The sequence below is a fragment of the Achromobacter sp. 10T422 genome (assembly GCF_056394065.1).
Map to the genome: position 1 here is coordinate 1 of NZ_JBFTHD010000007.1, position 223,071 is coordinate 223,071.

The window sequence follows — 223,071 nt, forward strand, 5'->3', positions numbered from 1 at the left end:
CATGGCAAAAGGCAAGTTTCATGGCAAAAGGCAAGTTTGAACGTACCAAGCCGCACGTGAACGTGGGTACGATTGGTCACGTTGACCACGGCAAAACGACGTTGACGGCAGCTATCACGACCGTTCTGTCGAACAAGTTCGGTGGCGAAGCCAAGGGCTACGACCAGATCGATGCGACTCCTGAAGAAAAGGCTCGCGGCATCACGATCAACACCGCCCACGTCGAGTACGAAACGCAAGCGCGTCACTACGCGCACGTTGACTGCCCGGGCCACGCTGACTATGTGAAGAACATGATCACGGGCGCCGCTCAAATGGACGGCGCTATTCTGGTTGTGTCGGCCGCTGACGGCCCGATGCCGCAAACGCGTGAACACATCCTGCTGAGCCGCCAAGTTGGCGTGCCGTACATCATCGTCTTCCTGAACAAGGCTGACATGGTTGACGACGCCGAGCTGCTCGAGCTGGTGGAAATGGAAGTTCGCGAACTTCTGTCGAAGTACGACTTCCCGGGTGATGACACCCCGATCGTCAAGGGTTCGGCCAAGCTGGCGCTGGAAGGCGACAAGGGCGAACTGGGCGAGCAAGCCATCATGGCTYTGGCCGATGCGCTGGATTCGTACATCCCGACGCCTGAGCGCGCTGTGGACGGCGCGTTCCTGATGCCGGTTGAAGACGTGTTCTCGATCTCGGGTCGCGGCACGGTGGTTACCGGCCGTATCGAACGCGGCATCGTGAAGGTCGGCGAAGAAATCGAAATCGTGGGCCTGGTGCCGACGGTCAAGACGACTTGCACCGGCGTTGAAATGTTCCGCAAGCTGCTGGACCAAGGTCAAGCTGGCGACAACGTGGGCATTCTGCTGCGCGGCACCAAGCGTGAAGACGTTCAGCGCGGCCAAGTTCTGGCCAAGCCGGGCTCGATCACGCCGCACACGGACTTCACGTCCGAGGTGTACATCCTGTCCAAGGAAGAAGGCGGCCGTCACACTCCGTTCTTCCAAGGCTATCGTCCCCAGTTCTACTTCCGCACGACGGACGTGACGGGCACGATCGAGCTGCCGGCCGACAAGGAAATGGTTCTGCCGGGCGACAACGTGGCCATGACGGTCAAGCTGTTGGCTCCGATCGCCATGGAAGAAGGTCTGCGTTTCGCCATCGCTGCCCACGCGTATCCGCCGTTACGACGTTCTGCGTTCGCCGCACGTCAACAAGACGTCGCGTGACCAGTTCGAAATCCGTACCCATCAGCGCTTGATGGACATCGTTGATCCCACCGACAAGACCGTTGACGCTCTGATGCGTCTGGACCTGCCGGCCGGCGTCGACGTCGAAATCGCGCTGCAGTAAGGCGTACCGAGCCTGCTACCTTCGCCGGTAGGCTCGAAAAAAATGGCCGTATTCCTCAGGGAGTGCGGCCATTTTGTTTTGGACGGTGCCAGTGTTGTAGATGCGTCGCCTGGCCGTCACTTGGCCGTCGCTAGGGGTGAGCGAACACTTACTGTTCGGCTGACGTCCGCCCGCTTGGCGAGGCAGTTCCGCGACGAAGCCAGTGTCGCAAAATTGCCTGCTTGCGCTGAGCCAAAGTGCGCTAAGTACTTGTACCGCCTGAAAAAATCATGCTAATATGCAAAGCTTGCCATTTTGTGGCAAGTCTAACTATGGGCGGAATGACCTGAACCATAACGCTGTACCGCAGATTCATGCGGGGATTTACAGCTACGACGGGCTCAGGCAATACCAACCAGGTTGAACATAGTCGTAGGGCAAAGGCCGTTACCTTTTGCCTGATTAGCCCCGACCAATCGCAGTCGGGAATGGAGAAAACGATGTCGAATTCGACACCCACGCCCGCCGCTCACCGGCTGGGGCTGGTGGGTCGCAAGGTCGGCATGACCCGCATTTTTACCGAGGAAGGTGAATCCATCCCGGTAACCGTGCTGGACGTGTCTAACAACCGCGTGACCCAAGTTAAGTCGCTGGAAACCGACGGCTACGCCGCGATCCAAGTGACTTATGGCACTCGTCGTGCCTCGCGTGTGGCTCAGCCGCAAACGGGCCACTACGCCAAAGCCGGCACTGAAGCCGGTAGCATCCTCAAAGAATTCCGCCTTGATCCCGCTCGCGCTGCTGAATTTGCAGCCGGTGCCGTGATCGCCGTGGAATCCGTGTTCGAAGCCGGCCAACAGGTCGACGTGACGGGCACGACCATTGGTAAAGGCTTTGCCGGTACCATCAAGCGTCACCACTTCGGTTCGCAACGCGCTTCGCACGGTAACTCCCGTTCGCACCGCGTCCCCGGCTCGATTGGTCAAGCACAAGATCCGGGCCGCATTTTCCCGGGTAAGCGCATGGCTGGTCACCTGGGTGATGTCACCCGCACCGTTCAAAACCTCGACGTCGTTCGCGTTGACGTTGAGCGTGGCCTGCTGCTGGTCAAGGGCGCTGTCCCCGGCCACGCTGGCGCCGACATCGTCGTGCGCCCGGCCATCAAGGCCCCGGCCAAGAAGGGAGCGTAAGTAAATGGATCTCAAGCTCCTGAACGACCAAGGTCAGGCCGCTGCTACGTTCAGCGCGCCCGATACGATCTTCGGCCGTGACTTCAACGAAGCGCTGATTCATCAGATCGTGGTGGCTTTCCAAGCCAATGCCCGTGCCGGCAACCGCGCTCAGAAGGATCGCACTGAAGTTAAGCACTCGACCAAGAAGCCCTGGCGCCAGAAGGGTACCGGCCGCGCACGCGCTGGTATGACTTCGTCGCCGCTGTGGCGTGGCGGTGGTCGGATTTTCCCGAACTCGCCCGAAGAGAACTTCACCCAGAAGGTCAACAAGAAGATGTACCGCGCCGGGATCCGTTCGATCTTGTCGCAACTGGCCCGTGAAGACCGCATCGCTGTTGTCGAATCGTTTGATCTGGAATCGCCCAAGACCAAGGCTGCTGCTGCAAAGCTGAAGAGCCTGGGCCTGGACTCGGTCCTGATCATCACCGACAGCGTTGATGAGAATGTTTACCTCGCCACCCGCAACCTGCCGCACGTTGCTGTTGTCGAGCCCCGTTATGCCGATCCGTTGTCGCTGGTCCACTACAAGAAAGTGCTGATCACCAAGCCGGCCATCGCTCAACTCGAGGAGATGCTGGGATGAACGCTGAACGCTTGATGCAAGTCATTCTGGCTCCGATCGTGACCGAAAAGGCCACGTTCGTCGCTGAGAAGAATCAGCAAGTCGCTTTCCGTGTCGTGGCTGACGCTACCAAGCCGGAAATCAAGGCTGCCGTCGAACTGCTCTTCAAGGTGCAGGTCGAGTCCGTGCAGGTCCTCAACCGTAAGGGCAAAGTCAAGCGCTTTGGCCGATTCGTTGGCCGTCGCCGTAATGAGCGCAAGGCTTACGTGTCGCTCAAGGACGGCCAGGAAATCGACTTTGCGGAGGTGAAGTAAATGGCCCTCGTAAAAGTTAAGCCGACTTCGGCTGGCCGCCGTGGCATGGTGAAGGTTGTTAGCCCGAACCTGCACAAGGGTGAGCCCTACGCGCCGCTGCTGGAAAAGAAGACCCGTGGTTCTGGCCGTAACAACAACGGTCACATCACGATCCGCCATCGCGGCGGTGGTCACAAGCAACACTACCGTGTCGTCGACTTCCGTCGCGACAAGGACGGTATCCCGGCGAAGGTTGAGCGTCTGGAATATGACCCCAACCGTACGGCGCACATTGCTCTGCTGTGCTACGCCGACGGCGAACGTCGTTACATCATCGCTCCGCGTGGTCTGGAAGTGGGTGCAACCCTGCTGTCGGGCACCGATGCTCCGATCCGCGCCGGTAACACGCTGCCGATCCGCAACATCCCGGTGGGTACGACGATTCACTGCGTTGAAATGCTGCCTGGCAAGGGTGCTCAGATGGTCCGTTCGGCCGGCGCTTCCGCCGTCCTGCTGGCTCGCGAAGGCATCTACGCTCAAGTGCGTCTGCGCTCGGGTGAAGTCCGCCGTGTGCACATCGAATGCCGCGCCACCATCGGTGAAGTCGGTAACGAAGAACACAGCCTGCGCCAAATTGGCAAGGCCGGTGCAATGCGTTGGCGCGGTATCCGCCCGACGGTTCGTGGCGTTGCCATGAACCCGGTGGATCACCCGCACGGTGGCGGCGAAGGCCGTACCGGTGAAGCACGCGAACCGGTCAGCCCGTGGGGTACTCCGGCGAAGGGTTTCAAGACCCGTCGCAACAAGCGGACGAACAATATGATCGTCCAACGGCGCAAGCGCAAGTAAGAGGCGAACACTATGTCACGTTCGATCAAGAAAGGCCCGTTTGTCGATGCTCACCTGATCAAAAAGGTGGACACGGCCGTCGCGGGCAAAGACAAGAAGCCGATCAAGACCTGGTCGCGTCGTTCCACGATCCTGCCCGAGTTCATCGGTCTGACGATCGCTGTGCACAACGGCAAGCAACATGTCCCCGTGTACATCAACGAGAACATGGTCGGTCACAAGCTGGGCGAGTTCGCGCTGACCCGTACGTTCAAGGGCCACGCTGCGGACAAGAAGGCGAAGAGGTAAGCGATGGAAACTACTGCCATTATCCGTGGGGTGCACATCTCGGCACAGAAGACGCGTCTGGTTGCGGACTTGATCCGTGGTCAGAAGGTCGGCCGTGCCCTGGAAATCCTCACCTTCTCGCCGAAGAAGGCTGCCGTCATCCTGAAGAAGGCTGTCGAGTCCGCCATCGCCAACGCCGAGCACAACGACGGCGCCGATATCGACGAACTGAAAGTCACCACGATTTTTGTGGACAAGGCTCAGTCGATGAAGCGCTTCTCCGCTCGCGCCAAGGGCCGCGGCAACCGTATCGAGAAGCAGACCTGCCATATCACGGTCAAGGTCGGAGCTTAAGGAGTCACGATGGGTCAGAAAATTCACCCCACTGGGTTCCGTCTCGCGGTCACCCGTAATTGGTCCTCGCGTTGGTTCGCCGACGACAAGGCCTTCGGCACGATGCTTGCCGAAGACATTCGCGTTCGCGAGTACCTGAAGAAGAAGCTCAAGAGCGCCTCCGTTGGTCGCGTGATCATCGAGCGTCCGGCCAAGAATGCCCGCATCACCGTCTACTCGGCTCGTCCGGGCGTGGTGATCGGCAAGCGCGGCGAAGACATCGAAAGCCTGAAGGCTGATCTGCAGCGTCTGATGGGCGTGCCTGTGCACGTCAACATCGAAGAAATCCGCAAGCCGGAAACCGATGCTCAACTGATCGCCGACTCGATCTCGCAACAGCTCGAGAAGCGCATCATGTTCCGTCGCGCAATGAAGCGCGCGATGCAAAACGCGATGCGTCTGGGTGCCCAAGGCATCAAGATCATGAGCTCGGGCCGTCTGAACGGTATCGAAATTGCTCGCACCGAGTGGTATCGCGAAGGCCGTGTGCCGCTGCACACCCTGAAGGCCAACATTGACTACGGCACCTCCGAAGCCCACACCACGTATGGCGTGATCGGCATCAAGGTCTGGGTCTACAAGGGCGACATGCTGGCTAACGGCGAATTGCCGCCGGAAACCGCTGCCCCGCGCGAAGAAGAACGTCGTCCGCGCCGCGCTCCGCGTGGTGATCGTCCGGACGGTGCTCGCACCGGTCGTCCGGGTGGTCGTGGTCGTGGTGGTCCCCGCAAGGCGGACGCTGCTCCGGCGCCTGAAGGAGAATAACCATGCTGCAACCCTCTCGCAGAAAGTATCGCAAAGAGCAGAAGGGCCGCAACACCGGTCTGGCGACTCGTGGTACCCACGTGTCGTTCGGCGAATTCGGTCTGAAGGCCACCGGCCGTGGCCGTCTGACCGCTCGCCAGATCGAAGCCGCTCGTCGTGCTATCAATCGTCACATCAAGCGTGGCGGCCGTATCTGGATCCGCATTTTCCCGGATAAGCCCATCTCGCAAAAGCCTGCCGAAGTCCGCATGGGTAACGGTAAGGGCAATCCGGAGTACTGGGTCGCTGAAATTCAACCCGGCAAAGTGCTCTACGAAATGGAAGGTGTGAGCGAAGAAATCGCACGTGAAGCTTTCCGTCTGGCCGCTGCCAAGTTGCCGATCTCGACGACGTTCGTCGCTCGTCACATCGGTGCTTAAGGAGACCTAACATGAAAGCTAGCGAACTCCGTTCGAAAGACGCCGCCGAGCTCGGCAAAGAGCTCGAAAGCCTGCTGAAGGCACAATTCGGTCTGCGTATGCAGAAGGCCACGCAGCAACTGGCCAACACCAGCCAGCTGCGCAACGTGCGTCGCGACATCGCGCGCGTTCGTACCTTGCTGACCGAGAAGGCAGGGAAATAAACATGAGCGAAACTCAAAACACCCAAGTGGCCAAGCGCCAGCGTACGCTGGTTGGCAAGGTCGTCAGCAACAAGATGGACAAGACTGTCGTTGTGCTCGTCGAGCGCCGCGTCAAGCACCCCATCTTCGGCAAGATCATCATGCGCTCCGCGAAGTACAAGGCGCACGATGAATCGAACCAATACAACGAAGGCGATACGGTTGAAATCGCTGAAGGCCGTCCCATCTCGCGCTCGAAGTCGTGGCGTGTGGTGCGTCTGGTTGAAGCCGCACGTATCATCTAAGTAAAGCAGTTCATCGGAACGGTTCGCCGTTCTGATATAAAACGGCAAGGGCTAAACCCCTTGCCGTTTTTTTTCGCGTTTCGAAAGTGGAGGATCACACGACATCATGCGCCGCTTTATGACGGGGCTCTGGTTGGGCTTGTTGAGCGCGGGCAGCGTGGCGCAGCCGCAGCCGCAAACACCCGCGCAGGTGCAAGCGCAGCCACAGACGACCCATGCCGACGCAACCCCTCGCGCTCCAAGCACTGCCGAGGCCGCGCCTGCCGCTACCGCTGCGACAGCAGCTGCGGCCACGCCCATTACGGACCATGCCTCGCTCGGACGGGCGTTGCTGAATGCGGGACCGGACGCTCGTGTGCGCCTGGATGGCTCGTCACGCGATCACGCCGCCATCTTTGGCACCGACGACGAAAATGAGCAGGCGCTGATGGACCAGGAACGGTCGCTGCAAACCCAGCGTGACCAGTTGCGCATGCTTGAGAAGCTGCTGACGGAAAGGCCCGCCGCAGCAGATCCGCATCCCCCAGCAATGATTCCGTTGAACGCCGGCGCGCCGATGAACATGCCGAAGCTAGCGCCCACGCCTTCAGGCTCGCAACTGGATCGTACCGGTAGCGATACCCGGCGCAGCGTTGACGAGATGCAACGGCGCGTCAATGGCCTGAGGCGTGATGCCGACGACTTGGGTAACCGTGGCCGTTGACGCCAGCGGCGCCGGGCAGGCGACGGCTATTCAGCGCCGCCGCGTAAATTCCCGCAGCCGCCCGGCAATACCCGTCGGGAAGTAATACACCGACACCACGAACAAAATCCCCAGCCACAGCAGCCAGCGGTCGGGTTCGAACAGCAGCGCCAAGGGTGCCACGCCCGTCACCGCATCGTGAATGATGTGCAGGCCATCTTGCAGATAGCTTTGTGCGAACACAAATAGGCTCGCGCCGACCACTGCGCCGTACATCGTGCCCATGCCGCCAATCACCAGCATCAGCAGGATGTTCAGCATGATCTCGAACGACAGCGAGGTATCCGGCCCGTTGTAGCGCAGCCATAACGCGTACATCGCGCCCGCCAGCGTGGCGAAGGCGGCGGCAAGCAGGTTTGACAGGCTGCGATACAGCACCGTGCGATAGCCAATGGCCTCGGCTCGGAACGGGTTCTCGCGGATGGCTTGCAGCACTCGGCCAAACGGCGAGTTAACGATGCGCAGCAGCATCAGGAACAGCACGACGCACACCGCGGCGATCAGGTAGTACGTGATGATGCGGCCGTCGATCGTGACGCCGAACACCGGCTCGGAAAATGGCCGGAACGCCGGTCGCAACATCTGGGGTACCTTGAAGTTCAGGCCATCTTCGCCACCCGTCAGATCAGACAACTGCGACACCAACGTCTGGAACGCCGCCGCGACGGCTAACGTGATCATTGCGTAGAAGATCGCTCGCACGCGCAGGCTGGCCAGGCCGATCAACAACGCGAACGCCAGCGACACCGCAAGGCCCGCACCCACACCCGCGAACACGGCGGTCCATCCCGGCTCCATGCGGATGCTGGCAATCGCGACGCCATAGGCGCCGATGCCAAAGAACATGGTGTGCGCAAAGCTCACGATGCCGGTGTATCCCAGCAGCAGGTCATAGCTTGCGACCAAAATCACGAACACCAGAATCTTCGCGGCCACCGCCAGCGACTTCGGGCCGGGAAAAAGGAAGGGCGCCGTGGCAAGCAAGGCGACAATCGCGATCAGCGCCAACGCCAATAGCGGGCTGCGGGGCGGGTCGCCGGAGAGCAGGCGGAAAGACATATCGCGGCTCCTAGCGGTTCGTGACCGGATACACGCCTTGCGGCCGCCACAACAGAATGGCGACCATCAGCGCAATGTTTGAAAAGAGAGCGGCCTTGGGCAGCAGGAAGCCGGTGTAGTTGGCCATCAAGCCGACCAGCAGCGCACCGATCAGGCAGCCTACCGTCGACCCCAGCCCGCCGATCATGATGACGATGAAGATCAGCACATTGACCTGCGCACCCAGCTGCGGCACAACCGATTGCTGATACATCCCCCACAGCACACCGCCCAGCCCGGCCAGCATCGACCCGGCCACAAACACGCCGACGAACAAATGCCGGATGCGGTAGCCCAGGCTTTCCACCATTTCCCGGTCTTCGACGCCCGCGCGGATCAGCAGGCCCAGCTTGGTGCGGTTCAGCAGCCACAGCATGGCGCCCAGCACCAGCACGCCCACCACCAGCGCCACGATGCGGAATTTCTCGATGGCGGCATCGCCCAGCAGGAACGCGCCGCGCAGCGCCTCGGGCAACGGCAGGGATAGCGTCTGCGGACCCCAGATCATCTTGATGATTTCCTCACCGATGATCATCCCGCCCATCGTGATCAGGATCTGCTTCAGGTGCTGCCCATACACCGGCCGCACGATCACGCGTTCGAATGCCAGCCCGACAGCACCGGCCACGAGCATGCCGACGATCATCGCAGGCAGCACGGCTGCCAGGTTCATCCACAGGCTGCCGGATTGTGTCCAGTCGGCCATGCCGCTCAGTACCGTGGCCGCCATGTAGGCGCCGATGGCAATGAAGAGACCGTGCCCGAAGTTCAGCACGTCCATCAGCCCGAACACGAGTGTCATGCCAGAGGCCACGATGAAGATGATCATGCCCATGGCCAGGCCCGCCAGCGTCAGCGTGACCCAGGTCGACAGCGAGCCGACCAGCGGCAGCGCAATGGCGGCCAGCGCCAGCACCAGCAGCACGGGCCGCAGGTCCGCGCGCACGCGTGGCAGCGGGGTATCAATATCCACGGTGCTCATTGATGGCTTCCCAAAGACAGGCCCAACAGACTGGTTTGCAGCGCGTCGTCGTCCGCCAGCTCGCGCATGCCGCCGGCATGCACGACACGGCCGTTGTCCATGACGGCGACGTGATCGCCGACCTGCCGTGCGAAATTGAAGTTCTGCTCAACCAGCAGGATGGTGGTGGAAGCCTGCTTGAGCTCGATGAAGGCGTCGATCATGTTCTGGATGATGGCGGGCGCAAGACCCTTGCTGGGTTCGTCGATCAACAGCAGCCGGCGCGGCTCGATGATGGCGCGCGCCACTGCCAGCATCTGCTTCTGTCCGCCCGACAGCTTGCCTGCCGGATGCAGCCAGAATTTTTTCAGCGCCGGGAAAAAGCCGAAGATCCATTCCAGCCGGGCGGTGTCGAGCTGGTCCGCGCTGCGCGCTTGGCGTGCGGCGAGCAAGATGTTTTCCTTCACCGACAAATCCGCAAAGATGCCCATGTTTTCGGGCACATAGGCCATGCCCATGCGAGCCATGTCAGGCGGTGATTTGCGTGTGCCCGGCCCGCCAATCGGGGTGCCGTCAAACGTTACCTGGCCTTGCGAGGCCCGCCACAACCCCATGATCGTGCGCAGCGTCGTGGTCTTGCCGGCGCCGTTGCGGCCCAGCAGCATGGTGACCCCAGCAGACGGCACCGCCAGGTCCACGCCGTGCAGGATGTGGTACGCGCCGATGTGGGTATGCACGCCTTGCAGTTCCAGCAGCAGCGGGGCGCTCATGCCGGCGTCTCCGTCGGGCTGATGCCCAGATAGGCCTGTTGCACGATGGGGGACGCGATGACGGTGGCCGGGTCGCCGTCCGCCATCAGCTGGCCGTTATGCAACACGACGATGCGGTCAGCCAATTCACGCACCACATCCATCTTGTGCTCCACCAGCAGAATCGTTTTCGATGAATCCGTCTTGATTTCGCGGATCAGCTCCAGCACCACGGGCACGTCGTCCACGCTCATGCCGGCCGTGGGTTCGTCGAACATGAATACCTGCGGTTCCAGCGCAATCAGCATGGCGATTTCCAGCTTGCGTTGATCGCCATGCGGCAGGTCAGCGGCGGCCTGGTCACGCCGCGCCGACAAGCGGGTGCGTTCCAGTAGCGCATCGGCGCGCGCGAGCAGGTTGCGGTCATCGTCCCACGTGCGCCAGAAGCGGATGCGGCGCCAGCTCATGCCTTGCTGTCGCGATTGCAGCGCCAGCCGCACGTTCTCATGCACGGTCAGGCGAGGGAACAGTTGCGTCAATTGAAAGGCGCGGCCCAGGCCGGCATGCATGCGAGCCGGGGCTGATAACGATGTCAGGTCGCGCCCGTTCAAACTCACCGAGCCTGCACTTGCGCGCAGTTGGCCCGAGATCAGATTGAAGTAGGTCGTTTTGCCCGCGCCGTTGGGGCCGACGATGGCCGTCAGCGTGCCAGGCGCATAGCGGCAACTGACATTGTTGACGGCCACGTGCCCGCCGAAACGGATCGTGAGCGATTGGGTTTCCAGCATGTTGGTGGCGGCGTTCAGCGTTTGTTCTGGATCGGCACGTTCATCTGGTCAGGCGTGATTTCCTTGACCAGATCCTGCACAGCCCATGGCACCGACGGATCGTTCTTGATGCGGAAGTGGTACATCGATTGCATGGCTTGATGGTCTTCGGGGCGGAAGGTCATCTTGCCCTTGGGCGTGTCGAAGCTCATGCCTTCCATCGCCTTGATGAGCGTGTCGGTGTCGGAGTTGCCTGCGGTCTTGTTCAGCGCGGCCACGATCGCAATGCCCGACGACATGCCGCCCGCTGTGAAGAAGTCCGGCGGCTGGCCGTAGCGCTTCTGGTGTTCGGCAACGAGCCAATCATTGATCGGATTCTTGGGGATACCGTAGTAGTAATACGTGGCGCCTTCCATGCCCGCCAGAGACTTCAACGGCGTCATCGCGGCCAGCGTATTGCCGCCCGTGGCGATCTCGATGCCGAAGCGCTTGGGGTCCAGATCGGCGATCTTGAACGGGTTGCCCGCACCCGCCCACAAGATGAAGATGATCTTGCGGCCCGGCTTGTCTTTCAGCGCATCGAACAAACGCTGCGCGCCAGCGGTGAAGTCGGTGGCGTTGGCGGGCAGATATTCCTCGTGCACGATCTTGGCGTTCTTCAGCGCGCCCTTGAAGGCCTTCACGCCGTCGCGGCCAAAGGCATAGTCTTGCGCCAGCATGGCGATGGACGTGCCTGCCTGGTCGAACGCCACGGCGTTGGCGATGGCATCCTGCGATGAGTTGCGGCCCGTGCGGAAGATGTACTTGTTCCACTTTTCGCCCGTGATGGAATCGGCCACGGCGGGCTCCACCAGCAAGATTTTTTCGTACTCTTCGGCGATCGGCAGCATGGCCAGCGCCACACCGGACGAGGTCGGGCCGACGGCGATGTCGGCGTTATCGTCGGCGTAGGCGGACGCCAGCTGCGCACGCGCCACGTCGGGCTTGCCCTGGTTGTCTTTTTCGATCACGCGAATCTTGCGGCCGGCAACCGTCATCGTGCCTTGGGTTGCGTATTCCAGGCCCAGCATCAGGCCGTTCTGCGTCTGTTTGGCGTAGGCCTCCAGCGGGCCCGTCTTGTCGTAAACATGGGCCACGACGAAGTCCTTCGCCGCAGCTGCCGAGTTCATGCAAAGCGCCGCCAGCGCGGCAAGCAGAATGCGATTCATGGGGAGTCTCCTGGTATCAGTGGGTGCGCGTGTCTGCCGGGGCGGCGGGCGTGGCAAGGAAGTGGCGGATGGCGTCGATCTGCGACGCCACGTTCAAGGCGGGGGCGTGGCCGCAGTCGGGGAAGTCGATGCGTTGGGCGCGCGGGCCGCGTTGCGTCATGGCGTGGGCGACGTCGGGCAACAGCAAGTCGGAATCTGCGCCGCGCAAGAGCAACAGCGGCATGCGCAGCGAGTCGTAGCCGCTCCAGCGGTTGTAGTCGTTGGGGTGGTGGCTGAACTGCCCGGCGATGGCCGGGTCGTAGTGCGCGGTGACGCGCCCATCAGGCAGGCGCCGCACCGAGGTCTCGGCCATGCGCCGCCATTGCGCATCGCTTTGCCAGCCATAGGGCTTGTAGGCAACGCGCAGCCACGCTTCCAATTCGGTGACGGTGTCGAAGGCGGGCGGGTTGCCGACATAGGCCAGGATGCGCTCGATGGCCGGCTGCGGTAATTCCGGGCCGATGTCGTTGACCACCAGGTGCGAGATGCGGTCGCGCAAKGTTGTGGCGGCGGCGTGCATGCCGGTGGCGCCGCCCATTGACGTGCCCACCCAGCGCAAGTGGGTTAGCTGCAAGCCATCGACGAACGCTCGCGCCAGGCGCGCGTAAAAATCCAGCTGGTATTCGGCCACCGGGTCGGGACTCCATTGCGACAGGCCGCGCCCGATCGTGTCGGGACACAGGATGCGGTAGTCATCCGCCAGCGCTTGTGCCAAGTCGTCGAAATCGCGGCCGGTGCGGGCCAGCCCGTGCCACATGACGATGGGGGGCGCGTCGGGCGTACCCCATTCCATGTAGTGCAGCTCGCGGCTTTCGCAGCGCAGATAGCGCGAAACAGGCGTGTGGCGGCCTGCCGTTACGGGCGCGTTTGCCATGAGTCTCCTCCCGGGTTGTCCAGGTTGTGTGCTTATCGGGCTGACTATAGACTTGCGCCAGATGCATCCACAATGCGTCGCGCACCCCAGAGCAGGGTGAGTCAAAAGGTTGTAGACGCAAGATCAAATTGCGCTTCCCGCCGCGTACAGGAGACCGCGACATGCCCGATACGGAATTCGCCATTTCGGCCAGCGCCGGCGCCGACGGGCGTGAGCAATGGCGCGCGGCTTTGTCGGACGCGTTCGGCCCGTTTGAAGTGCACCGCGGCAAGCCGGATCATTTTGCGGGACACGTGCGCTACGCCCGCCGCGCCAGCCTTCAATTCAATGACCTGCACTATCAGGGACAGAAGCTGGAGCGCACGGTGGGCAATGTGTCGCGGCTGGACCAGGAGTTCTACACCTTTGGCCTGCCGTTGTCCGGCCCGCTGGCCGTGCGCCAGCAAGGCCGTGAATTCCAGGTCGAACCGGGGTGCGTGTACCTGATGAACCAAAGCCTGCCGTATCAGGCGACGGCGTTGGGCTCATCGGGCTATCGCAGCCTGAGCGTGTCGTTTCCGCGCAGCGCCTTGTCGCAGCGGGATTCGCGTATCGGCGCGTTCCACAAGCTGCGCATCGACGACGGCTCCCCGCGCGGCGCGATGTTGGCCAGCTACATGGACCATCTGTTCAAAGGCATGGGCGGCTGGTCGGACACCGAAGTCACCGAGCTTGGCGAACGCTTGATCGATTTGATCGTGCTGTTCCTGGTGCAGCCGGGGCAGGGGCATGCGTCTGAATCGGATAGCAGCGTTACCTTGGCGCATCGGCAGCGGGTGCTGGCGTATATCCGACAGCATCTGGCCGACCCGGCACTGTCGCCGCAACACGTGGCGCAGGGCTGTGGGGTGTCGGCGGCGTATCTGCATCGCATCCTGCGGGCAGGCGGCTTGTCGGTGGAGTCCTTCATCTTCGATCAGCGTCTGGATCGCTGCCGCGAATTGCTGCTGGACCCCAGGCATCAGCATCGCGGTATCGGCGAGCTGGCGTATCAGGTGGGCTTTACCCACCCGTCGCACTTCAGCCGCCTGTTCAAGAACCGGTTCGGCATGACACCTCGGGACATGCGCGCTCGCGGTTAAGCAGACGGCTCACTGATCGTGAGCCGTTTGCCATCAACGCGCGCTTGTTGTCGGTGTTAGAAGGGTGAAGGCTGGGTCGACAGATTGACGATGCTGTTGCTGCTCAGGTCCAGCCGGATGTGTTCCGACGGAGCACCCGCAGCCAGCTTCAGCATGATCGCCATCAGCGGCTTGAAGCGCGCCTTGAACAGGTCAGCCAGCGTGTTGGCGTTGCTGACGCTGTTGCCGTTCATCTGCACCGACGCGTTCGTGTTGGCAAGCGCCTGGGCCAGCAACTTGTACTGATTGGCGCGTTGCGCGGGGATGTCGGCAAACGCCAGGTCGCCCGCGTTGGCAATGCGCACGAAGTCACCCGCCATATCCAACGCCTTCCACTGCGCGAAATCCGACAGCTGCATGCCGTTGGCTTGCGCCAGCGCTTGTGCACGGGCTTGGGCGTCCGCCAGGTTGCCGGCATACGCCGCATTGCTGGCGCCGCTGCCGCCGCCGTCGGAGAGGCAAGCGAAGAAGGCGGAAGTCAGATTGTTCTGATTGCCGGTGTTCGCCAGTTCCTTCAGCGTGACGGTGGTTTGCAGTTGCGACAGCGTCAGCAGATCAGCGCCGGTGAGCGGACTCTTGACCAGTTCACGCATCTCGCAGCGCCAGTCGTCGTTGAGCAGGCGCAGGCGCACCAGTTCGCTCATGTAGCGATAGGTGAAGTCGCCGTAGTCCTTGGCGTCCAGGATCGACACGTCCCAGCGCGCGGGCGTTGTGTAGGCGTTCTCGGCGCGGTACAGGTCGAACAGCTCGTCAAAGCGCGGCACCTTGTCCAGACGGATGGTTTGCACTTCGATCTCGTCCGCGCTTTGCAGCGTCATCAGCTTGTAGGCCGGCACGTAGGCCGCCATGGACGGCGCCTGGATGTTGAACAGCGCCGTGTCCGCGCCGTAGTTGCGCGCCGCCATGTCGTTGAAGTGCATGTGGCCGCCCACGTGTACCTTCAAACCGGTTTCGGCCAGCGCGCGCGTGGTGTTCTCGGCCGGGCGGCGGATCATCTGCATCTTGTTGGCGCCCAGCAGCGCTTCGATATCGTCCGACGCACCGTTGAAGAATTCCGACATCGGGAAGTGGCTGAAGGCGATGACCTGCTTGCCCTGCGCCTTGCCGCGCGCAACCACGTCCTTCAGCCATTTGATGACGTGCGCCTTGTGCGTGAGCATCTTGTTGTAGCCCTGGTCGCCCGAGCCGGTGAAATCATTCGCACCGGTACCGGTGGGCACATAGACGTTGGCGTCGATGCCGACCAGCCACACGCCCTTGACCGGTTCCACCACGTAGGACGTATCGGGCACCATCTTGCACAGCGTGTAGTTCTGCGGCTTGTTCGGGCCGCCCGTGCCTTCGGCGCAGATTTCGTACTGGCGATTGATCCAGTTGGCCTGGTCCCGCGCAGTGGTGTAGTCGTAGTCTTCGTACTTGTAGGTGCTGTACGGCGTTTCGTAATAGACGTTTTGCGGCTGCGGCATGAAGCCGTGCTGCTTCAATGCGTCGGTGATGCCCGCGTACCCCATGTGCAGGACTTCTTCGGTGCAGTACGTGCTGCCGACCAGCGCCCAGTCACCGCTGTAGGGCGTGCTGCACGCGGCATTGCCGCCGCGGCTGTAGATCGGTTGCGAGAAGCCGATGGCGCCGGTGGCCGGGTCCAGGCCCAGGTAGTCGCTCTTGCCGGCGGCCTGGTTGAAGGGGCGGTTGGGGTCATGGTTGCCCGGGGCCGCAAAGAACTGGATGCCATGCTTCTTCGAATACTCGTCCATGATCTTGACCAGGCCCCGCATGTGCACGGGCTGGCCATCATCCGAGAAGTCGCCGGGCAGGGCGATGTACTTCACGCCGCGCGATACGGCGTCATCCAGCGCGGCCAGGAACGCGAAGTAGTTTTCGTTGAACAGGCGGGTCGACGTCAGTTGCGCGTACATCGTCCGGATGGTGGCATTGTCGCCATGCTTCGGATTCGGAATGCCCGGAAACGAGCCATCTTTGAAGTCGGCGTAGACGTCGTGAAAGTGGATGTCGGGCATGAACGCGACTTGCACGGGGGCGGGCGGTGCGGCCGGCGTCTCCGTGACAGGCGGGGGCGTCTCGGCGACGGGGGAGTTGTTGTCGTCATCGTCGCCGCCACAAGCGGCGAGCAGCGCCACGAGGGTGGCGGCGCCGGCCGTGCGGGCGAAGCGGGAGAGGGCATTCATTGCGCGTACATTTCCTGGAAAGTGGGCCAGGCAGTGCCTTGCTCAAGGTCAGCTGCCTGTCAGCGAGGCGCAATGTTCCCGGACGCCTGTGACACCATCATGAAACGCATCGCCGTGCATGCCGCCGCTTGGTGCGGGGCGAAAAAAAGCCCCTTGCGGGGCTTTTTGGCTGACGGTCGGAACCGGTCAGATGTGCGTGATGAATTTCGTGACGAGGTAGCCGTCAAACGTTTCCAGGCCGCCTTCGCTGCCGATGCCGCTGTCCTTGATGCCGCCAAACGGCGTCTCGGCCAGCGCGCTGCCGAAGTGGTTGATGTTGACCATGCCGGCTTCCAGGCCGTTGGAGACCTTGGTGGCCGTCTTCAGCGAGTTCGTGAACACGTAGGACGACAGGCCGAACGGCAGGCTGTTGGCGCGGCGCAGGACTTCGTCAGTGTCCTTGAAGCGGACGACCGGTGCGACGGGGCCGAAGGGCTCTTCGGTCATCAGCATGGAGTTGTCCGGCAGATCGGTCACGACCGTGGGGGCGAAGAAGAAGCCCTTGCGATCCAGCGGGCCGCCGCCAACCACGACCTTGCCGCCGTGCTTCTTGGCGTCGTCGATGAAGGCGCTCATGGCGGGCACGCGGCGTTCGTGCGCCAGCGGGCCCATGTCGGTGCCAGCTTCCAGGCCGTCGCCGACCTTGATGTTCTTCAGCACGTCCGAGAAGCGGGCCAGGAACTGTTCGTAGGCGCCTTCCTGCACGTAGAAGCGGGTGGGCGACACGCAGACCTGACCGGCGTTGCGGACCTTGAACTTGGCCAGCATTTCAGCGGCGCGGTCGATGTCGGCGTCGTCAAACACCAGCACGGGCGAGTGGCCACCCAGTTCCATCGTGACGCGCTTCATGTGCGCGCCGGCCAGCGCGGCCAGCTGCTTGCCCACCGGCACGGAACCGGTGAACGAAACCTTGCGCACGATCGGCGAACGGATCAGGTAGTCAGAGATCTTGGCGGGTTCGCCCCAGACGATGTTCAGGCAGCCCTTGGGCAGGCCGGCATCGTGGAACATGCGCGCAATGGCCATGACGGCGCTGGGCGAATCTTCCGGACCCTTCAGCACCACCGTGCAACCGGCGCCAAGTGCGGCGGCGATCTTGCGGATGGCTTGGTTGTACGGGAAGTTCCACGGCGTGAACGCGGCGCAGACGCCGATGGGTTCACGCACGACGAACTGGCGCACGTCCGGGTTGCGCGGCGGGACCACGCGGCCGTAGATGCGGCGGCATTCTTCGGCGTGCCAGTCGGCGTGTTCAGCGCAGGAGGTGACTTCGCCCACGGCTTCGGCCAGCGGCTTGCCCTGGTCCAGCGTCATGTTGCGGCCGATTTCCTTGGCGCGTTCGCGCGACAGCGTAGCGACCTTGCGCAGGATGGCCGAACGATCCATGGGAGAAGATTTCTTCCACGATTCGAACGCGCGCTGGGCGGCGGCTAGCGCACGGTCCAGATCCGCTTCGGTGGCGTGAGGCAGCTGGCCGAGCACTTCCAGCGTGGCCGGGTTGATGACGTCCTGGGTGCGCCTGCCCTCGCCGGAGATGAATTCGCCGTCGATATACAGCGCCAACTGTTCATACATGCCTGTCTTTCCTTGCGAAATGGGAATGGAATGCGGGAGTGGAGTGCGATCGCGTATCGCCCACGCCAGTCTAAACCTTCTTTCCCGCGGCGGGGAGGTCCAATCGGCATCGCGGCCTTGGAGCCAATAGGCGTTCGTGCGCGCGGCCCGGCCGCCTTGCCAGTACGAGTCCGCTTGGACACAATAAGGCGTCCTTGGCTGCTATGTCTGAATCTATCGTGCAACCCGTTGACGCGCGTCCCGCCGGCAAGTCCAGTGTTTACTCCCGCGTGTTCTTCCGCTTCATTGATTGGTTGCGTCAGCGAATTGCGAGTGCATCGCTGGTGGGCGACCGGCCCATTTTCCAGAACAGCCAGTTTCCGTGGATTCCCGCGCTGGAAGCGCAGACGCCAGCCATCCGCGCCGAGCTGACCGAGCTGCTGGCCGAACGTCAGCACCTGCCTGCGTTCCATGAGATCTCGCCGGATGTCGGCATGATCACGTCGGACGATCAATGGAAGACCTTCCTCTTTATGGGATACGGGCTGCGTTCCGAGCGCAACCTGGCGCGCTGCCCGGCCACCGCGCGGGCGCTGGAAGGTATTCCGGGCATACGCAGCGCGTTCTTTTCCATCCTTGAACCGGGCAAGCGGATTCCGCTGCACACGGGTCCGTACAACGGCGTGCTGCGCCTGCACCTGGGCCTGGTCGTGCCAGAGCCCGCCGACCAATGCTGGATCGAAGTCGGGGGCGAACGGTACAGCTGGCGGGAAGGGCGGGCCGTGGTGTTTGACGACCTGTACCCGCACCAGGTCCACAACGACACGCACGGGCTGCGGGCGGTGCTGTTCGTCGACTTTGAACGGCCTTGCCGCGTTCCGGTAAAATGGCTGAATCGCCTGGTGCTCAGAGCGGCTCCGTTCACGGACGAAATCCGTCGCGGCAAAGCCAATCATGACGCCTGGGAGAAGGGCTACTACCGCCAGAAATAGGGGGCAGATAGCCCGCAAACCGTTCCCCTTATAGGGGAGCGTGGTCTTTTGTGCGCCGTTCCAACAAAGTACTTGCGCTCAAAATTTAACCACGCTAGAATGATCAGCTTTCCCAGATTGTCGATTGAGTTAAGGAAAAATTAGCTCATCGAGTTGGGGGAATACCCGCAGGATTTCAACCCAGGGTCGTTGCGTTGCCAACCCGTTGCAGAGGTAGAGCGAAAGCTTTAGGTCTACAACACAAAAGCAGGGCGGCAGACCTGACGGGACCAAAACTGGCAGGAATTGCAGAGTTCCTCGGGGGGAAAACCCCGGGAAAACAGTATTTCCAGTTAAGTTGGAACAGGAAAAATCATGATCCAAATGCAGACCACGCTGGACGTGGCCGATAACACTGGTGCGCGTCATGTCATGTGCATTAAGGTGCTCGGTGGCTCCAAGCGCCGTTATGCCGGTATCGGCGACATCATCAAGGTGAGCGTCAAAGATGCGGCTCCGCGCGGACGCGTCAAGAAAGGCGAAATTTACAATGCCGTGGTGGTTCGTACCGCCAAGGGCGTGCGCCGTAAAGACGGTTCGCTGATTAAGTTCGGTGGCAATGCCGCCGTATTGCTCAACGCCAAGCTGGAGCCCATCGGCACCCGCATCTTCGGACCCGTTACGCGTGAACTGCGTACCGAGAAGTTCATGAAGATCGTGTCGTTGGCCCCGGAAGTGCTGTAAGGAGCCCTACGATGAACAACATTCGTAAAGGCGACGAAGTCATCGTCCTGACCGGCCGCGACAAGAAGCGTCGCGGTACCGTGCTGGCTCGCGTCGATGCCGACCACGTCCTGGTCGAAGGCGTCAACGTTGCCAAGAAGCACGTTAAAGCCAACCCGATGGCTAACAACCCGGGCGGGATTGTCGAAAAGACCATGCCGATCCACATCTCGAATGTGGCGCTCTTCAACCCCGCAACCGGTCGTGCCGACCGCGTGGGCGTTCAAGAAGTCGAAGGTCGCAAGGTCCGCGTGTTCCGTTCCAATGGTGCCGTTGTCGGCGCCAAGGCGTAAGGGGCGATAGACATGTCTCGTTTGCAAGATTTCTACAAGAGCAAGGTCGCTGCCGACCTGCAGGCCAAGTTTGGCTACAAGAGCGTCATGGAAGTGCCGCGCATCACCAAGATCACCCTGAACATGGGTGTCTCGGAAGCCGTGTCCGATAAGAAGGTTATCGAACACGCGGTGTCGGACCTGACCAAGATCGCTGGCCAAAAGCCTGTCGTGACGAAGACCAAGAAGGCTATCGCCGGTTTCAAGATCCGCGAAAACTACCCGATTGGTTGCATGGTCACGCTGCGTGGTCAACGCATGTACGAATTCCTGGATCGCCTCGTTGCGGTCGCGCTGCCTCGCGTGCGCGACTTCCGTGGTATCTCGGGTCGTGCGTTTGACGGCCGCGGCAACTACAACATCGGGGTGAAAGAGCAAATCATTTTCCCCGAAATCGAGTACGACAAGATCGACGCGCTGCGTGGGCTGAACATCAGCATCACCACCTCCGCGAAGACCGACGAAGAAGCCAAGGCGCTGTTGACGGCCTTCAGCTTCCCGTTCCGTAACTAAGGGGCTGATGACGTGGCTAAACTTTCCCTCATCAATCGCGACATCAAGCGCGCCAAGCTGGCTGACAAGTTCGCTGCCAAGCGCGCTGAGTTGAAGGCGATCATCGACGACCAGTCGAAGACCGACGAAGAACGTTACCAAGCTCGGCTCAAGCTGCAACAGCTGCCGCGCAATGCCAATCCGACGCGCCAACGTAACCGTTGCGTGGTCACCGGTCGTCCGCGCGGCGTGTTCCGCAAGTTCGGCCTGACGCGTCACAAACTGCGTGAAATGGCGATGAAGGGCGAAATCCCCGGCATCACCAAGGCCAGCTGGTAGGAGATACATTATGAGCATGAGCGATCCCATCGCCGATATGCTGACCCGCATTCGCAATGCGCAGCAAGTGGACAAAGTTACGGTGAGCATGCCCTCCTCGAAGCTGAAGGCAGCTATTGCTGCTGTGCTGAAAGACGAAGGCTACATCGACAGCTTTGAAATCAAGGGCACCCAGGCCAAGCCTGAGCTCGAGATCACCCTGAAGTACTACGCTGGCCGTCCGGTTATCGAGCGCATTGAACGCGTTTCGCGCCCCGGTCTGCGTATCTACAAGGGCCGTACCAGCATTCCTCAGGTCATGAACGGCCTGGGCGTGGCTATCGTTTCGACCTCGCGCGGCGTCATGACCGACCGTAAGGCTCGCGCCAACGGCGTCGGCGGCGAAGTGCTGTGCTACGTGGCCTAAGGAGAAATTCGAATGTCACGTATCGCTAAGTATCCGGTCGAACTGCCCAAGGGTGTCGAAGCTGACATCAAGCAGGATCAGATCACCGTCAAGGGCCCGTTGGGCACCCTGACTCAAGCCCTGACTGGCGACGTCACGGTTGCGATGGACGAAGGCAAGCTCACGTTTGCCGCCGCCAACGAAACTCGTCACGCCAATGCCATGTCGGGTACCGTGCGCGCTCTGGTGGCCAATATGGTTACCGGCGTGAGCAAGGGCTTCGAGCGCAAGCTGACCCTGGTTGGCGTGGGTTACCGCGCCTCGATCCAAGGCGATGCCGTTAAGCTGCAGCTCGGTTTCTCGCACGACGTTTTGCATCAGTTGCCGGCCGGTATCAAGGCCGAATGCCCCACCCAGACGGAAATCGTCATCAAGGGCGCCAACAAGCAAGTCGTCGGTCAGATGGCCGCTGAAATCCGCGCGTACCGCGAACCCGAACCCTACAAGGGCAAGGGTGTGCGTTACTCGGACGAACGCGTCGTCATCAAAGAAACCAAGAAGAAATAACGGCGCACGCAAGGACGAATCATGGACAAAAAAGTTTCCCGTTTGCGTCGTGCGGTTCCGACCCGCCGGAAGATCAACGAGCTGCGCGTTCACCGCCTCTCGGTCTTCCGCTCGAACCAGCACATCTACGCCAACATCATTTCGCCGGAAGGCGATCGCGTTCTGGTCAGCGCCTCGACGGTGGAAGCCGAAGTGCGTGCGCAACTGGCCGGCCAAACCGGTCAGGGTGGCAACACTGCCGCTGCTTCGCTGGTTGGCAAGCGCGTGGCCGAAAAGGCCAAGGCTGCCGGTATTGAACTGGTCGCTTTCGATCGCTCGGGCTTTCGTTACCATGGCCGCGTGAAAGCGCTGGCCGATGCCGCGCGTGAAGCCGGCCTGAAGTTCTAAGCGAGGATCTGTCAAATGGCTAAAGTACAAGGCAAGAACGCCGCGGAAAAAGAGAACGATGACGGCCTCCGCGAAAAGATGATCGCGGTCAACCGCGTGAGCAAAGTGGTCAAGGGTGGTCGCACCATGAGCTTTGCCGCGCTGACCGTGGTTGGCGATGGCGATGGTCGCGTCGGCATGGGTAAGGGCAAGGCGCGTGAAGTGCCGGTGTCCGTTCAGAAGGCAATGGAACAAGCCCGCCGCGGCATGTTCAAGGTTGCGCTGAAGAACGGCACGCTGCACCACACCGTGGTTGGCAAGCATGGCGCCGCTACCGTGCTGATCTCGCCCGCTGCTGAAGGTACTGGCGTTATCGCCGGCGGCCCGATGCGCGCTATTTTTGAAGTGATGGGTGTGCGTAACGTGGTTGCCAAGAGCCTGGGCTCGAGCAACCCCTACAACATGGTTCGCGCCACGTTGAACGGTCTGCGCGCTTCCCTGACCCCGGCCGATGTTGCTGCCAAGCGCGGCAAGTCGGTCGAAGAAATCCTGGGGTAAATCATGGCTCAGAAGCAGATCAAAGTGACCCTCGTGCGCTCGGTGATCGGTACCAAGCAATCGCACCGTGATACGGTTCGCGGTTTGGGCTTGGGCCGCATCAACAGCAGCCGCGTGTTGGTCGATACGCCCGAGGTGCGTGGGATGATCCGTAAGGTGGATTATCTCGTTTCCGTCTCGGAAGCCTAAGGAATCACCATGTCGGATATGCAACTTAATTCGCTGAAGCCCGCTGAGGGCAGCAAGCACGCCAAGCGCCGCGTCGGCCGTGGCATCGGTTCGGGTCTGGGTAAAACCGCCGGCCGTGGTCACAAGGGCCAGAAGTCGCGCTCGGGCGGTTTCCATAAGGTTGGCTTCGAAGGCGGTCAAATGCCGCTGCAGCGTCGTCTGCCCAAGCGTGGTTTCACCCCGCTCGGTCAACACCTGTACGCCGAAGTTCGTCTGTCGGACCTGCAAGCCCTGCCCATCGACGAAGTCGACGTGCAAGTGCTCAAGGCGGCTGGCGTGATTGGCCAGGCGGTTCGTTACGCCAAGGTCATCAAGTCGGGTGAACTCTCGCGCAAGGTCGTGCTCAAGGGCATTACCGCGACGGCCGGCGCTCGCGCCGCCATCGAAGGCGCGGGCGGCTCGCTTGCTTGATCATGAGGTGACGAGTGGCTAACGCGCAGGCATTAGGCAAAACCGGAGCACGGTACGGTGATTTGAAGCGCCGTCTTGTGTTCCTGGTGCTCGCCCTGGTGGTTTACCGTTTGGGTACACACATCCCCGTACCGGGTATTAATCCGGATGCGCTGGCGGACTTGTTCCGTCAGAACCAGGGCGGGATCCTGGGCCTGTTCAACATGTTCTCGGGCGGGGCGCTCTCGCGTTTCTCGATTTTTGCCCTGGGGATCATGCCGTACATTTCGGCATCCATCATCATGCAGTTGATGTCGGTGGTGGTGCCGTCGCTGGAAGCGCTCAAGAAAGAGGGCGAGTCCGGACGTCGGAAGATTACCCAATACACCCGCTACGGCACAGTCGTGCTGGCGCTGGTGCAAGCAGTGGGCATTTCGGTAGCGTTGGAGTCCCAGCAGGGACTGGTGATCGATCCGGGTATGCTGTTTCGCTTCACGACCATTGTGACCCTGGTCACTGGCACCATGTTCGTCATGTGGCTGGGTGAACAGATCACTGAACGTGGTCTTGGCAACGGGATTTCCATCCTGATCTTCGCAGGTATCGTTGCGGGTCTGCCCGCGGCGCTGGCTGCACTGTTGGACCTGGTCCGCACCAACGCGATGTCCGTGCTTTCGGCACTGTTCATTGTGGCTCTGGTGGTGCTGGTTACCGCTTTTGTGGTGTTCGTGGAACGCGGACAGCGCAAGATCACGGTGAACTACGCCAAGCGTCAGGTCGGCAACAAGGTCTACGGTGGTCAAAGCTCGCATTTGCCGCTGAAGCTGAACATGGCAGGGGTGATTCCGCCGATCTTCGCATCGTCGATCATTCTGTTCCCGGCCACGATCACAAGCTGGTTTTCCAGCAGTGAGAACATGCGCTGGCTTAGCGATCTGGCTGCGGCCCTGTCGCCTCGTCAACCGCTCTACATCACGCTGTATTCCGTCGCGATTATTTTCTTCTGCTTTTTCTACACGGCTCTGGTGTTCAACAGCCGCGAAACGGCGGACAACCTGAAGAAGAGTGGTGCGTTTGTTCCGGGTATTCGTCCGGGCGAGCAAACGGCGCGCTACATCGACAAGATCCTGATGCGTCTGACGCTCGCGGGTGCCTTGTACATCACTTTGGTGTGCCTGTTGCCTGAATTCTTGGTGATGCGCTGGAACGTTCCTTTCTACTTCGGTGGTACGTCTCTGTTGATTATTGTGGTGGTGACGATGGATTTCATGGCACAGGTTCAGGCCTACATGATGTCTCACCAGTACGACTCGTTGCTCAAGAAGGCTAACTTCAAGGGCGCGGGTTTGCCGATGCGGTAAGCAAAAGAATGTCCAAGGACGACGTCATTCAGATGCAAGGCGAGGTTCTTGAGAACCTCCCGAACGCGACATTTCGCGTCAAGCTCGAAAACGGCCACGTGGTGTTGGGCCATATTTCCGGCAAGATGCGTATGCATTACATCCGGATCCTGCCGGGTGACAAGGTCACAGTGGAGCTCACGCCCTATGATCTGACGCGAGCCAGGATAGTTTTCCGCTCCAAATGAGCGGAACCGGATTACGGAAAATTAGGAGTCAACCATGAAAGTAATGGCATCGGTTAAGCGGATCTGCCGCAACTGCAAAGTTATCAAACGTCACGGCGTGGTGCGTGTTATCTGCACCGACCCGCGTCACAAGCAGCGTCAAGGCTAACTCGGGTTAGCGACTACGCAACAGATTTATTCAAGGAATAGTCATGGCCCGTATTGCTGGCATTAACATCCCGCCGCAACAGCACGCCGAGATCGGACTGACCGCCATTTTTGGCATTGGTCGTACGCGCGCTCGCAAAATTTGCGAAGCGGCAAACGTACCCTTTGACAAAAAGGTCAAGGATCTGAACGACGCTGAATTGGAACGCGTCCGCGAACATGTTGGTTTGTTCACGGTTGAAGGCGACCTGCGTCGTGAAGTACAGCTCTCGATCAAGCGTTTGATCGACCTGGGAACCTACCGCGGTATGCGTCACAAGCGCGGTTTGCCCGTGCGCGGCCAGCGCACTCGCACCAACGCCCGGACCCGTAAGGGCCCGCGTCGTGCTGCTGCGTCCCTGAAGAAATAATCGAGGAACTGGATTATGGCGAAAGCTTCCACCAGCGGCGCTTCGCGCGTGCGCAAAAAGGTTAAGAAGAACGTCTCGGACGGCATCGCGCACGTTCACGCTTCGTTCAACAACACCATCATCACCATCACCGACCGTCAGGGCAACGCTTTGTCGTGGGCCACTTCGGGTGGTGCTGGTTTCAAGGGTTCGCGTAAGTCGACCCCGTTTGCCGCGCAAGTCGCCGCTGAAACGGCTGGCCGCGTCGCGCTGGAATACGGCATCAAGACGCTGGAAGTGCGCATCAAGGGCCCCGGTCCTGGCCGCGAATCGTCTGTCCGCGCTCTGAACGCGCTGGGCATCAAGATTTCGTCCATCGCCGACATCACGCCCGTTCCGCACAACGGCTGCCGTCCGCCGAAGCGTCGTCGTATCTAAAGGGAATCCACATGGCACGTTATATTGGACCCAAATGCAAGCTCTCGCGCCGCGAGGGTACTGACCTGTTCCTGAAGAGCGCCCGTCGCTCGCTGGATTCCAAGTGCAAGCTGGATTCCAAGCCTGGCCAACATGGCCGCACTTCGGGTGCCCGCACTTCCGACTACGGCCTGCAGCTGCGCGAAAAGCAAAAGCTGAAGCGCATGTACGGCGTGCTGGAAAAGCAATTCCGCAAGTACTTCGCTGAAGCAGAGCGTCGCCGTGGCAACACCGGCGAAACCCTGATCCAGCTGCTGGAATCGCGCCTGGACAACGTCGTCTACCGCATGGGCTTCGGCTCGACGCGCGCCGAAGCTCGCCAGCTGGTCAGCCACCGCGCCATCGAACTGAACGGCCACACGGCTGACATCGCTTCGATGCTGGTCAAGGCTGGTGACGTCATCTCGATCCGTGAAAAGGCCAAGAAGCAAGGCCGTATCAAGGAATCGCTCGACCTGGCCACCAGCATCGGCATCCCCCAATGGGTGGAAGTCGACGCGACCAAGCTGACCGGTACGTTCAAGTCGGCTCCCGACCGCGCTGACGTCGCTCGCGACATCAACGAATCGATGGTCGTCGAACTGTACTCGCGTTAATCAGGTCGGCCGGCGCCTCCTTCGCAGGTGTGCCGGCTACTGGTCCCGCGACCCGTTTGCACGTCTCGCAGCAGCCCGCTTTCCGCCTTTTGGTGGGGCGGGCTTTGCGGTAAGTATCGGCTGGCGTTTTCGCGCCGTCCGAGTTTCATGTTTCACCCTGTCCATCAGCCTTATCGGTGTAACGAGCCGAGGGTATTGAAAAGGAACACAGTAAATGTCCACTCAAGGTTTCCTGAAGCCGCGCTCCATTGAAGTCGAACCGGTCGGCACGCACCATGCCAAGATCGTGATGGAGCCGTTCGAGCGTGGCTACGGTCACACGCTGGGCAACGCCCTGCGCCGCATCCTGCTGTCTTCGATGACCGGCTACGCGCCGACCGAAGTCCAGATGACGGGCGTGGTGCACGAATACTCGACCATCCCGGGCGTTCGCGAAGATGTCGTCGACATCCTCTTGAACCTGAAGGGCGTGGTCTTCAAGCTGCACAATCGCGACGAAGTGACCCTGGTTCTGCGCAAGACCGGCGCGGGCACCGTGCTGGCCAGCGACATCGAACTGCCGCACGACGTCGAGATCATCAACCCCGGCCATGCCATCTGCAACCTGACGGACGCAGGCAAGCTGGAAATGCAGATCAAGGTTGAAAAGGGCCGCGGCTACGTGCCGGGCAACGTGCGCGCGCTGTCGGAAGACCGCACCCACACCATCGGCCGTATCGTTCTGGACGCTTCGTTCAGCCCGGTTCGCCGCGTCAGCTATGCGGTGGAAAGCGCCCGCGTGGAACAGCGCACCGACCTGGATAAGCTGGTTCTGGACATCGAAACCAACGGCGTGATCTCGCCCGAGGAAGCGGTGCGCCAGTCGGCTCGCATCCTGATGGACCAGATCTCGGTCTTCGCTGCTCTGGAAGGTGCTGGCGATTCGTACGAAGCGCCGGTCCGCGGCACGCCGCAGATCGACCCGGTCCTGCTGCGTCCGGTCGACGACCTGGAACTGACCGTGCGTTCGGCCAACTGCCTGAAGGCCGAAAACATCTACTACATCGGCGACCTGATCCAGCGTACCGAAAACGAGCTGCTCAAGACCCCGAACCTGGGTCGCAAGTCGCTCAACGAAATCAAGGAAGTTCTGGCTGCACGTGGTCTGACTCTGGGCATGAAGCTCGAGAACTGGCCGCCCCTGGGCCTGGAGCGTCCCTAAGCTTTAAACGGGTGGCGCCTCAGAAATGGGGCGTCTCCTGCAACGCCCGGCAACCCCGCCGGGCGGTTTGCGAATTCGTCGTAAAATGCACCGTTTTCTACCGGACCGCGGCCTGATTGCAGGTTGATAGAAGAGCCGGCAACCCGATGGCGAACGCCATCTTTAGATTCAAAGGAAACTTATCATGCGTCACGGTAATGGCTTGCGTAAGCTCAACCGCACCAGCAGTCACCGTCTTGCCATGTTCCGCAACATGGCCGTTTCGTTGATCACCCACGAAGCCATCAAGACCACGCTGCCGAAGGCGAAAGAATTGCGCCGCGTCATCGAACCCCTGATCACGCTGGGCAAAGAGCCCACGCTGGCGAACAAGCGTCTGGCATTTGCCCGTCTGCGCGATCGCGATGCGGTGGTGAAGCTGTTTGCCGAAATCGGCCCGCGCTACGCGGCCCGTAACGGTGGCTACACCCGCGTGCTGAAGATGGGCTTCCGTCAAGGCGACAACGCTCCCATGGCTTTCATGGAACTGGTTGACCGTCCGGAAGTTGATGAAGCCGCTGCGGACAGCGCCGAGTAATTCTCGGTAGCTCGATAAGCGACAAGGGCGGGTCTTCGGACCCGCCCTTGTTTTATTTGCGCGTTCGATCCGCACGCGCGATCTGTACGAGCGATCCGTACGAGCGATTTGCTCACCCGATCTGCACGCCCGCCACGGGCTTCAAATCACGAAGCGTGCAACTCCCCCCGCAACTCGGCTGCGGTAGCCGCCAGGGCCTCCTGAGGCGGTTGGGGCGGCATCTTGAACGTCAGGTTCTGCTGTTCGATGTATTGCGTGGACGTGACGTCCTGCGTGTGATGCATCGGGATGACGTGCGCGTGCGTGTGCGCTACGTGGATGCCGGTGAACGCAAACCCTACCCGTTCCACGCCATAAAGGCGCTTCATGTGGCGCCCCAGCTTCTGCCCCAGGTTCACGATATGCCCCGCCAGGTCGGCCGGCATATCTTCGTAGTACGGGTAATGCTGTTTCGGAATGATCAGCGTATGGCCGGGACGCACGGGCTGGATGTCCAGGAAGGCCATCAGGCGGTCATCTTCGTGAATGATGTGCGCGGGAATCTCGTGCCGGGCGATCCGGCAGAACAAGCAGTTATCGGTCATGCGAGCCTCGGTGAAAACGGGTGGCATGGAGCTGAACGCGCTTCCGGCAGTTCCGGACGGCGGCGGCAATACCGATAAAATACCTCGACTACCATCCCACACGGGTATCCCAAGGAGGCTCCATGTTGCGCGATGACGACGTCGTGCTGGTCATCAGCAATGCGCCGGATCTGTTGCTGGCCAAGCGCATCGCGCATGTGCTGGTCGAAGACGGATTGGCCGCTTGTGTGAACCTTGGCGCGCCCGGCCTGTCCATCTACCTGTGGAATGGAACGGTCGAGGGGACGGAAGAAGTCCCCATCCACATCAAGACCACTTACGCGCGCCATCAAGCTGTTGTTCAGGCCCTGGCGCAGATGCATCCCTATGATGTGCCCGAAATCATCGTGCTGCCGGTCATTGGCGGCGCGGCGCCCTACCTGGATTGGGTGCGCGAGCAGACGGCCGTCACGAATAACAAGAGAGACTGATGTTGCAACTTGCCGGTATTGTCGGCGCGCCCGCGCGCCCGATTCACGCCACGCGCGCGATGCGCGCCCTGCTCAGGCACTGCCTGATGTTTTTGGCGACGGCGCTGTTGCTGCTGGGCTGGCAGGCGGCCGCCCAGGCCGACACCGAATTCCTCGAACCCGAAAAAGCCTTTGTGTTCAGCGCCCAGATGGCCGCGCCCGACACGCTGGAGCTGCGGTACAAGGTCGCCCCGGGCTACTACATGTACCRCGAGCGCTTCGGCATCACGATCAGCCCGGCTGGCGCCACGACACTGGGTGAGGCCGTCTACCCCAAGGGTGAAGTCAAGTACGACCCGACCTTCGAGAAAGACATGGAGGTCTTCCATAAGGACGTCGTGATCCGTGTGCCGGTGGGCGCGGGCAATCAACCCTTCACGCTGACCCTGACCGGGCAAGGCTGTGCAGACGCGGGCTTGTGCTATCCGCCGATGGACAGCAGCGTCAAGCTCACGCCGGTGGCGGGGGGCTACGCGGTGGCGGGCGGGGCCGCAACAGGCGGAGCATCTTCGTCTGCCTCAACATCGAGCACATCGTCGGGCGGACTTGGCGCACTGTTCACCGCAGGCGACACCGGCTTGGCTGATGCGCTGGGTGGCCTGGGCTGGATCAAGACCGCCGGCGTCTTCCTGGTGCTGGGCCTGTTGCTGGCGTTCACGCCCTGCGTGTTGCCGATGATTCCGATCTTGTCGTCGATTGTGCTGGGCGGCGTGGCGCAGCCCAGGCCCTCGCGCGGCCGCGGGCTGGCGCTGGCCGCCACGTATGTGCTGGGCATGTCGGTGGTTTACACCGCGTTGGGCGTGGCTGCCGGGCTAAGTGGCGCGGGGTTGGCCGCGTGGTTGCAGACGCCCTGGATTCTGACGCTGTTCGCCTTGTTGCTGACGGTGTTGGCGCTGGCGATGTTCGACGTTTTCACCTTCCAGATGCCCTCGGGCATCCAGGCCAAACTGTCTGACCGTTCCTCGCGGGTGCCTGGCGGCCGCTACACGGGCGCGCTGGTGATGGGCGCCTTGTCCGCACTGATTGTCGGGCCTTGCGTGGCCGCACCCTTGGCTGGCGCACTACTGTATATCTCGCAGACGGGTGACGTCGTGCTGGGCGCGGCGGCGCTGTTCGCCATGGCCTGGGGCATGGGCGTGCCGCTCTTGATCGTGGGCGCATCGTCCGGCGCCTTGCTGCCCAAGGCGGGCCCGTGGATGGATGGCGTCAAGCGCCTGTTCGGCATGCTGCTGCTGGGCACCGCCTGGTGGATGCTGATTCCCGTGGTGCCGACGTGGGTGCAGATGACCGGCTGGGCGTTCCTGGCGATCGTCTCCGCGGTAATGCTGCGCGCCTTTGACGCCTTGCCCGCGGGGGCAGGGGCCGCGCGCATGTTCGGCAAGGGCCTGGGCTTGCTGCTGGCGCTGGCTGCCGCAGCGTGGCTGATCGGCGCGGCAAGCGGCGGACGCGATGTGCTGCAACCGTTGTCGCACTTCGCCGCGCGCGCGGATGGCCAGGCGGGCGTGGCGGGCGCCACCGCCACAAAGGGCGATGTCCACTTCACGCGGGTACGCAACAACGCCGAGCTGGACGCGCTGCTGGCGCAAAGCCGCCAACCGGTGATGCTGGATTTCTATGCCGACTGGTGCGTGTCGTGCCGCGAGATGGAGCGTTTCACGTTCACCGACCCCGGCGTCGCGCAACGCATGTCGGGCATGTTGCTGGTGCAGGCTGACGTGACGGCGAACAATGCCGATGACCGCGCCTTGCTAAAGCGCTTCCGCTTGTTCGGCCCGCCCGGAATCATGTTCTTCGAACCCGGCGGCAAAGAGCTGCCCGATGCGCGCGTCGTGGGTTTCCAGGACGCCAAGCGCTTCACGGAATCGCTGGATAAGGTGCTGGTGCGCTGACGCGCGGACGTATACCATGGCTGCTGCGCCGCGTGGGCGGCGCATCACCCTCCCATCAGGCCGGCGCCCGTGACGTCCCCAACAGTTGATGCAAGCCAGGACCCGCAAGGTCTTATCTACCTTCAATTGATGTTCGTCATGGCCACCTGGGGCCTGAACATCGTCTCCATCAAGTACCTCACGCAACACATGGACATCCAGGCGCTTGCCGCCGTTCGGATCGTCATTGCGTTCATCACCGTCACCCTGATCATCAAGGCGCGCCGCGGCCGCATCCCCAAGCTGGGCCGCGTGCAGCTGGGCTGGGTGGCGCTGGCGGGCTTTCTGGTGGTGTACGCGCACCAGGTTGCGCTGGTGTCGGGGCTGCGCTTTTCATCGGCGGCCAACGGCACGCTGATCATGGCCACCAGCCCCTTGCTGTCGGCGTTGCTGGCGGCGCTTTTCTATCGCGAAAAACTCACGCTGGTGCGCATCTCGGGCGCCTTGCTGGGCCTGCTTGGCGTGGGCATGGTTGTGGCCGGTAGTGGCGCGCAATTCGGCCTGACGGGCTGGGGCGACGCCATCGTGTTCGTGGCTGTGCTGGTGTTCGTATTCGGCGGGCTCGTGATTCAACGCATGTCGCGTTCCATGGACCCGCTGGGCATGCTCTGGTACATGTACCTGGCGGGCGGGCTGATGCTGGTTGTGCATGCGGCGATCACGCCGTCGTCTTACCAGACCGATACGTGGCAGATGACGGGCTGGCCGTGGATCGTGCTGCTGTTCTCGGCGGTGATCGCCTCGGGGGTCAGCAACATCATCTGGAATGCCGGCATCGCGCGGCTGGGCATCAGCCGCGCGGCCTTGTTCGTGAACTGGCTGCCGATCTTCGGGCTGCTGTTTGCGTCACTGTTTCTGGACGAACACGTCACGCTGACCCATGTGATGGGCCTTGCTTGCGTGCTGGGCGGAACGTATCTGGGATTGCGCCGCAGTGCGCCTGTGGCAAGCCAGCCAGGCGACGTGCGCTGATCCCGCGCGATGACGGGACAGGCCCGGACCGCACGCCCGAGCCTGTCTTGCCGCGCAATCAGCGCTGGGCTTTCAGCAGCTTGGCCGCTTCGATCGCGAAGTAGGTCAGGATGCCGTCGGCGCCCGCGCGCTTGAACGCGAGCAGCGCTTCCATCATGACCTTGTCGTGGTCCAGCCAGCCATTGGCGGCGGCGGCCTTGATCATCGCGTATTCGCCGCTGACCTGATAGGCGAAGGTCGGCACGCGAAACGTGTCCTTCACTCGGCGCAGCACGTCCAGATACGGCATGCCGGGCTTGACCATGACCATGTCGGCGCCTTCCTGCAAGTCGGCGGCGACTTCGCGCAGCGCTTCGTCGAGGTTGCCCGGGTCCATCTGGTAAGCCATTTTGTTGGACTTGCCCAGGTTCGTCGCCGAGCCCACGGCGTCGCGGAACGGGCCGTAGAACGCGCTGGCGTACTTGGCCGAGTAGGCCATGATCTGCGTGTGGATGTGGCCGTTGTCTTCCAGCGCGCGGCGCACGGCGCCAATGCGGCCGTCCATCATGTCGCTGGGCGCAACCATGTCAACGCCGGCGGCGGCTTGCGTCAGCGCCTGCTTGACCAGGATTTCAACCGTGATCTCGTTGATGACGTAGCCGTTTTCGTCGATGACGCCGTCCTGGCCGTGGCTGGTGTAGGGGTCAAGGGCCACATCGCACAGGATGCCGAGCTCGGGGAAACGCTTTTTCAGTTCGCCAACCACGCGCGGAATCAGGCCGCGCGGATTGGTCGCTTCGATGCCGTCGGGCGTCTTCAAAGACGGGTCGATGACGGGAAACAGCGCCATCACCGGAATGCCCAATTCCACACATTGCTCAGCCACCGGCAACAGCGTGTCCAGCGAATAGCGGACCACGCCAGGCAGCGACGGCACGGCTTGCTGCACGCCCGTGCCATCGGCGACGAAGACGGGGTAGATCAGGTCATTGACCGTCAGCGCGTTCTCGCGCACCAGGCGGCGGGTGAAGTCGTCGCGGCGCAGGCGGCGAGGGCGGGAAACCGGAAACTCGGGGGTGATGATCTGCGGGTTCATGATTCGACCTTGGGGGAAATCCAATTTTCGATATGGGCGCCGGCCTCTTCCAGACCGATGCGCTCGGGCGCCGAGAAAGGAATGGTGTGCAGGGCGCCGATATCCGCCAGGTCCTTGCGGACCGAGAAGACGGTGCGCATGCGCTGGCCATAAGGCAGTTTGTCGGCCTTGGTCAGCAGCGCCAGCACGGGGCGTCCGGTGGGGGCGATGAAGTTGGCCAGGCGGCGGTCAAGCTCGGTGACGCCGCGGCGGATGTCGATCAGCAGCACGATGCCCGCGAGCGATTCGCGGTCGCGCAGATAGCCGCCGAGAATGTCCGCCCACTTTTCTTTTTCATTGCGGGCGACAGACGCGTAGCCGTAGCCGGGCAAGTCGACGAGAAAACCGATGTGACCTTCCGGGTCCAACGGGTCGGGCAAGCCGAACATATTGATCAAGCGCGTGCGGCCCGGCGTCTTGCTGGAAAACGCAAGACGGCGCTGGTTGCACAGCACGTTGATTGCCGTGGATTTGCCGGCGTTCGAGCGGCCGACAAAGCAGACCTCGGGAGCGCCGGCGGCCGGCAACTGGTCGAGGCGAGCTGCGGAGGTAAGGAAGGAGGCGCGATGTAGGAGGGACACGGATGGGCTTTGGATACGGTTGGTTTCGAGCCCTATTGTATAATCCGGCGTTTGCAACAGTGGTCCCCGTGCGCGGAGCCGTCTTTTTTGCTTACTGTTTAGGTTGTTTTCCGCAACTTGGCAGGCAGAACGGGCAAATGAGGTTCGATACGGTATTCCAGGGTGTGCGGGGCAGGCGTGGGCGCCTTTTTGCGCCTTGATCGATGTGATCGTCGAGGTCTTCATGAAGCGTGTGCTGTCCCGGATGTTGGTTGCGAGCGGGCTGTTGCTCGGCGCCTCCGCCTTCTCTACACCCAGTTTCGCCGCTGACGGCGCTGCGGGCCCGGCCAAGCCAGATGCCGCCAAGGGCGGTCAGCTGTTTGACCAAGGCGACGCCTCAAGAGGCATCATCGCCTGTGCGTCCTGTCATGGCGCGGCGGGCAACAGCACCATCCCGGTGAACCCCAACCTGGCCGCGCAACCCCACGAATACCTGGCCAAGCAATTGGCGGATTTCCAGATCAAGCAGGGTGCGAAGCTGCCGGTACGTAACGGCGCGGGCGGCAACCCCACCCCGATGACGGCCATGGCGCAGAATCTGACGCCGGCCGACATGCAGAACATCGCGCTTTACCTGGCGCAGCAGCCTCTCAAGGAGCCCGCCACGGCAGGCCAGGAGAAACTGGTTGATCTGGGTCAGAAGATCTGGCGCGGCGGTTTGCCTGAACGCAACGTCCCGGCTTGCGCGGCGTGCCACTCTGCGAATGGCGCGGGCATGCCCGCCCAGTACCCCCGCTTGTCGGGGCAGTTCCCCATGTACATCGAAGAGCAGCTCAAGCTGTTCCGCAGCGGCGACCGCAAGAACGACATCATGTTCGCGATCGCGGATCGCATGTCGGACGCCGATATCAAGGCGGTGTCGGACTACGCGGCTGGCCTGCGGTAGGCGAAAGCCCGCAACACGCGCGGCTGGTCCGCGTTCATGCAACTTGGGCGTGACGGAACCTGATTCCGTTGCGCGCTGTCTATGAGGGGGGTAGCCGATTGCGCGGCCCCCCTTTTTTCATGAATTCAACACGAACCCATACCCGACCCTCCCTGCGCAGCCTGCCTCGCGACTTCTTCGAACTGCTGGGTTCGATGCGTTTCGCCGTCAGCCTGCTGATGTTCATCTGCGTGGCGAGCCTGGTCGGGACCGTGTTGCAGCAGAACCGCTCGTCCAACAACTACATCGATCAATTCGGCCCGTTCTGGTACGAAGTGTTCGACAAATTCTCCATCTGGCACGTCTACAACAGCTGGTGGTTCTTGGTGATCATGGGGTTCCTGGTCGTGTCGACCTCGGTCTGCCTGATCCGCAATGCGCCCAAGATGCTGCGCGATGCGCGTTCGTTCCGCGAGCATGTGCGGGCAAGCAGCCTGCGCGCCTTCCCGCATCGCGTGGAAACCCAGGAACCCACCGATGTGCCGCAAACCTCGGCCGGCTTGAAACTGCTGCTGGAACGCTTGGGTTACGCGGTGCGTCAACGGCAGGACAACGACGGCGTGCTGCTGGCGGCCAAGAAAGGCAGCGCCAACCGCCTGGGCTATGTGTTTGCGCACGCAGCCATGGTCATCATCTGTATCGGCGGCTTGCTCGATAGCGAATTGCCGGTGCGTTTGCAGGTGATGTTCGGCGGCAAGCAGCCGATTGTCGACAACATGCTGATTTCCGAAGTACCCGAAAGCGGGCGCCTGTCGGTCAATAACCCGAGCTTTCGCGCCAGCGTGCTGGTGCCTGAAGGCGGCCAGGCCAGCACGGCGGTTGTGATGGTGGGTGATGGCGCGCTGGTGCAGCCGATGCCCTTCACGCTGAAGCTGAAGAAATTCGTTGTCGACTACTACTCCACCGGCATGCCCAGCCGCTTCGCCAGCGAAGTGGAAGTGACCGACCCCGACACCGGCAAGACGTTCGATTCCACCATCGAAGTCAACGAGCCGCTGCGCTTCAAGGGCATGACCGTTTATCAGTCCAGCTTCGATGACGGCGGCAGCACGGTCGTCTTGAAGGGCTACCCGCTGGTAGGTTCCAACGCCGCCACGTTCAACGTCAACGGCACCGTGGGCAAGACCAGCGAAGTCACCGCCAGCACCACGGGCGGCCCGCGCAGCATGGGCGTCGAGATCACGGCCATGCGCCCGATCAACGTTGAAGACCTGACGCGTGGCGACCCCAAGGGCGCCAACCAGAGCTTTGCCGAGCACGTGGCGTCGGTCTCCGGCAGCGCTGCGGGCAAGAAAAACGAGAACCTGCGCAACGTGGGTCCCAGCGTCGAATACAAGCTGATCGACGACGCGGGCCAGGCGCACGAATTCCAGAACTACATGCTGCCCATGCAGCTGGATGGCGCCAGCGTGTTCCTGGCTGGCGTGCGCAACAACGCCGCCGAACCGTTCCGCTACCTGCGTATTCCGGCGGACGACGACAGTTCGATCGCCGAGTTCATGCGCCTGCGCGCCACACTCGCCGACCCGGCAGCACGCCAGGAAGCGGCGCGCCGCTTCGCCGAGCGCAACAGCCCGTCAGGCGCCGACCGCCAGCCCTTGCAGACGGCCGCCGAGCGCGCGCTGGAGACCTTCGCATCGGGTGGCCTGCAAGCCGTGGCGGCTTTCCTGCAAGCCAATACGCCCGCCGCCGACCTGGAGCGCGCGGCTGACGTGGTGATCCGCCTGATCGGCGCCAGCATGAATGAATTGCGCGCCATTGAGCGCGAGCGCGCCGGCCTGCCCGCCGTGGCGGTCGAAGGCCCCGAAGGCGAACGCGCCGCCGTGTGGTCGCGTCTGGCCGTGGCGGCGTTGTCGGACCTGACGGTCTACCCCGCGCCCGTCTTCCTGTCGCTGGCGGATTTCAACCACGTGCAGGCCAGTGTGTTCCAAGTGAGCCGCACGCCGGGCAAGAACACGGTCTACCTGGGCAGCCTGTTGCTGGTCCTGGGGGTGTTCTCGATGTTCTATATTCGAGACCGCCGCGTCTGGATCTGGGTCAAGCCGCAAGGTAACGGCAGCAGCGTCCTGGCGGCCATGACGTCCCAGAAGCGTACACTCGACTTCAATCAAGAGTTCGAACGCTTCAAGCAGGCGCTGCTGCGCCAGAACCGGTCTTAAGGTTTTTTATGTCGACGACGACCACCACGCATCCCTCCTCACCGGACACGCTCGCCGCGTCGCCCGACACGCTCTGGCAAGACAGCTTGTCGGAAACCGGCGACAGCCGCGCCCGGCGCGGCAAGCCCGACTGGACCGATGTCGTTTTCTTCCTGTTGCTGGCAGTGGGCGCGGGTTTCGCGCTGACCCGCTACGGCAACGCGATGGATTACTACGAGAAGATCATTCTCTGCGGCACCGTGCCCGCACTGGCCTGGATGGGCTGGCTGTGGCGTCCGATGCGCCACCTGATGATCGCCTGTGCGATCTCGTCGGGGCTGGCGTTGATGCTGTACGGCAACGACCTTGCCCGCGCCGAGCAGGTGTTCTTCCTGAAGTATCTGTTCTCGTCCCAGTCAGCCATTTTGTGGATGAGCGCGCTCTTCGCGCTGGCCATGGTCTGCTACTGGATCGGCGTGTTCAGCCCCACGGCCGCATGGCTGGGGACGGCGCTGACCTGGGGCGCAGTCTTCGCGGGCGTCACCGGCCTCTTGGTGCGTTGGCGCGAAGGCCATCTGATGGGCCCGGACCTGGGCCACATCCCGGTCAGCAACCTGTACGAAGTGTTCGTGCTGTTCTCGCTGATCACGGCGCTGTTCTACCTGTACTACGAACGCAAATACGCGACCCGCGCGCTGGGCGGCTTCGTGCTGCTGGTGGTGACGTCCGCCGTCGTGTTCCTGCTCTGGTATTCGTTCACGCGGGATGCGGGGCAGATCCAGCCCTTGGTGCCCGCGCTGAAAAGCTGGTGGATGAAGCTGCACGTACCAGCCAACTTCATCGGCTATGGCACGTTCTCGCTGGCGGCGATGGTGGGTTTCGCGTACCTCGTCAAGCAACATGGTCAGACCACGTCATGGGCCAAGCTGGCGCCGCTGTTCGTGTTGGGCGTGCTGCTGTGCGCCGAACCGATGGTGTTTCGCACCGATGGCCTGTCGGCCACCTGGATGCTGTACTTCGGCGTGGGAGCGGTGATCGTCGGCGCCATCTTGCTGGGCCGCCGCCGCATTGCGGCCGCGCTGCCCTCGCTTGAGGTGCTGGACGACATCATGTATCGCGCCATCGCGATCGGCTTCGCTTTCTTCACCGTCGCAACCATTCTGGGCGCGCTGTGGGCCGCGGATGCCTGGGGCGCGTACTGGCAGTGGGACCCGAAGGAAACCTGGGCGCTGATCGTGTGGCTGAACTACGCGGCATGGCTGCACATGCGTCTGATCAAGGGCTTGCGCGGCACCATGGCGGCCTACTGGGCGCTGATGGGGCTGCTGATCACCGGCTTCGCATTCCTGGGCGTGAACATGTTCCTGTCGGGCCTGCACTCCTACGGGCAGCTGTAATTCCGGATCGCGTCTTGCGGCTTGCCGCAGATGACGGAAAGAGAAAAGAGAAAGGCCCCGCGAGGGGCCTTTTTCATCGGGGCAACACGCACTGCGCCGGTTGCGTTCAAGGCAGTGTGGATTCGCCGCGCAGCAGATCGTCCAGCGTCTCGCGTTGGCGCACCACGTGGTAATTGGCCCCGTCCACCATCACCTCAGCGGCGCGGGCGCGCGTGTTGTAGTTGCTGGCCATCGCCATGCTGTAAGCGCCTGCCGATTCCACCGCCAGCACATCGCCTTGCTGGATGGCCAGTTTGCGCTGCCGGGCCAGCCAGTCGGCGCTTTCGCACACCGGGCCGACGACRTCGTATGCCACCTGATCGCCGGCGCGCGGGCGCAACGGTTGCACGCCATGGAACGCCTCGTAGAGCGCAGGGCGCAGCAGGTCGTTCATGGCGGCGTCGACAATGGCGAAGTTGCGCGCTTCGGCATGCTTCAGATATTGCACCGTAGTCAGCAGCACCCCCGCATTGCCCACCAGCGAACGGCCTGGTTCCAGCACCAGGTGCAGATGCCCCTGGCCGCGCGCGTTCAGGCGTTCAAACACGCGGTCAAGCAGCGCCTGGGGTGACGGGGGCGTCTCATCCGTGTAGCGGATGCCCAGGCCACCGCCCAGGTCCAGATGGGCGATGCGGATGCCTTCCTGATCCAGCGCGTCGATCAGGTCCAGCAACTTTTCCAGCGCATCGAAATAGGGGCTGATGTCGGTCAGCTGTGAACCGATATGGCAATCGACGCCAACGATGTCCAAGCCCGGCAAAGACTGCGCGACGCGATAGACGTCCAGCGCGGATTCAATGGCAATGCCGAACTTGTTTTCTTTCAGGCCGGTGGAAATGTAGGGATGCGTCTGCGCGTCCACATCGGGGTTCACACGCAGCGACACCGGGGCGCGCACGCCCAGTTCTTCAGCCACGTCGGACAAGCGGTGCAGCTCGGCTTCGGACTCGACGTTGAAGCACTTCACCTGGGCCGCCAGCGCAGCGCGCATTTCCCAGGCTTGTTTGCCTACGCCGGAAAACACAATCTTGGAGGGATCGGCGCCCACCGCCAGCGCACGCTTGAGTTCGCCGCCGGACACGATGTCAAAGCCCGCGCCCAGGCGTGCGAATTCCTTCAGCACCGCCAGGTTCGAATTGGCCTTCATGCCGTAGCAGACCAGGACGGGGCGTTGCCCAATGGCGCTGCGGTAGGTTTCCCAGGCGCCTTTGAGCGCCGCGCGGGAATAGATGTAGAGCGGTGTGCCTAGCCCATGCGCCAGATGGTCCAGCGGCACATCCTCGGCGTACAGTACGTTGTTGCGGTACTGGAAGTAAGGGTGGCCGGCCAGCTCTGGCGGCGTGGGGAAGGCGGCGGTCATGGGATCGATGGCGCGGGCGGGATTTGCGATGCCGGCGTTTGCGACCGCGTGGGCGGCTTGCCGTCAGGGGTCGGCATATACAAAGGCCCCTTGTACCCGCAGGCCGCGACCATGCCGGAGGCCACGAGCGTGGCTACAATGCGAAGAGCCATGCGGCTGAATGCCAATTGGAACACTGGGAACTCCGTAATTCTTGCAGGCTCGATTATGACCGAAACCGAATTTCTTGCGTTGATCGACCAGGTGCTGGACAGCATCGAAAGCCAGGCCGATGACTGGGCGGCTTCGCTCGACGTCGACGTTGAAACCAGCCGCAGCGGCAATGTGCTGACGATGGTTTTTGAAGACAATACCCACGTCGTCGTGAACAGCCAGGCTGCCATGCAGGAGCTGTGGGTCGCCGCGCGCAGCGGTGGCTTTCACTACCGCTATGACGGCCAGCACTGGAACGATACCCGAGGCGGCCCGCAGATGCCGGACGCCTTGTCTCAAATCTGTTCCGCCGCGGCGGGCGTGCCCGTTACGCTGAAACTATAAAGCTGGCGTGTCCGGTCAGTAAAAAATAGGCCGGCCGCCATAGTCCGGCTTTTCAGGTGCCAAGAAGCCCCGGGTTTTACCCCCCGGGGCTTTTCGTTATTTTCGCTGGGGCATGGGTCAAGGTGGGTCAGAATTTGAAGACTTCTTCCAGATCCACCGATTCTTCCACCGATTCCAGCTTCACGCTTTGTTCGATGTGCTCCAGATGATGCAGCGTCAGTTCCTCGGCGCGCTGGGCGTCACGCGCAGCGATGGCTTCGGTAATGAGCTCGTGTTCGTCGTCGCGGCAACTGGTGGCGGTGGGCAGGTTGTACAGAAAGATGACCAGGCAGGTCAGCGTGGACAGCTCGCGCATGGTGCGCGCCAGTTCACCGTTGCCCGCCAGCTCGCTCAGCAGAATATGAAATTCGCCCGCCAGCCGGATGATGGCGCGCTTGTCGTCGCGCTTGCGGGCATCGTGTTCCAACAGGACATGCTCGCGCAGGCGCGCCAGCTTCTCGGGCGTAAGGTTCTGCGTCAGGCGCCGCACGACGGCAGGCTCTATCAGCCGGCGCGCCTCGAAGACGTCACGCGCTTTTTCGATGGACGGCTTGGCGACGTAGGCGCCGCGCTGGGGAAATAGTTCGACGATCTGTTCGTGGGCCAGGCGCGCGAGAACCTCGCGGATGCGCGGCCGGCTGACTTCAAAGATTTCGGCCAGACGCTCTTCGACCAGCTTGGTGCCGGGCTTGAGGCGGTTGTCCAGGATGGCGCGGTAGATGCGCTCGTAGATGCCGGTGACCGAGTTTTCGCGTTTGTCTGATGCCATGGGCTCGTTCTTGGTTTGCGCGTGAGAAGCCAGGGCGGGATCGCCGCCGTGGGTAATGAGCAGTCGCTTGCCGCTTGTAGGCCGCATGTTGCCAGCAACATGGCGGATGAACGTGAAGATACCCGATCAGCCGCCGCCGTTGGACAAGGCCCGCCAGCCAGCGCCCAAAATAATGTTAACAATTCAGCCGTGAAATGTATATTTCAGGGTAATCACTAGCGTAATCATTTTTGTATTCGGCCTAGAATCCGCTCACAACATGCCCATCCCGCCACGCCTTCGCGGCAGGGGAAGGGCGGATCAGACGGGCTGACGCATATGACGAAGCAAGGTTTTGATCTGGTGCTGCGTGACGCGGTGCTGGCAACGGCTGGCGATATCTGTCGCGCGGATCTGGGGATCGTGGACGGCCGCATCGTGCAGATCGGCCGCGGCTTGGCGCCGGGCATGTGTGAAATCGATGTGGCCGGACGAGTGGTCACGCCCGGCGGCATCGATGCCCATTGCCACCTGGACCAGCCGATGGCGCCGCCCGTGAAGTTGGCGGATGACTTTTTTACCGGTACGCGCTCGGCCGCCTGCGGGGGCACGACCACCGTGATCCCCTTCGCGGCGCAGCGCAAGGGCGCGACGGTGCAGGCCGCCATCGACGACTACCACCAGCGCGCCGACGGCCGAGCCTGCGTGGACTATGCGTTTCACCTGATCCTGACCGACCCCACGCCGACCGTGCTGGCTGAAGAGCTGCCGCGCCTGATAGAGGCCGGCTACACCTCGTTCAAGCTGTATATGACGTACGACGCGCTGAAGTTGTCCGACGCCCAGATCCTGGACGTGCTGGACGTGGCGCGCGTGCACGGCGGCATGGCGATGATCCATGCCGAGAACTCCGACTGCATCGCCTGGCTGACGCGCCGCCTGGAGGCCTCGGGCCGCACGGCGCCGCGGTTTCATGCCATTTCGCGGCCGATGCTGGTGGAGCGCGAGGGCGCGCATCGCGCGATCGCTCTGTCCGAGCTCATCGACGTGCCCATCCTGCTGGTGCACATCTCGGGCGGCGAAGCGGTTGCGCAAATCCGCGAGGCGCGCGCCAAGGGCCTGAATGTCTATGCCGAAACCTGCCCGCAGTACCTCTTGCTGACCGCTGCGGATCTTGGCACGGACGACAGCTATTTCGGCGCGCGCTGCGTGTGCAGCCCACCGCCGCGCGACAAGTCCAGCCAGGAGCAGATCTGGCAGGGGCTGGCAGACGGCCTTTTCACGGTGTTTTCGTCTGACCACTCGCCATTCAACCTGACGGGCGAGGACGGCAAGATGCCCGGCGGCCAAGAGGTGGCATTCCGTCATATTCCGAATGGCATCCCCGGCATCGAAACGCGCATGCCGTTGCTGTATTCCGAAGGGGTGTTGGCCGGTCGTATCAGCCTGAACCGCTTCGTAGAGCTGACCGCCACCCAGCCGGCGCGCGCCTATGGCCTGTACCCGCGAAAGGGCACGCTGGCCATCGGCAGCGATGCCGACCTGGTGATCTGGGAAGAGCGTGAATTCACGCTCGCCAATGAACACCTGCACCACGCGGTGGACTACACGCCGTACGCGGGCATGACGCTGCGGGCGTGGCCCGCGATGACGCTGCTGCGTGGACAAGTCGTTTGGGACGGCAAGCGCTTTACGGGCGCGCCGGGTCAAGGAGAGTTTTTGCCGCGCGGGCTGCCCAGCCTGGCGCCGCCAAGCGCCCGCAAGGGCACGCGGCCAGACTGGCGCTAACGCAACGCGCCACATGGACACTCGAAAATCATTTCGGAGGAAATTGCGTTGAAGACTACCTTGATCAAGAACGCCGAATTCGTGGTTGCCTGGGACGACACGCGCCAGCAGCACGTCTACATGAAGAACGCCGACGTGGCGTTTGCGGACGGCCGTATCACGCACGTCGGGGCGGGGGCGCAGGCGGCCACGCCCGATGCGCAAATCGTCAGCGGCAGCGGCATGATGGTGATGCCGGGTCTGGTGGACATCYACAGCCATCTGGTGCACGAACCCATCAACAAGGGCTACACAGACGAAACCGGGTCACCAGGCCTGTACAACTCGAATCTGTACGAGTACATGCCCACGATGGAAGGCGACGACGAAGCCGCGCCCGCGCAGCTGACGCTGGCCGCCGCCGAACTGCTGATGTCGGGCGTGACGACCGTCGTGGACATGTCGGTCGCGCACGAGCACTGGATCGACATCATGGTGCAAAGCGGCCTGCGGGCTTATATCGCGCCCATGTTCCGCTCGGCGCGCTGGTACACGCGCAACGGCCATGTGGTGGAGTACGACTGGAACGAGAAGGCCGGCGAGGCGGGCATGGAGCGCGCGCTGGCGCTGATCGACAAGGCTGAGGCACACGAGTGCGGCCGCCTGACGGGCATGCTGGTGCCCGCGCAGATCGACACCTGCACGCCCGAACTGCTGAAGGCCAGTCATCAAGAGGCGAAGCGTCGCGGCATTGGCTGGCAGACACATGCCGCACAGTCGCTTCCGGAATTCCACGAAATCACGCGCCGCCATGGGCTTACACCCGTTCAGTGGCTGCACAGCCTGGGCGTGTTGGACCCCGGCAGCATCGTGGGACACGGCATCTTTGTGGACGACCATCCGAATACGCACTGGGGCACGGCGACCGACCTGTCCATCCTGTCCGAAACGGGCGCCAGCGTGGCGCATTGCCCCACGGTCTTCATGCGCCGGGGCATGGCGCTGCGCGACTTTGGGCGCTATCGACGCGCGGGCATCAACCTGGGTATCGGCACGGACACCTATCCGCACAACATGATCGAGGAAATGCGCCACGTGGGTTACCTGGCTCGCTTGATGGCGCAAACACCGCGCGCGGTCACCACGGGCGAAGTGTTCCACGCCGCGACGGTTGGGGGCGCGAAGGCGCTGGGCCGTGAAGACCTGGGCCGCATCGCGGTGGGTGCGCGCGCCGACCTCGTGATGGTGGACATGACGCATCACTTGATGCGCCCGTCGCGCGATCCGGTGCGCAGTCTGGTTTACGCCGCTGCGGACCGCGCCGTGCACACCGTGTACATCGACGGCCGCCGCGTGCTGCACGAAGGGCAGGTGCATTCGCTGGATTACCGCAAGGCCGCCGAGCAGGTGGACGAGGCCCAGCGCCGCGCCGAGGCGTTGGTGCCTTCGCGCGATCTGGTGGCCGGCCGCAGCGCCCAACAGATGTCGCCGCTGTCATTTGACGTTGTGTGACCTGATCGCAACTCCATCCGAAGGGCCGGCACAGGCCCCGTTCTTCCATAAAAACTTCAAGGGAATGACATGGCTTTTCTGAACGCTCAAAGAGTTGAATCGCGCTACGGCCTGGGCCGCGTCGGCGCCGCGCTGGCTTGCGCCGCTACCCTGGCCTGGGCGCCCGCGCAGGCGGAAACCCTGACTGTGGTGATGGCCAGCAAATTAACGGTGCTGGACCCCGTGCTGACGGCGTCGCACCAGACGCGCAACCACGCCTACATGATCTACGACACGCTGCTGGCGACGGACGCGAACAACAAGATCCAGCCGCAGATGGCGGACAAATGGGAAGTCTCGCCGGACGGCAAGACCTATACGTTCACGCTGCGCGATGGGTTGAAATGGCACGATGGCGCCGCCGTGAAGGCCGAGGACTGCGTGGCTTCGATTCAGCGATGGGCACAGTCGGACAAGACCGGCCGCCAGCTCATGCCCTTGGTTGCATCGATGGACGTCATCGATGACAAGACTTTCAAGATCGTGCTGACGGCGCCGGCGGACGTGCTGTCCGCACTGGGCAAACCCAGCGGCCTGCCCAGCTTCATGATGCCCAAGCGCGTGGCGCAAACGCCGGTGGCGCAAGCCATCAGCGATTACACCGGGTCCGGGCCCTTCAAGTTCGTGCAGAAGGAATTCCAGCCGGGCGTGAAGACGGTCTACGAAAAGAATACCGACTACGTGCCGCGCAAGGAGGCGCCCAGCTGGACGGCCGGCGGCAAGGTGGTCAACGTGGACCGCGTGGAATGGGTGGCCATGGCCGACCCGATGACGACCGTCAATGCCCTGCTGGGCGGAGAGGTCGATTACATCGAGACCGTGCCTTTTGACCTGGTGCCGATGGTCAGAAGTGCACCGGACGTGACGTTGCGCGTGCTGGACAAGATGGGCTACCAGCCCATGTACCGCTTCAACCAACTTAATGCGCCCTTCGACAACAAGCTGGTGCGCCAGGCCGCCATGTATGCGGTCGGGCAGGGCGACATCCTGAAGGCGCAGGTGGGCGATCCGGAGTTCTTCAAGACTTGTGGCGCGGTGTTCGGCTGCGGCCTGCCGTATTCCAGCGATACCCGTGCCGACATGATCGTGCCGTCCAATATCGACAAGGCGAAGGCGCTTCTGAAGGAGGCCAAGTATGACGGCGCGCCCGTCGTGATCCTGCATGCCACCGACATCGCCATGGCGTCCGCCATTCCCGTGGTGATGGCGCAGCAGTTGCGCCAGGCTGGCTTCAACGTTCAATTGCAGGCCATGGACTTCATGACCATGCTGTCGCGCCGCGCCAACCGCGACGTGCCCGCCAAGGGCGGCTGGAGCATTTTCGTGACCACGTGGCACGTCAGCGAAATCATGGACCCGCTGCGCAACTATGGCGTGTCGGCCAACGGCGAGAAGGCCTGGTTCGGCTGGCCGACCGTGCCGAAAGTCGAGGCACTGCGTGATCAGTTCCTGGTGGCGGCGACGGAACCTGAACGCAAGCAGATCGCCGACCAGTTGCAGGACGTGATGCTGGACGAAGGCGTAGCCGTCACACTGGGCCAGATCGAGACCGCCGCCGCCTACAGCAAGAAGCTGTCGGGCGTGTTGGAATCACCCGCGCCGGTGTTCTGGAACATTAAGAAAAGCCGGTAAGCCAGCATGTTCAGCTACCTACTCAGACGCATCCTTGCAACCGTTCCCGTGGTGCTGACGGTGGCCGTGCTGGTGTTTTGCCTGTTGCGTCTGACGCCGGGGGACCCGGCGCTGATGCTGGCAGGCGATGCGGCCACCGAGACGCAGCTGGCCCAGATTCGCGAGCACATGGGGCTGGACCGGTCGCTGGCCACCCAGTTCCTTCTTTGGAGCGGCCAGGTGCTGCAAGGCGATCTGGGCGTGTCGCTGCATTCGGGCACGCCCGTCACTGCGATGATCAGCGCCCGCGTGGGGCCGTCGCTGGCGCTGGCGCTGTCGACCATCCTGCTGTCCACGCTGATCGCGGTGCCGCTGGGTGTGTTCTCGGCGTGGCGGCGCGGCACCCGGACAGACCGGGCGGTGATGGCATTTTCGGTGCTGGGTTTTTCGGTGCCCATCTTTGTCACCGGCTACGCGCTGATCCTGCTGTTTGCCATGAAGCTCGGCTGGCTGCCCGTGCAAGGCTATAAGTCGCCGTCGGCGGGCTTGGTGGCCTTCGGCCTGCACCTGCTGCTGCCCACCATCGCACTGAGCACGGGCTTTGTCGCCTTGATTGCGCGCATTGCACGCAGCAGCGTGCTGGAGGTGATGGGCGAAGACTTCATTCGCACCGCGCGCGCCAAGGGCATCACCGAACGCGCCGTGATGATGGCGCATGCGCTGCGAACCGCGGCCGTTCCCATCATCACCGTGATCGGCGTGAGCATCGCGTTATTGATCAGCGGTGTGGTCGTCACGGAATCGGTGTTCAACCTGCCCGGCCTGGGCCGGCTGGTGGTCGAGTCCGTGCTGGCCCGGGATTATCCGCTGATCCAAGGGCTGATCCTGCTGTTTTCACTGGTCTACATCGGTGTGAACCTGACCATCGACGTTCTGTACTCGGTGTTCGATCCGCGCATCCGTTATTGAAGGAACTTGCATGTCCACTTCCATACACTCGATCGCGGGTGGGGCCGGCGCTGCGCCTGCCATCCGCAAGCGACCCGCGTCCGCGCTGGTTCGCACGCTGTCCACCTGGCCGGTCATGGCGGCGCTGGCGGCGCTTGCGCTTATCGTCCTGGCCGCTGTCTCGGCCAACCTGCTGGGCCTGGCTGACCCGATGGCCATCAATCCCATGCAGCGCCTGAAGGGCTTTTCCGCCGAGCACTGGTTTGGCACCGATGCCTATGGCCGCGATGTGCTGTCACGCGTGGTCCATGGCGCACGCATTTCACTGATGATCGGGGCGGGCACGGCCGTGGCCGCGTTGATACCCGGGCTCGCGCTGGGCGTGATCGCGGGCTACTTTCGCACGGCGGACATGGTCATCATGCGCGTCATGGACGGCATCATGTCCGTGCCGAGCATCCTGCTTGCCATCGCGCTGGTGGCGGTAACCGGCGCCAGCATGTTGACGGTGCTCATCGCCATTGCCGTGCCTGAGTTTCCGCGAGTGGTGCGCCTGGTACGCGGCCTGATCCTGAGCCTGCGTGACGAGCCTTATGTGGAAGCCGCCATTTCGCTGGGCACGCCCACGCACGTGCTGATGCTGCGCCATCTGGTGCCGAACACGGTGGCGCCGCTGATCGTGCAGGGCACCTTCATCTTTGCGTCCGCCATGCTGTCCGAGGCGGTCATGAGCTTCCTGGGCGTCGGTATGCCGCCAGAGTTTCCGTCCTGGGGCAACGTGATCGCCGAAGGCAGGATGTACTTCCAGATCAAGCCGGAGCTGATTCTGCTGCCAGGCGTGTTCCTGGCGCTGACCGTGCTTAGCGTGAACATGCTGGGTGACGCCATGCGCGACGCCCTTGATCCCAAGATGGCGAGAAGGGTCTGACATGAACGATTCCACAATGCCCGTGCTGCAAGTGCAGAATCTGTCGGTGTCGCTCGTAGGCGCGCCGGTGGATGAGCCGCGCCACGTGGTCGAAGGCATCAGCTTCGACATACACGCCGGTGAAACACTGTGTGTGGTCGGGGAGTCCGGATCGGGCAAATCCGTAACGTCATTTTCGGTAATGGGCCTGCTGGCGCCGGATGCGCTGCGGCCCAGTGCGGGTCGCATCCTGCTTGACGGCGAAGACGTGCTGGCGTGCACGCCGGAGCGCCTGCGCGAACTACGCGCGACCCGCATGTCCATGGTCTTCCAGGAGCCCATGACGGCGCTCAATCCGGTGCGCACGGTGGGCTGGCAGATCGACGAGGTACTGCGCACCCATAGCGCCATGGACGCGGCCTCGCGCAAGCGCAAGATCCTGGACATGCTGGAGTCGGTGCGGCTGCCGGACGTGGAACGCATCTACCAGTCCTATCCTCATCAGCTTTCCGGCGGACAACGCCAACGCATCGTCATCTGCATGGCGCTGATTCTGAACCCCAAGCTGCTGATCGCCGACGAGCCCACCACCGCGCTGGACGTGACTACCCAGAAGCAAATCCTGGCGTTGATTCTGGAGTTGCAGAAGTCGCACAACACTGCGGTGCTGTTCATCACGCATGACTTCGGCGTGGTGGCGGAAATTGCCGATCGCATTGCGGTGATGAACCGCGGAAAGCTGGTCGAGGTGGGTACGCGCGACGAGGTGCTGGCGCGTCCGAAAGAGGCTTACACCCGCATGCTGGTGTCATCGGTGCCGGGGCTGGCGCCGTCGGCTCGGCAGGCGCCCAAGGGCGAACCTGTGCTGGTCGTCAACGGTCTGCAAAAGACCTATAGCGAGCGCGGCTTCTTCAAGGCAAAGCGCGCGGTGCACGCGGTGCGCGATGTCAGCTTCACACTGCGCAAGAAAGAGATCGTGGGCATCGTGGGCGAATCCGGTTCGGGCAAGTCCACCCTGGCGCGCTGCATCGCTCGCCTGATCGATCCCAGTTCCGGCAGCGTGCGCCTGGATGGCACCGAAATCGCCACGGCCAGCAAACGGGCATTCCATCCTGTGCGCAAGCGCATCCAGGTGGTGTTCCAGGACCCGTACCGGTCGCTGAATGCGCGCCTTCGCGTCGGCGATTCGATCATCGAGGGCATGCGCAACTTCGGCGTGCCACAAGACGAGGCGCAAGCGCGGGCGATAGAGCTGCTGGATATCGTCGGGCTGGGCGCGGACACCATGGAGCGCTATCCGCATCAGTTCTCGGGCGGGCAGCGCCAGCGCATCTGCATTGCGCGCGCCCTGGCCCTGCGGCCCGACATCCTGATCGCCGACGAGGCGGTCTCCGCGTTGGACGTGTCGGTACAGGCGCAGGTGCTGGAACTGATTGAAGACATACGCACCCGTACCGATACGGCCGTGCTGTTCATCACACACGACCTGCGCGTGGCGGCGCAGATCTGCGATTCGATTGTTGTGATGAAGTCGGGGCAGATCGTCGAAGCGGGGGAGGCGGCCGCGGTGCTGACCCGGCCGCAGGATGGCTACACGCGCCAGTTGCTGGACGCCGCGCCGGGCCGGCATTGGGATTTCAAGCGGTTCAGGCCGGCCGAAGCGGTGCTTCAGTAGAAAGCCGGCTGCCCATCAGCAACTGAAGGCCGGCCATCACAGGCCGGCCTTTTTTCATCAGAACGGGATCTTCTGCGACCACGGGGCCGCGTTTTGCGTTCCCACGCCCGGCGCTACCTTGATCTTCGTATCTTCGTTGCTGCTGCTGCCCAAGCCATGCAGGAACTCACCCAGCGTGTCGGCCTCGGCCAGACCCAGGCGGGCCACGGCCTGCCCAGGCGGGAATTCCGAGAAATAGAACTCGCCGTTTTCCACGATGATGCCGTCGGGGCGCGCACGCGGCTTTTCTTCCGGCACGCCCTTGAGCACTTCTTGCATGTAGTCGACCCAGATCGGCATGGCGACGCCGCCACCCGTTTCGCGCGAGCCCAGCGACTTCGGCTGGTCAAAGCCCAGCCACGACGTCGCAACCAGGTTCGGCGTGTAGCCCGAGAACCAGGCGTCCACGGATTCGTTGGTCGTGCCCGTCTTGCCGGCGATGTCGTTGCGCTTGAGCAGCACGCGAGCACGCGCCGCGGTGCCGTAGGTGGCCACGCCGCGCAGGATGTCGTCCATGACCCAGGCGGTGCGCGGGTCGATCGCGCGGGCAGCGGCGTCGCCCGCCACCACCGGCTTGGATTGCATGATGACCTTGCCGTTGCTGTCGGTCACGCGGTCAATCAGATACGGCGTGACGCGGTAGCCGCCGTTGGCAAACACCGAGAACGCGCCGGCCAGTTGCAGCGGCGTGACGGAGCCTGCGCCCAACGCCAGCGGCAGCACGGCCGGCTGGCGGGCCTTGTCAAAGCCGAAACGGGTCAGGTAGTCCTGCGCGTACTGCGGGCTGATGGCTTGCAGGATGCGGATCGACACCATGTTCTTCGACTTGTACAAGCCCTGGCGCAACGTCAGCATCGGTTCGTACTGGTTGCCGTAGTTCTTGGGGTTCCAGGCCTTGGAGCCGGTTTGCGCGGCAGTCAGTTCGAACGGCTGGTCAGAGATTTGCGTGGCCGGCGTCAGGCCGCGTTCCAGCGAGGCCGCGTAGATGAAGGGCTTGATGTTCGAGCCCGGCTGGCGCCACGCCTGCGTCACGCGGTTGAAGTTGCCGCGATAGAAGTCGAAACCGCCGACCATGGCGCGGATGGCGCCGTCTTGCGGCGACAGGGCCACGAACGCTGCCTGCACCGAAGGCAGGTTGATGATTTCCCAGTTGTCGCCGAACTTGCGGATGTAGACCACCGAGCCGCGCTTGATGCGCTGTTCGGGCTTGGCCTTGTCGTTCAGTGCGCGGGCGACAACGCCCAGCACCTTCTTGTCGGTCACCGTGATGATTTCGCGTGAGCTGCGCGCGAGCTTCACTTCGGTGGGGCTGGCCGACAGGACCAGCGCGGTGAGCAGGTCGCCGCTATCGCTGAACTTGTCGAACACGCCGTCCAGGAATTCGTCCAGCGCCGCCGGATTGTTTTCGGTGCCGGGGGGCAGGTCCAGCTGTTCCTCGGGGCCAGGGTAGGGCGCGCGGCGCGTGTATTCCAGCACGCCTTCACGCACGGCGCGGTATGCCGCTTCCTGGTCCTTCGACTGCACGGTGGTGTAGATGTTGATGCCGCGCGAGTAGACGTTGTCTTGGTAGACGTTGAACAGCAGCTGGCGCGCCAATTCCGCCACGTATTCGCCATGAATGGAATACCCGCCGGCCGGCGTGCCTTCCGCCGACTTCATGACGATCTGTTGCGCCATCGCCTGCTTGTATTCCGGCTCGGTCAGGTAACCCAGCGACTGCATGCGGCCCAGCACATAGCGCTGGCGCAGTTCGGCGCGGGGGCGGTTCGAAATCGGGTTGAAGCGCGAAGGCGCCTTCGGAATGCCGGCCAGCATGGCGGCTTCGGCCGGCGTCACTTCCGCTAGCGGCTTGCCGAAGTACGTGCGCGAGGCGGCTGCGAAACCGTAGGCGCGGTGGCCCAGATAAATTTGGTTCATGTAGAGCTCAAGGATCTGGTCCTTGGTGAGCTCGGACTCGATCTTGAACGTCAGCAGCAGTTCGTAGAACTTGCGCGAATACGTTTTTTCCGACGACAGGTAGAAGTTGCGCGCGACCTGCATCGTGATCGTGCTGGCGCCCTGCGTCTTCGACATGTTGATCAGGTTCGTCAGGCCCGCGCGCGCAACGCCCATCCAGTCGATACCGCCGTGCTGATAGAAGCGGTCGTCTTCGGCCGCCAGCACCGCGGACTTCATGACGTCCGGAATTTCATTGAAACGCAGCACGTTGCGGCGTTCTTCGCCAAATTCGCCGATCAGGACGCGATCCGCCGTATAGACGCGCAGCGGCACCCGCGGGCGATAGTCCGTCATGGCGTTCAGGTCTGGCAGGTTGGGCCAGGCCAGCGCCAGCGCCATTCCCGCCAGCAATACGCCGCACAGGAACAGGCCGGCAAAGAGGATGCCGGTTTTTACGAAGAATCGCAGGATCGGGGAGCCGCTCTTGGCGGGCTTGTCTTTCTTGGAGGAATTCTGGGGCTTGCTCATCGCGGCGATTTTACGGGTAACTCCGGTCCCGGCTCAGCGCTCGGGATCGGTTTCTGTAACAAGATAGTTCTGTGTGGTACGCGGGCAACTGGCGGCAGATGTGATAATGCCGACATGAACTTTTCCGCCCACTCATGTCCGGAGGCTGACCCGGACCCAGCGCCCTCCGACGAGGCGCCTGAAAACTTGCCTTGCGCCATGGAGTGCACAGGCAAGACCGTGTCGTTGCCGCACGACCTGCCCGTCTTCCTGGTCGGGATGATGGGCGCAGGCAAGACCACCATCGGCCGTAGCCTGGCGCGTGCGCTGGGGCGCGAGTTTATGGATTTGGATCATGAGCTCGAGGCGCGTTGCGGCGTGCGGGTGCCGGTTATCTTCGAAATCGAGGGCGAAGCCGGTTTTCGTCGCCGAGAGTCCGCCGCCTTGGAAGAGTGTACCCAACGGCGCAACATTATTCTTGCAACCGGCGGGGGCGCGATCCTGGCGGCCGAAAATCGTCAGCGGCTGCACGAACGCGGAATCGTCGTCTATTTGAGGGCCAGTGTGGACGAATTGTTCCGCCGTACTTGCCGCGACCGTAACCGCCCCTTGCTGGCTACGGCGGACCCCCGCGGCACCCTGCGCGACCTGATGACCCTGCGGGAACCCCTCTACAAGGAAGTCGCCGACCTGGTGGTGGAAACGGGCGCGATGCCCATCCACACCCTGGTCAAGGCGTTGCTGCCGCAATTACAAGCCTTTGAGAAGCGTATATGAACGTTGTTGACGTCGACACCCCGGGCGGAAGCTATCCCATCCACATCGGCCCCGGCCGCATCGATGCCCTGGACCAATGCATCCCCGCCGACGCTACCGCGATTGCGGTCGTCACCAACCCCACGGTGGCGGCGCTGTATGGCGAACGCGCCGAAGCCGCGTTGGCCCGCACCGGTAAACGCGTGCTGCGCATTGAACTGCCTGACGGCGAGGCCTACAAAGACTGGCAGTCGCTGAACCTGATTTTTGACGCCTTGCTGACCCACCGCCTGGACCGCCGCTGCGTGCTGGTGGCCCTGGGTGGCGGCGTCATTGGCGACATGACCGGGTTCGCTGCCGCCGTCTACATGCGTGGCGTGCGCTTCCTGCAAGTGCCCACGACGTTGCTGGCGCAGGTGGATTCATCGGTGGGCGGCAAGACGGCCGTGAACCACCCGCTGGGCAAGAACATGATCGGTGCGTTTTACCAGCCGGTTGCGGTGGAAATTGATACCGATGTGCTGAACACGCTGCCTGCGCGCGAAGTGTCGGCCGGGCTGGCTGAAGTCATCAAGTACGGCCTGATCCTGGACCCCGACTTCTGGACGTGGTGCGAAGACAATGCGCAAAAATTGCGCGCTCTGGACCCGCAGGCCGTCGCCTACGCCATCCGCCGTTCGTGCGAGCTGAAGGCGCAGGTGGTGGGCAAGGACGAGCGCGAGTCCGGCTTGCGCGCCATCCTGAACCTGGGCCACACCTTTGGCCACGCCATCGAGTCCGGGCTGGGCTACGGCGCCTGGCTGCACGGCGAAGCCGTGGGCTGCGGCATGGTGCAGGCGGCCGAGCTGTCCGCCGACGTGGCGGGCTTTGCCCGGGCCGATGTCGAGCGCGTGCGCGCGCTGGTGGCGGCGATTGGCTGCCCGGTCGTGGCGCCCGACCTGGGCGCCGACCGCTGGCTCGACCTGATGCAGGTCGACAAGAAGACCGAAGGCGGCTCAATCCGCTACGTGCTCATGCCCCGCATTGGCGAAGCGTTCATGCGCGCCGCCCCGGACGACGCGGTGCGCGCCGTCCTGGCACGAACCACTCAGTAACCGTGATGGAGACGGTGTTGCAGATGAAAGAACTGGCTTCCTACGCATCCGACCCGTCTCAATCGCGCGGCCGGACTTATTCTGAACCGCCGCCTGAAAACCGCACCGAGTTTCAGCGCGACCGGGACCGCATCGTTCATTCCGGCGCGTTCCGCCGCCTGGAATACAAGACGCAGGTCTTCGTGAACCACGAAGGCGACCTGTTCCGCACCCGCCTTACGCACAGCCTGGAAGTGGCGCAGATTGCGCGTACGCTGGCGCGCAGCCTGGGGCTGTCGGAAGACCTGACCGAAGCCATCTCGCTTGCCCATGACCTTGGCCACACGCCGTTCGGCCATGCCGGGCAAGACGAGCTGAACGCCTGCATGCGCGAGCTTGCGCCCGAGGCGGGCGGCTTCGAGCACAACCTGCAAAGCCTGCGCGTGGTGGACGAGCTTGAAGAACGCTATGCGGACTTCAACGGCTTGAATCTTTGCTTTGAAACGCGTGAAGGCATCCTGAAGCATTGCTCGGTGGCGCACGCGCGTCAGCTGGGTGATGTGGGCGAACGCTTCCTCTCCCGCACGCAGCCGTCGCTGGAAGCCCAGTTGGCCAACCTGGCCGACGAGATCGCCTACAACAATCACGATATTGATGATGGGCTGCGTTCCGGGCTGATCACGCTTGAGCAACTGAAAGACGTGTCGATCTTCGAACGCCATCACGCTGAAGTGCTTAGCCGCTATCCCGGGCTGGCCCAGCGCCGCGCCGTGGCCGAGACGATCCGCCGCATGATCAACACGCTGATCGTTGACCTGACGCACACTTCGCTTGCGCGCATCCGCGACGCGGCACCTGCCAGCGTGGATGATGTGCGCCGCTCACCGCCGTTGGCGGGGTTCTCGGACGAGATCCGCCGCGAAGCCGATGCGTTGAAGAAGTTCTTGTTCGACAACCTGTACCGGCACTATCAGGTGCTGCGCATGACGGCCAAGGCGCGCCGCATCGTGCGCGAACTGTTCGCGGCGTTCCTGGATGATCCGCGGTTGCTGCCGCCGGATTACCGCAGGCCCGCCTTCAATGAGCAGGCACGCGCCATTTCCGATTACATCGCCGGCATGACCGACCGCTACGCCATCCGCGAACATAAACGCCTGTTCGACATGGGTTGATCGCGGCCGGCCTGCCGCCGGCATCGCCGCGGGCTAGCGGTGCTTGCGGTACGGTTCGTCTTCGGGCACGAACGTGGCTTCGGCGCGCGCATCGCGCATCCAGTCCTGCATGGCGGGCAGCGCCAGCACCGCATCCATGTAGTCACGCACGGCACCCGCGGCGGGGATGCCATAGGTGGTGAAGCGCGACACTACTGGCGCAAAGAACGCGTCAGCAATGGAAAACGCACCGAACAGGAACGGGCCGCCCCGGCCGAATTCTGCGCGGGTGTCGTGCCAGATGGCTTGCAGCCGCGACACATCCTGCTGCGCGGCTTCCGGGAACTTGATGCCGGGCAGGTGCGCTTCGATGTTCATCGGCATGGCATTGCGCAATGCGCCGAAGCCGCTGTGCATTTGCGCCGCCAGCGAACGGGCGCGGGCGCGCGCATGCGCGTCCTTTGGCCACAACTGCGCCTCGGGGCGCTGCTCGGCCATGTATTCGCAAATGGCCAGAGAATCCCAGACGGCAAAATCACGGTCCAGCAGCACGGGCACCAGGCCGGCTGGCGACACCGCACCTACCTTGCGTGAAAACTCTTCCGTGAAAAACCCGAGCTTTTGCTCAGTAAAGGCAATGCCGGTTGCGCGCAGGGCCAGCCATGGCCGTAACGACCACGAGGAATAATTCTTATTGCCGATGATCAGGGTGTACATGCCAGTCCTTACGCAGGGATTATCCAAGTCGACGTGCTGAATCACCGTTCGGCAGGTTCACCTTCTGGCAGGTTCACCTTCCGGCAGGGTCATCCTTTGCAGGATGACCTTCCAGAAGGATCATCTTCCAGCAGGATCATCTTCCAGCGTTTCGGCGCAGCAGCTTGCCCAGGTATTGCCCGGTGTGGCTGGCTTGCGTCGCCGCGACGTCTTCCGGGGTGCCTTGCGCCACCACGTAGCCGCCGCCGTCGCCGCCTTCCGGACCCATGTCGATCAGCCAGTCTGCCGTTTTAATGACGTCCAGGTTGTGTTCGATGATGAGCACGGTGTTGCCGCTGTCGACCAATTGATTCAGCACTTGCAACAGTAGCTCGATATCGCGGAAATGCAAGCCGGTGGTGGGCTCGTCCAGGATGTACAGCGTGCGCCCGGTGCTGCGGCGCGACAGCTCTTGCGACAGCTTCACGCGCTGCGCTTCACCGCCCGACAAGGTGGTCGCGCTTTGGCCCAGCCGAATATAGGACAGACCGACATCGATCAACGTGTGCAGCTTGCGCGAAATGGCCGGCACCGACTCGAAATATTCCAGCGCCTGTTCGACCGTCAGCTCCAGCACTTCGCTGATGTTGCGGCCGCGATACCGAATTTCGAGCGTTTCGCGGTTGTAGCGCTTGCCGTGGCAGACGTCGCAAGGCACGTACATGTCGGGCAGGAAGTGCATCTCGACCTTGACCACGCCGTCGCCCTGGCAGGCTTCGCAGCGGCCGCCCTTGACGTTGAAGCTGAAGCGGCCGGGGTCGTAGCCGCGCGTGCGGGCTTCCGGCACGCCCGCGAAGAGTTCGCGGATGGGCGTGAACAGGCCCGTGTAGGTCGCGGGGTTGCTGCGCGGCGTGCGGCCGATGGGGCTTTGGTCCACGCTGATGATCTTGTCGAAATTCTCCAGCCCTTGCATCGACACATAGGGGGCGGGTTCGCTTTGCGCGTGGTGCAGCTGGCGCGACACGGCGACCGCCAGCGTGTCGTTGATGAGCGTGGACTTGCCGGAACCCGACACGCCCGTCACGCACACCAGCCGGCCCCCGGGCAGGCGCAGTTCGACGTCTTTCAGGTTGTTGCCGCTGGCGCCCGTCAGGGTCAGCCAGGGCAATTCGTCGTTGACCGGACGGCGGGCGGGGATGGCGATCTCGCGCGCGCCGCTCAGGTATTGGCCGGTCAGCGAGTTCGGGTCGCGCTGCACCGTTTCGGGATCGCCTTGCGCCACGACTTCGCCACCGTGTTCGCCCGCGCCCGGGCCCATGTCCACCACCCAATCGGCCATGCGGATCATGTCTTCGTCGTGCTCGACGACGATGACGCTGTTGCCCAGGTCTCGCAGGTGCTGGAGGGTGCCGATCAGGCGGTCGTTGTCGCGCTGGTGCAAGCCGATTGAGGGCTCGTCCAGCACGTACATCACGCCCGTCAGGCCTGAGCCAATCTGGCTGGCCAGGCGGATACGCTGGGCCTCGCCGCCCGAAATCGTGTCGGCGCTACGGTCCAGCGACAGGTAATTCAACCCGACGTTGTTCAGGAAGCTGAGCCGTGCTTCGATCTCGCGCACGATGCGCTGCGCGATCTCTTGCTTGGCGCCGGTCAGGTTCAGGTTTCGGAACCAGGCCAGGCAGCTCGACAAGGGCATGGCCTCGACTTCGTAGATGGCCTGGCCGTGGCGCTCGCCGCCGCGCGGGTCGTGGCCGATCAGCACATTGCGCGCTTCGGGGCGCAAGCGCGAACCGGCACAGTCGGGGCAGGTCTTGATATTGCGGTACTTGCCGAGTTCTTCGCGCACCGTGGCCGAATCCGTCTCGCGCCAGCGGCGCTCCAGGTTCGGGATGACGCCTTCGAAGGCGTGGCGCTTGACGGTGCTGCGGCCTTTTTCGTTCAGGTACAGGAACGAGATTTCTTCTTCGCCAGAGCCATAGAGCACCTTGTCGCGCAGCGCTTCGGGCAAGTCTTCGAAGGGCGCTTCGATATCGAATTCGTAATGCGCGGCAAGGCTCGTCAGCAGCGAATGCGTGAAGGCGTTGCGGCGGTCCCAGCCGCGGATTGCGCCGGCGGCCAGGCTCAGTTCCGGGAAAGCCACGACGCGCTTCGGGTCAAAGAAGCCCACTTGTCCGATGCCGTCGCAACTGGGGCAGGCGCCCATCGGGTTGTTGAAGCTGAACAGACGCGGTTCGAGTTCGGGCAGGCTGTGGCTGCATACCGGGCAGGCGTAGCGGCTGGAGAACACCTGTTCCCGTTCGCTATCCATGTCCAGCGCCAGCGCGCGGCCATCTGCCAGCAGCAGGGCGGTCTCGAAGCTTTCCGCCAGACGCTGCTTGCTTTCCGGCTTGATGCGCAGCCGGTCGATGACGACATCGATGTCGTGCTTTTCGGTTTTCTTCAACGGCGGCATGCCGTCGATTTCCACCAGTTGCCCGTCCACCCGCAGCCGCACATAACCCTGGGCTTGCAAGCTGGCGCATTCGTCTTCGAAGCTGCCCTTCTTGCCACGGGCAATCGGCGCCAGCACGGCCAGACGCGTTTCGGGCGTCCAGCCCAGCACCGCGTCGACCATCTGGCTGACGCTTTGCGCTTGCAGGGGCAGGCCGTGATCTGGGCAGTAGGGCGTGCCGACCCGCGCGTACAGCAGGCGCAGGTAGTCGTGGATCTCGGTGATGGTGCCGACCGTGGAGCGCGGGTTGTGCCCCGCGGCTTTCTGCTCGATCGAAATGGCCGGCGACAGCCCTTCGATAAGGTCCACGTCCGGCTTGTCCATCAGTTGGAGGAATTGGCGGGCGTAGGCGGAAAGGCTTTCCACATAACGTCGTTGGCCCTCCGCGTACAGCGTGTCGAACGCCAGCGAAGACTTGCCCGAGCCGGACAAGCCGGTGACGACCACCAGTTTGTGGCGCGGCAGGTCCAGCGAGACGTTCTTAAGGTTGTGGGTGCGTGCACCCCGAATGCGTATCGCGTCCATCGGGCTCTTTTAAGCGGTTTCAAAGGCCAACTTGGTACTATAGCGCGCCGAATCCCTCAGCGTTCGGGGCAGTCCGTCAAGATTGACTGAACCGGGTCCGGCGCCGCACCGCTAGATCAGACCGTGAGCGTGTGACATCCACGCGCGCGCACCGCCCTTGTCATTGTTGAAATTTCCGCATGCCGGCAGACACCAAACTGAAATTGACCCCTTCCGAGCGCCGCGCGAGCGTCGCGCTGGCCGGCTTGTTCGCTGCGCGGATGCTGGGGCTGTTCCTGTTGTTGCCGGTTTTTGCCGTCGCCGCCGCCGGCATGCCGGGCGGGGACGACCCCGCGCGCGTCGGCCTGGCGCTGGGCATGTATGGCCTGACCCAGGCGTTCATGCAGATTCCCTTCGGGCTGGCGTCTGACCGCTGGGGCCGGCGGCCCGTCGTGCTGTTCGGCCTGCTGCTGTTCGTGGCGGGCAGCATCGTCTGTGCGCAGGCCACCGATGTGTACTGGATCACCATTGGCCGCGCCATCCAGGGGGCGGGCGCCATTTCGGCCGCGGTCACCGCGTGGCTGGCCGACGCCACCCGCGACGAAGTGCGCACGCGCGCCATGGCCATGGTGGGCGGATCAATCGGCTTGTCTTTCGCGGTGTCACTCGTCTTGTCGCCCGTGCTGGTGGGGTGGTGGGGGCTGTCCGGCCTGTTCTGGACCATCGCCTGCCTGGGCGTGATCTGCCTGGCCGTGGCGCGCTTTGTCGTGCCGGTGGTGCCACGCACGCAAGCCCGGACGATGCAGTCGGCCAATCCGCGTGAAGTGCTGACCCACCGCGATCTGCTGCGCCTGAACTTCGGCGTGTTCGTACTGCATTTGATCCAGGTGTCGTTGTTTGTCGTGGTGCCTGCCTTGCTGGCCAAGGTCGGCGGGCTGGACGCGCGAGACCTGTGGAAGGTCTATCTGCCCGTCATCCTGGTGTCGTTCGTGCTGATGGTGCCGGTGGTGTTCGTGGCGGAAAAGCGCCGCGCTCATCGCGGCGCCCTGCGCGCAGCAGTCGCCGGGCTGGTGCTGGTCTGCGCCTTGCTGCCGGCGGCCAGCCATGGCTTCTACACGCTGGCCGTGGCGCTGACCGGCTTCTTCGTCGCCTTCAACGTGCTGGAAGCCTTGCAGCCGTCGCTGGTGTCCCGCGTGGCCCCGCAAGCCTACAAAGGCTTGGCGCTGGGCTTCTACAACACCGCCCAGGCGGCTGGCCTGTTTGCGGGCGGCGCGCTGGGCGGCTGGCTGGCGTCGCACTCGGGCGCAAGCGCGGTTTTCATCGGCGCGGCTATCCTGTCGGCCGTCTGGCTGGCCGTGACCTGGGCGTTGCGGCCCCTGGCTTAGGGGTCGCGGGGATGCGTCCCCGAAAGCCTGGGAAAGTCGTTGATCGCGCTGTGAACGGCGCTCAACGGATCGCAATTCGGATCACCACCAGGATCGCTTTGTCACCATTGGCGTTTGGCGCGGCAGGCGCTTTTCGTCGATAATACGTACCAAATTAGGGCTTCAAGAATTCGGGTCCGCCTTCGGGCTCCCAGGCGTCGCCGGTCATTGTCATGATGACCGGCGTGTTTCATGAAGCCGGTCTTCAACATCGCTTTTATGTTGTTGCCGGCGCGCTCGCGGCAACGCACAGGCGCAGGCTGTCAACAACTGAGGGACATCGGCATGGCATCGGTTAACAAAGTCATTCTCGTGGGCAATCTGGGGCGCGACCCGGAAGTCCGCTACAGCCCGGAAGGGGCTGCAATCTGCAATATGTCCATCGCCACGACCTCCACCTGGAAGGACAAGGCTTCCGGCGAGCGCCGCGAAGAAACCGAATGGCACCGCGTCGTCATGTACAACCGCCTGGCTGAAATCGCCGGCGAATACCTGAAGAAGGGCCGCTCGGTCTACATCGAAGGCCGTCTGAAGACGCGCAAGTGGCAAGACAAGGACACCGGCGCTGATCGCTACAGCACCGAAGTCGTCGCCGACCAGATGCAAATGCTGGGCGGCCGTGAAGACGGCGGCGGCGGCGGCGCCAGCTACGGTGGTGGTGGCGGCTACGACGACGCTCCGTCGCGCCCGCAACAGCAACGCGCCCCGGCGCAACGCCCGGCGCCGCAACAGCGCCCGGCCCCCGCAGCGGCCCCGGCCAGCAGCGGCGCGAATCTGGCGGATATGGACGACGATATTCCGTTCTGATATTTCCGAACGAGTAAGTTGTTATTCAAAGCCCCCGCAAATGCGGGGGCTTTTCATTTTTAAGTCATTAAATCAATCAGAGGAATACTAAATAGTCGGCATTAATAATCATTATTTTGCCGCGCAATTTTTAATCGGTATTCGGCTTTATGTGCCGTGCTAGCCTCGTCTCAATCATTTCTAATAATTCAGACGAGGAGAGGGAAATGAACCATCGCCGCCGGGTTTCCGAAAATAAAGCAGAACGACGTGAACGTCGCGCGTTACGGAAATTAATCGTGTTAGGGGGCGTCTCGTCGTGCGCATTGCTGCTTGCCGGTTCAGCCTACGCTCAGAACCTGCCCGTGGGCGGCAAGATCACCAGCGGCCAAGGCAGTATCTCGGAGCCCAACCGCCTATCAAAGAAAATCCAGCAGACCAGCTCCAAGCTGTCCATCGACTGGAACAGTTTCCATATCGCCTCGGGCAGCCGCGTGGATTTTCAGCAGCCCGACGCCAACGCCATTGCCTTGAACCGGGTTGCCGGCACCGAAGGCAGCAAGATCATGGGTCAGCTGAACGCCAACGGGCGTGTCTTCATCATCAACGCGAACGGCGTGCTGTTCGGCAAGACTGCGAAGGTCAACGTAGGCGGCTTGGTGGCGTCCACATTGAATCTGAGCAATGAAGACCTCCAAGAAGGCCGATTCCGATTTGTTGGCGATGGCCGCGCGACGCCGGCAGGCGTTATCAACGAAGGCGTGTTGATTGCCGCAGACGGCGGAACGATTGCGTTGCTGGGCGGACAGGTGGAGAACAAGGGCGTCGTCCGCGCCAAACAGGGCGCCATCGCGTTGGCTTCAGGGCAGCGCATTACGCTTGGCCTTTCCGACGATGGGCTGCTCAACGTAGAGATTGATCAGGCGGCGTTGAATGCGCTGGTCAGCAACCACAATGCGCTGACGGCTCAGGGCGGCCAGGTGACGCTGCACGCCCGAGCCAGTAACGCCGTGGCGCACGCGGTCGTGAACAACCAGGGCTTGATCGAAGCGCAAACGCTGAATGGCCGCTCGGGCAAGATCGTGCTGGATGGCGGCGCGCAAGGCACGGTAGTGGCCGCAGGCACGTTGGACAGCAGCGCGTTCAGCGGTAACGCTGGCGATATCACGGTGCAAGGCCAACGCGTGGACGTGCGCGGCAATCTGTTGGCGATGGCCGGTGGCCAAGGCGACGGTGGCAACGTTCTGGTTCAGGGCCGGCAAGTGCAGATGGAAGGCAGCGCGCAGGCTGATACGCGCGCGGCGCTGGGCAATGGCGGATGGCTGACGCTTGAAGCCGATCAAATCAGCGTCACAACGCAAGAAGTGCCGTTGGTCAGCGGCATCAGCGGCGAGCATCTCAGCGGGCAGCTGTCTAAAAACAATATCGCGCTGACGTCCACGCAAGGAGATCTTCGCGTGCTTGAAGAGATTGCTTGGGATGCGGATACGACGCTGAGCCTGGACGCAAAGAAGTCTGTGCGGCTGAATGCGAATGTCGAGGCAAGCGGGGATAAGGCCGGGTTCGTGATGAACCATGGCGCCGACGCCGACTATATCTTGGGCAAGGACGTCACGGTGACGTTGCCTGGGTCACAAGCCAGCTTGCGCATTAATGGGCAGGATTATCAACTGATCCGAAATGTGCATGAGCTGCAAGCCATCGAGAATAATCTGAGCGGCGCCTATGCACTGGCGAATGCCATTGATGCCCACGGAACGGGTTCGTGGAATGCGCGCGCGGGCTTTCGGCCCATTGGTGGAGATTACTCGAGCTCGACGCAAAAATTCGAAGGCGTATTGACTGGCATGGGGCATGCGGTCGATAGCCTGAAGATTAAGGCCGACTCGTCAAACCCAACGGGGCACGTAGGACTATTCAGCAATTCGCACGGCGTGCTCAGGAACATCGGGTTGYGGCAACTGAGCATTTCCGTTAACCAGCCTGGTCGCCATAATGTCGCGGGTGGATTGGTGGGAGTCAACGGTGGGGTGGTGAAGTATGCCTACGCCTGGGGCGAAATCCGTACGACGCAATCCAATGACTCGTTGGGCGGGTTGGTCGGCGTGAATTATGGCGACGTTTTGAATTCACACTCCCGTGGAGGCGTGCTCGGCGTTGCAGGCGGGGGTGCCTCGGTGGGTGAACTAGGCGGCTTGGTTGGCTCGAACCAGGGGCGTATTGCGCACTCCTACTCGACGACAGTCATTCGCGCAGGCGTTTCAGTTGCCGGAGGATTGGTCGGCAAAAACGAAAAAAACGGGAGCATTGAACATGCCTACGCGACGGGCGGCGCCAACGGCGAGTTCTATACGGGCGGCTTGGTTGGCGCCAACTACGGGTCCATCAGTAATAGCCACGCCACGGGTCTTATCGCCAGCGCCTATCAAACGGGCGGGCTGGTTGGGCTGAATGGCTGGACCGGAACCATTACGGATTCGCGAGCATCAGGGCATGTGGTGGCGCGTTCTTACTTTAGCGGCGTGGGCGGTTTGGTAGGCGAGAACAACGGGCTAATTCTTCGCGGCCACGCGTCGGGTGACATAACGGGCAGTGGGGATAATGCCGTCGGCGGGTTAGTAGGAAGGAACCGCGGGGGGATTATTCGCCAGTCTTCGGCTACCGGCTCGGCGATAGCCGGGAGTCACAGCCCTGGGCATCCGACGGGCAGTGTGGGGGGATTGGTAGGAACGAATGCCAGCGCGAACGGCAGGACTGCCCTGATCATTGATTCCTATGCCAGCGGCAATGCGGTCGGCCGTGACGATCAAGATGCAGTGGGCGGGTTGGTAGGCATGAATACGGGCGTCATTGAACGGTCTGCATCCAGTGGCAGCGCCTACGGCAGGGGCATCCTGGGTAGCCTTGTGGGATGGAATCTTCACCCTGACGCGTACAGAACCGAGAGTGAGATCCGCCAATCCCAGGGTTCCGGCACAGTCAACGGCGATGACGGCCGCCAGGTTGGGCTCGACCAAGGGAAATTCGAATGGTGATTCAACTTGGCCGCTGAAACACCTCAACCAGATAATCAATAAACGCTCGCGCCCGCGCAGTTTGATTTCTGCGTTGCGGGTAATAAACAAAAAGATCCGCGGACGGCAGCGTGTAGTCAGGTAGCACCACACGCAGCCGTCCGCTTTCCAGATACTTGGCCAGATCCCATTCCGAGCGGATCAAAATGCCGTGGCCATCCAGTGCCCAACCCAGCACGATATCGCCGTCATTACTGGACAACGCGCCGTCCACTTTGATGGCCACGCTTTCGCCTGCACGCGTAAACCGCCATACGCCGTGTGCTTCATCGTTTTGCGTGTGCAGGATGCAGCGGTGCGAGGCCAGATCGGCCAGCGTGGCGGGCGTGCCGTGTTTGTCCAGATAACGGGGGGAGGCGCATAGGAAGCGGCCGTTGGACATTACGCGCCGGGCGCTGAGGCGTTTATCGGGCAGTTCGCCGAACCGGATCGCCAGATCGAATCCGCTTTCCACCAGATCAACGGGCCGGTCCGTGACCTCTAGCTGCACCTGCACGTCGGGGTACCGCTTGGTGAAGTCGGACACCAGCGGGGCGATGGTCGTGCGGCCAAAACCCAGTGTGGCGTTCACTTTCAGCACGCCGCGTGGCGTGGCGCCGCTGCTGGAAACCGCGTCTTCCATGTCGCGCAAGTCCGCCAGGATCTTCACCGCGTGGGAAAGATAGGTCTCGCCTTCGCTCGTCAGGCTAAGGGTTCGAGTGCTGCGGTTCACCAGCCGCACGCCCAGGCGGCGTTCCATCAGCGCCAGCCGCTTGGTGGCGGCGGGCGGTGTCAGATCCAGCTCGCGCGCGGCGGCGGACAGGCTGCCTAGCCGGGCCAGGTGGATGAAAAATTCCAGTTCGGACGCAATGTCGGTTTTCACTGAAAGTTAATAATCAAATGAATATGAGTGAATCTTAGTGCGGGTGATCGCCCCTACGCTAGGGGTTCCGCACCCACAACGCCGCTACAGTCGGCGCATCAGGAGACCCCTCATGAAAATCGTCGAGATCCGCGAACAGACCCTTCCCATCAGCTCGCCCATTCGCAACGCGTATATCGATTTCAGCAAGATGACGCTGAGTCTCGTCGCTGTAATCACCGATGTGATCCGCGACGGCAAGCCGGTGGTGGGCTATGGCTTCAATTCGAATGGCCGGTACGGCCAGGGCAAGCTGATGCGCGAGCGTTTCATCCCGCGCATCATGGAAGCCGACCCGGAGTCGTTGCTGGACGCGACGGGCAAGAATCTGGACCCGCACAAGATCTGGAACGCCATGTTCACGAACGAAAAGCCGGGCGGCCATGGCGAGCGTTCGGTGGCGATTGGCACCATCGATATGGCGGTGTGGGATGCGGTGGCGAAGATAGAAGGCAAGCCGTTGTTCCAGCTGCTGGCCGACCGCTACGGCAACGGCCAAGCCGACCGCCGCGTGTTCGTCTATGCGGCTGGCGGCTATTACTACCCGGGCCAGGACCACAGCAAGCTCAAAGACGAAATGCGCAGCTATATCGACCGTGGCTATACGGTGGTGAAGAAGAAGATTGGCGGCGCGTCGCTGGACGAAGATCTGCGCCGCATCGATTCCATCTTGAGCGTGCTGCAAGACGGGCAGAAGCTGGCGGTGGACGCCAATGGCCGCTTCGATCTGGATACGGCCATTCAGTACGCCAAGGCGCTGTCGCAGTACGACCTGTTTTGGTATGAAGAGGCGGGCGATCCGCTGGACTACGAGTTGCAGGCGACCTTGCGCAACTACTACGCGAACCCGATGGCGACGGGCGAAAACCTGTTTTCGATGCAGGATGCGCGCAACCTGATCCGCTACGGCGGCATGCGCCCCGACCGCGATTGGCTGCAATTTGATTGCGCGCTGAGCTATGGGCTGGTGGAGTATTTGCGCACGCTGGACATGCTGCGCGAGCATGGCTGGTCGGCCAGCCGCTGCATTCCGCACGGCGGCCACCAGATGTCGTTGAACATTGCAGCGGGCTTGGGGCTGGGCGGCAATGAAAGCTATCCCGACCTGTTCCAGCCGTTTGGCGGATTCCCCGATGGGGTGAAGGTTGACGGCGGCTACGTCACGATGCCGGACTTGCCCGGCATTGGTTTCGAAGGCAAGTCGGACCTGATCGCCGTCATGCGGGAATTGTCGGCATAGGCCCCGACCGCGCGGGGTTTAGTCGCCATTCACCCGCCCTTCACTCGCCCATCACCCGCCCTTCACCAGCGATACCGCAACGTCGCCATCACCGTGCGTTCCGCGCCCCAGTAGCAACTGACGGCCGTGCCCAGGCAGTTGGCGACGTAGCGTTTGTCGAACAGGTTGGAGACGTTCAGCGCGACTTGCGCGCCGGCAAGCGTGGGGCTGGCGCGGCCCAGATCGTAGCGGATGGCGGCATCCACCAGCGTGACGGCGGGGATGGCGTAGCGGTTGTTCAAGTCGCCGTAGAAGCCCCCGCGATACGTGACGCCTGCGCCCACCCCTACGCCTTGCAGCGGGCCGTCGCGCAAGGTGTAGTCGGCCCACAGCGCGGCCTGATGGCGCGGCACGAAAATCATCTGATTGCCGCGCTGGGCGGCGACATTGGTTTTCGTGACTTCGCTATCACTCAGCGCGTACGACATCGTCAGGTCCAGGCCATTGTCAAAGCTGGCCTTGCCTTCAAGTTCGATGCCCTGCACCTGCGCTTCGCCCGTCTGCACGACAAAGCTGGTGTTGACCGGGTCCGGCGTGCTGACGTTTTTCTGCGTGATCTGGAAGGCCGACAGCGTGACGAAGCTGGCGTAGCCGTCGGGCTGGTACTTCACGCCGGCTTCGTATTGTTCGCCGGTGGTGGGTTTGAGCGGCGAGCCGTCGCGCGTGATGCCCGTCATCGGCTGGAACGATGTGGAGTAGCTGAAGTAAGGCGCGATGCCGTTGTCGAAGCGATAGGTCACACCCGCGCGGCCGGTGAAGCGGTCGGCATCGGCAGTGCGCGATGTCCACGCCCATTGGCCGCCGCTGCCCGCAACGCCGTTGTCGGTGGTGCCTTCGGTCCAGTCGTAGCGGCCGGCGAAGGTGAAGCGCAGACGGTCAAGTTCGATCTGGTCTTGCGCGTACAGGCCCAGCTGGCTGCGCGTCATGTTGATCTTGTTGGCCGTGGCGGGGCGCGTCACGGGCGTGCCGTAGTCCGGGTCGAACACGTTGAACAGCGGCGAGGCCGGCGGCAGCATCAGGCCCAGGCTGCTCTCGTTGTAGCGGGATTTTTCGCGCAGGTAGTCCAGGCCGAAGGTGACGTCATGGCGCGTGGGGCCGGCGTTGAATCTGGCGTTCAACTGGTTGTCGATCTGGAAGGTGTGCGACGTTTCCGGAAAGGCCCAGGCGTAGCGGACGGCTTGAGTGTCCGACAGCATTGCGCCGATCTGCACGCGGCGCGTGTTGGTATCGACATTGGTGTAGCGGGCGCTTTGGCGCAGGCTCCACGTGTCGTTCATGCGGTGGTCCAACGTGTAGCCGACCATCGCTTGTTCGTTGGTGAAGATGTCGTAGCCCGGCTCGCCCACGAAGCGGTCGCGCGGGATGTAGCCCGCGGTGGCGCTCTTTTCCAGCGTGCCGATGACGGGCAGCACGGGCGCGCCGCCGCCGCCGTGGCTGGTGATCTTCTGATACTGCGCGCTGAGGTTCAAGCTGGTGTCAGACGACGGGCGCCACGTGAAGCTGGGTGCGATGAATTGGCGTTCGTCGTCCACGTGCTGGTACTGCGTGTCGCTGTCGCGCAGCGTGCCGGTCAGGCGGTACAGGAATTTGCCTTCTTCGTCGGCCGGGCCAGAGAAGTCGAACGCGCCTTGATAGCGGTTGAAGCTGCCCGCTTGCAACACCACTTCATTGAAGGGCTCGGCCGTGGGGCGCTTGCTGGTCATGTTGACCAGACCGCCGGGCGCGCTTTGTCCATACAGTCCCGACGACGGGCCTTTCAGGATTTCGATGCGCTCAAGGCCATAGGTGTCGATGCGCGGTTGCGAATAGCCGCGCGCGCCAAACGGCAGCAGCAGCCCATCCAGATACCGCGATGGCGTGAAACCGCGCACGGTCAGCCAGTCATAGCGCACGTCGTTGTCGCCGTATTGAGCGAACACGCCGGGGGTGTAGCGGACGGCTTGGGCGACGGAGGTCACGCCGCGCTCGTCCATTTCATTGCGGGTGATGACGTTGATGGTTTGCGGGGTGTCGATCAGCGCCGCGTCCGATTTGGTGCCCGAGCGGCTGCGCGTCGCAACGTAGTCGGCGCCGGACGTGGGCGAGGCGTCACGTGCGCCTTGCACCAGCACGGGGGCGAGCGTGGTCACGCCAGTGGCCGCCGCTGGGGCAGCTTGGCCGGTTTGAGTGGTCTGGGCGGCGGCGGGGACCGACGCGGCAAGGGCAGCCAGCAGCGCCAACGGCAGCGGCTTGACGGAAAAGGACACGGTATTTCCCCTGGGGCAATTTATAATTAACAAGAATCATTCCTGTGCGTCGGCATGATTCCAGAAGTCTCGCCGCCTGTCTGACGTTTTTTCGGCGTCGATTAACGGTTTTGCTGCCCCCCCGTTTTTCTGCGCGGTCTGGGTTGTCTTCGGGGCCGTGTTCTTCAGTGCCTTGGCCTTCGGTTCTTGGCTTTCGCGTTTCGCTTTCTGTCAGTGGTTCCGCCTTTCTCGCCCGCCTCCCCTATGTCCGCCCGCGCCACCGCGCCCTTGTCCCTTCCGTCTCTGCCTGACCCCAACACCACGCGCGCGAAGCCGCATGAATGGTGGCGGGGTACCTTGCCGACGGTGCCTGCCACCGACGAATGGGAAGCCATCATCGAATGCGTGTTGCGCGTCGACGACGGCGTGAGCCTGGTGGTGCTGGACGGCAGCCCCAAGCGTTCCTTGACGATTCCCGCACCGGGGGCGCCCGTCTTTGGCATGCAGGTCTGGCAGGAAGGCGAAGCCACGTTGGCGCTCGAAGGCGGTGAACCCTTGCGAGTGGCCGCAGGCGCGGCGCTGTTGTTCAACCATGAACGGCCGGTGGGCTGGGCCACGCATTTGCCCGCGAATCAGCGGGTGCGGATGGTGGATATCCGCTACACGCCCGAGGCGTTGGCGCGTGCGGGCGACACCGGGCCCGTGACGCTATTGCGGCAGCGGTTCCGGCAGGACGTCAGCGTGCCGGCGCACGGCTCGTTGGTCGCCGCGCTGGACGCGCCCGCCAGCCTGTTGGCGCTGGCCAGCAGCCTGACTCGCGATCCGCCACCCGCCGCCGAGGCGCGGCGGCTTTGGTATCGCGCCAAATCATTGGAGATGCTGTCGGGGTTTGTGCAATTGCTGTCGCTGCCGGATGCGTTGAACGGGCCAGCGGCCGACGAGCTTTCGCGGGTGCATCAGGCCTGCGCGCTGCTGCGCGAACGCTATGCCGAGCATTGGCCGCCCGGGCTGTTGGCGAAAACGGTTGGGCTGTCGGAGAAGCGCTTGCAGCAGTTGATGCGCGACAGCATGGGCCGGTCGGTGCATGCGTACCTGAGCGATATGCGGCTTGAGCGCGCGTCGGACTTGCTTGCCGCCGGCATGAGCGTGACGCAGGCCGCGGGCGACGTCGGGATTTCCAGCCTGAGCCATTTCAGCAAAATCTTCAAAGCGCGGTATGGCGTGTCGCCACGGTCTTGGTAAGGTCGGCCCTGCGTGGCATGCTTGCCGCAGGCATTTGCCAGGAACCGGACCATGACGCAGAACATCTACGACACCCCCGAATTCTTCGAAGGCTATAGCCAGATGGCGCGGTCGGTGCACGGCCTGGCCGGCGCGCCCGAGTGGCCGGCGTTGCGTGCATTGATGCCCGACGTGCGCGGCCGTCGCGTCATCGACCTGGGTTGCGGCTTCGGCTGGTTTTGCCGGTGGGCCGATGAGCAGGGCGCAGCCGAGGTGCGGGGCCTGGATGTGTCGCAGAACATGCTGGACCGGGCGCGGGCCACCACGCAGTCGCCCCGCATTCACTACGAGCGCGCTGATCTTGAGCACCTGCAATTGCCGGTGAGCGGGTATGACCTGGCCTATAGCTCGCTGACGCTGCACTACATCGAGCATCTGGCCGACCTGTTCGCCACCGTTCACCGTGCGTTGACGCCGGGCGGACACTTCGTGTTTTCGGCCGAGCATCCGATCTACACCGCGCCGGCCCAACCGGGGTTTGTGCAGGACGCGTCGGGCAGGCGTATCTGGCCGCTGAACCAATACGCATTGCAAGGACCGCGCACCACAGATTGGCTGGCCAAGGGCGTGGTCAAGCAGCATCGCACATTGGGCGCCTACCTGAACCTGCTGATCCAGACGGGCTTTACGATCCGGCATGTAGAAGAGTGGGCGCCAACGCCTGAGCAACTGGCGGCGCAGCCCGCGCTGGCCGAAGAGCAGGACAGGCCGATGATGGTGCTGGTATCGGCGAGCCGGTCCTAGGCGGACTAGGGCGGGCTGGGGCTGGGGCGGGTAGGGCGTATAGGGGCGTATAGGGGGCGGACGTGTTGCCGCCCCGCATCATGAAATATCTGGTTTCACAAAACCGGCTTGCGCTGTCTATCTAGTAGTAGGTAAGATTCATCCATCGACGCAGCGAACCCAACAACCCGCCGCCGCCGAAACCAGAAATACAGTAGGACCGCTTTTTTATTTCCCTCGTTATCTATCTATAAGTAGATAGCTCAACGAAACCGAAGCTTAAACCTAAATCGAAATTTTTATCGAATCCCTGATCTGGAGATCAACCATGAAGACCCTCGTATCCGCCCTGATTCTGTCCGCTTCCTTCATCGGCGCCGCCCAAGCTGGCGAACTGGACTACCCGCCCGCCCTGAACACCGCAAGCACCGTCACCCGCGCCCAAGTGCAGCAAGAATTGGCCGCCGCTCGCGCCAACGGTGAACTGGTCTCTGGCGAAGAAGGCTACGCCGCCACCGCGTTCGCTTCGACCGGCGCTGACAAGACCCGCGCCCAAGTGAAGCAAGAACTGGCGGCCGCCCGTGCCCAAGGCCTGACGGAAAGCGGTGAACTGGACTACCCGCCCGTTCAAGGCTGAGCATTTTTACCCTGATATCTATCTAGTGATAGATAGCGCAAAAAGTCGAACCCGCAGTATTCAAACCCCTGTTGCCGTACTGATCCTTACTGGAGATCAACCATGAAGACCCTCGTATCCGCCCTGATTTTGTCCGCCTCGTTCATCGGCGCCGCCCAAGCTGGCGAGCTGGACTATCCGCCCGCCCTGAACACCCAAAGCACGGTCACCCGCGCCCAAGTGCAGCAAGAATTGGCCGCCGCCCGCGCCAACGGTGAACTGGTCTCTGGCGAAGAAGGCTACGCCGCCACCGCGTTCGCTTCGACCGGCAGCGACAAGACCCGCGCCCAAGTGACGCAAGAACTGGCCGCCGCCCGCGCACAAGGCCTAACCGAAAGCGGCGAGCTGGATTACCCGCCCGTCCAAGGCTAAGCAGGATGCCGGCACATGCGGACCCCGGGGGGCGGGATGTTTCCCGGCCGGGGTTCGCACGGGCTTTGGACCACAGACTAGGGCGGCTCCCGATGACGGACCAACCTATTAGTAGGTAATATTCAGCCATGGACACTCCGACCCCCAACACCACCCGAGACCTGCTGCTGGCGCACGCCGAGAAGCTCATCCGCACGCGCGGGTGCAATGGTTTCAGCTACCGCGACCTGGCGGAGCATGTGGGCGTAAAGACGTCCAGCATTCACTACTACTTCCCGGGCAAGGACGATCTGCTTTACGAAGCGGTCGAGGCCTATAGCGCCCGCGCGCTGGGTAATGTGCGCGCCATCGACACCACGCAACCCGCGCAAGCGCAGCTGGAGCAATACCTGTCGATGATGGAATCGCGCGCTTGCGGCGCTGGCGAACTCTGTTTGGGCGGCATGTTGGCCGCCGACATCATGACGTTGTCAGATCGCGTGCGTGGCGCATTGCAGGGTTTTTTCCGTGCGCACGAAGCGTGGCTGGCCCGCGTGCTGGCCGAAGGCGCCGCGCAGGGCACGTTGAAATTCAATGGCACCGCCGAGGCCGCCGGCCGCGCGGTGTTCGCCACGGTGCAAGGCTGCCTGCTGGTGGCACGCCTGTTCCAGCAGCCGCCCGCGCTGTGCGAGGCGATCAGCGCCTTGTATGTGGTTTGCGACAAGGCGGGCAAACTTGCGGCGGATGCATAACGCTGGCGCTTGTTTGCTTGCCGCCCTGACATTGCTGCTACAAAAGAAATGGCCGCCTTGCGCAAGCAGGCGGCCATTGTCGTTGGAGAGTCAGGCTTGCAGTGCTCGCGCCATGTCGACGCTGGTGCGTTCTTGCATGCCCAGATCGCGCATGCGTTGAAGAAACGCGGTTTGCGCGTCGGCGAATCCCGCGACGGGGCTCATGCAATCGGTCAGCAGCACAATGCGCGACAGGTTGCCGCCGGGCAGGTGTTCGGCCAGATGTTCCACGGTGGCGCGCACGCAATGGCTGCCGGCTTCGCCGCCGATGATGATCAGGTCCGAGCGGTCCAGCGAGCCCAGCAGGCTGCGGTTCAGTTGGCTGCGAGGGTCATCGGGGTCCGGCACTTCGGCCATCAGCGCGCTGTAGTGTTCGGTCCATGGGTTCGTACCCTTGGGCACCTTGCGCACGATGAACTGGTCGGCATCTTCCCAGCGGCTGTACGCCGCGCGCACGTCCGCATGCACGTTGTGGCCCCATGTGCCGATTTCGCAATGCACGGGCCACACCATCAAGGTGTAGCGTCCGCGCGCTTCCAGCTCGTCCAGATAGGTCAACGTGCGTGGCAGGTCGTCGATGTGGCGCGGATGGAAACGGCCCGCGCGTACGTCTACCGCCGTGATCGGTGTGAAGGGCAAGACCGGCTGGCCGTCGCCCGTGCGCCAGAACGTGGGGTGCGCCACATCCAGCCGGTGGTGCGAATCCAACGTCAAGGTGATGGAAGTCAGCGCGTGCGCGGTGGCGTCGATGAAGCGCGCCAGCCGTTGCATGTCGGCATGCGCGCCCGCCACCGGCAGCGCCGGCTGCATGGAGTGGCCGGTCAAGGGATCGGTGGGCAGGTAAGCCTGGGGCAGGTCGCAGAAATCGTTCTGCGGATCGACGATCAGTAAGTGGACGGAACGCGGCATGGCGGAATTCGAAGGGACTATGCGGAATATAGACCGGGATGCCGGTAGTTCACTAGAACAGCACCAGATGTTCGGCGCAGTCGGGCAGTTGGCGTAGCAGCGCGCGCCATTGGCGCCACAGATGCGCCAGGACGCCGGCGGCGAGGGCTGCGATCAGAATCCACATGGCTTGCTCCAGATAAAATATTCGCACGACCGTGCGAAATTAGCGTCAAGAAACGCCGGCATTAGCCGGCGCGGGTCAGTTATTCAAGGTAGGTGAAGCTGCGGTACGTAGAGATCAGCCGGTCATACGCGGCCCGAACACGGGCGGGGGCGTTGGGGTCCCGCAAGAAGCGAGCGTCGTGCATCAAACCGATCATCAGGCTGTAGACCTCGAACACCAGTTGCTCAGGGTCGGTATCTGGCCGCAGATGGCCGGCTTCCAACGCCTGGTTGACGGTGCGCACCATGGACGCGCGCCAACGCCGCAAGTTGCTTTCCAGCACGGCGCGCAAGGGGGATTCCACATCGTCGTATTCAAACGCCCCGGCCACGTAGATGCAGCCCGTCAGCAGTTCGACGTTGCTGGCGCGGTCTACCCACAGCGACACCAGCGCGTTCAGCCGGGGCAGGCCCCGCGGATACGCCATGGCAGGTGTAAAGACGGCAGCGACGAAGCGGCGGTCGTACTCATCCAGCACGGCCTGCTGCAACGCTTCGAGCGAACCCACACGCGAGAACACGCCGCTTTTGCTGATGCCCAGATGCTTGGCGACCTGGCCGAGCGACAGGCTTTCCATGCCTTGCGCCGCAGCCATGTCCACGGCCGCGTCCACAATGGCCGCAAAGGTCAGTTCGCTTTTCTCGGTTTTGGCAGTCATGCGGGCAAATTTAGCACGGTCGTGCGAAAAGTGCGGGGGTTGTTTCAATTTTCCGGGAGAGGGGTACATCCAAAAAAAACCGGACAGCCAAGCTGTCCGGTTCGGGGTTTGATGCGGTGTCGCCGTTTAGCCTTGCGCGGCCTTGAACTCCAAACGGTACTTGTGCAGCAGCGGCTCGGTGTAGCCGTTGGGCTGCGTCAGGCCTTCAAAGACCAGCGCGCACGCCGCCTTGAATGCCAAAGACGTATCGAAGTTGCCGGCCATGGGCTGATACAGCGCATCGCCTGCGTTTTGGCCATCCACCACCTTGGCCATGCGCTTGAAGGTTTCCATCACCTGGTCTTTATTGGTGACGCCATGGCGCAGCCAGTTGGCGATGTGCTGACTGGAAATGCGCAGCGTGGCGCGGTCTTCCATCAGGCCCACGTTGTGGATGTCGGGCACCTTGGAGCAACCCACGCCCTGGTCGACCCAGCGCACTACGTAACCCAGGATGCCTTGGACGTTGTTGTCCAGTTCTTGCTGGATGTCGGCGGCGGACCACTTGGACGGGTCGCCGACCGGCACGGTCAACAGGCCGCCGAGCAGGTCGTCGCGCACGCTGTCCAGCTTGGTGCGTTCCAGTTCCTTTTGAACCGATTGCACATCGACCTGGTGATAGTGCAGCGCATGCAGCGTGGCGGCGGTGGGCGACGGCACCCACGCGGTGTTGGCGCCGGCCTTGGGGTGCGCGATTTTCTGTTCCAGCATGGCGGCCATCAGGTCGGGCATGGCCCACATGCCCTTGCCGATCTGAGCGCGGCCGCGCAAGCCCGTGTCCAGGCCGACCAGCACGTTGTTGCGTTCGTAGGCGGTGATCCAGGCGGTGGACTTCATGTCGCCCTTGCGCAGCATCGGGCCGGCTTCCATGCTTGAGTGCATTTCGTCGCCGGTGCGGTCCAGAAAGCCCGTGTTGATGAAGGCCACCCGCGAGGCGGCCGCGCCAATGCACGCTTTCAGGTTGATGCTGGTGCGGCGTTCTTCATCCATGATGCCCATTTTCAGGGTGTTGCGCGGCACCTTGATCAGGTCTTCAACGCGATCGAAAAGTTCGCTGGCGAAGGCGGCTTCAACGGGGCCGTGCATCTTGGGCTTCACGATGTACACCGAGCCGGTGCGCGAGTTCAGCTTGTTCTTGCGGTCTTGCAGCGCAGCCAGGCTGGTGACGACGGCATCCAGGATGCCTTCGGGAATTTCCAGGCCGTCGCGGTCCAGGATGGCCGGATTGGTCATCAGGTGGCCCACGTTGCGCACGAACATCAGCGAGCGGCCATGCAGCTTCAACGAGCTGCCGTCCGGGCGCGTGTAGACGCGGTCGGCGTTGAGCTTGCGGGTGAAGGTTTTGCCGCCCTTGGTGACGGCTTCGGTCAGGTCGCCCTTCATCAGGCCGAGCCAGTTGCGGTAGATGTGGACCTTGTCGTCGGCATCCACGGCGGCAACCGAATCTTCGCAGTCCATGATGGTGGTGAGCGCGGCTTCAACCAGCACGTCTTTCACGCCAGCGGCGTCGGTGCTGCCGATGGTGTGGGTGCGGTCGATCTGGATTTCGAAGTGCAGGCCGTTGTTCTTCAGCAAGATGGCCGTGGGGGCGGACGCGTCGCCCTGGTAGCCGGCAAACTGCGAGCCGAACTTCAGGCCGGTGACGCCGTTGGCCAGCGCCACGCGCAGTTGATCGCCTTCAACCGTGTAGCCGCGTGCGTCGGCGTGCGAGCCATTGGCAAGCGGGGCGGCCGTGTCCAGGAAGCTGCGGGCGCGCGCGATGACGGCGGCGCCGCGTTCGGGGTTGTAGCCCTTGCCCGTGTCGCCCGGCGTGGCGGGGATGGCGTCGGTGCCGTAGAGCGCGTCGTACAGGCTGCCCCAGCGCGCGTTGGCGGCGTTCAGGGCATAGCGCGAGTTCGACATCGGCACGACCAATTGCGGGCCGGCTTGCTGCGAGATTTCGGTGTCGACGTTGTCAGTGGTGGCTTGCACGCTGGCCGGCTGCGGCAGCAGGTAGCCGATGCTTTCCAGGAACTTGCGGTACGCAGCCGGATCGGCGATGGGGCCGGGGTTGGCGCGGTGCCAGCCGTCGAGTTCGGCCTGCAGGCGATCGCGATCAGCCAGCAATGCGCGGTTCTTGGGCGCCAGGTCGTGTACCAGGGCCGCAAACCCTTGCCAGAAACCGTCTGCATCCAGGCCGGTGCCGGGCAGGGCTTCCTGTTCGATGAATTGATTGAGATTGGCCGCCACTTGCAGGCCGTGGTGCTGGATGCGTTGAGTCATGCGGGTCTCTAGCGGTAAGAAGGGCTGGCCGGCGCCGGGGCACCGGGCGAATCTGTCCTGACATCATCGTTCGCACCTGCGCCAATGTCCATATCAAAACCCACTGGTCATACCAGTTTATTCAGCCCTGGCCTGACAAGCCTGCATTTTTTATGGTTTTATATCAGCTACTTACGGGGGTAGGCGCTGCGCGGCCGAATTCTGAGCGCGCTTGGTCATACCACTGGTCCGGAGATTGCATGTACGCGGAAACAGAAGAAAAACCCCGCCAGGTGGCGGACGAAGTCGCCGAGCGAATCGAACGTTTGATCCTCGATGGGGTGCTCAAGGCCGGGCAGGCGCTGCCGTCGGAGCGGCGCTTGACGGAAAAGCTGGGCGTGTCGCGCACGGCGCTGCGCGAAGGGCTGAAGCTGCTGCGCGCGCGCGAAATTATTCATACGTCGCAGGGCAAGGGCTCGTTCGTGGCGCATATCTCGAAGGTGGATGCCGGCCCGCTGATGCACCTGTTCAATTCGCAGCCGCGCACGCTGTACGACTTGCTGGAGGTGCGTTCGCTGCTTGAGGCCGAGTCGGCACGGCTGGCGGCCATTCGCGGCACGGAAGCGGATTTCATCATGATTCGCCGCCGCTATGACGAGATGGTGGCGGCGCAAGGCACGGCCACCGATACGGCCACGCATGCGCATCTTGATCATGCGTTTCACCTGGCAATCTGCGAAGCCTCGCACAACCCGGTGCTGGTGCATACGCTGCAATCGCTGACGGATCTGCTGCTGGGGTCGGTGTTCGCGTGCGTCAACAACCTGTATCACCGCGAACCCGAAAAGCGGCAGATCGACCGCCAGCACACGCGTTTGTTCAATGCGGTGACGGGGCGGCAGGCAGAGCTCGCGCGCAAGGCCGCGGCGGACCACGTGGACAGCGTGCGCCAGAGCCTGTCCGACATCGAACAGGAAGAGCAACGTCTGGTGCGCGCGACGCTACGCCTGGAAGGCTGGACGTAGCGCCGCAAAGTCTGCGCGGCGCTACGTGGCCGTCCGGTTACGAAGGCTTGGCGGACGGCCTCAGCGCATTGGTTTAACGGTCAGCCGTGGCGCAGCCAGCCAACGCCAGCGGCTTGCCCGCGTAGACCCGGCCGAAACGGTTGTTCAGCAACGCGTCCAGATCAATGGCTTCCTGGCCGACGAAGCCCTGTTGCGGCAACACACCCTGCGCCACCAGATCCAGCGCGGCGCAGATGCCGGCGGCGGTCGACAGCTGGATGGCGCTTAAGCGGTGGCCATCCACGTCCGCGCCGAACACGCGGATCGGGTAGGACTCTTCTTCCAGGCGGCCGTGGCGATGACCCGATGCCGAGGCCTGGATGACAATGACGTCCTGCTCGGTGGTGGGAATGGCCGATTCGAGAATATCTTTCAGCAGATCGCGGCGATCACGCAGGCGCAGGTCATTGAGCAGCAGCTTCATGATGTTGCAGTGGCCCGGGTAGCGCACCGATTTGTAGTCCACGTTGCGCGCGCGGCCCAGCAGCGTGGTGGGCAGCGTGCCCAAGCCGCCCGAGGTGTTGAAGGCCTCGTATTCGACGCCGTCCAGTGCAAAGGTTTCGTAGCCTTCAAGCGCCGGCACGCTGGTCAGTTGCCCGTCGACAATCGCTTCGCACGGGTTGCAGTATTCGTTGATCAGCCCCTCGGTGCTCCACGTCAGGTTGTAGCGCAGGCTGTTGGAAGGGTAGCGCGGCAGGGCGCCGACGCGCATGCGCAAGTCCAGCAAGGTGTCGAAGCGGCGGGCGAGCGCATTGCCGACGATTCCGATGAAACCCGGCGCCAGGCCGCACTGCGGCATCAGCACGCTGCGCACATCTTGTGCCAGCGCCTGGATGGCGTGGGTGCTGGCCACATCTTCCGTCAGGTCGAAATAGTGCACGCCGGCTTTCGCGCACAAACCCGCCACGGCGGTGGCGCGATGGAACGGCAGGGCGTTGACCACGGCGTAGGCGCCTTCGATGCAACGCGCAACCGATTCGTCGTCACTGATCTGCCGCGTTTCGCAGCCCAGCTCAGCCAGCACGCCCAAGCGCGCGGGGTCCTGGTCGGCGACCAACACGGCATAGTCGCCGCTGCGTTCCAGCATCAGGGCAATGGCGAAACCGATTTTTCCGGCGCCCAGCAAAACGATCGGACGAGGGGTGGTGGACATGGTGCTGCTCCTGCGATGAGGGGGATGGGTTGGCCTCATCCTATGCGTGAGCGCTGTCGATTTGTAGATCTGAAAGTGTCGTAACGGTTTAAGTTAACGTCGTTATGACTTATATAGATGTCGAAACGTCAAAAACAAAGCCCCTCGGCTTGTGGCCGAGGGGCTTTTGAAGGGGCTGTCACGGCCTTTCGGCCGGTGAATCAGCTGGCCTTGGGCGGGTAGTCCATGTTGCCGAAGGTGACCAGGCCTTCTGCCTTGGCTTGCGCCAGTTGCGATTCCACTTGGGCGCGGGTCAGCGACGTGGCGCTTTCAGCAGCGGCGACGGGCGGGTAGTCCAGGTTGCCGAACGTGACTTCGCCGGCGTTCTTGGCTTGAGCCAGTTCAGCTTGCACTTGTTGCGAGGTCAGGCTGGACTTCTGGGGGATGGCGGCGGGGTAGCCTTCTTCGCCAAACGTGTATTGGCCCGAAACTTTGGCTTGTTGCAGTTCGGCTTGGACCTGGGCGCGCGACGGGCCTTGGTCGGCTTCGGCGGCTTGAGCGCCGGCAGCCAGAACGGACATGGACAACATCAATGCGGTTGCAAGGGTTTTCATAGCAGACCTCCGGTGTCTTGTGAGCTTGGGATCCGAACCGTCTGGCGTCATTGCCGGGGGTTCGCTTGCTGTGGTCCCGATGAGATGCATTCTGTGCTCAAACAACCTCGGGATAAACCCTTATTCCCTGAAAACATCTTTCCAAAATCCGTACTAATCGATTTGAATTCTTCCGGTTGGCACCATGGGTGGCGATATTTCCATCTGATGACGCAATAGATGGTGGTCGGGCCGACGCCGCACGCCCGGCGCAAAAACACAACGCCCCGGGACGGGCCCGGGGCGATTGCGATGCGGCGAGGGGAATTCGGGAAGATCAGCGGTTCAGCTCAACCAGCGCGGCGTTGTACTCCGACTGCGCTTCCTCGAGCTTGCGCTGGGCCTTGTCGATTTTGTCTTGCTTGCCCTTGGCGCGCGCTTCCTTCAGCTCTTGTTCGCGTTCAGACACCTTGGTCTGCTTCTCGCGGACATCGGCTTCGCGCTGCGATTGCAGGCGGCTGTCGGTGCAGTGGGCCTTGGCTTCGGCCAGGGCTTTGCGCAAGCCAGCTTCGCGGCGTGTGTTGTTCTGCGCCTTGGCTGCGGCGATGTCGTTTTCGATTTCGCAGAACTTGGCGGCGCAACCGCGCTGGGCTGAGCAGTCGGTGGCGGCCTGAGCGGGCGCGATGCCGAACAGCGCGCATACGGCGGCGGCGGCCGCGAGGGATTTGATCAACGAGGGCATGCGGTGTCTCCGTAAGGCGTGGCGGAACGCCATGATCGCCTGAACCTGCCATGGCTGCAATGCGCAGGATCAATCAGCAACGGCCTGCTGGTTCGACCGGCAACGGTTCAACAGTGAGCGGTCCGCGGGACTACCGCGGACGACCCACAGGTCACCGGATCAGCGTACCCGCCAGCGCGGCGGCCACCAGCAGCGCGCCCAGCCACAGGTTGGCGCGGAACAGCATGAAATTGCGGTCGGGACGCTGGATGTCGAACACCTTCAACTGCCACGCCAGATGCAGCGCCACGGCGGCGATGCCGACCTGATACGCCCACGACAAGCCCATGGCGTAACCGCCCCAGGACCACAGCACGACGGTGGCCAGATAGAAGCCGCCGATCCACAGCTTGCCTTGGTCGCCAAAGCGCATGGCGGTGGAATGCAGGCCCAGGCTGCGGTCGTCGCGCACGTCCACATACGCGTAGATGCTGTCGTAGCCCACCTGCCAGAGCACGGCGCCTGCCCACATGGCAATGGCAGCCAACGGCACGTGATTCTGCGTGTCGGACCAGGCCATGAGCATGCCCCAGTTAAAGCAGATGCCCAGCACCACTTGCGGCCAGTACGTGACGCGCTTGCACAGCGGATAGATGAACACAAACGGCAGCACGGCCACCGCGAGCCAGCGGCTCATGTCGTTCAGGAAGAACAGCAGCGATCCGCAGACAAGCAACTGGCCCAGCAGGAACCAGACGGCGTTCTTCATCGACAACTGGCCGCTGGTCAGCGGACGGAAACGCGTGCGCTCGACGTGCTTGTCGAAGTTGCGGTCGCACATGTCGTTGACGGTGCAGCCGATGCCGCGCATCAACAGCGCGCCCAGCGAGAAGACGATCAGGCGTTGCAGGTCGGGCAGCCCGCCTGCCGTCTGGACCAGCGCGGCGATGGCCGGCAGCAGTGTCAGCCAAGTGCCGATGGGGCGGTCCAGGCGGCACAGGCGGGCGTAGGGCCGCCACGACTTCGGGAGCCAGCGTTCGACCCAGTCGGTGAAGACGATGTCGCTTAGGTCGACGGGAGGTTGTTGCGAGGCGCTCACTGTCACGGTCAGAAAATGGTCGGGAAAGCCGACAGCATAAAACAACGGCCGGGCATTGCGCCCGGCCGTGGAAGGTCAATCGCCGTTCAGGATGCGGTTTTCAGGCCGCATTGTCCTGCTGGCCACGGCTTGCTTAGGCCGTGTATTCCTTGAGCAGCTTGCCCAGGATGGCGATGCCGGTGCGGATCTTGTCTTCCGGCACGGTGGCAAAGCTCAGGCGCAGCGTGTTCGCGCGGCCCGCGCCGCTGTAGAACGGCGCGCCCGGCACGAAGGCCACGTTCTGCGCAATGGCCTTTTCCAGCAGCTTGGTGCTGTCGATGTGCTCGGGCAGAGTCAGCCAGATGAACATGCCGCCTTCCGGCTTGGTCCAGGTGACGGTGGACGGGAATTCCTGCTTGATCGCTTCCAGCATGCAGCTGCCTTGCGCACGATAGATTTCGCGCACGTTGGGCAGGTGCTCTTCCAGGAAGCCGTCTTTGACGATTTCGTAGACGGCCATTTGCGTCAGCGTGGGCGTGTGCAGGTCGGTGGCTTGCTTGGCTTGCACCAGCTTGTTGATCAGCGCGCGGCCGCCAGCGATGTAGCCCAGGCGCAGGCCGGGGGCCAGCACCTTCGAGAACGTGCCCAGGCGCACGACGTTGGCGCCGTATTCGGCGGCCAGCGCGATCAGGCCCGGTTGCGGCTCGCCTGCGTAGCGCAGTTCGCCGTAGGGATCGTCTTCGATGATGGTCAGGTTGAGCTCGGCGGCGCGCTTGACCAGCGCGATGCGGCGTTCCAGGTTCAGCGTGCGGCCGGTGGGGTTCTGGAAGTTGGGCAGCGCGTACAGGAAGCGTGCGCCGTCGGCCAGTTCAGGCGTGATGGCTTCAGGAATCAAGCCGCCTTCGTCGGTGGGCACCGGCACGAACTTCGGCTGGTACAGGCTGAACGATTGCAGCGCGCCCAGGTAGCTCGGGTCTTCAACCAGCACCTTGCTGTCTTTGTCGATCAGCACCTTGCCCAACAGGTCCAGCGCTTGCTGCGAACCCGAGACGATCAGGATTTGATCGGGGGCGACGTTGGCGCCTGCGCGGTTCAGATCGTCGGCAACCCATTGGCGCAGCGGCGCATAGCCTTCGGTCGGGCCGTATTGCAGGGCCGCGCGGCCGTTGGTGGCCAATACCTTGTCGAATGCAGCACGTACCACTTCTACCGGGAAGCCGCCGGGCGCCGGCAGGCCGCCAGCGAACGAAATGACTTCGGGGCGCTCGGTGACCTTGAGGATCTCGCGGATGGCGGAGCTGGTAAGTTGCTGAGCGCGTTCCGAAAAGGAAAACGCAGGTTCGAGAGGCTTGTCCATGGATTGCTTCTTGAAGAAGAAGGGTAAAAGGAAGAGGCGGTAGGGGGGACTGCAACAAAAAAGTATTGTCCCATACGGTAGCAGCCCGGCCCCTTTAACGCGCGGAACCCCTAAAATCACCTGCATCGAAAACCGCCTGTACAGTTACATTTACCGCTATGTTTGAAGCCGCTCCGATCGTCGCCGACTCCAAGGCCGCCCTGTACGCCGAACTGGCCGCGCAAGCGCGCGCCCTGCTCGAAGGCGAGCCCGACCGCATCGCCAACGCCGCCAACCTGAGCGCGCTGGCCTATCAGGCCTTGCCCGATCTGAACTGGGCGGGCTTCTATTTCTTTGATGGCACCGAACTCGTGCTGGGACCCTTCCAGGGCAAGCCGGCCTGCGTGCGCATTCCGCTGAATCGCGGCGTGTGCGGTGCAGCCGCCAGCCAGCGCCAGACGCAGCTGGTGCCGGACGTGCATGCCTTTCCCGGCCATATCGCGTGCGATGCCGCGTCGCGTTCCGAGATCGTTGTGCCGCTCGTGCATCAAGGCGAATTGATCGGCGTGTGGGATGTGGACAGCCCCGTGCCGGATCGTTTCGACGAAGACGACCGCCAGGGTATGGAAGCCCTGTGCGCGGTGTTCCTGGCCAGCCTGCGCTGACGCTGCGCGTGCAGGCGGCTCTGGGCAGCCCTGCGCCGCGAGTGACGGCCCGTGGCGGCCGTTGACACCGCGGCGCGCGCCCGGTAGATTTCCGCATCCGTCGCTTCATCTCGCGTGGGCAATCACGCGTTCGACTCATTCATTCATGAACCTTCAGGCCAACCAAACCGCTTCCTGCCTCCGCGCCCTGTGCGTGGTGCTGGCTGCCGTCGGCCTGAAATCCAAAAAACAGCCGCTCATCTGACCGGAGCATGCTGTTCCGTCAGATGGGCGACGGAACAGCGGCCTCTTGGCGGCGCATCAGCGCCTCTGCGCGCACCCCTGATATCCCGAGCACTTCTGTACGGTCCAACCACGGTCGTTACACCGAAGGAGTGTTCTCTCATGTCGACTCAACAATCTCTTTTCCAGGGCGTCTGGGTGCCGCTGGTGACGCCGTTTTCCGGCGGCGCCGTGGATGGCGGCGCCTTGCGCAGACTGGTGCGCCATTACGCCGCGGCCGGCGTGGACGGGCTGGTCGTGTGCGGCAGCACCGGCGAGGCCGCGTCGCTGGATGACGCCGAGCAACTGGCCGTGCTGGACGCCGTGCTGACCGAAGCCGGCCGGCTGCCCGTGATCATGGGCCTGGCCGGCAACCATCAAGGCCATGTGTTGCAGCGCCTGTCGGCGTTTGCCACGCGCCCGCTGGCCGGCATCCTGGCGCCCGCGCCGTACTACGTGCGTGCCGGGCAAGAGGGCGCCGCCGCCTATTTCCGCTGCCTGGCCGATGCGTCGCGCTTTCCCCTGGTGCTCTACGACATTCCCTATCGCACGGGCACAACGCTGGAGACATCGACCTTGTTGTCGCTGGCCGCGCATCCGAACATCGCCGCCATCAAGGATTGCGGCGGGTCGCTGGAGAAGACGCTGGCGCTGATCGCCGATGGCCAGATGAACGTGCTGGCGGGCGAAGATCTGCAATCGCTGTCCGTGCTGTGCCTGGGCGGCACCGGCATGATCGCCGCGGCGGCCCACATCCGGCCCGATCTGTTCGTGGCGATGCATCAGGCTGTGCGCGCGCAACAGCTCGACCTTGCCCGGCGTTTGTTCCAGGCCTTGGTGCCGGTGATCCGGCTGGCGTTCGAAGAGCCGAATCCCGGCCCGCTGAAGGCGCAACTGGGCCGCCAGGGCTTGCTGTCCGAAGAGCTGCGCATGCCGATGCCCGTTGCCAGCGCCGCGCTGGCCGCGCGCCTGGATGCGGCGGTTGCGGGCTTGAACCGCCAGTTTCCCTGCCAGTAGCCGGAAGTTAAGCCGTGATCAACGTGGCGTCCCACCCTTTGTGTTGCTCGGAATCATTTAGTAATAAATGGCTTACCGGGAAGCTGACGGATTGCTTATGATGCGGCCATTCTTCGGGGTGAAATCAAACGTTCATGGCCCAAGCTTTTGAAGCCTTATCCGCCTGGCAGGTGATGCTGGCGGGGCTGCTGTTCTTCGGCGGCATCTATCTGGTCTTCGGCGCGGCGACGTGGCTGCTGACGCAGCATGTGTTGCCGGCGTTGGGGCTAGGCCGGCCGCTGGACCCGCGCCCCTTGGCGCCGGGTCAGCTGCGGCGCGAGTTTGCGCAGTCGGGGCTGTCCATTCTGTTGTTCGGCACCGGCATGATCTTCCCGTGGGGCCTGTTGAAGCTGGGCTGGGCGCATCTGGACCCGGACCCGAGCTGGCAAAAAGTCGTGGTTGAAATCCTGGTGCTGGTGGCCTGGAACGACGTGCATTTCTGGATCAACCACCGGCTGCTGCACACCAAGCCGCTGCGCCGCTTCCATCTGCCGCATCATCGGTCGGTGGTGACCACGCCGTTCTCCACCTATAGCTTTCACCCCATCGAAGCGCTGATGCTGGGCAACGTGATCATGCTGCCGATGGTGCTGCATGATTTCAGTTTCTGGGCGCTGGCCTCGGTGCCGCTGTTCAGCCTGTTCTTCAATTGCATCGGGCATGCCAACTACGATTTCTTTCCCAAGGTGTCGTACGCGCATTGGTTCGCGGCCAGCCGCCGCCATCACCTGCACCACGCTTGCTACAACGGCAATTACGGCTTCCAGTTCACGTTCATGGACCGCCTGTTCCGCACGCGGCTGAAAGCCGAAGCGGCGGGCCCGCAGCTTGATGCTTTCCAGCGCAGAGAATCGCTTGGCGGACGGGCCTAGCCGCTTCCGGCTGCCGTCGCTGCGCAATCGTCGCGACTGGCAAAGCCTGGCGTATCTGGCCGCGCTGCCTGCGCTGGCGGCCTGGCAATGGGTCTACGGATTCTGGTGGCCGCTGTACGCGTTGATGCTGTTTTTGACACTAGGCATCGGCGTCATTCACCACAACCACACGCACATCAGAATGTGGCGCGGCCGGTGGACCAACCGCGCCACCGACTTCTGGATCACGCTGCTGCAAGGGCATCCCACCTTCGTGTTCTATCCCGCGCATGTGGCGAACCACCATCGTTTCAAGCATGGCGCACGCGATGCCGCGCGCACTTATCGTTTTGGCGGCGATACGAATCATCTGTGGGGCTATGTTTTGCACCCGTTCCAGGCTGGCTGGGTGCTGTATCCGATGTTCTTCGCGTGGCTTGGCCGCTTGCGCCGCCATTGGCCGGGCGCATGGCGCTACTGCATGGCGCAGTACGGCGTGTGGCTGGGATTGTGGGGCGGGCTGATTGCCTTGAACCCCGTGAAGGCGCTGGTGTTCGTGATCGTGCCGCAGTTGCACGGACTGCACTGGCTGCTGGCTACGAATTACCTGCAACACGCGCATGCCGACGGCGGACCCCGCCACGTCGCCGGGCTGAATTACGCGCGCAATTTCGAAGGGCTGGTCAACCCGCTGTTGTTCAACATCGGCCTGCATACCGCGCATCACGAGCATCCGCGCGCGCACTGGTCCGAACTGACCCGTCTGCATCGCGAGCACTACCGCCACCACGTCAATCCGGCGCTGAACGAAGCGGGGCTTACGCCCTACATGTTCCGCGTCTTCGTGCTGGGCGCGGTGGTGCCGCGCTTTCGCAGCCGTTCATGCATGGCGCCCGAGCACATTCGCTAGCGCCGCCATTCACCATCCACTAGAGACCCGCCCATGCCTATCGCGTTCAATCGTGTCTATCTGGAGAGCGCCGGCTACTTCATGCCGGGCGAGCCCGTGTCCAACGACGCCATGGACAGCTACATTGCGCCGCTGAACCGGATGTCCAGCCGCATCAAGAGCCGCATCCTGGCCGAGAACGGCATCAAGCAGCGCTACTACGCCATCGACCCCGAAGGCCAGACGGTGTTCACCAACGCGCAACTGGCCGCCAACGCCATTCGCGATTGCCTGCGCCGCCACGACAGTGACCTGTCTGCCGTGTCGTTGCTGACCAGCGGCTCGTCGGGCGGAGACGCGTTGATGCCCGGGTTTTCGAACATGATCCAGGGCGAGCTTGCCGCGCAGCCGATGGAGACGCTGTCCGTGCATGGCATTTGCGCAGCCGGTGTGTCGGCCATTCAGGTGGCGGCGCAGGGCGTGGAAATGGGCGGACACGCCAGCGCGTTGGCCGTGGCCAGCGAACTGCCGTCGCGCCTGTTCAAGCGTTCGCGCTTTGCGGCGCGTGGCTACGATGCGGACTTCGATGCGCACTTCCTGCGCTGGATGCTTTCCGATGGCGCGGGCGCGCTGCTGCTGGGCAACAGCGGCCGCGCGCTGCCGGGCGCGTCAAGCGGCGTGCGCCTGAAACTGAAGTGGGTGCACCAGCGTTCGTTCTCGGGTGACTACCCGGTGTGCATGCAGCTGGGCCTGTCGGCGGACCGCAACAAGGGGCACCTGGATTACCCGTCGTGGAACGAGGCCGAGGCCGATGGCGCGCTGTCGTTGCGCCAGGACATCCGCCTGCTGCCGCACCTGTTCGACATCGGCATCCACGAGTACGCCAAGCTGGTGCGCGATGGCTGGCTGGACCCGGACAACGTGGACCATTTCCTGTGCCATTACTCGTCGGAAAAATTCATCCCGGTGGTGGAAGACCTGATGGAGAAGGCTGGCCTGGTGATCCCGCGCGAGCGCTGGTTCAGCAACCTGGCGTGGCGCGGCAATACGGGCGCGGCGTCCATCCTGATCATGCTGGCCGAATTCCTGGAAACGCGTGAGGTGAAACCGGGCGAGCAGATCTTCTGCTACATCCCCGAGTCGGGCCGCTTCATGGCGGCGTACATGCTGCTGGAGGCCGAAGCGGTGCACGCGGCGCCGGCGGGGCTTTCTGCGGCGGGGTCGGCGGGGGCTTCGGCTGCAACGTCGGATTCCTCCCCGGCTGCGGCTTACGCGGCGGCCCCGGCCACCCCCTCGCCAAGACTCGACGCGCAAAGCGAAGACGCCGACGCCATCGCGCCGCCGCATGATCCCGACATGGCGCCGCAAGGCCTGGGCCAGTTGCTGACCGAACTTGCGGCGATCTGGCACGACTATCGTTCCCGCGTGTGGCGCACGCCGGTGGTGCGCCGCTTGCGCAACCGCCAGTTCCAGACGGCCGACTACCTGAACTGGATGGAGAACTGGATTCCGCAGGTGCGCGAAGGCAGCAAGTGGATGCGTGAAGGCGCGGCGTCACTGTCCGAGCAATACGCGCCGCTGGCCGGGCTGATCGACATGCATGCCGGTGAAGAGCAGAACGATTTCCAGATCCTGTTCCAGGACTACCGCAACGCGGGCGGCACGGTGGACAGCATCGACGCGCTGCGCCGCAACCCGGGCGGCGAAGCGCTGAACGCCTATCTGCACAGCCTGGCCGCCACGCGTGACCCGATCGGCCTGCTGGGCGCGATCTACATCATCGAAGGCACTGGCCAGCGCATCGTGCCCGCGCTGCTGCCGCTGCTCAAGGCCAGCCTGTCGTTGCCGCCTGACGCCTTCCGCTTCCTGGAATACCACGGCCATAACGACGAGCATCACTTGGCGCGCTGGCTGTCGGCCGTGGAACTGGCGCTGGACTGCGATGAAGACGGCCGCGCCGAACAACGCATCGTCGACACCGCGCGCCGCACGGCTGCGCTGTATCTGATGCAGTTCTACCACGTGATGGAGGGCGATGCGGCATGAGCACGGAACCCGAATTCCTGTCCAAGCCGCACGACCCGGCCGACCCCAGCCCGTGGCTGGCTTTGTACCTGGACCGCAGCACGCCGCTGCCGGACAAGGTGAAAAAAGCCTGGCTGACGGATTCCAGCTGCGCGTCGCGCCAGTACCTGCTGCCGTTCCTGCGGCCGCTGGCGCGCGCTTTCATCATCCTGATCCAGGTGGTGAAGACCTTTTTGCCGCGCCGCTGGTCGCATTCCAAGCTGCTGCATCGCATCCTGGCGTGGGGCCTGAAGCGCTTCGTGTCGCCGGAAGCGAATTGGCTGATCCTGCGCCACTTCCATCTGGGCGCGCAGGCGCTGGCCTTCATCGCTGCGAATTCGCCGGTACCCATCACGACGACGCCGCTTGAGCCGATGGAGATCGACGACCTGAAGGACGAGCTCTTCGTCAAACATGACCTGAACCTGTTCAACTTCGTCATCCGGCTGAATCAGGCGCTGCGCGAAGCGGGCGTGGAAATGCATGCGCCCCAGACGGTGGATTTCTCGATGATCCAGGACCCGCCGCTCAAGCTTGAAGACATGCCGCAGGGCAAGCTGAACTTCCTGGACCTGCAAAGCGCCATCGAACTGTTCACTCCGCTGTATCAGCTGATGCTGACCGATAACGACTTCTGGCGCGCGTGCAATTCCCTGCAACTGGACGAGACCATCGGCATCTACGCGGCCAAGCTGCTGGGCGCGCCGCAGCATCTGATTCTGGTGAACAACAGCCATCCGCTGGTGCCGCTGTCGACCTTGCGCGCGGGTTACCGGCTGGTGCTGCATGGCTTGTCGACGGAAATGCTGCACAGCCTGCTGATGGAGATGAAGGCGGCGCAACAGGGCGCGGAGCCGCCTGCGCCGATTGCATAGCAAAGCGGTCAGGACAGGGCACAACTTGGTGTAGACCCTGCGTTACACGGAAAAAAGCCTGCGTTATATTGCGTCCCTTGTTCGGCGAGCCGCGCCGGGCCGCGTTCGCATCGCGTGATTCTCCGTTGCGTGAGTCTTGATTCCGGAAGTGCCTCTTATGCCTCAGCCTATTGAAGTCATCGCCACCATTTTGTTCGCCGTGGCGGTTCTTCACACGTTCTCGGTGCCATTTTTTGCGCGTCTGGCGCATCGTGGCGGACCGCATGCGGGCTTCTGGCATCTGTTTTCTGAAGTTGAAGCCGTGTTCGGCGTGTGGGCCTTTGCGCTGATCGTGGCCATGGCCGCGCTGTCGGGCCCGGCCAGCGCCGTCAACTACATGGACACGCGCAACTTCACCGAGCCGCTGTTCGTCTTCGTGATCATGGTGGTGGCGGCCAGCCGGCCGATCCTGGAAATGGTGGGGCTGATCGTGCGCATCGTGGCGCGCGGGCTGCCGCTGCCGCGAGAACTGGCCACGTTTTTCGTGGTGATGGCGCTGGTGCCGCTGGGCGGTTCGTTCATCACCGAGCCGGCCGCCATGACGCTGGCCGCCATCCTGCTGCGCGACGCCTACTTTCGCACGAGCGGCCGCGCGGGCTTCAAGTACCTGACGCTGGGTGTGCTGTTTGTGAACGTGTCGATTGGCGGGGTGCTGACGTCCTACGCCGCGCCGCCGGTGCTGATGGTGGCGTCTACCTTCGGCTGGGATTCGACCTTCATGGTGCAGCACTTCGGCTGGCGCGCGGCCATTGCCGTCTGCCTGAATGCCGGTCTTTTGACCTTCATCTGCCGCAAGGCGCTGATGGAGCGCTCGGTGGGTACGGGCGGTGGTGTGGATGCGCCGGAAGGGGCGGATGCGCGCCCGCCAGTGCCGGCCATCGTCATCCTGGTGCACATGGTATTTCTGGTGGCCGTGGTGCTGACCGCGCACCATCCTGCGATCTTCATGGGTCTGCTGATGATGTTCATCGGCTTTTCGGAAGCGTACAAGCGCCATCAGAACCGCCTGCTGATCAAGGAAGGCCTGATGGTGGGCTTCTTTCTGGCCGGTCTTGTGGTGCTGGGCGGCCTGCAGAAGTGGTGGTTGCAGGACTTGCTGGGCGGACTGGAACCCTTCGTGCTGTTCTGGGGCGCCACCGCACTGACGGCCATTACGGACAACGCCGCGCTGACCTACCTGGGGTCGCTGGTCGAAGGCACCAACGAAGCCTGGCGCTACATGCTGGTGGCGGGCGCCGTGACGGGCGGCGGGTTGACCGTGATTGCCAACGCGCCCAACCCGGCGGGTTTCGCCATCCTGAAGAACCACTTCCCGGACGGCAGCATTTCGTCGGGCCGTTTGTTCCTGTCGGCCCTGGGGCCGACGCTGGTGGCGGCGGTGATGTTCCTGCTGCCGGTCTGAGCGGACCCGCCCTGGCGGACCGGGGGGGCGGCGCCCCTCGGATCGGCCCCGGGGCCGCCTCGACGGACACGACACCGACGGTTCATGAAAAACCGCTAAAATTCAAGACTTTCCCGTATTTTTTTCCGGCCTTGCCCGACCGCCGCCCCGGACCCTTGCGCCCGGCGACCGACGGCTTTTGATTTTTCCGGGCCCGCGCCTGGGAGCCCCTGATGCCCATCTACGCTTATAAGTGCAGCGCCTGCGGCCACGCCAAAGACGTCTTGCAGAAGATTTCCGATGCGCCGCTTTCGGTTTGCCCCGAATGCGGTGAAAGCACGTTTTCCAAGCAGGTGACCGCGGCTGGATTCCAGCTCAAGGGTTCCGGCTGGTACGTCACCGATTTCCGCGGTAACGGTTCTGGCGGCGCTGCGCCCGCCAGCACGGCCGCGTCGTCGGACAGCGCCGCGCCCGCCGCGGCGCCGGCGGCTTCGGCTCCTGCGGCAGCCCCCGCCACCCCCGCGCCGGCTGGCGGAACGTCCGCCACCTAGGCCTACGCGATGCGGATGCGCCTGATCAAAAAGTACTTCATCACTGGCCTGCTGATCTGGGTTCCCCTGGTCATCACGGTGTGGGTGCTGGGTTTGCTGGTCGCCACCCTGGAAGGGTTCGTGCCTGGCTTTCTGTCGTCCGAATCGCTGTTCGGCATCGACATCCCCGGCTTCCGCTTCGTCCTGGTCATCGTGGTGGTACTGTTGACGGGCGTCTTCGCGGCCAACCTGATCGGCCGTACGATGGTGGACCAGTGGGAAAACCTGCTGGGCCGCATCCCGCTCGTGCGCTCCATCTACAACTCGGTCAAGCAGGTCAGCGATACCGTGCTTGCCCCGAACGGACAGGCGTTTCGCCGCGCGGTGCTGGTGCAGTATCCGCGCGCGGGTTCCTGGACCATTGCTTTTGTCACCGGCACGCCCAGCGGTGAAGTGGCCAGCCTGATGCCAGGCGACCACATCAGCGTGTATGTGCCGACGACGCCGAACCCCACGTCCGGCTTCTTCCTGATGATGCCTCGCGCTGATGTGATTGATCTTCAGATGAGCGTGGACGCGGCTTTGAAGTACATCGTTTCCATGGGCGTGGTCGCCCCGGCCCAGGCGCTTGCGCCCGAGGACCGGCCGGCCCCGCTCTCTCCGGCGGCTGGCGCGCAAGACGCGCCGCGCGCCGATTCGTAACCCTTACGCTCAAACTAAGCACACAACGGAGTCATCCCGCATGCGTACCTGCTACACCGGCCAGGTTTGCCGTGACCATCTCGGCCAGACCGTCACCCTGTACGGCTGGGTGAACCGCCGCCGCGACCACGGCGGGGTCATCTTCATCGACTTGCGCGACCGCGCGGGCCTGGCTCAGATCGTGTTCGATCCGGACAATGCCGCCTTCGCCACCGCCGAGCGCCTGCGCAACGAATTCTGCGTCCGCGTCACCGGCCTGGTGCGCGAGCGTCCGGCTGGCACCGCCAACAGCGAACTGGCTTCGGGCGAAATCGAAGTGCTGTGCAAGGAAGTCGAAATCCTGAACGCGTCGGTCACGCCGCCGTTCCAGCTGGATGACGACAACCTGTCGGAAACGACCCGTCTGACGCACCGCGTGCTGGACCTGCGCCGCCCGCAGATGCAGCGCAACCTGATGCTGCGCTACCGCGTGTCGATCGAAACGCGCAAGTTCCTGGATCAGTTGGGCTTCATCGATATCGAAACCCCGATGCTGGCCAAGAGCACGCCCGAAGGCGCGCGCGACTATCTCGTGCCCTCGCGTGTGAACGCCGGCCACTTCTTCGCGCTGCCGCAATCGCCGCAGCTGTTCAAGCAGATGCTGATGGTGTCGGGCTTTGACCGCTACTACCAGATCACCAAGTGCTTCCGCGACGAAGACCTGCGCGCTGACCGTCAGCCCGAATTCACCCAGATCGACTGCGAAACCTCGTTCCTGAACGAATTCGAGATCCGTGAAATCTTTGAAAACCTGATCCGCCACGTGTTCAAGGTGGTGCAGGGCGTTGATCTGGCCCAGCCGTTCCCGATCATGCCGTGGACGGAAGCGATGCGCCGTTACGGTTCGGACAAGCCGGACCTGCGCGTGAAGCTCGAATTCACCGACATCACCGACGTGATGCGCGATGTGGACTTCAAGGTGTTTGCCGCCGCCGCCACGGCGCCCGGCAGCCGCGTGGTCGCCTTGCGCGTGCCGGGCGGTGCTGAAATGTCGCGTAGCGAAATCGACGGCTACACGCAATTCGTTGGCATCTACGGCGCCAAGGGCCTGGCCTACATCAAGGTCAACGAAGTGGCCAAGGGCCGCGACGGCCTGCAATCGCCCATCGTCAAGAACCTGCACGACGCTGCCCTGGCCGAACTGGTCAAGCGTACCGGCGCGCAAGACGGCGACATCATTTTCTTCGGCGCGGATCGCGAGAAGGTCGTCAACGACGCCATCGGCGCGCTGCGCGTGAAGATCGGCCACAGCGAATTCGGCAAGAAGACCGGCCTGTTCGAAGCCGGTTGGCAGCCGCTGTGGGTGGTTGACTTCCCGATGTTCGAATACGACGAGGAAGACGGCCGCTACACCGCCGCTCACCACCCGTTCACCAGCCCGAAGGATGGCCACGAAGACTTCCTGGAAACCGATCCCAGCAAGGCGTTCGCCAAGGCTTACGACATGGTGCTGAACGGTTGGGAAATCGGCGGTGGCTCGGTCCGTATTCACCGCGAAGAAGTGCAGAGCAAGGTGTTCCGCGCGCTGAAGATTGGCGCCGAGGAAGCGCAGGAAAAGTTCGGCTACCTGCTGGACGCGCTGCAATACGGCGCGCCTCCGCACGGCGGCATCGCTTTCGGCCTGGACCGCATCGTGACGATGATGACCGGCGCTGAATCGATTCGCGACGTGATCGCGTTCCCGAAGACGCAGCGCGCTCAGGATCTGCTGACGCAAGCGCCGTCGGAAGTCGACGAAAAGCAACTGCGCGAATTGCACATTCGGTTGCGTAACGTCGAGCCGAAATGAAGTAATCTGGCGTAGCGCCGCCGCTTGTCGCGGCGGTGCTCAGCCAGCCAATCCTCTCGGGGGGCACGCCAGAAGTTTGGCGTTTCCCCGATGTCGAAAGGCGCCATATCCTCTATGTCGCTTATCCGTGTCGTCAGCTACAACATTCACAAGGGCCGTTCGGCATTAGGCCGGCGCGACTCCTTGAATGAACTGCGCTTAGGTCTTTACGGCCTGCGCCCTGATCTTGTCTTCCTGCAGGAAGTTCAAGGCCGCAACGAGCAGAAATCCCTGCTCGACGCTCAACACGAATCGCTTGCCGCCGCCCTGCGGCTGGATGTGGCTTATGGCCGCAACGCCATCCGTCATGCGACGGACCACGGCAACGCGCTGCTGTCGCGCTATCCCATTCTTGACCACGAAAACCTGGACATCTCCGACCACCGGCTGGAGCAACGCGGCCTGCTGCATGCGCGCATCGAACTCGATGGCCGCGCGGTGCATTGCTTTGTCGTGCATCTGGGTCTGTTCGCCGGTAGCCGCACCCGCCAGGTGCTGGCGCTGACCGAGCGTATCCGGCGCATGGTGCCGGACGGCGAGCCCATTCTGATCGCAGGGGATTTCAACGATTGGAACGACCGCCTGGCGCCGCTGTTCGTGCAGCAGCTGGGCCTGTATGAAGTGTTTTCCCACGCCCCGCGCAGCCATGGCGGCGAACTGCCGCGCCTGCGCGATTCCGTCAAACGGCTAAGCAACGCGCTGCGCGGGCTGCCCAACGGCGGCTTGTCGGTGATGGAACGCACCAATCAGCTGGGCATGGAAGGCAGCTCGCGCCTGCTGCTGCCGCCGCCGCGCACGTTCCCTGCCGTGTTCCCGTGGTTTCGTCTGGACCGCATCTATCAGCGCGGCTTTGCCGTGCGCAGCGCGCGCGTGTTGCGCGGCCGGGAATGGGCGCGCTTGTCCGATCACTCTCCCTTGCTGGCCGAGCTGGAACTTCCGTGAAGGCCGAGCAGGTCAAGCTTGAATGGACGGACGGCAACAACATCCGCTTGTTGCAGAATGGGTCCGACTTTTTTCCCGCGCTGTGCGCGGCCATCGATGCCGCGCAAGTCAGCGTGCATCTGGAAACCTACATTTTCATGGTGGACCGCACCGGCTCGCAGGTGCTGGAATGCCTGACGGCGGCGGCGCGGCGTGGCGTGAAAGTGCGGGTGGTGCTGGACGGTTTCGGCAGCGCCATGAGCGTTGAGCATGTGCGCGCAATGCTGCTGGACGCAGGCGCCCAATGCCGCATCTTCCGGCCTGAGCCGCGCTGGTTCGCGCGCTTTATTCCGTCGCGCAGCCGGCTGCGACGGCTGCATCGCAAGGTCACGATTGTGGATGGACGCATCGCGTTCATCGGCGGCATCAACATCATCGACGACTACGATGACCTGGACCCCACGGACGGCATCTCCGCGCCGCGCTTTGATTTCGCGGTGCAGGTGGAAGGCCCGCTCGTCACCGAAGCAGCCTATGCGCAGGACTTGCTGTGGGTGCGCTTGAACTGGGCGCGGCTGCGGCGCCATCCGCGCGACTGGAGCCGCATGCGCTTGACCAAGCCGCATCATGCATACGTTGAACCTTGCGGCACATTGCGCGCCGCGCTGGTGCTGCGCGACAACCTGCGGTATCGGCAGACCTTTGAACGCGCGTATCTGTACGGCATCACGCAGGCGCGCCGCGACATCCTGATCGCCAACGCGTATTTCTTCCCGGGGCGTCAGTTCCGCCGCGCCCTGGCAAAAGCCGCGGCGCGCGGCGTGAAGGTGCGCTTGCTCTTGCAAGGCAAGGTCGAATACCGCATGCAATACCACGCCACGCGTTCGCTGTATGACCAGCTGCTGCGTGACGGTATCGAGATCTACGAGTACATGCCGAGCTATCTGCACGCCAAGGTGGCGGTGATTGATAACGTGGCGACGGTGGGCTCGTCCAACCTGGACCCCTTCAGCCTGCTGCTGGCGCGCGAGGCCAATGTGGTCGTGGACGACCAGCCCTTTGCGTGGGACTTGCAAGAGCGCCTGGAGACGGCCATCCGCGAAGGCGGCCGCTTCATCCGCCCGCTGGAATATCACCGCCGCGGATGGGTGCGGCGCTGGGTGGACGCGGTGTCGTACACGCTGCTGCGCATTGGCGTGGCGTTGACGGGGACGTCGGATAAGTACTAAGCGCGTCGGCGCTTGACCAGCCCCAGCGCCAAGGCGGTGCCCACCAGAATGATGGCGGCGCCGATCGCGATGGATGGCGTGATGCTTTCATCCAGGAACCACCCGCCCCATACAACACCGAAGATCGGCACCAGAAACGTGACGCTGACGGCCGCAGTGGGGCCGACGTTGGCGATCAGGCGGAAGAAGATGATGTACGCCGCACCGGTGCAGACGACGGCCAGCAAAATGGTCGAGATCCACGCCGCCATTGATGCCGGGGTGTCTGGCCAGGCCGAAATGGCCAGCGGCAGCAGCACCAGCGACGCCGCAATCATGCTGCCCGTGGCGCTGGCCAGGGCATCCACACCCGTCAGAAAACGCTTCGTCCAGTTTGCGGCGATGCCGTAGAAGACAGGCGCCGATACCGCCGCCAACACGGCGGGGCCAGTGCCACCGGCCTGGAAATTCAGCTTGTCCCACACCAGCACGATGATGCCCAGGAACCCGATCAACAACCCCAGCGACCGCATCCAGGGCAACCGGTCTTTCAGCCACAGCCATCCCACCACGGCGCCCCACACCGGCGTCACGGCATTGGCCACCGACAGGAAGCCCGCGCCCAGCGATTGGGCGGCGTAGGCATAGAGCAGGAACGGGATGGCGGCGTTCAGCGTGCCAACGACCAGCAGCGCCTTCCAGTGCCGCGCGATCACTGGCAGCTTGCCGCGCCACAAGGCGGCGGGCAGCAAGAACAGCGCGGCCAGACCCACGCGCAATTCGATCAGGGCGATGGGGCCGAACTCCTTGACGGCGACCCGCATGAACAGGAAGGAGCCGCCCCAGACCGCTGCCAGCAGCAGCAAGTCCAGCAAATTGCGTTGACGCATGATTGTCTCGATGACCCTTCGGCCGGTTTCTTATTCTTGGCGGTGGCTTATTTGCGGCTGGTGACGAGGTTCTTCATCTTGACCCGATGCGCCAGCAACGCACAGGTCAGCGACAGCACAATACATAGGCCGAGGCCGGTCCGCACTCCGTTTAGTACCGTGCTGTGCGAAATGATGATGCCCACTACCGCCGTACCCAGCGCGCTGCCGATGGCGCGGGTCGTCTGCACCAACGCGGACGCCACGCCCACGTCGCGGCGCTCGCTCAGCATCTGCATGAAGAGCGTCAGGTTGGGTAACAGGAAGCCCAACGCGCAGCCATTGACGAAGAAGGCGGCAAGAATCCACCAGGCCGATGTGCCGGGCGAAATCAGCAGCACCATCAGGCTGCCGCCCGCCAGCAACAGGCCGCCGAACATCATCAGGCGCTGCGGCTCGGTCTGCTTGGGAAACAGCCGGCCGTTGATGATGCTGCCCACGGAAATCGCCGCTACCAGGGGCGTCAGCAGCAGCCCGGCCTCGCTGGGGGTGTAACCCAGTACCTGCTGCAACAACAGCGGGCTGTAGAAGATCAGCACAAACATCACCGCGCCGACCATCATCGCCGACAGATTCAGCAGGCGGGAATCGCGTCCCGACAGCACGCGCAGCGGAAAGATGGGCGACTTCACCCGGCGTTCGGTAGGAATCAGGATGGCGATGGCGGCCACGCCAATCAAGGCCAGCATGCCGCCCAGCAGCGGGTGTGCATGTTCACCGCGGGCGAAGGCCAGCTCCAGCGCGGCCAGCGGCGCGCCCACGGCCAGCACCAGCAGAATGGCGCCCACCCAATCAATCTTGCGGCTGCCGTCATGCATGGGCCGGATGCGGGGAAAGTAGCGCGCCAGCAGAAAGAAGGCGCCGGCGGCTGCGATAGGCGAAATGAAGAATGCCGCGCGCCAGCCCAGCGCCTGCGTCGCCGCGCCGCCCAGCACCGGGCCGATGCCGCTGGCCATGGCAAATGCTGCCGACACCAGCGCCATCCATCGCACCCGCTGCTTGGCGTCGGGGAACAGGTCGGCAGGGGCCGCGAAAGCGGTCGCAATCATCATGCCGCCGCCAACCCCTTGCAGGGTGCGGAACACGATCAATTGGGTCATGGACTGCGCCAGTCCGCAGGCAATGGAACCGAGCGCGATGATCAACACGGACACGAGCATCAGCGGCTTGCGGCCGAACATGTCGCCCAGCCGGCCGAAGATCAGGATAGAGGCCGCGGTGGCCAGCAGATAGCCCGTACCGACCCAGGCATAGAGCGCCATGCCGTCCAGCGCCTCGGCCACGCGCGGAAGCGTAGTGCTGATGATGGTGGAGTCCAGCGCCGCCAGAACCACCGTGGCGGACACCCCCGCCATGGCCTTCAACAGGTCCCGTCGAGAGTGGGCGGGGTCAGTTGATGGCGGGGCTGGTGGCGGTGGCGGAGTCATCCGCCAAGGATATCACCAGCCCACTAGGGTTTTCACTTGTAAAACGAGTGGTATCCCCAGAACACTGCGATGACTAGAACCACTAGCGCCCATGACCAGCGGGAATTGGACAAGCCGCGAGGTTCGGGTTCGGGCGGTGGCGGCGGGGGAGCAAGGCGGGGCTGCACCGCCATGTGGTCGATGAAGGCCGCGAAGAATTTCTGGATGATCTTGTCGCCTGCTTTCAGCAGCAGGCCTTCGCCACACTCAGCCAGCTTGCCGCCGGCCATACCCGCTACCGTATAGGCGACGCGCGTGCCCTGGTCCTTCGTGCTGAGATTCACCTGGGCGGTGCCGATGGCCAGGCAGGCGGCGCGGCCCTTGCCTTCGAACACCAGTGTGCAACTGTCGGGGGCGTTGACGTCAGAGAGCAGAATTTCACCCTCGTAGTCGGTGTCGATCCCCGCGATGTTGGCCCGCAGGGTGACGGCGTATTCGGTCGGGCTGCGCATCGCAACTTCCACGCAGCCCGGAATGCATTTCTGCAAGACTCTCGGGTCGGTCAACGCATCCCATGTCTGGTGCTGCGTAGAAGGAATCCATTGGGCATCGGCAATGCGCATGGCTGTCTCCTTAGAAGAGTTATGTGGTCATTCTCTTCCCAAACCGCGCTTTTGGCTACCGGCGTACCGGTAGCCACGCTTCAGCGTCCCTGCGTCAATACGGAAATCCAGTGTTGCGTCGACAGGTCGTGCGACGCGTCGCTCGATTGTCCGTGCAGCTCCTGCAGAATCCCGCTGGCCATTTTCTTGCCAGCCTCGACGCCCCACTGGTCAAAGGGGTTGATGCCCCAGATCAGTGCCTGCACAAAGATCTTGTGTTCGTAGAGCGCCAGCAGCGCACCCAGCGCGAACGGCGTCAGCCTGGGCAGCACGATCAGCGTCGACGGCCGGCCGCCTTCATGCTTGCGATGGCGCGACAGCCATTCGGCCTTGTCCGCAGCCATGCCTTGGGCCTGCATGCCGGCGCGGTCCGTGTCGGCGGACGTGCCTTGCAACAGCGTCTGGCGCTGGGCCAGGCAGTTGGCCAGCAGCATGGCGTGCTGTTCGGTCCACTGGTGATCCGCTTCGCGGCACATGATGAAATCGACCGCTGCGCCGTCCGTGCCTTGGTGCAGCCACTGAAAGAAGGTGTGCTGGCCGTCGGTGCCCGGCATGCCCCACACGGACGGACCGGTGGGCACGCCTACGGGGTTGCCCGCCATGTCCACCGATTTACCCAGAGACTCCATGTCCAGCTGTTGCAGGTAAGGCGCCAGGTATTGCAGGCGAGCGTCGTACGCGGCAATGCTGAGCGAGCCATAGCCCAGCACGCTGCGATTGGCCACGCCGGCAAGCGCGAGCTGCGCCGGGGCGTTTTCGGTGATCGGCGTTTGGGCGAAGTGCGCATCCATGGCGGCGGCGCCGGCGCGGATGCCCTCAATGACGTCAATGCCCACCGTCATGGCGACGGGCAGGCCCACGGCCGACCACAACGAGTAGCGGCCGCCAACCCAATCCCAGAATTCAAAAATCTGGGCGGCGGGTACGCCAAGCGCACGGGCTGCGTCCGGACGGGCGGTAATCGCAACCACCTGTTCGTAGGGGCTATCGACGCCGGCCTGCTTCAGCCAGTCAATGGCGCGCCGCAGGTTGGCGAGTGTTTCGGTGGTGGTGAAGGACTTGGACGTCACCACAATCAGGGTGTCCTTGGCATCCAGCCCCAGGATGGCGTCTTCCAGTGCGTGCCCATCAATATTGGCGACAAATTTCAGCACCCGGCGCGCGCCGTTGCCGCTGCAGGCATCGGTAGCCAGCCGCACGCCCCAGTCGCTGCCGCCAATCCCAATGTGGATGATCGCCTTCCATTTGCCGTCGGCATCCGCTTGTTGCACGAACTCGCTTACCCGCTGGTGTTCGCGCGCAACGGCGTCGATTGGCTCCGGGGCGCGCAGCATGGTGTGCCAGGCGGCGCGATCTTCCGTTTTGTTGACGTGCTCTCCGTCCAGCAGCGCCTTTCGCGCCTGGTCAAAACCTCGGGCGCGCAGCAGCGCGGCGCCGGCCTCGCGGGCGGCGGGCGAGGTGACTTGGGCGCTCAGGTCAATGGTGAGCCCAGCGGCCTGCACGAGACGGAGCTCGTCGGTACAGAACGCGGCGTTCTCGACAGCGAGACTGAACGCCTGCCATTCCGGAAGTTGCAGCAGGTTGGCGTGGTCAGCGGGTTCTAAAGGCAGCATATTTTGTGAATACGTCTTAATACTGAATAGGGGGCGTCCTGTTCGGCCCGTATGGCGGGGCGATGGAATTTCACGCCTTTCTGCAAAACCGGGAGTTTAGCTGTTCATTTCCTCCTGATGGAGGCCCTTTTTATTTTGCAAGCCACGTTTCCATTCTTTTGCAAACCTGTCCATATTGTTTTCATGCCTTGTCTACGTCTGACGCTACAATCCCGCCCATTCCCCCATCCGGCGCGTGTTTTCCATGTTGTACGTTCTCGTAGCGTTTCTGGTTTCGCTCATCTCCACCTTGCTGATCGTTCGCTACCGCTCTTGGCATGATGGCCTGACGGCTGATCACGATTTGGATGGAGTGCAAAAGTATCATTCCGCGCCGGTACCGCGCATTGGCGGGCTGTCTTTATTGATTGCCAGCGCCGTAACCTGCGCACTGGTTGCGGTACGCGAACCCGACGTGCTGCCCAATATGGTGTTGCTGTTGGCCGCTTCCATGCCAGCTTTCCTGGGCGGATTCGCGGAAGACCTGACCAAGCAAGTACGAGTGCTCGTCAGGCTGGGCTTGGCGATTTTGTCGGGTGCGGCTGCGTATTATTTGTTGGATGCCGCGGTGACGCGTGTCGACATTATCGGGATTGATTGGCTGTTGCAATTTGGCGTGGTGTCGTTGATCTTCACGTCTGTGGCGATCGGCGGCGCGGCCAATGCCATCAATATTATCGACGGGTATAACGGTTTGGCTGCGGTCGTGTCCGCCATGATATTGGCTGGGTTTGCGTATGTGTCCTTTTATCTGGGCGACCGCTTCCTGCTGATCGTTGCGCTAAGCACTCTCGGTGCGGTCATCGGATTTCTGGTTTGGAATTATCCGCACGGGCATATATTCCTGGGTGACGGGGGCGCGTATTTTCTGGGCTTTATCATCGGCGAATTGTCGGTGCTGATGTTGGCCCGGCACCCTGAAGTGTCGGCCTGGTTTCCGTTGTTGCTCTGTATCTACCCAGTATTCGAAACGCTCTTTTCCATTTACCGGAAAAAATGGCTACGCGGTCGCTCCCCGGGGGCCCCGGACGGGGTGCACTTGCATATGCTGATCTATAAGCGCCTGGTGCGCTGGGCCATTGGCTCGCGTGAAATGCGGCATCAGACGCAACGTAATTCCATGACCTCGCCCTATCTTTGGCTGCTGTCGTCATTGGCGGTTATTCCCGCGGTGCTGTTTTGGCAGCAACCCTATCTGCTGATGTTTTTCACAGCAGTATTTTCGACAACGTATATCGTGCTGTATCGCCGTTTGGTGCTGTTCCGCATGCCAAAATGGATGATTGTGAAAAAGAAGAAGAAGCGCCAATGACCCATCCGGGCGCGTCGCTGTAATGGGCAATGTTGTTGTACAGTGCGGGCTGCGTTGAACAGCGCTTGCCACCATCGGGTTGAGGGCGGCGCCAAGCACGAATCCTGACTCATGCCCACACGAATTCTCATTGTTCGCACGTCCTCTTTGGGCGACCTCGTCCACATGCTCCCGGCAATCACCGATATTGCCCGGCATGTGCCTGACGCACAGATCGACTGGGTCGTCGAAGAAGCGTTTGCCGAGATCCCCTCGTGGCACCCGGCTGTCAATGAAATCATCAAAGTCGCGCATCGCCGCTGGCGCAAGTCGTGGTGGTCTTCGCAGGTGCGCGCCGAACGCAAGGCGTTGAAAGAACGCCTGCGCTCTACCCAATACGACATCGTCCTGGACATGCAGGCGCTGCTGAAGTCTGCGTGGCTCGTGCGCCAGGCGCGCGGGGTGCGCCATGGGCTGGACTGGCGGTCGGCGCGAGAGCCGCTCGCCTCGTTGTTCTACAACGTGCGCCATCGCGTGGAATTCTGGCAGCCCGCCGTGATCCGTCAGCGCAAGCTGGCGGGGCTGACCTTTGGCTATCAGCATGCCGGCTTGCCGGATTTCGGTTTGCAGAACTTCGTGCGCCAGGCAGCGCAACCGGCCGAGCCCGTCATCGAAGTCGGCAGCGCCGGCTTGAACGCCACCGAGCTGCCGCGCCTGCATCATCTGGACAACGACCGCGGTTACGCGGTGATCATGCCGTCGGCCAGCCGTGACGACAAACTCTGGCCCGAAGAAGATTGGCGCGCGGTGTTCCGCCGTTTGCGCGAGGCCGGATGCACGCTGAAGCTTCTGGCGGGTAACGAATCCGAAGCCGAACGCGCCAGCCTGCTGGTGGCCGGCATGGACGGGGCGGAAGTGATGCCTCGCATGGACTTGACGGATGTGGCGCGCCTGCTTGCCGGCTCGCGCCTGATGGTGGGCCTGGACAGTGGCCTGACGCACTTGTCGGCCGCGTTGGGCCGACCGACCATCGGCATTTACCGCGCCTCCACGCCAGTCCGCACGCCGCTTGTCGGCTCGAACTACACCGCCAGCCTGGGCGACCGAGGCGCTTCGCCATCGCGCGAAGCGGTCATGGCCTCTGTCGAGCAGGCTCTGGCCGCCCAGTGATATGAACCGCGGCGTCTATACGCTGGCTCTTCGGGCGTTGGCGCCGCTGCTCTGGTTATGGATGGCGCGCCGGGCCAAGCGCGCGGGCGGTCAGTGGGGCGTGTTCTCACGTGAACGTTTCGGCCACCCGGTTGAATCACCACCTTCGGCTTCCGGTTCAGTTCCGGCTGCGGCTTCTGTCTCCGCCTCGGCTCCGGCTCCGGCTCCGGCTCCAACTTCGGCTTCCGTTTCCGTTTCCGCTTCGGCTTCCGCTTCCGCTTCGGCCTCAGCTTCAAGTTCAGCTTCGGTCGGTTTCGCATCCGCTTCTGCCACCATCTCCGCCCATTTCCCTTGGTCAGCCCCCGTCTGGGTGCACGCCGTCAGCCTGGGCGAAACGCGTGCCGCACAGCCGCTGCTGCAAGCCTTGCTTGACCGTGGCCTGCCCGTGCTCTTGACCCATATGACCGCCACGGGCCGTGCCGAGGGCCAGCGTTTGTTCGCCGACGCCATCGGCCTGGGGCAGTTGCGTCAGGCTTGGCTGCCTTATGACTTTCCCGGTGCGACCCGCCGTTTCATGCAAGGCTATCAGCCGCGCTGCGGCTTGCTCATCGAACGCGAGATCTGGCCGAACCTGTTGGCCGCCGCCCGCCGCGCACAAGTTCCCATGGCGCTGGTCAGCGCCCGCTATTCCGCGTCGTCATTGCGGCAGGCGGGGCGCATGGGCAGCGTGATGCGCGAAGCGCTGGCCGGGCTGGATCGGGTGTTGGCGCAGACCGCCGAAGACGCGGCGCGGCTGAAGCAGGCGGGCGCGCCCGAGCCCATCGTCACCGGAAACCTGAAATTCGACTTGGTGTTGCCCGCGGCGCAGGTCCAGGCGGGTAAGGCATGGCGCACCCATCTGGACCGCCAGGTGATCGCGATCGCCAGCACGCGCGAGGGCGAGGACGCGCTCTTCATCGAGGCCATTAAACGCCGTAGCGGCCAGCCGGGCGCCCCGCTGTTCGTGCTGATTCCGCGCCACCCGCAACGTTTTGACGAGGCGGCTCAACAGCTGAGCGACGCGCAATTGCCGTTTGTCCGGCGTAGCAGCGGCAGCGAACCCGAGGCGCAAACGTCGGTGCTGCTTGGCGACACGCTGGGGGAGATGGCCTTCTACTACGCGGCGTCAGACGTGGCCATCGTGGCAGGCAGCTTTGCGCCGCTGGGCGGCCAGAATCTGATCGAAGCGTGTGCGGCGGGAGTGCCCGTCATCGTGGGGCCGCACACGTTTAATTTCCTGCAAGCGGCCGAAGACGCGATTGCGGCGGGCGCAGCGTTGCGGGAACCCGATCCAGCGCAGGCCGTGGATGCTGCGCTGGCCTGGTCGCGGGATGAGGTCAGTCGCGAACGCGCGAGCCGGGCGGCGCGTGCGTGGTTTGAATTGCATGCCGGTGCGACCCGTCGGACGATGGACGCGCTGGCTCCCTGGTTAGGCTGATCACCGTGCCAGTCGTGCGGGATGGGCTGCTCAAGACGGCAAGGGCAAGGGGCCGCAAGCGCGGCGCCCGGGCTCTCGGCTAAGGCCCCGCCCGCGGCACCAGCTTCACCGCATCCGGATTCAGTTCCTGACTGAACCGCCGCGTATCCCGGCCTTCATCTTCCGGGCGCACGCCGATCCAGCCTTGGCCCAGGGCCAGCACCCATAAATTTGCCAGCAGGATCAGGATGAAGAGCACTCGCATGGCGGGCCTTGCTCAGGGGTTGGCGTCCAGGGTGGCGCGCGCGACGGCGGCCAGGCCGTCCAGGACGGGGTGATCCAGGTAGACCGGCACGGGCGCGGCGCCGAATGCGCCGCCGGCGTCTGCCAGCAAGCGTTCAATTTCCTGGTGCACTTCGGGCCATCCGCCGCCCGCCGCATAGATCTGCGGCGTTTGGCCGTAGCGTTGGCGGCCGGCCAGCCATTGGCGCACCACTGCGCCCGCCTGGGCCGCGGCAATGCCCGAGGCAATGGCCTCGTGCGTGTCGACGGGGTAGGCCACGACCTGGCCGTTGGCGATCGGCAGGTTGGCGGTGCCGTGGGCCAGCGCGTTGCGCATCATCGCGGGGCCGGGCAGGATCAGGCCGCCCGCGAACACGTTGTCGGGGCCGACGGTGTCGATGGTGGTCGCGGTGCCGAAACTGGCCAGGACGAAGGGCGGGTGCGCGCCGGGCAGGCGCGACAGCACGCCCAGCAGCGAGGCCCAGCGGTCGGCGCCCAGTTGCGTCGGCACGCGGTAGCTGTTGACCAGCCCCAGCGTTGTCGCCTGCGACGGCGACCAGGTGACGGCGCAACCATGTTTTTGCAGAATGGCGGCGATGGCCGTGCCACGGGCTTCGCCCGCCACGTTCACGCCTAGCGCGCGCAAGGGGCGGCGCGGCAGGGCGGTCAGCCAGCCATCCAGCGCATCCAGATCCAGTCCGTCGAAGGCGACTGCCGCCGGTTCGCGCGGCATGTCGGGGTTGCTGGCGTCCAGCCAACCCACCTTGAGACGGCTGTTGCCGGAGTCGATAAGAATAATCATGCTTGGCGTCGAATCGAAATTTCACCGACCGAGATCGGTGTGGCGCCCTCGGGCGTTTGCACCAGCAGGCGGCCTTGTTCGTCCACGCCACAGGCGGGGCCGCTCAGTAGGATATCGCCTTTTTCCAGCACGTTGACCAGGCGGCCCGCCAGCGCGTCCACCTGATCAAAGCGGTGTCGGAATGCGGCGAACCCCTCGCGTTCCAGTGTTTGAACGGCGTCATGCCAGGCGGTGGCGCTGGCGCAGATCAAGTCGGCAGCGGTGGTTTGGCGGTCGGATAGCGCTTGCACCTGCTGCCAGTCAGCCACGTCGCGGCCCAGCGAGCGGGACAGCTCGGCGGCGTCGGTCAGGTTCACGCCCATGCCGATGACGACGGTATAGCCGGCCTCGCGGCCGCCGGGGTTGCGGGTCGTCTCGACCAGCACGCCCGCCAGCTTGGCGTCGTGCCATTGCACGTCGTTGGGCCATTTCATGCACAGGCCCGCCGCTTGCGGGCCGGCGACGGCGCGCAGCGCCTCGCAGGCGGCCACGCCCGCCAAGGGCGACAGCGCGGGCAGTTGCACGGCGGGCAGATGCACGTCAAACGCGCACGAAAACATCAACGTCGACCCCTCTCTGTTCTGCCAGGGGCGGCCGGCGCGTCCGCGGCCGGTTTCTTGAAGATGGGTGCCCAGCAGCCAGGGTTTGCCGGCCGTGGCGCCCGAGCGGGCACGGGCCAGCAGGTCGGCGTTGGTCGAGCCGGTGCTGCGGGTCCAGGCGATGTCTTGGAAGGCAGGCAGGCGGGAACCTAGCTCCCGGGCCAGGGTTTCCGGCGCGGGCAGGTCGATAGGGCGGACGTGATCGGGCATGGCGGCGATTGTAGGGCACGCGGCCAGACCTCGCGGTCTTTCGGCCCTCAAGCGTTTATCATTGGCGATACATTTTGCATCGGTGTCCCGCCTTCATGCCGCATTCCGCTTCACGCGCGTCCGCCGCCGCCCCGTTCCGTCAGGACGGGAACGTCTGCCATGTGGCGGGCGACTGGAGCGTTCTGGCCCTGGCCGAGGCCGGCGAAGTCGAACGCCGCCGCACGGCGATGGCCCGCGCTGCCCAGGATGGCGCGCGCTGGGACTTGCACGGCATCAGCCGGCTGGACACCATCGGCGCCTTGCTGATCTGGCAAGCCTGGGGCGAAAAGCTGCCCGAGCGCGTGCGTTGGTCGGCCGGCCAGCAAGACGTGTTCAACGCGCTGGCCCTGAACAAGGGCGAGATGCAGGCGGCCCCGCCGAAGCCAGAAACCTTGGGCTGGGTCCGCGCGTTGGGCGGCGCCATCTTGCAGGCCGCCGAAAACGGGCGCGCGCTGCTCATCATGCTGGGCCAGCTGATTCTGGACTTTGCCGGCATGCTGCGCCGGCCGCGTCTGGGGCCGTGGCGCGAGATTTCCGCGCAGGTGTACCGCACCGGCGCGCAGGCGCTAGGCATCACGGCGCTGGTGGGCTTTCTGATTGGCGTGGTGCTGTCTTATCTTTCCGCGCAGCAACTACAGATGATTGGCGCTGACCGCTTCATCGTGCGGCTGCTGGGCGTGTCCATCGTGCGCGAATTGGGCCCGGTTCTGGCCGCCATCCTGGTGGCGGGGCGGTCCGGCTCGGCCATCACTGCGCAGATCGGCGTGATGCGGGTCACGCAGGAATTGGACGCCATGCTCGTCATGGGCATTTCGCATGGGCAACGGCTGATTCTGCCGCGCGTGGTGGCGCTTGCCGTCACCATGCCGCTGCTGGTGTTGTGGACGGACGCCATGGCCATCCTGGGCGGCATGCTGGCCGCGCAGATGCAGCTGGGCGTGTCCGCGCAATGGTTCCTGACGTCGCTGCCCGACGCCATTTCACTGACCAATTACTGGATCGGCATCCTGAAGGGCGTGACCTTCGGCATCCTGATTGCGCTGATCGCGTGCCACTTCGGCTTGCGCATTCAGCCCAATACCGAAAGCCTGGGGCGCGGCACCACCACGTCGGTCGTGACCTCGATTACCGGCGTGATCCTGCTGGACGCGCTGTACGCCATCATCTTCAGCTCGGTGGGCATTTGATGAGCAACGCCGCCCAGAACCGCCTGTTTAACGAAGATAGCGTCACGGTTGAACCCGTGATTTCGGTGCGTGGACTGCGCACGGCGTTCGGCGACCACGTGGTTCACGACAATCTGGACCTGACCGTCTTCCCCGGAGAAATCCTGGTGCTAGTGGGCGGATCGGGCACGGGCAAGACGGTGCTGCTGCGCCAGATCATCGGCCTGGACCGGCCCGCGGCCGGCATGGTGAAGGTGCTGGGGCATTCGCTGTTTGACCTGTCGCCCAGTGAACGCCGGCGCCTGTCGTACCGCTGGGGCATGCTGTTTCAGGCGGGGGCGCTGTTCTCGGCGCTGTCGGTGTTCGACAATGTGGCCTTGCCGCTGCGCGAATTGCGCACGGTGCCTGAAGATTTGGTGTGCGACGTTGTCATGTGCCGGTTGGCCATGGTGGGGCTGACGGCGAAAGATGCCGACAAGCGGCCGTCGGACTTGTCTGGCGGCATGGTCAAGCGTGTGGCGCTGGCGCGCGCGCTGTCGCTGGACCCGGAACTGGTGTTTCTGGACGAGCCCACGGCCGGTCTGGACCCGCTGCGCTCGGATGAATTTGTGGACCTGGTGCGCAGCCTGCACCGGCAGTTGGGATTTACCGTCGTCATGGTGACGCACGATCTGGACACGCTGCTAGCGTTGGCCACGCGTGTTGCCGTGCTGGCGGACAAGCGGGTGATCGTGTGCGACACGGTGCCGGAAGTATTGAAGGTCGACCACCCGTTCATTCACACATTCTTCCTGGGCGAACGCGGTTTGCGCGCGCTTGGGGATCTGGCGCCGAAGGGATTGCATCATGGAAAACCGTAGTCATGCGCTCATGGCCGGTATCTTCACGCTGGTCTTGCTGGCCGCCGCCGCGTTGGTGGCCGTCTGGATCGGACGGGACCGGACCAAGCTGCAACCGTACGAAATCATCTCGGCCACGGCGGTCAGCGGGCTGAACCCGCAGTCGGCCGTGCGCTATCAAGGCGTGCCCGTTGGCAAGGTGCAGTCGCTGGCGCTGAACCCCGACAAGCCGGGCCAGGTGCGCATCCGCATCGGCGTGGCGCCCAATACGCCGATCACCGAATCGACGTGGGCGGAACTTGGCGTGCAGGGCGTGACCGGCATGGCCAACGTGGAACTGCGCGATGATGGCTCGTCGCTCAAGCGGCTGGCGTCGTCGGCCGAGCACCCGGCCGCCATTCCGCTGCGCCCGGGCTTTCTGGACCGTATTGAGCAGCGCGGCGGCAAGCTGATATCTAACGTGGAAGAAGCCACCGAACAACTGCGCCGCGTGTTGAGCGAGCAAAACGTGCAGGCGCTGACGGCCACTCTGCAAAACGCGACTGACATCTCGCAGTCGCTGCGCGAGGCCAGCCGCAATCTGGGGCCCACGCTGGCCAAGCTTGGGCCTTTGGTGGATTCGCTGGGCAGCACGTCGCGCCAGGCCGATCGCGCCGCGCGCGAAATCGCTGACCTGGCGCAGCAGTCGCGGCAAGCGCTGGCGCGGTTGAATGCGCCTGATGGCCCCTTGTCGGTGGCCACGCGCAGCTTGAACGACATCGCGCTGGCCGCGGCCCGGCTCGATGGCGAGACCCTGCCCGCCGTCACCAACATGGCCGCCAACGTCAGCGCAGCCGCGCGCGGCGCCACCAACACCCTGCGCCGTGTGGACAGCACGCCGCAATCGTTCTTGTTCGGCCCGGCGCCCGTTGCGCCCGGACCCGGCGAAGCCGGATTTGCCGGTTTCGGGAGACAGCCCAAATGAAGATGCGCCGCGCCGTACTGATCTTGACCCTGACAATGACCTCGGCCCTGGCGGGCTGCAGCATTGGCCGCGTCAACGCGCCGCCCTCGGTGTTCGACCTGGGGTTGGACGCCAAGCCCGTGCCTGCGTTGCCCGCACGCGCGCCGATCGCCATGAGCCTGCAAGCCGCGCCCGCTCTGTCTGACACCAGCATGATCTGGCGCGTGGGCGACAGCGCCGCGCCCAAGGCGTACGCGACGGTCCGCTGGGCCTCGTCGCCGACGGAGCTGGTGCGCCAGCGCATCACCGACCGTCTGTCGCGCCAGGGGCCGGTACTGGCTGATCGCGTCAACCTTCAGATGCCGCAGTTGCAGCTGTCGTTGATGCAGTTCGAACAGGGGTTTGCCGAAGACGGCCAGTCCAGCGAAGGCCGCGTCGTGTTGCAGGCGGTGCTGCTCAACGGCCGTGCGGTTGTTGACCAGAAGCGCATCCAGGTGCAGGCGCCCGCGCCCACGCAAGACGCGGCCGGCGGCGTTGCAGCGCTGCGGCAAGCCACGGATGAGGCCGCCGATCAGCTGGCGCAATGGCTGGCCGGGGTGGTGCAAGGCGCACCGGAATCCACATCTCGACGCGGATTCGGCCCCCGGCCCGGGCCTTCATACGAGCCGGCGTTCGATATTCCCAACAAATCCTCCGCCGCCCCGCGGTCCGCCAATTAATTTCGATTTCCTTTTTTGCACGTTGAGTCCTGCCATGTCCTCCGCTCGTACTGATACCCACGCCTTTACCGGGGCCGCCGGCCGCATTGATTGCGCTGTCGACTGGCCTGCCGGCACACCGCGAGGCTGGGCCCTGGTCTTGCATCCGCATCCGTTGCAAGGCGGCGCGCGCGAAAACAAGGTCGTCACGACGCTGTCGCGCGCTTGCGTGCAGCATGGCCTGGTGGCGGTTCGCCCCAACTTTCGTGGCGTCGGCCAGTCGGAAGGCGAGTTCGATAAATCGGTAGGCGAAACGCAGGACATGCTGGCGGTTGTCGCGCAAATGCGCGAGCAGCATCCGGAACTGGCCGCGGCCCCGTGGGTGCTGGCGGGCTTTTCGTTCGGTACCGCGGTCGCAGCGCAAACCTATGCGGCGCTGGCAGAGGCGGGCGATGCCGTGTTGCCGTCCGCGCTGATGCTGATGGGTCCGGCGGTGAACCGTTTCCAGTCGCACGAGGTGCAGGTTCCTGACGATACGCTGATGGTGCACGGCGAAGAAGACGAAGTCGTGCCGCTGTCCGAAGCCATGGACTGGGCGCGTCCGCGTTCGATTCCGGTGGTGGTGGTGCCGGGCGCATCCCACTTTTTCCACGGCAAGCTGCTGGTGCTGCGCCAGCTGGTGCAAGCCCGCCTGAAGGTCGCGCTGGACTGAACCCGCGTTGCGGCCAGGCCGCAGGTTGCATCAGGTTGCATGATTTAAATGCGGCAGGAACCCCCGGCGGGCCGGGGCGGTCCAATGGCCTGCCTATAATTGTCAGCCATTAGCCCCGCGCCGGCGGGCGTCTTTCCTGGACCCACGTTGCCGATGAAGAATTTGCCTTACTCCGCTCAATCCCCCGCTGTGTTTGCCCGCCGCCTGTTGTCTGGCGCGGTGCTGTCAGCGATGCTCGCGGCTTCCATGCCGGTCTGGGCGCAAACGGCGCCCGCAGCCGCTCCGGCCGCCGCAGGCGCCACGGCGCCCGCGCCGACGGCCTCGGGGGCGGTGCCGGTGGGTGATGTGTCGGCGGTGCCGGCGCCCACCATTGCAGCCAAGGCGTGGATCGTCATCGACGTGAACAGCGGTCAGACGCTGGCCGCGTCCAACCCCGACATGAAGGTTGAGCCGGCCTCGCTGACCAAGATCATGACGGCCTATGTCGTATTCAACGCGCTGGAAGAAAAGCGCCTGACGCTGGAGCAGACCGTTCCGGTGTCCGAACACGCCTGGCGCACGGGTGGCTCGCGCATGTTCATCGAACCGCGCAAGCCCGTCACGGTGGACGAGCTCAACCAGGGCATGATCGTGCAATCGGGTAACGACGCGTCCGTGGCGTTGGCCGAAGCCGTCGGCGGCAGCGAATCCGCCTTCGCCTCGCTGATGAACCAGGAAGCCGAACGTCTGGGGATGAAGAACACGCACTTCATGAACGCGACCGGCCTGCCAGACCCGCAGCACATGACGTCCACGCGCGATCTGGCCACGCTGTCGTCGCACCTGATCACCGATCACCCGGACTTCTTCCACTACTACAAGCAGAAGAGCTACACGTACAACAAGATCACGCAGCCCAACCGCAACCGCTTGCTGTGGGCTGACCCGTCCGTTGACGGCATGAAGACGGGTCACACCGATTCGGCCGGCTACTGCCTGGTGTCGACCGCCGTGCGCGGCGACCGCCGCATCCTGGTCGTTGTTGTGGGCACCGACAGCGAAGCCACGCGCGCCGAAGAAAGCCTGAAGCTCTTGAACTGGAGCTTCCAGAACTTCGACACCGTGAAGCTGTTCGACAAGAGCCAGCCGGGTATCGACGCACGCGTCTGGGAAGGCACTGCTGAAAACGTCAAGCTGGGTCCGCCGAAGCCGGTGTCGATTGCGGTGCCGCGTGGCAAGGCTGGCGACTTGAAGCCGGTGGCGCAGCGCACTGACCCGCTGATCGCGCCGCTGGCCAAGGGCCAGCAAGTGGGCACGCTGCAATTCACGCTGGATGGCAAGGTGCTGCGCACTGAACCGCTGGTGGTGCAAGACGCCGTCGAACGCGCCGGCTTCTTCGGCCGCATGGTCGACACCGTCAAGCGCTGGTTCCAGTAAGCGGAGCGCGCCACGCGCGCCGCCGCAGGTGTAAGCTAGCAACGGGCGTTTCGTGCGCGAAACGCCCGTTTTCCATTCTGGGGCGGACCGGGCGGTTCGTCCCTTACTTTTGAAAATTCAGGAGTGCCTCATGATTCCGGGCGTACCGGGCGAAAGCCAGGTGTATCTCAATGGTGAGTTCCTGCGTGTAGACGAGGCCAAAGTATCCGTCCTCGACCGCGGCTTCATTTTCGGCGATGGCATTTACGAAGTCGTGCCCGTGTACCAAGGCAATGCGTTCCGCATGGCCGAACACTTGAACCGCCTGGACCGCAGCCTGGCCGCGTTGCGGATCGCGCAGCCGTTTGACCGCGAGGGCTGGATCAACCTGATCGAGCAGTTGCTGGCCCGCACGAATCTCGACACCTGCATCGTGTACCTGCAAGTGACGCGTGGCGTGGCCAAACGCGACCACCAGTTCCCGGCGACGCCGGTCACGCCCACCGTGTTCGGCATGATTTCGGCATGGTCGCCGCCCTCTGCCGAGCAGCGCACGCAAGGTCTTGCCGCCATCAGCATTCCCGATGAACGCTGGCTGCACTGCGAGATCAAATCCGTGTCGCTGCTGGGCAATGTGCTGGCCAAGCAGCAGGCGGTGGATGCCGATGCCGACGAAGTCGTGCAGTTCCGCGATGGCTATCTGACCGAAGGTTCGTCGACCAATATCTGGGTCGTGTCCGGTGGCAAGCTGCTGGCGCCGCCCAAGAACAACCTGATCCTGGAAGGCATCCGCTACGGCTTGATGGGCGAGCTGGCCGCCGAGGCCGGCATCCCGTTCGAGGCGCGCCGCATCACGCAGGCAGAGGTGGAATCCGCCGACGAGCTGATGCTGTCGTCAGCCACCAAGGAAGTGCTGGCGATTGTTTCGCTGGACGGCAAACCCGTCGGTTCCGGCAAGCCCGGCCCTGTTTTTCAGCAATTGCGAGCGGGTTATGATGCCCGGATTGCGGCGCTGTAACCCCTCAGCAACCGATAAGCGACGCTGCCAAGGCGACGCCGTTGTTCGAGTCACCGGGCGGCTGGTATCACCGCCGCCCGTCGTTCCGGCGGCACTTGCCTGAGCGCAGCTTGCCCCCATATAAGAACGTTCAGGGGCAACCACTTCCCTAGGTAAATCTCATGCATATTCCGCCCGAAGAATCGCTTATTGAATATCCCAGCGACTTTCCCATCAAGGTCATGGGCAAGCAGCATCCCGAGTTTGCGCAGACGCTGACTGACGTCGTGCTGCAATTCGACCCCGGCTTTGACGCCGCGACCGTCGAGATGCGCCCCAGCAAGGGTGGCAACTACATGGGCCTGACGTTCATCGTGCGCGCCACCTCGCGCGAGCAGCTGGACAACCTGTACAAGGCCCTGCACGGTCATCCGATGGTGTCCATCGTTCTGTAATCGGAATTGCCGTGATCAAGTGGCTCGCTCGGCCGGCGGACTACCTGCCGGTCTGGCAGGACATGCAGGCTTACACCAACCAGCGTGGCGCCGATACGCCTGATGAAATCTGGCTGTGCGAGCACGCGCCGGTCTATACGCTGGGCCAGGCTGGCTTGCCGCAGCATGTGCTCAACCCCGGCAATATTCCCATCGTTCATTGCGACCGCGGCGGCCAGGTGACGTATCACGGCCCCGGGCAAGTGATGGCGTACGCGCTGTTCGACCTGCGCCGCGTGGATATGTATGTGAAGGAATACGTCACGCTGCTGGAGGACGCGGTCATCGACACCTTGACCCAGCATGGCGTGGCGGGTGCTTGCCGCAAGCCCGGCGCGCCGGGCGTGTATGTGCCGGACCCTGCCGTGGATTGCCCGTCGAACGCCGCGTTGGACCCCACTTCGGACCCCGCCTCGAATCCTCACCGTGGCGAGCTGGCGAAAATCGCCGCGCTGGGCATCAAGATCCGCAACGGCCGCGCCTATCACGGCGTGTCGCTGAACGTGCAGATGGATCTGACGCCTTTTCTGGGCATCAACCCCTGTGGTTACGAAGGGCTGCGCACCGTCGATATGGCGGCCTGTGGCGTCACGCGCACGCCCACCGACGTGGGCGATGCGCTGGCCCGGAATCTGGCGGATGCCTGGCGCCGCAGAGGGAATCAACATGAAAACGTATAGCGCGGTGGACGTCGCCGCGACCTCGCCCGAACAGCTGGCCCGCTTGCGCGAGGGGCCGGCTGAAGACTACGCCGCCTGGATACATGCTGCGGCCGAGCTCGGGCTGGTCGAGGCGCAAACCATTTATGGCCAGATGCTGCTCGACGGCGTGGGCGTTGACCGCCAGCCCGCGGAAGGCCTGGCGTGGTTCAAGCGCGCCGCCAATAAAGACCACGCGATGGCCATCAACATGGTGGGCCGTTGTTATGAAAACGGCTGGGGCGTGCCCGCCGACGATACCGTCGCCGCCTACTGGTTCCGCTTGGCCGCCGACCGCGGCCTGGACTGGGGCATGTACAACTACGCGCACATGCTGCGCAGCGGCCGGGGCGGCGTCACGCAGAACAAGGCCGCCGCGCTGGCGCTGTACCAGCAGGCCGCGCAGATGGGCCACGTGAAGTCCATTGGCGTGGTCGGACGCTTCTACGAAGCGGGCGACGTGGTCGAGCAAGACATGCAACGCGCGTTCGACTGCTACCAGCGCTGTGCCGAAGGCGGCGACTTCCGCGGCATGTTCCATCTGGGGCGGCTGTTGCTGCTGCGCGGCAAGAAGGAAGAAGCCGTGCAGTGGCTGGTTCGAGTCCCGGAAACGTCAACGCCGGCGTTTTTGAACGAGGCGAATAGGATGCTGCAGGATTGCGGCTTTCCGGCCTTGTATGAGGTGTGAGGGGACGGGCGGGTGTGAGGGGGCGGGCGCTCACGCGCCTAGCCGCGTATCAAATTAGGCGCTCAGCCGCGTTCAATTACGTGCTCAGCCGCGTCTCAAACGTGACATCCAGCGTTTGATGCTGGCCGGGCGCCAGTTCGCCCTGCAGGCGGTCCAGCAGCACTTGCGCCGCACGCCGGCCTAGCTCGGCGGCATCCACGCCCAGCGTCGTCAGCCCCTGCGCCCATTGCGCGGCGCTGCCGTCGTCCGTAAACCCCAACACCGCCAGGTCTTGCGGCACGTGCAAGTCGCGGTTGTGCGCCTCTGACACCGCGGCCGCAGCCAGCAGGTCGGATGTGCAAAACACCGCGTCAAAGATCGTATTGGTGGCCAGCAAGCGCAAGAAGGCCATGCGGCCGTCATTCATCTGCAGCACTTCGGGCTGCACGATATCCGCCACCCGATCCAGCCCCAGCCCGGCCGCCGCGCTGATGAAACCCTGGCGCCGCGCGCGTTCCCACGGATTGTCAGCGCTGATGCAAGCCACCATGGCGTGCCGCTTTTCGGCCAGATGGCGCGCAGCGGCCCGGCCCGCCTCTTCGTTGTCGATGACAACCGCGGTGTCCAGCGGATGCGCCGAGGCGTTCCAGGTTTCCACCACCGGTATTTCCAGCGCAGCCAGTCCGGCGCGCAAGGCCGGCTCGTCCAGCGGACCCATGACGAGTGCGGCGGCCGGTTGCAAGGCGGCCAGCTGCGGCAGCATGGCGGGGTCGTGCCAGGGGCCTGCCGCCAGGAAGTAACCCTCGGGCGCCAACCGTTCCGCGCACGCCTGAATGGCCCGGCTCATGGGGCCGGTATCCAGGCGGGGGGCGATCAGGGCGACGAGGCGGGGCGGGGGAAGAAGAGACATCAGATCGGAAAAGAGGGGGGATTTCAGCGGATTGGTCAGGCAAGACGATAACCCAGCCTGCGGGGGACGCCGACGCTGGGTGCACGTCGGGCACCCAGCGCCCCTAGCCCGTCGCGCATCGCTCATCGCTCATCGCCCCAAGCCCCAAGCCCCAAGCCCCAAGTCCCAAGTCCCAAGCTCCAAGCTCCAAGCTCCAAGCTCCGGACCCCACGCCCCACACCTTCGGGCGTACTCGGGCGGTGAAGGGTAAAATGCCTTTTTTGTCTCAGACCGGGCCGCTTTGCGCACCGGTTTTGAAGGTGCCCAATGTCCACGCTCGCCGAGTCCCCTGTCCCCTCGAACGAATCCGCCGCTGCGGCCGCTCCCGCGGAAGCCGTTTACGATCCGACGCAAAAGCAGAAATCGCAGGCCAAGACGGCACGCATCCCCATCAAGATCGTTCCGGCCGAGCGCCTGAAGAAGCCTGAGTGGATTCGCGTGAAGGCCGCCGCGCCCGGCTCGCGCTTCTACGACATCAAGCGCATCCTGCGCGAGCACAACCTGCACACGGTGTGCGAAGAAGCGTCCTGCCCCAACATCGGCGAATGCTTCGGCAAGGGCACTGCCACGTTCATGATCATGGGCGACAAGTGCACCCGCCGCTGCCCGTTCTGTGATGTGGGCCATGGCCGCCCCGACCCGCTGGACACCAAAGAACCCGAGAACCTCGCGCGGACTATCGCCGCGCTGAAGCTGTCGTATGTGGTCATCACCTCGGTTGACCGCGACGACCTGCGCGACGGCGGCGCCGGCCACTTCGTGGACTGCATCACGCACATCCGCGAACTGTCGCCCACGACCCGTATTGAAGTCCTGGTGCCCGACTTCCGCGGCCGCCTGGACCGCGCACTGACCATCCTGAACGCCGGCCCCCCGGACGTCATGAACCACAACCTGGAAACCGTGCCGCGTCTGTACAAGCAGGCACGCCCGGGTTCGGACTACATGCACTCCCTGAAGCTGCTGGCCGAGTTCAAGAAGCTGCATCCCGAAGTCGCCACCAAGTCAGGGCTGATGCTGGGCCTGGGTGAGACGGATGAGGAAATCCTGCAAGTGATGCGGGATATGCGCGAACACAACGTGGATATGCTGACGATCGGCCAGTATCTGCAGCCGTCGGAACATCATTTACCGGTGCTGCGGTATGTGCACCCGGATACATTCGCGATGTTTGAACGTGAGGCGTATGCGATGGGGTTCTCGCATGCGGCGGTGGGGGCGATGGTGCGGTCTTCCTACCATGCGGATGAACAGGCGCATGCGGCTGGGGTGAATTAAGCTGCGGTCGAGTCAGCATGGTATTTCTTAAGGAACCCAGGATTTTTTTCAGGGCACCATGCTGGCGAAGCCATTACCCTTATCCATTTCGGGTAGGGCGTATTACCAACATATGATTTCCTCAGCATATCCTCTCCTCATTGGATAAGGATGTCGAGTGGCCTGTACATCAGGCTGCTTAATATACAAGTCGCGCACCGTGTTTGGGTTGTATTCGTGATTGATCGACAGTACCGTGCGGGTCGCTTGCCGACAAAATGACCAGTACATCTCGGAAACGCTTCTGGGCATTTCAGTCCAGGAATCGATGTTGACAATCAAGTCATACTTTTCATGGTGCTGGGAAAATTCCACACTTGGCAAAATTTTGAATTTTGCCGGTGAATTTTCACCCCCCAATGCAACATTCTCGGCACCGTGTACACGCCCCAAGAAATAGCCTTGAGCGGCGCTTGTCAGCGGTATATCGACGATTGAATAGTGCTTAATTCCAAGCTGGCTGGCAAAGTCGGCTGTTCTGCCCAGTCCTGCACCGATTTCCAATACTCGAAAATCTTTGTTTTTATTGGCCAGCTGTGCAATACGCCACCCTTGGTAGACCGCTTGCAGGGCACGAAAGCCGATCACTCCCCGTTTAGACGGGAGGCCCAATTCGTTGGGAAATGGATTCGGAAAAGCGAGCTGTATTCCCAGCGCCTCGTCAATGTCATTCAGAATGCCGTCGATATCGATTGGAGGCGCTTCGCTGGTTAAGTTAGCGTCCATGTCGATTTCTGGATAGCTGATGCGTCTGGCTCCAACTGCCTCTGCAAGACTGACAAGAGCATCGCATAGCCAGATTGCATACAGATCTTGCCATTTCGCAGACTGATTCAACCGGGCTATGACCAATTGGTGCGGTTCGGGCTCTCCTGCGGGGGAGCTTGCGACCGCATCGAATCCAAAAAAGAAAGTACTGGAAGCGGGATCTCGGAGTATTTTGGACGCGGCTTCTACGTCGTCACCGACCAAAACTTCGTGGATGGGTTTTTTCAGGTTGAAATGCCAATCGTCCCAACCGCCTCCGGATGACGAAAACTGACGCATTGCAGAGCGATATGCCGTCATGACCCGAATCACGAGCGCCCTGTCGTCCGGTGCGTCGACGCCTGGGTGCGTCGAAAGCTTCGGGGCCAAGGCTACAGGCGGGTGGTTGAGCAGCCAAATAAAGTTCTCGAGCCGGTTGCTGCGCTGCAAATGACGTGCTCGACGCTGTTGGGCGTCAAGCGGCCCTTGGCCAGTTGGTGCGTTCTTCTTGGGTGCGCGCAGTAGAGCCTTGAAGTTGTCGAGAATTGTCATCTTCGCAAGTGTGTGGCAGGGCGTCAGCGGCAAATCGTAGCACGCGTAGGTCCTTCCTACCGTCTGTCGCTACTGCCTCCAGGCGGCTCCTTCCAAGCGTTGGCGCGGAGTCGGCAGAGAGGGTGTCGGTTGTCGTTTATCGGGGCGACAACACCTTATAATTTGGCCCGTCCGTAGTGCCGAAGTCCCGCCCGCCCAGGCATAGTGAGCCGGTGGTCTCATCTCGTCTTACAAAGATGCTTCTCAATAGCAGCTGTCCTTCACATGCACACAAGTTTTTCGCAGTGCCTCGTTCGCACCCGCAATTTTATCGTTGGGGACGGTAACTCCGATCTGGATATGTTGCCGGATCGGATCCCCAAGTTCTACTTCGGATTGTGCATCGCGCTATATGTAGTGTATTTGATCGCCATGCAACCCGCCCTCCTGCTGGGCGGGGAAATGTGGGCGGAAATGGCAACAAATTACTACGTCAATGCCGGGTCGGACTCGTTGTTTGTGCGTCTTTTTGCCACGGATGCTGGCTACGTGCCCCTGCCGCAACGCATCATCGCCCAATTTTTCCAAATACTCGCATTGCCGGCGTCAAGTATTTCATTTGCCTATTCCTGGGCGGCTGTACTTTTTACAGGTGCTTTGGTAGGAAGCTTTTGCCTTCGCCCATTCCGTCGTGTGGTGCAAAGTGATGGCCTGAGATTGGCGACATCTTTGGTAGTTTTGATACTGTCGGACTTTGAAACTCGAACGTTCATAAACTTTTCCTACTTTGCTGCCTTTTTCTTGGCAATTCTGTCGGCATGGGCTATCGCGTCGCCAAAGGATCAGCGGGTGCCGTGGTGGGCGTGGTTTGCGCCGATATTGGTGGTGTCCAAACCCGCAGTGTTGGCCACCGTACCAGGACTGTTGATTGCCGCGTTAATCAGCCGCAACCGTCGGTTTCAATGGCTGGCCGGACTGACCGTAGTGATGTGTGGTGCCCAAGCATTGCAAATGCTGCTCAGCAGGCATCAGGGCACGTTTGCTGCCGCAGTCGCCACAAGTCTCGGTGATCGGGTGTATGCTGGTCTGAAGTATGCGCTCGGTTATTTAAGCAATTATTTGGCAGGGCCATTCATTCCTATCGGGGCTTACGGCCTTATTTTGATGGGCGCTTTGCTGGCAATAATCTTGATCTTGGTCGTAGTTTTTAGAAAAAGGCCCTCAAATTCGTTGATAGTTATAGGCGGTTTGGCAATTGTTTTTAACATGTTGATCAACGCCGTGGCGCTCAGTGACAGCTGGACGTCCAGCATGAATCAGTTACCTGGACCAGGTATATATCGGCATGTGATTGTCGCGGTTTCCGGTGCAATACTGATCATCGCCGGTTTGTCTATGAATATTCTGCAAGCCGACGCGACTATACTGACCGCAAACCGCAGCCGGTTCGCGGTCATCTTGTTTACTGGGTGGTTTGCTGTGGTGGGGTGGGTTGATCAGGCAGGGCGTCTGAATCAGCAACCAGTATTTCCAGCGCTCAACGTGTCGTATTGGAAATCGATGGGTCCCTTGATCCAAAGCGGTGCGCCGGTTTGCGTTCCGATTAATCCTCTAGGGTGGTATTTTGAGCGAGGATGCACCGTATTGAGCTCTGGTTTGTCGTGGGGGACTCCTCTCAATTTTCCGGCCGCGCAGGACGCAATGGGTAGTGTCAAACTTCAGCTTCCCGTGCCTGACCTTCCGGGTCGTAGTGTTCAAGCGATTGGCCTTGCGGTTAAGCCAATGGTTCCTGAAATGGAGGTCGTATCAGGCCGCGTGCTTCTGATATTGAAGGACGGAACTTCCAGGGAATTGATTGGCTCGACTCGCATGTCTGCCGCCGGTGCCTTTCTCATGCTGAACGCCGCGGTACCAATTTCAATGGAGCAGATCGCCTCCGCCGAGATTCTGATCCAAGCTCCTGTGGTCGTGGGTCGTACCGCCGCGTCTGAAGGCGCGCCCCCCGCCCTGGCGTGGCTGGGACGCTGAGGATTCAGAAGAAAAAATCAAGAAGGCCCCGCCTTGAGACTTTGCCACCACGTTGGCGTGGGCCTGGCGGCGGGGCTTGCGGCATCGGTCTTTCTTCGATATGCCGGAGGCGAAAGGCGCGTGGCGGTCCAAGCACTTCTCCACTAAAATTGTGCGCTTCGGTGCTTCGCGGCGCGCTGCGTCAAAGCCTTCAGTGCCCCGCCTCCCTTCCTCCAAAGTCCAGAGTGAGTGTTTCGTGCAGATTGTGATCCCCATGTCCGGTTTCGGTGAACGATTTCGTCGTGCAGGCTATTCGCTCCCCAAACCTCTGATCCCGATCGATGGAAAGCCAATAGTCGCTCATGTCATTGACATGTTCCCTGGCGAGACGGATTTCCTATTCATCTGCAACCAGGAACACCTCGACAACTCGGAATATGCGATGGAGGCGACACTCAAGGCTTATTGCCCCACAGGTCGTATCGTCGGAATTCCTTCCCATAAGTTGGGTCCTATACATGCGGTTCGGCAAGTTGCAGAACTGATAGACGACGGCTTGCCAGTGGTTGTGAATTATTGTGATTTCACGTGCTACTGGGATTGGCATAACTTTCTCCAGTTCGCGAATGAGACAGGCTGCGATGGGATAGTTCCTGCATATAAAGGGTTCCATCCCCATACGCTCGGTAGCACCAACTACGCCTATATGCGTGAAAGAAATGGCTGGGTTTTGGACATCCAGGAGAAACAGCCCTACACGCAAGACCGCATGAATGAGTACGCGTCCAGCGGAACGTATTATTTCCGCAGTGGGGCGCTGATGAAGCAGGCATTCAAGGAAACGATGGATGCGAAGCTCGACGTAAATGGAGAGTTTTATGTGAGTTTGGCTTATAAGCCATTGCTGGATCGCTCATTGCAGATTGCCGTTTATCCGCTTCAGCATTTCATGCAATGGGGTACCCCGCAAGATGTCGCGGAATATAAGAATTGGTCGGCTGCTTTTCGCACGCTAGTTGCGCCGGCTCCCGAGCCTATGATCCCAATTGGCAGTGTTGTGATGCCTATGGCTGGAATGGGCAAGCGATTTTCCGACGAGGGCTATGTAGAAACCAAGCCGCTTATACCAGTGTCCGGAAAGGCGATGGTTCTGCAGGCAGCAAATGACCTGCCACCGTCTGTGCATCAGGTATTCGTGCTGCGACGGGATATGCCAGGCCACACAGGGATCGCAAGAGAATTGTTGGCGGAATACCCTGACGGAATAATCTGCATGTTGGAAGGGATTACTGAAGGACAGGCTTGCACTGCCCAGATCGGTGTGGACGCGCTTTTGGAGGCCGTGGCAGATGTCCAAGGACCCATCACTATCGCTGCGTGCGATAACGGTGTGCTTTATGACGCTCGTGCGCTAGAGCAGTGCATGTCAGATCCCCGGACCGATGTGGTTGTCTGGGCGGCAAGAGGGCACGCAAATGCCGTCCGCCATCCTCAGATGTTCGGATGGATTGACGAATTGGATGGATGTATTCGGGCAATATCCGTGAAACAGCCCCTGGAGTCACCCGATAAGGATCCCATCGTCATCGGGAATTTTACATTTCGGAGAGCCGAGGATCTTCAGGCAGTGGTTGCACGCCTGCAAGCAAGGAATGGCCGAATAAACGGCGAATTCTATCTGGATTCGGCAATCAATGATGCGATCGACCTAGGGCTGAACTGCCGCATGTTCGTGGTGGATAGCTTGCTATCCTGGGGTACCCCGAACGATTTGCGTACCTTCGAATATTGGCAGTCGTGTTTCCACAAATGGAGCTCTCATCCATATCGGCTGGTGGATGATCGCCGGGTTGCTCGGGCTCAGTTGGCGGCCCTTGAAGAGAAATATAAAAACATGGTGCCTGCGCTGCCAGGCCCAAATTCATGATCAAAAAAGAGCTGCCAGTATTTTTGTTAGTGGGATGTTTGACTGTGGTGGTTGACTTTTTGACCTACCGCGCGCTTCTCGTTTGGAGCCCACTGCCCTTAGGTGCTGCCAAAGGCATAGGGTTTGTCGCGGGTACTGTATTTGCATACATCGCAAATCAATTTTGGACATTCAACCACGTTGAGTCTTCAAAAGGCAGTTGGTGGAGGTTCATCCTGCTCTATTCAATGACCTTGGGCGCGAACGTGATTATCAACAGTGTCACACTTGCGCATATGACTCCCAACCCGCACGCCGTCCAAGTTGCCTTTGTCATCGCTACGGGCGTTTCGGCGGCGCTGAACTTCATTGGCATGAAGTTCTTTGTGTTTCGTACTCCGTTTCGCGGCAAATTCAAATGAAGCTCTCTCTCGTAATTCCTTGCTATAACGAGGCGGCCAATATGCCGCTGCTGTTGGAACGTTGTAAGGTGTTGACCTTGCACTCCGATATTGAAGTGATATTGGTAGACAACGGGTCAACGGATGACAGTGCAAGGGTCTTGGAGTCATTGCTGCCTTCGTATCCTGGTTGCCGTAGTGTAAGAGTGGAGAAGAACCAGGGATATGGGTACGGAATCCTGCAAGGGCTGCACGCAGCTCAGGGTGAAATCTTAGCCTGGACGCATGCCGATATGCAGACGGATCCGTGCGATGTATTGCGTGGTCTAGCCTTATTTGAGCTCCACGGTCAGGATATATTTGTGAAGGGAAGCCGCTATGGCCGGCCCATTGCCGACGTGGTCTTTACCGTTGGGATGAGCATATTTGAAACCATGCTGCTGCGGACTCGCCTGTGGGACATAAATGCACAACCCAATATGTTTCACCGTAGTTTCTTCGCAACTTGGCAGCAGCCTCCCCACGATTTTTCATTGGACTTGTTCGCGTTTTATACCGCCAAAGTTCACGGCATGCCAATATATCGATTTCCAGTGAAATTCGGTGAGCGAGCTCATGGGGTGTCTCATTGGAATATAAATTGGGCGGCAAAAATGAAGTTCATTAAGCGAACCGTTACCTTCAGTTTGCAGCTGAAAAAATCGAGAAAGCTATGATTCTAATCGCGCATCGTCGCAATGCCTTACAAGAGTTGAATTCGACTCCAACTGAGTATGGTGTCGAGGTAGATATTCGTTGCCGCGGTGACCAGCTCATAATTCACCATGACGCACTCGTGCCCGGTGCGGATTTTCTGAAGTGGATTGCTGCTTATCGTCACAAGACCCTGATTCTCAACGTCAAAGAAGAGGGACTTGAAGCGCGACTTATCTCTGTAATGCGGGACCATGGGATCGACGATTTCTTTTTTCTCGATCAGTCGTTTCCCTTCTTGGTGAAGTGGGCAAAGGCGGGCGAGCGACGCTGTGCGGTTCGTGTTTCTGAATTTGAATCCATCGATACGGCGCTCAGTTTGGCTGGGAAGGTCGATTGGGTCTGGGTGGATTGCTTCACAAAGTTTCCGCTCTCTGGCGACGATGCAAAAAAACTGCAGGACGCCGGGTTCCGGCTCTGCATCGTTTCACCAGAGTTGCAAGGGCGCGATGCTGAGACCGAGATCCCGGCTTATGCTGTTCTGTTAACGGAAAGAGGCATTGCCGCACAAGCCGTTTGCACCAAACGTCCAGATCTTTGGAAAATCGCATTCGCCAAACAATGAAGACGTTATTTCTCCATCCACTTTTTCTGCTTGGATTGGTATTGAGGCTTGCCGCGGTGGCCTTGGTGGCACCGCGACCGGTGACTGAATGGTATGCGCCATTCCTGTCCTCCAGCATCTCACAATGGAATCTGGATCCTTGGCAACTGTGGCTCTCCGCAGCAGGCGGTGCCGAGGCATTTCCGTATGGCTACGTCATGTGGCTGGTTTTTTTGCCGCTGACGCTTTTGGCCAAACTTGTCAATATCGAGGTGAGCACGGGGTACATGTTGACATTGACGATCGTTGATGTCTCACTGTTGGTAATTCTGCGACGCCTCGTCCCTGGCCGTGATCGGATGCTGTTATTGGTCTATTGGCTTTCGCCGATCACACTGGTGGCGACCTATTGGCTTGGCTATAACGATCTGGTGCCGGTTGCCCTATTGGCCTTGACTCTCTATTGCATGCGTCAGAGGTTGAACTGGGCTGCTGGTGTGGCGTTGGCGGCAGCTATTTCAGCCAAGCTGAGCATGGCAGCTGCGCTCCCCTTCCTTCTCATCTATTTTCTTCACAATCAGCCCCATCGTAAATTCTTACCGGATTTTCTGAAATCGTTCGGCTTGGGTATTTGCCTATTTCTCTTGTCGTTCATACTGGTGTCCAGCGACGGCCTGGCCATGATCTTATCCAATCCGGAAGTTACAAAGATCTATAGGCTGGCAATACCCATGGGTGGAGATGTCACCATCTATGTAGTGCCGTTGGTCTATCTGATTACGCTTTATGCGGCTTGGCGTGTACGGCGTTTCAACTTCGATTTGCTATGTGCAATGCTTTGTATTGCATTTCTAATGACGGTGCTCATGACCCCGGCGGCGCCGGGTTGGTTCGTGTGGGTATTGCCATTTCTCGTCATGTACCAGGCAAGCAGTGATCGAGTCGCTTATGCACTAGTTTGCCTCTTCTCCTGCCTGTATGTCGCGACCAGCTTGCTGGCCGACATAAACGCCAAGGATGTCATTGAGTCCTTGTTCGGGACTCCCGTATTTGCACTATTGCCGCGAGGAATCTCGATAGTGCATACCGCGCTTATTGCCACAGGAGTCGTGTTGGCTGTGAGAATTTGGCGGGAAGGCGTCAGTCGGAACGATTTCTTCCGCTTTAGCCGCCGACCGTTTGTACTTGGCATCGCCGGTGATTCCGGCGCAGGTAAAGATACATACTCTGACGCCATGAAAGGGCTCTTTGGCGTCCACTCTGTCGCAACCCTGTCCGGTGATGATTATCATCTATGGGACCGCCAAAGGCCGATGTGGCAGGTCATGACGCATTTGAACCCAATGGCAAACGATATTGAGGCGTTTGCAAATGATCTTGTAGCCTTGACAGACGGGAAGTCAATCCAGTCGCGGCATTACGATCACAAATCGGGGCGAATGAGCAAGCCGTTCAAAATAGACAGCAATGACTTTATATTTGCGAGCGGACTGCATGCCTTGTACCTGCCAATACTGCGCAGTTGCTACAACCTTAGCGTTTACTTGGATATCGATGAAGAGTTGCGTCGATATTTGAAGTTGAAGCGCGACGTCGAGATCCGCGGGCACACGCGTGAGCGGGTGCTTGCTTCTTTCGAGCGTCGCGAGCCGGATTCGCAACGCTTCATTCGTCCGCAGGCAGCGCATGCGGACTTGCTGTTTTCCCTGAAACCCATTCACCCCAATATGTTGGCTGATGCGTCGGATGGGCAATCGTTGCGTTTGAAATTGGTCGCGCGTTCCAGAATGGGCCTAAGTGAAATTTCATTAGCCCGCGCTCTGATCGGCATCTGTGGCTTGCATGTTGACATGGTTACGAGTTCAGATGGCGCCGAGGTCGTGCTGACTATTGAGGGGGAAACGACTGGCAAAGACATCGAACTTGCGGCCAAAATTATTTGCCCTGATATATTTGAATTCCTCGATACGTCTGCGGAGTGGGTAGACGGTGTGGCGGGCATCATGCAATTGATTACGCTCGCCCACATTCAACAGGCATTGACCAAGCGCTTTATATGATAAAAATCTACAATCGGGAGCGATTTTCTCGTCTTCCCGATGCAATTTTGTTCGATACGGATAACACACTGTACCCGTACGACCCCGCGCACTCAGCGGCACAGCAGGCTGTACGAGAAAAAGTCGTATCGACATTTTCCATTCGTCCGGAGGAGTTTGACGTAGCTTTCAAGCAGGCTCGAGAGGAAATTAAACTCCGCCTCAAGCATACGGCTTCTTCACACAGTCGTCTTCTATATCTTCAGCGTATGCTGGAGATAATGGGTCTTGGCTCCCAGGTGTTGCTCGCCTTGGATTTTGAGCAGACATATTGGCGGACATTTCTCAGCAACGCGATCCTGTTCGACGAGGTCAAGGACTTGCTGGACGATATACGCCTGCTAGGCATACCTACGGCTATCGTTACGGACTTGACTGCTCAGATTCAATTTAGAAAGGTCGTTTATTTTGGCCTGGATCATTATTTCGACTATATAGTCACGAGTGAAGAGGCCGGCTACGACAAGCCGCATGTCGCCCCTTTCAAAATAGCTTTGGAAAAAATGCGCCCTAAGGGTGAGATAGTGTGGATGATTGGTGATAATCCAGTCAATGATATTCAGGGTGGGCGCGAGACAATCAACGCCGTCACTTTACAGAAAGTGCATTCTGGAACGCCCGTTGGCACATCTACGGGTGCACCAGATGCGGCATTTGGAGAATTCGCAGATCTGCGGCGCCTGATAGCTCAACTTGGGAAGATTTGATCATGTATACAACTCGTTCCGACCTTCATGCGGCTATTTTGGCGTTTTGCAGCGCGATAGGGAAAGACCCACTGCTGGTACAAGGAGCGGGAGGAAATGTTTCCTACAAATACGACGACGAATTATGGGTAAAGGCGTCGGGGACCTGGCTGGCCGACGCTAGCACGAAAGATATCTTTGTACCAGCAGATCTGACTGAGCTCAGGGCCGCCATTGCGCAAAACGAGTTCGATGCAGCGCCACGCTTGGCGCGGAATTCCAGCTTGCGACCGTCCATTGAAACGATGTTGCACGCCTTGATGCCCCAGCGAATTGTCGCGCATGTTCATGCCATCGAAGCATTGGTACATCTTGTCAGCGTCGACTGCGAAACGCGACTTCAGGAACTTCTGGGGGATTTTCGAGAATGGGTTCTGGTTGACTATTACAAACCCGGAGCGCCCTTGGCTACGGCCGTTGCTCAGCGTTTGGGCGAGTCTCGCAATATCAGCGTTGTATTTCTTCGAAATCATGGTGTCGTGGTAGGTGGGGAGACCACGGAAGAAGTTAGCGCGTTGCTGGAACTGTTGACTTCGAGGTTGCGGTCGCCAGTCAGGGAAACCAGGGCCGGCCCCGTCGCCGTAGCTCAACGTGGCTTGCAGGAGCTAGGAAACGGTTATAGAAGACTGCGGGACAGCGAATTGGAGCGACTTGTCTTTGACGAGGACTCCTATCGCAGGCTTACTCAGTCGTGGGCCCTGTACCCGGATCACGTCGTGTTTCTAGGGCCTAGGGCATTGGTATACGATCGTCCACCAGCTAGCGGGTTCGGACCTTCGATTGAGGAGGGCAGGGAATATCCGATTTTCATCCAGGGTGTCGGAATATTTGTCGGGCAAAAATTCAATCAGGCCGCACACGAGCAGTTACGATGCTATCACGACGTTATCGTGCGTCTGTCGGCCGAAGCTCAGACATGTACCCTGACTGTGGCCGATATTGCAGGCCTGCTTGACTGGGATGCAGAACGGTATCGCATCGAGAACGCAAAATAATTGACTAGTGATTCTGTCGGGCAATATCGGGTGCCTCGCATCTGGAGAATGAGGATCGCCGCATCCGATGCAAATGGTGGCGATCTTTTCGCATTGCTCAAAATGGGTTATTTATCGGTCAGTGCGCTTATTATTTCTTTGGCGTGCACGTTCCAGCCATAATTCTGTTTTACTTCTCTAAATGCGGTTCGTGCGAGGTCGATGTATCGGTCGGAACCTATCATCGCAATCATCTTGCGGATTTTTTCCGTCCATTGACCTGCGTTGGCAAGGTGGCCGGTTTTATCGTCTGCAATTGCACGAGCGTATGTATAAGTGGGCGTGGCTACAGTAGCTGTGCCAACGATCGCAGCCTCAAAGTACTTGAGTTCGGATTTGCAGTTTGTAAATTCGTTATTCAACAACGGGACGATATTGATGTCAACGCTTCCGATCAGCCGTTGTAGATTCACATAATCTTGCATAGGATGATAATCTATCCTATCGCGAAATGTCTCGAGATGTTCGCCGGGCTGAATGTATCCGACAAGAGTCAGACGTACGTTGTCGTCGCGCTTGAAAATCTCCGCAATCGCCGGTGCCGCCAGAGCGAAGTCGCGGCGATGGCTGGGAGAACCGCTGAAGTATCCTATGGATACCGGCTTGAGTGAGCAAAATCTGGATTGCTCTTTGGTGTGAAATATCTCTTCAGAATAGACTTGTTGGATTTGATTGAGAAAGTTCGGAATGATTCTGGGGATCTTGTCTGGGAATGTGTCTTGCAGGCGATCAGCGAGGTATTGATTGGTCACGATAGCGCCATCACAAAGCCGCAGCATCTCTGCTTGACGCGACACATATGCATACCAATAGTTCAGCGAGTCGTCTTCGCGGTATTCGCCAATAGTGTCAATAAGTACGGGCAGCTTCTGTGTGTCGAACACAAGATCATCAACGTCAAACAAGACGCGCACGCCGTGCATGTTGGCCAATCTGACGAGCTGAACCATTTTTGGAGAATGACGTGTACGGCAGATGACCAGCGTGCTGCAGTCGGGAATCAAACGCATGGCGTCATCCAGCTCATCCTTATAGAACCAGGTGGCTGAGATGTCGCTTTCAGTCGATGCATTGACGCATTCAACCATATTGAAGACGCGATAACGAAACGTACTGTTGTCGCGTCCTTCGTAGATATATATCGCACGTGTACTCTTCGCATAAAACATGCGTACTCGATCAGCCAGGGAAAGATCCCAAGGGTCGCGATAGGCGTAGGGTTTGACTTGTAGCAGACTAAACATGGAGTGCGCGAATTCGTTTGGTCAGAAATTCGATAGGGTGTGCGAGTGAGCTATTCCAATTGCGTTGAATGTTCGCGGTTCGCATGTTTTCACGTCGCTGATCGTGATCGATATTCATTGCTTGAACGATACCCCCCAACAGTGCCTCGACGGTAGGGGCCGTGCAGATTATATTTTTCGAATATCCGGAAAGGTCAGTCTTGATGCCCGATGCATTGGTAACCGCAATTGCACCCGAGCAGGCCAGATCGAGGGGGGGATAACTTGGGTGTGGGGTGTCCATCAATGTCAGGCCTATGTCAATGGTCTGTAGCAACGCGGAATATTCCGACCATTCCATCTGCTGGTGAAAGTAGATGTCGGGATTTCCGGGTAGCGTTCCGTTGGGAAGATCCTTGCCGGCAAAATGGAATTCCCAGTCTTGCGGATCGAGGATGCCCCTGAGCAGCGCCTGTGTAATGACTTCAAGCCCTCGCAGATAGAGATTGCGAAGATTGTTAGGGCGTCCGTAGAAGAAGAAGCGCCGCTTTGCATTGGTCTTTGGCTCAAGGGCCGGATTCATGCTTGGAAACGCTGGTTCAAAATGGGTGGACCTGCCCGCCAGACCAGGTATCGAATTAGGGCCTTGGGTTAGGTGTCGTTCCAGTAATCTCGTATTCAGTACACATACGATACCGTCATCGCTAATGACTTCCTCGCACCGAAGGCGCTCGTCGCCATAGCCATAGAACATCCGCTCGTCCTCTTGCAGTAGATAGATGATCTGCTCTGCAGCGATAGACTTACGCAGGCCGCACGTCGTCCACCAGGACGTTGTGATGAAAACATCGTCGGAGTGGCGTACGGGTACGTAGTAACCGCTGGTGGGTGCGGACTCGATCATGGTCAGTTCACCCGAAAACTCGACCTGATTGAGCTTAAGAAGGCGGTTTACCACCTCTGAGCTACCCTCACCATTTCGGGTGATCAGTCGAAGCTGAGCTCCTTTTTGCTGCGCCAAAGTCGCCGCGAAAACCAGCGCGGTCGCGACGCCTCCAAACAAAGAGGCAGGCCCGATGCTGTCGGTAACTACGTTGATGCGCAGCCCACGAGAAGGGTCATCTTTGATCCGTAACGGTCCCAAGTGGGCCAAACGAGCATCCAATACCTGTTCGAACGATACAGTCACGACCGGAGATGCTACTTCGCCCAGTCTGGATATTTTTCTGCGTTCACGCCGGCCAGCCAATTCAAAATGAACTAGAGGGTTCAAATTTGCGGCAGCCACGTCCGGATGATCCGCAAGATATTGGGCCGAGTCGAAGTCCTTTCCCGGCTGTAACCCTTCGCGCCAGTGTTGGGCGTAATGCGTTGCAGCGGCGTGGGCACTAGCTCCCGGCAGGTACATGGCGGCATACGCTTTAGGATCGAACAACGGCGACTGAACGATTAATTTGATGTCCCGTCTAAGTTTCTTATGAGCACGCGCGCGATGGTACACGCGACGTGCCATTTGCACAGCGATCGCCGATATGCCGGGTGCAGGTGCTGCCATGGCGATGGGTGATTGGTTGCGGGACTCCAGCAGCTGCTCGTGAAGTTCCGCGCAACGCAGATATGCAGCCTCAAGCTCGCGGCGGTACCACGCGTTTTCCGTAGCCGTACCCTCGGCAAATGCAGGGGTATTGTCTTCCGTGTGTTTCGTCGCGCTGGAGTCACTGGCAGCAGCTTGGAATTGAGGAATGATGGGCGTCGAGGGATCAGAGTTCTTTGACATTATTTCTGTGCTGATGACCTGAATATACGGAGGAATGGCTTAAGATTGGCAGCGCGTGCTGTAGGGACGCGCTCCATACCCATAATCTATCTTGAAAATTGCTTGGCTTTGTCGATCAGCCAACGCATCGGCGCGGTGTATCTCCAACTTTTCGACTGTTCCAATGCCGCCATTGCAGTTTCTGCAGTAGCGATTCTTGCTTGAGCCGTAGCCAGCGTTTCTTGAAGACGCTCAATTTCGTCGTCGCGACGTGCGAGCGTTTCCGCTTGTTGCGAGATCGTCTCTTCCGAGGCCTGCAGCGCCAGTTCAGTTTGCAATATGGTCTCGGCCGGAGGCAATAGGCGAGTTGCCCATGGGTTGTCCAATTGCACAGGCACATCATGCTTACGAAACTCCGTGCCATGCAGGGCGGCGTGGCCTTGGACAACTAGTTCCTGCTGACCAGCGACGATACGGCGGCCGAGAGAGTTGCTGGCAGCCGGATGCTTGCGTACAACGCAGATTGAATTTATGAACTCCACCGATCGCACTTCGGCCAATGCTTCCGCAGAGATATCACAGCCGTAATGAGCCAAGATGCCAGCGAGAACGCTCTTGCGATCCGGGGCATCTATCCCCCAATGCTCGAAATTGATGGCATCAGCCAAAAGCTTGAAGAAGGAGATGGATGAGTAGGGATGGTACAAGCCGCCGTCGAAAGCAGACCAATAGCTACAGTGAAGATCCTCAGCTATGAAAGTCCCGCCCTGCACAATGGAAGGAAAGTACAGACAGAACGACTTTATGATATCGCCGGAGAGATGGGATCCATCTTCAATGATGACGTCGAACTCGGAGGATTCACTGATAATAGAGGCGTGTGTTGCTGGGGCATTTGCGTCTCCTACTATCACCGTAATGCATGGATTAGAGTAAGATAATTTGAGGCAATCAGGATTGATGTCGCAACCGATTATTTGTTTCGCGTTGCCGAAGTAGCTGCTCCAAATCTCCAGGGATCCGCCATTTTGAATTCCAATTTCGAGAAGGAGTACAGGTTCGTCACGATACTTATCGAGGATGCGCCCATACTCTTCTAAATAGATTTCCCATTTGTCGGATACTTTTCCGACATGGGTTTGGTAGAGCTTTTTTAAAGCTTCTTGCGACATTTGCCTACCTTGCGAGGGGCGATACCCCTCAAACGAAAATCCACGCGTGATGATGTGTAGATATCGGAGTTTTTCAAAACCGGGGCAATCTGGCAGACTTATTTGAGCTGAAATTACTTTCAGTGACCGAAATATGCCTGGGTCACTATGTCCGGTGGGCCGTCCATTTTTATCTTGCCGTGTTCAAGCCAGATGACACGGTTGCATGTTTCCAAAATTAGTTCGCGTGAATGGCTAGCGATGATCAGGATATGTGTAGACTCAACCAGCTCGTTCATCCGCGCTTCTGCCCGAACCCGAAAGCCCTCATCGCCGACCGATAGCCACTCGTCCATCAACAGAATTTCAGGGCGAATGATGGTTGAAACCGAGAAAGCCAGGCGTAAATGCATACCCGAGGAATAGGTTCGGACAGGCATATCGATGAAGTCTCCAAGCTCGGAGAAATCAATTATCTCGTCTAGCTTTGATTTGATCTCTGATCGTGTGAGTCCGAGCAGGGCCCCTCGCAGGTAAATATTTTCGCGTCCGCTGGCCTCTGGATCAATCCCAAAGCTGACGTCGATCAGCGAGCCGATCTCACCCTTGATTTCGGCTCGGCCGATGGACGGTTCATACACGCCACTCAGCAACCGCAAGAGCGTACTCTTGCCGGCTCCGTTGTGCCCGAGCAGGCCGACTCGCTCCCCATCCTTGATGGTCAGCGTAAGGTCTTCTATTGCACGTATGGTGACTCGCCCACTAGCGTCGGCGCTGATTTGGCCGCCAGTTGCCACTTGGAAGAGCCTTTTTTTGAGTGATCGTGCGCTCGCGTTATAGATTGGAAAATCGACGCAAACCTTGTCGAAAATGATGGAAGCCATAGTCTGTCTATCTTGTAGGGGCGAAGTGCCTTAAAGCCAATAGGCGATACGACGACGGTATCGGCCGAACAGCGCGAGGGTCAGGAGCCAGCCGATGATGGCGATGCCAATCGACACCAGCCAGTTTTCCGATGAAGGTTCTTGATCCAGCAATGGCGCGCGGACGATCTGAATGAAATGATAGAAAGGGTTCAGGTCCAGCATGTAGGTGCCCGCACGCGAAGGCAGTAGGCTAGGAAGCCACATGATCGGGGTGAGGTAGAACACGACTTGCAGAAAGCTTGAAATTATCTGCGGGATGTCGCGGTAGCGTGTACAGATCACGCCGAGAAAGATGGCAATCCAACTCAGATTCAGCAGCAAAAGTAGTAACCCAGGGATAGCCATGAGCACGTCCCACGTTGGCGCCTTTTGGACGGCGATCAGCACCAACGGAAAGATCACGACGTTGTGCGCAAGGATGATGAGATTGCGCCACAGCACGCGGAAAACATGCACGGTCAGGGGGATCGGCAATTGCTTGATGACAGCCTCTCCAGCAATGAATCCGCTACACCCTTCGGTAATGACGGTCGAAATGAAGCCCCACAGGATTAAACCCGCCGAAAGAAATGGCAGGAACTCATCCATGGGTGATTTGAAGATCTGCCCGAAGACGATACCGATCGTCGCGATCATGACCCCCATGCTGATGGTGAGCCAGAAGGCGCCTAACGACGAGCGGCGGTAGCGCTGACGCACATCCTGCCAGCCCAATGTACCGATCAGAGAATAGCGTTTGAGGGCTGACGTAATGTCTTGCACGGCGTCAGCCGCGGTTTGTTTGGACATGAAGAAGGGTCTATCAATAATTAATCGTTGAAAAGCAAGAGCGCCGGATATGTGTTGCCACGGCAGCTCCGTTACGTGGGATCAATCTCTCTTGACCGCCAGTTCCGGCGGCTTCATCAGCACTGGAACCGTATTGCCAAGCGTAGTGACCTCATTGAAATCTCGTCCCGCCAGCGCCAGGCTGGTTACGTTGTAGCCGCTGAATCGAGGCAGCAGGCCGAACAGTCGTTCCAGCGCGTGGGCCAGAGTACCATCTTGCTTGCCGTTCTCAGGCTCGAAATCCAGTAGCGCTACCGGAATATCGTGTAGAGCGGCGATGGCTTTCGGAGCGAACCAGAACATGGTTCCGGCAAAGAAACCCAGCGGTACGTCTTTGTCCTGCAGCCGAACGGTGGTCAGACTCTGTGCCAACCTATGAACGACCGTCTGATTGGCCCCCCAGTAGTGTGGGTGGCTCAGATAGTAGTCATGCGGCCCAACCATGCCAACTCGCCCAGTACGGAGCAAGGCGATGCTTTGGTTTACGGTTCGAGAATCGCGACAAAGTTGAGAAAACAGACTTTGTTGCCAATCTTGCCCCCGATCACTGTAGGTACTTTTCTTGGAGTGCAGCTTTAAGACAGCATCGTAGTTTTCAAGCAATCCGCTACGATGGACTGCCAGAAACGGCCCGACGTCACGGCCTCGATTCTCCGAAAGCGAAACCGTTACGCTGGCGGCGAGATCTGAGAATAGGTCTATGAGGCTGGCTACTGCTCCTTCGTGTGGCGTCGTGATGATCAAGTCGAAAGGTTCGACGATATTCCGGATCAGGGCATAGATTTCTTTCGCCAATTCGGGATAGAAGATATGCACGACCACGGCAACCCGAACACCGGATTGGCCAACTGGGCCCGAGTGGATGATACGCTGCCACGGCAATGGGTCTGTGGTGGTTTCCAACGTCGTCAGGTTGCCACGTTTGAATCGGTAATGGACGCGGGAGCGCTCAACCAACTGTTGAATGGCTTCCAACTCGTGCGGCGAACACACCTTGGGCAACCATGCCAAGCTCAACCGATGAGGGTTGTTTCTGACGAGTTCGGTTTTGATCAGCCCCGCCTGCCGCGCCAGAGCTCTCGCTTGGAAATGCGTGGGATTGAACTGTCCAAGCGTACGCCAGAACGACGGGCGCATTAGATGGGGCAGAGTCCTGAGGGTAAGGCGCTTGTATCCCCAGACTGCCATTGCCCGCCAGCGCTCCAGAGTCGTCGGACGAAAAAGAGGCTCTACCTTCGCCCGATTGGCCATGAAAGCAGCTGACAATCCCAGCTCACCAGACAGGATTGTCTCGATCTTGGAGTTGCGTGGCGATAACGTGGAAAGCCAACCCTGGAACCATGGACTGAGAAGCACCTCGCCGCTTAGCGCGAGTAGATAGGATTGCAGGTGCCATTGCCATTGGCTGGACTGAGTAACGGCAACGACATCGGCTTGGTCCAGCCGGTGCAGCATGTTTGTCACTGCTTGCCGATACTGTGTAAGGTCGGTAATCAGGTAGCTTGAATTGAGCAGCAACAGGCGATCGCTACCCCCTTGCTCCAAGAGGGCGGCAATACCCACACGATAGCTGTAGAAGTCGTAGCCGATGTTTGGCCGAACAATCGTTCTGATCTTTGGGCTCGTCGGAATGTACTCTCGCGCGAGCTCACTGGTCGTGACAAGAATGACGGCATCGCACCTCGCTTCAAGATCGTCCAGGACTGCACGAAATGTCGAATCGAGCAGGTTGTCCGGATCGAAATGGGCAACAACGGCAGCAGTGCGAGACATATCAATGCAAAAGTGCGTGGGCCGCGCGATACAGCTTGCGCGCAATCGTATGCAACACAGGCACCTTGCGTAAGGCGTGAGCGACGCGCTGAACCCGGGAATTCATGGGCTTGTGCTTGCTGAGGTCCGCCGTAATCTTGGTGCCGTCTTGGGAAGCCAGCTTGGCCACCTGCTGGAACGCGGAGTCCCTTGCTTGTTCAAGCGAGATAGGGGCTCGTGCGGATACATACGAAGTGCGGGCGACTTCGTCCAGATAGCCCAAGCCCCACTTGAGGTCTGGCTCAAGGTGGCAACCTTCGCCCCATTCGTTCCATGCGTTCACAAAGATAAATGGATCGGAAGCATCGGGGCGAGTCGCTCGGGTGTAAGTGCGCAGGTACTTGAGCCAGGTGCCGAAAAATGCTGGCGTAGCGTTGACAATGATGGTGCCCGTGTCCTGTCTACGTGCGGTGTTGTCCCAACTGGGGATGATCCCCCGATAAAGCGTGAATGGGGGCTGTGTGCGCAACATACTTTGGGCGATCACCCGCGGATAGTCGATCAAGCCACCTTGGAAGTTGGGGTTGGACATGGCGGGCGTTGACTCTGGGCGATTCTGCGGGCCATTGAATTTGTGCGGGGGGAATTCGACCATCGCATCGGCGCCGACTTCTCGTGGATCACTAATGTCGTAGAAATCCACCACCGACACGTGTAGACCGGGCAACCCCAGCCGTTCAGCCTCTCGACGCCATTTGCGGATCGATAGCGCAGGGTCTGGCAATTCTTTGATGCGGTAAACGACCAGCAATGGTTTGCCGTCCACGCGTATGTAGCGTGGGTCAGCAAGAAATGGATAGATGTCTCGGATAAAGCGCTCTTCATCCCCTTCGGCGTACTTTTGTTCGAGCAATACGCTTTTGGTATCACCGTCCCACGTCCGAGTCCAGTTTTCATTGGCCCAACACAGGCAGAACGACATGTCGATGTCGGACGAGAGAAAGTTATTGAGCGGGCGTTCAAGAATGCGCCGTCCGCTGAACCAATAGTAATAAAAGCAGAACCCGTGAACGCCGTATTCGCGCGCCAGTGCGCTTTGTTCACGCATTGTTTCGACGCGCTCCAAGTCGTAGAAGCCCAGATCGCGAGGTATGTGTGGCTGATAATGCCCCTCGAAATTCGGCTTCCCGCCCGCCACGTTCGTCCATTCCGTAAAGCCCGGCCCCCACCAGAGTGAATTCTCTTCAACCCGGTGATATTGGGGTAGATAGAATGCGATGAGCTTCGACGAGTCTGGCGTGTAGCCGTCGGCGTCGGTCCCAGCGGCACCCCGATGACCGGAAAGAGCGTGGAACGAGGCGGCATCGTTCGGTTTGGTATTGCTTTTCATGAATGATATGAGAAAACCATATGCGGTCGATTGGGAGGCGGTTAAGTCCTGCGGTCAAGGGTCAGTCGTTGGCAGCCTTCAGCGCCGCCTCATTCAAAGTGGTCGGCTTCCTGGAATGGCTTCCCCAACGCATCTTTTGCAGAAACCGTTGGTTCTCCAGTAATGCCCCAATTGATCGCCAACTTTGAATCGTTCCAGGCAATGCAACGCTCGTGCGCGGGCGCGTAGTAGTCAGTCGTTTTGTAGAGAAATTCGGCGGTGTCGGACAGCACGACGAAGCCATGGCCAAATCCTTCAGGAACCCATAGCTGGTGCTTGTTCTCTGCACTAAGCAATGCTCCAACCCATTTACCAAAATGGGGAGAGGACTTACGCAGGTCTACGGCTACGTCGAAGACTTCGCCTTGGACAACACGTACCAACTTGCCCTGCGGCTGCTGAATTTGATAGTGCAAACCTCTCAATACGCCTTTGCTGGAGCGCGAGTGGTTGTCTTGCACAAACTGCACTTCGCGTTGTATGGCGTCTTCGAATACCCGGTGATTAAAGCTTTCAAAGAAGAACCCGCGATCGTCTCCAAAAACCTTGGGTTCGAACAGGATGACCTCAGGGATTGCAAGAGGAGATGCTTTCATCAGTACACCTTTTCGACAAGCAGACGCTGCAGATACTTGCCGTATCCGTTCTTGGCCAGCGGCGCCGCCAAGGTCTCCAGTTGCTCTGGAGTGATCCACTGGTTGCGGAATGCGATTTCTTCCGGACAAGCAACTTTCAATCCTTGGCGGTTTTCCAAGGTCGAAATGAATTGACTGGCCTCGAGCAGGGACTCGTGGGTGCCGGTGTCCAGCCAGGCATAGCCCCGGCCCATGATCTCGACGCCCAACTTGCTCTGCTCCAGATAGACGCGGTTCAAATCGGTGATTTCCAGTTCGCCGCGCGGCGAAGGCTTGATCTGCTTGGCGATCTCGACAACATTTTCGTCGTAAAAGTACAGCCCGGTGACCGCGTAGTTGGATTTCGGCTTGCTTGGCTTTTCTTCCAACGAAAGGACCTTGCCCTTTTCGTCGAATTCTGCCACGCCATAACGTTCGGGATCATGGACGTGATAAGCAAACACGCTGGCACCCTCGACACGTGCATTGGCGTTGGCCAGAAGCTGATGGAAGTCGTGGCCATAGAAAATGTTGTCGCCCAGCACGAGCGCAGACAGATCATTGCCGAGGAAGGATTCACCGATCAGGAATGCCTGTGCCAAGCCATCGGGAGAGGGCTGCACTGCATATTGAAGGTTCAAACCCCATTGCGAACCGTCACCAAGCAGTTGCTGGAACCGCGGCGTATCTTGCGGGGTCGAGATGATCAGGATGTCTTGAATGTCCGAGAGCATCAGCGTGCTCAACGGGTAGTAGATCATCGGCTTATCAAAGACCGGTAGCAATTGCTTGCTGATCGCGAGCGTGGCGGGATGCAGTCGGGTGCCGGAGCCGCCGGCCAGGATAATGCCTTTGCGTTTCATGCGGAAAGTTCCAATGACGTAATTTGATCGACCGTGCGGTCAACATGCACCGTCCAGTCCGGCAGTTGTAGCTTGAGCGGAGCGGTCAGGGCGATCGTATTCAAACGAGAATTTTTCGGTCGGGTCGCGGGCACCGGGTACTGCTCGGTCGTAATGGCAGTGATATTGTCAGGCTCGACTTTGAGGGCCAAGCCATTGCGGCGAGCGCGCGCGACGACATGTGTCGCCAAGCCATGCCATGTAGTGTGGCCGGCGGCAGTCACGTGGTAGATGCCAGTGGCGAGTGTGCCTTGCTGGTAGCCGGCAATAGCCAGGGCGGTGACGTCTGCGATCAATTCGGCCGATGTCGGTGCACCATGTTGGTCAGCCACGATACTCAAGGCATCTCTCTCTTTGGCAAGGCGCAAGATCGTTTTGATGAAATTTCCGCCATGGGCCGAGAACACCCAGCTCGTACGCAGGATGAGCGCCTTGCAGCCGCTGGCGGCAATTGCTGCCTCGCCCGCCAGTTTCGTCGCACCATACACGCTTTGCGGATTTGTCTGGTCGTCGATGTCGTAAGGAGCATTTTTGCTGCCATCGAACACGTAATCGGTGGAGTAATGCACAAACAGGGCGTCATTTTCCTTTGCGTACCGCGCGATTTCCGCAACGGCGTCGGCATTCACTGTCCGGGCGACGTCTTGATTGGTTTCGGCCTTGTCCACTGCGGTATAGGCGGCGGCATTCACGATCATGTCCGGCGCTTGGCGAACGAGCAATTGGCGCAACGTTTCCACATTTTCCAGATTGGCGCCTTGGCGGCCGAAGGCATGCACGTCGCCCAGCGGCAACAGTGTGCGCTTTAATTCGTGTCCGACTTGCCCATCTTTGCCGAGTAGCAGGATTTTCATAATAGTTCTCAAATTCGATTAGTCAACGCGGCGGCCAATAATCCGAGATTGCCCAGCAAGGTCTGACGATAAACCCCGGAACGTTTAATGCCCACTACCCTTGGAAACAGGCTCCGTTGGCGCGCCGAGATAAAGCGGTCGTACATGCGACGATTGTCGGGCGTCAGTTTGGGTAGCAAGGGCGAAAGCGCTTGAATATGCTGGTTGGTCCAGGTTTTTAAGTGTCCTTGGAATAGCATTTTGATCCGTAGCAGGCGCGCGCTTAGGCCGGCATTGGCGCCAATCAGGTTATCTCCATGCTGGCGATAGCGCAGCGAAGGCTCACTGTCGTAATGGACACGACCGCCACAGGCGCTTACAACGATATAAATCCACCAATCGTGGGCGACGACGTCTATGTCTGCACCTGCCTCGACCAACAGGTCGCGGGCGGCATTGTTCATCACCATGGTATTCCCGCCTGCAACGTTTTGCATGAGTGCATTGGCAAATGCTGGTGGGCGATTAAACAATGGTGAGAAGCCGATGGGTTGGCCCGCCCCGTTGATTAGTTCGGTCCGGGTACAGTACAGCGCGGGCTGTTCTTCTGGCACTTCCCGCAGCCACTTTACGGCACGTTCCAGCTTGTTGGGGTGCCAAATATCGTCTTGATCAGACAAGGCGTAATAGTCCGCGTGCAAAGCGGGCTCGCAGATCAACGACATGAAATTCTTGACGAATCCCTTGCGAGGTCCGGCTTGCAGCGTGACTTGCCCGGGCTTGTGGAGCTGGGAAAAAGCCCTCAACTGATCCAGAGTCGCATCGGTCGAGCCGTCATCTGATACCCAGAGTTTCCAACACGGGTAAGTCTGCGCTGCAAACGAGTCCAGTTGCGCAGCCAGGTACTTTTCGCCCTGATATGTGCAAAGGAGGATGGCAACTTGCTGGCTCACTGGGCTACCTGCATAGATACTCGGCTATTTGGCAAAACGGAAACTCGAGGTGGTCGCGGTTGTTTTCTGGGTTCTTGGGGCCCGGAATAGTCTAGGGTAGCTGCCGACAATACGAGATCTTGGCGGGGAACGCGTCGCGATGGTTCAGGCGCTGTATTGAGTGGTAACCCAATCGCGATACGCACCACTGGTGATATTTGCGACCCATTCCTGATTTTGCAGGTACCACTGCACCGTCTTGCGGATGCCGGTATCGAACGTCTCAGCAGGCTTCCAGCCCAGCTCGCGCTCCAGGCGTGAAGCGTCGATGGCATAACGCTGATCGTGGCCGGGGCGATCCTTTACGAACGTTATCTGGTTCTTGTACGGCTGGCCATCCGCCCGGGGGCTGAGTTCGTCAAGCAGCGCGCAAAGCGTGTGGACCACATCCAGGTTGGCCTTTTCGTTCCAGCCGCCCACGTTGTACGTTTCGCCGAGTTGACCGTCGGCCAGCACGCGGCGAATCGCCGAGCAATGGTCCTTCACGTACAGCCAGTCTCGAATCTGTTGCCCATTGCCGTAGATTGGCAGCGGCTTGCCGGCCAGCGCGTTGTGGATAACCAGCGGAATCAGCTTCTCAGGGAAGTGATACGGCCCGTAGTTATTCGAGCAATTGGTCGTCAACACCGGCAGGCCGTACGTATGGTGATACGCACGCACCAAGTGGTCGCTGGCGGCTTTGCTGGCCGAGTAAGGGCTGTTGGGTTCGTAGCGGTTGGTCTCGCTGAAGGCAGGGTCGTCCTTTTCCAGGGAACCATAGACTTCGTCGGTGGAGACATGCAGGAAGCGGAACGCGGCGCGTTCATCGTCCGGCAGCGCGCTCCAATACGCACGCACGGCTTCCAGCAGGTGGAAGGTGCCGACGATGTTGGTCTGGATGAATTCGCCCGGGCCGTGGATCGAGCGGTCCACATGCGACTCGGCGGCGAAGTTGAGGACGGCGCGCGGCTTGTGCTCGGCAAGCAGGCGGCTGACGAGATCAAAGTCACCGATGTCGCCCCGGACGAGCTGATGGGCGGGGTTGTCTTTCAACGACGCCAAGTTTTCGGGATTGCCCGCGTAGGTGAGCTTATCCAATGTCACGACGGGTTCGCTGCTTTCCTGGAACCAGTCGAGTACAAAATTGGAGCCGATAAACCCTGCCCCGCCGGTAACAATAATACTCATTCTTATATAGTCCTTGAGCGTTGAGCGTGCACGCAAACCCGCTGATTAACCCGCAATTATGCCGCAAGTGCTTTAGCACGACCTAATAAATGCAACAAACTGTGGTGTGAAATAAGTACGTTACAAGACTTGCTGCCATACGCTGCCGCTCGGAGCCCTTGCAATTCATCTCACGAGTTACGTGGCCTTACGCGCGTTCGGGCTAGCCCAGAACACATCGCCGGTGCCCGCAGCACTATTTATACATCTCGCCAACACAAACATCAGATCCGACAGCCGGTTCAAATATTGCCGCACCGGCGGGTTCACCGTTTCAACTCCCGCTAACGCCACCACGGCCCGTTCGGCTCTTCGGCAAACCGTCCGCGCAACATGCGCCTGCGCCGCGGCCCGCGTGCCGCCGGGCAGGATGAACTCGCGCAAGGGCGTCAGCGACCCGTTGTAATGCGCCAGGCGCGCATCCAGACGCGCGACCTGGTCGTCGCTGACGGCGGTATGCCCCGGGATGCAGAGTTCCGCGCCCATGTCGAACAGGTCGTGCTGGATCGCCATCAGATCAATCGAGATCTCGGGCGGCAGCGGTTCCGCCAGCAGCACGCCGATGACGCTGTTCAGCTCATCCACATCACCCAACGCAGCGATGCGCGGCGCGTCCTTGGGAGTGCGTGATCCGTCCCCCAGCCCGGTGGTGCCGTCGTCTCCCGTGCGGGTGGCAATGACAGATAAGCGGTTGGCCATGGGAAACGTCCTGAATTGGATAAATGTGGGGGGTTGCGTCCAGCGGTAAGCGGGCGCCCAGGAGAGAGGGGGCCGGTTCGCAATCAACCGTCAGGATTGTTGCGTTCTGCCGCAGGAACTGTTTCATAACGGCGGTATCCTAGCATTGTGGAAAGCGGGAAGGGCGGTGTGTTCCGGCTCTTTGGCTTTCGCTGTCAATGGAGGATGCCTGTATGGCTTTTGACCGCAAATATGCAATGCCCATGGCTGTCGCGACCGCGATGGCCGTTGTGTCGCTGGCGACGCCGCTGGCGTTTGCGCAGCAGGCCGACGCCAGCGGGGAAGTGCGGCGCGTGGACCCTGCTGCGGGCAAGGTGACGATCAAGCACGATGAGATCAAGGCGCTGGACCTGCCGGCCATGACGCTGGTGTACGACGCCGATCCGGCCTTGCTGGCCAAGATCAAGGCGGGCGACAAGGTGCGCTTCACCGCGACGCGCAAGGATGGCAAGTACGTGGTGACGGCGATCACGAACTGAAGATCACAAATTGGGGCTCGCGGTCCTGAAGATATCGGTCTGAAGATTACGACCTGAAAACGGCGACCTGAAAACGGCGACCTGAGAACGGCGACCTGAAAACGGCGACCTGAGAACGGCGACCTGAGAACGGCGACCTGAGAACGGCGACCTAAAAGCGACGACCTAAAAACGACGACCTAAACATCGACGACCTACACATCGACGACCTGAAGACCGCGACCTGACCCCGCTCCCATAAAAAAGCCGCTTACCGCAATCACGCGGCAAGCGGCTTTTTGCCGATGCAGGGTCGGGGCTGATTGAATCGTAAGACCCGGCCCCGTGCCCATCCCGGCTTACAGCACGTAGCGGGCCAGATCCTGGCTGCTGGCGGCTTCGGCCAATTGCGAATTGACGTAGGCCGCGTCGATGGTGACGTGCTTGGCCTGGCTGGAGGTGGCGTCGAACGACAACTCGTCCAGCAGCTTCTCCATCACCGTGTACAGGCGGCGGGCACCGATGTTCTCGGTGGTTTCGTTGACGTCGTAGGCCAGTTCGGCCAGGCGGCGCACGCCTTCATCCGTGAATTCCAGCTGCACGTCTTCGGTGGCCATCAAGGCGGTGTACTGCTTGGTCAGCGACGCGTCCGTGTCGGACAGGATGCGCACGAAGTCTTCGGCGGTCAGCGATTCCAGTTCGACGCGAATCGGGAAGCGGCCCTGCAGTTCCGGGATCAGGTCCGACGGGCGGGCCAGGTGGAAGGCGCCCGACGCGATGAACAGGATGTGGTCCGTGCGGACCATGCCGTAGCGCGTGTTGACCGTCGTGCCTTCAACCAGCGGCAGCAGGTCGCGTTGCACGCCTTGGCGCGACACGTCGGCGCCGCCCGATTCCTGGCGGGCCGCGATCTTGTCGATTTCGTCCAGGAAGACGATGCCGTTCTGTTCAACGTTGTTGATCGCGACGGTGCGCAGGTCTTCTTCGTTGACGCGTTTGGCGGCTTCTTCGTCGACGATCAGTTTGAAGGCTTCACGCACCTTCATCTTCTTGGATTTCTTCTTGTCGCGAGCCATGCCGGCGAACATGCCGCGCAGCTGCTCGGCCATTTCTTCCATGCCGGGGGGCGTCATGACGTCCATTTGCGGCGCGGCTTGGGCGATTTCGATCTCAATTTCCAGATCGTCGATCTTGCCTTCGCGCAGGCGCTTGCGGAAGGTCTGGCGGGCGCTGTTGTCTTCGCCACGTTCCGGTTCGCCAGAGGCGCTGCGGGCGGGCGGGACCAGGGCGTCCAGGATGCGGTCTTCGGCGGCGTCTTCAGCCTGGGTGCGCACGCGGCGCATTTCCAGTTCACGCGTTTGCTTGATCGAGTATTCGGTCAGGTCGCGGATGATGGTGTCGACGTCGCGGCCCACATAGCCCACTTCCGTGAACTTGGTGGCTTCGATCTTGATGAAGGGCGCGTTGGCCAGCTTGGCCAGGCGGCGGGCGATTTCGGTCTTGCCCACGCCGGTGGGGCCGATCATCAGGATGTTCTTGGGGTGGATTTCGTGGCGCAGCGGTTCCGCGACCTGCTGGCGGCGCCAGCGGTTGCGCAGGGCGACCGCCACCGCGCGCTTGGCGCGGTTCTGGCCGACGATGTATTTGTCGAGTTCGGAGACGATCTCTCCGGGCGTCATGTTGGATGCGGACATGAGGGCGAATCCTTGAAGCTAGAGCGGGCTGGGGAAGCGGCCGCGGCGCGAGGGGCGTGCCCCGCGTGCCGCGTGGCGGGCGTCAGTCGCCCAGCGTTTCGATGACGTGGTTCTGATTGGTGTAGATGCAGAGGTCGCCGGCGATTTCCAGCGATTGCTTGACGACGGCCTCGGGCGACAGCTCGGTGTTGCGCAACAGCGCCAGCGCGGCTGACTGGGCATACGCGCCGCCGGAGCCAATGGCGGCCAGGCCGTGTTCGGGTTCCAGGACGTCGCCGTTGCCGGTGAGCACCAGCGTGTGCTCGGTGTCGGCCACGATCAGCATGGCTTCCAGGCGGCGCAGGACGCGGTCGGTGCGCCAGTCGCGGGTGAGTTCAACCGCAGCGCGCATCAGGTTGCCCTGATGCTTTTCAAGTTTGGCTTCGAAGCGTTCCTGCAACGTGAATGCGTCGGCGGTGGCGCCGGCGAAACCGGCCAGGATCTTGTCGTGGTACAGGCGGCGGATTTTGCGGGCCGTGCCCTTGACGACGATGTTGCCCAGGGTGACCTGGCCATCGCCTCCGAGCGCGACGCGGTTGCCGCGGCGCACACACACGATGGTGGTGGCGTGAAATTGTTCCATGCGTTCCTTCCTTTGAAAGGACTAGCTGGGGGCAGATCCAGGGAAATCAAGCGGGCGGGTGACCGCAAGTAAAAAAGGCCATGCTGGAAACCAGCATAGCCTTTCAGGGCATGGCGCGAATAACGGGACGGATCAGTCGCCGTACAGCTTTTGGCGCATTTCACGGCGTTCCTGCGCTTCAAGCGACAGGGTGGCCGTGGGGCGGGCCAACAGGCGGGGTACGCCAATCGGTTCGCCGGTTTCTTCACACCAGCCGTATTCGCCGCTGTCGATGCGGGCGATGGACTGTTGCACCTTTTTCAGCAGCTTGCGCTCGCGGTCACGGGTGCGCAGCTCCAGGGCGTGTTCTTCCTCGATGGTGGCGCGGTCGGCGGGATCGGGCACGAACTGCGTTTCGCGCAGGTGCTCAGTGGTCTCGCCGGCGTTGGCCAGGATGTCCTGTTCGAGTTGTTTGAGCCGTTCCTTGAAGAAAGCCAATTGGCGTTCGTTCATATAGTCGGACTCGGGCATGGCCAGCAATTCCTTCTCGCTGGGCAGATCAATCGCCGTATCGCTCGTCGACTTGCTTGATTTTTTGGTTGCTGCCTTGGTAGCCATGAAAACACTCCACTATGAATCGATCCTGGCGCGGGCGTCCTTTCCCGGTCGTGTTGCTGGTTGCTTACGCTATTCGTACCTCACAGTACTGCCTTCGTCGCATCGCGTCACGTCAGGAAGGGGGATTACCCCGCCAGGCACTGCTCCAAGCCCCGGGTGAAAATCTCCTGGGGCAGCTTACGTCCAATGAACACCATCTTGGTGGACGGTTTTTCGGCCGCGGTCCACGGCTTGCCGGGTTCGGCGCCCATCATCATGTGCACACCCTGGAACAACATGCGGCGGTTGATGCCCTTCATGTACAGGATGCCCTTGTAGCGCATCAGGTCGGGGCCATAGACCTGAACCACGCCGCCCAGGAATTCCTCAAGACGCGCGGGATCGAACGGCTTGTTGGAACGGAACACGAACGCGCCAATTTCGTCGTCGTGCTGGTGGTGGTGATGGTGGGCATGATTGCAATGCGCCCCGCAATCGCCGTCGTGATCATGGTCGTGATCGTGGCCATGGCCGTGATCGTGTCCGTGGTCGTGCCCATGCTCGTGCGAGTGGGCGGCGTCGGGGTGTTCATCGGCCAGGAATTCCGGGTCGATGTCCAAAATGGAATTCAGGTTGAAGCCGCTGATGTCGATGATCGACTTCAGGTCGACTTCGCCGAAATTGACCGGCGTGATCGGCGCGCGCGGGTTCATGTGAACCAGGCGGTGGCGCAGCGCTTCGTAGTCAGCTTCGTTGACCAGATCGCGCTTGGAGATCAGGATGCGGTCGGCGAAACCGACTTGCTTCTGGGCTTCAGGCTGTTCGTCGAGCGTGGACATGCCGTGCTTGGCGTCGACCACGGTCACCACCGCATCCAGGCGGTAGTACTCGGCGATGTCGTCATCCATGAAGAACGTCTGGCAGACGGGGCCAGGGTTGGCCATGCCGGTCGTCTCAAGAATGACGCGTTCGAAATTCAGTTCGCCAGCTTCGCGCTTGACGCGCAGCTCGGACAGGGTGCGCATCAGGTCGCCACGCACCGTGCAGCAGACGCAACCGTTGGACAGTTCGATGATTTCTTCATCGCTGTCTTGCACGAGCAGGTCGTTGTCGATGCTTTCCGGTCCGAATTCGTTTTCGATGACCGCAACGCGGCGGCCGTGGAATTCGGTCAGGATGCGTTTGAGCAGGGTGGTCTTGCCCGCACCGAGAAAGCCGGTGAGGATGGTGACGGGAACCATTTTGTCCAAACTGCGCGGGGTGTTCATGGCGAAGCTGCTAGCGTGAGGTCAAGGCTGAAGTCTAGGCATTCAACCCACAGGCCTGACAGGGGATTTTCCCGTGCAGGATGAGGTTTGCCACAGGCTGCGAAGGCCGCCAATAGCGGCCGGACGCAGGATTACAGCACAGTCGGGGGCAGGGGGCAAACCCCGGGTCAACCCAGGGGCCATAGCCGTCCGGATCGCGGCTGTACGCCGTCAAGTATCGGGCGATATCACTATTTTGGGGCGGTCTGCCGGATTTCAAGAGCGTCATGCGGCGGGGTCAGGCGGGCGCATGACGGCGATGGAATGACGGTTTTGAAATCCGGATGATGCGCCGGCGGACACACCCGTCCGGCGGATCAGGACTTAGTGATGATGGTGCTGATGGCCGGCGTCAGCGGGTTGCTTCTGCTGGCATTGGGGACACAACGCGCGAATTTCGGTTTCGTGCGTGGCCAGGGCGTAACCCGTTTGGGCGACGCGTTCGGCCAATTGGCGGCTCATGGCGGGGTCGGACACTTCGGCCACGGCGCCGCAGCCGGTGCAGACCACCAGCAGATCGTGCGGTGCGCCGCCTGCGTCGTGACAGGCGCTCCAGGCGTTGACGGCGTCCAGGCGGTGGATCAGGCCTTCGTCCATCAGGAAGTCCAGCGCGCGGTACACGGTGGGGGGCGCGGCGCCGGGGTGCACTTCGCGCATGGCGTCCAGCAATTCATAGGCCTTCAGGCTGCGCCCGTGGCGCAGCAGCAGCTCAAGCACCTTGCGGCGGATGGGCGTCAGGCGGCGTCCGCGCTGTTCGCACAACGTCTCGGCGACGCTGAGCTGGGCGCCGACGGTGTCGCTGCGGGGGGAACGGGGCGGAGCGGGCATGGCGGGCTTTATCTGAATGGAAGACGCGCGCGACGCGCGCGAGATGCCTGGAAGGTAGCAGAAAACATGGGTATGCGGGCGAGGACGGCAGATTCAAGCACAATTAGTTATGATATAACATATTAAAACTGCGATTCCGAGCGTCGGCGCCGTCGCATTCCTTCGGGTTTCGGCCTTCGTCTTCGATCTTGGTTTCTTGTCTTCCCCCCTTCGTCCCTCGCCTTTCGTCGTTACGTTTTCCATGTCTCATTTCTCGCTTCTGCCTGCGCGGCCCGGCGCCGCTTCCCGGCAAAGCACCCCGCCTCGCTGCACGGCGCCTCGTCACACCGCGCCCCGTTCCGCTTTTCTGGTTTCCGCCTGGCGCCGCATGGCTTTTGCCCTGGTGGCGGCCGCTACGCTGTGGGCGCTGACCGGCTGGGCCTTGGACTGGTGGCCGCGATGAGCGCGTCGCCAGTCACGATTGAACTGTCGGACGCCTCGTTCGGCTGGCACGGTCACCCCGCACTGAAGTCGGTGTCGGGGCGCTTCGCCGCCGGTGGAATGACGGCCGTGGTGGGGCCCAACGGGGCGGGCAAGTCCACCTTGATCAAAGGCATCATGGGTGTGCTGCGCCCCATGACCGGCAGCGTGCGCATCAGCGGCGCGGGGCGGTCGGAGCTGGCGTGGCTGCCGCAGGCGGCGGAGCTGGACCGGTCGTTTCCCGTTTCGGTGCTGGACCTGGTCGCCATGGGCGCGTGGCGCCGCGTGGGCGGATGGCGCCGCTATCGCAACGATGAACTCGACCGCTGCATGGATGCGCTGGAAACCGTTGGTCTTGCCGATGCCGCCGCGCGCGGCGTGGACACGCTGTCGGGCGGGCAGATGCAGCGCACGTTGTTCGCGCGGATGCTGGTGCAGGATGCGCCCGTGCTGCTGCTGGACGAACCCTTCGCCGCGGTCGACAGCCATACCGCCGACGACTTGATGGCCCTGTTGTGCGGCTTGCACGGCCAGGGCCGCACCGTGATCGCCGTGCTGCACGACCTGGATCTGGTGCGCGATCACTTCCCCGATTGTCTGTTGCTGTCCGGCTCGGTCGTGGCCTGGGGCGGCACGGCCGATACCTTGAACGACGCGCATCTGAAGACCGCGCGGCAATGGCACGCGAGGGCTTACGCATGAGCTTGGCGCAATGGGTGGTCTCGCCCTTTCTGGATTACGGCTTCATGCGGCGCGCGCTGGCGGGCGCGTGCGCCTTGTCGCTGGGCGCCGCGCCGCTGGGCGTGTTTCTGGTGCTTCGGCGCATGAGCCTGATGGGCGACGCGATGTCGCACGCGATCTTGCCGGGGGTGGCGGCGGGGTTCCTGCTGTCGGGCCTGTCGCTGGGCGCGATGATGCTGGGCGGCATCGCCACCGGCCTGGCGGTCGCGCTGCTGGCAGGCTTGGTCGCACGGCTGACGCCGCTGCGTGAAGACGCCAGTTTCGCGGCCTTCTATTTGATCTCGCTGGGGCTGGGCGTGCTGCTGGTGTCGTTGCGCGGCTCGAACATGGATCTGTTGCATGTGCTGTTCGGCACGGTGCTGGGCCTGGATGACGCGTCGCTGCTGCTGGTGACCATCACGGCAAGCGTGACCTTGGTGGTGCTGGCGGCCATCTACCGGCTGCTGGTCGCCGAATGCCTGGACCCGGGCTTCTTGCGCGCAAGCGGCGGCGGGGGCGGGTGGGTGCACATGGGCTTCCTGGTGCTGGTGGTTGTCAATCTGGTGGCGGGCTTCCAGGTGCTGGGCACTTTGATGGTCGTCGGGATCATGATGCTGCCCGCCGCGGCCGCCCGGTTCTGGGTGCGGTCGGCGGCTCGCCAGATTCCGCTGGCGGCCAGTTTCGGCGTGCTGGCGTCCGCGAGCGGGTTGCTTGTGTCCTATCACTTCAACGTGCCGGCCTCGCCGTCGATCATTCTGGCGGCCGGCGTCTGCTATCTGTTTTCCATCGTTGGCGGCCCGCAAGGCGGGCTGCTGCGGGCCCGGCGCGGCATGCGTCCGGCCTGACTTCCCAAGGAGATTCGTTATGCGTTCCAATCTGCCGCTGCGCCGGCGCGCGTTGCTGGCCATGGCTGGCGTGTGCCTGTCGGCCGTGTTCGGCGTGTCGCATGCCGCCGAGCCGCTGAAGGCCGTGGCCAGTTTTTCCATCCTGGGCGACATCGTGCGCGAGGTGGGAGGCAACGACGTGAGCCTGACGACGCTGGTGGGGCCGGACGGCGACGCGCACGAATACGAACCCACGCCGGGCGACGCGAAGAAGCTGTCCGCCGCGCGCGTGCTGTTCGTGAACGGGCTGGAGTTTGAAACCTGGCTGCCCAAGCTGACGAAGGCATCGGGCTTTGCGGGCCAGACCGTGGTGGCGTCGCAAGGCATCACGCCGCGCAAGTTCGCGGGCGATGGGCATGGCGACAAGCACGACGAGCATGACCATGATCACGGCCACGATCATGATCATGATCACAAAGAGGATCACAAAGACGGCCCCAAGGACGGCCACAAGGACGGCCACAAAGACGGTCAGCAAGACGGCCATCATCACCACGGCGACGCGGACCCGCATGCCTGGCAATCGTTGGCCAACGGCGTGATCTACGCGCGCAACGTGGCCGAGGGTCTGGCCGCTGCCGACCCCGCGCACGCCGACGCGTACCGCCAGCGCGCCACCGCCTACATCGCCAAACTTGAAGCGCTGGATGCCCGTGCAAAACAGACGTTCGGCGCCATTCCCGCCGAGCGCCGCAAGGTCGTGACTTCCCACGACGCGTTCGGGTATTTCGGCGATGCGTATGGGGTGACATTCATTTCGGCGATGGGCGTGTCGACGGACGCCGAACCGTCTGCCGGCGAAGTCGCCCGCATCATCGAACAGGTCAAGCGTGACAAGGTGCCGGCGGTGTTCATCGAGAACATCACCAGCCCGAAACTGGTGCAGCAGATTGCACGCGAGACCGGCGCCAAGGTGGGTGGTACGCTTTATTCCGATGCGCTGTCCAAGCCCGGACAGCCCGGCGCTACCTATCTGGAAATGTTTGAATGGAACGTACGTCAGCTCGCCGCGGCCTTGCAGCCCTGACCGCCGCGACGGCACTGCTGGCGGCCGGTGCCGCCAGCGCGCACCCGCATATGTGGATCGACGCCCGCGCGGTTATCGACGTCGATGCGCAGCACCGCATCACGGCCGTGCGCCAGGTCTGGCTGTTTGATGAAATGTTTGGCGCCTACGCCACGCAAGGCCTGAAGAAGAGCAAGGACGGCTCCTTGTCCGCCGATACGCTCAAGGGCATGGCGAACGACTGGATGACGGCGCTGGGTGAACCGATTTCGCATTACTTCACCCGTGTGACGGTCGAAGGCAAGATGGCCGCGTTTGCCGCGCCGCGCGATGCGCGTGTTGACTGGAATCCGAAGACCACGCGCTTGACGCTGTCGTTCACCTTGCCCTTGGCCACGCCCGTGGCGCCGGGCGCGGACGGCGCGCAGGTGGATATCTACGATCCCACCTATTTCGTGGCGTACGCCTTTGATGAAAAGGGTGCGGTGTCGCTGGGCGGCCCGGAGGCCGCCGTGTGCACGTCCGCCTACCGCAAGCCCAAGGAACTGGATTGGAAGACCATGCAGCAACTGGCCGCGATCCCGGCCGACCCGGACGCGTTGCCGGACGAACTCTTTGCCATCACCAAGGGGCTGACGCACCGCATCGAGGTGCGATGCCCGTAGCGCGGCGTCATCCCGCGATGCTGTGGCTGGCGGCTGTGCTGCTGCTGAGCGGCATGGGCGCGGCGGCGGCGCAAGGCGCGCATCCTTTCGGCGTGCCCGAAAGCAGCGCGGGTATGGGTGGCCCGGGCTGGCTGGCCAGCTTCTTCGGGCAAGTGTCGGTCTGGCAAAGCCATTTCTATCGCCAGCTGACGGGCGCGGTGCGTGCCTGGCAAGCGGAAGGTGGCGCGGCGTGGACCTTGATCGGCCTGTCATTCGCGTATGGCGTGTTTCATGCGCTGGGACCCGGGCACGGCAAGGCGGTGATCTCTTCCTACGTGCTGGCCAACCGGCAGACGGCGCGCAACGGTGCGCTGCTGGCCTTGGCGTCCGCGCTGATCCAGGCGCTGGTGGCGATTGCAATGGTGGCGGTGCTGGCGGTGGTGTTCAACGCCACCGCCGCCACGATGAACCAGGCCACGCGTTGGCTGGAGCTGGCGTCCTATGCATTGGTGACGTTGCTGGGTGCGTGGCTGGTGTGGATCAAGGCGATTCGGCCGTTGCTGCGCCGCCGGCGTGAGCTGGTTGCGGCGACGCCCGCCGCAGAGCCGGCGTTGAAGGGCGCCGCGGCGTTGCGTGCGATTGCCGTGCATGCGCCCACGCCGCATGCACATGTTCACCACCACCACGATCAACACGATCACGATCACGATCACGATCACGATTGCGGTTGCGGCCATGCGCATGTGCCCGCACCTGACCAGGTGGCGGGCGCCTTGAACTGGCGGCGCGCCGGCTCGGCCATTCTGGCGGTGGGATTGCGTCCGTGCAGTGGCGCGCTGATCGTGCTGGTGTTCGCCTTGTCGCAAGGCTTTTTTCTGGCGGGCGTTGCGTCGGCGTTGGCGATGGGGCTGGGCACCGGGTTGACGGTGGCGGCGCTGGCTTGTCTGGCGGTGGCCGCGGGCGGCGCGGCCACGCGTATCGGCAACCGCTTGTCCAGCGCGGGCGCGGCGCGCTTGCGTTATGGCGTTGAGGCGCTGGCGGCGTTGGCGGTGCTGTTGTTGGGCGTCATGCTGCTGGGCGGCATGGTGGCCGGGGGCGGCTAGGCGCTCAGGATTTGCGGCCGGCGCGCGGATGCGCCTGGTCGTAGGCCTTGGCCAGATGCTGGAAGTCCAGCCGGGTGTAGACCTGGGTGGTAGAGATATTGGCGTGGCCCAGCATCTCTTGCACCGCGCGCAGATCTTGCGCCGATTGCAGCACATGGCTGGCGAAGCTGTGGCGCAAAACGTGGGGGTGCACGTGGGTGGGCAGCCCCGCCTGTTGCGCGATCTGCGCCAATTGCAGCTGCACCACGCGTGGCGAAATGCGTTTGCCGCGCGCGCCCAGGAACAAGGCGGCGGCATCTTGCGGGCCGGGGTTGGGCGGCGCCAGCTGTGGCCGCACCGCGATCCACTTCTGCAAGGCGGCAATGGCTGCCTGACCCACCGGCACCGAGCGGCGCTTGCCGCCCTTGCCCAGCACTTCGACCTCGGCCTCGTCCAGCTTTAACCAGCCGCGCGATTCATAGTCGGCCGACCGTGTGTAGCGCAAGTCCAGCCCCACCAGTTCCGACAGCCGCAAGCCGCTGGAATACAGCAATTCAAGCATCGCCTGATCGCGCAGCGCGGCGGGTTCGTTGGCGACCTTGGCGGGCGGCCGGTCCAGCAGCGCCTGCGTCTGTTCCACGGACAACGCCTTGGGCAAGCCGCGCGGCGCTTTGGGGGCACGCACGCCTGCCACGGGGTTGCCTGCCAGGTCGATGGATGGCGCCCACCATTGATAGAAGCCGCGCCAGGCGGCCAGCGTTCGGGCCAGGCTGCGCGGGCCGCGGCCCTGCGCGTGCAGGCGCGCCACGAATTGCCGGATGTGGCCGTTGGCGATCTTGTCCAGCGGCAGGCGGGCGCGGTCGGCAAGGTCGCGCAGGAAATGCAGCTCGCGCCGATAGCCGTCCAACGTGTGGGGCGAATAACGGCGGTTGGTTTCCAGATGGCGCAGCCAGGCGTGCATTGGATCAGGCAGCGGCGTGGCGTCTTGAGTAGTGCTGTCCGGTGCCTGGTTCATGTCCGCTCGTCGTTGAGGTAGACCCGTTGGGAGAGATCCGATGCGATAGATGCTGCTGCGTCAGACCTTCGGCGAGGCCGGGTTCAAACGATGCAGCGCTGCGGAGGCCAGTTGGCCGATGGATTCCAGAAACGCCGTGCCCATTTCGGGCGTGAAGCGCTCGGGATCGTCAGAACCCAGCACCAGCAGGCCGACGGCCGCGCCGTCGGCTTCCAGGCGCAACGGCACCAGCGCCAGCGACTTCGGCTTGCTGTCGAGCCAGCCGGCCGCTTCGAAGTCGGTGTCGGTGCCGACGTAAGGCGTCTTCAGGCTGTCGGTGAACGTGCGCACGTCTTGCGAGACGGGTTCGCCGTAGCCGGTGGCGGGCAATTCCGACAAGTCCCACAGGCGCAGCGCCACGTGGTTCAGTTCGAATTGTTCGGCCAGGCCCAGCGCGATTTCGCCCGGCACGCGCTGCGGGTCGTTTTCAGACAGCAGGCGGCTGCACCATTTGGCCACATGCGTGCCGATGCTTTCATTGGCGGTGGCGTTGCGCACGAGTTCTTGCAGGCGCCATTCCAGTTCGCGGTTGCGTTCGCGCAGCGTCAGAATCTGGCGCTCGCCCAGCGAGATGGCGCGCGTGCCGTGCGGATGCGGCACCTGCATGGCGGCGAACACGTCGGCGTGTTCGTCGAAGAAGCCGGGGTGGTCTTGCAGGAAAGCGGCGATGTCCTGGGCGGTGAAGGTGGTATCAGTCATAGGGTCAGCGATTCAGCGCCATGGAGAAGACGAGCTTGTCGATGTCGACCTGCCCCGTGAACACGGATTCGGCCGGGCCGGTCATGCGCAGTTGTTCGCCGTTCCAGGCAATGGTGAGCACGCCGCCGCGCGTTTGCACGCGCACGGGCGATTCCAGCAGGCCGCGGCGGATGCCGGCAGCCACCGCGGCGCAGGCGCCCGTGCCGCAGGCCAGCGTTTCGCCCGCACCGCGTTCGAAGACGCGCAGGCGGATGTTGTGGCGGTCAACGATTTGCATGAAGCCCGCGTTGACGCGGCGCGCAAAGCGCGGATGGGTTTCGATCAGCGGGCCCTGGATGCCGACAGGCGCGGTGTCGACGTTGTCGACGACCTGCACCGCGTGCGGATTGGAAATGGCCACGGCGGACAGCAGCACCTTGTTGGCGACGCCAGCGGGCGCGTCAAGGTCCAGCTCCCAGAGCGTGTCTTCGCCTTCGCGTTGCGAGGCCAGGCCGGTGGTGTCGAATGGCAGCGCGGCGGGGTCGAAGCGGGTGCTGCCCATTTCAACGGTGACCTGTTCGTCGTCGCCTTCGTCCAGGACGAGGATGCCGGTGGCGATTTCGGCGCGCAGCGGGTTGCGGTCGGACAGGCCTTGCTCGTGCACGAAGCGCACGAAGCAGCGCGCGCCGTTGCCGCAGTGTTCGACTTCGCTGCCGTCGGAATTGAAAATGCGATAGCGGAAATCAGCGTCCGGGCGGGTGGCGGGTTCGACCAGCAGGATCTGGTCGGCGCCAATGCCGAAGTGCCGGTCGCCCAAGGCGCGCGCCCGTTCGGGCGTCATGTCGATGGTCTGGCGGACCCCGTCGAGCACGACAAAGTCGTTGCCCGCGCCATGCATTTTGGTGAAGTTCCAGTTCATCCGGCGATTATCGCCCATTATTTGGGCGGCCGGCGGCCGAGCGCCAGGCCTCAATAGAGTTTGGGTTCGCCCGGGGGACGGGTCTTGAAGCGGCGGTGCACCCAGTAGTACTGGCTGGGGCAGCGGCGCACCCAGGATTCCAGCTCGCGGTTCAGACGCGCTGTGGCGTCTTCCAGCGACGCATCGCCCGGGAAGTTCTCAAGCGGCGGCAAGACATCGATATGGTAGCGGCCGGTATCCGGGTTCCAGAAACCCACGATGGGAAGCACGGCGGCGTCCCATTTCTTGGCGAGCTGGGCGGTGGCCAGCAGCGTGGCCGCCTGCACGCCGAAGAACGGCACGAACACCGAACCCTGGCGGCCGAAGTCCATGTCGGGCAGGTAATACACCGGGCGGGGCGCGCGTAGATGGCGGATCAGGTCGCGCACGCCGTCCTTGCGGCTGACCAGGAACACTTCGTTGAAACGGGCGCGTCCGGCCGCCACGACGGCATCAATGTGCGGGTCGCTTTGCGGGGTGTACATGGAGGCGGAGCTGGGCACTTCCATGGTCAGGCGGGTGCCGGCGGCGTCCATCGCGATAAAGTGCGGCGCCAGCAGAATCACCCGGCGGCCCTCGGCGATCAGCGCATTGATGCGGTCGGCCCCGGTCTGCGTGACCATGTCCTTGACGGCCTCGGGGGTGCCGTACCAGAGCACGCCCCGGTCGACGATGGACTGCGCCAGCGCGCGGAAATGGTCCGCTACCCATTTCTCACGCACGGATTCGGGCTGATCGGGAAAGCAGAGTTCAAGATTGCGGCGCACGATGCGCGCGCGGGACTTGGCCAGCCGCGGGGCAAGCCACCCCAGGACGGCGCCGATGCGCAGACGCGTCGACGGCTTGATGCGGCCGAACCATTTCAACAGAGTGACCAGCGTGCGAGTTTTTGAATTGTTCATCGTGTGGGGAAAAAGACCGGGCGGCCGTGGCGTCAGGGGGCCGGGGGCGGTGAAGCCGGGGCGGTGTCGGGCGCCGGAGGCGCGCCGCGCGGGGTCTTGTAGCGGTTGTAGCTCCACAGGTATTGCTCGGGGCAGCGGCGGATCAGCGTTTCCATTGCGGCGTTGATCAGGGCGGCTTGGGCTTCAGGCTCGGCCGGCAGCGGTTCTGGCACCCGGACGTAATGGATGCGCCAGCCCCGGCCCTTGGGCAGGCGTTCGCCGGCGGTCAGGATGATTGGCACATTGGTTTGCGTCGCCAGTTTGCTGGGCAGCGTCATCGTGTAGGCCAGACGGCCGAAAAACGGCGCCCACACGCCGTCGCCCACGCTGGGCGCCTGGTCGGGCAGCATGCCGACTGACTCGCCCCGGCGCAGCGCCCGCACGAATTCGCGTACGCCCTGCATGGTGGCCGGCACGGCGTTGACGGCCGAACTGTTGCGCGCCGTCTCAAGCAGTGGCGCCAGCACGTCCTTGCGCGGGGGGCGGAACATCACCGTCATGGGCATCTGGCGGGCCAGATAGCGGGCGGTGATCTCGAAGCAGCCCAGGTGCGGCGTCAGAAACAGAATGCCGCGGCCTTCGGCCCGGGCGGACGCGACCACGTCGTTATCGTCCGACACCACTTGGGCCAGGCTTTGCTCGTTCTTGAACCAGACGCGCGGGTTCTCAAGAATCATCGCGCCGGTTTCGGCCGCTGCATGGCGGGCGAACGCCGCGCCCGGGTAGCCGGCCTGCGCCGCATTGGCCTGAAGCCTGCGCCGGTACTTGCCCGGCCAGGCGTACACGGCAAGCCCGGCCGCGCGCCCGATGGCGTGCGCAACGGGTAGCGGCAAGGCGGCAAAAAGGCGGAACAGAGCGAGCAGCATGCGGCAAATGGATAAGGACGGGCAGGGTCATGCCGGTGTTCAGGAATATGTTTACACCCCCGGCGCGGGCATAAGACCGGCATTTTCGCTTAAAATCCGCTCAGTCGCCGAGTTAACCGACAACTTGCGGGGCGACGGCAAGGGCACAGCGCTATGCGCGGCCCATGCCAAATCCGCTAAAGCGTCGCACCCAGATAGCGTATGACATGCATTCCGGGGTGCAACGCGCCTCGTGAACCTATGAGCCGGTCAAGCCGGACACTAAGGACGCATCTGTGGCCAATAACGATTTTCTCTTCACCTCCGAATCCGTCTCTGAAGGGCACCCCGACAAGGTTGCCGATCAGATTTCCGACTCGATTCTGGACGCCATCTTCACGCAGGACCCCAACGCGCGTGTCGCAGCCGAAACGCTGTGCAACACGGGCCTGGTTGTTCTGGCCGGTGAAATCACCACTACCGCCAACGTCGACTACATCCAGGTTGCGCGGGACACCATCCGCCGCATCGGGTACGACAACACCGAGTACGGGATCGACTACAAGGGTTGCGCCGTGCTGGTTGCTTATGACAAGCAATCGCCGGACATCGCCCAAGGCGTGGACCGCAGCTCGGAAGACTATCTGAACCAGGGCGCGGGCGACCAAGGCCTGATGTTCGGCTACGCGTGCGATGAAACGCCCGACCTGATGCCGGCTCCGATCTGGTACGCGCACCGCCTGGTGCAGCGCCAGAGCGAACTGCGCAAAGACGGCCGCCTGCCGTGGCTGCGCCCGGACGCCAAGTCGCAAGTGACCTTCCGCTACATCGACGGCCGCCCGGCGGAAGTCGACACCGTGGTGCTGTCGACCCAGCACGCGCCGGAAGTCACGCAGGACACCATCCGCGAAGCGGTGATCGAAGACATCATCAAGCCGAGCTTCCCCGAAGGCCTGATCACGCCGAACACGAAGTTCCTGGTCAACCCGACCGGCCGCTTCGTTATCGGCGGCCCGCAAGGCGATTGCGGCCTGACCGGCCGCAAGATCATCGTCGACACCTACGGCGGCGCATGCCCGCACGGTGGCGGCGCGTTCTCGGGCAAGGACCCGTCCAAGGTTGACCGTTCGGCCGCCTACGCCGCCCGCTACGTGGCCAAGAACATCGTGGCCGCCGGCTTGGCGCGTCAGTGCCAGGTGCAGGTCAGCTACGCCATTGGCGTGGCCGAACCCATCAACATCACCGTGTACACGGAAGGCACCGGCGTCATCCCTGACGACCAGATCGCCAAGCTGGTTCGCGAACACTTCGACCTGCGTCCGAAGGGCATCGTGAACATGCTGGATCTGCTGCGCCCCATCTACGCCAAGACCGCCGCCTACGGCCACTTTGGCCGTTCCGAGCCGGAATTCTCGTGGGAAGCCACGGACAAGGTTCAGGAACTGAAGAAAGCGCTGTAAAGAAGGCGCCGCAAGGCGAGTCTTCACGGCAAAAAGCCCCTGCAAAATCTTTGCAGGGGCTTTTTTTATAGCGCCGGAGTGTTCACAACCCCCAGGACGACAGATCCGGCACGCGCGCCACTGGCGCGAGCACGGGTTCCAGCACCGCCGCGCAATCCAGCAAGGCGGCGTCGCCACCCGCGGGGGCCAGCAGTTGCACCGACATGGGCATGCCTTCGGCGTCGAATCCCGCAGGCAAGGCGATGGCGGCCGCGCCCAGGAAATTGGCCGGGCGCAGCAATTTGCCCAGACCCACATGGCGCACATCGTCTTCGTCCAGCGCTTGCGCAGCCTGGTCGCACGCGGGCATCAGCAAGGCGTCCTGCCCCTGCATGGCGCTGGCGAAGGCGGCCATGTCGGCTGCGCGCCGCAGCAGCGCCGCTTCGTAATCGGCTTGCGCGATCCGGCCGCCCGCCGCGATGCGCGCCCGCACCACTTCCCACAAGGGCGCGGCGGGGTTTTCCGCCAGCGCGCCGTAGTAGCGATAGGCCTCGTAGGCCAGCACCAGCGAGTTGTCGTCGGCCATGCGCGAGAACGACAGGCCGGCGGGCGGGTGCCACGCGGTGGGCGTGAGCCCGGCCGCTGCCAGCTGTTCTTGCGCCTGGTGCCAGGTTTGCAGGCCCGCTTCGGTCAGCGCTGCGGGCCAGGCATCCGGCGCCAGCACGGCGACCGCATTCGGCCGACGGGCGGCAGGATGCCGAAGCGCGGTGAAGCGGGCGGCGGGCAAGGCCAAGGTGGCCGCGTCGTCCACATCGGGGCCAGCCAGCAATTGCGCCAGCAGGCGGGCATCGGCCACGTTGCGGGCAACCGGGCCCAGCACGTCCAGCGTGTCTGACAGCGGCAGGCAGCCCGCGCGGCTGATCAACCCGGACGACGGTTTGTAGCCGACCAATCCGTTCAAGGCCGCCGGCGCGCGTACCGAACCACCGGTGTCGCCGCCCAGCGCAATCGGCGCAAGGCCGGCCGCCACCGCCACGCCCGCGCCGCTGGAAGACCCGCCCGGCGCGCGGGCGACCTTCGCATCCCAGGGATTGCGCGCCGTGCCTTGGGTGGGATTCTGGCCCGACAGCCCGAACGCGAACTCCGTCATGCGCGTCTTGCCCAGAATCACCATGCCCTGGGCCGACAAGGCGCGCACCGCCGTCGACGTTTCACCGCTGATGACGCCGCGCCGGGTCTGCGAGCCGCCGGTGGTGGGCGTGCCTTGCCATTGAATGCTGTCCTTCACCGCCACCGGCACGCCGTGCAACGGCCCCATCAACAGGCCCGCGTCTTGCAGGCGGTCGGCGGCGTCGGCCTGCGCCAGCGCGCGTTCCGCGGTGATCTCGCTGTAGGCGGCAAGCGGGGCCGCACGTTCGATGCGGTCCAGAAAGTGCGTGGTGACCTGGCGCGATGTCAGTTCGCGTTGGCGGATGGCGCGGGCAAGTTCGCGGGCGTCTCGGAAGTGCAGGGCGGTGTGGTCTTGTTCTGGCATGGATCTCATGGAAAAAGAAAAAGCTTCCCGGCCGTGGCGCAGCCGGAAAGCGTTTACACGGGGTGCTTGATCGTTTTACTTCAGCGTCTGGCCCTTCGTTTCGGGCATGCGGATGAAGGTGATCAGCGTGATCACGGCGCCCGCCAGCACGTAGTAGAAGAACCAGCGCTCCATGCCCTTGCTTTGCAGCCAGGTCAGCAGGTAGGGCGTGGTGCCGCCCAGCAGCGCAACAACCAGGTTGTACGGCGTGCCGATACCGACGGCGCGCACGCTGGTGGGGAACTGCTCCGACATGATGGCCGGCGCAATCGCCGTGTACATGGCGTAGAGCACCAGGCCGAACAATTCCACCGCCAGGATCGAACCGAAGGACGGCCCAAGCGTCGTCATCACCGGATAGAAGAACACCAGGTAGCCAGCGGCAAAGAAAATCAGCTGCGGCTTGCGCCCGATGCGGTCGGACAAGATGCCGAACAGCGGCTGCACCACCATGAAGACGATCAGCGCGACGGTGTTGGCGGCGAACGCGGTCTTGGGGTCGGCGCCTACCTGGCGGATGGCGTAGGTGGGCACGTAGGCCACGAAGATGTAGAACGCGAACGTGGTCAGCACCGAGAAGCCCACGATGCGCAGCACTTCACGCGGGTGGTCGCGCAGCAGCGTGCGCAGCGGCTGCTTTTCGACGCCGGCCTTCTTGGCGTGCGAGAACGCTTCGGTTTCCGGGATGGCGCGGCGAATCCACATGCCGGCCAGGCCGCCCAAGGCGCCCAGCAGGAACGGAATGCGCCAGCCCCAGGACGCCATGTCGGCCTTGGTAAGCGTCGACGTCAGAATCCAGCCCACGGCGGACGCGGCCAGAATGCCGACGGCGGCGCTGAAGAACACAAAGCTGGAATAGAAGCCGCGCTTCTCAGGCGGCGCCATTTCCGCCAGAAAGGTCGTGGCCGAGGCATACTCTCCGCCCAGCGACAGGCCTTGCAACAGGCGTGCGCCGGTCAGCAGCAGCGGGGCGGCCAGGCCGATGGTGGCGTAGGTGGGGGTGATGGCGATGATGAGCGAACCGCCCGCCATCATCAGAATCGTCAGGCCCAGCGCGGCTTTGCGGCCGTAGCGGTCAGAGAAAATGCCCAGCACCCAGCCGCCAACCGGCCGCATGAAGAAGCCCACGGCGAAGATGCCGAACGTGGCCAGCAGTGCGGTGGTTTCGTTGCCCGGCGGGAAGAACTGGCTTGAGAAGAAGATGGCGAACGAGGCGTAGATGGTCCAATCGAACCACTCGACCGCATTGCCTACACTACCGGCCAGGATGGTGCGGGCGCGGGATACGGGCGCAGCGCTGCCGGGCGCGGCGCTTGCCCCTTGCTTGCTGCGCAAGGTCGCGGATGGGCTGCTCATGACGTCCTCAAAATAAGAATTTATTTTTGGTCAAAAAGACCGTTTAATTTTGTGTTTTTATCAATGCGCGAACGTTAGATTAATGAATATGGTCACGTCAAGTAAGGGTAAGCCCCTAATGCCAGCGCTCGATGACACCGATCTGGCCTGTCTGATTGCATTGCAGTCGGACCCCCGCGCCTCCTGGCGCGAGCTGGGCGCGGCCACCGGCATTGCCGAGCGGACCGTGGCGCGCCGCATCCGCCGCCTGATGGACGCCGACGCGCTGCGCGTCATTGCCGAACCTGATCCGCTGGCCATGGGCCAGGGCGTGGTGCTGCATGCGTGGGTGCGCTGCCGGTCAGGCCGCGTGCCGGATGTGGCCGATCAACTGGCGCGGCTGGACATCTGCCAACTGGTCGTCACGCTGGCCGGCACCGCCGATCTGATGGCCGAGCTGACCTTGGCGGACGCGGCCGACCTGCCCGACGTCGTGACCCGCGTGCTGCCGTCGATTGATGGGGTCGAGCATGTGGAAGCGCGCCTCGTCTTGCGGCCGTTTCGCCGCGCCGGGCAATGGCGCATTCAGGCGCAACCGGACGCTGTGGTCGAGACGCCATCCGCGTCGCCACCCGTCGCGCTGACCGAGCCCGAGCAACGCATGGTCGCGCATCTGATGCGCGATGGGCGCGCCAGCCTCGCGGAATTGGCCGAGCAGGCCAACGTCAGCGAACCGACTGCGCAGCGGCTGTTGCAGCATCTGGTGGAGCGTCGCGCGTTGAGCTTTCGTGTGGAAGTCGAACCCGCGCTGGTCGGCTTTCCCGTGGAAGCCGTGATCTCGGTGCAGGTGCGCCCGCAAGCGGTGGATGCGCTGGCCGCGCATCTGGCGCTGGACCCGCACACGCGCTGCCTGTTCGGCACCAGCGGCGCGTCGCAATTGTTCTGGCACGTGCTGTGCCGCGACAGCCTGCACTTGTGGGAAGTGGTGACGCGCCGTCTGGGCGAGCTGGACGGCGTGCTCAATAGCGAAGTCGGCGTGGTGATGCGCGCCCACAAGCGTTGCGGCATCGTGCGCGCCGGCGCGCGGCTGGGCGCGGACGAGGGCTGATGTGCGCTGATGGGGGCGATGCTTGGGGGGCGATGCTTGGTGCGCAATGCTTAGGGGACAGCGCCCCGATCTCATGCCCCCAGATACGCCCGCGCCAGCGCCCCGTCCTGCGCGATCTCTTCCGCCGTGCCTTGCGCCGCCACACGGCCCGATTCCAGCACATACGCGCGGTCGGCCAGCGACAGCGCCAGCGCGGCCATCTGGTCCACCAGCAAGATCGTCATCGACTCGGCGCGCAAGCGGTCCAGCGCGTCGAACAATTCATCGATGATCTTCGGCGCCAGCCCCAGCGACGGTTCGTCCAGCAGCAGGATTACAGGCTTGGACATCAGCCCGCGCGCAATCGCCAGCATCTGCTGTTCACCCCCCGACAACAAGCCCGCGCGTTGATGCAGCCGTTCGCGCAAACGCGGAAAACGCGTCAGCATTTCTTCGACGCGCGCCTCGCGGTCTTGGGGATGCAGGAAGGCGCCCAGCCGGATGTTGTCCAGCACGCTCAAGCCCGGGAACACCTGCCGGCCTTCCGGCACCAGCACCAGCCCACGCCCCACGATGCGGTCGGCGGCAAGACCATTCAGTTCCAAGCCCTGCAAATGCATGCCGCCTTGCACGGGCCGATGCAGCCCCGCCAGCGTGCGCATCAACGTCGACTTGCCCGCGCCATTGGCGCCCAGCAGCGCCACCATTTCGCCCTGGCGCACTTGCAGGTCGATGCCGTGCAGCACGGGGTTCGCGCCATAGCCGGTCACCAGGTTGCCCACCCCCAGCACCTCGGGTGCGATGGCCGTTCCTGCCGCACGTTGCCGCGCGGCGGGCGCGCGCCGGGCGCTTTCATCGCCCAGATACGCCTGACGCACGGCGGCCGATTGTTGAATCTCGGCGGGGGTGCCTTGCGCCAATTCGCGCCCGGCATCAATGGCGACGATGTGATCCGACACGCCCATCACCAGCGCCATGTCGTGCTCTACCAGCAGCACGCCCGCACCCGCCTCGGCGATGCGCCGCAGCAGGCCGGCCAGGCGCGTCTTGTCTTCGCGCGACAGGCCGGCGGCGGGCTCGTCCATCAGCAGAATGTCGGCGTCGGTGGCCAGCGCGCGCGCAATCTCCACCAGCCGGCGGTCGACGTGGGGCAGGTCGGCGGCAGGCGTGTCCAGCGCGCCTTCATAGCCGCAGAACGCCAGCAGGGCGCGCGCGCGTTCGCGCACGTCCGGCGCCAGAAAGCGGCGCGACGCCAGCAGCCCGCCCAGCCGGCCGCGCACCATGCCCAGCGCCACGTTGTCTTCCACGCTTAGCGTGTCGAACAGTTGCGACGTCTGATAGGTGCGGGCGATGCCGCTGCGCGCAACCCGGTAAGCGGGCAGTGCGGCCAAGGGCGCGTCGCCCAGCGCCACCGCGCCGCTTGTGGGCTGGTAGTAGCCGCTAAGCATGTTGATGACGGTGGACTTGCCCGCACCGTTCGGGCCAATCAACGCTGTCACGGCAGCGGGCGGCACGGTGAACGACACCGACTGCACCGCGCGTACGCCACCAAACGTCATGGTCAAGGCATCGGCGCGCAACACGCCGCGGGGGCGTGCGCCCATGGCCATGCCGCCTTGGCGTGGCGCCAGCGCATGCGTGTCCGAGTTGCGCCGCCACCGCGACAACAAGCCGGCCACGCCATCCGGCGCAGCCCACAGCACCACCAGCAAAAAAGCGCCGAAAAACAGCAGCCGGTATTCCTCCAGGCTGGACAGCATTTCCGGCAGCAGCCCCACCACGACCGCGCCCAGCAAGGGTCCGGCGAGCGATCCCGCGCCGCCCAGCGTCACCGCCAGCACGAACAGGATGGACTGCATGAAGTTGAAGTTGTGCGGCGTGATCATGCCGGCCTGCGGTGCGTAGAGCCCGCCCGCCAAGCCCACCACCGCCGCCGACACCATGAACGCCACGGCCTTGACCGTCAGCGGATTGATGCCGATGGATTCGCTGGCCGTCTCGCTGTCTTTCACGGCGCGCATCGCCGCGCCCCATGTGCCACGCGACAGCAGCGCGTACGCCGCCAGCGCCACGAACACGGCCACGATGGCCAGCATCGCCACGCCGCGATCGCCGCCTATGCCGGCGAATTCTGGCTGCACAATGCCCATCAGCCCGTTCTGTCCGCCGGTGACGTCACCGCCTTCAATCAGCGCGTGCTCGACGATGAAGCCGAATGCGATGGTGATCATCGCCAGGTACGGCCCTTTCACGCGCAGCGCGGGCAGTGCCAGCAGCAAGCCAAACGCGCCCGCCACCAATGCGGCCGCGGGCCAGGCCAGCCAGAAACTCCAGCCCGCCTGCCCCGTCAGAATGGCGACGGTATAGGCGCCGATGGCGTAGAAGCCCGCGTGGCCGAATGACATCTGCCCGGTCAGCCCCAGCAGCACATTCAGCCCGATGCCGGCCAGCGCCAGCAGCGCCACGTTGCCCAGCACGAACACGTAATAGCCGTTGACGGTGGCCGCCAGGGCCAGGCCCGCCACGGCCAGTAGCGCGTAAATCGCCAGCGGCAGCCAGCGTGATGCAAGTCGCTTATTCATCAGACCTTCCTGACATCGGCGCGTCCGAACAGTCCATTCGGACGCACGGCCAACATGACGATCACCAGCGTGAAGCTGATGATCTGGGTGTATCCGGAGCCCAGGGCAACGGTGATCAGCGCTTCGACCACGCCAAACAGCAGGCCCGCGATCATCACGCCCCAGGCGCTGGTGATGCCGCCCAGAATGGCGACCACAAAGGCCTTCAGCCCGAACAGCGTGCCCATGTCCGCCTGCACGTTGAACAGCGGCGCAACCAGCGCACCCGCCACGCCTGCGAACAGCGTGGACACGGCAAAGGCGGCCATGATGGCGTGGCGCACGGGAATGCCCATCAGCCGCGCCGCGTTCGGGTTCTGTACCACTGCCAGCAGCGCCACGCCCCAGCGCGTGCGGCGCGACAAGGTATGCAGCGCCGCCGCCAGCACCAGGCCTACGATCGGAATCAGCAGTTGCAGCGGGTAGATGCCCAGCCCCAGGCCGCCGATTTCAAGCGGCGCTTGCGCAAGCGGCGACGGCAGGCTGCGCGGTTCCTTGCCGAAGGTGAACATCACGACGTTGTCCAGCACGATGCCAAGCGCCACCGTGGACATCAGCCACGCATTGGAGCCACGGCTGGCGAATGGCCGCACGGCCAGCCGCTCAACCACCAGCCCATACACGCCGCACAGCGCCAGCGCCACCAGCAAGGCGGGCGCAAGCGGCCAGCCCAGCGTCTGCGCGAACGTGTAGGTCAGTACGGCGCCCAGCATCATGGAACTGCCCTGGGCAAAGTTCACCGTGCCTGATACGGCGTAGGTCAGGTAAAAGCCCAGGGCCATCAGTCCGTACATGCTTCCCAGACCCAGGCCGCTGACGATGGCGGACATCAACAACATGCGCGTCTCCCGCGTGATTCAGCTGATTTACTGCGCGCCCTTGACGGGCAGGATGCGGTTGTCGATGAACTGCGTCCACACGTAGTCGTTCTCGCGCAGCGCATCGTGCGAGGCCGGCGTGAAGGGCTGCTCATACGTCTTGATCAGGCCGTCGTACTTGCCGATCTTGTAGAAGCCCTGGCGCACCGCGTCGCCATCGGTCGAGCCGGCCTGCGCGATGGCCAGCGCCGCCAGCTGCATGCCGTCATACGCGTTGGCCACGCCGACGGCGGGCGTGATGTCTTGCGGGCCTTTGATGTCCGAATACTTGGTCTTCAGCGCCTGCATCACCTTGTCGCCCACCGGCCCTTGCTTGCCGAAAAAGCTGTAGGTCTGCACGAAGTGCACGTTCTTGGCGTTGGGGCCGGCAAGCTCCGTGAAGCGGCCGCCAGCAGGGCCCCAATGCGACACGATCGGCACCTTCCAGCCCATGCGGTCCAACGACTTCACCACTTGCGCCGACGGGCCCACGTTGCCCACCAGGAACAGCGTGTCCGCACCTGCGGCCTTCAGGCGGCTTAGCTGCGGCACCACGTCCAGGTCGTTGGGCTGGAATTTTTCAACGCCTGCGGGCGTGACCTTGGCGGCTGCAAGCGCGGCGTTCAGGCCTTTCTCGTTGGATTCGCCCCAGGGGTTATTCACCAGAATCATGCCGGGCTTGGCGGTTTGGAACGTCTTTTGCGCGTACTGAACCATGGCGCTGTCGACGATCTCGTCCATGGCCGACACGCGGAACACGAAGTTCGGGTTGCCCTTGTTCTGCGTGATGGCCGTGCCGGCCGCCCACGGACCCATGAACGGCACCTTCTCCTGATTCACGATGGGCACGATGGCCATCGACACTGGCGTGTCCAGGCCGCCAAACAGCACGGCCACTTTTTCCTTGAAGATCAGCTCGCGCGCGGCGGCCATGCCCTTGGCGGGGTTGCCTTCGTCGTCGCGCCGCACCAGCACGATCTGGCGGCCACCCAACAACCCGCCCTTGGCGTTGATTTCGTCGATGGCGATGGTCATGCCGCGCGTCAGCGCTTCGCCCGCGCGGGCCGACTCGCCCGACAGCGCGGTGATCAAGCCGATCTTGATGGGGTCGGCGGCAAGCGCCGGTTGCAGGGCGAGGCCGGCCGTGAAGAGGGCGGCGGCGGTGGCGCGAAGCAGAAAGGAACGGCGGGTCGGGACCATCGGGCACTCCTGGAAAAGTGGAACGGATCTTGCATGGGGTTAAGTGCTGCTTACCTACCCCACGCAAGATCCATGCCACCTGATCCGGCCCGGCCGCAGGTTGCGGCGATCACGGCGTTACCAGGGGGATGCGGCGTGTTTTGCCTGCACTTTGTGTGCGTCAACGCCAAATTTTGTTTTCAAAGCAGCAGGAATTTTGTTAACAATCATGCATCAGGATTTGCACCAAAATGAATCCATCCTTGCTTTCAAGCACTAATCCGGGGCGTGCCGATGCGTCCGGGGCGATGTCCACCTCGATGGCTGGGTCTATGCCCGGGTCGATTCCCGGGTCGATTCCCGGGGCAATGTCCGCACCCGGCTCCGCCTGGACGCCCGAGCCCCTGGCCTGCCATGGCCGCTTCGCCTACCAGCCCATCTCTGGCCGGGCCGACTACACCTGGCCGAACGGCGCGCGTCTGGCCGTGTACCTGGGGTTCAACATCGAACACTTCGCGTTTGGCGAAGGGCTGGGCGCCGAGCTGGGGCCGGCATCCCCGCATCCCGACGTGCTGAACTACGCCTGGCGCGAATACGGCAACCGCGTGGGCGCGTGGCGCTGCCTGGAACTGTTCGACGAATTGCGCCTGCCCGCGGGCGTGCTGATCAACACCGCTTTGTATGACCACTGCCCCGACCTGATGGACGCCTTCCTCGCGCGCGGTGATGAATTGATCGGCCACGGCTACAGCAACGCGCACCGGCAGGGCGGCCTGGCCGAGGCCGAGGAAAGCGCGCTGCTGGCGCATTGCCGCGACCGTATCCGTCAGCACACGGGTGGCGCGCCCGCCGGCTGGCTGTCGCCATGGATTTCGGAGTCCCGCGCCACGCCCGATCTCTTGGCCGAAGCCGGCTACCGCTACACGCTGAATTGGTGCCATGACGACCAGCCGATGCGCATGCGCACCCGCGCGGGCGACCTCTGGGCCATTCCGTATCCGCAAGAGCTCAACGACATCCCGATGATCATGGGGCGCAAGATGGACGCGCGCGACTTTGCCGATATGATTCTTGACCAGTTCGAAGAGATGCGCGTGCAGGCCACCCGCCAGCCGCTGGTCATGGGCATTGCGCTGCATCCGTATATCGTCGGGCAGCCGTACCGCTTGCGGCACCTGCGCCGCGCGCTGGCGCCACTGGCCGCCGCGCGCGACCGGGGCGAGATCTGGTTCACCACGCCGGGTGAGATCTGCCGTCATGTCGATAGCCTGCCAGCGGGCGTGATTGCTGCGCTATGAGGCCTGGCCGCTACCCGCCCGGCTCCGAGCGATCCCTCCGCGGTACCCGGTTAACTGTCTTACCCGTTCAACTGCCTTACCCGTTTAACCGCCGTACCCGTCTCACTGCCGCACCCGTTTAACAGCCGCACCCGTTTAACCTTTTCGAGTTCAGCATGCCCAGCCGAAGCCCCGCCAAACCCCGCGCCAAGCCTGCCCCCCGCAGCAAGATCGCCGTGGAGTCTGCTGTTATGGAACGCGCCAGCGTCGCGTCCGCTGCCCCGCGCGACGCCGGCCCCGCCGACGGCACGCCCGACAGCGACATGGAGCGCCGCATCTGCGAGGCCGTCTACGAAAGCGTGATGAGCCAGCGGCTGACCCCCGGAACAAAGCTGCCCGAGGCCGCCATCTGCGACTTGTTCGGCGTATCGCGATCCGTGGCGCGCAAGGCCTTGCAACGTCTGGCGCACGAGCACGTGGTCGACCTGCATCACAACCGTGGCGCCGTGGTGGCCGAGCCCACGCCCGAAGACACGCGCCAGATCTTCCAGGCGCGCCGCGCGCTGGAAACGGCGCTGCTGCCGCTGGCCGTGGCGCGCGCCACCAAGGCCGACTACGCGTCGCTGCGCAAGCAGTTGCGCGACGAACATGCCTTGCTGCATCGCGCTGGCCAGCCCGCATGGGCGCGTCAGGCCAGCGCCTTCCATGTGCGGCTGGGCGAGCTGTCGGGCAACGCCATTTTGCACGGCTATCTGGCCGAACTGGTGTCGCGCTGCTCGCTCATCGTGGCGCTGTACGAGCCGCCCGGCAACGCCGCCTGCGAACACGGCGAGCACGTGCTGATCGTCGACCTGATGGAACGCGGCGACGTGGCCGAAGCCGTGAAAATCAATGACAACCACCTTGCGGACCTGGAGCGGCGTATCAGCCTTGAACGCCCGCAACCCGCGCAAACCCTTGCCCAGATGCTGGGACTGGCCTGATATGGAAATCGACTTCGACGCAATCACCGAATACCAGCGCTACAAGCTGATGGCCAGCCTGATCGTGCCCCGCCCGATCGCGCTGATCACCACCTTGTCGGAAACCGGCGTGGTCAACGCGGCGCCCTTCAGCATGTTCAACATGCTGGGCGAAGACCCGCCGATTGTCATGGTCAGCATCAACCGGCTGGAAGACGGCGGCCTGAAGGACACGGCGCGCAACATCGCCCGCGACAAGGAATTCGTGGTGCACCTGACCGACGAAGCCATGGCGGAAAAAATGCACCGCTGCGGCGACCGCCTGCCGGCGGACGTCAGCGAACTGGCCCACGCGGGCCTGGACGCCGCGCCCAGCCACCACGTCAAACCGCCGCGCATCGTGCAAGCGCCCGTGGCATTCGAATGCACGCTCTACGAAACCATGGAAACCGCCAGCCGCCAGATCTTCATCGGCCAGGTGCGCTGGCTGCACGCGCGCGACGGCCTGATCGACACGGAAACCTGGCGCGTGCGTCTACAGGATTACTTTCCAGTGGGCCGTTTCGGCGCCAGCTTCTACGTCACCACGCGCGACCGCTACGCGATCGGCGCAGGGGACGCGCCGGCGGGCGCGACGGCGAGTACGGCGATTGATGAGATTTGAGACGCGGGGGGCTATGCGCGTTTTGGCGCGGCTAGCCCTTCAGATCGCCCGATGACTCGCGCAGTATCCAACGGCGCGTCTGCCGCTTCATAGCCGGCGTCGGCAATTGCGATATCGAGTCCACGATATCGCTGGTCGAGCTTGGGACTGCGCAATGCGCACATGCCGTCATTCCAGGCATGCACCATCTGCTTGGCGATCCAACGCCATTGCGGCTCGTTCTTAGCGGCCTCGATAACTTCTTTGCCCACCTCCACGGCGGACTCGCATAGTTGCTCAACCATGGCTTGGTACTGCTTTGAAGGAATGCCAAGTCGGGCCAGCATGAACTTCGCCAGGGTATTTCCAGGCGCCCAAGTCTTGCGTCCGTCAACCGACAGACCAGGCGCGCTATTGGTGAACTGGGGATACGCCTGGGTCGTTACGACGTCAAAGACAGGCGTGTAGGCGACGTCGGCTCGCGACGTGTAATACAGCGCGATGTTCTTGGCATGGCAGTCCGCGTTGCGGACGACGTAGTTCGCCAGCAGATGCCATGCAAAGTGCAGATTCTGCGTGCGCAGCGCGGCGGGCGGGAGGTAGTCGCGAGTGGCTTTGTAAACACGCTCCGTCGTTGCGCTGTACTTTTCATGAGGGGGCAGGCCAAGCAGGCTGCAAGCATCTTCCACGCCGAACGCTGGCTGGCCGGTTGCGTCGACGTCGAAGCGGTCGACGACCAGCACTCGGCCATCCGCAGACATCTGTGCATTGACGACGGGTACGACGTTCAATCGGCGCAGGACGCGAAGGGTGAAGAATTCGTTGAACCCAAGATATGGGGTCTTCTCATCGGAGCCCTTGATGATGTGCCGCGTGGTGCGAAGCGTGGCTTTCACGGTGTCGATCACATTCTGCTCTTGGGCTTCGGGCGCCAGAAATTTCGGCACGACTCCGGAAATGGCGCTGCGTGCGTACTCTCGGACCAACTCCTCGAAGCGCGGCGCTGTGTTTTCCGCCGTCAATAAGTCCTGAATGCTCAGTGGTGGCAACGCCACGCCCGGCGCAGCGCCTTCCGCCGTGACTGCGACCCGACCAATGCCCGATGCGCCCACGACGGCAAGCAGAGACAGGTCCGTGCCATCCATGAGCGGGCCGAACAGTTCGCGGATTACACCCAGCAGGTGGCCTTCCGGCAGGTTCTGACGAAAGAACGGATGCAGATCGCGCGGCCAGCGCCAGGCTTCCTCGCGCACGGGCATGGCCAGACTGACGAAAGCGTCGGCGGGTGTGCCGACCAGATATTTGAGAAGGTACTCGTCACCCGCGCGGTACAGCTTGGCGACATGGCGGCCCAGAACATGCACGTCGAGTTTCATGGGTTATTCCCCGCGCCGCTGTTCAGCCAGGATGTCGTCCAAGGTGCGCTGATGTCCGGCCTTGACGACTTTGAGGTCGTAGCCCGCGGCCTCGAGTAGCCGGACGAGCGCTGACACGCTCATGTCGTTGCGGGCCAGATTCTCCATGCGCGCCAGGGTCGTCCGGGCGACATCTGCGCGCCGGGCCATTTCTTCTTGAGTCAGGCCGCTATCCTTGCGGGCAGATCTCAGCATTTCCGCGACATCACCAAGTGTGGTCATTTTGTGGCCCTTGGGCATCAGTATCTGGTGAGTCTACTATTTTTGTGGCCCGTGGGACTCATTCACGTTGAAATCCAAGACCAAGCGACCCCACCTAGAATCAGTAGCCCCAGGGCTACAAAAAATAGCTAAAGGACTTGTATTGTGGCCTCTGGGCTACAGAAAGTTCACCTCCACCCCTCACCAAACTCCCCCCGTCTCGCCCGGCGCCCTGAGATGCCGCGCGAAGCGTTGGGACAGGAATTCCACGAACGCCACGGTCTTGGCGGGCAGGTTCAAACGTTCGGGGTATAGCGCGTGGATGTCGGCGGGGGGTGTGCGCCAATCGGTCAGCACTTCGCGCAGCCGGCCCTCGCGCAGATACGCCGCGGTTTCCCATTCGGATCGCATGACGATGCCGTGGCCGTCCAGCGCCCATTCCAGTGCGCTTTGGCCGTCGTTGGAACTGACGGGGCCGCGCACCTTGACCGTCTCGGCGCGTTGGCCGGATTCCAGCCGCCAGGTGCCGTAGGCGACGTCGTTCTCGCGCACGACGATGCAGCGATGGCGTTGCAGATCACTGGGCGTGCGCGGTTCGCCATAGGTGTCCAGGTAGCGGGGGGATGCGCACAGCAGCCGCCGGTTGGAGGCGATTTTGCGGGCGGTCAGCCGGGCGTCGGGCAGGTCGCCGAAACGCACGGCCACGTCGAAGCCTTCTTCGATCAGGTTCAGCGGCCGGTCGGTTAAGCGCATCAGCACTTCCACGTCAGGATATTGGCGCGCGAAATCCGAGACGGCCGGCACGATGTGCGCGCGGCCGAAGCCGAAGGTGGCGTTCAGCCGCAGCAGCCCCTGGGGTTGGGCGCGGGCGCTGGAGACCGACCGTTCCAGCGCCTCGAGATCCGCCAGGATGCGTCCGCCCTCAGCCAAGTACAGCTCGCCTTCCTGCGTGACGCTGACGCGGCGCGTGGTGCGGTTCAAGAGGCGCACGCCCAGGCGCTGCTCCAGCCTGGCCAGCCGCGCGCTGATGGCGGGCGGCGTCAGGCCGAGTTCGCGCGCGGTGGCCGACAGGTTGCCGTGTTTGACCACGAGCGCGAAGAAGGCGAGATCGGAAAGGGCATCCATGGCGCAAGCCTGATTGATAAATCTAATTTAATAAAGATTTAGTTTGAACGGGAATTATAAGAATTAAACCCGCTTATACACTGGGTTTACCGATATAGAGCCACATCCACGTGGCCAACCGAGGAGACCCGAAACATGAAGATCAAACCCTTGGCCCGCGCGTTCTGCGCGGCCGTCGCCGCATCCTGTTGGACCGTTCCCGCCACCGCCGCCAATGCCTTTCCCGAACGTGCAGTCACGCTCGTCGTGCCTTTTGCGCCCGGCGGTAGCGTGGACATTGCCGCGCGGCTGATCTCGGAAGCGTGGGGCCGCGCGTTGGGCCAAAGCGTGATCGTCGAGAACCGCGCGGGCGCGTCCGGCAACATCGGCATGGCCGCCGTGGCGCGCGCCCAGCCCAATGGCTACACGCTGGCGATCAACACGATGTCATTGGCGATCAACCCGGCGCTGTTCAAGGACATGCCGTTCGACACGACGAAGGATCTGCGTTCGGTGGGCACGGTCGGCACGTCGCAACACGTGCTGACGGTGACGAACGCGTTGCCCGTCGCCAATGTGAGCGAACTGCTTTCCTATGTGCGCGCGCGGCCCGCCAATGATTTGAGCTTCGGTTCCGCTGGCACGGGCAGCACGTTCCACATGGCCGCGGAATTGTTCAAGTCGGTCTCGAAGACGCAGATTCTGCACGTGCCATACAAGGGCGGCGGCCCCGCCATGGTCGACACCATCAGCGGGCAAGTGCAGATGAGCTTTCCGGTGCTGTCCGCCGCCAAGCCGCAGGTGGATGGCAAGAAGCTGCGGGCGCTGGGTGTAACGGGCACGGCGCGTTCGCCCTTGCTGCCAGACGTGCCGACCATCGCGGAGTCCGGCTTGCCGGGCTACGAGTTCAACACGTGGTTTGTCGTCAGCGCGCCTGCCGGTACGCCGCAAGCGGTGATCGACACGTTGAACACGAAGCTGGCCGAAGCGTTGCAGTCGCCTGCGCTGAAGGCGCGCATGCAGCAGGAAGGTTTCGATCCGCTGATCTCCACCCCCGCCAAAACGGACGACATGGTGGCCGCTGAAATGACGCGCTGGGCGGGCGTCGTGAAGGACGCTGGCATCCAGGCGAACTAAGCGGAGCGGCGGCGCAACCGCGACAGGCAATCGCAAATAAGCGACKGCAACGAGTGATCGCAACAAGCAACCGCACAAAGCAATCGCAATAAGCAACCGCAACAAGCGACGGCAGCAACAGCCGCAACCAGCAACCGAAAGACCGCCCGCCGCCGCCGCGGGCGCCCCATTCAAGGAAGCAAGACATGCCCGGCATGACGCTGTACGACAAACTGGTGGCCAGCCATGAGGTGGCCCGCATCGATGACGAGCACATTCTGCTGTACGTCGATCTGCACATCATGAATGAATACACCAGCCCGCAAGCCTTCAGCGGCCTGGCTGCGCGCGGCAGGAACGTGCTGCGCCCAGGCCAGCAGATGGCGGTGGTGGACCACATCATTCCCACGCATCCGGTGGCGCCGGCGCTGCGCGTGATTGCGGACGATGCCTCATCGCGCCAGGCCGTGAACCTGAAACGCAATTGCGACGCGCAGCACATCGCATTGTTCGATACGACCGACCCGCTGCAAGGCATCGAACATGTGATCGCGCCCGAGCACGGCATGATCTTGCCCGGCATGGTGGTGCTGTGCGGCGACAGCCATACGACGACGTATGGCGCGTTGGGCGCGCTGGGTTTCGGCATCGGCACGTCCGAGGTGGAGCACATCCTGGCCACGCAGACGCTCGTGTATCGCGTGGCGCGCAACATGCGCATCCGCGTGGACGGCGCGTTGGGGGCGGGCATGTCGGCCAAAGACCTCGTCATTTATGTTGTGCATCGAATCGGCGCGCAGGGCGCGCGCGGGCATGCGGTGGAGTTCTGTGGGGACGCCATCGACGCCCTGTCCGCTGAAGGCCGCATGACCCTGTGCAACATGACGGTGGAAGCGGGCGCGCGCGCCGCGCTGATCGCGCCGGACGCGACGACCGACGCCTACGTCACCGCGCACGCGCCGCAGCTGCATGGCGAACTGCTGGCCCAGGCGCGCGCGTATTGGGCCACGCTGCGCACCGATGCGAATTCATCCTTTGATGTGGAATACGTGTTCAACGCCACGGACATCGCGCCGTTCGTCACCTGGGGCACCAGCCCCGATCAGGCCATGCCGGTGACGGGCCACGTGCCGGACCCGCAGGCCGAGCCCGATCAACTGGCCCGGCTGGCGTTGGAAAAGGCGATGGACTATATCGGCCTTGCGCCCGGCGCGCCGATTGCCGGCGTGCCGATTGACCGCGTGTTCATTGGCTCTTGCACCAATGGCCGCATTGAAGACTTGCGCGTGGTGGCGGGGCTGGCGCGCGGCAGGAAGGTGGCGGCGGGCGTGCGCGCGATGATCGTGCCGGGCTCGGGCGCGGTGCGGGCGCAGGCCGAAGCGGAAGGGCTGGCGGCCGTGTTGATGGAAGCGGGCTTCGAATGGCGCCAGCCGGGCTGTTCGATGTGCCTGGCCATGAATGACGATGTGCTGCGTCCCGGCGAACGCTGCGCGTCCACCACCAACCGCAATTTCGAAGGCCGTCAGGGGCGGGCAGGGCGCACGCATTTGATGAGCCCGGCGATGGCCGCCGCCGCCGCGTTGGCCGGCCGCATCGTCGATGTCCGTGAATGGGAGCAAGCCAAATGAATCCGTTGATCGAAGGCATCGCCGCGCCGCTGCCATTTTCCAATCTGGATACTGACCAGATCATGCCCAAGCAGTTTCTGCGCATCATCGACAAGGCGGGGCTGGACCGTGGCCTGCTGTACGACTTGCGCTTTGACGAGCACGGCGCGCCGCGCCCCGGCTTCGTACTGAATCAGGCTGCGTATGCAGGCACGTCCGTGCTGGTGGCGGGGCCTAACTTCGGCTGCGGTTCCAGCCGCGAGCACGCGGTGTGGGGCTTGCAGCAGTTCGGCATCCGCGCCGTGATCGCGCCCAGCTTCGGCGAGATCTTCTACTTCAATGCGGTGAATAATGGCCTGCTGCTGGTGAGCCTGCCCGCCGCCGAGGTCGACGCCTTGCTCGAGCGGGTGTCCAATGTCGGGGTGTCTGATTTTCAACAACCGGCTGGCAACCGCGTGGCCATCGACGTGATGGCAGGGCAGATTCGTGCGGCGGATGGCTGGACGGCAAGCTTTGCGTTGCCCGAGCGCCATCGCCGCATGTTCGCCCAAGGCCAGGACATGGTGGGCGCGTCGCTGCTGCAACTGCCCGAAGTGGAACGCTTCGAAGCCGCCCACTGGGCACGCCACCCGTGGATGAAGGATGTGGCGCGCACGGTGCGCGACCGCCTGAATGCCGCATGACCGTAACGCACAAGGAGACTTCCCCCATGACCGCATTCTTCGACTTGCCCGTGCGCCGCATCCCGGCCAATGGCATGGACATCGCCGCGCGCATCGACGGGTCGGGGCCGCCGTTGCTGTTGTTGCACGGCCATCCGCAAACGCATGCCATCTGGCACCGCGTGTGGCCCGAACTGACGCGGCATCGCACGTGCATCGCGGCGGATCTGCGCGGCTATGGAGACAGCACCAAGCCCGCTGCCTCGCCGGACCACGCGGCGCATTCCAAGCGCGAGATGGCGGCCGACATGGTCGGGCTGATGCGTGCGCTGGGCCACGAACGCTTCGACGTGCTGGCGCATGATCGCGGTGCGCGCGTGGCGCATCGGATGGCGCTGGACCATGCCAGCGCCGTGTCGCGCATGATGCTGCTGGACATCGCGCCCACGCTGGACATGTACGAAGGCACGACGCGCGCATTCGCGCAGGCGTACTTCCATTGGTTCTGGCTGATCCAGCCCGCGCCCGGCCCGGAAACGATGATCGAGCATGATCCGGTGTTCTACCTGCGTTCGGTAATGGGTGGCCGGCCTGGCGGCCTGGCGCATTTTTCCGCCGAGGCGATGGCGGAATATGAACGCGCGGCGCAATTGCCCGGCTGGGCAACCGGCATCTGCGAAGACTACCGCGCGTCCGCCACGCTGGATCTGGAGCATGATCGCGCCGGCCGCGCCGCGGGCGAGCGCCTGCGCATGCCGGTGCGGGTGCTGTGGGGCGAACGGGGCGCCGTGGGCAAGAATTTCGATGTGCTGGGTTTGTGGCGCGCGGTCGCCGATGACGTCTCGGGCGGGCCGCTGCCGGGGGCGCATTACCTGGCCGAAGAGACGCCGGAGGCGCTGATGGCGGACGCGGGCGCGTTCTTTGGATGGCGGTAGCGCGGGCTGTCAATCAAGCCAGGGCGGGTGATAGGGCTATCCAAAAAGGGACACAGCCCGGGTGGTAATCTTCGGCCCATGAATCGTTACTTCGCCGACCTGTCCGAATTGCCTGACCCCGACGACGCGCAACGCGTCTTCAAAGCGACCGACTCCCCCTGCGTGGCCGTTTGCTCGACCCTGTTCGACGATATCTGCCGCGGTTGCGGCCGCACGGCCATGGAAGTCGCCAATTGGGTGTTCATGACGGATGAGGAAAAGCGCGAAGTCTGGGTGCGCATCAAGGCGCAAGGCTATCCCCGCCGCAACAACTAAGCCGCAACAATTCAGTCGCAGCAACTCAGTCGCAGCAATTCAGTCGCAGCAATTCAGCCGCAACAACTAAGCCGCAACAACTAAGCCGCAACAACTCAGGCGCAGCAACAGAGGCACAGCAGGCTAGCGCGCAACAACTCAGGCGCGCGGCCGGCCAGAAATTTTCGGCCGAATTTTCCAGGCGTCTTGGGCATGTCATATCGGCCGGGCTAAATCGCGGTATCGCCCACTTCCGGCCCCCCTCATGCGCATCGTTCTGGTTACGGATGCCTGGCATCCGCAAGTCAACGGCGTCGTCCGCACCTGGACGACCATGCAGCAGATTCTGTCTGAATGGGGCCACGAGCTGATCGTGGTGAACCCGCAGGGCAGCCGGACCATACCGGCCCCGTCCGAGCCAGACCTGCGGCTGTGCCTGCAACCCGGCCGGCAATTGCGCCGCATCCTGGGCGACACCATTCCCGACGCGCTGCACATCGCCACCGAAGGCCCGCTGGGCCTGGCGGCGCGGCGCATGGCGCTCGCACGCGGCTGGCAGTTCACGACCTCGTTTCACACGATGTTCCCCGACTACCTGCAAGCGCGCATGGGCATCCCCGCAGCCTTGCCGTGGCGTTATCTGCGCTGGTTCCATCGGCCGTCGCAATGCGTGCTGGTGCCTACGCCCACGGTGCGCGACGTTCTCGTGCGGCGCGGTCTGGCGAACCTGCGCGTCTGGTCGCGCGGCGTGGACCCCCGCAAATTCCAGCCGGCCGACAGCCAGGCGTTCGCGCATCTGCCGCGCCCGGTCTACTTGAGCGTGGGCCGCGTGGCGCGTGAAAAGAACCTGGATGCGTTTTTGTCGCTGGACCTGCCGGGCAGCAAGGTGGTGGTGGGGGCGGGGCCGGACGAGGCGCGGTTGAAGAAGCGGTTTCCAGATGCGGTGTTTCTGGGCATGCAGCAAGACGACGCGCTGCCCGGTTTCTATGCTGCGGCCGACGTGTTCGTGTTTCCCAGCCTGACCGATACGTTCGGTCTGGTGATGCTGGAGGCCATGGCAAGCGGCACCCCCGTGGCGGCGTTTCGCAGCGAGGCGCCGCTGGCGGTGGTGACGCCGGGTGTCACGGGCTGCCTGGATGATGACCTTGCCCACGCGTGCCGCGCGGCGCTGCCGCTGGATCGCCACGCCGTGCGCGCGCATGCGCTGACGCGCAGCTGGGATTCGGTGGCCTCCGACCTGCTGGCCTCGCTGGTTCCCTTGGTGCCGGATGCTTCTTCGCGGACAACGTTGGCCGGGGCGGGGTGACCGGAAGAAATCCTGTGGGTTTTATTTCGGGGACGGATTTCCGCGCAGGCGGTCAAACCGGTACAATGCCCGGCAATCCTGAGGAGCGTTGCGACGACCCTGCGGTTTCCGTCTTGCCAAGGCAAGGCGCGCGAACCCCGGCTCGCCAGGCTCAGGAATCCTTGTTCAAGCGCCGCGCCCCGCGCGTCGCTACAGCAACGGCGCTCACCTTTGTCGCATATGGCGGGAAAGGCGAGCACTCGACTGTCGTGGTGTATTCGCGTTGTCCGGCCATATCGTGCGCCGTTCGACATTCACGTGGAGCCTACACACCATGAACGCTGTGACTGATAAATCCTTCTCCGATTACCTGGTTGCCGACCTGTCGCTGGCAGGCTGGGGCCGTCGCGAACTGGCTATTGCCGAAACCGAAATGCCCGGCCTGATGGCCATCCGCGACGAATTCGCCGCCGCGCAGCCGTTGAAGGGCGCGCGCATTGCCGGCAGCCTGCACATGACCATCCAGACTGGCGTGCTGATCGAAACGCTGGTGGCCCTTGGCGCCGAAGTGCGCTGGGCCTCGTGCAACATCTTCTCGACCCAAGACCACGCCGCCGCCGCCATCGCGGCATCGGGCACGCCGGTCTTCGCCGTCAAGGGCGAAACGCTGGAAGAGTACTGGCAGTACACCCACAAGATCTTCGAATGGCCCAATGGCCAGAACGCCAACATGATCCTCGACGACGGCGGCGACGCCACGTTGATGCTGCACCTGGGCACCAAGGCTGAGAAAGACCTCTCGGTGCTGGCCAACCCGGGCAGCGACGAAGAGCGCATCCTGTTTGCCGCCATCAAGGAAACCTTGAAGCGTGATCCGAAGTGGTACTCGACCCGCCTGGCGCTGATCAAAGGCGTGACGGAAGAAACCACCACCGGCGTGCATCGCCTGTACCAGATGTCGCAAAAGGGCGAGCTGGCCTTTGCCGCCATCAACGTCAATGACTCGGTCACCAAGTCCAAGTTCGACAACCTGTACGGCTGCCGCGAATCGCTGGTGGACGGCATCAAGCGCGCCACCGACGTGATGGTTGCCGGCAAGATCGCCGTCGTGGCCGGCTACGGCGACGTGGGCAAGGGCTGCGCCCAGGCGCTGGTCGCCCTGCGCGCGCAAGTCTGGGTCACGGAAATTGATCCGATCTGCGCCCTGCAAGCCGCGATGGAAGGCTTCAAGGTCGTGACGATGGAAGAAGCTGCCGTCCATGGCGACATCTTCGTCACCGCCACCGGCAACTACCACGTCATCACGCGTGAGCACATGAACGCCATGAAGGACCAGGCGATCGTCTGCAACATCGGCCACTTCGACAACGAAATCGACGTCGCCGGTCTGGCCGATTGCCAGTGGGAAGAGATCAAGCCGCAAGTCGATCACGTGATCTTCCCGGACGGCAAGCGCATCATCCTGCTGGCGCAAGGCCGTCTGGTGAACCTGGGCTGCGCCACGGGCCACCCGTCGTTCGTGATGTCGTCGTCGTTCGCCAACCAGACCATCGCTCAGATCGAGCTGTTCACGCGTAACGAAGCCTACAAGTCGGGCGAAGTCTACGTGCTGCCCAAGCACCTGGACGAGAAGGTTGCCCGCCTGCATCTGAAGAAGCTGGGCGTGAAGCTGACCACGCTGCGCAAGGATCAGGCCGACTACATCAACGTGCCGGTCGAAGGCCCCTTCAAGCCCGAGCACTACCGTTATTGATGGGTTGAAAGCACAATAGGAAACTACCGCGCCATGTTGGCGCGGGTTTTCCGAACCGCGGGTTCCCCTGTTTTTGTCTGTTGAAGGCAGGGCCGCGGAGCGTCAATACAGGAGTTCGAACATGGTGACATTGATACTCGTCTGGATTCTGAACGCGGTGGCCCTGCTGGCTGTTGCTTACCTCTTGCCCGGCATTGCCGTGGCCAGTTTCGGTTCGGCGCTGATCGCCGCGCTGGTGCTGGGTCTGGTGAACATGCTGGTCAAGCCCGTGCTTGTGCTGCTGACCTTGCCCATCACGATCGTCACCCTCGGGCTCTTCCTCATTGTCATCAACGCCTTGTTGTTCTGGTTCGTCGGCTCCGTGCTGAAGGGCTTCCAGGTCAACGGGTTCTGGTGGGCCGTGGGCGGTGCCATTCTGTACAGCATCATCTCTGGCCTGCTTACCAAACTGATTCCCTAATGTCTGACTCGACTTCCCCCGCTTTCAGTCTGGAGTTCTTTCCCCCGCGCGACCTGGCCGGCCAAGAGCGGCTGGTCCGCGCGGCCAAGCAGATGCTGGCCATCCAGCCCAAGTACGTCAGCGTGACGTTCGGCGCGGGCGGTTCCACGCGTGCCGGCACGGCGGACGCCGTGCGCACGCTGGGCAACCTGGGCTGCGATGCGGCGCCTCACTTGTCGTGCGTGGGCGCCACGCGCCAGGAATTGCGGGACATCCTCCAGACCTACAAGAACGAAGGCGTGCGGCGCGTGGTTGCTTTGCGCGGCGACCTGCCTTCGGGCATGGGCGGTGATGCGGGCGAACTGCGCTACGCCAATGAGCTGGTCTCGTTCATCCGCGAGGAAACGGGCGACTGGTTTCACATCGAAGTCGCGGCCTATCCCGAAATGCATCCGCAAGCCACGAACCCGTCGGCCGACCTGGACCATTTCGTGGCCAAGGTGAACGCCGGCGCCGATGCGGCCATCACGCAGTATTTCTTCAACGCCGACGCCTACTTCGACTTTGTCGACCGGGCCCAGGCCAAGGGCGTGCGCGTGCCGATTGTGCCGGGCATCATGCCCATCACGAACCACACGCAGCTGCTGCGTTTTTCGGAAATGTGCGGCGCGGAAGTGCCGCGCTGGATTCGCCTGCGGCTGGCGGAGTTTGGCGACGACAAGGCTTCCATCCGCGCGTTCGGCGTGGATGTCGTGACCGAGCTGTGCCAGACCCTGCTGGACAACGGCGCGCCGGGCCTGCACTTCTACACCTTGAACCACGCGGAAGCCCCGCTTGCGGTGTGGAAGGAACTGGCGAAGTAATCGCTGCTTCCAGTGACGACAAAGGCCGGCATCGAAAGATGCCGGCCTTTTTTTTCCTGCGTTGTTGTAGCGGCGTTGTTGCAGCGGCAGTTTTGCAGCGGCAGTTATCGTTGACCTCAGTCCGCGTACACGCCCGCCTTGCGGATCACGCCGCCCCACTTGTCCACCTCGGATTGCAGCCAGGTCTGCAAGCCTTCCGGCGTCTGCTTCGCTTCCGGCACGATTTCTGCGCCCAGCTCGGCCATCTTCTGCGTGAACGCCGGGTCTTTCAGCGCCGCGCGCAACGCCGCATTGAACTTGGCAACGGCTTCCGGCGGCGTGCCCTTGGGCGCGTAGACGCCGTGCCACACCTTGACCTCAAAGCCCTTCAACCCGCCTTCCTGCAAGGTCGGCGCATCGGGCAGCGCCTTGATGCGCTCCAGCGTGGTGACGCCAAACAGCTTCACGCGATCGCCCTTGATCTGCGGAATGGTCTGCGTGGTCTGGTCGCACAACACGTCCACCTGACCGCCCAGCAGCGCCGTCATCGCCGGGGCCGTGCCGGCATATGGCACGGTCGTGAACTGCACGCCCAGCGACTCTTGCAGCAACATGCCGCACAGTTGCGACACCGCGCCCAGCCCGGCGTTGGCCAGGTTGATCTTGTTGCCGTTTTCCTTGGCGTACTTGACGAAGCCCGCCATGCCATCGGCCGGCAGGTCCTTGCGGCCCAGCAACGTCATGGGCACATCCGCCACCTGGCCGACGTAGGCAAAGTCCGTCAGCGGGTTGAACGACAGCTTGCGGTACAGCGCAGGCGCCGTCGCCATGCCGTTGTGATGGATCAGAAAGGTGTAGCCATCCGGCGCCGAACGCGCCACATGCTGCGAGGCCAGCGTGCCGCCCGCGCCCGTGCGGTTTTCAATGATGACGCTTTGCCCCAGCGTCTTGGCCATGGACGCCCCAAGGCTGCGCGCCACCACATCGGTTGGCCCGCCCGCCGCAAACGGCACGACGAGCGAAATGGGATGGTTGGGATAAGCGCCTTGCGCACTGGCGGAACCCCAGGCCATGCAGGACAAGGCCAACATGGGCCAGGCAGCACGCGTGGCCGCGCGCGCGAAAAAAGAGGGCATGTCTCGCTCCTTGTGGTTGTTCTGGTGGCCCGCGAACAGCACGCGGGCAGATACCAGTGTGGCCCGAGGGCCCAAGGATGAGAATTCGCCGTTTCACAAGCCGGGTTTCGGCAAGGGGAAAGGGGCAAGAACACGAAAGCCCGCAGCAATGCATTGCGGCGGGCCTCGGAGGGTGGGCATGTGACTGGCACATGCGTTGAAAGTCTTAACTCGCCTGATCCTTCCCCGGATCTTCGGCCAGCACTTGCGGGGTGGGGTAGTTCGGCTGTGGCGCATTGACCGGTTCGATGCGCAGCGGCTGATGCACGCGGGACAGCGGCACCAGTGAGCCGGGGTCATCGGGGTTGGTCCACAGCGGGTCGGGGATTTCGGCGAAGACCTGGCGCAGGCGTTCGCCCCAGGTGCCGCGGATCATGCGGAAGTATTCGTTGTTTTCGTCGATGCAGGCGAAGTGCGTGACGCGCAGCGCGTCGGTGTCGTAGACCAGCAAGTCCAGCGGCAGCCCTACCGAGATGTTCGAGCGCAGCGTGGAGTCCATTGATATCAGCGCGCACTTGGCGGCTTCGTCCAGAGACGTGTCGGGGCGCAGCACGCGGTCCAGGATGGGCTTGCCGTATTTGGCTTCGCCGATCTGGAAGTATGGGCATTCCTGGCTGGCTTCGATGAAGTTGCCCGCGGAATACACCTGGAACAGGCGGCAGCGTTCGCCGCCAATCTGTCCCCCGAAAATGATGCTGACGTTGAAGTCCACGCCTTGCTCGTGCAGTGCGGGGGCTTCGCGGTGGTAGACCTCGCGCACGGCGGCGCCGACGCAGCGGGTGGCTTCGAAGAGATCGGCGGCGTTCCAGATGGTGTCGCCGCCATCGTCGTGCTGGCGGGCCAGTGCGTGCAGCACAGCCTGGCTGACGGCCAGGTTGCCTGAAGTCATCAGGACCATGACGCGGTCGCCCGGGCGCTCGAAGACGGTCATTTTTCGGAAAACGCTGATCTGGTCGACGCCCGCGTTCGTGCGGGAGTCAGAGAGGAAAACCAGGCCGGCGTCGAGGCGGGCGGCTACACAATAGGTCATGATTGAAAATTCGGAAAAACCACGCCGCATTGTATTGCGGCGCGGGCACCGGCGTGCTGACCGGTGCGGGCAGGGCGTTTACTGCTGGCCGGACGTCTGCACCTGCACGCTGATCTCCATGGATTCTTCGCCGCCGCCGCTGCGCACGCCGCGTATTGGGGACGCCGAGTCGTAGTCGCGCGCCACGGCCAGCCGGCAATGGCTGTCAGAGGCGAATTGGCGGTTGGTGATGTCGACGCTGGTCCAGCCGATGTCGGCCAGCCAGACGTCGGCCCAGGCGTGGCTGGCCGAGTGTTCGGTGGTGGTGTGGACGTAGCCGCTGACGTAGCGGGCCGGCACGCCCAGGCCGCGCACGCAGGCCAGGAACAGGTGGGCGTGGTCTTGGCAGACGCCATGGCCCATCGCCAGCACCTGGTTGGCGGCAGTGGTGACGTCGGTGGTGCCGGGCTCGTAGGCCACCCGGTCGCTGATGGCGTTGGCCAGCGCCAGGATGTCGTCTGGTGTCGTCAGCCCGTTGGGCAACACGTTTCGAACGAAGGCCATGATGGTGTCGTCGGCCTGCGTTAGCGGCGTCTGGACGCAATAGGCGTGTACCGGCAGGCGGCTGTCTTCGCTGCCCAGCACCCCGCGCATCAGCGGCGCAACCTGCACCTGGCCCGTCACGCGCAGTTCGATGTCGGTGTGCGGGTGGTTCAGCGTCAGCGTGTGCGTGATGTTGCCGTACGCATCCACCTGTTTTTCCAGCGCGCCAGGCGCTTCGATGTTCCAGCGCAGCACGCGCTGGTGTTCGTCGTCGCGCGGCGTCAGGCGCAAGGTCTGGATGCTGTAGGTGACCGGCGCGGTGTAGCGGTAATGCGTGACGTGCGTGATGAACTGTTTCATTGCTGTCTCCGTGTTATGCCGACAGCGGGACCAGGAAGTCCTGGCTGATCCGGTTGCCCAGGTCGTTGATGCGGTCCAGGAAGTGGTCCAGGTACTGATGCAGTCCACTGTCCAGGATGTCTTCGACGCGGCCGTATTGCAGTTCGGCGCACAGCATGCCCGCGCGGCGCTCCGTTTCGGTCGAGCGCTGGTTGGACACGCGCGCCAGGTCCTCGGCCACCGCGCGCATCGAGGCCAGCAGCGAACGCGGCATGTCGCCATGCAGGATCAAGAGTTCCGCGACGCGGTCTGGCGTGATGACGTCGCGATACACCTTGCGGTAGATCTCCAGCCCCGACACGGAACTCAGCAGCGCCGACCAGCGATAGAACTCGCTTTGCAGCGCGGCGTTGCCGGTGGGTTCGGCGCGCGCTTCGTGCGACCCGTTGCTGCCGCGTTCATGAAATTTCACGTCCAGCATGCGCGCGGTACTGTCCGCGCGTTCAAGGTGCATGCCGATGCGCAGGAAGTACAGCGCTTCGTCTTCAAGCATCGTGCCGATGGTGACGCCACGCGCCAGATGCGAACGGAACTTCACCCATTCGAAAAACTCGCCCGGGTTGCGTTCAAGCAGGCCGGTGTGCAGGTGCTTCAGCAGTTCCAGCCACGTTGTGTTGTAGGTCTCCCAGACTTCGGTGGTCAGGCTGCCGCGCACAGCGCGCGCGTTCTCGCGGGCGGCGCGCATGCAGGAATAGATGGACGACGGGTTCTCCGGGTCGCGCACCATGTATTGCAGGACATCGTTGGGCGAGATGGATGCGTACTTGCTTTGGTACAGGCCCTGCAGCTCGGAAATGCGCAGCACACCCAGCCACGAGCCTTCGCGCGTTTGCGGGTCTTGCGGCAAGAGCGACATCTGCAGATTCACGTCCAGCATGCGCGCGGTGTTCTCGGCGCGTTCGGTGTATCGGCACATCCAGAACAGGTTGTCGGCGGTACGGCTCAGCATGTTCAGTCCTCCAGAACCCAGGTGTCTTTGGTGCCGCCGCCCTGGCTGCTGTTGACGACCAGCGAGCCTTCGGTCAGCGCCACGCGGCACAGTCCGCCTGGCACCGTGCGGATGTCTTTGCCGCACAGCACGTAGGGGCGCAGATCAACGTGGCGGGGCGCCACGCCGGATTCCACATAGGTGGGGATGGTGGACAGCGCCAGCGTGGGCTGCGCGATGTAGTTGGCCGGGTTGGCGCGCACGCGGTCCTTGAACGCATCGACTTCGGCGCGCGTGGACGAGGGGCCCACCAGCATGCCGTAGCCGCCTGCGCCATGCACTTCCTTCACGACCAGGTCGTGCATGTTGGCCAGCACGTGGGACAGCTCGTCAGGCCGGCCGCAGCGCCAGGTCGGCACGTTCGACAGGATGGGTTCTTCGCTGAGGTAAAACCGGATCATGTCCGGCACGTACAGATAGGTGGACTTGTCGTCGGCGATGCCGGTGCCGATGGCGTTGGCCAGCGTGACGCGGCCGGCGCGATACACCGACAAGAGACCCGGCACGCCCAGCGCGGAGTCGGCGCGAAAGGACAGCGGGTCAAGAAAGTCGTCGTCCAGGCGGCGGTAGATGACGTCCACCTTGCGCGGGCCTTGCGTGGTGCGCATGTAGACGGTGTTCTGTTCCACGAACAGATCCTGCCCTTCAACAAGCTCCACGCCCATCTGCTGCGCCAGGAACGCGTGTTCGAAGTAGGCCGAGTTATACATGCCCGGCGTCAGCACGACGACGGTCGGGTCGTCGCCACCGTGCGGGGCGACTTCACGCAGGTTGTCCAGCAGCAGGTCGGGGTAGTGCGCCACCGGTTCGACCTTGATGCGGCTGAACGCATCGGGCATCAGCCGCATCGACATCTTGCGGTTCTCAAGCATGTAGGACACGCCGGAAGGCACGCGCAGATTGTCTTCCAGCACGTAGAACTCGCCTGCGCCCGCGCGCACGATGTCGACCCCGGCGATGTGGCAGTAGATGTCTTCCGCCACGTCCACGTCCTGCATTTCGGGGCGGTATTGGGCGTTCAGGAACACCTGTTCGGCCGGCACGATGCCGGCGCGCACGATGTCGTGGCCGTGATAGATGTCGTGGATGAACATGTTCAGCGCGCGTACGCGCTGCTTCAAGCCGGCTTCCAGATGCCGCCATTCGTCGGCGGGAATGACCCGGGGAATCAGGTCGAAGGGAATCAGGCGTTCGGTGCCGGCGGCGTCGCCCGCCACCGAAAAGGTGATGCCGACGCGGCGAAAGCTCAGGTCTGCTTCAAGCCGCCGTACGGCCATGGCCTCGGCCGATTGCTCTTGATGCCAGCGCTCGAAGGCCTGGTACTGGGAGCGTATGCCGCCTGCGCTGTCGCGCATTTCGTCAAAAGCGGCTGGACGGGATGGTCTGTCCTTCATGGCTCCTCCGATGCTAGTGCTGGCGGCCGGCTTGCAGGCGGCAGCCTTGCACACGGTCATAACCCGGCCGATATGTGGCCGGTCCCAAACAATAAGCAACCCGCATGCCAGCTTTCAGGGCAGGCGGCGGCCCTGGGCACAATATCCTCTGAAGCGCGCGGAAACGCCATCCCCGCAGTGGCCGAGGGGCTCGGCAAGCCCGCGGGGGAAACGCTGGAAATCTTATTGCACCAGATTGGTGCAAACCGCCGGGGCGGTTCTGGTGCGTCAGTTCATGCGGTAGGTGTGCAGCGTGGTACCGCTGCCCGTCGCGCCTTGCTCAAGCGGGGCGTGCGGCACCCAGCCGTCCTGAGTCAGCACGGCGTCCAGCGGGAAGTCGTGCGGGGCGGGTTCGTAGTCAGCGTCGAGCTCGCCGCAGCTCCAGGCGATGCCGATGGTGATGAACGGGTGGCCGCGCTCGCGCAAGGCGGCCAGCGTGCGGTCGTAGTAGCCGCCGCCGTAGCCCAGGCGGTCGCCTTGCTCGGTATAGCCCAGCGTGGGCACCAGGATCACGTCGGGCAGCACCTCGTCGCCAGCGGCGGGTTCCTGGATGCCGTAGGGGCCGGCGCGCAGTTCGGCCTCGGGCGTCCAGGGCAGGAAGGCCAGTGGGGCGTTGCGCGTGCGGACCACGGGCAGCGCCACGGCCACCCCGTTTTCCACCCATTGCGACAGCAGCGGGCGCAGGTCGGGTTCATCCGCCATGGGCCAGAAGGCCGCGACGGTGGCCGGCGCGSCACGGCCGGCGCGCACCGCTTCGTCACGCGCCACATTCAGCCACGTGAAGAGCCGCGCGCGCATCAGCAAACCGCCACGGCTGCGCTGATCTTCGGGCAATTCGGCACGCAGTTTCCGCAATCGCGTGCGGTGCTGGACTGCGGTATCCTCTGGAGTATTTTGCGTAGTCATGCAGTGGCTGTGATGGGGGATGGACAATGAAGGCGAACGTGCTGGAATCGGGCATGCAGGAAGTCGGCATGCTGGCGGGCAAGGCCGGTGCGTGCATGGCCGGTGTAGGTTGCAGTGTAGGTCGGCAAATGAGGGACACCGCATGACACAGACCCTGCAATCGCGACGGTATCAGAAAACCGCCCGGAAATCCCCGCGCACCCCCTTCACCTCGGACCCTCGCGCCGGCTTGCGCCGCTGGCTGCCGCTGCTGGCATTGTTCACCGCCGCCTGTGCACCGGTCGACGCGCAACAACGCAGCGCCGCCGTCAATACCCAGCCCCAACCCCAGGCCGCTGCCCAAGCGGCTCAGCCCGTTATTTCGGTGCCGCCCGCCGTGCTGGCCGGCCTGCCTCCCACAGCCGACACGCCCGCGCTTGCCGCCGTGGTTGCCGCGCGCGAAGCCATGAACCGCAAGCAGTGGTCGGTGCTGGGCGCGCTGGTGCCCCAGGCTAAATCTGACACGCTGGGCATGTACCCCGAATACTGGCTGCTGCGCTATCAGCTGTGGACGCCGCCCGCCACGGGCCGGCCCACCGCTGACCTGCAACGCTTCATCAGCAGCAATAACGACGCCTACCTGGCTGACCGATTGCGTGGCGACTGGCTGCTGGCCGCCGCCCGCAGCGGCGACTTCGAAACCGTGCGCAAGCTGGCGCCCGTGAAGAACAGCAACGCCCAGATCGAATGCGCCATCCTGGACGCCAAGCACATGACCGGCCAGCGCGCCACGGCCGCGCAGGCACAGGCGGTGTTTGCACCGGGGGGCTCCTGCTGGGCGCTGTATGACCAGCTGGTCGCCGACAACATTCTGGGCTGGGATCAGCTGGAACCGCAGTTGCGCGACGCCATCGAGGCCGACAAGACCACAGACGCCCGCAAGCTCGTGCAGTACATGTTCGAGGCGCGCGACCTGAAGACGTACGACGCCATGATGAAGGACCCCATGAAGTGGCTGACGCGGCAAGACCGCATGCCCGTGGGCCGCAACGAGAAAGAACTGGTGAACATCGCGCTGGCCCGGCTGGCGCGGTCGGATGTCAGCGTGGCGGATTCGTATATGCGCCGCGAATGGGCCAAGTCCATGTCCAAGCCGAATCTGGCCTGGGTGCGCGGCCAGTACGCGCTGATGGCGGCGCTGAAGCTGGATAGCCGCGCCGACGACTGGTACCACGAAGCCGGCCACATCCGCATGACGGAATACAACGCGGGCTGGAAGGTGCGCGCCGCGTTGCGCCAACCCAAGATCGACTGGAAGTGGGTCATCGAGTCCATCGACGAGATGCCCGCCTCGCAGCGCGACGATACGTCGTGGGTGTACTGGAAGGCGCGCGGCCTGGCCGCAACCGGCCGCAAGGAACAAGCCAACGCGCTGTACGCCGGCATTGCCGACCGTTTCGATTTCTACGGCCAGTTGTCGGCCGAAGAACTGGGCCGCCGCATCAACGTGCCGCCGCGCCCCGCGCCCGTCAGCGACCGCGAAATCGCCGAAGCCCGCGCCAACCCGGGCCTGCAACGCGCCGTGCAATTGTTCCGCCTGGGCTGGCGCGCCGAAGCCGTGCCGGAATGGAACTACACGCTGCGCGGCATGAGCGACCGCCAACTGATGGCCGCTGCCGAACTGGCGCGCGCCGAAAATATCTTTGATCGCGTGGTCAATACGTCTGACCGCACCGAAAAGGAATTCGACTTCAGCCAGCGCTTCATCGCGCCGTTTGAAGGGCGCGTCACCGCCAAGGCCAACGCCATCGCACTGGACCCGGCCTGGGTCTACGGCCTGATCCGCCAGGAATCGCGCTTCATCATGGATGCGCGTTCGCACGTGGGCGCTTCCGGCCTGATGCAGCTGATGCCGGCCACTGCCAAGTGGGTCGCAGGCAAGATCGGCATGACCGATTTCACGCCCGCCAGCGTGAATGATTTCGACACCAACACCGAGCTCGGCACGAACTACCTGAACATGGTGCTGCGCGATTTGAACGGCTCGCAAATGTTGGCCAGCGCAGGCTACAACGCCGGGCCGCGCCGCCCGCACAACTGGCGCTCGACGTTTACGCATCCCGTTGAAGGCGCGATCTTCGCCGAGACCATCCCGTTTAACGAAACGCGCACCTACGTGAAGAACGTGATGTCCAACGCCGTCTACTACGCGGCGATGTTCAGCGGGCAGTCGCAGTCCTTGAAGGAACGGCTGGGCAACATCGTGCCGCTGGGCGCCGAAAGCACGTCGATTCCATGACGCCAGATCCGGCCATCGACGGCTTGCAGGTGTATATCGTGGGCGGGGCGGTGCGTGATGCTCTGCTTGGCCTGCGCCCCGGCGATCACGACTGGGTCGTGGTGGGCGCCACGCCCGAAGACATGGCCCGCCGCGGCTTCATCCCGGTGGGCGGTGACTTCCCCGTTTTCCTGCACCCGCGCACCAAAGAGGAATACGCGCTGGCGCGCACCGAGCGCAAGTCCGGCCGCGGCTACAAGGGGTTTACGTTCTACACCGGCAGCGATGTCACGCTGGAAGAAGACCTGCGCCGCCGCGACCTGACCGTCAACGCCATCGCCCAGACGCAAGACGGCGAACTCGTCGACCCCTTGGGCGGCGCGGCCGATGTGCGCGCGCGCGTCTTCCGGCATGTGGGCGACGCGTTCCAGGAAGACCCGGTGCGCATCTTGCGGCTGGGACGTTTCGCCGCGCGCTTTGACGATTTCACCATCGCGCCGGAAACGATGGCGCTGTGCCGCCACATGGTGGACGCCGGCGAGGCCGATGCGCTGGTGGCCGAACGGGTCTGGAAGGAATTGTCGCGCGGGCTGATGGCGAAAAAGCCGTCGCGCATGTTGGGCGTGTTGCAGGATTCCGGCGCGCTGGCGCGCGTGATGCCCGAGCTGCAAGGCGTGGAGGAAGCCGGCGCGGATGTCGATCGTGCGGCGCAGTCGGGCTTGTCGATGGCGGGGCGCTACGCCTTGCTGTGCCGGCTGACGCCTGAACGCGAGGCGCTGGGGCGGCGCATGCGCGTGCCGACCGAATGCAATGATTACGCGCGACTGCTGCCCGAGGTCTTGGCAGGCTTGAACGCCACCGAGCAAGGCGGCCCCGACGCGCAGCTGGCGCTGATGGAACGCGCCGATGCCTTGCGCAAGCCGGAACGCTTTTTTGATCTCTTGAAAACGGCTGCCATCTTGCAGCCCGTGGATACCGACGCGTGGCAATCACGCGTGGATGCTGTGCGCGGTGTGGATGCGGGGGCTATTGCCAAGGCCTGCGCAGGCGACCCAGCCCGCATCAAGGACAGCGTGCGCCAGGCGCGGCTGGAACAACTGGAACGCTTGCAGGCGGGCTGACGCTTGCAGGAACGGGGCGGCGCGGCCAACGTGCCGCGCCCTCCGCCTGACGTCCTTACAGCTTGCCCAGACGGTCGCCGCGCGCAAAGCCCGCCAGCGGTTCCGTCATGCCCCGGCCCACGGCCAGCACCTTGAAGAGTTCGCCCATCTCGGCTTCGGACAGCAGCTTCTGCACGGGCGCGACGGCCTGCGCGTACTGTTGCGCGTCCGACGGGTCCAACTGCGCCAGCAGATCCATCAGCCCCGCATTCATCAGAAAGCGCGCCTGCGACGTATAGCCCAGCACCTGCAAGCCGGCTTCCAGTGCCGCGTCCGCCATGGCCGTGAAATCCACGTGCGCGGTGATGTCCTGCAACCCGGGGGCGGTGAAGGGGTCGCCATGCGCGTGATGGCGCAGATGGCACATCAGCGTGCCGCCCGCGCGCTGCGGATGGTAGTACTCGCTGCGCGGAAAACCGTAGTCGATCAGCAGCGCCGCGCCGCGTTCCAGCCAGGCGCCCATCGCGGCAATCCACGCTTCGCCTTGCAGGTTGATTTCCGACACATAGCCCGGCAGGGCTGGCATGCGCGCCGCGACGGCGGCGGCAAGCGCGGGCGCGGCAGGGCGGTCGGCCCACGCGAAATGCTGATCGGCATCCAGCGACACGCCGCGCTCCAGCACGGCGCCATCTTCGCCCCAGCAAAACAGCGATACCGGCATCGCGTCCAGCACTTCATTGGCCAGCACGCAACCGGCAAAGGTATTGGGCAGCGCGTCCAGCCATTGCACACGGCTGCCGAACGGCGCCAGCCGCTCGGCCTGGCGCGCGCGCAAGTCGGCTGAAACTTCCAGGATGAAGTACTGCGTCTGCTCCAGCCCCAGCGCATGCAGCTCTTGCAGCACGCCTTCGGCCAGCGCGCCGGTGCCGGCGCCAAACTCCAGCACGGCTTGCGTTTGCGTCTGGCGCAGCACCTGCGCCGCCTGACGGGCGATGGTGCGTGCGAAGAGCGGGGTCAATTGCGGGGCGGTGACGAAATCGCCCGCAGGCGTCTTGGCGTCGTCATCCCCGTCCGCCAGCTTGACGTTGCCTGCGGCGTAATAGCCCAGCCCGGGCGCGTACAGCGCTTCGGCCATCCAGTGATCGAACGGCAGCCAGCCGCCATTGGCGATGATCGCGGCGCGCAGGTGCGCGGCGGTGGCGTCGCTATGTTGCTGGGCGGCGGGGGACAGCGGGGGCAGGTTGGCGGGCGCGGGGCGTTGCATGGTCGAGGAAGGCGTGGTCATGGGCGCATTTTCCCAAAAAAAGAACGGCCCCGCTGGGGGCGTGGCCGCATCTGTTGGTGACCCCAAAAAACAAACCCCGCGACGGGCGCGGGGTTTGTTAGGGGATCAAGCGGGCGAATTAGCCGCGGCGATCAGCCGGCTTGGCGAAGCGCTTAGCGGGGCCGCCGGGGCGCTTGTCGAACGAGGGCTTGGCGCCACGGAAACCGCCTTCCGGACGGTCACCGCCGCGGAAGCCGCCTTCGCGCTGGGGACGGTCGCCGAAGCTGGGGCGATCGCCGAAGCTCGGACGGGCGTCACGGTCACCACCGCGGAAACCGCCTTCGCGGGGAGCACGCTCGCTGAACGGGCGGGCATCGCGCTGGGGACGATCACCAAAGCTGGGGCGGTCGCCGCCGAAGCTGGGACGCGCATCGCGGTCACCGCCACGGAAGCCGCCTTCACGCTGGGGGCGGTCGCCGAAGGGGCGATTGCCCTGGTAGCCGCCTTCGCGCTGGGGACGATCACCGAAGCTGGGACGATCGCTGAACGAACGGGCCGGGCGGTCGCCGAAAGGACGATTGCCTTGGTAGCCGCCTTCACGCGGGGCGCCGTCGCGGTTGCCTTGGTAACCACCTTCACGCGGCTTGAACTCGCCACGGGGAGCGCCGCCTTCACGCGGGCCGGCAAAGGAACGGCCTTCGCGGTTGCCTTGGTAGCCGCCTTCATGACGCGAACCACCGAAACCACCGGGGCGCTTGCCAAACGGCTTGCCGCCACGCGGGGCGCCGCTGCCACCGGCCGACGGACGGGGCGTGCGCTTGGGTTCCAGACCGGCGATGGTTTCCGCCGTAATCGTTTGACCGATGTAGTGCTCGATACGGCGAACCTTGTGGCGCTCGGAGTGCGTCGCCAGCGTGAACGCCAGGCCGCTGCGGCCGGCGCGGCCGGTACGGCCGATACGGTGCACGTAGTCTTCGGCTTGCATCGGCAGGTCGAAGTTCACAGCGTGGCTGATGCCTTGCACGTCGATGCCGCGGGCGGCAACGTCGGTGGCAACCAGAATACGCAGCTGGCCGCGTTGCAGTTGCGACAGGGTACGGGTGCGCTGGCGCTGGTTCATGTCGCCGTGCAGGGCAGCGGCGGCAAAGCCTTGGTCAGCCAGGCGGTCGGCCAGGTCATCGGCGCCACGCTTGGTGGACGTGAAGACAATGGCTTGATCCAGCTTGGCGTCACGCAGCACGTGATCCAGCAATTGCATCTTGTGGCCAGCGTCGTCTGCGTACAGCAGGCTTTGCGTGATGTTGGTGTGCTTTTCCTTGGCGCCAGCCAGCTCGATACGCTGCGGGTCGCGCATCATTTTCGAAGCCAGCTTGGCGATCGTGCCGTCCAGCGTGGCCGAGAACAGCAGCGTTTGGCGATCTTCCGGCAGGCGGCTGACGATGGTTTCGATGTCTTCAATGAAGCCCATGTCCAGCATGCGGTCGGCTTCGTCGAGCACCAGCGTGTGCACGGTGTTCAGCTTGACGCGGCCCGATTGCAGGTGGTCGATCAGGCGGCCGGGGGTGGCGACCAGCACGTCAACGCGGCGCGACAGCGCCTTCAGTTGCGCGCCGTAGGGCATGCCGCCAACAACGGTGGCGGTGCGCAGGTCAGCCAGCTTGCGGCCGTAGGTGGCGGTGGCTTCGGTAACTTGCAGAGCCAGTTCGCGGGTCGGGGTCAGCACCAGCACTTGCACGCCGACGCCCTTGTTGGCGGGCATCTGGGCAATACGGTGCAGGGCCGGCAGCATGAAGGCGGCGGTCTTGCCGCTGCCCGTCTGCGAGGACACCATCAGGTCGTGACCGGCCAGCGCTTGCGGAATGGCAGCAGCTTGGACGGCGGTGGGGGTGTTGAAGCCAGCTTCTTGGACGGCCGACAACAGAGCGGGTGCAAGACCCAGGTTTTCGAAAGACATTACTTTCCCTTGCCGCAATCAATGCGACGCAGTGCTTGGTCGGGCCAGGGGATTAGGCGGCCGGATCCAGGCGACGGTTGATGGAGCATCGTGCCGACCGAATCAACCGTGCGCATGGCGCGTTCTCGTATACAGATTGGAACGCAGGGCGAAAGGAAAGGAGGTCAGGAATCGATGATAGTTCGGCATGGGGCCGGGGCTAGACTGCCCGGCAGACTGCAAAAAATTCCGCTAAATCAAGGCGGTAAATGCCGAACTCGTTTTGTGCAGTGCGGCGATCATAACCCGAATTCGCCTTGCAAGGAAATTATTTTTTTGTCCAGTCCCCAATCAATAGGGTTTTTCCCTTGGTTTACCAGCCACTGGTTTGTGGTCAGGAAGTGGCCGCAGCCCAGAAACGGAACGGGCGGCCGGCGGGCGGATAGCGGGGAGGGGTGGTTGGACATCAGGATCAGATGGCCGCTGTTGTCGGGCAGCAACAAGCGCTTGGCCTGCGCATGCGCGCCCCACAGCATGAAGACCTTGGGCGAGGGGTCGCGGGCCACCAGCGAAATCAATGCATCCGTCACCGTTTCCCACCCGCGTTTGGCGTGCGAGGCGGGCTGGCCGTCTTCCACGGTAAGCGCGGTGTTCAACAGCAGCACACCCTGATCGGCCCAGGGGCTCAGGTCGTTGCCCGCGGGCACGGCCGTGCCGGGAAACTCTGCGGCGATTTCATTGAAGATGTTGCGCAGGCTGGGCGGGCGCTTGCAGTCGTCCGGGACCGAGAACGCCATGCCTTGGGCCTGGCCCGCGCCGTGGTACGGGTCCTGGCCCAGAATCACCACGCGCACGTCTGACGGCGCCATGCCGTGCAGCGCGCGAAACGGCGTGGCGGGATACACGACCGCGCCTTCGGCAAGCCGCTTTTCCACATGCGCGGTGGCGGCGGCCAAGGCGTCGGCCACGGCGCGCGGCGCAAAAGCGGCCGCCCAGGCGGCGGGAAGTTGCGCCGTCTGGGCGGCGAGGGTGTTGGGTAGCAGGCGGTTATCGAGCGGCATGGGCGCAATTTTGGCATAGCGGCGCGGATTGTCCGGCTGCCGCACGCGGACCGATCAGCTACTGCAATCCGCTACTGCATCTACCCGCCCCGCACATGCCAGCCGCGGCTGACCCCAAACCTGCCTACTGCATGTACCAGCCGTGGCAGACCCCAAACTCACCTACTGCATATACCAGCCGCGGCTGACCCCAAACCCGCCTACTGCATGTCCCAGCCGTGGCTGACCCCAAACCCGCCTACTGCATATACCAGCCGTGGCTGACCACGAACGACTGGCCGGTGAACGCCGCGCTGGGGAAGGTGCACAGGAACAGCGCGGTCTGCGCCACGTCTTCAACGGTGGTGAACACGCCGTCCACCGTGTCGCCCAGCATCACCTTTTTCACAACGTCTTCTTCGCTGATGCCCAGCTCTTTGGCTTGCTCGGGAATCTGCTTTTCAACCAGCGGCGTGCGCACGAAGCCCGGGCAGATCACATGCGAGCGCACGTTATGCGCGGCGCCTTCCTTGGCCAGCACGCGGGCCAGGCCCAGCAGCGCGTGCTTGGCGGCCACATAGGCCGACTTCAGCGGCGAAGCTTCGTGGGAATGCACCGAGCCCATGTAGATGACCACGCCGCCGCGATCGCCCTGATACATGTGCTTGAGCGCCGCCTTGGTGGTGAGGAAGGCGCCGTCCACGTGGATGGCCTGCATCTTCTTCCAGTCCGAGAAGGCGAACTTGTCGATCGGGTTGACGATCTGGATGCCGGCGTTCGAGATCAGGATGTCGATGCTGCCGTAGGCGGCCGCCACCTTGTCGATGCCTTGATTCACGGCGTCTTCGCTGGTGACGTCCATGGCCACGCCCATCGCCTTGCCGCCGGCCTGTTCAATTTCTTTGGCCACCGCGTCCGCGCCCGCCTGATTCAGGTCGGCAATCGCGATGGTGGCGCCTGCGCGGGCGAGCGTCAGTGCAATTTCCTTGCCGATACCGCTGGCCGCGCCGGTGACGACGGCGACTTTTCCATTCAACGAGTTCATGCTGCAACCTCCAGGTGGGGAATGCCAAGTCTTGATCGTAGTCCTTCAGCTTGAGCGCAGGCTGAATGCCCGTGTCGTTTTTGTCCCGGAATCGAATCGGATCATTGCGTCCGCCGGGGCGCTGCGCGAGAATCCGCCCCAACCGGCGGCGGGAGCCCTTCCCACGACGCCCTACATTCCTCTAGGCGGTCAGCCCCGTGGCATTTCCATTTATCACTCGCCTTCCCCGGCTGGCGCGCCGCACGGCGCTGTGCATCGCCGCGATGTTTGCCGCACTGCCCGCGCACGCGGCGCATATCGTGGTGGACACCGGCCACACGCCCGCTCGCCCCGGCGCCACCGGCGCGAGCGGGCGTGTGGAGTATCTGTACAACCTGGACATCAGCAACCGCGTGGCGATGGCGTTGCGCGCCATGGGCGACCGTGTGACGCAAGTGGCTGCCGATGGCGCCGAGATAGATCTGGGCAAGCGCTCAAGGATCGCGCCGCGCGCAGATTTTTTTGTCTCGATTCACCACGATTCCATGCAGCAGTGGCTGATCGATGCGGGCCGTCAGCGCGAGTTCTCTGGCTACGCCGTCTTCGTGTCGTCGCGCAATCCCCACTACGAGCAGAGCGTGCGATGCGCCCGGGCAATTGGCGAACAGCTGCTGGCCGCGGGCGAGAAGCCGTCGCTGTATCACGCGGACCCGATCGTGGGCGAAAGCCGGCCCGTGATTGACGCCCGGCTTGGCGTGCAGCGCTTCGATAACCTGGCGGTGCTGAAGACCGCGCCGATGGCCGGTGTGCTGGTCGAGGTGGGGGTGATTGTGAACCCGGACGAAGAGCGCCGCCTGGCCCGGCCCGAGGTCATTGACCGGCTGGCGCGTGCGATTGCCGATGGCGCGCACGCTTGCCAGCAGCCGTAGGCAGTCAGGAGGCGGCTTGGTGCGCCACGTCTTCCGAGGGCGCTGCGGGCTTGATACGCAGCAACAGGAAGCCGATCAAGCCAGAGGCCAGTGAACCCGCCAGCACGCCGATCTTCGTGGCGTCAACGCTCGCGGCATCGGTAAAGGCCAGGGCACCGATGAACAAACTCATTGTGAAGCCGATACCGCACAGCAAGGCGATGCCGTACAGCTGCGTGAACGTGGCATGGCGTGGCAGGCTGGCGACGCCGGCTTTGATGGCCAGCCACGCGAAACCGAACACGCCCAGCTGCTTGCCCAAGAACAGGCCCAACGCCACACCCATCGGCACAGGCTGCGCCAGGCTGGCCAGGCCCATCCCGGCAAACGACACGCCCGCGTTGGCGAAGCCGAAGATCGGCACGATCAGCAAGGCGACCGGCTTGTGCAACGCGTGCTCCAGATCATGCAAGGGGGAATGGGCGCCGGGCTTGCCGGCATTGCGGGGGCTCAGCGGGATGGTCAGCGCCAGCGCCACGCCGGCAAGCGTTGCATGCACGCCGGATTTCAGTACGAAGTACCACAGCACAGCGCCGATCAGCAGATACGGGGTCAGGCGTGTGACGCCCGCGCGGTTCAGGCAGAACAGGCAGACCAGCAGCGCGCCCGCCATGGCCAGCGCCACCACCTTGAGCTGCGCGGTATAGAACAGCGCGATGATGATGATGGCGCCCAGGTCATCCAGGATGGCCAGCGCGGTCAGGAAGATTTTCAGCGATGTCGGCACGCGGCTGCCCAGCAGCGCCAGGATGCCAAGCGCGAACGCGATGTCGGTGGCGGCGGGAATGGCCCAGCCGCGCAACGTTTCCGGGCTGCCGATGTTGATCAGCACGTAGATCAAGGCGGGCGCGACCATGCCGCCCAGCGCGGCGATACCGGGCAAGACGATGCGCGAGACGCCACGCAACTGGCCGTCCAGCACTTCGCGCTTGATTTCCAACCCGACCAGCAGAAAGAACACGGCCATCAGGCCATCATTGATCCAGTGCAGCACCGTCTCGTGCAGCACGATGGGGCCCGCCTGGAAACCCAGTTTGCTACCCAGCACATCAAAGTAGAGCGGCGCTGCCGGACTGTTGGCGATGATCAACGCGGCCAGCGCGGCCGCCATGAGCACGTAGCCGCCGAGCGCCTCGGAGCGCAGAAAGGCCTGTAGAAATGAGGGGCGAGGGTGCGGGGTTGCCACGTGGGTCAAAGGAAATTCCTGGATTCGGGTTGCGGAAAATAGAGCTGAATTTTACCTGAACGATAGGAAAATTCCGGGCATTGTCGGCGAAATGCGTGCCATTTTGCTGTCATCCTGAGGCCCGCTGATGGAGAGCCGGCTGTGGCCGGAAGCGGGTTTTCTAGCAGGGTGTTGCTGCGTCGGGTGGTCTGAGCAGCCGGCCATCACGAGATGTATGGCGACGGGGAATATTACCGACCCGCAATGCCTCCAAGAATAAGAAAGTTCTCGAACATTTTGCACCTCGGGCGGAATGCAATAACGCCTTGTTATGAGTGCAATGCCATGCCCTTCCTGCCTTCCCTTTCCGTTTTAACTCACACGCTTTCGACCGCCAGCGCCATACCTCGCTTGGTGGACATCGGGTTGTCGTTGACGCCACCCGCTGACGCCGCGTCAAACGGGGCCTATCAACTCACGCGCCTGGTACCCAGCGCGCGGGTGCAGACGTGGCGCCGCGACGGCGCAGAGTTTTCGATGTCGCCGATGGGCGCTATCCGCGTCTGGCAAAAGCAACGCTTGGTTGCGTCGGAATGCGTCCATGATCGTCAGGCGCACGGCGCGGCGCCGCTGAACCCGGAAGACTACGCCTACCTTGAAGCCTTCCTGCTCCTTGAGGGGCGCGCGTGGAATGATCTCCATCCGGTGCAGGCCAAGGGGCATGACGATGCGTAATTCCCCTGCGCCGCGCGGCGCCCGGGCCACCGGCGGCCTGCGCATCCTGCACACCGAGGCCGCCACGTCGTTTGGGGGTCAGGAGTTCTGCATCTACAAAGAGATGATCGCCATGCGCAAGCGCGGCCATCATCTGGAACTGGTCTGCCAGCCGGGGGCGGAATTGGGCGATCGTCTGGCGCAAGCCGGTTTCACCGTGCACCACACCGTGATGGACGGCCCCTTCAATTTCTTGCGCAGCGTCGCGGTTATCCACCGCCTGCTGCGGCGCGAACGCTTTGATGTGCTCAACACCCACAGCCGTCGCGATACCGTGCTGGCGGCATTGGCCGCCCGGCTGGCCGGCACGCCGCTGATCGTGCGCACGCGCCATTTGGCCAAGCCCATCCGTTCCCTTTATGCCTATACGTGGCTGGCGCATCGGGTCATTGCCGTCAGCCGGTTCGTGCGCAAGCAGCTGCTGGATGGCGGTGCGCGGCCCGGGTCTGTGGCCACCATTCATTCCCCGGTGGAGTTGCCGCAGCTGCGCGAAGGCGCCTGCGTGCGGCGCGAATTGGGTTTGCCGGACGACGCTCTCGTGGTGGGTTGCGTCGCCGTGATGCGGGCCGACAAGGGCCATGCCGATCTTATCGACGCCTTCCTGCATGTATCCGCCCGCTTCCCGTCGGCGCACCTGGTGTTGGTGGGCGACGGCATGCCGGTGCTGAGCCAATTGCACGCGCTGGTGGCAACCCTGGGCCTAGCCTCGCGGGTGCATTTCCTGGGGCGGCGGGACGATATCGCCAATGTGCTGAAGGCCTTTGACGTGTTCGCGTTGCCGACTCACCGCGAGGCCCTGGGCACCGTGTTCATCGAAGCCGCGGCAATGGGCGTGCCGGTGGTGGGTACGGCCGTGGGCGGCGTGCCTGAAACCATGGTGGAAGGCGTGACCGGCCTGCTGGTGCCGCCGCGCAATCCCGCCGCTCTGGCCAGCGCATTGGACAGGCTGCTGGCCGACCCCGATCTGCGCCGCCGAATGGGGGATGCCGGCCGTCACCTGATCTGTGGCCTGGGGCTGTTCACCGCCGAACGCGCGGCGGATCAGGTCGAGCGTGCATACACGCACTGGCTAGCCGAACGGGGGCGGCCCCGTCGCGCCGCGCTCAGTGCATGAGCAGCGCGTTCATCGCCTCAACGATCCGGTTGCGATAGCGCGGCAGCAGCGCTTGCGTGCGCGCTTGGCGTTCCACCCAATCCGCCGGTTCGGCGCCGGCTGCCACGCGCGGCGCGGCCCAGATCGGATCAGGAAAGTGGCGGTCGCCGCGCCAGCGCGGGATCACGTGCCAGTGCAGATGCGGCACCATGTTTCCCAACGACGCCAGGTTGATCTTGTCCGGCGTCAAGATGGATTGCTGCGCCTCTTCGACGGCGTACACGGCCCGCATCAGCAGGTCTCGCCCATGCGTGGACAGGCTTGTCATCTCGGCCAGATGGCCGTTCCAGATCACGCGGGTGAAGCCGGGATAGTCGGCGTCGTCTACCTCGATCACGCGCAGATGCGGCCCGCGCCACAGCACGGTGCCGCCGTCTTCCTGGCACAGCGGACAGTTCGGGTCGCGAGCGCTCACGCCATCACCTTGCGGTATTGGAGGAAGCCTGAGCGGTCTGCAACGCGGTCGTAAAGCTGCATGGCCGCGGCATTGGTTTCATGGGTCAGCCAATACACACGCGCGGCGTTGGCGGCGGCGGCTTCGGCGTACACGTGTTCGATCAGCTTGCGGCCTGCGCCCGTGCCACGCACGTCGGGGTCCACGTACAGGTCTTGCAGGTAGCAGTAATCGCCCGCGGTCCAGGTAGAACGGTGGAAGATCCAGTGCACCATGCCGATGGCGCGTCCGCTTTCATACGCCAGCGCTGCATGCATGGGTTCGGCGGGGTCCAGGAAGCGGGCCCAGGTGTTGCGGGTTACGGCGTCATCGATGTTGACGCGGTAGAACTCCTGGTAGCCCTTCCACAGCGGCAGCCAGACGTCGAAGTCGGCGGCGACGATGGGGCGGATTTCAGCGGTACTCATGGCGCAAAGCCTCCTGGCGGATGCGGATCAGGGGAGAGGAATTCAGAGCTTTTCTTCCATGGCTTCGACGATGTGTCGCAGCACTTGCAGACGAGCGTAACGCTTGTCGTTGGCGGACACCAGATGCCAGGGCGCGTGGCCCACATCCGTGCGCGTCAGCATCTCGTTGGCCGCCGCCGCATAGTCTTTCCATTTCTCGCGGTTGCGCCAATCGTCAGGCGTGATCTTGAAATTCTTGAAGGGCGATTTCTCGCGCTCTTGAAAGCGCTCGAGCTGCACGTCCGCCGTCACCGCCAGCCAGAACTTCAACACCAGCGCGCCGCTTGCGGCCAGCTGTTGTTCGAAGTCATTGATCTCGGCATAGGCGCGGCGCCAATGGGCCGGCGTGATCAGCTTTTCCACCCGTTCGACCAGCACGCGGCCATACCAGGAGCGGTCAAAAATAGCGACGCGTCCATGGCGCGGCAGGTGCCGCCAGAAGCGCCACAGATAGGGCCGCGACAGTTCGTAGCTATTCGGTGCGGCAACCGGCGTGATGTCGTACTGGCGGGCGTCCAAGGCGTGCGTCACGCGGCGGATCGCGCCACCCTTGCCAGCGGCGTCCTGGCCTTCGAACACCAGAATCAGCGAACGCTCTTGAAATGCCTTTGACCGCGCCGCGCGCGCCAGCCGGCCTTGGAGCAGGCCCAGCTCGGATTCGTAATCGTCCTTGTCGATCTTGGCGTCGTAATCCAGCTTGCCCAGGCGGTCGACGATACGGGCCGGGCGGGAATGCGCCAGGAACGATTGAGGAATGCGCGGCACGCCACGCTGGCGCAGCGCGGTGAGCACCGCTTCGGCCGTGCGAACCGAACGCATGTTCTCGTCGGCGCTGGGAATCACCACCCAGGGCGCGTGGCCGCTGTCGGTATGGTTCACGACGATCTGCCCGCCGTTGCGAATGCGGTCGTATTTCTTGTAGACCTTCAGGTCCACCGGGCTGACCTGCCATGAGGTCTCCGGGCTGGCCAGCAGACGCTGGGCGCGGTCCTTTTGCGCCTTGGCCGACAGGTGAAACCACAGCTTCACAATCTGCACGCCTTCGGCGGCCAGCATCGCTTCAAAGTGCCGGATGGCGGCGGAGTGCGCTTCGATATATTCCTGGTTGGGCTTCTTGCGCGCGGACTCGATGATCAGCGGCGCGTACCACGAGCCGAACACGATGCCCGTGCTGCCCTTGGGCGGCAGATCTTTCCAGTAGCGCCAGAACGGGGGGCGTTCCTGCTCTTCGCCTTCGGGCGGCCCGTAGGCCAGCGTCTTGATGTGGCGCGGGTCCATCCATTCGTTCAGCAGATTGACGGTGGCGCCTTTGCCGGCGCCGTCTATCCCCGCCACCACCACCAACAGGGTTTTTTCCCGCTTCTCAAGGCGTTCGTATTGCGCGTTGAGCAGGGCGACGCGCAGCCGCTCCTCCAGCGGTTTGAATTCGTCCTTGGACAGGCTGGGGTCGGCTTCGGCTTCTGCGAACATGGGCAATCCGTCTGATCGGCAATCGGTTGATCGGGCGATCTTGCGGGATAAGTTTCAGGCGCGCAAGTGCATTGCGCGCCTATTGCGGCCCTAGAGTCCGTCGACGGGAATCTTCAGATAACGCACGCCGTTGTCTTCGGGCGGCGGAAAGTGGCCCGCGCGGATGTTCACCTGTATGGCGGGCAGGATCAGCGTGGGCATGGAGAGCGTGGCGTCGCGCTTGGTGCGCATGGCGACGAATTCCGCTTCGCTGATGCCGTCGCGCACGTGGATGTTGGCGTGGCGCTGCTCGGCCACTGTGGTTTGCCAATGCGCGTCGCGGCCATTGGGCGGGTAGTCGTGGCACATGAAGAGACGCGTGCCGCCGGGCAGGCCAAGCAGGCGTTGGATCGACCGGTACAACTGGTGCGCATCGCCGCCGGGGAAGTCGCAGCGCGCCGTGCCGACATCCGGCATGAACATCGTGTCGCCCACGAAGGCGGCGTCGCCAATCAGGTAGGCCATGTCGGCGGGCGTATGGCCCGGCACGTGGATGGCCGTGGCGGTAAGCGTGCCGATCTTGAAGGTTTCGCCATCGGTGAACAGGCGGCCGAACTGTGAGCCGTCCAGTTGGAATTCGGGCTCCAGGTTGAAGACGCGTTTGAACACGCCTTGCACGGTGCGGATGCTCTGGCCGATGGCGATGACGCCGCCCAGCTGGCGCTGCAAGTACGGCGCGGCGGACAGGTGGTCGGCATGGGCGTGGGTTTCCAGCAGCCACTGAAGCGTCAGCCCTTGTGCGCGGACATACTCGGCCACCTGGTCGGCGCTGCCCGTGTGAGTGCGCCCGGACTTGGGGTCGTAGTCCAGCACCGAATCGATGATGGCGCAGGCGCTGCCGTCGTGCACCACATAGGTGACGGTGGCGGTGACCGGATCAAAAAACGCTTGGATGTGGGGATTCATGGTGGCCGCTGGGAACAATATATATTTTTAAATAATATTGTTTGATAGTTTATTCGTCAATATAATGAAAAATTACTAGCCCGCCGAACCTGCTTGCCATGAATGCCGCCCTGACCGATTGCGAACTTGCCGCCTTGCGCGAATCTGCTGCCCAAGCGTGCACGCTATTGAAGGCGCTGGCCAACGAAGACCGCCTGCTGCTGCTCTGCCAACTGGTGCAGGGGGAACGCAACGTGGGCGAACTGGAATCGCTGACCGGCATCCGCCAACCGACCTTGTCCCAGCAACTGGGCGTGCTGCGCGACGAAGGCCTGGTCACGACGCGCCGCGAGGGCAAGTACGTCTACTACCAGATGGCCAGCTTCGAAGTCAGCCAGGTCATGAAAACGCTTTCCAGTTTGTACTGCGGCCGCGCGATGGAGTCACTCTCATGAATATGGACTGGCCCGCTTTCACGCCAGCGGCAGCGACCGCGGGCGGTTTGCTCATCGGCGCCGCCGCCGTGATGCTGATGGCGGGCGCGGGCCGCATCGCCGGTATCAGCGGCATTCTGGGCGGCTTGCTGCCGATGCAACGCGACAGCGTGTGGCGGTTGGCGTTTTTGCTGGGGTTGTGCGCGGCGCCCTGGCTATACCAATTGGGGGCGGCGCTGCCCGCCATGGTGGTCCAGGCCAGCACCCCGCGTCTGATCGTGGCGGGCTTGCTGGTGGGCATCGGCACGCGCTACGCGTCGGGCTGCACCAGCGGACATGGCGTGTGTGGCTTGTCGCGCGGATCGCGCCGGTCGTTTGTTGCGACCGCGTTGTTCATGGCCGCGGGCTTCGCCATGGTCTACGCGACGCGGCATATGGTGGGAGGCTGACATGGCCTACGCAATGCAATTTCGGGCGGGGGGCTGACATGGTGGCGCTGATCGCTTTCGCATCGGGCCTGGTCTTTGGGCTGGGGTTGATCGTGTCCGGCATGGCCAACCCGGCCAAGGTGCTGGGCTTTCTGGATATCGCGGGCCAGTGGGACCCGTCACTGGCGTTTGTGATGGGAGGCGCGGTGCTGGTCACGGCAGCGGGCTTCGCCTTGCTGCGCCGCCGCCGGGTGAGCCTGTCGGGGGAACCGATGCGCTGGCCCAGCGCCACCGGCATCGACTTGCGCTTGGCGCTGGGCAGCGTGGCGTTTGGCGCGGGTTGGGGGTTGGCGGGCTTTTGCCCTGGGCCCGCGCTCGTGGCGGCCGCAGCCGGCGTGCAGGAAGCGCTGATCTTCGTGGCCGCGATGGTCACCGGCATGGCGATCTACTCGGCGCTTGAATTCCTCAGGCGCAAGTAGCGCCGCTCGCGCGCCGACGTTACCGTGGGCGCCCGTCAAGGCCCGTCAAGGCCCGTCAAGGGGCGGCAGGGGGCGGCAGGCCGCGCGGCGCCTTGGCTCCGCCCGTGCCCGCCCTTTACTACTCTGCCCTTTCCTCTTCCCTTTACTCTGCCCTTTCCTCTGCCCTTTATTCCGACGTCACTCGTATGTGCGCACGTCGTCGATGACCTTGCCGTCGTTCGGCAGGCCGTCGGCGTCCACCCATTCCACGTCAGCGCGCAGCTTCGTCACATCACGCACGGAATCGGCGATGCGCTTGGACAGCTCTTCGCCGCGCACGCGTGATTCCACTTTCAGCACCATGCGGTCCGATCCCGTGCTGCCGCTGATGACCAGCCGCGCGCGCAAAATTTCAGGATGCCTGCGCACCACGTCCGCCACTTGCGACGGGTGCACGAACATACCGCGCACCTTGGTGGTTTGATCCGCGCGGCCCATCCACCCCTTGATGCGTGTGTTGGTGCGGCCGCAAGGTGAGATGCCGGGCATCACCGCCGACAAGTCGCCCGTGCCGAAGCGCACCAGCGGATAGTCGGGGTTCAGCGTGGTGACGACAACTTCGCCGACTTCACCATCTGGCACCGGTTCGCCTGTGCCCGGGCGCACGATCTCGACGATGATGTCTTCGCCCAGCACCAGCCCTTGGCGCGCGGGCGTCTCGAACGCAATCATGCCCAGGTCGGCGCTGCCATACGCCTGATAGCCTTCGATGCCGCGCGCGGCCAGCCAGTCGCGCAGCGACGGCGGGAATGCTTCGCCCGACACCAGCGCGCGCCGCAGCGAATCCAGCTTCACGCCAAGCTCATCGGATTTCTCCAGGATGATCTTCAGGAAACTGGGCGTGCCGGTGTAGCCGCTGGGCGCCAGGTCTTGAATCGCGCGCACCTGTTGTTCGGTCTGGCCAGTGCCGCCCGGAAACACCGTGCAGCCCACCGCGTGCGCCGCCGTTTCCATCATGGAACCGGCGGGCGTGAAGTGATAGGAAAAGCAGTTGTAGGCGAGCTCGCCCGCGCGAAAACCCGCCGCGTACAAGGCGCGGGCAAAGCGCCAGTAATCGGCGCGCGCGCTTTCCGGTTCGTAGATAGGGCCGGGCGACGCAAACACCCGCATCGCTTCGCCCCAGCCGATGGCGGAAAATCCGCCGAACGTTTTGCCCGGCCCGGCGGGGGCGGCGGCATCGTCGCGGCTGTGCTGCTGGCGTTCCAGCAATTCGTGCTTGCGCAAAACGGGCAGGCGGGCCAGCGCCGCCCGCGACGTAATCGTGGCGGGATCAACGCCGCGCAACTGCTCGGCAATTGCCGGGGCGCGGGCCATCGCCCGGGTGATCGCGGCGGGCAAGGCGGCCATCAGCTCGCGCTCACGTTGCTCGGGCGCTCGCGTTTCCAGGACATCGAAAAACTCGGACATGGGATCGCACCCTCTCTCAAGCCAGCCAGCGTTTGCGGCGGCGATAGAACTTGTTGTCGCGGAAGCTCTTGCGCTCGCCGCTGGAAATACCCAGGTAGAACTCTTTCACGTCCTCGTTCTGAGCCAAGTCCGACGCCGCGCCGTCCATCATCACGCGCCCGTTCTCCAGGATGTAGCCGTAGTCGGCATAGCGCAGCGCGATGTTGGTGTTCTGTTCGGCCAGCAGGAAGCTCACGCGTTCGCGCTGGTTCAGGTCGCGCACGATTTCAAAAATTTCTTCCACGATCTGCGGGGCCAGGCCCATCGACGGTTCGTCCAGCAGGATCATGTTGGGGTTGGCCATCAGCGCGCGGCCGATCGCCGTCATCTGCTGTTCACCGCCCGACGTGTAGCCGGACTGGCTGCTGCGGCGCTGTTTCAAGCGCGGGAAATACTGGTAGACGCGTTCCAGGGCGGCGGCGGTATCGCCACGGCTTATGTTGCGCGTGTAGGCGCCTGTCAGCAGGTTTTCTTCGATGGTCAGGTGCGCAAAACAATGCCGGCCTTCCATCACCTGCACGACGCCGCGCTTGACCAGTTCGGCCGGCGACAGCCGTTCGATGCGTTGGCCACGGTATTGGATGTGGCCTTTGGTGACGTCGCCGCGCTCGCCCTTGAGCAGGTTTGATATGGCGCGCAGCGTCGTGGTCTTGCCCGCGCCGTTGGCGCCCAGCAAGGCCACGATCTTGCCTTCCGGCACCTGCAGGGACACGCCCTTGAGCACCAGGATCACGTGGTTGTAGATCACCTCGATGCCATTCACGTCGAGCAGCACGTTCGGCGTGTCGACGGGAGAGGCAGCAAGGGTTGCAGCGGAAGATGCAGCGGTCATGACGATTCCTGCGGCGTGGTGGCGGCGGGCGCCCCGAAGGACGCCCGCCGCCGGTTCACATCAGTTCTCGCAAGTGCGGGGCGTGATGTTCTTTTCCTTGGCGTACTTGGCCGCGGCGTCCTTGACCATCGGGTCCAGGATGGTCTTGTCGGCCTGATACCAGTCGGATGCCACCTTGAACTTGGCGCCGTCCCACTGCACGATGCGAGCCCAGTCGTCGCCCTTGTGGTTGCTGCACGAGGTCTTGACCGGACGCATGATCTGGCCGAAGCCCAGCTTGTCCAGCTTTTCCTGCGTCAGGTTCAGGTTCTCGAAGCCCCAGCGCACTTGCTCAGGCGTCAACGCCTTGCCCTTGCCGAACTTCTCTTGCGCCGTGCGGATCGCTTCCACTTGCAGCATCGAAATCATCATGCCGCGCGTGTGGGCGATGGTGCCCAGCGTGTTCTTGGCCGTCTTGTCCGAACCCTGGCCCTTGTCGTAGACGAACTTCTTCAGGTCGTCATAGACCTTGTCGTGCTCGGCGCCGCTGTTGTGCACGGTGATGGCGTTGTAGCCCTTGGCGACATCGCCCAGGTCTTTGACGTCGCCTTCGGAGCCGGCCCACCAGATGGCGTACATCTTGTCGCGCGGGTAGCCGCTGGCCTGCGCTTCGCGGATGGCGGTGGGCGTCATGATGCCCGCGCTCCACAGCAGCACGTAGTTCGGGCGTGCCTGGCGGATTTGCAGCCAGGTGGATTTTTGCTCAACGCCCGGCGCGGTCACCGGATACAGCACCAGCTCGAAGCCTTCTTTGGCGGCGCGCTTTTGCAGCAGCGGAATCGGTTCCTTGCCATACGGCGAGTCGTGATAGACAAGCGCAATCTTCTTGCCCTTCAACTTGTCCATCCCGCCTTCTTTCTTGGCGATGTCCTGGATCATCACGTCAGCGGCGGTCCAGTACGTGCCCAGCAGCGGGAAGTTCCACTCGAACACGCTGCCATCCACCGATTGCGACAGGCCGTAGCCCATCGTTTCGACGGGCACCTTGTCGACCATGGCCTTGTCGCTGACGGCGAACGTGATGCCGGTGGACTGGGTGTCAAAGCCCGACGCGCCCGTGCCCTTGCCCTTTAGGCGTTCATAGCATTCCACACCGCGGTCGGTGGCGTAGGCGGTTTCACATTCTTCGTACGTGATCTTCACGCCGTTCACGCCGCCATCGCGCTCATTGACGAGCTTCAGGTAGTCGAGCTTGCCATCGGCCCAGGGAATGCCCAGCGGCGCGAACGACCCGGTGCGATACACCAGCAACGGAACGAACTGCTCTTCGGCCGCCATTGCCGGCGTGGCCACGGCGCCGATGGCGCCGGCTGCGGCCACCAGGGCTGCCGCCAACTTCAGGTTAAGACGCTTCATCTCCATTTACCTCCTGCGTGGTGCTTGGGTCAGTAAACCCTGGGACACCGGGATTGGCCCGGTCTTGAGCCGGGTATTCAGGATGTGGATCACGGCACTTTTGCCGCCGCGGTCCGCAGAAATCAATGCGAAATCAGTACGAAATCAATCAGTGCGGGAACGGCCAGATGCGCAGCTTTTCCTTGCCGATGCTCCACAAGCGCGCCAGGCCGTGCGGCTCGGCGATCAGGAAGAACACGATCAGCGCGCCGAACACCATGTGCTCGATGTGCGCGGCCGTATCCACCGACAGCGGAATGCCCAGCGCATGCGGAATGTTCGACAGCGCCACCGGCACCAGCACGATGAAAGCCGCGCCAAAGAAGCTGCCGATAATCGACCCCAGCCCGCCGATGATCACCATGAACAGCAGCTGGAACGAACGCGTCAGGTCAAAGGCCAGCGGCTCCCACGAGCCCAGGTGGATGTAGCCCCACAAGGCGCCGGCCACACCAACGATGAACGAGCTGACCGCAAACGCTGTGAGCTTGGCGTACATCGGGCGAATGCCGATGACGGAAGCCGCCACGTCCATGTCGCGAATTGCCATCCACTGCCGGCCGATGGCGCCGCGCACCAGGTTCTTGGCCAGCAGGCTGAAGACCACCACCAGGATCAGCACGAACAAGTACTTTTCCAGCGCGGTCTGCACCGGCAAGCCGAAGGCGGTCAGCGGCGGCACCGACACGTTGCCCGACGACGAATAGTTGGTGAAGAAGGGGATGCGCAGGAATGCCCAGTCCACAAAGAACTGCGCGGCCAGGGTTGCCACCGCCAGATACAGGCCACGGATGCGCAAGCTGGGAATGCCGAAGATCACGCCCACCAGCGTGGCGAAGCAGCCGCCCAGCAAAATCTGGATGATCAGCGGCATGCCCGGAAAGCGCACGCCGAAGTTCCACGCCGCATACGCGCCCACCGCCATGAAGGCGCCGGTGCCCAGCGAGATCTGGCCGCAGTAGCCCACCAGAATATTCAGGCCGACTGCCGCCAGCGACAGGATCAGGAACGGAATCAGGATGGCGCGCAGCAGGTAGTCGGACGACAGCGCCGGCACCGCAATGAACGCCACCGCCATCAGCAGCCAGATGAAGATGCGGTCCTGGCGGATCGGGAAGATCTGCTGGTCGGCCCGGTACGTGGTCTTGAACTGGCCGTTTTCGCGATAGAACATGTTTTTATCCTAGAGGCCTGGTGGTTTACACGCGGTCGATGATCTTCTCGCCGAACAGCCCTTGCGGACGGAACAGCAGGAACACCAGCGCCAGCACATAGGCAAACCAGATTTCGATACCGCCGCCCACGAGCGACCCCAGGTAGACCTCGGACAGCTTTTCCCCCACGCCGATGATCAGGCCGCCCAGAATGGCGCCCGGCACCGACGTCAAGCCGCCCAGAATCACCACCGGCAACGCGCGCAGCGCTGCGGTGGACAGCGTGAATTGCACGCCAAACTTCGAGCCCCAGATAATGCCGGCCACCAGCGCCACCAGCCCCGCCACGCACCACACGATCACCCAGATGCGGTTCAGCGGAATGCCGATGGACTGCGCGGCCTGGTGGTCATCGGCCACGGCGCGCAGCGCGCGGCCCGTGGACGTGTACTGGAAGAACAGCGCCAGCGTGGCCACCAGCAGCGCCGCAATGACGGCGGCTGTCAGGTCTTCCAGGTTGATCAGCAACCCGCCTTCGAAGACCGTGTCCAGAATCATCAACGGGTCTTTCGGCATGCCCACGTTGATGGAATACACCGAGCTGCCGAACGTGATTTGCCCCAAGCCATCCAGGAAGTAGCTGATGCCCAGCGTTGCCATCAACAGCGTCGTGGCTTCCTGGTTGACCAGGTGGCGCAGCACAAAGCGTTCAATGGCCACTGCCAGCAGGAACATCACCATGGCGCTGACGATAAAGGCCAGCACGTTGGCCAGGATCATGTTGTCAAAGCCAAGCCAGCGCGGAATCCACTCCGAGAAGCGCGCCATCGACAAGGCGGCCACCAGCACCATCGCGCCCTGCGCAAAGTTGAAGACGCCGGATGCCTTGAAGATCAGCACAAAGCCCAGGCCGATCAGCGCATACATCATGCCGCTCATCAAGCCGCCGAATAAGGTCTCTAGAAAAAATCCCATGTCTGTCCGCCTTAGTGCGACACGCCGAGGTAGGCTTTGATGACGTCTTCATTCGCGCGGACTTCGTCCGGGCGGCCGTCGCCGATCTTCTTGCCGTAGTCCAGCACCACCACGCGGTCGGAAATATCCATGACCACGCCCATGTCGTGCTCGATCAGCACGATGGTGGTGCCGAATTCATCATTCACATCCAGGATGAAGCGGCTCATGTCCTGCTTCTCCTCGATATTCATGCCGGCCATGGGTTCGTCCAGCAACAGCAGGCGCGGCTCCATGGCCAGCGCGCGGCCCAGGTCCACGCGCTTTTGCAGGCCGTAGGGCAGGCGGCCCACGGGCGTTTTGCGATAGGCCTGAATTTCCAGGAAGTCGACGATGTTCTCGACGAATTCGCGGTGCTGCGTCTCTTCGCGCTCGGCCGGCCCCAGGCGAAACGCCTGCGACAGCAGCCCGCACTTCATGCGCAGGTTGCGGCCCGTCATGATGTTGTCCAGCACGCTCATGCCTTTGAACAAGGCCAGGTTCTGGAACGTGCGCGCGATGCCCATTTCGGCGGCGCGGCGCGGGTTCATCTTCGAGAAGCGTTCGCCGCGGAATTCGATGCCGCCTTTCTGCGGCGTGTAGACGCCGTTGATGACGTTGAGCATCGAGCTCTTGCCGGCGCCGTTGGGGCCGATGATGGCGCGAATCTCATGCTCGCGCACATTGAAGGAAATGTCCGTCAGCGCCTTCACGCCGCCAAAGGACAAGGAGATGTTCTGCATGTCCAGCATGACGTCGCCGATACGCTGGTCGCGGTCGTTGTTGCTCATGATCTCTACGCGGCTCGGGCTGTGATGGCGGGAAACGTCTTGACGGGGCGGATCTTCAGGTCGGCTGAGATCTTGCCGGTGCGTCCGTCTTCGAACTTCACTTCGGTCTCGATGAACTGCGATTGCTTGCCGCCAAACAACGCGTCGATCAGCACGCCATACTTCTGCGCGATGAACGCGCGGCGCACCTTGCGCGTGCGGGTCAGCTCGTCGTCATCGGGGTCCAGTTCTTTGTGCAGGATCAGGAAGCGGCTGATCTGCGATGCGCACAGCTTGGGGTCCGTGGCCAAGTCGGCATTCACCTGTTCGACGCATTCGGCGATCAGTTGATAGACCTCTTCTTTGGCGGCCAGGTCGGTGTAGCCCGCGTACGCCAGGCCACGGCGTTCGGCCCAGTTGCCCACGGCTTCGAGATCAATATTGATGAAGGCGCAGACGTCATCGCGGTCGGCGCCAAACGCAACGGCTTCCTTGATGTGCTGGAAGAACTTGAGCTTGTTCTCGATGTACTTCGGCGCGAACAGGCTGCCATTGGCCAGCTTGCCCACGTCTTTCGCGCGATCAATGATCTTCAACTGGCCATCGGTGTCCAGGTAGCCCGCGTCGCCCGTGTGGAACCAGCCGTCGGCGCTGCGTGCTTCGGCGGTGGCGGCCGGGTTGCGGTAGTACTCCTTGAACAGCCCCGGGCTCTTCACCAGAATTTCACCGTTGTCCGCGACGCGGATTTCCACGCCAGCCACCGGCGGGCCGACGGTGTCATCGCGCACCTTGCCGTCGGGCTGCACGCAGACGAACACGGACGTTTCAGTGGAACCGTACAACTGCTTCAGGTTGATGCCGATGGACCGGTAGAACACGAACAGGTCGGGGCCAATGGCCTCGCCCGCGGTGTACGCCACGCGCACGCGGCTCATGCCCAGCGCGTTGCGCAAGGGGCCGTAGATCAGCGCGTTGCCCAGCGCGTAACGCAGGCGGTCCCAGGCGTTGACGGATTCGCCGTCCAGAATGCGCGTGCCCACGCGGCGCGCCAGCTTCATGCAGGCGCCGAACAATTTGCGCTTGATGTAGCCCGCGTCTTCCATGCGGATCATCACATGCGTGAGCAGGCCTTCCAGCACGCGCGGCGGCGCGAAGTAATAGGTGGGGCCGATGTCGCGCATGTCGATCGACACGGTGTCGGGCGATTCGGGATGGTTCACGGTAAAGCCCGTGACCAGCAACTGCGTGTACGAGAACATGTTCTGGCCGATCCACGCGGGCGGCAGGTACGCCAGCACGTCTTCCTGGTCGGTCAGCTTTTCCATTTCAGACACGGCGCGCGCGCGGTCGATCAGCGCATGGTGCGTAAGCACCACGCCCTTGGGCTTGCCTGTCGTGCCCGACGTATAGAACATGGCGGCCGGGTCGTGCGGCTGCACGGCGGCGATGGCGCGGTCCAGATAATCGGGATGCTGCGCGGCGTATTGCTGGCCCAGCGTTTCCAGCTGCTCATACGATTGCAGCATCGCGTCGGTGTAATGGCGCAGGCCGCGCGGGTCATCGAACACCACCGCTTTGAGCGCGGGGCATTGCTCGCGCACTTCCAGCATCTTGTCGACCTGTTCCTGGTCTTCCACCACGGCCACGCTGATCTCGGCGTCTTGCAGCACGTAGACCATTTCCTGCGCAACCGCGTCCTGATAAAGCGGCACGGGAATTGCGCCCAGCGACTGCGCGGCCATCATGGCCATATACAGGCGGGGACGGTTTTCGCCGATGACGGCGACGTGCATGCCGGGGCGGATGCCCAGCGCCGCCAGGCCATTGGCCACATGGCGCACATGCGTCGCCACATCGGACCACGTCAGGGTTTGCCAGATCCCCAGATCTTTCTCTCGTATCGCGGGCCGCGACCCACGAACCTTGGCATGCGCGAACAGCAGCGCTGGAAAGGTATCCAGCGCCGCCGGCACCTGTGCAGATGCGGGCGATGAATGTGCCACGTTGTCTCCTCCGGTTTGGGCACATCGCGCCAGGGCCCGCGGGAGCGGTGATGGCGATGAGGGGCTTGACCAGTTGGTTTTAGATTTACGGCAGGAGTTAAGGTATAAGGTTGGGTTGCTACCAACTGTCACCATCGCGACATTCAAGGAACTTTTAGGGTATTCCCGATGCAGCTATCCGACTCCCTGCAACTTGCCGCGGCCTGGTTTCGCGTGCTTAACGCCGAGCAGCAATCGCGCGTCGAGCGGGACCTGTCCGTGCAGCAAGTCGTTGCCGGATCGATCATAGAGCGCAAAGGTGAACTCGCACAGGCTTGGATTGGCGTATTGGCCGGATTGGTGAAGGTGTCGGTCGGCAACGCGGAAGGCAAGGTCGCATCATTGACGGGCGTACCCGCCGGTGGCTGGATCGGCGAGGGCTCGCTCTTGAAACGCGAAGTCCGCAAATATGACATCGTCGCCTTGCGAGATTCGGTCGTGGCGCGCCTGCCGGCTCCTGCTTTTGATTGGCTGCTGGACAACAGCATTCCGTTCAACCGCTACCTGCTCCACCAACTGAATGAGCGCGTGGCGCAGTTCATCGGCAAAGCGGAGTACGACCGTCTGCTGGACCCGGACGCGCGCGTGGCCCGTTGTCTGGCTGAGCTCTTCAACCCCTTGCTGTATCCCGGCATGGGGATGCGCCTGACGATTACACAAGAAGAAGTCGGCTATCTGGCCCGGGTGTCGCGCCAGCGCGCAAACCAGGCGCTGCGCAAGCTGGAAGAAGCGGGCTTGCTGAATGTGGAATACGGCGCGGTGCGTGTGCTGGACCTGGATGGCCTGAAACAATACGGGTCGGATCGCAGCACAGTGGAAGGCGAACACGCGGCCTGACGGGACCAGTGGCCAGGCGGATGAAAAGTAAAAAAACCGCTTGACGTTAAATAGTGCGCTATTTAATATTGCGCAATGAAATCCAGATCCAAACCCAAAGGCGCGTTCAATCCGCTGCTGCTGGACAGCCAGCTGTGCTTCGCCTTGTATTCAACGTCACTGGCGATGAACAAGGTGTACCGCAAGCTCTTGCGCGGTCTGGATCTGACGTATCCGCAGTATCTGGTGATGCTGGTGCTGTGGGAGCGCGATGAAATTACGGTAACGGATATCGGCGACCGCCTGTTCCTGGATTCCGCCACGCTGACGCCGCTGTTAAAGCGCCTGGAAGCGGCAGGTCTGGTGACGCGCAAGCGGGCGGTGGACGACGAGCGCCAGGTGATTGTGACGCTGACCAAGCAAGGCCGCGACTTGCGAGAGCAAGCGGAAAACGTGCCTCACGCGATTGCCGGCGCCGCGCAATGCACGCTGGACGAAGCGCAAGGCATGATGAAGACGCTGCACGCGCTGCGGGAAAAGCTGGTCGATAGTGTTTGAAAGATGGGTGATGGCTGTCATCATCCGGTCTAATAAGTAGCGCACGATTTAGTTGTGTGCGATATTAATGCTGACGCGGGAGGTCCCGCCCGGCAGGCAGTTCAACTTTTCATTCCAACAAGGAAACGCATCATGTCTATCGAAAAAGTCCTCTATTGCGCCAATGCCACCGCCACCGGCGGCCGTGAAGGCCGTGGCGTCAGCGACGACGGCAACCTGGACGTCAAGCTGACGACCCCGCGCGAACTGGGCGGCGCAGGCGCTGCTGGCACGAACCCGGAACAACTGTTCGCAGTGGGCTACTCGGCCTGCTTCCTGGGCGCAATGAAGTTCGTCGGCGGCCGCGACAAAATCGCGATTCCGGCAGACGTATCGGTGAACGGCATCGTGGGTATCGGCGCGATCCCCACCGGTTTCGGCATCGAAGTCGAACTGAAGATCTCGCTGCCGGGCATGGACCGTGAACTGGCGGAAAAGCTGGTCGCCGCCGCCCACATCGTCTGCCCGTACTCGAACGCCACGCGCGGCAACATCGATGTGACCTTGACGATTGTCTGATCGTTAATCGAAGGTTGTGAATCGATTCAGACTGCATTTTTCCATGGACGGCTCCGTGGAAAATGCAGTCTGACTCCGCTGTTTAAAAATGCAGTCTGAATGCGATTTTTAAAAATGCAGTCTCGTCGAAATTGCAGTCTGATTGCGTTTGTCGAGCGACCAACATCGCCCAAAAAGCACCCAAACAAATCAGCCACACGCGAAGCGAAAAGAGCGACGACGCAGCACGATGCGTAAGCTCCAAAAGGCCGCCCGCGCGGCCGGCCTGGAGCGGGCCCCGCAAGATCTTCCACCACCCAAAACCCGTGGTGAGAACCCTAAGAAAGCCATTCGCCCCAGCTGACGTCAGATTGCAACTACCCGAGCCCGTGGCGGCGGTGGCCTGCGGGGCGCGGGGCGTCGATAAGCCCGAGGGAATCTGAAGGAACCCGCCAACGGCGGGGGACGAAGATGACAAGGGGAAGTCCGGAGCGAAGGCTCCGGACCGCAATCGTTGCCCCGCGCCCCGCAGGCCACCGGCGTCACGGGCGTCATTAGAAAACCAACCAACCACAACCCCCCCTTCAATGCCCCCCACCCAAATAAGCCGCCACCACCGCCGGATCCCCCCGTAACTTCTCCGCACTTCCGTGCACAGAAATCCGCCCGTTCTCCAGCACATACCCGTAATCCGCCACCTGCAACGCCGCAGCCGCGAACTGCTCAACCAGCAGCATCGTCACCCCTTCATCCTTCAGCCGCGCAATAATCCTGAACACCTCTTCCACCAGAATCGGCGCCAACCCCATCGACGGTTCGTCCAGCAGCACCAGCTCCGGATTCAGCATCACGGCGCGCGCCATGGCCAGCATCTGCTGTTCACCGCCCGACAACGTGCCGGCCAGTTGATCTCGGCGTTCCTTCAGGCGCGGAAACAGATCCATCGCACGCCCCAGATCCGCCTGCACATCGCCCTTCGGCCGGCTTCCCGTCAAGCGCGGAAACGCGCCCAGCAGCAGGTTGTCCGTCACCGACAGCGTCGGAAACACACGCCGCCCCTCCGGCGAATGCGCCAGCCCCAGCCGCGCAATGCGATGAKACTCCAGGCCATCAATGCGCTTGCCGCCCAACGTGATTTCGCCCGCCGTCGGGCGGATCATGCCGGACACGGCACGCATCGTTGTCGTCTTGCCCGCCCCGTTTGAGCCAATCAGCGTCACGACTTTCGCCTTCGGCACCTCCATGCTGATGCCGTGCAGCACCTTCACCTTGCCGTAACCCGCTTCCAGATTCTTGATCGATAGCATCTTGTTGTCCTCTTGGCGTCAGGCGGGCGCGCCGCCCAGATACGCCTCGATAACCTTGGCGTTGCTTTGCACTTCGTTCGGCAGGCCCTCGGCGATCTTCTGGCCGAAGTCCAGCACCGACACCGTGTCGCACACCCCCATCACCACATCCATGTGGTGCTCGATGAGGATCAGCGTGATGCCGTGATCGCGCACCTTGCGGATGATGGCCAGCAGCTCGACGATGTCGGGCGCGGTCAGGCCGGCCGCGGGTTCGTCCAGCAGCAGCAGTTGCGGGTCCAGCGCCAGCGCGCGGGCGATTTCAAGCAGGCGTTGCTTGCCATAGGGCAGGTTGCGCGCTTCTTCGGTGGCCAGGGATTCCAGGCCCACGAACTCCAGCAGCGCCATCGCGCGGGCCCGTGCGCCTTGCTCTTCGCCCTTCCACTTCGGCGTGCGCAGCGCAATGCCGGCCAAGCCCGTGGTGAACGTGTGATGCAGACCCACCAGCACGTTCTCCAGCGCCGTCATCTCGCCAAACAGCTGCACGTTCTGGAAGGTGCGCGCAATGCCTGCGGCCGCGATGTCCGCGGGCGCCAGGCCGACCAGCGACTTGCCCGAGAACTCCACCGCGCCAGCCGTTGGCACATAGATGCCCGTCAGCACGTTCATCATGGTGCTCTTGCCCGAACCGTTCGGGCCGATCAGGCCGTGGATGGTGCCGCGCTTGATGGTCAGGTCGACTTCGTTCAACGCCTTCAGGCCGCCGAACTGCATCAGCACGCTCTTGGCCGTCAGCAAGGTCTCGCCCTTGCCGGCCACCACGGCGTCCGGCACCGCGTCCTGCTCTTTGACCAGGTCCTTCTTCACCGATAGCGCCGCACGGCGATTCGAGAAGAACAGGTTGCGCACAAAGCCCACGATGCCGTCAGGCAGGTAGTACACAACGAACAGAATCATCGCGCCGAAGATGGTCAGGCGCCAGTCGGTCACGGCTTCCAGCCAGTACGAGAAGATCGCCAGCACGATGGTGCCGACTACCGGCACCACCACGCGGCGCGGTTCGGCGCGGCCCTTGGACACGGCGATGATGCTGCCCACCGTGACCAGGATGGCCACCGCCAGCGCGATCAGCCGGAAGGTGCCGATGTCGTCCAGCATCTTGGGCAGCAGCACGATGATGGACGCGCCCAACAGCGCGCCCGTGCGGCTCTTGCGCCCGCCCATGATGATGGCCAGCAGGAACAGGATGGTCAGTTCGAAGTTGTACGTGTTGGGCGAAATGTACTGCTCGGAATACGAATACAGCGCACCCGCCAGGCCGGCGAAACCGGCGCTGATCACGAACGCGAACACCTTGTGCCGGTAGACCGACACGCCCATGCAGTCGGACGCAATCGGGCTGTCGCGCAACGCTTCGAACGAACGGCCCAGATGCGACTTCAGGATGCGGTGCACGACGATCAGCGAGATCACCAGCAGCGCGCCCACCAGCCAGAAGTACTCGCTTTTGGTCAGGATGTGCCCGCCGATGGACGGCTTGGGAATCTTGATGCCCAACGGGCCTTCGGTCATGAAGGTCATCTCGTTGATCAGGATCTGGATGATGGTGCCAAACGCCAGCGTCACCATCGCCAGGTACGGCCCCGTGACCCGTAGCGCCGGCAACGCCAGCACCGCGCCAAACGCCGCCGCAATCAGGATGGCGGCGGGAAGAATCACCCAGATGGGCATCTGCAAGTGAAAGAACAGCACGCCCGCCACATACGAGCCGATGCCGAAGAGCCCGGCGTGGCCCAGCGAGACCTGGCCCGTGTAGCCCACCACGATATCGAGCCCGAACAGCAGGATCGAATAGATCATGATCGTTTCGATCAAGTGCAGGTAATACGTGTTGGTCACGCCCAGCGGCACGGCCGCCAGGCAGGCGATAGCCACGATGGATAGCAACAGGTGCAAGGGTTTCATCGCTTACACCTTCTTGATCGCGGTCTTGCCGAACAGGCCGGCGGGCTTGAAGGTCAGTACGAGCAGCAGCAACACCAATCCCGGCACGTCTTTGTACCCCGTCGAAAGATAGAAACCGGTGGTCGTTTCGGCGATCCCCAGGATCAGCCCGCCCACCACAACACCCATCCCGCTGGACAGGCCGCCGATAATCGCCACGGCGAACGCCTTCAAGCCCAGCACCGCGCCCATCGTGGCGCCGGTGAGCGTCAGCGGCGCGACCAGCACGCCCGCAAACGCGGCGGTCAGCGATGACAGCGCGTACGAGAACGTGATCACCATGCCGGTGTTGATACCCATCAGGCCAGCCGCGTCGCGGTCGTTGGACGTGGCGACAAACGCTTTGCCGTAGATGGATTTGCGGTTGAAGATTTCCACCAGAATCATCATGCCCAGCGCGCCGAAGACAACCAGCAGCTCCATCGGCAAGACGTTCGCGCCCAGCACCTGGATGGGCGCTTCGGGCAGCGGCGAGGGGAAGCGCAGATCGTCGCGGCCCCAGATGTTTTCGGCCACGTTCTTGAAGATGATCCCCAAGGCGATGGTGGCCATGATCCAGCCGAATTCCGATCGCGTCTTGATGGCTGGCCGCACGCCAACCCGCTCGACCAGCGCGCCTTGCGCGAAGCCGAAGATGCAGACGATGGGGATCATGACCCAGTAGTTCACGCCCAGGCCGACGAGCGTCAGCCCGACCAGTGCGCCCAGCATCAAGGCTTCGCCTTGACCGAAGTTGAGTGTGCCGGATGTGGCGAAGGTGAGCTGGTACCCGAACGCAATCACGGCATAGATCATGCCTAGCGCGATACCGCTATAGATGAGCTGTAGAAGAATCATGGTGTGTGTCTTGAGGCGCTGTGTTCCGTCCCAACCCCCTTGGGCAGAACGCTGTTTTCAGACGGCTGCATGCCCCGCACCCGATCATCGGGGCGCGGGCGGCGGCGGCCGGGAAGCCGCCGCCTTCCTGCTTGTTTCAGGCTTAGTTGGCCTTGATGACGCGGCCGCCCTTGACCTCGCCGATCACCACTTCCTTCGCGGAGATGGCGTCGTGGTTGTCGTGGGTGAACGGCTTGTTGTAGGTCATCACCACGCCTTCGACGGGCGTTTGCAGGTTCTCAAGCGCCTCGCGGACCTTGGGGCCGTCGGTGGAGTTGGCCTGCTTGATGGCCGCGGCCAGCAAGAAGATCGAGTCATAGCCCTGGGCCGCCGACACCGGGGAGTCGATGCGGTTGTTCTTGGGCTTGAACTTGGCCAGGTAGGCGTCGATGAAGGCCTTGCGCTTGGGCGTGTCGGGGTCCTGGATGAAGGTTTGCGGCATGCGCGCGCCTTCGCCGTTGGCGCCGGAGTTGTCGATGTAGTTGGCCATCGACAAGGTCCAGCTGCCGATGATCGGCACCTTCCAGCCCAGCTTGGTCATGCCGTTGGCGATCTGGGCCAGCTCGGGGCCGATGCCGTAGGTCAGCACGGCTTCGGCGCCGGCGGACTTGGCCTTCAACAGCTGGGCCGTCATGTCGACGTCCTTGATGTTGAATTTTTCAACGGCCACGGGCTTGATGCCCTTGGCGTCCAGGGCCTTTTCCAGATCCTCGCGGCCAAGCTGGCCGTAGTTGGTGGAGTCGGCCAGGATGGCGACCTTCTTGAAACCGCGGCGCGTGATCGCTTCTTCCACGATCATCGGGGCCTGGATGCTGTCATGCGCCGCATTGCGGAACACGTAGTTGTCGGGGTATTCCGGCGCCTTGAACTGGTGCGTGATCACGCTGCCTGTTGCCACGTTGTTGAAGACGGGGATCTTGGCGTCCTGGTAGAACCGTTGCGAGGCCAGCGCCACGCCGGTGTTGATGTAGCCGACGGTGGCGGCCACTTGTTCCTTGTTGATCAGTTCCTGGGCGATCTGCACGCCGCGCTCGTTCTTGGCTTCGTCGTCGCGTTCGACGGCAACCAGCTGGCGGCCGAGGACGCCACCGTTCTTATTGATTTCTTCAATGGCCAGACGCACGCCGTCGCGCATGCTGACGCCCATGGATGAGGAGCCGCCGGTGTACGGGCCGGCCACGCCGATCTTGATGGGGTCGGCGGCGTAAGACGCGGCCGATGCGGCAAATGCAAGGGTTCCTGCTAGCAGCTTCAAACGAAAATCCATGGATGTCTCCGTTGTAATTAGATTGACTGCGTGGAAAACCGGTTGCCGGCGCCAGGCGGCGAGAAATCAATGTTGCGGCGCTCTCCTGTGTTGCGTGTTGTGACTGTCTGCTTAATCGCTTACGCGAATCTGACCCGGCGGGGTTTTTCCGCGTAAATACCTAGTACGAGCGCAGGGGTAGCGGAAATTCATTCCGCATCCCACTGGAAATTTATTCCTGACTGGCCGCCAAGCCGCGTGGCCATTGGGAGGCTTGTTCGCAGACGTCTTCGAGCCATAGGGAAAACGCTTGGACCGCGTTGCCGGGCGGCCGCGAGGTTTCGGTGCAAAGGTGATATTGGGATTCGCCAGGAATGTCGATGCCGAGCACGCGCACGAGCTTGCCCTCGTCCAGCCATTCCGCCGCCAGCGAACGGCGGGTCAGCGCCAGGCCCTGGCCCGCGCGCGCCGCCGCCAGCATCATGCCCAGGTCCACCAGCCAGACCCCGCGTGACGGCTCGGGCCAGTCCAGGCCGGCTTCGGCCAGCCACGGGCGCCACGGCTCCATCGGGCAACGCAGCAAGTCAGCGCGGAGCAGATCTTCCGGCCGGTCAAAGGGGCCATGATCGGCCAGGTAGGCGGGCGAGCACACTGCGAATACACGGTCAGACGTTAATTGGCGTGCGGTCAGGCCGGGATACTTGCCGCTGCCAAAGCGCACCCAGACATCGGCGTTGGGCGGCATGATGTCCAGATAGGGAATGGACAGCATGATCTCCAGCTCGACCTCGGGGTGCGCGGCGGTGAAGCCGGGCAGGTAGGGGATCAGCACCTGCCGGGCGAAGGTGGGCGTGGAGACGACGCGCAGCGGTTCGGGCTTGGGCTCACCCCGTTTGTGCAGCGAGGCGTCCGACAGCAGGTCCAGCGCGGTGCGGACCTGGTTCAGGTAGTCGCGCCCGGCGGCGCTGAGCGTGGCGCCACGGCTGCTGCGGATGAACAGGGAAACGTCCAGCAAGGCTTCCAGCGCGGCAATGCGTTTGCCGATGGCGCTGGCGGTCACGAAGAGTTCTTCGCTGGCGCGTTCGAAAGAGCCCAGCCGCGCCGCCGCCTCGAATGCCTGGATGGCGGCGAGCGGAGGCAGGCGCACGTCTTTGGAGAGTGAGGCACTGCGAAGTGAGGAACCGCGCATGATCGTCTGGCGGGCCGGCCGTGCGCCCGACGAAGAGTGGCAACGGGGGGGATTATAAAAGTGATGGCAAAGCGCCGCCCCGGCCATCAGGCGGGGGCGGCGCGGAACCGTCTGCCGAAGGACGGCTGCGAGATGGGGCTTAGACGCCCTTGACTGCCAGGCTGATCGCCAGCCCGATCATGACAACCGCGATAACGCCGTCCAGCACGCGCCACGCTGATGCGCGGGCAAAGAACGGTGCGAACAGGCGCGAACCGATGCCAAGCACAGCCAGCCACAACAAGCTGGCGGTGAACGCGCCGCCGGCAAATGCCATGCGGGCATCGTCAAAGCCGTGCGCCAGTGAGCCAACCACCACCATGTCCAGCCAGAAATGGGGGTTCAGCAGCGAAAAGCCCAGCGCGCCCAACATGGCGGCGCGGCGCGACGGCACTACCTCGCGGGCGGCGGCCAGGCCGCCGGTGGCGGTCCAGGCGCGGCGTGCGGATTGCAGGCCGTACCAGGACAGGAACGCCA

218 protein-coding genes, 1 pseudogene and 1 riboswitch (1 of these 220 only partly in view) are annotated in these 223,071 nt (G+C 62.8%); of the genes and pseudogenes, 124 read left to right on the forward strand and 95 right to left on the reverse strand.

Going from position 1 to position 223,071, the window contains the following annotated elements; all coding sequences use genetic code 11:
* The first annotated feature begins 20 nt into the window (after nt 1-20).
* The 13 genes and pseudogenes from tuf (at nt 21) to AC1DB0_RS19185 (ending at nt 7,296) form a co-directional block, all read left to right on the forward strand.
* Nucleotides 21-1,223 (forward strand): elongation factor Tu, encoded by a 1,203-nt coding sequence (gene tuf / locus AC1DB0_RS19125; protein WP_476758731.1) that lies wholly within the window; start codon nt 21-23, stop codon nt 1,221-1,223.
* Nucleotides 1,159-1,347: pseudogene (gene rpsJ, locus AC1DB0_RS19130) on the forward strand (30S ribosomal protein S10); the annotation flags it as partial. The gene tuf and the pseudogene rpsJ, both read left to right, overlap by 65 nt.
* Nucleotides 1,348-1,826: 479 nt before the next feature.
* A complete protein-coding gene (gene rplC / locus AC1DB0_RS19135) occupies nt 1,827-2,516 on the forward strand; it encodes a 50S ribosomal protein L3 (protein WP_054420858.1) in 690 nt (229 codons plus the stop codon).
* A 4-nt stretch (nt 2,517-2,520) separates the two neighbouring features.
* A complete protein-coding gene (gene rplD / locus AC1DB0_RS19140; protein WP_054420857.1) occupies nt 2,521-3,141 on the forward strand; it encodes a 50S ribosomal protein L4 in 621 nt (206 codons plus the stop codon).
* Nucleotides 3,138-3,434, forward strand: a complete 297-nt coding sequence (gene rplW / locus AC1DB0_RS19145) for a 50S ribosomal protein L23 (RefSeq protein WP_006216557.1) — start codon at nt 3,138-3,140, stop codon at nt 3,432-3,434. Before rplD ends, rplW begins: the two co-directional genes overlap by 4 nt.
* Nucleotides 3,435-4,262, forward strand: a complete 828-nt coding sequence (gene rplB, locus AC1DB0_RS19150) for a 50S ribosomal protein L2 (protein WP_006216556.1) — start codon at nt 3,435-3,437, stop codon at nt 4,260-4,262.
* Between the two features lie 12 nt (nt 4,263-4,274).
* Nucleotides 4,275-4,550, forward strand: a complete 276-nt coding sequence (gene rpsS / locus AC1DB0_RS19155; RefSeq protein WP_006216555.1) for a 30S ribosomal protein S19 — start codon at nt 4,275-4,277, stop codon at nt 4,548-4,550.
* 3 nt (nt 4,551-4,553) lie between these two features.
* Nucleotides 4,554-4,883: a 50S ribosomal protein L22 gene (rplV, locus tag AC1DB0_RS19160; RefSeq protein WP_006227021.1), complete on the forward strand. Its 330-nt coding sequence runs from the start codon at nt 4,554-4,556 to the stop codon at nt 4,881-4,883.
* A 9-nt stretch (nt 4,884-4,892) separates the two neighbouring features.
* A complete protein-coding gene (rpsC, locus tag AC1DB0_RS19165; protein WP_006216553.1) occupies nt 4,893-5,687 on the forward strand; it encodes a 30S ribosomal protein S3 in 795 nt (264 codons plus the stop codon).
* Nucleotides 5,688-5,689: 2 nt separating this feature from the next.
* Nucleotides 5,690-6,106, forward strand: a complete 417-nt coding sequence (gene rplP / locus AC1DB0_RS19170) for a 50S ribosomal protein L16 (protein ID WP_006216552.1) — start codon at nt 5,690-5,692, stop codon at nt 6,104-6,106.
* An 11-nt stretch (nt 6,107-6,117) separates the two neighbouring features.
* Nucleotides 6,118-6,309 (forward strand): 50S ribosomal protein L29, encoded by a 192-nt coding sequence (gene rpmC / locus AC1DB0_RS19175; RefSeq protein WP_003806912.1) that lies wholly within the window; start codon nt 6,118-6,120, stop codon nt 6,307-6,309.
* A gap of 2 nt (nt 6,310-6,311) precedes the next feature.
* Nucleotides 6,312-6,593, forward strand: a complete 282-nt coding sequence (gene rpsQ, locus AC1DB0_RS19180; RefSeq protein ID WP_006216549.1) for a 30S ribosomal protein S17 — start codon at nt 6,312-6,314, stop codon at nt 6,591-6,593.
* 106 nt (nt 6,594-6,699) lie between these two features.
* Nucleotides 6,700-7,296 (forward strand): hypothetical protein, encoded by a 597-nt coding sequence (locus AC1DB0_RS19185; protein ID WP_476757453.1) that lies wholly within the window; start codon nt 6,700-6,702, stop codon nt 7,294-7,296.
* 30 nt (nt 7,297-7,326) lie between these two features.
* Here AC1DB0_RS19185 and AC1DB0_RS19190 read toward each other — a convergent pair whose 3' ends face one another.
* Genes AC1DB0_RS19190 through AC1DB0_RS19215 form a run of 6 tightly spaced genes read right to left on the reverse strand, consistent with a single transcriptional unit; the run spans nt 7,327 to nt 13,031 of the window.
* A complete protein-coding gene (locus AC1DB0_RS19190) occupies nt 7,327-8,394 on the reverse strand; it encodes a branched-chain amino acid ABC transporter permease (RefSeq protein WP_342066424.1) in 1,068 nt (355 codons plus the stop codon).
* A gap of 10 nt (nt 8,395-8,404) precedes the next feature.
* The gene (locus AC1DB0_RS19195) at nt 8,405-9,415 is read right to left on the reverse strand and encodes a branched-chain amino acid ABC transporter permease (RefSeq protein ID WP_476757454.1); all 1,011 of its coding nucleotides are present in this window, start codon (nt 9,413-9,415) and stop codon (nt 8,405-8,407) included.
* Nucleotides 9,412-10,164 (reverse strand): ABC transporter ATP-binding protein, encoded by a 753-nt coding sequence (locus AC1DB0_RS19200; protein ID WP_054420854.1) that lies wholly within the window; start codon nt 10,162-10,164, stop codon nt 9,412-9,414. The genes AC1DB0_RS19195 and AC1DB0_RS19200 overlap by 4 nt, the downstream gene beginning before the upstream one ends.
* Complete coding sequence (locus AC1DB0_RS19205; RefSeq protein WP_054420853.1) at nt 10,161-10,931, reverse strand: ABC transporter ATP-binding protein; 771 nt, start codon at nt 10,929-10,931, stop codon at nt 10,161-10,163. The genes AC1DB0_RS19200 and AC1DB0_RS19205 overlap by 4 nt, the downstream gene beginning before the upstream one ends.
* Nucleotides 10,932-10,945: 14 nt before the next feature.
* Entirely contained in the window at nt 10,946-12,118 is a 1,173-nt protein-coding gene (locus tag AC1DB0_RS19210; protein WP_054420852.1) for a substrate-binding domain-containing protein, read from the reverse strand.
* 16 nt (nt 12,119-12,134) lie between these two features.
* A complete protein-coding gene (locus AC1DB0_RS19215; RefSeq protein ID WP_476757455.1) occupies nt 12,135-13,031 on the reverse strand; it encodes an alpha/beta fold hydrolase in 897 nt (298 codons plus the stop codon).
* 161 nt (nt 13,032-13,192) lie between these two features.
* On the opposite strand from AC1DB0_RS19215, the gene AC1DB0_RS19220 reads away from it, so the two are divergent.
* Nucleotides 13,193-14,152: an AraC-like ligand-binding domain-containing protein gene (locus AC1DB0_RS19220; protein ID WP_476757456.1), complete on the forward strand. Its 960-nt coding sequence runs from the start codon at nt 13,193-13,195 to the stop codon at nt 14,150-14,152.
* Between the two features lie 56 nt (nt 14,153-14,208).
* Here the strand turns inward: AC1DB0_RS19220 and AC1DB0_RS19225 are convergent, their stop codons facing one another.
* Both AC1DB0_RS19225 and AC1DB0_RS19230 read right to left on the reverse strand, forming a co-directional pair.
* Nucleotides 14,209-16,377, reverse strand: coding sequence for a metallophosphoesterase (locus tag AC1DB0_RS19225; RefSeq protein ID WP_342066421.1), 2,169 nt, complete (start codon nt 16,375-16,377; stop codon nt 14,209-14,211).
* A 186-nt stretch (nt 16,378-16,563) separates the two neighbouring features.
* Complete coding sequence (locus AC1DB0_RS19230; RefSeq protein ID WP_050728383.1) at nt 16,564-17,991, reverse strand: NAD-dependent succinate-semialdehyde dehydrogenase; 1,428 nt, start codon at nt 17,989-17,991, stop codon at nt 16,564-16,566.
* Nucleotides 17,992-18,194: 203 nt separating this feature from the next.
* On the opposite strand from AC1DB0_RS19230, the gene AC1DB0_RS19235 reads away from it, so the two are divergent.
* The 19 genes from AC1DB0_RS19235 (at nt 18,195) to rplQ (ending at nt 28,356) form a co-directional block, all read left to right on the forward strand.
* The gene (locus tag AC1DB0_RS19235; RefSeq protein WP_476757457.1) at nt 18,195-18,962 is read left to right on the forward strand and encodes an aspartyl/asparaginyl beta-hydroxylase domain-containing protein; all 768 of its coding nucleotides are present in this window, start codon (nt 18,195-18,197) and stop codon (nt 18,960-18,962) included.
* Between the two features lie 354 nt (nt 18,963-19,316).
* Nucleotides 19,317-19,685 carry a 50S ribosomal protein L14 gene (rplN, locus tag AC1DB0_RS19240; protein ID WP_046807446.1) on the forward strand — a complete coding sequence of 123 codons (369 nt, stop codon included), beginning with the start codon at nt 19,317-19,319 and terminating at the stop codon, nt 19,683-19,685.
* An 11-nt stretch (nt 19,686-19,696) separates the two neighbouring features.
* Entirely contained in the window at nt 19,697-20,017 is a 321-nt protein-coding gene (gene rplX, locus AC1DB0_RS19245) for a 50S ribosomal protein L24 (protein WP_054420847.1), read from the forward strand.
* 12 nt (nt 20,018-20,029) lie between these two features.
* Complete coding sequence (gene rplE, locus AC1DB0_RS19250; protein ID WP_054420846.1) at nt 20,030-20,569, forward strand: 50S ribosomal protein L5; 540 nt, start codon at nt 20,030-20,032, stop codon at nt 20,567-20,569.
* 12 nt (nt 20,570-20,581) lie between these two features.
* Nucleotides 20,582-20,887, forward strand: a complete 306-nt coding sequence (rpsN, locus tag AC1DB0_RS19255; RefSeq protein WP_006216527.1) for a 30S ribosomal protein S14 — start codon at nt 20,582-20,584, stop codon at nt 20,885-20,887.
* Nucleotides 20,888-20,897: 10 nt separating this feature from the next.
* Nucleotides 20,898-21,293, forward strand: a complete 396-nt coding sequence (gene rpsH, locus AC1DB0_RS19260; protein ID WP_006216525.1) for a 30S ribosomal protein S8 — start codon at nt 20,898-20,900, stop codon at nt 21,291-21,293.
* Between the two features lie 12 nt (nt 21,294-21,305).
* Nucleotides 21,306-21,839, forward strand: coding sequence for a 50S ribosomal protein L6 (rplF, locus tag AC1DB0_RS19265; RefSeq protein ID WP_050728385.1), 534 nt, complete (start codon nt 21,306-21,308; stop codon nt 21,837-21,839).
* Nucleotides 21,840-21,860: 21 nt separating this feature from the next.
* Entirely contained in the window at nt 21,861-22,226 is a 366-nt protein-coding gene (gene rplR / locus AC1DB0_RS19270; protein WP_054420845.1) for a 50S ribosomal protein L18, read from the forward strand.
* A gap of 15 nt (nt 22,227-22,241) precedes the next feature.
* Nucleotides 22,242-22,763, forward strand: coding sequence for a 30S ribosomal protein S5 (gene rpsE / locus AC1DB0_RS19275; protein ID WP_006216521.1), 522 nt, complete (start codon nt 22,242-22,244; stop codon nt 22,761-22,763).
* A 3-nt stretch (nt 22,764-22,766) separates the two neighbouring features.
* Nucleotides 22,767-22,952 carry a 50S ribosomal protein L30 gene (rpmD, locus tag AC1DB0_RS19280; protein ID WP_006216520.1) on the forward strand — a complete coding sequence of 62 codons (186 nt, stop codon included), beginning with the start codon at nt 22,767-22,769 and terminating at the stop codon, nt 22,950-22,952.
* 9 nt (nt 22,953-22,961) lie between these two features.
* Entirely contained in the window at nt 22,962-23,402 is a 441-nt protein-coding gene (gene rplO, locus AC1DB0_RS19285) for a 50S ribosomal protein L15 (protein WP_013397002.1), read from the forward strand.
* A gap of 14 nt (nt 23,403-23,416) precedes the next feature.
* Entirely contained in the window at nt 23,417-24,742 is a 1,326-nt protein-coding gene (secY, locus tag AC1DB0_RS19290) for a preprotein translocase subunit SecY (protein ID WP_054420844.1), read from the forward strand.
* An 8-nt stretch (nt 24,743-24,750) separates the two neighbouring features.
* On the forward strand, nt 24,751-24,969 hold the full coding sequence (gene infA, locus AC1DB0_RS19295; RefSeq protein ID WP_003806927.1) for a translation initiation factor IF-1: 219 nt from the start codon (nt 24,751-24,753) through the stop codon (nt 24,967-24,969).
* Nucleotides 24,970-25,003: 34 nt separating this feature from the next.
* Nucleotides 25,004-25,117: a 50S ribosomal protein L36 gene (rpmJ, locus tag AC1DB0_RS19300; protein WP_003806928.1), complete on the forward strand. Its 114-nt coding sequence runs from the start codon at nt 25,004-25,006 to the stop codon at nt 25,115-25,117.
* Nucleotides 25,118-25,160: 43 nt separating this feature from the next.
* The gene (gene rpsM / locus AC1DB0_RS19305) at nt 25,161-25,526 is read left to right on the forward strand and encodes a 30S ribosomal protein S13 (RefSeq protein WP_006216517.1); all 366 of its coding nucleotides are present in this window, start codon (nt 25,161-25,163) and stop codon (nt 25,524-25,526) included.
* Between the two features lie 15 nt (nt 25,527-25,541).
* Nucleotides 25,542-25,943: a 30S ribosomal protein S11 gene (gene rpsK / locus AC1DB0_RS19310; protein ID WP_006216516.1), complete on the forward strand. Its 402-nt coding sequence runs from the start codon at nt 25,542-25,544 to the stop codon at nt 25,941-25,943.
* Between the two features lie 11 nt (nt 25,944-25,954).
* Nucleotides 25,955-26,578, forward strand: a complete 624-nt coding sequence (gene rpsD / locus AC1DB0_RS19315; RefSeq protein WP_054420843.1) for a 30S ribosomal protein S4 — start codon at nt 25,955-25,957, stop codon at nt 26,576-26,578.
* 214 nt (nt 26,579-26,792) lie between these two features.
* Nucleotides 26,793-27,779, forward strand: coding sequence for a DNA-directed RNA polymerase subunit alpha (locus AC1DB0_RS19320; protein ID WP_006216514.1), 987 nt, complete (start codon nt 26,793-26,795; stop codon nt 27,777-27,779).
* Nucleotides 27,780-27,963: 184 nt separating this feature from the next.
* A complete protein-coding gene (gene rplQ, locus AC1DB0_RS19325) occupies nt 27,964-28,356 on the forward strand; it encodes a 50S ribosomal protein L17 (protein WP_006216513.1) in 393 nt (130 codons plus the stop codon).
* Between the two features lie 146 nt (nt 28,357-28,502).
* Here the strand turns inward: rplQ and AC1DB0_RS19330 are convergent, their stop codons facing one another.
* Nucleotides 28,503-28,940: an HIT family protein gene (locus tag AC1DB0_RS19330; RefSeq protein ID WP_054420842.1), complete on the reverse strand. Its 438-nt coding sequence runs from the start codon at nt 28,938-28,940 to the stop codon at nt 28,503-28,505.
* Nucleotides 28,941-29,062: 122 nt separating this feature from the next.
* On the opposite strand from AC1DB0_RS19330, the gene cutA reads away from it, so the two are divergent.
* The 3 genes from cutA to AC1DB0_RS19345 all read left to right on the forward strand — a co-directional run bounded on the left by cutA (nt 29,063) and on the right by AC1DB0_RS19345 (nt 32,349).
* A complete protein-coding gene (gene cutA, locus AC1DB0_RS19335; RefSeq protein ID WP_054420841.1) occupies nt 29,063-29,410 on the forward strand; it encodes a divalent-cation tolerance protein CutA in 348 nt (115 codons plus the stop codon).
* Nucleotides 29,411-29,469: 59 nt separating this feature from the next.
* A complete protein-coding gene (dsbD, locus tag AC1DB0_RS19340) occupies nt 29,470-31,338 on the forward strand; it encodes a protein-disulfide reductase DsbD (protein ID WP_476758732.1) in 1,869 nt (622 codons plus the stop codon).
* A 129-nt stretch (nt 31,339-31,467) separates the two neighbouring features.
* Nucleotides 31,468-32,349: a DMT family transporter gene (locus AC1DB0_RS19345; protein WP_054421365.1), complete on the forward strand. Its 882-nt coding sequence runs from the start codon at nt 31,468-31,470 to the stop codon at nt 32,347-32,349.
* 58 nt (nt 32,350-32,407) lie between these two features.
* Here AC1DB0_RS19345 and hemB read toward each other — a convergent pair whose 3' ends face one another.
* Entirely contained in the window at nt 32,408-33,424 is a 1,017-nt protein-coding gene (gene hemB / locus AC1DB0_RS19350; protein ID WP_054420840.1) for a porphobilinogen synthase, read from the reverse strand.
* The gene (yihA, locus tag AC1DB0_RS19355; RefSeq protein ID WP_006216506.1) at nt 33,421-34,044 is read right to left on the reverse strand and encodes a ribosome biogenesis GTP-binding protein YihA/YsxC; all 624 of its coding nucleotides are present in this window, start codon (nt 34,042-34,044) and stop codon (nt 33,421-33,423) included. The genes hemB and yihA overlap by 4 nt, the downstream gene beginning before the upstream one ends.
* Nucleotides 34,045-34,267: 223 nt before the next feature.
* Here yihA and AC1DB0_RS19360 point away from each other — a divergent pair, with 223 nt between their 5' ends.
* The 3 genes from AC1DB0_RS19360 to ccsB all read left to right on the forward strand — a co-directional run bounded on the left by AC1DB0_RS19360 (nt 34,268) and on the right by ccsB (nt 38,543).
* Entirely contained in the window at nt 34,268-34,969 is a 702-nt protein-coding gene (locus AC1DB0_RS19360) for a c-type cytochrome (protein WP_100857537.1), read from the forward strand.
* Nucleotides 34,970-35,088: 119 nt separating this feature from the next.
* Nucleotides 35,089-37,167: a cytochrome c biogenesis protein ResB gene (locus AC1DB0_RS19365; protein ID WP_476757458.1), complete on the forward strand. Its 2,079-nt coding sequence runs from the start codon at nt 35,089-35,091 to the stop codon at nt 37,165-37,167.
* 8 nt (nt 37,168-37,175) lie between these two features.
* Nucleotides 37,176-38,543: a c-type cytochrome biogenesis protein CcsB gene (ccsB, locus tag AC1DB0_RS19370; protein WP_054420838.1), complete on the forward strand. Its 1,368-nt coding sequence runs from the start codon at nt 37,176-37,178 to the stop codon at nt 38,541-38,543.
* 106 nt (nt 38,544-38,649) lie between these two features.
* Here the strand turns inward: ccsB and lysA are convergent, their stop codons facing one another.
* Together lysA and lptM are read right to left on the reverse strand one after the other, a co-directional pair.
* Nucleotides 38,650-39,942, reverse strand: a complete 1,293-nt coding sequence (gene lysA, locus AC1DB0_RS19375; RefSeq protein ID WP_476757459.1) for a diaminopimelate decarboxylase — start codon at nt 39,940-39,942, stop codon at nt 38,650-38,652.
* A complete protein-coding gene (gene lptM, locus AC1DB0_RS19380) occupies nt 39,939-40,199 on the reverse strand; it encodes an LPS translocon maturation chaperone LptM (RefSeq protein WP_346552557.1) in 261 nt (86 codons plus the stop codon). Before lptM ends, lysA begins: the two co-directional genes overlap by 4 nt.
* On the opposite strand from lptM, the gene cyaY reads away from it, so the two are divergent.
* Entirely contained in the window at nt 40,150-40,479 is a 330-nt protein-coding gene (gene cyaY, locus AC1DB0_RS19385) for an iron donor protein CyaY (RefSeq protein WP_054420836.1), read from the forward strand. The two genes, lptM and cyaY, sit on opposite strands and share 50 nt — an antisense overlap.
* A gap of 127 nt (nt 40,480-40,606) precedes the next feature.
* Here the strand turns inward: cyaY and AC1DB0_RS19390 are convergent, their stop codons facing one another.
* Nucleotides 40,607-41,287 carry a GntR family transcriptional regulator gene (locus AC1DB0_RS19390; protein ID WP_054421363.1) on the reverse strand — a complete coding sequence of 227 codons (681 nt, stop codon included), beginning with the start codon at nt 41,285-41,287 and terminating at the stop codon, nt 40,607-40,609.
* 318 nt (nt 41,288-41,605) lie between these two features.
* On the opposite strand from AC1DB0_RS19390, the gene hydA reads away from it, so the two are divergent.
* The 6 genes from hydA to AC1DB0_RS19420 all read left to right on the forward strand — a co-directional run bounded on the left by hydA (nt 41,606) and on the right by AC1DB0_RS19420 (nt 49,725).
* Nucleotides 41,606-43,054 carry a dihydropyrimidinase gene (gene hydA, locus AC1DB0_RS19395; protein ID WP_476757460.1) on the forward strand — a complete coding sequence of 483 codons (1,449 nt, stop codon included), beginning with the start codon at nt 41,606-41,608 and terminating at the stop codon, nt 43,052-43,054.
* A 48-nt stretch (nt 43,055-43,102) separates the two neighbouring features.
* Nucleotides 43,103-44,545, forward strand: coding sequence for an amidohydrolase family protein (locus tag AC1DB0_RS19400; RefSeq protein WP_476758720.1), 1,443 nt, complete (start codon nt 43,103-43,105; stop codon nt 44,543-44,545).
* Nucleotides 44,546-44,614: 69 nt separating this feature from the next.
* Nucleotides 44,615-46,216, forward strand: coding sequence for an ABC transporter substrate-binding protein (locus AC1DB0_RS19405; protein ID WP_476757461.1), 1,602 nt, complete (start codon nt 44,615-44,617; stop codon nt 46,214-46,216).
* Between the two features lie 6 nt (nt 46,217-46,222).
* The gene (locus AC1DB0_RS19410) at nt 46,223-47,164 is read left to right on the forward strand and encodes an ABC transporter permease (protein WP_054420833.1); all 942 of its coding nucleotides are present in this window, start codon (nt 46,223-46,225) and stop codon (nt 47,162-47,164) included.
* A gap of 10 nt (nt 47,165-47,174) precedes the next feature.
* On the forward strand, nt 47,175-48,071 hold the full coding sequence (locus AC1DB0_RS19415) for an ABC transporter permease (RefSeq protein ID WP_054420832.1): 897 nt from the start codon (nt 47,175-47,177) through the stop codon (nt 48,069-48,071).
* Between the two features lies 1 nt (nt 48,072).
* Nucleotides 48,073-49,725, forward strand: a complete 1,653-nt coding sequence (locus AC1DB0_RS19420) for an ABC transporter ATP-binding protein (RefSeq protein ID WP_441371930.1) — start codon at nt 48,073-48,075, stop codon at nt 49,723-49,725.
* Between the two features lie 57 nt (nt 49,726-49,782).
* On the opposite strand, the gene AC1DB0_RS19425 is transcribed toward AC1DB0_RS19420, so the two are convergent.
* Nucleotides 49,783-52,230, reverse strand: coding sequence for a penicillin-binding protein 1A (locus AC1DB0_RS19425; protein WP_346552558.1), 2,448 nt, complete (start codon nt 52,228-52,230; stop codon nt 49,783-49,785).
* 114 nt (nt 52,231-52,344) lie between these two features.
* Here AC1DB0_RS19425 and AC1DB0_RS19430 point away from each other — a divergent pair, with 114 nt between their 5' ends.
* The 3 genes from AC1DB0_RS19430 to AC1DB0_RS19440 are packed head-to-tail and all read left to right on the forward strand — an operon-like array spanning nt 52,345 to nt 55,210.
* On the forward strand, nt 52,345-52,986 hold the full coding sequence (locus AC1DB0_RS19430; RefSeq protein WP_420840123.1) for a shikimate kinase: 642 nt from the start codon (nt 52,345-52,347) through the stop codon (nt 52,984-52,986).
* Entirely contained in the window at nt 52,983-54,059 is a 1,077-nt protein-coding gene (aroB, locus tag AC1DB0_RS19435; protein WP_054420828.1) for a 3-dehydroquinate synthase, read from the forward strand. Before AC1DB0_RS19430 ends, aroB begins: the two co-directional genes overlap by 4 nt.
* 23 nt (nt 54,060-54,082) lie before the next feature.
* Complete coding sequence (locus AC1DB0_RS19440; RefSeq protein WP_175170406.1) at nt 54,083-55,210, forward strand: deoxyguanosinetriphosphate triphosphohydrolase; 1,128 nt, start codon at nt 54,083-54,085, stop codon at nt 55,208-55,210.
* Between the two features lie 33 nt (nt 55,211-55,243).
* Here AC1DB0_RS19440 and AC1DB0_RS19445 read toward each other — a convergent pair whose 3' ends face one another.
* Both AC1DB0_RS19445 and uvrA read right to left on the reverse strand, forming a co-directional pair.
* A complete protein-coding gene (locus AC1DB0_RS19445) occupies nt 55,244-55,906 on the reverse strand; it encodes a glutathione S-transferase N-terminal domain-containing protein (RefSeq protein ID WP_454669998.1) in 663 nt (220 codons plus the stop codon).
* Nucleotides 55,907-56,042: 136 nt separating this feature from the next.
* Nucleotides 56,043-58,901, reverse strand: coding sequence for an excinuclease ABC subunit UvrA (uvrA, locus tag AC1DB0_RS19450; protein WP_054420826.1), 2,859 nt, complete (start codon nt 58,899-58,901; stop codon nt 56,043-56,045).
* A gap of 179 nt (nt 58,902-59,080) precedes the next feature.
* Between uvrA and AC1DB0_RS19455 the strand changes: the two genes are divergently transcribed.
* The 3 genes from AC1DB0_RS19455 to AC1DB0_RS19465 all read left to right on the forward strand — a co-directional run bounded on the left by AC1DB0_RS19455 (nt 59,081) and on the right by AC1DB0_RS19465 (nt 64,125).
* Nucleotides 59,081-60,265 carry an MFS transporter gene (locus AC1DB0_RS19455; protein ID WP_054420825.1) on the forward strand — a complete coding sequence of 395 codons (1,185 nt, stop codon included), beginning with the start codon at nt 59,081-59,083 and terminating at the stop codon, nt 60,263-60,265.
* Nucleotides 60,266-60,589: 324 nt separating this feature from the next.
* On the forward strand, nt 60,590-61,111 hold the full coding sequence (gene ssb / locus AC1DB0_RS19460; RefSeq protein WP_046802916.1) for a single-stranded DNA-binding protein: 522 nt from the start codon (nt 60,590-60,592) through the stop codon (nt 61,109-61,111).
* Nucleotides 61,112-61,317: 206 nt separating this feature from the next.
* Complete coding sequence (locus AC1DB0_RS19465; RefSeq protein ID WP_476758721.1) at nt 61,318-64,125, forward strand: two-partner secretion domain-containing protein; 2,808 nt, start codon at nt 61,318-61,320, stop codon at nt 64,123-64,125.
* A gap of 1 nt (nt 64,126) precedes the next feature.
* On the opposite strand, the gene AC1DB0_RS19470 is transcribed toward AC1DB0_RS19465, so the two are convergent.
* Nucleotides 64,127-65,026: a LysR family transcriptional regulator gene (locus tag AC1DB0_RS19470; RefSeq protein ID WP_476757463.1), complete on the reverse strand. Its 900-nt coding sequence runs from the start codon at nt 65,024-65,026 to the stop codon at nt 64,127-64,129.
* Between the two features lie 112 nt (nt 65,027-65,138).
* On the opposite strand from AC1DB0_RS19470, the gene AC1DB0_RS19475 reads away from it, so the two are divergent.
* Nucleotides 65,139-66,305 carry a mandelate racemase/muconate lactonizing enzyme family protein gene (locus tag AC1DB0_RS19475; RefSeq protein ID WP_476757464.1) on the forward strand — a complete coding sequence of 389 codons (1,167 nt, stop codon included), beginning with the start codon at nt 65,139-65,141 and terminating at the stop codon, nt 66,303-66,305.
* A gap of 62 nt (nt 66,306-66,367) precedes the next feature.
* Here AC1DB0_RS19475 and AC1DB0_RS19480 read toward each other — a convergent pair whose 3' ends face one another.
* Nucleotides 66,368-68,590: a TonB-dependent siderophore receptor gene (locus AC1DB0_RS19480; RefSeq protein WP_476757465.1), complete on the reverse strand. Its 2,223-nt coding sequence runs from the start codon at nt 68,588-68,590 to the stop codon at nt 66,368-66,370.
* 243 nt (nt 68,591-68,833) lie between these two features.
* On the opposite strand from AC1DB0_RS19480, the gene AC1DB0_RS19485 reads away from it, so the two are divergent.
* The 5 genes from AC1DB0_RS19485 (at nt 68,834) to AC1DB0_RS19505 (ending at nt 72,352) form a co-directional block, all read left to right on the forward strand.
* Nucleotides 68,834-69,811, forward strand: a complete 978-nt coding sequence (locus tag AC1DB0_RS19485) for a helix-turn-helix domain-containing protein (protein ID WP_175170388.1) — start codon at nt 68,834-68,836, stop codon at nt 69,809-69,811.
* 51 nt (nt 69,812-69,862) lie between these two features.
* Nucleotides 69,863-70,594 (forward strand): class I SAM-dependent methyltransferase, encoded by a 732-nt coding sequence (locus AC1DB0_RS19490; RefSeq protein WP_476757466.1) that lies wholly within the window; start codon nt 69,863-69,865, stop codon nt 70,592-70,594.
* Between the two features lie 307 nt (nt 70,595-70,901).
* Nucleotides 70,902-71,210, forward strand: a complete 309-nt coding sequence (locus AC1DB0_RS19495; protein WP_054420818.1) for a DUF4148 domain-containing protein — start codon at nt 70,902-70,904, stop codon at nt 71,208-71,210.
* Nucleotides 71,211-71,312: 102 nt separating this feature from the next.
* Nucleotides 71,313-71,621 (forward strand): DUF4148 domain-containing protein, encoded by a 309-nt coding sequence (locus AC1DB0_RS19500; protein WP_054420817.1) that lies wholly within the window; start codon nt 71,313-71,315, stop codon nt 71,619-71,621.
* A 128-nt stretch (nt 71,622-71,749) separates the two neighbouring features.
* Nucleotides 71,750-72,352 carry a TetR/AcrR family transcriptional regulator gene (locus AC1DB0_RS19505; protein ID WP_342066409.1) on the forward strand — a complete coding sequence of 201 codons (603 nt, stop codon included), beginning with the start codon at nt 71,750-71,752 and terminating at the stop codon, nt 72,350-72,352.
* A 90-nt stretch (nt 72,353-72,442) separates the two neighbouring features.
* Here AC1DB0_RS19505 and AC1DB0_RS19510 read toward each other — a convergent pair whose 3' ends face one another.
* The 3 genes from AC1DB0_RS19510 to AC1DB0_RS19520 all read right to left on the reverse strand — a co-directional run bounded on the left by AC1DB0_RS19510 (nt 72,443) and on the right by AC1DB0_RS19520 (nt 76,464).
* Nucleotides 72,443-73,300, reverse strand: a complete 858-nt coding sequence (locus AC1DB0_RS19510) for a cysteine hydrolase family protein (RefSeq protein WP_476757467.1) — start codon at nt 73,298-73,300, stop codon at nt 72,443-72,445.
* Nucleotides 73,301-73,545: 245 nt separating this feature from the next.
* On the reverse strand, nt 73,546-74,163 hold the full coding sequence (locus tag AC1DB0_RS19515) for a TetR/AcrR family transcriptional regulator (RefSeq protein WP_054421360.1): 618 nt from the start codon (nt 74,161-74,163) through the stop codon (nt 73,546-73,548).
* Nucleotides 74,164-74,289: 126 nt separating this feature from the next.
* A complete protein-coding gene (locus AC1DB0_RS19520) occupies nt 74,290-76,464 on the reverse strand; it encodes a malate synthase G (protein ID WP_476757468.1) in 2,175 nt (724 codons plus the stop codon).
* Nucleotides 76,465-76,703: 239 nt separating this feature from the next.
* Between AC1DB0_RS19520 and glcC the strand changes: the two genes are divergently transcribed.
* Nucleotides 76,704-77,468 (forward strand): transcriptional regulator GlcC, encoded by a 765-nt coding sequence (gene glcC, locus AC1DB0_RS19525; protein WP_054420813.1) that lies wholly within the window; start codon nt 76,704-76,706, stop codon nt 77,466-77,468.
* A gap of 73 nt (nt 77,469-77,541) precedes the next feature.
* On the opposite strand, the gene AC1DB0_RS19530 is transcribed toward glcC, so the two are convergent.
* The 5 genes from AC1DB0_RS19530 to AC1DB0_RS19550 all read right to left on the reverse strand — a co-directional run bounded on the left by AC1DB0_RS19530 (nt 77,542) and on the right by AC1DB0_RS19550 (nt 82,388).
* Nucleotides 77,542-78,660 carry a saccharopine dehydrogenase family protein gene (locus AC1DB0_RS19530; RefSeq protein ID WP_476757469.1) on the reverse strand — a complete coding sequence of 373 codons (1,119 nt, stop codon included), beginning with the start codon at nt 78,658-78,660 and terminating at the stop codon, nt 77,542-77,544.
* 200 nt (nt 78,661-78,860) lie between these two features.
* Entirely contained in the window at nt 78,861-79,253 is a 393-nt protein-coding gene (locus AC1DB0_RS19535) for a DUF4148 domain-containing protein (RefSeq protein ID WP_082386897.1), read from the reverse strand.
* 316 nt (nt 79,254-79,569) lie between these two features.
* On the reverse strand, nt 79,570-79,974 hold the full coding sequence (locus AC1DB0_RS19540; protein WP_391565071.1) for a DUF1090 domain-containing protein: 405 nt from the start codon (nt 79,972-79,974) through the stop codon (nt 79,570-79,572).
* Nucleotides 79,975-80,125: 151 nt separating this feature from the next.
* Nucleotides 80,126-81,052: a 4-hydroxybenzoate octaprenyltransferase gene (gene ubiA / locus AC1DB0_RS19545; protein WP_054421359.1), complete on the reverse strand. Its 927-nt coding sequence runs from the start codon at nt 81,050-81,052 to the stop codon at nt 80,126-80,128.
* A 133-nt stretch (nt 81,053-81,185) separates the two neighbouring features.
* The gene (locus AC1DB0_RS19550) at nt 81,186-82,388 is read right to left on the reverse strand and encodes an aminotransferase-like domain-containing protein (protein WP_054420809.1); all 1,203 of its coding nucleotides are present in this window, start codon (nt 82,386-82,388) and stop codon (nt 81,186-81,188) included.
* A gap of 158 nt (nt 82,389-82,546) precedes the next feature.
* Here AC1DB0_RS19550 and AC1DB0_RS19555 point away from each other — a divergent pair, with 158 nt between their 5' ends.
* The 12 genes from AC1DB0_RS19555 (at nt 82,547) to clsB (ending at nt 95,697) form a co-directional block, all read left to right on the forward strand.
* Nucleotides 82,547-83,032, forward strand: a complete 486-nt coding sequence (locus tag AC1DB0_RS19555; protein WP_054420808.1) for a GAF domain-containing protein — start codon at nt 82,547-82,549, stop codon at nt 83,030-83,032.
* 384 nt (nt 83,033-83,416) lie between these two features.
* A complete protein-coding gene (gene dapA / locus AC1DB0_RS19560; protein ID WP_054420807.1) occupies nt 83,417-84,310 on the forward strand; it encodes a 4-hydroxy-tetrahydrodipicolinate synthase in 894 nt (297 codons plus the stop codon).
* Nucleotides 84,311-84,444: 134 nt separating this feature from the next.
* Entirely contained in the window at nt 84,445-85,221 is a 777-nt protein-coding gene (locus AC1DB0_RS19565) for a sterol desaturase family protein (RefSeq protein ID WP_054420806.1), read from the forward strand.
* Complete coding sequence (locus AC1DB0_RS19570) at nt 85,205-86,110, forward strand: fatty acid desaturase (protein ID WP_082386896.1); 906 nt, start codon at nt 85,205-85,207, stop codon at nt 86,108-86,110. The genes AC1DB0_RS19565 and AC1DB0_RS19570 overlap by 17 nt, the downstream gene beginning before the upstream one ends.
* 33 nt (nt 86,111-86,143) lie before the next feature.
* The gene (locus tag AC1DB0_RS19575; protein ID WP_476757470.1) at nt 86,144-88,135 is read left to right on the forward strand and encodes an iron-containing redox enzyme family protein; all 1,992 of its coding nucleotides are present in this window, start codon (nt 86,144-86,146) and stop codon (nt 88,133-88,135) included.
* Complete coding sequence (locus AC1DB0_RS19580) at nt 88,132-89,028, forward strand: DUF6999 family protein (protein ID WP_054420803.1); 897 nt, start codon at nt 88,132-88,134, stop codon at nt 89,026-89,028. The genes AC1DB0_RS19575 and AC1DB0_RS19580 overlap by 4 nt, the downstream gene beginning before the upstream one ends.
* 157 nt (nt 89,029-89,185) lie before the next feature.
* Nucleotides 89,186-90,469: a putative Na+/H+ antiporter gene (locus tag AC1DB0_RS19585; protein WP_054420802.1), complete on the forward strand. Its 1,284-nt coding sequence runs from the start codon at nt 89,186-89,188 to the stop codon at nt 90,467-90,469.
* A 212-nt stretch (nt 90,470-90,681) separates the two neighbouring features.
* Complete coding sequence (locus AC1DB0_RS19590; protein ID WP_054420801.1) at nt 90,682-90,999, forward strand: FmdB family zinc ribbon protein; 318 nt, start codon at nt 90,682-90,684, stop codon at nt 90,997-90,999.
* Nucleotides 91,000-91,014: 15 nt separating this feature from the next.
* Nucleotides 91,015-91,680 carry a DUF502 domain-containing protein gene (locus AC1DB0_RS19595; RefSeq protein ID WP_054420800.1) on the forward strand — a complete coding sequence of 222 codons (666 nt, stop codon included), beginning with the start codon at nt 91,015-91,017 and terminating at the stop codon, nt 91,678-91,680.
* 40 nt (nt 91,681-91,720) lie between these two features.
* Entirely contained in the window at nt 91,721-93,508 is a 1,788-nt protein-coding gene (gene aspS, locus AC1DB0_RS19600) for an aspartate--tRNA ligase (RefSeq protein WP_054420799.1), read from the forward strand.
* Between the two features lie 114 nt (nt 93,509-93,622).
* Complete coding sequence (locus AC1DB0_RS19605) at nt 93,623-94,489, forward strand: endonuclease/exonuclease/phosphatase family protein (RefSeq protein WP_054420798.1); 867 nt, start codon at nt 93,623-93,625, stop codon at nt 94,487-94,489.
* Complete coding sequence (clsB, locus tag AC1DB0_RS19610; protein ID WP_054420797.1) at nt 94,486-95,697, forward strand: cardiolipin synthase ClsB; 1,212 nt, start codon at nt 94,486-94,488, stop codon at nt 95,695-95,697. The genes AC1DB0_RS19605 and clsB overlap by 4 nt, the downstream gene beginning before the upstream one ends.
* On the opposite strand, the gene AC1DB0_RS19615 is transcribed toward clsB, so the two are convergent.
* The 4 genes from AC1DB0_RS19615 to pgi all read right to left on the reverse strand — a co-directional run bounded on the left by AC1DB0_RS19615 (nt 95,694) and on the right by pgi (nt 100,286).
* The gene (locus AC1DB0_RS19615) at nt 95,694-96,566 is read right to left on the reverse strand and encodes a DMT family transporter (protein WP_447982814.1); all 873 of its coding nucleotides are present in this window, start codon (nt 96,564-96,566) and stop codon (nt 95,694-95,696) included. The genes clsB and AC1DB0_RS19615 overlap by 4 nt on opposite strands.
* A 47-nt stretch (nt 96,567-96,613) precedes the next feature.
* Nucleotides 96,614-97,960 (reverse strand): MFS transporter, encoded by a 1,347-nt coding sequence (locus tag AC1DB0_RS19620; RefSeq protein WP_476757596.1) that lies wholly within the window; start codon nt 97,958-97,960, stop codon nt 96,614-96,616.
* 104 nt (nt 97,961-98,064) lie between these two features.
* Nucleotides 98,065-98,634, reverse strand: a complete 570-nt coding sequence (locus tag AC1DB0_RS19625) for an SRPBCC family protein (RefSeq protein WP_054420794.1) — start codon at nt 98,632-98,634, stop codon at nt 98,065-98,067.
* Nucleotides 98,635-98,714: 80 nt separating this feature from the next.
* On the reverse strand, nt 98,715-100,286 hold the full coding sequence (gene pgi, locus AC1DB0_RS19630) for a glucose-6-phosphate isomerase (protein ID WP_476757471.1): 1,572 nt from the start codon (nt 100,284-100,286) through the stop codon (nt 98,715-98,717).
* A 244-nt stretch (nt 100,287-100,530) separates the two neighbouring features.
* Between pgi and AC1DB0_RS19635 the strand changes: the two genes are divergently transcribed.
* The 3 genes from AC1DB0_RS19635 to AC1DB0_RS19645 all read left to right on the forward strand — a co-directional run bounded on the left by AC1DB0_RS19635 (nt 100,531) and on the right by AC1DB0_RS19645 (nt 104,242).
* On the forward strand, nt 100,531-101,637 hold the full coding sequence (locus AC1DB0_RS19635; RefSeq protein WP_476757472.1) for a glycosyltransferase family 4 protein: 1,107 nt from the start codon (nt 100,531-100,533) through the stop codon (nt 101,635-101,637).
* Nucleotides 101,638-101,748: 111 nt separating this feature from the next.
* Nucleotides 101,749-102,786, forward strand: a complete 1,038-nt coding sequence (gene waaC / locus AC1DB0_RS19640) for a lipopolysaccharide heptosyltransferase I (protein WP_391565113.1) — start codon at nt 101,749-101,751, stop codon at nt 102,784-102,786.
* A 1-nt stretch (nt 102,787) separates the two neighbouring features.
* Complete coding sequence (locus AC1DB0_RS19645; RefSeq protein ID WP_476757473.1) at nt 102,788-104,242, forward strand: 3-deoxy-D-manno-octulosonic acid transferase; 1,455 nt, start codon at nt 102,788-102,790, stop codon at nt 104,240-104,242.
* A gap of 79 nt (nt 104,243-104,321) precedes the next feature.
* Here AC1DB0_RS19645 and AC1DB0_RS19650 read toward each other — a convergent pair whose 3' ends face one another.
* The 3 genes from AC1DB0_RS19650 to AC1DB0_RS19660 are packed head-to-tail and all read right to left on the reverse strand — an operon-like array spanning nt 104,322 to nt 106,153.
* Nucleotides 104,322-104,486, reverse strand: coding sequence for a hypothetical protein (locus tag AC1DB0_RS19650; protein ID WP_181953165.1), 165 nt, complete (start codon nt 104,484-104,486; stop codon nt 104,322-104,324).
* A gap of 12 nt (nt 104,487-104,498) precedes the next feature.
* On the reverse strand, nt 104,499-105,305 hold the full coding sequence (locus AC1DB0_RS19655) for a type III pantothenate kinase (RefSeq protein WP_054420775.1): 807 nt from the start codon (nt 105,303-105,305) through the stop codon (nt 104,499-104,501).
* A complete protein-coding gene (locus tag AC1DB0_RS19660; RefSeq protein WP_054420774.1) occupies nt 105,302-106,153 on the reverse strand; it encodes a biotin--[acetyl-CoA-carboxylase] ligase in 852 nt (283 codons plus the stop codon). The genes AC1DB0_RS19655 and AC1DB0_RS19660 overlap by 4 nt, the downstream gene beginning before the upstream one ends.
* A gap of 95 nt (nt 106,154-106,248) precedes the next feature.
* Here AC1DB0_RS19660 and AC1DB0_RS19665 point away from each other — a divergent pair, with 95 nt between their 5' ends.
* The 10 genes from AC1DB0_RS19665 (at nt 106,249) to AC1DB0_RS19710 (ending at nt 114,822) form a co-directional block, all read left to right on the forward strand.
* Nucleotides 106,249-107,379, forward strand: coding sequence for an MlaE family ABC transporter permease (locus tag AC1DB0_RS19665; protein ID WP_346552599.1), 1,131 nt, complete (start codon nt 106,249-106,251; stop codon nt 107,377-107,379).
* Entirely contained in the window at nt 107,379-108,218 is an 840-nt protein-coding gene (locus AC1DB0_RS19670) for an ABC transporter ATP-binding protein (RefSeq protein ID WP_054420772.1), read from the forward strand. Before AC1DB0_RS19665 ends, AC1DB0_RS19670 begins: the two co-directional genes overlap by 1 nt.
* Nucleotides 108,205-109,161, forward strand: coding sequence for an MlaD family protein (locus AC1DB0_RS19675; RefSeq protein WP_054420771.1), 957 nt, complete (start codon nt 108,205-108,207; stop codon nt 109,159-109,161). Before AC1DB0_RS19670 ends, AC1DB0_RS19675 begins: the two co-directional genes overlap by 14 nt.
* Nucleotides 109,158-109,859 (forward strand): ABC-type transport auxiliary lipoprotein family protein, encoded by a 702-nt coding sequence (locus tag AC1DB0_RS19680; protein WP_476757474.1) that lies wholly within the window; start codon nt 109,158-109,160, stop codon nt 109,857-109,859. The genes AC1DB0_RS19675 and AC1DB0_RS19680 overlap by 4 nt, the downstream gene beginning before the upstream one ends.
* A 34-nt stretch (nt 109,860-109,893) precedes the next feature.
* Nucleotides 109,894-110,550, forward strand: a complete 657-nt coding sequence (locus AC1DB0_RS19685; protein ID WP_476757475.1) for an alpha/beta hydrolase — start codon at nt 109,894-109,896, stop codon at nt 110,548-110,550.
* A 153-nt stretch (nt 110,551-110,703) separates the two neighbouring features.
* A complete protein-coding gene (locus tag AC1DB0_RS19690; RefSeq protein WP_156336314.1) occupies nt 110,704-111,966 on the forward strand; it encodes a D-alanyl-D-alanine carboxypeptidase family protein in 1,263 nt (420 codons plus the stop codon).
* Nucleotides 111,967-112,096: 130 nt separating this feature from the next.
* Nucleotides 112,097-112,963 carry a D-amino acid aminotransferase gene (locus tag AC1DB0_RS19695; protein ID WP_054420768.1) on the forward strand — a complete coding sequence of 289 codons (867 nt, stop codon included), beginning with the start codon at nt 112,097-112,099 and terminating at the stop codon, nt 112,961-112,963.
* Nucleotides 112,964-113,124: 161 nt separating this feature from the next.
* Nucleotides 113,125-113,397: a YbeD family protein gene (locus tag AC1DB0_RS19700; RefSeq protein ID WP_006216435.1), complete on the forward strand. Its 273-nt coding sequence runs from the start codon at nt 113,125-113,127 to the stop codon at nt 113,395-113,397.
* An 11-nt stretch (nt 113,398-113,408) separates the two neighbouring features.
* Nucleotides 113,409-114,116: a lipoyl(octanoyl) transferase LipB gene (gene lipB, locus AC1DB0_RS19705; protein ID WP_476757476.1), complete on the forward strand. Its 708-nt coding sequence runs from the start codon at nt 113,409-113,411 to the stop codon at nt 114,114-114,116.
* Nucleotides 114,103-114,822 carry a tetratricopeptide repeat protein gene (locus AC1DB0_RS19710; RefSeq protein ID WP_476757477.1) on the forward strand — a complete coding sequence of 240 codons (720 nt, stop codon included), beginning with the start codon at nt 114,103-114,105 and terminating at the stop codon, nt 114,820-114,822. The genes lipB and AC1DB0_RS19710 overlap by 14 nt, the downstream gene beginning before the upstream one ends.
* A 76-nt stretch (nt 114,823-114,898) precedes the next feature.
* Here AC1DB0_RS19710 and AC1DB0_RS19715 read toward each other — a convergent pair whose 3' ends face one another.
* Nucleotides 114,899-115,711, reverse strand: coding sequence for a substrate-binding domain-containing protein (locus tag AC1DB0_RS19715; RefSeq protein ID WP_054421356.1), 813 nt, complete (start codon nt 115,709-115,711; stop codon nt 114,899-114,901).
* Between the two features lie 306 nt (nt 115,712-116,017).
* Between AC1DB0_RS19715 and lipA the strand changes: the two genes are divergently transcribed.
* A complete protein-coding gene (lipA, locus tag AC1DB0_RS19720) occupies nt 116,018-117,028 on the forward strand; it encodes a lipoyl synthase (protein WP_342066395.1) in 1,011 nt (336 codons plus the stop codon).
* A gap of 102 nt (nt 117,029-117,130) precedes the next feature.
* Here lipA and AC1DB0_RS19725 read toward each other — a convergent pair whose 3' ends face one another.
* Nucleotides 117,131-118,366, reverse strand: a complete 1,236-nt coding sequence (locus AC1DB0_RS19725) for a putative sugar O-methyltransferase (protein WP_476757478.1) — start codon at nt 118,364-118,366, stop codon at nt 117,131-117,133.
* A gap of 264 nt (nt 118,367-118,630) precedes the next feature.
* Between AC1DB0_RS19725 and AC1DB0_RS19730 the strand changes: the two genes are divergently transcribed.
* The 8 genes from AC1DB0_RS19730 to AC1DB0_RS19765 all read left to right on the forward strand — a co-directional run bounded on the left by AC1DB0_RS19730 (nt 118,631) and on the right by AC1DB0_RS19765 (nt 127,796).
* Nucleotides 118,631-120,373, forward strand: coding sequence for a hypothetical protein (locus AC1DB0_RS19730; RefSeq protein WP_476757479.1), 1,743 nt, complete (start codon nt 118,631-118,633; stop codon nt 120,371-120,373).
* Between the two features lie 235 nt (nt 120,374-120,608).
* Complete coding sequence (locus AC1DB0_RS19735; RefSeq protein WP_476757480.1) at nt 120,609-122,279, forward strand: NTP transferase domain-containing protein; 1,671 nt, start codon at nt 120,609-120,611, stop codon at nt 122,277-122,279.
* Nucleotides 122,276-122,680, forward strand: a complete 405-nt coding sequence (locus AC1DB0_RS19740; RefSeq protein ID WP_476757481.1) for a GtrA family protein — start codon at nt 122,276-122,278, stop codon at nt 122,678-122,680. Before AC1DB0_RS19735 ends, AC1DB0_RS19740 begins: the two co-directional genes overlap by 4 nt.
* Nucleotides 122,677-123,375, forward strand: coding sequence for a glycosyltransferase family 2 protein (locus tag AC1DB0_RS19745; RefSeq protein ID WP_476757482.1), 699 nt, complete (start codon nt 122,677-122,679; stop codon nt 123,373-123,375). Before AC1DB0_RS19740 ends, AC1DB0_RS19745 begins: the two co-directional genes overlap by 4 nt.
* A complete protein-coding gene (locus AC1DB0_RS19750) occupies nt 123,372-123,977 on the forward strand; it encodes a PI-PLC domain-containing protein (protein WP_476757483.1) in 606 nt (201 codons plus the stop codon). Before AC1DB0_RS19745 ends, AC1DB0_RS19750 begins: the two co-directional genes overlap by 4 nt.
* Entirely contained in the window at nt 123,974-126,016 is a 2,043-nt protein-coding gene (locus tag AC1DB0_RS19755; RefSeq protein WP_476757484.1) for a uridine kinase, read from the forward strand. The genes AC1DB0_RS19750 and AC1DB0_RS19755 overlap by 4 nt, the downstream gene beginning before the upstream one ends.
* Nucleotides 126,013-126,762, forward strand: a complete 750-nt coding sequence (locus AC1DB0_RS19760) for an HAD family hydrolase (RefSeq protein WP_476757485.1) — start codon at nt 126,013-126,015, stop codon at nt 126,760-126,762. Before AC1DB0_RS19755 ends, AC1DB0_RS19760 begins: the two co-directional genes overlap by 4 nt.
* Nucleotides 126,763-126,764: 2 nt before the next feature.
* Nucleotides 126,765-127,796, forward strand: coding sequence for a class II aldolase/adducin family protein (locus tag AC1DB0_RS19765; protein ID WP_476757486.1), 1,032 nt, complete (start codon nt 126,765-126,767; stop codon nt 127,794-127,796).
* A gap of 107 nt (nt 127,797-127,903) precedes the next feature.
* On the opposite strand, the gene AC1DB0_RS19770 is transcribed toward AC1DB0_RS19765, so the two are convergent.
* From AC1DB0_RS19770 to AC1DB0_RS19830, 13 genes are all read right to left on the reverse strand, one after another.
* Entirely contained in the window at nt 127,904-129,079 is a 1,176-nt protein-coding gene (locus AC1DB0_RS19770; protein WP_476757487.1) for a glycosyltransferase, read from the reverse strand.
* Nucleotides 129,072-130,835: a rhamnosyltransferase WsaF family glycosyltransferase gene (locus AC1DB0_RS19775; protein ID WP_476757488.1), complete on the reverse strand. Its 1,764-nt coding sequence runs from the start codon at nt 130,833-130,835 to the stop codon at nt 129,072-129,074. Before AC1DB0_RS19775 ends, AC1DB0_RS19770 begins: the two co-directional genes overlap by 8 nt.
* Nucleotides 130,836-130,921: 86 nt before the next feature.
* Nucleotides 130,922-131,986 (reverse strand): SAM-dependent methyltransferase, encoded by a 1,065-nt coding sequence (locus AC1DB0_RS19780; RefSeq protein WP_476758722.1) that lies wholly within the window; start codon nt 131,984-131,986, stop codon nt 130,922-130,924.
* Between the two features lie 119 nt (nt 131,987-132,105).
* Nucleotides 132,106-132,849: an ABC transporter ATP-binding protein gene (locus tag AC1DB0_RS19785; protein ID WP_476757490.1), complete on the reverse strand. Its 744-nt coding sequence runs from the start codon at nt 132,847-132,849 to the stop codon at nt 132,106-132,108.
* 30 nt (nt 132,850-132,879) lie between these two features.
* Nucleotides 132,880-133,680: an ABC transporter permease gene (locus AC1DB0_RS19790; protein WP_476757491.1), complete on the reverse strand. Its 801-nt coding sequence runs from the start codon at nt 133,678-133,680 to the stop codon at nt 132,880-132,882.
* Between the two features lie 81 nt (nt 133,681-133,761).
* A complete protein-coding gene (locus AC1DB0_RS19795; RefSeq protein ID WP_476758723.1) occupies nt 133,762-135,492 on the reverse strand; it encodes a rhamnan synthesis F family protein in 1,731 nt (576 codons plus the stop codon).
* 1 nt (nt 135,493) lies between these two features.
* Nucleotides 135,494-136,861: a glycosyltransferase WbsX family protein gene (locus AC1DB0_RS19800; RefSeq protein ID WP_476757493.1), complete on the reverse strand. Its 1,368-nt coding sequence runs from the start codon at nt 136,859-136,861 to the stop codon at nt 135,494-135,496.
* A gap of 89 nt (nt 136,862-136,950) precedes the next feature.
* A complete protein-coding gene (rfbC, locus tag AC1DB0_RS19805) occupies nt 136,951-137,496 on the reverse strand; it encodes a dTDP-4-dehydrorhamnose 3,5-epimerase (protein WP_476757494.1) in 546 nt (181 codons plus the stop codon).
* Nucleotides 137,496-138,377, reverse strand: a complete 882-nt coding sequence (gene rfbA, locus AC1DB0_RS19810) for a glucose-1-phosphate thymidylyltransferase RfbA (protein WP_476757495.1) — start codon at nt 138,375-138,377, stop codon at nt 137,496-137,498. Before rfbA ends, rfbC begins: the two co-directional genes overlap by 1 nt.
* A complete protein-coding gene (gene rfbD, locus AC1DB0_RS19815) occupies nt 138,374-139,270 on the reverse strand; it encodes a dTDP-4-dehydrorhamnose reductase (protein ID WP_476757496.1) in 897 nt (298 codons plus the stop codon). The genes rfbA and rfbD overlap by 4 nt, the downstream gene beginning before the upstream one ends.
* An 8-nt stretch (nt 139,271-139,278) precedes the next feature.
* Complete coding sequence (locus AC1DB0_RS19820; protein WP_476757497.1) at nt 139,279-140,202, reverse strand: glycosyltransferase family 2 protein; 924 nt, start codon at nt 140,200-140,202, stop codon at nt 139,279-139,281.
* A gap of 144 nt (nt 140,203-140,346) precedes the next feature.
* A complete protein-coding gene (gene rfbB, locus AC1DB0_RS19825) occupies nt 140,347-141,408 on the reverse strand; it encodes a dTDP-glucose 4,6-dehydratase (RefSeq protein WP_476757498.1) in 1,062 nt (353 codons plus the stop codon).
* A gap of 177 nt (nt 141,409-141,585) precedes the next feature.
* A complete protein-coding gene (locus AC1DB0_RS19830; protein WP_476757499.1) occupies nt 141,586-142,146 on the reverse strand; it encodes a cob(I)yrinic acid a,c-diamide adenosyltransferase in 561 nt (186 codons plus the stop codon).
* A gap of 212 nt (nt 142,147-142,358) precedes the next feature.
* Between AC1DB0_RS19830 and AC1DB0_RS19835 the strand changes: the two genes are divergently transcribed.
* On the forward strand, nt 142,359-142,664 hold the full coding sequence (locus tag AC1DB0_RS19835; protein ID WP_006216414.1) for a copper-binding protein: 306 nt from the start codon (nt 142,359-142,361) through the stop codon (nt 142,662-142,664).
* Nucleotides 142,665-143,002: 338 nt separating this feature from the next.
* On the opposite strand, the gene hslU is transcribed toward AC1DB0_RS19835, so the two are convergent.
* From hslU to AC1DB0_RS19860, 5 genes are all read right to left on the reverse strand, one after another.
* Nucleotides 143,003-144,337, reverse strand: coding sequence for an ATP-dependent protease ATPase subunit HslU (gene hslU, locus AC1DB0_RS19840; protein ID WP_476757500.1), 1,335 nt, complete (start codon nt 144,335-144,337; stop codon nt 143,003-143,005).
* A gap of 82 nt (nt 144,338-144,419) precedes the next feature.
* Nucleotides 144,420-144,959 carry an ATP-dependent protease subunit HslV gene (gene hslV, locus AC1DB0_RS19845; RefSeq protein WP_006216412.1) on the reverse strand — a complete coding sequence of 180 codons (540 nt, stop codon included), beginning with the start codon at nt 144,957-144,959 and terminating at the stop codon, nt 144,420-144,422.
* Between the two features lie 132 nt (nt 144,960-145,091).
* Nucleotides 145,092-145,556, reverse strand: a complete 465-nt coding sequence (gene dksA / locus AC1DB0_RS19850) for an RNA polymerase-binding protein DksA (RefSeq protein ID WP_006216410.1) — start codon at nt 145,554-145,556, stop codon at nt 145,092-145,094.
* Between the two features lie 125 nt (nt 145,557-145,681).
* The gene (locus AC1DB0_RS19855; RefSeq protein ID WP_175170351.1) at nt 145,682-146,803 is read right to left on the reverse strand and encodes a CobW family GTP-binding protein; all 1,122 of its coding nucleotides are present in this window, start codon (nt 146,801-146,803) and stop codon (nt 145,682-145,684) included.
* 363 nt (nt 146,804-147,166) lie between these two features.
* Complete coding sequence (locus AC1DB0_RS19860; protein ID WP_054420757.1) at nt 147,167-147,670, reverse strand: Fur family transcriptional regulator; 504 nt, start codon at nt 147,668-147,670, stop codon at nt 147,167-147,169.
* 438 nt (nt 147,671-148,108) lie between these two features.
* Here AC1DB0_RS19860 and AC1DB0_RS19865 point away from each other — a divergent pair, with 438 nt between their 5' ends.
* The 5 genes from AC1DB0_RS19865 to AC1DB0_RS19885 are packed head-to-tail and all read left to right on the forward strand — an operon-like array spanning nt 148,109 to nt 152,486.
* The gene (locus AC1DB0_RS19865; protein WP_054420755.1) at nt 148,109-148,831 is read left to right on the forward strand and encodes a metal ABC transporter ATP-binding protein; all 723 of its coding nucleotides are present in this window, start codon (nt 148,109-148,111) and stop codon (nt 148,829-148,831) included.
* Nucleotides 148,828-149,694 carry a metal ABC transporter permease gene (locus tag AC1DB0_RS19870; protein WP_054420754.1) on the forward strand — a complete coding sequence of 289 codons (867 nt, stop codon included), beginning with the start codon at nt 148,828-148,830 and terminating at the stop codon, nt 149,692-149,694. Before AC1DB0_RS19865 ends, AC1DB0_RS19870 begins: the two co-directional genes overlap by 4 nt.
* Before the next feature lie 19 nt (nt 149,695-149,713).
* On the forward strand, nt 149,714-150,760 hold the full coding sequence (locus tag AC1DB0_RS19875; RefSeq protein ID WP_476757501.1) for a metal ABC transporter substrate-binding protein: 1,047 nt from the start codon (nt 149,714-149,716) through the stop codon (nt 150,758-150,760).
* Entirely contained in the window at nt 150,721-151,404 is a 684-nt protein-coding gene (locus AC1DB0_RS19880; RefSeq protein WP_476757502.1) for a DUF1007 family protein, read from the forward strand. The genes AC1DB0_RS19875 and AC1DB0_RS19880 overlap by 40 nt, the downstream gene beginning before the upstream one ends.
* The gene (locus tag AC1DB0_RS19885) at nt 151,395-152,486 is read left to right on the forward strand and encodes a nickel/cobalt transporter (protein ID WP_476757503.1); all 1,092 of its coding nucleotides are present in this window, start codon (nt 151,395-151,397) and stop codon (nt 152,484-152,486) included. The genes AC1DB0_RS19880 and AC1DB0_RS19885 overlap by 10 nt, the downstream gene beginning before the upstream one ends.
* A gap of 4 nt (nt 152,487-152,490) precedes the next feature.
* Here the strand turns inward: AC1DB0_RS19885 and xerC are convergent, their stop codons facing one another.
* From xerC to AC1DB0_RS19910, 5 genes are read right to left on the reverse strand one after another with little or no spacing between them, the layout of a single operon-like run.
* Nucleotides 152,491-153,480, reverse strand: coding sequence for a tyrosine recombinase XerC (gene xerC / locus AC1DB0_RS19890; RefSeq protein WP_476757504.1), 990 nt, complete (start codon nt 153,478-153,480; stop codon nt 152,491-152,493).
* 60 nt (nt 153,481-153,540) lie between these two features.
* Nucleotides 153,541-154,218: a DUF484 family protein gene (locus AC1DB0_RS19895; protein ID WP_175170347.1), complete on the reverse strand. Its 678-nt coding sequence runs from the start codon at nt 154,216-154,218 to the stop codon at nt 153,541-153,543.
* A 4-nt stretch (nt 154,219-154,222) separates the two neighbouring features.
* Nucleotides 154,223-155,134, reverse strand: coding sequence for a diaminopimelate epimerase (gene dapF / locus AC1DB0_RS19900; protein ID WP_342066386.1), 912 nt, complete (start codon nt 155,132-155,134; stop codon nt 154,223-154,225).
* 32 nt (nt 155,135-155,166) lie between these two features.
* Complete coding sequence (locus AC1DB0_RS19905) at nt 155,167-156,057, reverse strand: lysophospholipid acyltransferase family protein (protein WP_175170345.1); 891 nt, start codon at nt 156,055-156,057, stop codon at nt 155,167-155,169.
* 32 nt (nt 156,058-156,089) lie between these two features.
* Nucleotides 156,090-156,962: a lysophospholipid acyltransferase family protein gene (locus tag AC1DB0_RS19910; protein WP_054420747.1), complete on the reverse strand. Its 873-nt coding sequence runs from the start codon at nt 156,960-156,962 to the stop codon at nt 156,090-156,092.
* A 275-nt stretch (nt 156,963-157,237) separates the two neighbouring features.
* On the opposite strand from AC1DB0_RS19910, the gene metK reads away from it, so the two are divergent.
* Nucleotides 157,238-158,401 (forward strand): methionine adenosyltransferase, encoded by a 1,164-nt coding sequence (metK, locus tag AC1DB0_RS19915; RefSeq protein WP_054420746.1) that lies wholly within the window; start codon nt 157,238-157,240, stop codon nt 158,399-158,401.
* Nucleotides 158,402-158,483: 82 nt separating this feature from the next.
* Here the strand turns inward: metK and AC1DB0_RS19920 are convergent, their stop codons facing one another.
* Nucleotides 158,484-159,914, reverse strand: a complete 1,431-nt coding sequence (locus tag AC1DB0_RS19920; RefSeq protein ID WP_476757505.1) for an amidase — start codon at nt 159,912-159,914, stop codon at nt 158,484-158,486.
* A 75-nt stretch (nt 159,915-159,989) separates the two neighbouring features.
* Complete coding sequence (locus AC1DB0_RS19925; RefSeq protein ID WP_476757506.1) at nt 159,990-161,309, reverse strand: MFS transporter; 1,320 nt, start codon at nt 161,307-161,309, stop codon at nt 159,990-159,992.
* Nucleotides 161,310-161,391: 82 nt separating this feature from the next.
* Between AC1DB0_RS19925 and AC1DB0_RS19930 the strand changes: the two genes are divergently transcribed.
* Nucleotides 161,392-162,396: an Lrp/AsnC family transcriptional regulator gene (locus AC1DB0_RS19930; protein ID WP_427944966.1), complete on the forward strand. Its 1,005-nt coding sequence runs from the start codon at nt 161,392-161,394 to the stop codon at nt 162,394-162,396.
* A gap of 71 nt (nt 162,397-162,467) precedes the next feature.
* Here the strand turns inward: AC1DB0_RS19930 and AC1DB0_RS19935 are convergent, their stop codons facing one another.
* Genes AC1DB0_RS19935 through AC1DB0_RS19945 form a run of 3 tightly spaced genes read right to left on the reverse strand, consistent with a single transcriptional unit; the run spans nt 162,468 to nt 167,053 of the window.
* On the reverse strand, nt 162,468-164,957 hold the full coding sequence (locus AC1DB0_RS19935; RefSeq protein ID WP_476757507.1) for a branched-chain amino acid ABC transporter ATP-binding protein/permease: 2,490 nt from the start codon (nt 164,955-164,957) through the stop codon (nt 162,468-162,470).
* Nucleotides 164,957-165,835 carry a branched-chain amino acid ABC transporter permease gene (locus AC1DB0_RS19940; RefSeq protein WP_342066381.1) on the reverse strand — a complete coding sequence of 293 codons (879 nt, stop codon included), beginning with the start codon at nt 165,833-165,835 and terminating at the stop codon, nt 164,957-164,959. Before AC1DB0_RS19940 ends, AC1DB0_RS19935 begins: the two co-directional genes overlap by 1 nt.
* 27 nt (nt 165,836-165,862) lie before the next feature.
* Nucleotides 165,863-167,053 carry an ABC transporter substrate-binding protein gene (locus AC1DB0_RS19945; RefSeq protein ID WP_054420740.1) on the reverse strand — a complete coding sequence of 397 codons (1,191 nt, stop codon included), beginning with the start codon at nt 167,051-167,053 and terminating at the stop codon, nt 165,863-165,865.
* 347 nt (nt 167,054-167,400) lie between these two features.
* Between AC1DB0_RS19945 and AC1DB0_RS19950 the strand changes: the two genes are divergently transcribed.
* From AC1DB0_RS19950 to AC1DB0_RS19960, 3 genes are all read left to right on the forward strand, one after another.
* A complete protein-coding gene (locus AC1DB0_RS19950) occupies nt 167,401-168,330 on the forward strand; it encodes a polysaccharide deacetylase family protein (protein WP_054420739.1) in 930 nt (309 codons plus the stop codon).
* 155 nt (nt 168,331-168,485) lie between these two features.
* The gene (locus AC1DB0_RS19955; protein WP_447578929.1) at nt 168,486-169,292 is read left to right on the forward strand and encodes a GntR family transcriptional regulator; all 807 of its coding nucleotides are present in this window, start codon (nt 168,486-168,488) and stop codon (nt 169,290-169,292) included.
* Nucleotide 169,293: 1 nt separating this feature from the next.
* A complete protein-coding gene (locus AC1DB0_RS19960; RefSeq protein WP_342066378.1) occupies nt 169,294-169,935 on the forward strand; it encodes a flavin reductase family protein in 642 nt (213 codons plus the stop codon).
* 11 nt (nt 169,936-169,946) lie between these two features.
* Here the strand turns inward: AC1DB0_RS19960 and AC1DB0_RS19965 are convergent, their stop codons facing one another.
* From AC1DB0_RS19965 to AC1DB0_RS19975, 3 genes are all read right to left on the reverse strand, one after another.
* Nucleotides 169,947-171,290 carry a type II toxin-antitoxin system HipA family toxin gene (locus tag AC1DB0_RS19965; RefSeq protein WP_476757508.1) on the reverse strand — a complete coding sequence of 448 codons (1,344 nt, stop codon included), beginning with the start codon at nt 171,288-171,290 and terminating at the stop codon, nt 169,947-169,949.
* 3 nt (nt 171,291-171,293) lie between these two features.
* On the reverse strand, nt 171,294-171,551 hold the full coding sequence (locus AC1DB0_RS19970) for a helix-turn-helix domain-containing protein (protein WP_342066376.1): 258 nt from the start codon (nt 171,549-171,551) through the stop codon (nt 171,294-171,296).
* A 180-nt stretch (nt 171,552-171,731) separates the two neighbouring features.
* Nucleotides 171,732-172,655: a LysR family transcriptional regulator gene (locus tag AC1DB0_RS19975; protein WP_476757509.1), complete on the reverse strand. Its 924-nt coding sequence runs from the start codon at nt 172,653-172,655 to the stop codon at nt 171,732-171,734.
* 135 nt (nt 172,656-172,790) lie between these two features.
* On the opposite strand from AC1DB0_RS19975, the gene AC1DB0_RS19980 reads away from it, so the two are divergent.
* The 9 genes from AC1DB0_RS19980 to metF all read left to right on the forward strand — a co-directional run bounded on the left by AC1DB0_RS19980 (nt 172,791) and on the right by metF (nt 181,588).
* On the forward strand, nt 172,791-173,771 hold the full coding sequence (locus AC1DB0_RS19980) for a tripartite tricarboxylate transporter substrate binding protein (protein WP_476757510.1): 981 nt from the start codon (nt 172,791-172,793) through the stop codon (nt 173,769-173,771).
* A 185-nt stretch (nt 173,772-173,956) separates the two neighbouring features.
* Nucleotides 173,957-175,378: a 3-isopropylmalate dehydratase large subunit gene (gene leuC / locus AC1DB0_RS19985; protein WP_476757511.1), complete on the forward strand. Its 1,422-nt coding sequence runs from the start codon at nt 173,957-173,959 to the stop codon at nt 175,376-175,378.
* Entirely contained in the window at nt 175,375-176,040 is a 666-nt protein-coding gene (leuD, locus tag AC1DB0_RS19990) for a 3-isopropylmalate dehydratase small subunit (protein ID WP_447982798.1), read from the forward strand. The genes leuC and leuD overlap by 4 nt, the downstream gene beginning before the upstream one ends.
* A 26-nt stretch (nt 176,041-176,066) precedes the next feature.
* Nucleotides 176,067-176,954, forward strand: a complete 888-nt coding sequence (locus AC1DB0_RS19995; protein ID WP_447982797.1) for an alpha/beta fold hydrolase — start codon at nt 176,067-176,069, stop codon at nt 176,952-176,954.
* A gap of 78 nt (nt 176,955-177,032) precedes the next feature.
* Nucleotides 177,033-177,269, forward strand: coding sequence for a DUF1289 domain-containing protein (locus AC1DB0_RS20000; protein WP_054420731.1), 237 nt, complete (start codon nt 177,033-177,035; stop codon nt 177,267-177,269).
* A 244-nt stretch (nt 177,270-177,513) separates the two neighbouring features.
* The gene (locus AC1DB0_RS20005) at nt 177,514-178,554 is read left to right on the forward strand and encodes a glycosyltransferase family 4 protein (RefSeq protein WP_054420730.1); all 1,041 of its coding nucleotides are present in this window, start codon (nt 177,514-177,516) and stop codon (nt 178,552-178,554) included.
* 74 nt (nt 178,555-178,628) lie between these two features.
* Nucleotides 178,629-178,767, forward strand: a riboswitch (S-adenosyl-L-homocysteine riboswitch).
* 100 nt (nt 178,768-178,867) lie between these two features.
* Nucleotides 178,868-180,286 carry an adenosylhomocysteinase gene (ahcY, locus tag AC1DB0_RS20010; protein WP_175170331.1) on the forward strand — a complete coding sequence of 473 codons (1,419 nt, stop codon included), beginning with the start codon at nt 178,868-178,870 and terminating at the stop codon, nt 180,284-180,286.
* Nucleotides 180,287-180,410: 124 nt separating this feature from the next.
* Nucleotides 180,411-180,746 (forward strand): phage holin family protein, encoded by a 336-nt coding sequence (locus AC1DB0_RS20015; protein WP_006224804.1) that lies wholly within the window; start codon nt 180,411-180,413, stop codon nt 180,744-180,746.
* Nucleotides 180,746-181,588 carry a methylenetetrahydrofolate reductase [NAD(P)H] gene (gene metF / locus AC1DB0_RS20020; RefSeq protein ID WP_054420728.1) on the forward strand — a complete coding sequence of 281 codons (843 nt, stop codon included), beginning with the start codon at nt 180,746-180,748 and terminating at the stop codon, nt 181,586-181,588. The genes AC1DB0_RS20015 and metF overlap by 1 nt, the downstream gene beginning before the upstream one ends.
* A gap of 116 nt (nt 181,589-181,704) precedes the next feature.
* Here metF and AC1DB0_RS20025 read toward each other — a convergent pair whose 3' ends face one another.
* The 6 genes from AC1DB0_RS20025 to AC1DB0_RS20050 all read right to left on the reverse strand — a co-directional run bounded on the left by AC1DB0_RS20025 (nt 181,705) and on the right by AC1DB0_RS20050 (nt 188,020).
* Entirely contained in the window at nt 181,705-182,703 is a 999-nt protein-coding gene (locus AC1DB0_RS20025; RefSeq protein ID WP_476757512.1) for a tripartite tricarboxylate transporter substrate-binding protein, read from the reverse strand.
* A gap of 205 nt (nt 182,704-182,908) precedes the next feature.
* Nucleotides 182,909-183,772, reverse strand: a complete 864-nt coding sequence (locus AC1DB0_RS20030) for a proteasome-type protease (RefSeq protein ID WP_054421354.1) — start codon at nt 183,770-183,772, stop codon at nt 182,909-182,911.
* A gap of 78 nt (nt 183,773-183,850) precedes the next feature.
* Complete coding sequence (locus AC1DB0_RS20035) at nt 183,851-184,654, reverse strand: transglutaminase family protein (protein WP_054420726.1); 804 nt, start codon at nt 184,652-184,654, stop codon at nt 183,851-183,853.
* Nucleotides 184,655-184,667: 13 nt separating this feature from the next.
* Nucleotides 184,668-185,642 carry an alpha-E domain-containing protein gene (locus AC1DB0_RS20040; RefSeq protein WP_054420725.1) on the reverse strand — a complete coding sequence of 325 codons (975 nt, stop codon included), beginning with the start codon at nt 185,640-185,642 and terminating at the stop codon, nt 184,668-184,670.
* A gap of 2 nt (nt 185,643-185,644) precedes the next feature.
* The gene (locus tag AC1DB0_RS20045) at nt 185,645-187,075 is read right to left on the reverse strand and encodes a circularly permuted type 2 ATP-grasp protein (protein ID WP_054420724.1); all 1,431 of its coding nucleotides are present in this window, start codon (nt 187,073-187,075) and stop codon (nt 185,645-185,647) included.
* A gap of 267 nt (nt 187,076-187,342) precedes the next feature.
* Nucleotides 187,343-188,020 carry a 5-formyltetrahydrofolate cyclo-ligase gene (locus tag AC1DB0_RS20050; RefSeq protein ID WP_476758724.1) on the reverse strand — a complete coding sequence of 226 codons (678 nt, stop codon included), beginning with the start codon at nt 188,018-188,020 and terminating at the stop codon, nt 187,343-187,345.
* Nucleotides 188,021-188,162: 142 nt separating this feature from the next.
* Between AC1DB0_RS20050 and AC1DB0_RS20055 the strand changes: the two genes are divergently transcribed.
* Together AC1DB0_RS20055 and AC1DB0_RS20060 are read left to right on the forward strand one after the other, a co-directional pair.
* On the forward strand, nt 188,163-190,298 hold the full coding sequence (locus tag AC1DB0_RS20055; protein WP_054420722.1) for a lytic transglycosylase domain-containing protein: 2,136 nt from the start codon (nt 188,163-188,165) through the stop codon (nt 190,296-190,298).
* Nucleotides 190,295-191,398, forward strand: a complete 1,104-nt coding sequence (locus AC1DB0_RS20060) for a tRNA nucleotidyltransferase/poly(A) polymerase-related protein (protein ID WP_346552621.1) — start codon at nt 190,295-190,297, stop codon at nt 191,396-191,398. The genes AC1DB0_RS20055 and AC1DB0_RS20060 overlap by 4 nt, the downstream gene beginning before the upstream one ends.
* A gap of 55 nt (nt 191,399-191,453) precedes the next feature.
* Here AC1DB0_RS20060 and AC1DB0_RS20065 read toward each other — a convergent pair whose 3' ends face one another.
* The 4 genes from AC1DB0_RS20065 to AC1DB0_RS20080 form a co-directional block, all read right to left on the reverse strand.
* Entirely contained in the window at nt 191,454-192,641 is a 1,188-nt protein-coding gene (locus AC1DB0_RS20065; protein WP_454670108.1) for a class I SAM-dependent methyltransferase, read from the reverse strand.
* Between the two features lie 139 nt (nt 192,642-192,780).
* Nucleotides 192,781-194,595, reverse strand: coding sequence for a DEAD/DEAH box helicase (locus tag AC1DB0_RS20070; protein WP_054420720.1), 1,815 nt, complete (start codon nt 194,593-194,595; stop codon nt 192,781-192,783).
* Nucleotides 194,596-194,873: 278 nt separating this feature from the next.
* Nucleotides 194,874-195,635: a uracil-DNA glycosylase gene (locus tag AC1DB0_RS20075; RefSeq protein WP_054420719.1), complete on the reverse strand. Its 762-nt coding sequence runs from the start codon at nt 195,633-195,635 to the stop codon at nt 194,874-194,876.
* 238 nt (nt 195,636-195,873) lie between these two features.
* Nucleotides 195,874-196,659 (reverse strand): 3-hydroxybutyrate dehydrogenase, encoded by a 786-nt coding sequence (locus AC1DB0_RS20080; RefSeq protein WP_054420718.1) that lies wholly within the window; start codon nt 196,657-196,659, stop codon nt 195,874-195,876.
* Nucleotides 196,660-196,922: 263 nt separating this feature from the next.
* Here AC1DB0_RS20080 and AC1DB0_RS20085 point away from each other — a divergent pair, with 263 nt between their 5' ends.
* The gene (locus tag AC1DB0_RS20085; RefSeq protein WP_476757597.1) at nt 196,923-197,567 is read left to right on the forward strand and encodes an N-acetylmuramoyl-L-alanine amidase family protein; all 645 of its coding nucleotides are present in this window, start codon (nt 196,923-196,925) and stop codon (nt 197,565-197,567) included.
* A 4-nt stretch (nt 197,568-197,571) separates the two neighbouring features.
* On the opposite strand, the gene nhaA is transcribed toward AC1DB0_RS20085, so the two are convergent.
* Nucleotides 197,572-198,801 carry a Na+/H+ antiporter NhaA gene (gene nhaA / locus AC1DB0_RS20090; protein WP_427944989.1) on the reverse strand — a complete coding sequence of 410 codons (1,230 nt, stop codon included), beginning with the start codon at nt 198,799-198,801 and terminating at the stop codon, nt 197,572-197,574.
* Nucleotides 198,802-199,116: 315 nt separating this feature from the next.
* Here nhaA and AC1DB0_RS20095 point away from each other — a divergent pair, with 315 nt between their 5' ends.
* Both AC1DB0_RS20095 and AC1DB0_RS20100 read left to right on the forward strand, forming a co-directional pair.
* Nucleotides 199,117-199,506 carry a hypothetical protein gene (locus tag AC1DB0_RS20095; protein WP_054420715.1) on the forward strand — a complete coding sequence of 130 codons (390 nt, stop codon included), beginning with the start codon at nt 199,117-199,119 and terminating at the stop codon, nt 199,504-199,506.
* Nucleotides 199,493-200,659: a glycosyltransferase gene (locus AC1DB0_RS20100; protein ID WP_476757513.1), complete on the forward strand. Its 1,167-nt coding sequence runs from the start codon at nt 199,493-199,495 to the stop codon at nt 200,657-200,659. The genes AC1DB0_RS20095 and AC1DB0_RS20100 overlap by 14 nt, the downstream gene beginning before the upstream one ends.
* On the opposite strand, the gene AC1DB0_RS20105 is transcribed toward AC1DB0_RS20100, so the two are convergent.
* From AC1DB0_RS20105 to AC1DB0_RS20120, 4 genes are all read right to left on the reverse strand, one after another.
* Nucleotides 200,649-201,113, reverse strand: a complete 465-nt coding sequence (locus tag AC1DB0_RS20105) for an HIT family protein (protein WP_054420714.1) — start codon at nt 201,111-201,113, stop codon at nt 200,649-200,651. The genes AC1DB0_RS20100 and AC1DB0_RS20105 overlap by 11 nt on opposite strands.
* The gene (locus AC1DB0_RS20110) at nt 201,110-201,559 is read right to left on the reverse strand and encodes an N-acetyltransferase family protein (protein WP_476757514.1); all 450 of its coding nucleotides are present in this window, start codon (nt 201,557-201,559) and stop codon (nt 201,110-201,112) included. The genes AC1DB0_RS20105 and AC1DB0_RS20110 overlap by 4 nt, the downstream gene beginning before the upstream one ends.
* Before the next feature lie 42 nt (nt 201,560-201,601).
* Nucleotides 201,602-203,068, reverse strand: a complete 1,467-nt coding sequence (gene pap / locus AC1DB0_RS20115; RefSeq protein WP_346552626.1) for a polyphosphate:AMP phosphotransferase — start codon at nt 203,066-203,068, stop codon at nt 201,602-201,604.
* Between the two features lie 90 nt (nt 203,069-203,158).
* Nucleotides 203,159-204,013, reverse strand: a complete 855-nt coding sequence (locus tag AC1DB0_RS20120; RefSeq protein ID WP_175170319.1) for an MBL fold metallo-hydrolase — start codon at nt 204,011-204,013, stop codon at nt 203,159-203,161.
* Between the two features lie 98 nt (nt 204,014-204,111).
* Here AC1DB0_RS20120 and AC1DB0_RS20125 point away from each other — a divergent pair, with 98 nt between their 5' ends.
* Genes AC1DB0_RS20125 through AC1DB0_RS20135 form a run of 3 tightly spaced genes read left to right on the forward strand, consistent with a single transcriptional unit; the run spans nt 204,112 to nt 205,333 of the window.
* Entirely contained in the window at nt 204,112-204,447 is a 336-nt protein-coding gene (locus tag AC1DB0_RS20125; protein ID WP_054420711.1) for an ArsR/SmtB family transcription factor, read from the forward strand.
* Nucleotides 204,444-204,875, forward strand: coding sequence for a YeeE/YedE family protein (locus tag AC1DB0_RS20130; protein WP_054420710.1), 432 nt, complete (start codon nt 204,444-204,446; stop codon nt 204,873-204,875). The genes AC1DB0_RS20125 and AC1DB0_RS20130 overlap by 4 nt, the downstream gene beginning before the upstream one ends.
* Before the next feature lie 38 nt (nt 204,876-204,913).
* Nucleotides 204,914-205,333, forward strand: coding sequence for a DUF6691 family protein (locus tag AC1DB0_RS20135; protein ID WP_476757515.1), 420 nt, complete (start codon nt 204,914-204,916; stop codon nt 205,331-205,333).
* Nucleotides 205,334-205,510: 177 nt separating this feature from the next.
* On the opposite strand, the gene AC1DB0_RS20140 is transcribed toward AC1DB0_RS20135, so the two are convergent.
* From AC1DB0_RS20140 to AC1DB0_RS20170, 7 genes are all read right to left on the reverse strand, one after another.
* Nucleotides 205,511-206,779, reverse strand: coding sequence for a phenylacetate--CoA ligase family protein (locus AC1DB0_RS20140; protein WP_342066361.1), 1,269 nt, complete (start codon nt 206,777-206,779; stop codon nt 205,511-205,513).
* 16 nt (nt 206,780-206,795) lie between these two features.
* Nucleotides 206,796-207,650, reverse strand: a complete 855-nt coding sequence (locus AC1DB0_RS20145; protein ID WP_476757516.1) for an ABC transporter ATP-binding protein — start codon at nt 207,648-207,650, stop codon at nt 206,796-206,798.
* 60 nt (nt 207,651-207,710) lie between these two features.
* On the reverse strand, nt 207,711-209,051 hold the full coding sequence (locus AC1DB0_RS20150; RefSeq protein ID WP_082386889.1) for an ABC transporter substrate-binding protein: 1,341 nt from the start codon (nt 209,049-209,051) through the stop codon (nt 207,711-207,713).
* A gap of 142 nt (nt 209,052-209,193) precedes the next feature.
* Nucleotides 209,194-210,258 (reverse strand): branched-chain amino acid ABC transporter permease, encoded by a 1,065-nt coding sequence (locus AC1DB0_RS20155; protein WP_054420706.1) that lies wholly within the window; start codon nt 210,256-210,258, stop codon nt 209,194-209,196.
* Between the two features lie 25 nt (nt 210,259-210,283).
* A complete protein-coding gene (locus tag AC1DB0_RS20160; RefSeq protein ID WP_046803042.1) occupies nt 210,284-211,213 on the reverse strand; it encodes a branched-chain amino acid ABC transporter permease in 930 nt (309 codons plus the stop codon).
* A gap of 11 nt (nt 211,214-211,224) precedes the next feature.
* Entirely contained in the window at nt 211,225-212,022 is a 798-nt protein-coding gene (locus AC1DB0_RS20165) for an ABC transporter ATP-binding protein (protein WP_054420705.1), read from the reverse strand.
* 5 nt (nt 212,023-212,027) lie between these two features.
* Nucleotides 212,028-214,004 carry an AMP-dependent synthetase/ligase gene (locus AC1DB0_RS20170; protein ID WP_476757517.1) on the reverse strand — a complete coding sequence of 659 codons (1,977 nt, stop codon included), beginning with the start codon at nt 214,002-214,004 and terminating at the stop codon, nt 212,028-212,030.
* Nucleotides 214,005-214,172: 168 nt separating this feature from the next.
* Between AC1DB0_RS20170 and AC1DB0_RS20175 the strand changes: the two genes are divergently transcribed.
* The 3 genes from AC1DB0_RS20175 (at nt 214,173) to AC1DB0_RS20185 (ending at nt 215,975) form a co-directional block, all read left to right on the forward strand.
* Entirely contained in the window at nt 214,173-214,880 is a 708-nt protein-coding gene (locus tag AC1DB0_RS20175; protein ID WP_427948220.1) for a Crp/Fnr family transcriptional regulator, read from the forward strand.
* A gap of 75 nt (nt 214,881-214,955) precedes the next feature.
* The gene (locus AC1DB0_RS20180; protein ID WP_054420702.1) at nt 214,956-215,417 is read left to right on the forward strand and encodes a MarR family winged helix-turn-helix transcriptional regulator; all 462 of its coding nucleotides are present in this window, start codon (nt 214,956-214,958) and stop codon (nt 215,415-215,417) included.
* A gap of 132 nt (nt 215,418-215,549) precedes the next feature.
* Entirely contained in the window at nt 215,550-215,975 is a 426-nt protein-coding gene (locus AC1DB0_RS20185; protein WP_476757518.1) for an organic hydroperoxide resistance protein, read from the forward strand.
* A 563-nt stretch (nt 215,976-216,538) separates the two neighbouring features.
* On the opposite strand, the gene AC1DB0_RS20190 is transcribed toward AC1DB0_RS20185, so the two are convergent.
* The 6 genes from AC1DB0_RS20190 to AC1DB0_RS20215 all read right to left on the reverse strand — a co-directional run.
* On the reverse strand, nt 216,539-217,261 hold the full coding sequence (locus AC1DB0_RS20190; RefSeq protein ID WP_476758725.1) for an ABC transporter ATP-binding protein: 723 nt from the start codon (nt 217,259-217,261) through the stop codon (nt 216,539-216,541).
* A gap of 18 nt (nt 217,262-217,279) precedes the next feature.
* Complete coding sequence (locus tag AC1DB0_RS20195; protein ID WP_054420699.1) at nt 217,280-219,205, reverse strand: branched-chain amino acid ABC transporter ATP-binding protein/permease; 1,926 nt, start codon at nt 219,203-219,205, stop codon at nt 217,280-217,282.
* A gap of 3 nt (nt 219,206-219,208) precedes the next feature.
* Nucleotides 219,209-220,081, reverse strand: a complete 873-nt coding sequence (locus AC1DB0_RS20200) for a branched-chain amino acid ABC transporter permease (protein WP_006216335.1) — start codon at nt 220,079-220,081, stop codon at nt 219,209-219,211.
* A 142-nt stretch (nt 220,082-220,223) separates the two neighbouring features.
* Entirely contained in the window at nt 220,224-221,387 is a 1,164-nt protein-coding gene (locus tag AC1DB0_RS20205; RefSeq protein WP_054420698.1) for an ABC transporter substrate-binding protein, read from the reverse strand.
* Nucleotides 221,388-221,598: 211 nt separating this feature from the next.
* Nucleotides 221,599-222,555, reverse strand: a complete 957-nt coding sequence (locus tag AC1DB0_RS20210) for a LysR substrate-binding domain-containing protein (RefSeq protein WP_342067904.1) — start codon at nt 222,553-222,555, stop codon at nt 221,599-221,601.
* A gap of 139 nt (nt 222,556-222,694) precedes the next feature.
* Nucleotides 222,695-223,071 carry the 3' portion of a LysE/ArgO family amino acid transporter gene (locus AC1DB0_RS20215; protein WP_054420696.1) on the reverse strand. Its footprint extends 256 nt past the window's final position, so 377 of the gene's 633 nt are visible here — the last part of the coding sequence; its start codon lies off the right edge, out of view — the gene reads right to left on this strand; it ends in the stop codon at nt 222,695-222,697.

Excerpts from the sequence above, each read along its gene's own strand:
- rplC (WP_054420858.1), top strand. The coding sequence starts at position 1,827 with ATGTCGAATTCGACACCCACGCCCGCCGCTCACCGGCTGGGGCTGGTG.
- rplD (WP_054420857.1), top strand. The coding sequence starts at position 2,521 with ATGGATCTCAAGCTCCTGAACGACCAAGGTCAGGCCGCTGCTACGTTC.
- rplW (WP_006216557.1), top strand. The coding sequence starts at position 3,138 with ATGAACGCTGAACGCTTGATGCAAGTCATTCTGGCTCCGATCGTGACC.
- rplB (WP_006216556.1), top strand. The coding sequence starts at position 3,435 with ATGGCCCTCGTAAAAGTTAAGCCGACTTCGGCTGGCCGCCGTGGCATG.
- rpsS (WP_006216555.1), top strand. The coding sequence starts at position 4,275 with ATGTCACGTTCGATCAAGAAAGGCCCGTTTGTCGATGCTCACCTGATC.
- rplV (WP_006227021.1), top strand. The coding sequence starts at position 4,554 with ATGGAAACTACTGCCATTATCCGTGGGGTGCACATCTCGGCACAGAAG.
- rpsC (WP_006216553.1), top strand. The coding sequence starts at position 4,893 with ATGGGTCAGAAAATTCACCCCACTGGGTTCCGTCTCGCGGTCACCCGT.
- rplP (WP_006216552.1), top strand. The coding sequence starts at position 5,690 with ATGCTGCAACCCTCTCGCAGAAAGTATCGCAAAGAGCAGAAGGGCCGC.
- rpmC (WP_003806912.1), top strand. The coding sequence starts at position 6,118 with ATGAAAGCTAGCGAACTCCGTTCGAAAGACGCCGCCGAGCTCGGCAAA.
- rpsQ (WP_006216549.1), top strand. The coding sequence starts at position 6,312 with ATGAGCGAAACTCAAAACACCCAAGTGGCCAAGCGCCAGCGTACGCTG.
- AC1DB0_RS19185 (WP_476757453.1), top strand. The coding sequence starts at position 6,700 with ATGCGCCGCTTTATGACGGGGCTCTGGTTGGGCTTGTTGAGCGCGGGC.
- AC1DB0_RS19190 (WP_342066424.1), bottom strand. The coding sequence starts at position 8,394 with ATGTCTTTCCGCCTGCTCTCCGGCGACCCGCCCCGCAGCCCGCTATTG.
- AC1DB0_RS19195 (WP_476757454.1), bottom strand. The coding sequence starts at position 9,415 with ATGAGCACCGTGGATATTGATACCCCGCTGCCACGCGTGCGCGCGGAC.
- AC1DB0_RS19200 (WP_054420854.1), bottom strand. The coding sequence starts at position 10,164 with ATGAGCGCCCCGCTGCTGCTGGAACTGCAAGGCGTGCATACCCACATC.
- AC1DB0_RS19205 (WP_054420853.1), bottom strand. The coding sequence starts at position 10,931 with ATGCTGGAAACCCAATCGCTCACGATCCGTTTCGGCGGGCACGTGGCC.
- AC1DB0_RS19210 (WP_054420852.1), bottom strand. The coding sequence starts at position 12,118 with ATGAATCGCATTCTGCTTGCCGCGCTGGCGGCGCTTTGCATGAACTCG.
- AC1DB0_RS19220 (WP_476757456.1), top strand. The coding sequence starts at position 13,193 with ATGCCCGATACGGAATTCGCCATTTCGGCCAGCGCCGGCGCCGACGGG.
- AC1DB0_RS19225 (WP_342066421.1), bottom strand. The coding sequence starts at position 16,377 with ATGAATGCCCTCTCCCGCTTCGCCCGCACGGCCGGCGCCGCCACCCTC.
- AC1DB0_RS19230 (WP_050728383.1), bottom strand. The coding sequence starts at position 17,991 with ATGTATGAACAGTTGGCGCTGTATATCGACGGCGAATTCATCTCCGGC.
- AC1DB0_RS19235 (WP_476757457.1), top strand. The coding sequence starts at position 18,195 with ATGTCTGAATCTATCGTGCAACCCGTTGACGCGCGTCCCGCCGGCAAG.
- rplN (WP_046807446.1), top strand. The coding sequence starts at position 19,317 with ATGATCCAAATGCAGACCACGCTGGACGTGGCCGATAACACTGGTGCG.
- rplX (WP_054420847.1), top strand. The coding sequence starts at position 19,697 with ATGAACAACATTCGTAAAGGCGACGAAGTCATCGTCCTGACCGGCCGC.
- rplE (WP_054420846.1), top strand. The coding sequence starts at position 20,030 with ATGTCTCGTTTGCAAGATTTCTACAAGAGCAAGGTCGCTGCCGACCTG.
- rpsH (WP_006216525.1), top strand. The coding sequence starts at position 20,898 with ATGAGCATGAGCGATCCCATCGCCGATATGCTGACCCGCATTCGCAAT.
- rplF (WP_050728385.1), top strand. The coding sequence starts at position 21,306 with ATGTCACGTATCGCTAAGTATCCGGTCGAACTGCCCAAGGGTGTCGAA.
- rplR (WP_054420845.1), top strand. The coding sequence starts at position 21,861 with ATGGACAAAAAAGTTTCCCGTTTGCGTCGTGCGGTTCCGACCCGCCGG.
- rpsE (WP_006216521.1), top strand. The coding sequence starts at position 22,242 with ATGGCTAAAGTACAAGGCAAGAACGCCGCGGAAAAAGAGAACGATGAC.
- rpmD (WP_006216520.1), top strand. The coding sequence starts at position 22,767 with ATGGCTCAGAAGCAGATCAAAGTGACCCTCGTGCGCTCGGTGATCGGT.
- rplO (WP_013397002.1), top strand. The coding sequence starts at position 22,962 with ATGTCGGATATGCAACTTAATTCGCTGAAGCCCGCTGAGGGCAGCAAG.
- infA (WP_003806927.1), top strand. The coding sequence starts at position 24,751 with ATGTCCAAGGACGACGTCATTCAGATGCAAGGCGAGGTTCTTGAGAAC.
- rpmJ (WP_003806928.1), top strand. The coding sequence starts at position 25,004 with ATGAAAGTAATGGCATCGGTTAAGCGGATCTGCCGCAACTGCAAAGTT.
- rpsM (WP_006216517.1), top strand. The coding sequence starts at position 25,161 with ATGGCCCGTATTGCTGGCATTAACATCCCGCCGCAACAGCACGCCGAG.
- rpsK (WP_006216516.1), top strand. The coding sequence starts at position 25,542 with ATGGCGAAAGCTTCCACCAGCGGCGCTTCGCGCGTGCGCAAAAAGGTT.
- rpsD (WP_054420843.1), top strand. The coding sequence starts at position 25,955 with ATGGCACGTTATATTGGACCCAAATGCAAGCTCTCGCGCCGCGAGGGT.
- AC1DB0_RS19320 (WP_006216514.1), top strand. The coding sequence starts at position 26,793 with ATGTCCACTCAAGGTTTCCTGAAGCCGCGCTCCATTGAAGTCGAACCG.
- rplQ (WP_006216513.1), top strand. The coding sequence starts at position 27,964 with ATGCGTCACGGTAATGGCTTGCGTAAGCTCAACCGCACCAGCAGTCAC.
- AC1DB0_RS19330 (WP_054420842.1), bottom strand. The coding sequence starts at position 28,940 with ATGACCGATAACTGCTTGTTCTGCCGGATCGCCCGGCACGAGATTCCC.
- cutA (WP_054420841.1), top strand. The coding sequence starts at position 29,063 with ATGTTGCGCGATGACGACGTCGTGCTGGTCATCAGCAATGCGCCGGAT.
- AC1DB0_RS19345 (WP_054421365.1), top strand. The coding sequence starts at position 31,468 with ATGTTCGTCATGGCCACCTGGGGCCTGAACATCGTCTCCATCAAGTAC.
- hemB (WP_054420840.1), bottom strand. The coding sequence starts at position 33,424 with ATGAACCCGCAGATCATCACCCCCGAGTTTCCGGTTTCCCGCCCTCGC.
- AC1DB0_RS19360 (WP_100857537.1), top strand. The coding sequence starts at position 34,268 with ATGAAGCGTGTGCTGTCCCGGATGTTGGTTGCGAGCGGGCTGTTGCTC.
- AC1DB0_RS19365 (WP_476757458.1), top strand. The coding sequence starts at position 35,089 with ATGAATTCAACACGAACCCATACCCGACCCTCCCTGCGCAGCCTGCCT.
- ccsB (WP_054420838.1), top strand. The coding sequence starts at position 37,176 with ATGTCGACGACGACCACCACGCATCCCTCCTCACCGGACACGCTCGCC.
- cyaY (WP_054420836.1), top strand. The coding sequence starts at position 40,150 with ATGACCGAAACCGAATTTCTTGCGTTGATCGACCAGGTGCTGGACAGC.
- lptM (WP_346552557.1), bottom strand. The coding sequence starts at position 40,199 with ATGCTGTCCAGCACCTGGTCGATCAACGCAAGAAATTCGGTTTCGGTC.
- AC1DB0_RS19390 (WP_054421363.1), bottom strand. The coding sequence starts at position 41,287 with ATGGCATCAGACAAACGCGAAAACTCGGTCACCGGCATCTACGAGCGC.
- hydA (WP_476757460.1), top strand. The coding sequence starts at position 41,606 with ATGACGAAGCAAGGTTTTGATCTGGTGCTGCGTGACGCGGTGCTGGCA.
- AC1DB0_RS19405 (WP_476757461.1), top strand. The coding sequence starts at position 44,615 with ATGGCTTTTCTGAACGCTCAAAGAGTTGAATCGCGCTACGGCCTGGGC.
- AC1DB0_RS19410 (WP_054420833.1), top strand. The coding sequence starts at position 46,223 with ATGTTCAGCTACCTACTCAGACGCATCCTTGCAACCGTTCCCGTGGTG.
- AC1DB0_RS19415 (WP_054420832.1), top strand. The coding sequence starts at position 47,175 with ATGTCCACTTCCATACACTCGATCGCGGGTGGGGCCGGCGCTGCGCCT.
- AC1DB0_RS19420 (WP_441371930.1), top strand. The coding sequence starts at position 48,073 with ATGAACGATTCCACAATGCCCGTGCTGCAAGTGCAGAATCTGTCGGTG.
- AC1DB0_RS19425 (WP_346552558.1), bottom strand. The coding sequence starts at position 52,230 with ATGAGCAAGCCCCAGAATTCCTCCAAGAAAGACAAGCCCGCCAAGAGC.
- AC1DB0_RS19430 (WP_420840123.1), top strand. The coding sequence starts at position 52,345 with ATGAACTTTTCCGCCCACTCATGTCCGGAGGCTGACCCGGACCCAGCG.
- aroB (WP_054420828.1), top strand. The coding sequence starts at position 52,983 with ATGAACGTTGTTGACGTCGACACCCCGGGCGGAAGCTATCCCATCCAC.
- AC1DB0_RS19440 (WP_175170406.1), top strand. The coding sequence starts at position 54,083 with ATGAAAGAACTGGCTTCCTACGCATCCGACCCGTCTCAATCGCGCGGC.
- AC1DB0_RS19445 (WP_454669998.1), bottom strand. The coding sequence starts at position 55,906 with ATGTACACCCTGATCATCGGCAATAAGAATTATTCCTCGTGGTCGTTA.
- uvrA (WP_054420826.1), bottom strand. The coding sequence starts at position 58,901 with ATGGACGCGATACGCATTCGGGGTGCACGCACCCACAACCTTAAGAAC.
- AC1DB0_RS19455 (WP_054420825.1), top strand. The coding sequence starts at position 59,081 with ATGCCGGCAGACACCAAACTGAAATTGACCCCTTCCGAGCGCCGCGCG.
- ssb (WP_046802916.1), top strand. The coding sequence starts at position 60,590 with ATGGCATCGGTTAACAAAGTCATTCTCGTGGGCAATCTGGGGCGCGAC.
- AC1DB0_RS19475 (WP_476757464.1), top strand. The coding sequence starts at position 65,139 with ATGAAAATCGTCGAGATCCGCGAACAGACCCTTCCCATCAGCTCGCCC.
- AC1DB0_RS19485 (WP_175170388.1), top strand. The coding sequence starts at position 68,834 with ATGTCCGCCCGCGCCACCGCGCCCTTGTCCCTTCCGTCTCTGCCTGAC.
- AC1DB0_RS19490 (WP_476757466.1), top strand. The coding sequence starts at position 69,863 with ATGACGCAGAACATCTACGACACCCCCGAATTCTTCGAAGGCTATAGC.
- AC1DB0_RS19495 (WP_054420818.1), top strand. The coding sequence starts at position 70,902 with ATGAAGACCCTCGTATCCGCCCTGATTCTGTCCGCTTCCTTCATCGGC.
- AC1DB0_RS19500 (WP_054420817.1), top strand. The coding sequence starts at position 71,313 with ATGAAGACCCTCGTATCCGCCCTGATTTTGTCCGCCTCGTTCATCGGC.
- AC1DB0_RS19505 (WP_342066409.1), top strand. The coding sequence starts at position 71,750 with ATGGACACTCCGACCCCCAACACCACCCGAGACCTGCTGCTGGCGCAC.
- AC1DB0_RS19510 (WP_476757467.1), bottom strand. The coding sequence starts at position 73,300 with ATGCCGCGTTCCGTCCACTTACTGATCGTCGATCCGCAGAACGATTTC.
- AC1DB0_RS19515 (WP_054421360.1), bottom strand. The coding sequence starts at position 74,163 with ATGACTGCCAAAACCGAGAAAAGCGAACTGACCTTTGCGGCCATTGTG.
- AC1DB0_RS19520 (WP_476757468.1), bottom strand. The coding sequence starts at position 76,464 with ATGACTCAACGCATCCAGCACCACGGCCTGCAAGTGGCGGCCAATCTC.
- glcC (WP_054420813.1), top strand. The coding sequence starts at position 76,704 with ATGTACGCGGAAACAGAAGAAAAACCCCGCCAGGTGGCGGACGAAGTC.
- AC1DB0_RS19530 (WP_476757469.1), bottom strand. The coding sequence starts at position 78,660 with ATGTCCACCACCCCTCGTCCGATCGTTTTGCTGGGCGCCGGAAAAATC.
- AC1DB0_RS19535 (WP_082386897.1), bottom strand. The coding sequence starts at position 79,253 with ATGAAAACCCTTGCAACCGCATTGATGTTGTCCATGTCCGTTCTGGCT.
- AC1DB0_RS19540 (WP_391565071.1), bottom strand. The coding sequence starts at position 79,974 with ATGCCCTCGTTGATCAAATCCCTCGCGGCCGCCGCCGCCGTATGCGCG.
- AC1DB0_RS19550 (WP_054420809.1), bottom strand. The coding sequence starts at position 82,388 with ATGGACAAGCCTCTCGAACCTGCGTTTTCCTTTTCGGAACGCGCTCAG.
- AC1DB0_RS19555 (WP_054420808.1), top strand. The coding sequence starts at position 82,547 with ATGTTTGAAGCCGCTCCGATCGTCGCCGACTCCAAGGCCGCCCTGTAC.
- dapA (WP_054420807.1), top strand. The coding sequence starts at position 83,417 with ATGTCGACTCAACAATCTCTTTTCCAGGGCGTCTGGGTGCCGCTGGTG.
- AC1DB0_RS19565 (WP_054420806.1), top strand. The coding sequence starts at position 84,445 with ATGGCCCAAGCTTTTGAAGCCTTATCCGCCTGGCAGGTGATGCTGGCG.
- AC1DB0_RS19575 (WP_476757470.1), top strand. The coding sequence starts at position 86,144 with ATGCCTATCGCGTTCAATCGTGTCTATCTGGAGAGCGCCGGCTACTTC.
- AC1DB0_RS19580 (WP_054420803.1), top strand. The coding sequence starts at position 88,132 with ATGAGCACGGAACCCGAATTCCTGTCCAAGCCGCACGACCCGGCCGAC.
- AC1DB0_RS19585 (WP_054420802.1), top strand. The coding sequence starts at position 89,186 with ATGCCTCAGCCTATTGAAGTCATCGCCACCATTTTGTTCGCCGTGGCG.
- AC1DB0_RS19590 (WP_054420801.1), top strand. The coding sequence starts at position 90,682 with ATGCCCATCTACGCTTATAAGTGCAGCGCCTGCGGCCACGCCAAAGAC.
- AC1DB0_RS19595 (WP_054420800.1), top strand. The coding sequence starts at position 91,015 with ATGCGCCTGATCAAAAAGTACTTCATCACTGGCCTGCTGATCTGGGTT.
- aspS (WP_054420799.1), top strand. The coding sequence starts at position 91,721 with ATGCGTACCTGCTACACCGGCCAGGTTTGCCGTGACCATCTCGGCCAG.
- AC1DB0_RS19605 (WP_054420798.1), top strand. The coding sequence starts at position 93,623 with ATGTCGCTTATCCGTGTCGTCAGCTACAACATTCACAAGGGCCGTTCG.
- AC1DB0_RS19615 (WP_447982814.1), bottom strand. The coding sequence starts at position 96,566 with ATGCGTCAACGCAATTTGCTGGACTTGCTGCTGCTGGCAGCGGTCTGG.
- AC1DB0_RS19620 (WP_476757596.1), bottom strand. The coding sequence starts at position 97,960 with ATGGCGGGGGTGTCCGCCACGGTGGTTCTGGCGGCGCTGGACTCCACC.
- AC1DB0_RS19625 (WP_054420794.1), bottom strand. The coding sequence starts at position 98,634 with ATGCGCATTGCCGATGCCCAATGGATTCCTTCTACGCAGCACCAGACA.
- pgi (WP_476757471.1), bottom strand. The coding sequence starts at position 100,286 with ATGCTGCCTTTAGAACCCGCTGACCACGCCAACCTGCTGCAACTTCCG.
- AC1DB0_RS19635 (WP_476757472.1), top strand. The coding sequence starts at position 100,531 with ATGTTGTACGTTCTCGTAGCGTTTCTGGTTTCGCTCATCTCCACCTTG.
- waaC (WP_391565113.1), top strand. The coding sequence starts at position 101,749 with ATGCCCACACGAATTCTCATTGTTCGCACGTCCTCTTTGGGCGACCTC.
- AC1DB0_RS19645 (WP_476757473.1), top strand. The coding sequence starts at position 102,788 with ATGAACCGCGGCGTCTATACGCTGGCTCTTCGGGCGTTGGCGCCGCTG.
- AC1DB0_RS19650 (WP_181953165.1), bottom strand. The coding sequence starts at position 104,486 with ATGCGAGTGCTCTTCATCCTGATCCTGCTGGCAAATTTATGGGTGCTG.
- AC1DB0_RS19655 (WP_054420775.1), bottom strand. The coding sequence starts at position 105,305 with ATGATTATTCTTATCGACTCCGGCAACAGCCGTCTCAAGGTGGGTTGG.
- AC1DB0_RS19660 (WP_054420774.1), bottom strand. The coding sequence starts at position 106,153 with ATGCCCGATCACGTCCGCCCTATCGACCTGCCCGCGCCGGAAACCCTG.
- AC1DB0_RS19665 (WP_346552599.1), top strand. The coding sequence starts at position 106,249 with ATGCCGCATTCCGCTTCACGCGCGTCCGCCGCCGCCCCGTTCCGTCAG.
- AC1DB0_RS19670 (WP_054420772.1), top strand. The coding sequence starts at position 107,379 with ATGAGCAACGCCGCCCAGAACCGCCTGTTTAACGAAGATAGCGTCACG.
- AC1DB0_RS19675 (WP_054420771.1), top strand. The coding sequence starts at position 108,205 with ATGGAAAACCGTAGTCATGCGCTCATGGCCGGTATCTTCACGCTGGTC.
- AC1DB0_RS19680 (WP_476757474.1), top strand. The coding sequence starts at position 109,158 with ATGAAGATGCGCCGCGCCGTACTGATCTTGACCCTGACAATGACCTCG.
- AC1DB0_RS19685 (WP_476757475.1), top strand. The coding sequence starts at position 109,894 with ATGTCCTCCGCTCGTACTGATACCCACGCCTTTACCGGGGCCGCCGGC.
- AC1DB0_RS19690 (WP_156336314.1), top strand. The coding sequence starts at position 110,704 with ATGAAGAATTTGCCTTACTCCGCTCAATCCCCCGCTGTGTTTGCCCGC.
- AC1DB0_RS19695 (WP_054420768.1), top strand. The coding sequence starts at position 112,097 with ATGATTCCGGGCGTACCGGGCGAAAGCCAGGTGTATCTCAATGGTGAG.
- AC1DB0_RS19700 (WP_006216435.1), top strand. The coding sequence starts at position 113,125 with ATGCATATTCCGCCCGAAGAATCGCTTATTGAATATCCCAGCGACTTT.
- AC1DB0_RS19710 (WP_476757477.1), top strand. The coding sequence starts at position 114,103 with ATGAAAACGTATAGCGCGGTGGACGTCGCCGCGACCTCGCCCGAACAG.
- AC1DB0_RS19715 (WP_054421356.1), bottom strand. The coding sequence starts at position 115,711 with ATGTCTCTTCTTCCCCCGCCCCGCCTCGTCGCCCTGATCGCCCCCCGC.
- lipA (WP_342066395.1), top strand. The coding sequence starts at position 116,018 with ATGTCCACGCTCGCCGAGTCCCCTGTCCCCTCGAACGAATCCGCCGCT.
- AC1DB0_RS19725 (WP_476757478.1), bottom strand. The coding sequence starts at position 118,366 with ATGACAATTCTCGACAACTTCAAGGCTCTACTGCGCGCACCCAAGAAG.
- AC1DB0_RS19730 (WP_476757479.1), top strand. The coding sequence starts at position 118,631 with ATGCACACAAGTTTTTCGCAGTGCCTCGTTCGCACCCGCAATTTTATC.
- AC1DB0_RS19740 (WP_476757481.1), top strand. The coding sequence starts at position 122,276 with ATGATCAAAAAAGAGCTGCCAGTATTTTTGTTAGTGGGATGTTTGACT.
- AC1DB0_RS19745 (WP_476757482.1), top strand. The coding sequence starts at position 122,677 with ATGAAGCTCTCTCTCGTAATTCCTTGCTATAACGAGGCGGCCAATATG.
- AC1DB0_RS19750 (WP_476757483.1), top strand. The coding sequence starts at position 123,372 with ATGATTCTAATCGCGCATCGTCGCAATGCCTTACAAGAGTTGAATTCG.
- AC1DB0_RS19755 (WP_476757484.1), top strand. The coding sequence starts at position 123,974 with ATGAAGACGTTATTTCTCCATCCACTTTTTCTGCTTGGATTGGTATTG.
- AC1DB0_RS19760 (WP_476757485.1), top strand. The coding sequence starts at position 126,013 with ATGATAAAAATCTACAATCGGGAGCGATTTTCTCGTCTTCCCGATGCA.
- AC1DB0_RS19765 (WP_476757486.1), top strand. The coding sequence starts at position 126,765 with ATGTATACAACTCGTTCCGACCTTCATGCGGCTATTTTGGCGTTTTGC.
- AC1DB0_RS19770 (WP_476757487.1), bottom strand. The coding sequence starts at position 129,079 with ATGTTTAGTCTGCTACAAGTCAAACCCTACGCCTATCGCGACCCTTGG.
- AC1DB0_RS19775 (WP_476757488.1), bottom strand. The coding sequence starts at position 130,835 with ATGTCAAAGAACTCTGATCCCTCGACGCCCATCATTCCTCAATTCCAA.
- AC1DB0_RS19780 (WP_476758722.1), bottom strand. The coding sequence starts at position 131,986 with ATGTCGCAAGAAGCTTTAAAAAAGCTCTACCAAACCCATGTCGGAAAA.
- AC1DB0_RS19785 (WP_476757490.1), bottom strand. The coding sequence starts at position 132,849 with ATGGCTTCCATCATTTTCGACAAGGTTTGCGTCGATTTTCCAATCTAT.
- AC1DB0_RS19790 (WP_476757491.1), bottom strand. The coding sequence starts at position 133,680 with ATGTCCAAACAAACCGCGGCTGACGCCGTGCAAGACATTACGTCAGCC.
- AC1DB0_RS19795 (WP_476758723.1), bottom strand. The coding sequence starts at position 135,492 with ATGTCTCGCACTGCTGCCGTTGTTGCCCATTTCGATCCGGACAACCTG.
- AC1DB0_RS19800 (WP_476757493.1), bottom strand. The coding sequence starts at position 136,861 with ATGAAAAGCAATACCAAACCGAACGATGCCGCCTCGTTCCACGCTCTT.
- rfbC (WP_476757494.1), bottom strand. The coding sequence starts at position 137,496 with ATGAAAGCATCTCCTCTTGCAATCCCTGAGGTCATCCTGTTCGAACCC.
- rfbA (WP_476757495.1), bottom strand. The coding sequence starts at position 138,377 with ATGAAACGCAAAGGCATTATCCTGGCCGGCGGCTCCGGCACCCGACTG.
- rfbD (WP_476757496.1), bottom strand. The coding sequence starts at position 139,270 with ATGAAAATCCTGCTACTCGGCAAAGATGGGCAAGTCGGACACGAATTA.
- rfbB (WP_476757498.1), bottom strand. The coding sequence starts at position 141,408 with ATGAGTATTATTGTTACCGGCGGGGCAGGGTTTATCGGCTCCAATTTT.
- AC1DB0_RS19830 (WP_476757499.1), bottom strand. The coding sequence starts at position 142,146 with ATGGCCAACCGCTTATCTGTCATTGCCACCCGCACGGGAGACGACGGC.
- AC1DB0_RS19835 (WP_006216414.1), top strand. The coding sequence starts at position 142,359 with ATGGCTTTTGACCGCAAATATGCAATGCCCATGGCTGTCGCGACCGCG.
- hslU (WP_476757500.1), bottom strand. The coding sequence starts at position 144,337 with ATGTCCGCATCCAACATGACGCCCGGAGAGATCGTCTCCGAACTCGAC.
- hslV (WP_006216412.1), bottom strand. The coding sequence starts at position 144,959 with ATGGAACAATTTCACGCCACCACCATCGTGTGTGTGCGCCGCGGCAAC.
- dksA (WP_006216410.1), bottom strand. The coding sequence starts at position 145,556 with ATGGCTACCAAGGCAGCAACCAAAAAATCAAGCAAGTCGACGAGCGAT.
- AC1DB0_RS19855 (WP_175170351.1), bottom strand. The coding sequence starts at position 146,803 with ATGAACACCCCGCGCAGTTTGGACAAAATGGTTCCCGTCACCATCCTC.
- AC1DB0_RS19860 (WP_054420757.1), bottom strand. The coding sequence starts at position 147,670 with ATGCCCGCTCCGCCCCGTTCCCCCCGCAGCGACACCGTCGGCGCCCAG.
- AC1DB0_RS19865 (WP_054420755.1), top strand. The coding sequence starts at position 148,109 with ATGAGCGCGTCGCCAGTCACGATTGAACTGTCGGACGCCTCGTTCGGC.
- AC1DB0_RS19870 (WP_054420754.1), top strand. The coding sequence starts at position 148,828 with ATGAGCTTGGCGCAATGGGTGGTCTCGCCCTTTCTGGATTACGGCTTC.
- AC1DB0_RS19875 (WP_476757501.1), top strand. The coding sequence starts at position 149,714 with ATGCGTTCCAATCTGCCGCTGCGCCGGCGCGCGTTGCTGGCCATGGCT.
- AC1DB0_RS19880 (WP_476757502.1), top strand. The coding sequence starts at position 150,721 with ATGGAACGTACGTCAGCTCGCCGCGGCCTTGCAGCCCTGACCGCCGCG.
- AC1DB0_RS19885 (WP_476757503.1), top strand. The coding sequence starts at position 151,395 with ATGCCCGTAGCGCGGCGTCATCCCGCGATGCTGTGGCTGGCGGCTGTG.
- xerC (WP_476757504.1), bottom strand. The coding sequence starts at position 153,480 with ATGAACCAGGCACCGGACAGCACTACTCAAGACGCCACGCCGCTGCCT.
- AC1DB0_RS19895 (WP_175170347.1), bottom strand. The coding sequence starts at position 154,218 with ATGACTGATACCACCTTCACCGCCCAGGACATCGCCGCTTTCCTGCAA.
- dapF (WP_342066386.1), bottom strand. The coding sequence starts at position 155,134 with ATGGGCGATAATCGCCGGATGAACTGGAACTTCACCAAAATGCATGGC.
- AC1DB0_RS19905 (WP_175170345.1), bottom strand. The coding sequence starts at position 156,057 with ATGAACAATTCAAAAACTCGCACGCTGGTCACTCTGTTGAAATGGTTC.
- AC1DB0_RS19910 (WP_054420747.1), bottom strand. The coding sequence starts at position 156,962 with ATGCTGCTCGCTCTGTTCCGCCTTTTTGCCGCCTTGCCGCTACCCGTT.
- AC1DB0_RS19920 (WP_476757505.1), bottom strand. The coding sequence starts at position 159,914 with ATGCCAGAACAAGACCACACCGCCCTGCACTTCCGAGACGCCCGCGAA.
- AC1DB0_RS19925 (WP_476757506.1), bottom strand. The coding sequence starts at position 161,309 with ATGAGCAGCCCATCCGCGACCTTGCGCAGCAAGCAAGGGGCAAGCGCC.
- AC1DB0_RS19930 (WP_427944966.1), top strand. The coding sequence starts at position 161,392 with ATGAATATGGTCACGTCAAGTAAGGGTAAGCCCCTAATGCCAGCGCTC.
- AC1DB0_RS19935 (WP_476757507.1), bottom strand. The coding sequence starts at position 164,957 with ATGAATAAGCGACTTGCATCACGCTGGCTGCCGCTGGCGATTTACGCG.
- AC1DB0_RS19940 (WP_342066381.1), bottom strand. The coding sequence starts at position 165,835 with ATGTTGTTGATGTCCGCCATCGTCAGCGGCCTGGGTCTGGGAAGCATG.
- AC1DB0_RS19945 (WP_054420740.1), bottom strand. The coding sequence starts at position 167,053 with ATGGTCCCGACCCGCCGTTCCTTTCTGCTTCGCGCCACCGCCGCCGCC.
- AC1DB0_RS19950 (WP_054420739.1), top strand. The coding sequence starts at position 167,401 with ATGTCCGCACCCGGCTCCGCCTGGACGCCCGAGCCCCTGGCCTGCCAT.
- AC1DB0_RS19955 (WP_447578929.1), top strand. The coding sequence starts at position 168,486 with ATGCCCAGCCGAAGCCCCGCCAAACCCCGCGCCAAGCCTGCCCCCCGC.
- AC1DB0_RS19960 (WP_342066378.1), top strand. The coding sequence starts at position 169,294 with ATGGAAATCGACTTCGACGCAATCACCGAATACCAGCGCTACAAGCTG.
- AC1DB0_RS19965 (WP_476757508.1), bottom strand. The coding sequence starts at position 171,290 with ATGAAACTCGACGTGCATGTTCTGGGCCGCCATGTCGCCAAGCTGTAC.
- AC1DB0_RS19970 (WP_342066376.1), bottom strand. The coding sequence starts at position 171,551 with ATGACCACACTTGGTGATGTCGCGGAAATGCTGAGATCTGCCCGCAAG.
- AC1DB0_RS19975 (WP_476757509.1), bottom strand. The coding sequence starts at position 172,655 with ATGGATGCCCTTTCCGATCTCGCCTTCTTCGCGCTCGTGGTCAAACAC.
- AC1DB0_RS19980 (WP_476757510.1), top strand. The coding sequence starts at position 172,791 with ATGAAGATCAAACCCTTGGCCCGCGCGTTCTGCGCGGCCGTCGCCGCA.
- leuC (WP_476757511.1), top strand. The coding sequence starts at position 173,957 with ATGCCCGGCATGACGCTGTACGACAAACTGGTGGCCAGCCATGAGGTG.
- leuD (WP_447982798.1), top strand. The coding sequence starts at position 175,375 with ATGAATCCGTTGATCGAAGGCATCGCCGCGCCGCTGCCATTTTCCAAT.
- AC1DB0_RS19995 (WP_447982797.1), top strand. The coding sequence starts at position 176,067 with ATGACCGCATTCTTCGACTTGCCCGTGCGCCGCATCCCGGCCAATGGC.
- AC1DB0_RS20000 (WP_054420731.1), top strand. The coding sequence starts at position 177,033 with ATGAATCGTTACTTCGCCGACCTGTCCGAATTGCCTGACCCCGACGAC.
- AC1DB0_RS20005 (WP_054420730.1), top strand. The coding sequence starts at position 177,514 with ATGCGCATCGTTCTGGTTACGGATGCCTGGCATCCGCAAGTCAACGGC.
- ahcY (WP_175170331.1), top strand. The coding sequence starts at position 178,868 with ATGAACGCTGTGACTGATAAATCCTTCTCCGATTACCTGGTTGCCGAC.
- metF (WP_054420728.1), top strand. The coding sequence starts at position 180,746 with ATGTCTGACTCGACTTCCCCCGCTTTCAGTCTGGAGTTCTTTCCCCCG.
- AC1DB0_RS20025 (WP_476757512.1), bottom strand. The coding sequence starts at position 182,703 with ATGCCCTCTTTTTTCGCGCGCGCGGCCACGCGTGCTGCCTGGCCCATG.
- AC1DB0_RS20030 (WP_054421354.1), bottom strand. The coding sequence starts at position 183,772 with ATGACCTATTGTGTAGCCGCCCGCCTCGACGCCGGCCTGGTTTTCCTC.
- AC1DB0_RS20035 (WP_054420726.1), bottom strand. The coding sequence starts at position 184,654 with ATGAAACAGTTCATCACGCACGTCACGCATTACCGCTACACCGCGCCG.
- AC1DB0_RS20040 (WP_054420725.1), bottom strand. The coding sequence starts at position 185,642 with ATGCTGAGCCGTACCGCCGACAACCTGTTCTGGATGTGCCGATACACC.
- AC1DB0_RS20045 (WP_054420724.1), bottom strand. The coding sequence starts at position 187,075 with ATGAAGGACAGACCATCCCGTCCAGCCGCTTTTGACGAAATGCGCGAC.
- AC1DB0_RS20055 (WP_054420722.1), top strand. The coding sequence starts at position 188,163 with ATGACACAGACCCTGCAATCGCGACGGTATCAGAAAACCGCCCGGAAA.
- AC1DB0_RS20060 (WP_346552621.1), top strand. The coding sequence starts at position 190,295 with ATGACGCCAGATCCGGCCATCGACGGCTTGCAGGTGTATATCGTGGGC.
- AC1DB0_RS20065 (WP_454670108.1), bottom strand. The coding sequence starts at position 192,641 with ATGCAACGCCCCGCGCCCGCCAACCTGCCCCCGCTGTCCCCCGCCGCC.
- AC1DB0_RS20070 (WP_054420720.1), bottom strand. The coding sequence starts at position 194,595 with ATGTCTTTCGAAAACCTGGGTCTTGCACCCGCTCTGTTGTCGGCCGTC.
- AC1DB0_RS20075 (WP_054420719.1), bottom strand. The coding sequence starts at position 195,635 with ATGCCGCTCGATAACCGCCTGCTACCCAACACCCTCGCCGCCCAGACG.
- AC1DB0_RS20080 (WP_054420718.1), bottom strand. The coding sequence starts at position 196,659 with ATGAACTCGTTGAATGGAAAAGTCGCCGTCGTCACCGGCGCGGCCAGC.
- AC1DB0_RS20085 (WP_476757597.1), top strand. The coding sequence starts at position 196,923 with ATGTTTGCCGCACTGCCCGCGCACGCGGCGCATATCGTGGTGGACACC.
- AC1DB0_RS20095 (WP_054420715.1), top strand. The coding sequence starts at position 199,117 with ATGCCCTTCCTGCCTTCCCTTTCCGTTTTAACTCACACGCTTTCGACC.
- AC1DB0_RS20100 (WP_476757513.1), top strand. The coding sequence starts at position 199,493 with ATGACGATGCGTAATTCCCCTGCGCCGCGCGGCGCCCGGGCCACCGGC.
- AC1DB0_RS20110 (WP_476757514.1), bottom strand. The coding sequence starts at position 201,559 with ATGAGTACCGCTGAAATCCGCCCCATCGTCGCCGCCGACTTCGACGTC.
- pap (WP_346552626.1), bottom strand. The coding sequence starts at position 203,068 with ATGTTCGCAGAAGCCGAAGCCGACCCCAGCCTGTCCAAGGACGAATTC.
- AC1DB0_RS20120 (WP_175170319.1), bottom strand. The coding sequence starts at position 204,013 with ATGAATCCCCACATCCAAGCGTTTTTTGATCCGGTCACCGCCACCGTC.
- AC1DB0_RS20125 (WP_054420711.1), top strand. The coding sequence starts at position 204,112 with ATGAATGCCGCCCTGACCGATTGCGAACTTGCCGCCTTGCGCGAATCT.
- AC1DB0_RS20130 (WP_054420710.1), top strand. The coding sequence starts at position 204,444 with ATGAATATGGACTGGCCCGCTTTCACGCCAGCGGCAGCGACCGCGGGC.
- AC1DB0_RS20135 (WP_476757515.1), top strand. The coding sequence starts at position 204,914 with ATGGTGGCGCTGATCGCTTTCGCATCGGGCCTGGTCTTTGGGCTGGGG.
- AC1DB0_RS20140 (WP_342066361.1), bottom strand. The coding sequence starts at position 206,779 with ATGTCCGAGTTTTTCGATGTCCTGGAAACGCGAGCGCCCGAGCAACGT.
- AC1DB0_RS20145 (WP_476757516.1), bottom strand. The coding sequence starts at position 207,650 with ATGACCGCTGCATCTTCCGCTGCAACCCTTGCTGCCTCTCCCGTCGAC.
- AC1DB0_RS20150 (WP_082386889.1), bottom strand. The coding sequence starts at position 209,051 with ATGGAGATGAAGCGTCTTAACCTGAAGTTGGCGGCAGCCCTGGTGGCC.
- AC1DB0_RS20155 (WP_054420706.1), bottom strand. The coding sequence starts at position 210,258 with ATGTTCTATCGCGAAAACGGCCAGTTCAAGACCACGTACCGGGCCGAC.
- AC1DB0_RS20160 (WP_046803042.1), bottom strand. The coding sequence starts at position 211,213 with ATGGGATTTTTTCTAGAGACCTTATTCGGCGGCTTGATGAGCGGCATG.
- AC1DB0_RS20165 (WP_054420705.1), bottom strand. The coding sequence starts at position 212,022 with ATGAGCAACAACGACCGCGACCAGCGTATCGGCGACGTCATGCTGGAC.
- AC1DB0_RS20175 (WP_427948220.1), top strand. The coding sequence starts at position 214,173 with ATGCAGCTATCCGACTCCCTGCAACTTGCCGCGGCCTGGTTTCGCGTG.
- AC1DB0_RS20180 (WP_054420702.1), top strand. The coding sequence starts at position 214,956 with ATGAAATCCAGATCCAAACCCAAAGGCGCGTTCAATCCGCTGCTGCTG.
- AC1DB0_RS20185 (WP_476757518.1), top strand. The coding sequence starts at position 215,550 with ATGTCTATCGAAAAAGTCCTCTATTGCGCCAATGCCACCGCCACCGGC.
- AC1DB0_RS20195 (WP_054420699.1), bottom strand. The coding sequence starts at position 219,205 with ATGAAACCCTTGCACCTGTTGCTATCCATCGTGGCTATCGCCTGCCTG.
- AC1DB0_RS20200 (WP_006216335.1), bottom strand. The coding sequence starts at position 220,081 with ATGATTCTTCTACAGCTCATCTATAGCGGTATCGCGCTAGGCATGATC.
- AC1DB0_RS20205 (WP_054420698.1), bottom strand. The coding sequence starts at position 221,387 with ATGGATTTTCGTTTGAAGCTGCTAGCAGGAACCCTTGCATTTGCCGCA.
- AC1DB0_RS20210 (WP_342067904.1), bottom strand. The coding sequence starts at position 222,555 with ATGCGCGGTTCCTCACTTCGCAGTGCCTCACTCTCCAAAGACGTGCGC.